Source organism: Streptomyces sp. yr375, from assembly GCF_900110755.1.
Lineage (GTDB): Bacteria > Actinomycetota > Actinomycetes > Streptomycetales > Streptomycetaceae > Streptomyces.
The window spans coordinates 362,153-590,358 of sequence record NZ_FOFF01000001.1 but is presented as its reverse complement, the minus strand read 5'-3'; the positions used below and the strand labels follow the sequence as shown (position 1 = coordinate 590,358).

Sequence of the window (228,206 nt, the reverse complement as noted above, 5' to 3'; positions counted from 1 at the left end):
AGTGGCGTACGGCCGTCAAGAACGCGACGGGCGGCAGCGACCGGCTCTGGGAGACCCCCGAGGGCATCCCGGTCAAGGCGCTGTACACCGGGCAGGACCTGGAGGGCCTCGACTTCCTGGACACCTACCCGGGGACCGCCCCGTTCCTGCGCGGCCCGTACCCGACGATGTACGTCAATCAGCCGTGGACGATCCGCCAGTACGCGGGCTTCTCCACCGCCGAGGAGTCCAACGCCTTCTACCGCCGCAACCTCGCCGCCGGTCAGAAGGGTCTGTCGGTCGCCTTCGACCTGCCCACGCACCGCGGCTACGACAGCGACCACCCGCGGGTGACCGGTGACGTCGGCATGGCGGGCGTGGCCATCGACTCGATCCTCGACATGCGGCAGCTCTTCGACGGCATCCCGCTCGACAGGATGACCGTGTCGATGACGATGAACGGCGCGGTACTGCCCGTTCTCGCCCTCTACATCGTGGCGGCGGAGGAACAGGGCGTTCCGCCCGAGAAGTTGGCCGGGACCATCCAGAACGACATCCTCAAGGAGTTCATGGTCCGCAACACCTACATCTATCCGCCGAAGCCGTCGATGCGGATCATCTCCGACATCTTCGCCTTCACCTCGCAGCGGATGCCGCGCTACAACTCCATCTCGATCTCCGGCTACCACATCCAGGAGGCGGGCGCGACGGCCGACCTGGAGCTGGCGTACACGCTGGCCGACGGGGTGGAGTACATCCGGGCGGGCCGGGAAGCGGGCCTGGACGTGGACGCGTTCGCACCGCGGCTGTCGTTCTTCTGGGCGATCGGCATGAACTTCTTCATGGAGATCGCCAAGTTGCGGGCGGCCCGGCTGCTGTGGGCGAAGCTGGTGCGGCAGTTCGACCCGCAGAACTCCAAGTCGCTCTCCCTGCGCACCCATTCGCAGACCTCGGGCTGGTCGCTGACCGCGCAGGACGTCTTCAACAACGTGACGCGCACGGCCGTCGAGGCGATGGCGGCGACCCAGGGGCACACCCAGTCGCTGCACACCAACGCCCTCGACGAGGCGCTCGCGCTGCCCACCGACTTCTCGGCGCGCATCGCCCGCAACACGCAGTTGCTGATCCAGCAGGAGTCGGGCACGACGCGGGTCATCGACCCGTGGGGCGGCAGCGCCTACGTCGAGAAGCTGACGTACGACCTGGCCCGGCGGGCCTGGCAGCACATCGAGGAGGTCGAGGCGGCGGGCGGCATGGCCAAGGCCATCGACGCGGGCATCCCCAAGCTGCGCATCGAGGAGGCCGCGGCCCGCACCCAGGCCCGGATCGACTCGGGCCGGCAGCCGGTGATCGGCGTGAACAAGTACCGCGTCGAGACCGACGAGCAGATCGACGTCCTCAAGGTCGACAACTCCTCCGTCCGCACGCAACAGATCGAGAAGCTGCGGCGGTTGCGCGCGGAGCGCGACGAACAGGCCTGCCAGGACGCGCTGCACGCGCTGACCCGGGCCGCCGAGAGCACGGGCAACCTGCTGGAGCTGGCGGTGAACGCGGCCCGCGCGAAGGCCACCGTCGGGGAGATCTCCGACGCCCTGGAGAAGGTGTACGGGCGGCACTCGAGCCAGATCCGTACGATCTCCGGTGTGTACCGCAACGAAGCCGGCGAGTCCCCGAACGTGGAGCGCACCCGCGGCCTGGTGTCCGCGTTCGCGGAGGCCGAAGGCCGCCGCCCGCGCATCCTGGTCGCCAAGATGGGCCAGGACGGCCACGACCGCGGCCAGAAGGTGATCGCCACCGCCTTCGCCGACCTCGGCTTCGACGTCGACGTCGGCCCCCTGTTCCAGACCCCGGCCGAGGTGGCCCGCCAGGCCGTCGAGGCCGACGTGCACATCGTCGGCGTCTCCTCGCTGGCCGCCGGGCACCTCACGCTCGTCCCGGCGCTGCGCGAGCAGCTCGCCGCGGAGGGCCGCGAGGACATCATGATCGTGGTCGGCGGGGTGATCCCGCCGCAGGACGTGCCCACGCTGCTGGAGATGGGCGCGGCGGCCGTCTTCCCGCCCGGGACGGTCATCCCGGACGCGGCCCACGACCTGGTCGAGCGGCTGGCCGGCGACCTCGGCCACGACCTCTGAGCCCCATGGCGATCGACCTCGACACCTATGTGAAGGGCGTGCTCGACGGGAAGCGGGCACTGGTGGCCCGCGCCATCACGCTCGTCGAGTCGACCAGGCCCCAACACCGGGCGCTGGCACAGGAGTTGCTGACCGGTCTGCTGCCGCACAGCGGGAAGGCGCGGCGGATCGGCATCAGCGGGGTGCCCGGCGTGGGCAAGTCGACGTTCATCGACGCGTTCGGCACGCTGCTCACGTCGCTCGGCTTCCGGGTCGCGGTGCTCGCCGTCGACCCGTCGTCGAGCCGTACGGGCGGGTCGATCCTCGGCGACAAGACGCGGATGGAGCGCCTGGCCGTCGACCCGGCGGCTTTCGTGCGCCCCTCCCCCACGGCGGGCACGCTCGGCGGCGTCGCCAAGGCGACCCGTGAGTCGATCGTCGTGATGGAGGCGGCGGGGTACGACGTGGTGCTGGTGGAGACGGTCGGCGTCGGGCAGTCGGAGACCGCGGTGGCGAACATGGTCGACTCCTTCCTGCTGCTCACCCTCGCCCGCACCGGGGACCAGTTGCAGGGCATCAAGAAGGGCGTCCTGGAGCTGGCCGACGTGATCGCCGTCAACAAGGCCGACGGCCCGCACGAGCGCGACGCCCGCGCCGCCGCGCGCGAACTGACGGGCGCGCTGCGGCTGATGCACGGCAAGGACGCGGCCTGGACGCCACCGGTGCTGAGTTGCAGCGCCCGGGAGTCGACCGGCCTGGACACGGTGTGGGAGCGCCTCGAACAGCATCGCACCCTGCTGGACTCCACCGGCCGCCTCGCCGCCAAACGCCGTGACCAGCAGGTCGACTGGACCTGGTCGATGGTCCGCGACGAACTCCTCGACCGGCTGCGCACCGACCCGACGGTACGGGCCCTCACGCCCGGCCTCGAACAGCAGGTCAGGGACGGCGAGTTGACGGCCACACTGGCCGCCGAACGCATCCTGGGCGCGTTCCGGGACTCCGGCGCGGGCGACCAGGGCACCGGGGTCGGCGCGTAGCGGTCGGTCGCCCGCGCGGGCCCACCCGGACGCCTACCCGGACGCCTACCGGGTGCCGTCGGGCCCGGCGAGGCCGAGTTCACGCGCGTACGCGCGCTCGTGCTCGCCCTCGTCGAAGGGGGCGAAGAAGCGGGCGACGTCCGCGTCGGTCACCTCGGCGAGGGTGGCCGGGGACCAGCGCGGGTTGCGGTCCTTGTCGACGACCTGGGCGCGGATGCCCTCCACCAGGTCGGGGGTGGTCAGCGCCCGGCAGGACACCCGGAACTCCTGGTCCAGCGCCTTCTCCAGCGAGCCGAGCCGCCGGGCACTGCGGACCGCGGCGAGGGTGACCTTGAGGGAGGTGGGCGACTTGGCGAGCACGGTCTCGGCGGCCTCCTTGGCCTCGCTGTCGCCGTGGTCGAGGAGACGCCCGACGATCTCCTCGACGCTGTCGGCGGAGTAACAGGCGTCGATCCAGGGCCGGGCCACGGCGAGCCGGCCGGGCGGGGCCTGCCGTACGTACCGGTCCAGCACCTCGCGCACCGGCGCGTGCGCGAGGTCCGCGACCAGCGGTGCCAGGGCCTCGGACGGGACGAAGTGGTCGGCGAGGCCGCACAGTTGGGCGTCGGCCGCGCCCACCGGGGCGCCGGTCAGCGCCAGGTGGGTGCCGAGGTCGCCGGGGGCGTGGGCCAGCAGGTGGGTGCCGCCGACGTCCGGCATGAAGCCGATGCCGGTCTCCGGCATGGCGATCCGCGACCGCTCGGTGGCGATCCGGATCCCGCCGTGCGCGGAGAGGCCGACGCCGCCGCCCATCACGATGCCGTCCATGACAGCCACGTACGGCTTCGGGTAGCGGGCGATACGGGCGTTGAGCCGGTACTCGTCCCGCCAGAAGGCAGCCGCCGCCGAACCGTCCCCGTCCCGGGCGTCGTCGTGGATGGCGCGGATGTCGCCGCCCGCGCACAGCCCCCGCTCCCCCGCGCCGGTGAGGACGACGGTCTCGACGGCCGGGTCGTCCGCCCAGACCGTCAGGGCCTCGTCGATACGGCGGACCATGGTGTGGGTGAGGGCGTTGAGCGCCTTGGGGCGGTTGAGGGTGAGGTACGCGGCGCGCCCCTCGGTACGCACGAGTACGGAGTCGTCGATCACCCCACGACCATAGTTCCCGTCGGCGTCCGGTCGACGCCCGGGAACGGCGGCACCGGCTCCGGCGGCACCCGCGTCCTCTTCGAGAACTCCATGGATCGGGACGTATCCGGACGCATGACGTGTGCCGTGGCGGGGAAGGCGGGCATCGACGGGGTGTCTCCGGGCGCCCGCGTCACCGACCCGCTTGATCGCCCACGCCCCACGGCACGCGATACTGGGTCGCCCGCCACCGCCGCTCGCCTTCACGAATGGACCCATGCACATCGCCGCGACCGTTCCGCCCACGTCTCCCGCCACGGTGTGGCAGGCCCGTGGCCGCCACACCGGCCCCGCCGCGCCGGATGTCCTGCGCAAGAACCTCCAGGCACTCAAGGACGCCGAGACCGTCCAGGACTTCATGGAGCTGCCCGACGCCGACACCCCCGAGGGTGAGACGGCCTTCGAAGCCCGGTGGCCGGTGGCGGAGGGGGTCACCGTCCGGGCCCGGCTCACGCTCGCCGAGTGGTCGGGCCGGGGCCAGGAGTGGACGCTGACGGCGGAGGCGGAGCAGCCGTGGGACCTGCGGTGGCCGTCGCCCGCCGCCATGTTCTGGCCCTGGGAGGCGGACTCCCTGTGGGGGCACGAGACCGTCACCGGTGAGCGGTTCCTCGACACCAACCCGCTGCCGGCGGACGAGAAGGAACTGCGGCGCACGCTCCGGGGCGCGCTGCGCGACACCTGGAGCATCCATGTCGTCGTCCACGAGGCCATGACGCCCGACGAGGAGGGCCGCCGGTCGCTGGTCCCGCTGCTGCCGCCCGGACTGCACCACCGGGTGATCGAGCACCGGGCGGCCCCGCACCAGTTGCGCACCGTGAACTGGGCGTTGAAGGAGTCCGGGGTGGAGGTGCCGCGCGGCGGTGCGCTGGTGCTGCCCGGCGTCCCCGCTCCCGCCGGCTACGACGCCGCCGACTTCACGGTGCGCAGCGTGTTCCTGGACGGCACGCGTCCCACCGAGATGCTGGACCCGGTACTGCGCTTCGCCGCCCTGCCCAGGCCGCTGCCGGCGGCCGCCGACGCCGCGCTCACCGTGCTGCGGGAGCAGTGGCGGTTGCTCACCCTGGAGGAGGAACTCGCCCGCGAACGCAAGCTCGTGGCGATGTACAAGGAGGCGCTGGAGGCGATGACGGAGTCCCGGGAGCTGTACCGGGAGGCCGCCGAACACGCCCACGAGGCCCTGGCCGCGTATCGCGAGGCCGCCGCCCTGCCCGGCGGACCGCGACCGGCGCCCGCCAGGAAGAGCGGCTCCCCCTTCCGGCAACTGGGCCGCACCCTGGAGCGCTTCAAGGAGTCGACCAAGAGCCTGCGGCCACAGTCGACGACGACGGCAACGACGACGGCTTCCCCCGCTCCGGCAGAACCGCCGCAGCAGGACGCCGACGACACCACCGGCGCGACCGGGTCCGACCGGGGCTGACGGGCCTGCTGGAGGCCCGCCTGCCCCGGTCGGTTGCCGGGCTTTTCCGGTCGGCTACTGCGTTACGACTTCTGCGCCGACGTCAGTCCGAGGTGGGCAGCGCCACCGCCGGCCGTCGGGTGCCCAGCAGGCTCACGAGGAGCGCGAGGAGCGCCGTCAGGACGGCGGCCACGGCCGCCGGGGCGGCGAGCCACGGTGGGGCGAGAGTCGCCTCCGTGACCCGGGACAGCTCCGCCAACCCCGCGCGCCCGGCCAGGAGCTGAGCGCCCGCGAACACCGCGGGCACCAGCACCGCCATCGCGAGCAGCGGCGGCGCGGGCCTGCGGAGCAGCAGCACCGCCAGCAGGAGGCAGCACCCGGCCAGCACGAACGCGGCCGTGAGGACGCCGAGCGGGACGCCGTCGTGGTGCACGGGGAGGTTCGCGGCGGCGCACAGGGCCAGCGCCAGGGCGGCGGCCCACGCCGTCCACGACGCGGCCCCACCGGCACGGGCCGCCGCCGGTTCCGGCCCCCCTGCCGATGCCGGTGCTGTGAGCCCAAGTCCGGGCGGAGCCGGTACCCCGGCCCACTCCCCGGTGACCTGCGGCAGAGCCGCCTGCCCGGCCTGCTGCTGCCCGGCCCGCTCCTGCGCGAGCCGGTGCTGTGCGAGCCGTCCGACGATCTCGACGACCTCCTCCACCGGACGGTGGGTGGCCGCGGCCCGAACCGCCTCGTCGCCGCAGTGCGGCTCCAGGGGTGACCGGTACAGCAGGGCCATCAGCCGTGTGACCTCCTCCACGGAACGGCTCTCGGCCGCGGCGCGGATCATGTGGCCGGCCTGCTCCGCGTGGTGCGGCGGCCGCGACAGCACGGCCACCAGTCGGGGGACGTCCTCCAGGGGCCGGTCCCTGCCGACGACCCGGAGTACGTCGGCCGCCGCCGCCGCGCCCTCCTCGGACTGTTCGAGCATGGTGATGAGCCGGGCGACGTCCTCCAGGGGCCGGTTGGCCGCCGCGGCGTGGAGGAGTCCGTCGACGGGGTCGGGGTACGCGGGGCCGGTCGGGCTCGGCGTGGCCGCTTCCGGCCCCGGTGCGGGGGCGGGGGCTGAAGCGGGTGGCGTGACCGGGGGTAGTGGTGCGGTGGCGATCGGCTCGCCGGTGAGCGGTGGGACGGGACGGTCCGGGAGGGACCAAGAGCGGGTGATCATGCTGAGCTCTCTCTGAAGGGTGCGGTCGCCCCTGCACCCCCGAGATGCGACACGCGACGTGACCCTGTCATTACAAGGGCCGTCCGGCGCACTCCGCCACTCGGGCGCGGCACCCGTGTGAGGTGCGTCCCGTCGCGGTAATCCCGCCGGAACCGGGCATTCGGAGTCCGAAAGCGGGGAAACCGACATAGGGGAGGGCCCGTGGATGTGCCAACCACACTCGTCGTCGTCGCGGCGGTGCTCGCCGCGGCCCTGTTCGCCGTGGCCGCCGCGGTGCTGGTCCGCCTGGTCCGGGCCCGCCGGGGCCTGAGGCTGGCGGGGCTCCCCACCGGCCCGCGCTGGGTGTTCTGGGGCGCGGTCCTGTACTTCGTACTCCCGGCCGACGTCCTGCCGGATCCCGTCTACCTGGACGACATCGGCGTCCTCCTGCTGGCCCTGCGCTCCGTGCGCCGGGCCCCCGACCACCTCTCTGAGCACGTCCCCGACTGACCGCTCCGGAAGACGTTTTCACACTTGTTCGGCCCGATCTCCCCTGCTCCGCGCCCTGTTGGATTCCCAACTCCACAACGATCACGGAGAGTAGGGAAACCAACCACCCGCTCGCTTCGTATAAGTGACTGAACGTCACACCCATCCAGCACCAACGCAGCGGGCCCGAGTGACGTCGCACAGCGGCACCGCTTGATCGAGGCAGTACCGACGAGGGAGAGACGATGAAACCGTTCACGCTCAACTACGCACGCCCTGCGGCCGAATCGCAGTTCGCCACTCCGTACGCCTATGACCCCGGACTGCAGTTGAACGTACTCTTCGACGGCGGGATCGCCGCCCGTGACCACGCCCTCCTGAGAGAACTCGCGACGACGACCTCGACGGCGGGCTCCAAGACCCACTTCGACGACTGAACCCGGGCCGACGACGATGACGGTACTCATCCTGACCTGCGAAGAGGACGTCACGGCGGACATGGTGGTCGTCCATCTGAACGCCGCGGGCGTCCCGGTCGTCCGGTTCGATCCGGCCGACCTCACCCACTCCGTCGCGCTCTCCGGCGAGTACGTGCACGGGGCCTTTCGCGGCCATCTGTCGTCCGCCGGACGGCTGGTGAGCCTCGACGGGCTGCGGTCGGTGTGGATACGGCGGCCCGGTGCCGCGGCGGCCCGGGCGCCCGAACCGTCCGCGTGGCTCACGGAGGAGGCCTCGCAGGCGCTGTACGGCATGCTCCGCGGTACCGGGGCGCGCTGGATGAACCATCCGGACGCGTCCCTGCGCGCCCGGCACAAGCCCTGGCAGCTACGGCTCGCGCAGCGCAGCGGGCTGCCCGTGCCGGCCACGCTCATCACGACGTTCCCGCAGGCGGCGCGCGAGTTCGCGGACCGCTACCCGGATCTGGTGGTCAAGCCGGTGTCCGGGGCGCATCCGCAGGACCCGCCGCGTGCGGTGCCCACCACCCGGGTGCCGCCGGGCGCCGACTTCGCCGCCGTCGCCTACGGTCCGACGCTGTTGCAGCGCCGGGTGGCCAAGCGGGCCGACATCCGGCTGACCGCGGTCGGCGACCGCGTCCTGGCCGCCCGCAAGGAGACGACCCCCGGCGGCGACCCCGACGTGGTGGACGTACGCTTCGCGCCCTCCACCACACCCTGGCACCCCGTCGACGTCCCGCCGCGCCTCGGCGAGGCCGTACGGACGTATCTGCGGGACGCCCAACTGGCTTACGGGGCCTTCGACTTCGCCGAGGACGCCGACGGGACCTGGTGGTTCCTGGAGTGCAACCAGTCGGGGCAGTTCGGGTTCGTCGAGGTGGACACCGGCCAGCCGATCGCCCGGACCATCGCCGAGTGGCTGGCCGGGACGTCCCCGGAGCACGGCGCCCGGCACGCCGACGCGTGCGACTCCGCCGCCTCCTGAGGCACGCGGACGCGGCGGCGCTCGTAGGAGCACCGCCGCGCCGGATCCTGCCGCGGGCCGTCGCCCTCAGGTGTCAGACGGCCAGTGACAGTCCGTTCTCCTCGCCCTGCGTGCCGCGGCCGCGCCTCGCGGCCAGCGCCGCCGCGGACTCCAGCAAGGCGTCCGCCGCGGCCACCGCCTCACGGACGTCGGCCGTGCCCATCAGCACGCACAAGGTGTAGGTCACGTCCCGCAGTTCGCGAGCCGTCTGCGGCCTTTCCCACTCCGCCTGAGCGATCTTCAGCGTCGCGTACCGGGTCAGCAACGTCCTGGCGACCTTCGGGTCCGGAACGATCACGAGCGCCCCTCTCTCTGTTTGCGCTGCGTGTGCCCGGCCGGGCGCGATTCATGCATCCCGGCCGGGCACATCACCCACCAGGGGTCACGATCCGGCCACGCACCGTCGCGGCGCGCCCGTCAGGCGGTGGCGTCCAGTTCCGCGAGTTGGTCGGCCGTGAGGACGAGGTCCGTCGCGGCGAGGGAGTCGAGGATCGTCTCCGGGCGGCTCGCGCCCGGGATCGGTACGACGACCGGCGACTTGGCCAGCATCCAGGCCAGGCACACGCGCTGCGGGCTCACCCCGTGGGCCTCGGCGACATGGGCGAACGGCGCGTAGGACGAGCCCAGTTCGCGGGCGCGGGAGATGCCGCCGAGCGGGCTCCACGGCAGGAACGCGATGCCGAGCTCGTCGCACAGCCGCAGTTCGGGCTCGCTGGAGCGGAACGCCGGGGAGAACTGGTTCTGTACGGAGACCAGTCGGCCGCCGAGGATGTCATCGGCCTGCCTGATCTGCTCGGGGTCGGCGTTGGAGATGCCGGCCGCGCGGATCTTGCCCTCGTCCAGCAGTTCGCGCACCGCGCCGACGGAGTCCGCGTAGGGGATGCGCGGGTCGGGGCGGTGGAACTGGTACAGGCCGATCGCCTCGACGCCGAGCCTGCGCAGCGACGCCTCGCAGGCCGCCTTGAGGTGCGCGGGGCTGCCGTCCTGGGTCCAACTGCCGTTGCCGGGGCGCAGATGGCCGCCCTTGGTGGCGACCAGGACGTCCGCGCCCCGGTCGTGGGAGGCGAGGGCCTTGGCGATCAGGGTCTCGTTGTGGCCGACCTCGTCGGCGTGCAGGTGGTAGGCGTCCGCGGTGTCGATCAGCGTCACGCCGGCGTCCAGTGCGGCGTGCAGGGTGGCGAGGGAGCGTGCCTCGTCCGGCCGCCCTTCGATCGACATGGGCATGGCGCCCAGGCCGATCGCGCTGACGTCCACGTCCCCGATACGGCGGGTCTCCATGTGCGCGTGCCCTCTCTCGAAGTGGTGCGGAACTCGAAGGTGGTGCGGGAGCGGTAAGTCCGGTGCCCGGAAGGTGAATCGCGCTGATCTCGGCGCACCGGGCGCACTCCACCCTGACCCGGCCGTCGGCCGTGGGTCCAATGGAAGAAACCGAACGCATTCAGCAGCGCGGGAGCTGAATCGCGGGCGCGGGCAGGTGCGGGGGCGGCGAACCATCGGCGAACTATTGTCGGGCCGGTGAACCTGGAGACGCCGACCCTGCGGTCCCTGCTGGCCTTCGAGGACGGTGACGCGGTGCGTCTGCTGTGCGCGCCCGCCGCGCCCGACACCGTCGTCCGGCGGATCGCCGTCGGCCTGGACGATCTGGGCGGGCCGGGCGATCCGGGTCGTCGTCAAGAAGCCGAGGGCACTCTGCTGCTGGCCGTGGGCGCCGTCCCGGACGCCGGGACCGTGCGGGAGGCCGCCCGGCGGGGCGCGTGCGCCGTCGTCCTGGGGGGCATGGGTGACGAAAGCGGTGAGCTGACAGGGCCGGTGACGGCGGCGGCCCGGGAGACCGGCATCGCGCTGCTCGCCCGCGCCGAGGGCGTCGACTGGGCCGAGGCCGCCGCGCTCCTGCGCTCGGCGCTGTCGTACGCGCGGGCCGGCGACGGTGCGGACGCCGACGCGCTGCGGGGTCCGGAGGCGGCGTCCTCCCTGGCCGTCCTGGCGGCGCGGGTCGCGACGTACGTGAAGGGGTCGATCACCATCGAGGACACCCGGTTGCGGGTGCTGGCCCACTCCGCCACCGGCCCCGGTGCCGACCCGCTGCGCCGGACCGTCATCCTCGGCGGCCGGGTGCCCGACTGGCGGGTCGCCGAACTGCGCCGGAGCGGGCTGCTGCGCGCGCTGTGGACCGCCGAGGACGTCATCCACCGGGCCGCCGACGGCGACGACCCGGAACGGCTGGTCGTCGCCGTGCGCAGCGGGCGTGAGGTGCTCGGCTCGATCTGGGCCGCCGCGGACGGCGCCGCGCTGGCCCCGGACGCCGCCCGCTACCTGCGGACGGCCGCCGGGCTCGCCGCCCCGCTGCTGGTGCGCGAGCGGCTGCGGGAGAGCGGCACGGCGCACCGCCGGGAGGCCGCGCTGCGCGGGCTGCTGCACGGCCTCGGGGACCGGCGCACCCATGCCTGGTCGCTCGGGCTGTCCCCGGACGCGCCGTGCGCCGTCGTGGCCGCCGAGCGGCGGCCGGGCGGGCGGGCCGACGACCGGGCCCTGGACGTCCTCGCCCTGGAGATCTCGGCGCACCGGCCCGGGACCGGGATCCTGCGGGACGGCGACCGGCTCGCGCTGCTGCTCACCGGGGACGCGTCGGTCAGGGACCACGAGGCCGCCGTACTGGCCGTCGTACGCGACCTGGACGCGGTCGTGTCCGCGCTGCCGGGCTCGGCGACCGCTCCGGTGTGGCTGGGGGTCGGTCCGGTCGGCGCTCCGGAGCGGGCGTGTGTGTCGTACGAGCGGGCCGTGCTCGTCGTGCGGGCGCTGCGGGAGCGGGAGGCCCGGGCGGCGGCCGCCGGCCGGCCCCGGCCGGCGCGGTACGCGGACGCGGCCGGGGCGGGCGCGGCGCTGGAGGTGCTGCGGATCCTGGACGCGGCGCGCCCGGTGTGGGAGTCCGGCGGCGGGCCGGTCCACGACCTGATCCGCGCCGATCTGGCGGCGGGGGGCGAGCTGGTACGGAGCCTGGCTGCGTACCTCGACGCCGGGGGCGACGTCCCGGAGGCGGCCCGCCGGCTGGTCGTGCACGCCAACACGCTGCGTTACCGGCTGGGCCGGGTCCGGGAGCGGTACGGCGTGGACCTGGACGACCCCGACACCCGGCTGCTGCTGACCGTCGCGGTGCGGCTGGCGACGAGGGGGGCGACGCCCTGACCTGGTGGAGCCTTGTGGGTGGACACGAAGGTTCCGGTTGTCTTTGTGCCGGCGGCCAAAGACGTACGGCCCCGTGCGGGCGACTCTGGAGAGGTACCGCCGCATCCGACGTCCCGCATCCCGCATCCCGCAGTGAAGGAGAACCACGTGTCGCTCCCCACCGAGAACCTCGCGCTCGCCGTCCGGCAGGCCGTCGCGGACGGGCTGGTCGGGGCGGACCGGCCGCTGGCCGGCTTCGTCGACGTCCGGGGCGTGCGCGACAGCGTCGCCGGGCTGCACGAGGCGTTCGGGCATGTGCCGGGCGTCCTGCACACCTTCGCCGCCAAGGCGTGTTCGCTGGTGCCCGTGCTGCGGCTGCTCGCCGACGCCGGGATGGGCTGCGAGGTGGCGAGCCCCGGGGAACTGCGGCTGGCGCTGGACGCGGGGTTCGCGCCAGCGCGCATCGTGCTGGACTCGCCGGCCAAGACCCGGCAGGAGATCCGCGAGGCCCTCGCGCTGGGCGTCGCGCTCAACGCGGACAACCTCGACGAGCTGGACCGCATCGACGCGCTGCGGCCCGAGGAGTGCGCGTCCGTGCTCGGGCTGCGGGTCAACCCGCAGGTCGGCGGCGGGTCCATCGGCGCGATGAGCACGGCGACCGCGCACTCCAAGTTCGGGGTGGCGCTGCGCGACCCCGGGGCCCGCGCCCGGGTCGTCGAGGCGTTCGCGCGGCAGCCCTGGCTGACCCGGCTGCACGCGCACGTCGGCTCCCAGGGCTGCCCGCTGCCGCTGATCGCGGAGGGCCTCGCGGTGACGCACCAGCTCGCCGAGGAGATCAACGCGTACGTCGGCCGCCGTCAGGTCACCAGCCTCGATCTGGGCGGCGGGCTGCCGGTGAACTTCGCCGACGACACGGTCACGCCCACGTACGCCGAGTACGTGGCCGCGCTGACGGCGGCGGAGCCGGCGCTGCTGGACGGCCGCTACCAGGTGGTCACCGAGTTCGGGCGCTCCCTGATCGCCAAGAACGGCTTCACGGCGGCGGTCGTCGAGTACGTCAAGGACGCCGGCGGCCGCCGGGTCGCCCTCACCCACGCCGGCGGGCAGGTCGCCGTCCGTACCGTGTTCATGCCGGAGGCCTGGCCGCTGCGGGTGTCCGCGTTCGGCCCGGACGGCGCGCCCAAGCGGACGCCGCTCGTGCGGCAGGACGTCGCCGGGCCGCTGTGCTTCGCCGGGGACGTGGTGGCGCACGACCGGCCGCTGCCCGCGCTCGCCGAGGGCGATGTGGTGGTGCTGCACGACACGGGCGGGTACTACTTCTCGGCGCACTGGTCGTACAACAGCCTGCCGAGGCCCGCCGTGTACGGGTATCTGCTCGACGCCGGTCAGGTCGCGTTCGCCACGATCCGCTCGGCGCAGACGGTGCGGGAGATCTCCGCGGACAGCGGGCTCGCCCATGCGGACGCCCTGCTCACGGGCTTCCCCGCGGCGGCCCGTCCCTGACTTCGGGGCTGTCCTCGACGCCGTCCGTGTGCGAGGCTCGCCCAGGTCGGGATCAGTTTCGCCACGTCAGGGAGAGTCAGCGGTATGCGCATCGGTCTGCTCGGTACCGGCCCTTGGGCCCAGATGATGCACGCGCCCGTCCTCGCGTCCCACGACGCGCTGGACTTCGTCGGCGTGTGGGGGCGTCGCCCGGAGGCCGCGAAGGAACTGGCCGACCGGCACGGGACCCGGGCCTACGACGACGTCGACGCCCTGTTCTCCGATGTGGACGCGGTGGCCGTCGCCCTGCCGCCGGACGTGCAGGCGCAGCTCGCGGTGCGGGCGGCCGGGGCGGGCTGTCATCTGCTGCTCGACAAGCCCGTCGCCACGACGGTCGCGGGCGGGCGGGCCGTGGTGCGGGCGGCGGAGGAGGCGGGGGTCGCCTCGGTCGTCTTCTTCACGACCCGGTTCGTGCCCGAGGCCGGTGCCTGGATCGCCGAACAGGCCGCCACCGAAGGGTGGTTCACGGGCCACGCGCAGTGGCTGGGCAACGTCTTCCACGAGGACAGCGCCGACCACCCGTTCGCCACCCCCTGGCGCGGCGAGAAGGGCTCCCTGTGGGACGTCGGCCCGCACGCGCTGTCCGTGCTGCTGCCGGTCCTCGGCGACGTCCGCCGGGTGACGGCGGCGGCCCACGGCCCCGGCGACACGGTCCACGTCGTCCTGGACCATGTCACCGGGGCGTCCAGCACCATGACCCTCAGCCTGACGGCCCCGCCCGCGGCAGCGGGCGCGACCCTGGAACTCCGCGGCACGACCGGGGTGACCCACCTCCCCCAGTCCACCACAGACGCGGCCACCGCCTTCACCCACGCGGCAGACGCCCTCCTCACCGCAGCGAACGGCGGCCCCACCCACCCCTGCAACGCCACCTTCGGCCTCCGCATCACCGAACTACTGGCCGACACGGAGGCCCTGTTGGAGGGCGGGGCACGCTGACTCAACCCTCCTCGAACGCCTCATCACTCCACCGGAACCAGGCCGCGTCCCCCTGGATGTGCAGCAGGAATTCCGGGACCGCCCCTCGGGGCGAGACCAGCGACACCCGGCGGCGTATCTCGGTCTCGACCACTTCCCATGCCTCCCAGTCCTCGTCCTCCATAAGCGCCAGTTCACGGGTGAACAGGGGCTCGACGGCGTCGTAAGCCGGTCCTGCGGTGAAACGTCCCGACAGCCAGGGAAAGTCGACGTCGTCGATGACGATCTCCCCGACCTCCCCGGTCTCCTCGCCGCGGTCGGTCCCCCGGACCAACCAGACCTCGCCGTCGAACCCCATCACGCCTCCGTCATCCGCCGTCGCTCACACCGAGGGAGAGCCTTTCACCAGGGGCTGACAGCCGACCCTCAGCCCAGTTCGAAGTTCACCCGCTCGCGGACGATCGGGTAGCCGGCCTTCTTGAAGTGGGCTGCCATCGGGTGGTTGCCCTGGTCGGTGGCGGCGGCTATGAAGTCGGCGCCGTGGGCGGCCAGGTGGTGGGTGCATTCGGTGAGGAGGTCGTAGGCGTAGCCGTGGCCCCGGTGTTCCGGTAGGACGCCGATGAAGCCGACGCAGGGGCCGGAGGGGTTGTGGGCCGGGATGTGGAGGCCGGCCAGTTCGCCTTCGGGGGTACGGGCGAGCTGCCACCACTCGCGTGGGGACGGGCACCAGTGGAAGAAGTCCAGCTCCTCCTGGGCGGCCTGGTCGAGGCCGCCTTCCCTGATGGCCTTGCGGGCGTGGGCGTCGAGGGTGTCGGAGTGGATGCGGCGCAGGGCGTCGAAGAAGACGGCGTCGTCGGGTTCGGGGGCGAAGCGCAGACGTCCCGGGCGTTCGGGAAGCCCGCACTCCGGGGTCCAGCGGTACACGAAGCGTTCCACCAGCGGGGTGTGGCCGGCCGCGCGGGCCGCGCTGTGCCGGGCCTCGGCGGCGGCCCGCATCGCGGGGTCGTCGCGCCAGCCGCCGGGCATCACCAGCTCCAGGCCGACCTGCCAGGGCGCGGTGCGCAGGAGTTCGGCGGCGGCTTCCTCCTCGCCGTCGGCGAAGTCGAACCACTCGACGACGAGGGGTTCGCTGTCGTCGGGCCCGCCCCACCAGGCGGCGCGGGCGACGACCCGGCCCTCGCGCAAAGCGACGCGCTTCCACTCCGGGCGGTAGGTGACTCTGCCGAACGCCTCGGCGGCGCGCAGCGGGTCGGGCAGGGCGTCGAACAGATGGACATCGCTCTCGTCGAGAGGGCGGATGACCAGATCGGTCATGGATTCCTCCGGGTCGCTTACGGCGATGTGCGCTCCCGGGCGTCGGACGAACGTCAGACGGGGCACGCCGGGGTCACGGGGTGGGAGCGCGGGATGATGGTGGATCGCATGGCGCTCGCCTCCTTCCGTGGTGTCCGGGCGTGCGGTCACACCGTAGGGAGTGGCCGACGTTCACGTCCAAGGGTTTTTTCGGCGTGCGGCGGCCGGTACCGGGGTGGAGCGTGGGCATGTGAGGCGACTGGAGGGCGACCGGCGGGGCTGGCTGCGGGGCGCGCCGCCGCCCCGTTGGGTGCGGGCACTGCCGCTCGCCCTGATCGCGGGCGTCTGCGTGGCCACCCAGATCAGCAGCAAACCGCTCGCCATCGGCTTCCTGCTGGGCGCCATCCCGCCGCTCGCCGTGCTGTCGTACGGTCCGGTGGCGACCGCGGTGCTCGGCGCGACCGTGGTCGTGATGCTGAACGTGCCCGCGTTCCGGCTCGACCAGCCGGGCGAGGCCGACCTGTTGACGACGTGTTTCGTCGCCGTCCTCAGTGTGTTCGTGTCGTTCGTGCGCAGCCGCCGGGACACCCAGCTCGATCTCGAGCGCACGATCGCCGAGGCCGCCCAGGACGCCCTGGTGCCGCCGGTGCCGGAGCGGGTCGGTCCGGTGCGCTGCGCGGGGCTGTACCGGGCGGCGCAGGCCGGGACGCTGGTCGGCGGCGACTTCTTCGACGTCCGCACGAGCGCCCACGGGGTGCGGGCGGTGCTCGGCGATGTGCAGGGGCACGGGCTGGCGGCGGTGGCGACGGTGGCCTCGCTGCTGGGCGCGTTCCGGGAGGCGGTGCTCGACCAGCCGGCCCTGGAGGCGGTGGCCGCCCGGCTCGACCGGCGGCTGGTGGTGGACTCGGCGCGGGACACGCACGCCGAGCTGTTCGCGACGGCCGTGCTGCTGGAGTTCGCCCCGGACGCGGACGCCGTCCGCATCGTCGTCTGCGGGCATCCGCCGCCGGTGCTGCTGCGCGACGGCACGGCCACCGAGGTGGCCGTCGACCCGTGGACGCCGCTGGGGCTCGGCCTCCTGGACGGCGCCCCGCTCACCGCCCACACCCTCACGCTGCGCCCCGGCGACCGTCTCTTCCTGGCCTCCGACGGCGTCTCGGAGGCCAGGGACGCCAACGGCGACTTCTACCCTCTCCTCGACCGGCTCCCCGCCCTCGCCGCCGACACCGACACCGACCTGGCGACGTTGGCCGACCGCGTGTGGACGGACGTCCTACGGCACTGCCCGGCCGTCCGCGACGACGTCACGATGCTCGTCCTCGCCCCGGCCCCGCCGCATCCCCCGCAGCCGCGCTGACGGAGTCCGGCTCCCCCTCCGTGTCGATGTGCGGCAGGATCCGGTCCAGCCAGTGGGGCGTCCACCAGGCCTTCTTGCCCAGCAGCGTCATCACGGCGGGCACCATGAGCAGGCGGACGACGGTCGCGTCGATCAGCACGCTCACGGCGAGGCCCAGGCCCAGCATCTTGACGACGATGTTGTCGCTGATGATGAACGCCGCGAACACGCTCACCATGATCAGGGCGGCGCAGGTGATGACCCGGGCGGTGATCTCCAGCGCGTGGGCGACGGAGGCCTTGGCGTCGCCGGTGCGCAGCCACGCCTCGTGGACGCGGGAGAGCAGGAAGATCTCGTAGTCCATGCTCAGCCCGAAGATGATCGCGAACATCATCATCGGCACATAGCTCTCGATGGGCACGTCGCCGTTCACGCCCAGCGCGGGCCCGCCCCAGCCCCACTGGAAGACGGCGACGACCACGCCGTAGGAGGCCGTGATCGACAGGACGTTGAGGATCGCGGCCTTGACCGCGACGAGGAGGCCGCGGAAGACGGCGAGGATGATCAGGAAGGCCAGGGCGACGACCACCCCGATGATCAGGGGCAGCCGGCTCGCGACGATGTCACGGAAGTCGACCTGCGCGGCCGTGGTGCCGGTGACGTAGCCGTGCGCGGCGGTGCCGGCGACCGCGGCGGGGAGGGTGTCGTCGACGAGCCGGTTGGTCAGGTCGGTGGTGGTGGCGTCCTGCGGGGCCTGCGTGGAGTAGACGGTGGCGAGCAGGACGTCGCCGTCCTGGGTGGGCGTCAGAGGGGTGACGGTCGACGCGCCGGACACCGCGTTCAGGGTCTTCTGGGCCTGGGAGGAGAGGTCGGAGCGCTGGTCGGCGGGGACGGAGGTCTGGTCGATGACGACGGTCAGGGGGCCGTTGGAGCCGGGACCGAAGGCGTCGGTCATCAGGTCGTAGGCGCGCCGGTCGGTGAAGGACTTCGGGTCCGCGCCGTCGCCGATGTGCCCGAGCTGGATCGAGAAGACGGGGATGGCGAGGATCGCGATGACGGCGACGCCCGCGCCCAGGTACTGCCAGGGCCGGTGCTCGACGCGCTGCGCGTAGCGGTGCCAGGTGCCGTGCGGGACCGCGCCGGGGGCGGCGTCGGTCTCGGCGACCGGCCGGCGCACGTGGAAACGGTCGATGTGGCGGCCGATGAGGCCGAGCAGGGCGGGGACGAGGGTGAGGGCCCCGATGACGGCGGAGACGACCGTGACGGCGGCGGCGAGCCCGAGTTTGGCGATGAAGGAGACCCCGGACGCGGACAGGCCGGCCAGGGCGATGATCACGGTGGTGCCGGAGACGAGGACGGCGCGTCCGCTGGTGGCGTTGGCGTGCCCGGCGGCCCGCACCGGATCCGCGCCGTCCATGAGGCCCTGCCGGTGACGGGTGATCAGGAACAGGGCGTAGTCGATGCCGACGCCCAGCCCGATCATCGTGGCGAGGGTCGGGGAGACGGTCGCGAAGGTGAAGGCGGCGGCGAGCAGACCGAGGCAGGCGAGTCCGCCGACGACGCTGATCAGCGCGGTGATCAGGGGCAGTCCGGCGGCGATGATGCTGCCGAAGCCGACGATCAGGACGACGATGGCGACCGCGAAGCCGATGAGTTCGCTGATCCGGTCGTCCGCGGCGGGCCGGGCCAGTTCGCCGAGCGGTCCGCCGTACTCGACGTCGGCGCCGGCCGCCCGCAGCGGCTGGACGGCGTCGTCGACGCCGTTGAGGTACGCGTCGCCGAGGGTGGAGGGCTGGACGTCGAAGCGGATGGTGATGTAACCGGTCTTCCCGTCGGTGGAGACGGGTCCGACCTTGGACGCGGACTGTGACAGCGGGTTCTGCACGGACAGCACATGGGGCAGTTTCTGCAGGTCGCCGACGGTGGTGGACATCTGCGAGCCGAGCGCGGACAGCGCCTGCTTGTCGTCGTGCAGCACGATCTGGCTGCTGTAGCCGCCGGCCTGCGGATCGTGCTTCTTCAGCACGTCCAGGCCCTCCTGGGACTGCACGCCCGACAGCGAGAAGTTGTCCTCGTAGGTCCCGCCGTAGGTGCGGTCGAGTACCTGGAGGGCGACGAGCGCCACCAGCCAGGCGACGATGACGATCACGAAGTGACGGGCGCACCAGGCGCCGAGTCTGCGCAGTCCCCCGGGTCGCGGTTCGCCCGCACTGGTGGGTTCCATGATCTGGGCCTTCCCTGCCGCGCGTGTCCCGCATGAGCGGTTCGGACGCCCCGATAGAGCCCATTAGACGCCCGGCCGATCACCCCGGCATCTCGGCCGGCGGCCGACGCCCGGCCCGTGCCCGGCCCCTTCCGGATGCAGGGTGCGCGCCCAGGATGAATGGTGTTAGTGGACCCGTTGCGCGCCCCGATGTACGCACCGGGCCGTAGCCACCACCGGACCCGAGGAGCCAGACCATGTCGACGTCACAGCCCGGCGCGTTCCGGCCGTCCCCGGACCGCGCCACCCCGGACAAACTGCTCCACACCCGCACCGGCACCGAGGTGTCACCGGAGGACATGGTCCTCGTCACCGGCCGCGACCTCACCCCGCGCACCCTCGAATGGGCTCGCCGCAAGCTCGCCGAGGAGGGCCCCGGCGCCATCGAGAAACTGCTGCCTTGACTCGCTCCCCGAGCCGAAGCCCGAGGATTACGGACGCGCGAGCCTGACCGCGGCGGCGGCGGGTCAGTTCTGTGCGGTGTCGTCGCCCGCTGCCTGCGCGGCGCCTTCGGCTGCGGCCGCCTTCTCGCGCATCTTGCGCACCAGCTCCGCCTTCTGGTCGGCGGCGCTCTGGCGGTCGAGGTTGCGGTGCGGGCCGTTGTTCTGGCGTTCGGCGCGGGACAGCTTCTTGCGCTGGCCGCCGCCCATGCCCACGGGGTTGTTGATGTTCTTGCTCACGGTCACGGGTTCTCCCGGTCATGATGTGAAGTGGTCTACGGATTCGTCGGTGGGGGACGGGCGGCTACGTCGAAGGACGTCAGCGGGGGCCCGTCACGCTCTCACTCGTCAACCGGCGTCGGGAAGAACATGACAAAGACGTTACCCGGTCCCGTCGTCCCCGCACACCAACTCGGCGATCGGGAGACCGCTGCCGTGGTCACACCCTTTCGCGGCGGCCCTTCGCACTGCCAGACTGCGGAGGGTGCCCGACTTCGACATGCTCGTCCTCGGATCAGGTCCCGGCGGTCAGAAGGCTGCCATCGCGGCGGCCAAACTGGGCCGCCGTGTGGCCGTGGTCGACCGCCCCGACATGGTCGGCGGGGTCTCCCTCCACACCGGCACCATCCCCTCCAAGACGCTGCGCGAGGCGGTGCTCTACCTCACCGGTCTCACCCAGCGCGACCTGTACGGACAGAGCTACCGGCTCAAGGAGAACATCACCGTCGCCGACCTGACGGCCCGCACCGAGCATGTGGTCGGGCGGGAGATCGACGTCATCCGCAGCCAGTTGACCCGTAACCACGTCACCCTGTTCGCCGGCACCGGCCGGTTCGTCGACGACCACACGATCGCCCTGCGGGAGGTCACCGGGCAGGAGCGGCTGATCAGCGCCGAGCACATCGTGATCGCCACCGGGACGCGGCCGGCCCGGCCGGACAGCGTGGAGTTCGACGGGCGGACCATCCTCGACTCCGACAACGTCCTGACGATCGAGCGGGTTCCGCAGTCGATGGTGATCGTGGGTGCGGGTGTCATAGGCATGGAGTACGCCAGTATGTTCGCCGCACTCGGCAGCAAGGTGACCGTCGTCGAGAAGCGGGCCGGGATGCTCGACATGTGTGACGTCGAGGTCGTCGAGTCGCTGCGGTACCACCTGCGGGACCTGGCGGTCGCCTTCCGGTTCGGGGAGACCGTCGCCGCCGTGGAACGGCATCCGCGCGGCACCCTGACCGTACTGGAGAGCGGCAAGAAGATCCCGGCGGACGCGGTCATGTACTCGGCGGGACGGCAAGGCCTGACCGACGAACTCGACCTGGACAAGGCCGGGTTGACGGCGGACCGGCGCGGCAGGATCGAGGTCGACGAGCACTATCGGACACCGGTGCCGCACATCTACGCCGTCGGCGACGTGATCGGCTTCCCGGCGCTCGCGGCGACCGCGATGGAGCAGGGCCGGGCCGCCGCGTACCACGCCTGCGGCGAGCCGGTCGGGCAGATGCACGACCTCCAGCCGATCGGCATCTACACCATCCCGGAGATCAGTTTCGTCGGGCGGACGGAGGACCAACTCACCGAGGAGCGGGTGCCGTTCGAGATCGGCGTCGCCCGCTACCGGGAACTGGCGCGTGGGCAGATCATCGGCGACGCGCACGGCATGCTGAAGCTGCTGGTCTCCCCTCAGGACCGCAAGCTGCTCGGTGTGCACTGCTTCGGCACCGGAGCGACCGAGCTGATCCACATCGGTCAGTCGGTGATGGGCTGCGGCGGCACCGTCGACTATCTGGTCAACGCGGTCTTCAACTACCCGACCCTGGCGGAGTCGTACAAGGTCGCCGCCCTCGACGCCACCAACCGGCTGCGCGAACTGGACCGCATCGGCGAGTGAGCCCGCGCGTCAGGCGTCCGTCGTCCACTTCTCCTCGATCCGGAACACCTTCCACACCACCAGGGCGACGGCCCACGCGACGAAGAACAGGCCGACGACGACGAAGCCCAGGGTGTTGAGGTCGATGCCGGTGACGGTGTCCCAGAACGGGCCGTGCAGGCCGAGCCGGTCCGCCAGCAGGCCGAGGAGTTCGACGGTGCCGATGACGAGGGCGACGGCCACGGACAGGCCGGTGACGGTGAGGTTGTAGTAGACCTTGCGCACCGGCTGCGAGAAGGCCCAGCCGTAGGCGAAGTTCATGAACGAGCCGTCGATGGTGTCCAGCAGCGACATGCCGGCCGCGAAGAGGACCGGCAGGCACAGGATCGCGTACCAGGGCAGCCCGGAGGCCGCGCCCGAACCGGCGAGGACGAGCAGCGCCACCTCGGTCGCGGTGTCGAAGCCGAGGCCGAACAGCAGCCCCAGCGGATACATGTGCCAGGACTTGGAGACGGCCTTGGTGACCCGGCCGAGCAGCCGGTTCATCAGCCCGCGGCTGTTCAACTGCGCCTCCAGCGCGGCTTCGTCGAACTCGCCGGACCGCATCCGGCGGAACACCTTCCAGATGCCGCCGAGGACGACGAGGTTGAGGGCGGCGATGACGTAGAGGAAGGTGCCGGAGACGGTCGTGCCGATCAGACCGGTGACGTCGTGCAGGCGTGAGCCGTCCTCGCTGACCGGGCCGGCCAGCGCCTTGACGCCGATGGACAGCAGGAACGCCAGGGCGAAGACGACGCTGGAGTGGCCGAGCGAGAACCAGAACCCGACCGACAGCGGGCGCTGCCCCTCGCCCATCAGCTTGCGGGTGGTGTTGTCGATGGCGGCGATGTGGTCGGCGTCGAAGGCGTGCCGCATGCCGAGGGTGTAGGCGGTGACGCCGATCCCGATGCCGAACGACTTCTCGCCGACGGTGTGGTGCTCGGGGGCGACGATCGCGACGAGGGTGAACCAGCCGATCACGTGCAGCGCGAGGATGAACGCGGCCATCCCGCCGAGGCGGGTCCACTCCTGCCGCGTCAGGGAGGTGCGGACGCGGTGCGGGGCGGTCGTCGCCGTCGTCATCGGGGAGGTCTTTCGTCGGGGTCCGGAGGACGGCCACCGCGGGCGGCGACCTCATGCCATCCTCCGGTACCTGCACATCATGTGCAGTAAAGGGCGCGGCAGATCTTGACCATGAGACGGGAAACCATGCGGAGGGACAGCGCGCCCGCGCCCGACTCCCGTGTCACGCCGTGGCGTTCGGGCCGTCCGGTCTGGTGCCGCGCCGCTCGATCATCTCCTCGCTGAGCTGCTCGGTCTGCGCCTCGGGCAGTCGCTCGAAGCCGTCCTCGGTGATGACCGAGACGATCGGGAAGATCCGGCGGTTGAGGTCGGGGCCGCCGGTGGCGGAGTCGTCGTCGGCCGCGTCGTACAGCGCCTGGAGCGCGGCGAGCGCCGCCTCGCGCCGGGACATGTCGGCGCGGTACAGCTTCTTCAGCGACCCGCGCGCGTACGGCGAACCCGAACCCTCCGCGTGGAAGGGCGACTTCTCGTAGAGGCCGCCGACCACGTCGAAGCTGAAGATGCGGCCCCGGGCGCCCGGCGCGGCGGCGGTGTCGTAGCCCGCGAGGAGCGGGACGACGGCGAGGCCCTGCATGGCCTGGTCGAGGTTCTGCCGGATCATCGTGGCCAGTCTGCGCGCCTTCGCGGCGAGGGTCATGGGGACGCCCTCGACCTTCTCGAAGTGCGTCAGCTCGACCTGGTACAGCTTCACCATGTCCAGGGCGAGGCCGACGGTGCCGGCGAAGGCGACGGCGGTGTGGTCGTCGGCCGGGTGCACCTTCTCCAGGTCGCGCTGGGCGATGAGGTTGCCCATGGTGGCCCGGCGGTCACCGGCGATCAGTACGCCGTCGCGGTAGGCGAGGGCCAGTACGGTCGTGCCGTGCGGGAAGCTGTCCGGGGCGGCCCGGACACCGGCGGGCAACGGTCTGCGGGTGGGGAGCAGTTCGGGTCGGTGCGCCGCCAGGAAGTCACGGAAGGACGAGCCGCCCACCGTGAAGAACTCCTCCGCCGGCCGTCCCTCGGGTCCGCCCTGCACCATGCCACTCCCCCTCGCCTCGCCCGCCGATACCCCCACTACCTACCAGCCCCCGACGGCCGGGAAACACCGGCGGCGGCCGGGTCGCCCGGGGCTCAGCGGGTGTTCGGCCCCCGGTGCGGGGGCTGGCGTGGTGCCGGTCGGGACGGGGCGGTCGGTATGGCGCGTACGACGGGTCCGTCGCCGTTCAGGCGTACCGGCGTGCCGTGGTGACGGATCGTCAGGGGCGGTCCGGACAGCAGGGTGTAAACGGTCTTGTCCGGGCCTATCTCCACGCGCAGGCGGCTGCCGAGGAGTTGGACGCTGAAGGCGAGGCGGCTGAAGGCCTCCGGCAGCCGGGGTGCGAAGCGCAGGCCGTCGGCGTCGCCGCGCAGCCCGCCGAAACCGGCGACCAGCGCCGTCCAGGTACCGGCCAGGGACGCGATGTGCAGGCCGTCGCGGGTGTTGTGCTCCAGGTCGGCCAGGTCCATCAGCGCGGCCTCGGCCGTGTAGTCGTAGGCCAGCCGCAGATGGCCGGCCTGCGCGGCGATCACGGCCTGGCAGCAGGCGGAGAGGGAGGAGTCGCGGACGGTGAGCGGCTCGTAGTAGGCGAAGTTGCGGGCGAGTTGCTCGTCGTCGAAGTGGCTCGCGCAGGTGTACATCGCCAGGACCAGGTCGGCCTGTTTGACGACCTGTTTGCGGTAGAGGTCGAAGTACGGGAAGTGCAGCAGCAGGGGGTACTGGTCGGGGCGGGTGGCGTCGAAGTCCCAGTGCTGGTAACGGGTGAAGCCCGCGTGCTGTTCGTGGACGCCGAGTTCGTGGTTGTACGGCAGGTGCACGGCCTCGGCCGCGTCGCGCCAGGCCGCGCTCTCCTCCTCGTCCGCGCCGAGCCGGGCGGCCTCGCGCGGGTGGCGTACGACGGCGTCGGCGGCGGCGAGGAGGTTCGCCCGGGCCATCAGGTTGGTGTACGTGTTGTCGTCGGCGACCGCGCTGTACTCGTCGGGGCCGGTGACGCCGTCGATGTGGAAGGCGCCGTGCGCGTCGTGGTGGCCGAGCGAGCGCCACAGCCGGGCGGTCTCCACCAACAGCTCGACGCCCGTGCCCCGTTCGAAGTCGGTGTCCCCGGTCGCCGCCACGTACCGCACCACGGCGTCGGCGATGTCGGCGTTGACATGGAAGGCGGCGGTGCCGGCCGGCCAGTACGCCGAGCCCTCCGAGCCCGCTATGGTCCGCCAGGGGAACGCGGCCCCGCGCAGCCCGAGTTGGGTGGCGCGCTCGCGGGCGGCGGGGAGGGTGTTCTGCCGCCAGCGCAGGGCCTCGGCGACGGCGGCGGGCGCGGTGTAGGTGAGCAGCGGGAGCACGAAGGTCTCGGTGTCCCAGAAGGCGTGGCCGTCGTAGCCGGAGCCGGTCAACCCCTTGGCGGGGATGGCGCGTTGCTCGGCGCGGGCGCCGGCCTGGAGGACGTGGAAGAGGGCGAAGCGGACGGCCTGCTGGATCTCCTCGTCGCCGTCGACCTCGACGTCCGCGCGGGACCAGAAGTCGTCGAGGTAGCCGCGCTGTTCGTCGAGGAGGCCGGCCCAGCCGCTGTGTCCGGCGGCCGCGAGGGCCGCCTCGACCTGGTCGCTCATCGCGGGCCGGGAGCGGGCGCCGGACCAGCCGTGGGCGACGAGTTTCTCCACCCGCAGCCGCTGGCCGGGCGCCAGCACGGAGGTGACGGTGAGCCGGGCCGCGTCGACGTTGCTCTCGCTCCTGATCGTGGTCCGTTCGGGGCCGGTGACGGTGTGGTCGGCGGCCACGGCGACCCGCAGTCCGCTGCGTTTGGTGCGGTGGACGAGGCGCAGCCGGCTGCCCACGGCGACGTCCTCCTCCGGTTCCAGAGGTGACTTCAGGGCGCGGGCGGCGCGCGGGTCGCCGTCGGGGTCGGGCAGGCTCTCGTTGGTGACCAGTTCGGACTGGATCACCACCCGGCAGGGGCGGCCGACGGCCTCCACCTCGTAGGCGACGGCGGCGACGGCCCGCTGGGCGAGCGACACGAGCCGGGTCGAGCGGACCCGGACCGTGGATCCGGCCGGGGAGGTCCACTCGCAGGTCCGCTCCAGGACGCCGCGCCGTAGGTCGAGCACCCGCTCGTGGGCGACGAGGCGGCCGTAGCGCAGGTCGAACGGCTCGTCGTCGACCAGCAGCCGCAGGATCTTGCCGTTGGTGACGTTGATGACGGTCTGCCCGGACTCCGGATAGCCGTAGCCCGCCTCGGCGTAGGGCAGGGGGTGCAGTTCGTGGACGCCGTTGAGGTAGGCGCCGGGCAGGCCGTGCGGTTCGCCCTCGTCGAGGTTGCCGCGCCAGCCGACGTGCCCGTTGGAGAGGGCGAACACGGACTCGCTCTGGGCGAGCACGTCGAGGTTCAGCTCCGTCTCGCGCACGCACCACGGCTCCACGGTGTACGACCGGTGGGTGATCACGCCCGCCCTCCCTGCCCGCGCAGTTCGTCCAGATCCCGCACCACGACGTCCGCGCCGTGCGCGTACAGCGCGTCGGTCCGCCCGACGCGGTCAACGCCCACGACGTACCCGAAGTTCCCGGCGCGGCCCGCGTCCATCCCGGCGAGCGCGTCCTCGAAGACGGCCGCGCCCGGCGGGTCGACGCCGAGGTCGTGGGCGGCGGCCAGGAACGTGTCGGGGCGGGGCTTGCCCGGCAGGCCCCGCTCGGCCGCGACGACGCCGTCGATGCGGACCTCGAAGAGGTGCTCGGCGCCGATCGAGCGCAGCACGTCGCGGGTGTTGGCGCTGGCGGAGACGACCGCCGTGCGCAGGCCACGCGCGCGTGCCGCCTCGATGTAGCGCAGGGTGCCGTCGTACGCCTCGACGCCCTGGGTGCGGATCCGTTCCAGGAGCAGGTCGTTCTTGCGGTTGCCCAGGCCGTGGACGGTCCGCGCGTCGGGCGGGTCGTCGGGGTCGCCGTCGGGGAGTTCGATGCCCCGGGAGGCGAGGAAGGTGCGGACGCCGTCCGCGCGGGGGCGTCCGTCGACGTACTCGGCGTAGTCGGCGTCCGCGTCGAAGGGGCGGAAGGGTTCGCCCACGCGCGCGTGCAGGAACGCGTCGAAGGTCTCCTTCCAGACGGCCGCGTGCACGGCGGCCGTCCGGGTGACGACCCCGTCGAGGTCGAAGAGGCAGGCGTGGATGGCTTCGGGCAGACCGAGCGTCGTCGTCATACCGGGTCCGGTTCCCCCGGATGCCCCTCCTCACCGCCCCGGGGCACACCGAATCCGGACTCAGTCGTGCGGGAAGGAGTGGTGTTCGTGGGCGATCAGCCAGCGGCCGTGCTCCTTGCGCAGGCCGAAGGTGAGCCGCAGCCGCAGGGTGGGGCAGGCGGCGAGTTCCTCGGGGGTGCCGCAGCGCAGCAGGGCGTGGGCGTAGGCGACGTCGTGACCTGCGGTGACGTCGAGGGTGTCGATGTCGAAGCGGGCGCCCTGGGCCTGCCAGACGAAGAACGGCGGCCAGGTCGCCCGGTAGGCGGCCAGGCCCCGGATGCCCTCGTGGGGCGCCGGCACGTCGTACATCACCAGGTCCGGCGCGTGTTGGTCGAGGACGGTGTCGAGGTCGCCCCGGTGGACGGCGTCGGCCCAGCGGGTGATCAGGGTGCGGATCTGTGTCTCGTCGTCGGACACGGGCGTCCTCCTCTCCTTGTGGGTCTCCTTCCAGGAGACTGCGACACTCGTCTGTGTGCTCACTTTCGACGACCTGCTGGAACGGGCCCGCCTGCTCGCCGGGGACGGCCGCCGGCGCGCGCTCCTCGGTATCGCCGGCAGCCCCGGCGCGGGCAAGACGACGCTCGCCGAGCGTCTGGTGCGGGAGCTGAACGGGGCCGGGGAGCCCTGGGTCGCGCACGTCCCGATGGACGGTTTCCATCTCGCCGACGCCGAACTGGAGCGGCTCGGCCGCCGTGGCCGCAAGGGCGCGCCCGACACGTTCGACGCGGCCGGGTACGCGGCGCTGCTGCGGCGGCTGCGCGAGGAGGGCGACGGGGACGGCGACGGGGACGGCGTGGTGTACGCGCCGGGTTTCGAACGGGTTCTGGAGCAGCCGCTCGCCGGTGCGCTGCCGGTGCCGTCGACGGCCCGGCTGATCGTGACGGAGGGCAACTACCTGCTGCTGGGCACGGGTGCGTGGCGGCGGGTGCGGGCGGCGCTGGACGAAGTGTGGTTCTGCGAGCTGGCGGAGGCCGAGCGGGTGCGCCGACTGGTCGCCCGGCACGAGGAGTTCGGCAAGGGCCACGAGGCGGCGGTGGCCTGGGTGTCGGGCACCGACCAGCGCAACGCCGACCTGGTGGCGGCGACGCGGGACCGGGCGGATCTGGTGATCCGCCCGGGGTGACCGGTCAGCGGTCTGCCGCGCGCAGCGTCAACTCCGGTTCGCCATGGGCGTCTTCGCCGCCGAGGACGGCCGTGAACGCGTCCGTCCGCACGGTCAGTCCCGCCTCGCCTCGCCGCACCGACACAATGAGCGGTTCCTCGGTGCCGTAGCGCACCGCGAACACGTGCAGGTCGGCCGGGGCGTCCGGGAGCGGCCCGGCCTCCAGAGCCGTCGAGGCGACCAGGTGGCGCCAGCCCTCGTCGGGGTTGCCGTAGCCGCGCGGGTCGGCGGCGAGGGCGAACGCGGCCTGTTCCTGGGTGAGTTCGGCGCGGGCGTCGAAGTACTCGGCGCCTTCTTCGGCCGGGTGCGTGAGGCGCAGGGGGCCCGCCGAGGAGACGGCCGCGTGCGCCGTACGCCGGACCCGGTCGCCGTCGTCCTCGGCGTACGGCAGGCCGGCGAGCAGGTACGGGGTGCCGGGGAGGCGTTCCACGGCGACGGTGGTCCACAGGGTGGTGCCGTCGGTGACGTACAGGGAGCGCACGCGGCGCAGGACGTGGTCGCGGCCGACGACCGGCTTGGTGACCAGCTTCGCGGTCAGGCCGTCGGCGCGGGCGTCGCGCACCCGGACCTCGCCCATGGGGCGGCACAGCAGGAAGCCGTCGGTGACGGGGCCGAAGCCGTGCTGGCGGTGGACGGCGGCGGGCAGGTAGTAGGTGCCTGCCGCCTCGATCACCGCCGGGGTCATCCGGTCGTCGAAGGCCACCGACACGCCGCCGGCCCGCAGTTGGTGGCGGGCGGCGGCCGGGGACGGCTCGCGGTGCCAGGGCGTGGCGTCCTGGGTCTGCCAGACGAGCATCCACGCGAAGTGCCCGTCGACGCCGCCGTCGGCCTTCACCGCGTGCCGGGCCCAGCGGCTGTCGCCCCGGTAGCGGCCCAGGTCGGAGCCGATGCGGGCGCCGAAGTAGCGCAGGCCGAGGACCGACTCGAAGGCCGAGTGCTGCTCGCTGTAGCGGGGGCCGCCGTTGTCGAAGCCGCCGCCGGTGAGGCGGGCGTCGATATAGCGGGCGAGGGCGTCGCCGTCCTCGGCGAAGACGGGTTCGCCGCTGATCCGGTGGGCCTGGGCGAGGAAGGAGAGGGAGATCGGGCCGTAGTTGTTGTCGTACGCGCCGCCGTGCTCGGGGGGCAGCAGGGCGCCCCGGTCGCGGACCCGGTGGGCGCGGATCTCGTCGGCGTACAGCGTGAGGGCGCGGGCGCGGACCTGTGCGCCGTCGGCGGCGGGCAGGTGCCGGGCGAGCATCAGGCCGCCCACGACGCAGCCGATCGCCTGGTTGCCGGCCTCCTGCGGGTTGAAGAAGGTCGCCTCGGTCAGCCAGCTCCAGTAGCCGCGCGCCACCGCCAGCAGTTCGGCGCGCGGGCCGTCGTCGACCAGACCGTCCGCCGCGTCGAGCACGTTCACCGCCTGGAGCAGCGCCCACACCGTGCTCGGCCAGTCGCCGATCGGGTGCGCGCCGGGCGCCAGGGTGTAGCGGGCGTACGGCAGGCCCGAGCCGCGTGTGCGCAGGTTGGGGTAGCCGGGGTTGTCGTCGCGGTAGACCCGCTCGCGCAGGTGGAAGGCGAGGCTGCGGCGCACCGCGTCCGGCAGGCGCGGGTCCTTGGTGCGCTGCCAGGCCAGGGCCAGCAGGGAGGTGATGCCGAGGGAGGTGTCGCCGATGTCGTCGACGCAGTCGGGGTGTTCGAGGTTTCCGTCCGGCGTCAGCCGCCGCAGGGCCTGCTCGGTGACGTCGGCGAGGACGGCGTCGTACGCCTGCGGGGTGTCGGGCAGGTCGTGCAGCGGGCCGCGCTGGTGGAGGAGGTGCACCCGGGATCAGCCCTTCATGCCGGAGGTCGCAAGGCCTTCGACCAGCCTCTTCTGGAAGATGAGGAAGCAGATGAGCGTCGGCAGGAGGGCGAGTGTCGACATGGCGAACATCGCGCCGTAGGACGAGCCGCTGGTCTGGTCCATGAAGAGGGTCAGGCCGAGGGGGACGGTGAACTTGTCGTTCTGCTGGAGGTAGACGAGCTGGTGCAGGAAGTCGTCGTACGTCCAGATGAAGGTGAAGATGGTGGTGGTGACCAGGGCCGGCTTCATCAGCGGCAGGATGATCTTCCAGTAGATCTGCCAGGGGTTGGCGCCGTCCATCATGGCCGCGTGGTCGAGTTCGCGCGGGATGGAGCGGATGAACTGGACCATCAGGAAGATGAAGAAGGCGTCCACCGCGAGGAACTTGGGCACGATCAGCGGCAGATAGGTGTTGATCCAGGTCAGGTTGTAGAAGATCGTGTACTGCGGGATGAGGACGGCCTGGGTGGGCAGCATCAGCGTGCCGAGCATCAGGCCGAACCAGATCTTCTTGCCCCGGAACTCGAAGCGCGCGAAGGCGTAGGCGGCCAGCGAGCAGGAGATCACGTTGCCGATCACCGCGCCGATCGTGACGATCAGCGAGTTGGTGATGTACAGCGAGAAGGAGTTGCCGGAGCCGCTCCAGCCGTCGGCGTAGTTCTGCGGGTTGAGCTTGTTCGGGATCAGCCCGGGGTGGGTGAAGATCTCCGTGTCGGGCTTGATCGAGCTGCTGAGCATCCACAGCAGCGGGTAGAGCATGACGATCGCCACGCCGATGAGCAGGGTGTGGAGGAAGATGCGGCGGGCGCCGGTGGCCGAGCGGAGCTTCTGCAACGGCGACGCGTTCGGGGTGATGGCGGACATGGTGGGAAGGACTCCTCGCTCGGACGTCGGGCGTCAGTCGTCAGTCGTGGCTCGTCGGACGTCGGTCGTCAGTCGTCGTAGTGGACCCAGTAACGGCTGGCGATGAAGTTGACCGCCGTGAAGCCCGCGATGACCAGGAACAGCACCCAGGCAAGGGCCGAGGCGTAGCCCATCTGGAGGTCGGCGAAGCCCTTCTTGTACAGGTAGAGGGAGTACAGCATCGTCGAGTTGAGCGGTCCGCCGGTGCCGTTGCTGATGACGAAGGCGGGGGTGAACGTCTTGAACGCGTCGATGATCTGGAGCACGACGTTGAAGAAGACGATCGGCGTCAGCAGCGGCAGGGTGATCTTGAAGAAGCGGGTGACGGGTCCTGCGCCGTCGATCGCGGCGGCCTCGTACACGTCCCTGGGCAGTTGCTTCAGGCCGGCGAGGAAGATGACCATCGGGGTGCCGAACTGCCAGACGGCCAGCAGGATCAGGGTGTAGATCGCGGTGTCGGGGCTGGAGATCCAGTCCTGGCCCTTGATGCCGAACCAGCCGAGGAAGTCGTTGAACAGCCCGTCGCCGCCGAACACCTGGCGCCACACGATGGCGACGGCGACCGCCCCGCCGAGCAGCGAGGGCAGGTAGAAGGCGGCCCGGTAGAGGCCGATGCCCTTCAGGTCCCGGTTGAGCAGCATCGCCACGCCGAGCGCGAGGGCGAGCTTCAGCGGGACGGAGACGACGACGTACACGAGGGTGGCGTGCACCGTGTCCCAGAAGACCGGGTCGTCGGTGAACATCCGCTCGTAGTTCTTGCCGCCGACCCACTGCGCGGGCGTCAGCAGGTCGAAGTCGGTGAACGACAGGTACAGCGAGTCGAGCATCGGGTAGATCGTCAGGCCGAACAGGCCGACGAACCAGGGGGCCAGGAAGACGTACGGCCACCAGCCGCCGCCCCGCCGTCGGGCGAGCCGGCGCCGCATACGGTCGCGCTCCCGCTGGTCGGACGGGGTCGCCGGGGCCGGCGTCGCCGTCGCGACCTCGTCGGTCTTCGCGGTGGTCATACTCATCTCCCTGACCCTCTCCCGGTGTATCGGTACTGCGGCGCGCCTCAGGCGCTCAGGATCCCTGCCGCCTGGTCGAAGAACTCGGTCAGTTGCGCCTTGAGCGACTTCTTGCCGAAGGCGATGGCGAGGTTCGACTGGAACAGCAGGTTCCAGATCTGGTCGGCGCCCTGCGGCGGGGCCGCCGGGGCGGGCAGGTCGGTGGTGGCCTTCGTGACCCGCTTGGAGAGGTAGTCGGCGACGTCCATGTTCCGCTTGTCCGTGGCGTCCAGCGCCCCGGCGATCACGGAGCGGGCCTTCTCGGTCGGCGGGATGCCGCGCTGGAGCATCATGTCCTTGATCGCCGTCTTGTCCTGGGCGATGAACGACATGACCTTCACGGAGTCCGCGACCCGCTTGCTCGCCTTGGTGGCGCTGAGCAGCACACCGCCGTTGACGTAGTTGCCCTCGCGCGCGCCGGTCCAGTCGCCCTGCGGGGTGGGCAGGAAGTCGAGGGTGGCGTCGGTGATGGAACCGCCCGCGCCGTAGACGCCGGAGTCGAAGGTGAACAGGGCCTTGCCGAGGACCACGGCGTTCTTGGTGAGGTCGTTGTGGGCGGCGGAGGTGATCGCCGGCGCCGGGGCGGCGTTGAGCTTGCGCATCTCGGCCCAGTACTCCCACCACGCCTGGAGGGTCTCCGGGGTGAAGCCGAGCTTCTTGCCGTCCGTGCTGAACAGGTCCTGGCCGTGCTCGCGGGCGAAGATCTCGAAGGCGTTCAGGGTGCCGCCGCCGCCGTCGTCCACGCCGTGGATCTTGCCGCCGCTCTTCTTGTAGACGTCGACGGAGATCTTCTTCAGATCGGCCCAGGTCCACTCGCGGTCGGGGAAGGTCAGGCCCAGCTTCTCCAGACCGCTGCGGTTGGCGGTGAGCTGGCTGATGCCGATGCCGGACGGGACGCCGTACAGCTTGCCGTCGACGGTGCCGGCCGCGAGGAGTTCCTTGGAGAAGCCGGTGAGGTCCAGGGACTTGCCGACGTAGGAGTCGAGCGGCGTGAGGACGCCCTTGCGGGCGTACTGGGCGACCAGCGCGCGGTCCATCTGGAGCAGGTCGGGGGCGCTGCCGCCGGCGATGTTGGTGTTGAACTTGTCGAAGTACCCGTCGTACCCGGAGTAGGTCTCCTGGATCTCGATCTTCGGGTTGGCCTTCTGGAACGCGGCGAGCGCCTTCTTGTAGGCCGCGTGCCGCTCGTCGCTGCCCCACCAGGTCATGGTCAGCTTGCTGCTGGTGCTGCCGGCGCCGGTCCCGCCGGCGCAGGCGCTGAGCGCGCTGCCGAGCGCGCCGGCGGCGGCCAGTCCGCCGGCGGTGCGGAAGAGGGTTCTGCGCGAGATCTGGTGACCCACCGGGTCCTCCCTGAGGTGCGTGACGGATTTCCGGGCCGGTCGCTGCGGCACGGGTGCATTCTGCTTGGAAGTGCGCCTTCCGGGGGCACGGCCTCCCGGCCGCGTCGTCCCTGCGGGTGCGGTCCCCGGCCTTCGGGCCGGCACCGTGCGAGCACGCCCTCGCGTGGCTGCCGTACATCTTCGTGCACGGGCGGGACGCTCATCCCGAGTCGGCGTCCCGACCGACTTAGAAAGCGCTTGTCCGGACATTGGCAGACCAAGTCGGAAGCCGTCAATGCTCAGCCCGCGCGGTCTGGGTCACGGTTTGGACTCCCCTGGCGACGGCGAGCCGTGCGGCGCCCGTAACAGTGCCGTAATCCCCGACGGTGCTGCTGACCACCTCGGTGGGCCAGCTCAGCCGGGCCAGTTCGGCCCGTACCCCGGGCAGGAGCTGCGGATCCGCGCCGGTGCTGCCGCCGAGCACGATCAGGCCCGGGTCCAGTACGGCGGTGACGGCGGCGGCGAGCCGGCCCACGTCCGCGGCGTGCCGGCCGACGGCGGCGCGGGCGGCGGCCAGGCCCTCGCCGGCGAGGGCGAAGAGGCGTTCGGTGGTGCGGGGGCAGGGGCCGTCCGCGGCCTGCCAGGCGGCGGAGGCCCGGCGCAGCAGGGAGCGGGCGCCGATGTACTCCTCCAGGGCTTCCTGGCGCGGCTCGCGGCCGTCGTCCCAGGGGTAGGGCAGCCGGGCCAGTTCGCCCGCCGCGCCGTTCGAGCCGCGCAGCACCTGCCCGCCGACGACGATGCCGAGGCCGATGCCGACGCCGATGCGCAGGTAGCCGAAGGTGTGGCGGCCCCGGGCCGCGCCCTCGTGCAGTTCGGCGAGCGCGGCGCAGTTGACGTTGTTCTCCAGGTGGACGGGGACGCCCGGCGGCAGGGCGACGGCCATGGCGTCGAAGACCGGTCCCGCCTTGGCGGTGGCCGGGCGCATCCCGCTGCCCCGCCGGTCGCGCGCGGTGACGTCGCCGACGGCGACGACGATGGAGCGCAGCGGGACCCCGGCGGGCAGCGCGGCGAGCGCCTCGCGTACGGCGTCGGCGGCGTCCGCGCGGGAGGCGGTGGCCTCGGCGAGCAGGGCGCCGTCCAGGGCGCAGCCGCGGACCCGGGTGAGGGCGGGGCCGAGGTCGACGGCGAGCACGGCGCCGGCGGCCGGGCCGAGGCAGTAGACGGCGGCGGAGCGGCCGGTGCCGCTGGAGGCGGTGCCGGAGTGCGCGGCGAGCCGGGCGGCCTCGAGTTCCGCCACGGCGGAGGACACCGTCGGCTTGGACAGTCCCGCCAGGCTCGCGAGCTGCGGCCGGGTCGCGCTGCCCGCCCGGGCCAGCACGGTGAAGACGGTGTTCGCGCTCTCGGTCAGGCGGGGGGCCGCAGTCACGTCGAGTTCCACAGGTTCCCCCACACGGGTACAGGGCCGCGGGCCCGCCGAATGGTCGGGTTCGCGATGACTCTTGACGCACTGTACTTCGTTAGTTAACTTCCTAACGAACTTCACGGTACTCGCCTGCCGTGCCTCACCAGAGGCCCGTCCCGGGGCTTCCCTAGTCCACCGAGTCCGCCGTGTACACCGAGTCATCCATGCACGACGTCTTGCCTCTCACGCTTACGCGCGCGTGAGGGGCAAGACGTCGTGGCCGCTGGTCAAGGGCGTGGTGGCGGTGGCGTGTTCGGCTCCGGGCGGTGCCGGGCGCACGTTCACCCGTATGACATGTTCCGGTTGCCGCACCATCGCAGAAGAGACACAGCACGGCCGTAGATCTTCGCTCAGCAGCGTCATCAGCGTCATCCGGCTCACGGTCGTCACCAGACCCGCGGGCCGCGTGGATCGCACCTCTTCCCGCCGGCCGCACGGCCGAAGAACTCCAGAGAGGCATCACCCATGCCGTCATCCGCCGGGCTCCGCTCCCCCTCGGCCGTGAACAGAAGGCGTTTCCTGAAGGTCTCCTTCGGTGGCTCGGCGGCCCTGGTCGCCGCCCCGACGCTGGTCTCCTGGCTGGGCGCGGCCGACGCGAAGGCCGCCGCCGGCGCGCTCGCGTTCGTCGACGACTACCGGACGAACGTCACGGCGAACCTCACGCCCGAGACCAACGCCGTGGTGCGGGTCCTCGGCGGCTTCGCGAAGGTGTGGAAGACCGGCCCGGCGTGGAACACCGGCACCGCGCTGCGGCCCGACATACTGCGCGCCAACGTGCGCTACTGCGTCGACGTCACCCGCTCCCGCACGGACGCGCAGGGCCGGGAGGCGTTCGTCCACGACCGCCAGCACCAGAGCTACGCGATGATCGCCGGTCTCGGTCCGCTGGCGGACCTGTACAAGGCCGGCGCCAAGGCGGTCACGTCGATCACCGCCGCGCCCGACACCACGCCCGCGACCACGATCAACGACGCCGTGCCCGCCGACGCGCCCGCCGGGTCCGCGATCGGCGCCGGCTCGCACACCTCCGACCTCGGCCAGGTCGCCACCCTCGTCGACACCGTGCGCGGCCCGTTCGCCTCCGGCAACCCGGCCAAGGCCGCCTTCCAGTACCCGCGGCCGTGGCGCATGAACGCGAACAGCGAGGTCGTCCCGACCGGGCAGACCGACGCGTTCGGCTACCCGGTGTACGACTCGAAGGTGGTCGTCGTCCCGCAACTGCTGCGCCAGCGCGGCACCTCCGCCGCCGACGACGGCGGCTTCCCCAGCGGCCACACCAACGCCTTCCACCTGGCCTCGCTCGCGCTCGCGTACGCGGTGCCCGAGCGGTTCCAGGAGCTGGTGACCCGCGCCCTGGAGCTCAGCCACACCCGGATCGTGGCCGGCATGCACTCCCCCGTCGACGTGCTCGGCGGCCGGATCATGGCCACCGCCCTCGCCGCCGCGACCCTCGCCGACCCGGCCAACGCCGAGCTGAAGACGGCCGCCCGCGCCCAGGCCCTGGCCTACTTCACCCGGCAGACCGGCACCACCGCCGACACCCTGTTCGCCCACGCGCACTCCGACGCCTCCGACAAGTACGCCGACCGCGAGGCCAACGCCCGCGTCGTCGAGCCGAAGCTGACGTACATCCTCGACCAGGAGGGCCGCGAGAACCCCCTCACCGTGCCCAAGGGCGCCGAGGTGCTGCTGGAGACCCGGCAGCCGTACCTGACGGCGGCCCAGCGCCGCGAGGTGCTGCGCACCACCGCGCTGCCCTCCGGGTACGTGCTGCTGGACGGCTTCGAGCAGTGGGGCCGACTCAACCTGTTCGCGGCGGCGGACGGTTACGGCTCCTTCGACTCCGACGTCACGGTCACCCTGGACGCGGCCCAGGGCGGCTTCCAGGCGGCCGACGCCTGGCGCAACGACATCGCGGGCGACGGCGGTCTGACCAAGCGCGGCTCCGGCACGCTGACCCTGACCGGGCACAACCGCTACCACGGCGGCACCGTGCTGGAGGCGGGCGTGCTCGTCGCCGGGCACGCGAACGCGCTGGGCCAGGGCGATGTGCGGCTGACCGGCGGCACGCTGCGCGCGGACGCGCCGGTGCGGGTGCGCGGCGGGTGGGCCCAGGGGTCCGGCGCGGTGCTGGACCTGACGCTGCGCGGCCACCACGGCGCGGTCCTCACCGTGTCCGGGCGGGTCCGGCTGGAGAAGGGCGCGGTGCTGTCGCTGCGGCTGGACGCCGAGCAGCCGCCGGCCGCCGGGACGACCGTCCCGGTGATCGACGCGTCGGCGCTGCGCGGCCAGTTCGACCGGATCGAACTGAACTCCGACCGCCTGCGGGCCGTACCCGTGTACACGGCGGACGGTCTGTCGGTACGACTCCTGACGCGGTAGCCCCCGAAGGGGCGGGAGCTGATGCAGAGTAGCCCCATGAGGCTGCTTGGGATCGCTCCCGCCACCGCACGGCCGGTGTCACCGCAGGGCGGATGATGGCGCGCGAACTGCACACGACCCTGGAGCCCGGGCCCGCCTCCGACGCGGGGGCGGCCCGGCCCACGCCGTCGGCGCGTCGACGACGACGGCTGGTGCCGCTCCTGGTGGTCCTGCTGCTCGCGCAGATGGCCGTCGCGATGGTCACGTCGGCGGTGCGGCAGACGCCGACCATCGACGAACCGGTGTACGTCGCCACGGCGGCCGACTACCTGCGCGAGCACCGGGTGCGCTACAACCCGGAGCACCCGCCGCTCGGCAAGCTCGTCGTCGCCGTCGGCGTGGCCCTCGCCCACCCGCACGTCGACGCCTCGTTCACCGGCACCCAGGAGACGGCGGGCCGGCACCTGTTGTACGAGTCGGGCAACGACCCCTGGCGGCTGATGCTGTGGGCGCGGCTGCCGGTGATCGCGCTGACGCTGCTGTTCGGCCTGGTGGTGTTCGCCTTCGCCCGCGACCTGGCCGGACCGGTCGCCGCGCTGACGGCGCTCGCCCTGTACGCCTTCTCCCCCGACGTCGTCGCGCACGGTTCGCTGGCGACGCTGGACGTCCCGGCGGCGGGCTTCCTGCTGACGTCGGTGTGGCTGCTGTGGCGGGCCCGCCTCGGCAGGCCGCGGCTGTTCCTGCCGCTCGCGGGGGTCGCGCTGGGCGCGGGCCTCGCCACGAAGATGAGCATGCTGCCCGCGGTCCCCGTGCTGATGGCCCTGGCCGCGCTGGCGATGTGGACCCGCCGCCCCCGCGACCTGCGAAAGGCCTTGTCGGCGGCGGGAGTTGTGGCGGTGGCCGCCGTGGCCGCCGTCTGGGTCAGCTATCTGGTGGTCGATCCGCTGCTGCGCTGGGATCCCCGGTCGACCCATGTGCCCGTGGTGCACGGGGCGCGCGGGCTCCTCGTCCGCCTGATGCCCTTCCCGGAGGCGTACCGGGACGGCATGCGGATCCAGTTCGGCCTGGAGAACGAGACGTGGCAGGGGTTCCTGTTCGGGCATGTGTACTCCGGTTCGCGGTGGTACTACCTGCCGGTCGCGCTGGTCGTGAAGACGCCGCTGGGCATGCTCGCCCTGTGGACGGCCGGGGCGGTCGCGCTGCTCGCGGTGCGCCGGCTGCGGCCCGCCGCGCCGTACGTGCTCGTCCCGGCCGCCGTGCTGCTGGCCTCGGCCATGACCGGGTCCCGGGACCTGGGCACCCGGTACGCCGTGTTCCTGCCGATGTTCCTGGCCGTGGCGGCCGGCTGTGTCCTGGCGGTGCGCCCGCGGTGGACCCGGGTGGCGGCGGCGGTGCTGGTGGCGTTCGTCGCCGTCAGCTCGCTGCGGACGTTCCCCTACTACCTGCCGTACTCCAACGAGGCGTTCGGCGGGCCGGCCAAGACGCATCTGCGGCTGCACGACTCCAACGTGGACTGGGGCCAGGACCTGGGGCGGCTGGCGCACCGGCTGCACAGCCGCTACCGGGGCGAGCGGGTGTGGCTCGTGTACAAGGGCGGCGGGGTGCCCGCCTACTACGGCATCAAAGCCCCCGACCCGCGCCGGGTGCCCGCCCGCCAGGTGCACGGAGTGCTGGCCGTGTCGGACTCCGCCGCCGCCAAGGCGAAGGGCCGGCTGGCGTTGCTTCTGCACTCCAGCCGGGCGGTCGACGAGGTCGGACATTCGATCACCCTGTACCGGCGATGAGCCGCGCACACCGGGACGGGCCGGGCGTCTTCGCCCGCCCGGCCCGCCGGAAGCCCTGAGTTATGTTGAGTTTCGTGGAAGACAAAGGAGGCGCACAGGTGCCATCGCCGCAACAGGCACGTGCACAGGCGTCCGCGATCACCTCGGGCAGAACCGGTCCGGAGACGGAGGTGTCCCCGACCTCCCGGCTCCGGGCCCTCTTCGACGGCCCCCATCTGTCCCCCGGCCAACGGCGCATCGCCCAGTATTTGATCGAGCACATCAACGAGGCCGCGTTCCTGTCGATCACCGACCTCGCGGAGCGCGTCGGGGTCAGCCAGCCCTCGGTGACCCGGTTCGCCGCGGCGGTCGGCTTCAGCGGGTATCCGGCGCTGCGCGAGCGGCTCCAGTCGATCACGCTGGGCGCGCTGTCCGGCGGTCCGGCGACGGCCGAGGTGAACCGGAGCAACGAGCTGCAGGCGGCGGTCGACGCCGAGATCGAGAACCTGGAGAACCTGCGGCGCGACTTCACCGACCCGGACCGGATCATCGACGTCGGCCGCAAGCTGTCGCAGTCGACGCCGCTGACCGTCGTGGGCCTCAGGATCTCCGCCTCGCTCGCCGAGTACTTCGCCTACGCCGCCCGCCGGGTCCACCCGGACGTCCGGCTGGTGACCCGGGGCGGCAGCGTCGCCTACGACGCCTTGTTGCAGTCCCGGGCGGCGGGCGGGACCTGGGTGCTGGCGTTCTCGATGCCCCGGCACGCGCAGGAGACGCTGACCGCCGTACGGGTCGCGCGCGCCGCCGGTCTCAAGGTCGCGCTGATCACCGACCTGGCGCTGGGTCCGATGGCCGACGAGGCCGACGCGACCTTCGCCATCGGCACCGGCTCCCGCCTGGTCTTCGACTCCTACGCGGCCCCCGGCGTGATGGCGGCGGCGCTGCTCCAGGCCATGAGCGACGCGGGTCCCGAGCGCACCCAGGCCCGGCTGGAGGAGTACGAGAACATCGCCGAGCAGCACCAGTTCTTCCTGCGCGAGTGACCGGCGCCCCGCAGCCCCGCCCGAGCCCGAGAGCAGCCCCCCTCCCACGGAAAGAGCCGGGGACCATCGCGAACATTTGGGGAATGAATGTTTTCATACTCCTTGCAAAGAAGTCGGCATATATAAATACTGCTCCGGACTGTCGGTCCACTGGCAACGACGCCACACACCCGGAAGCGATCCTCATGACTCTCACGACGACGACTCGCATCAGCGCGGACTGGCCGTGCCAGGTAAAGACGCCCGGCAGCTACGACTGGGAGCGCTCGGCGGCCAAGTGGCTGCGCGAACTGGTGCCCGCGCGCTACGCGAGCTACCCCGCGCTGCTGCGCCACCCGGTGCTGCTCGCCCGCCATGCGCAGATCCAGGTGCAGAACGAGGTCCGGGTGGCCCGCACCGCGCTGCAGACGGCCCGCGCCGACCTGCCCCGGCTCGGTCTGCCGGAGTCGGTCATCGAGCACACGATCAAGATGTACGCGGCCGAGGTCATGCAGTTGCAGCACATCGCCCGCAGCGTCCGCGCGGTCACCCAGGCCCTCGTGGAGCACGGCTCCGGGCGCTGAACGAGGCGATCCGCGCCACCGCCCCGACCGGCATCGGGCCTGGCCGGGGCGTCGCCGTAAGACCCCGATCGATCCCGGGTCGGTGTGCCATGCTCGAGGCGTGACGAGCGAACCCGCCCTGCCCGCGCAGTCCGGCGGCGTGCCCGACCTGGCGGCGCTGACCCGGGTCGTGGCGCGCCAGCGCGCGGAGTTGGACCGGCTCCAGGATCTCGCGGCGACCTCGGCCGTGGTGGAGCGCGCCAAGGGCGCGGTGATGGCGCAGCTCGGCTGCTCGCCGGACGCCGCGCAGGAGGAGCTGCTGCGGCGGGCCAAGAGCGCGCGGCGCACCCTGCTGGAGGAGTGCTGGATCCTCCTCGGCGCCCTCGCCCCGGCCCCCCGCACCGATCCGGAGCCGACTGCGCCCGACGCGTCCACCTGGGCGGTCGTGCCCGCGCCGGCGGTCGGCGAGAGCGCCGCCGACGTGCTCGGCGGTCTGGGCCGGGCCCTCGTGCGCGTCGGCACCCCGCACGAACTCGCCCGGTGCCTGCTCGACCGGCTCGCCCCGGACGTGGGCGCCGACGCCGTGCTGATCTACGCGCGGCTGCCCGCCGGCGGACTGGAACTCGTAGGGCACGCCGGCCTCGACGACACGCTCGCCGCGCAGTGGAGCCGGGTGCCGCCGCTCGGCGGGATCGCCGCGCTGGACGTCCTGGACACCGGCGAGCCGCGCTGGCTGGAGGACCCCCGCGCGGACGCGAAGCGGTACCTGCTGATCGGGGACCCGCCCGAGCGGTGGGGGTCACGCGCCTGGCTGCCCGTGGCGACCGGGGACACGGCCGACGTCGCGCTCGGCGTCCTGCGCCGCCGCGAGGGCGTCTTCCCGCCCGACGTCCGGGACCGCCTGCTGGCCGTGGCCCGGTTGTGCGCGGGCCCGCTGCGAGCGTTCGCCGCCCGGCGCACTCCTACGGCGGGGGCGGCCGCGGACGCCGTGCAGACGGTGTTCGACCGGCTGCCGGTCGCCGCCGTGCTGCTCGCCCCGCTGCGCTCCCCGTCGGGGAGCGTCGAGGACTTCCGCATCGACGCCGCGACCGGCCTGACCTCCGACACCGTGGGCCGCAGCGGGCGCGAACTGGTCGGTCTGCGGCTGCTGGAGTGCCGGCCGGAGATCGCCGACGAGCCGCTCTGGCAGGGCTGCCTGGACACTCTGTCCGGCGAAGGGCCGTACGAGGGCGAGCCGTTCGCCCGGCAGCAGGTGGTGGCCGGGGTGAGCGAGCTGGCCACGTACTCGGCGCGGGCGGCGCGGCTGGGCGACGGGCTGGTCGTGAGCTGGGTCCGGCACGACCCCTCCGACCGGCAGGAACAGCGGCTGGCGGACGTGCAGCGGCTGGGCAACCTGGGCTGGGCGACCTGGAACCTGGTCACCGGCGAGGCGAACTGGTCCACCCAGGTCTTCACCATCTTCGAGCGGGATCCCGCCCACGGCGTCGTCCCGCTCGCCCGCTTCCCCCGCCTCGCCCTGCCGGAGGACGTGCCCGTGCTGGTGCGTGCCGTCGGGGAGCTGGTGCGCGGCGGGCAGCCGTGCGACGTGCCGTTCCGGATCGTCACCCGGGACGGCATCCGGCATCTGCGGGTGGTCGCCGAGGCGGTCGCGGACGTCGACGGCGCGCCCGTCGAGGTGCACGGCTTCGTCCAGGACCTGACCGCGCAGCGCAGCGCCGAACTCGCGCTCGTCGCCAGCGAGCGGGCGATCCTCACCCAGCACGGCGTGCTCCAGGCCGAGCGCACGGTCGCGGCCCGGTTGCAGGACGCGCTGCTGCCGCTGCCGAAGCAGCCCGTGCGGCTGGCCGGGCTGCGCGTCGACATCGCCTACCTGCCCGCGCAGTCCGGCCTCAGCGTCGGCGGCGACTGGTTCAGCGCCATCGAACTGCCCGACGGCGACGCCCTGTTCGTGGTCGGCGACGTCGCCGGGCACGGCATCGGCGCCGTCGCCTCGATGGCCCTGCTGCGGTTCACCGCCAAGGGCATGATCATCACCGGTTCGTCGCTGACGGGGGCGCTCACCCGGCTCAACGCGCTGCTGCTGCACTCCCGCGACCCGCACGGCTCGGCGACCATGGTCCTGGCCCGCTACAGCCCGGCCGAACGGCTCCTGAAGTGGGCGCAGGCCGGTCATCCGCCGCCGCTGCTGGTACGCGGCGGTGCGGCGCGCTGTCTGGACCGCCCCACCGGGGTCCTGCTCGGCGCGACCGACACACCTCGCTACGAGGAGGCGGAGCTCCGCCTGGAACCCGGCGACCGCCTCCTCCTCTACACCGACGGCCTGGTCGAACGGCCCGCCGAGAGCATCGACCGGGGCCTGGAGCGGCTCGCCCGGGTCGCCGCCCACCGCGGCACGGCCGGCCGGGCCCCACTGGACCGGCTGCTCGGCACGATGCTCGACCCCGAGGGCCGCGACGACGTGTGCGTACTCGACATCCGGGTGCCACTGGAGCGGTAGCGGCCCTCAGTCGTCGCCCGCGCCGGTGCGGGTCGAACGGCCCGCCGAGAGCATCGACCGGGGCCTGAAGCGGCTCGCCCGGGTCGCCGCCCACCGCGGCACGGCCGGCCGGGCCCCACTGGACCGGCTACTCGGCACGATGCTGGACCCCGAGGGCCGCGACGACGTGTGCGTGCTCGACATCCGGGTGCCGCTGGAGCGGTAGCGGCCCTCCCTCAGTCGTCGCCCGCGCCGGTGCGGGACTCCAGGTCGCGGCGGGTGTCGTTGCCGTAGACGCCGCTCTCGTCGCCGCGGATGCCGTACCAGAGCTGGAAACGGGCCACGGCCGCGGTCAGGACGGTGTCGTAGCGGCCGTCGGTGGGGCCCTTGGCGTACACGTCCGGGATGCGCAGCAGGCGCTTCTGGAGGTCGAGGACCTCGGGGCCGCTGTCTCCCTCCCGGAGGGTGCCGGTTCCGTCGGGGTCGGCGGGCGCGGCGGCGGTGGGCGCGGCGGCGGTGGGCGCGGCGGTCGGCGTGGCGGCCTGGGTGGCGGTCGGCGCGGGTGTCTCCGCGGAGGCCTCGCCGCCCCGGCCCGGCAGCAGGAGCGCGCAGGCGAAGCCGACGAGCGCCGCCGCGCACACGCCGATCGTGATCGCCGCTCGGCGTCGGCCGGCACCGGAGTCGGCACGCGCCGCGCTTCTGGCGTCGGCCCTGCTCGCAGGCCTGTTCGTGGGCGTGCCCGTGGGCCTGTTCTTGGGCCTGCCCACGGGCTTGTTCGCGGCCCTGCTCGGGGACCCGCTCGTGGCCGGGCCCGGCATGGCCGCGGGGCGCGGGCGCTCGCTGGCCCAGTCGCGGTCGTCGCGTGGCAGCAGCGTGGCGGGCGTGCCCTGGCCCACCGGCGGGAACTCCTCCGTCGGCGCCTCGTCCACCGCCCGCTCGACCGGCAGGGAGATCGCCTCGTAGGAGTCGGTGTCCTGGGTCAGCTCGGTCATCTCGCGGAACAGCTCCGCGAGGGCGTCGGTGTTGCGCGGTCGCAGGACCCGGATGGGCTCCACCACCGCGCGGTCGTGCGGCTGTCCGGATTCGTCCCGTGTCGGCACGCTCGTCTCCCTCCCGTGAGTCCCCCGGAGAGATACGGGCGGGCGGGCCGCCGGGTTCAGTGCGCGAGGAAGCGGTGCAGGGAGCGGGTCGTCGCGGCGACGAAGGCGTCCTGCCCGGCGTCGTCGAGGGCGTCCAGGGACAGATACGGGTTGAGGTCCTCCAGCTCCACCAGCAGCAGTTCGCCGTCGGGGGCGCGGCAGGCGTCGACGCGCTGGATGCCGTGGGCGAGACCGTTCCAGTCGACGAAGCGACGGGCGAACTCCAGGTCCCGTACAGCGGGTTGGTACGGCTGGAGCTGCCAGCGGCGGTCGGGGTCCGGGGCGTACACGGCGTACTGGAAGTCGTGGTCGACGTAGACGAAGGAGACCTCGTAGGCGAAGTCGACGCACGGCTGGAGCAGGACCGAGCCGTCGGCCAGGGCGGCGAGGGCGTCGGGTGCGACGATCCGCAGGCCTATGGAGTCCGCGCCGAGCTTGGGCTTGACCACGTACCGGTCGGACTCGGGCAGGCGGTGCAGATCCTCGGCGCGGTCGACGGTCGGGATGACCGGGAACCCCTCGGCGCTCAGGTCGAGGAGGTACTGCTTGCCCGCCATGTCGGCGCGCCCGGTGAGCGGGTTGTAGACGCGTACGCCGTCGTGCAGCGCGCGCTCCCGGAAGGCCTCGTACTCCTTCAGGTAGCCCAGCACCGGGCCGCTGTTGCGGACGACGACGCCGTCGAAGGCGTGCATCAGGGCGGCGGCGTCCTTCGGATGGCACAGGGCCAGGTCGAAGTCCGCGCGCAGCCGGGAGGTGAGGAACACGTCCTCGTCGCAGTACCGGCGGCCACGGGCGGGGTAGGAGAGATCCGTGACATAGAGGAGCCGGGGGCGGGCGGCGGGCATACGGATCTCCTGGCGGCTGCGGCTGTCGGCGGAGTGCAGGGTGTGCGTGGGGCGCGTGGGGCGTGTGAGGTGCGGAAAGGTTACGTCAGAGGGTGCGCCGTGCCCCGGGCGGGACGGCCCCGGCGGGCGGGGGCGGGGAGGGGCGGGAAGGGACTCCTGGGCGGCGGTGGACGAGCGGGCCGTACGATGACAGGACCGTCGTTTTTCCTCCTGAAGGGCTCGTCGACTCCCGTGACCACCGCAACACTTCTCGACGGCAAGGCAGCCGCGGCCGACATCAAGAGCGAACTCGCCCTCCGCGTCCAGGCGTTGAAGGAGCGCGGCATCACTCCGGGGCTGGGCACGATCCTCGTCGGCGACGACGCGGGCAGCCGTTCCTACGTGGGCGGCAAGCACCGCGACTGCGCGCAGGTCGGCATCGCCTCGATCCGGGTCGAGCTGCCCGCCGACGCCTCGCAGGCCGATGTCGAGGCCGCCGTGCTGCGGCTCAACGCCGACCCGGCGTGCACCGGCTTCATCGTGCAGCTTCCGCTCCCCGCCCAGATCGACACCCATGCCGTGCTGGAGCTGATCGACCCGGTCAAGGACGCCGACGGGCTCCACCCGACCAACCTGGGCCGGCTGGTGCTCGGCATCCCGGGTCCGCTGCCCTGCACCCCGCGCGGCATCATCGACCTGCTGCGCCGCAACCACGTGGCGATCACCGGCCAGCAGTTCTGCGTCATCGGCTGCGGGGTCACCGTGGGCCGGCCGCTGGGCCTGATGCTGACCCGCAGCACCGAGCACGCCACGGTGACCCTGTGCCACGAGGCCACCCAGGACACCGCCGCGCACGCCCGCGAGGCGGACGTGGTGGTGGCCGCGGCGGGCGTGGCGCACATGGTCAGGCCCGACTGGATCAAGCCCGGCGCGACCGTGCTGTCCGTGGGCCTGACGCGCACGGTCGAGGGCATCCTCGGCGACGTCCACCCGGACGTGAGCGACATCGCCGGTTCCTTCGCGCCGCCGATCGGCGGGGTGGGCCCGATGACCCGGGCGATGCTGCTGACCAACGTGGTGGAGGCGGCGGAGCGGATCTGAGGCCGGCCCAGCACCCCGTAGGGGGCACTCGGTTCCCCCTACGGAGGGAACCGAGTGCCATCGGTGCCGCTCGGGTGTTACGTTCCCGACCATGAGCGGCACTCGAAAAGCGGCGGAGGCCAAGCCTCCCATGCGGGACGCCCTGGCCGCGGCGGCCTTCCGGCTGTTCCTGGAGCGGGGCTACGAGCAGACCACCGTCGACGAGATCGTGGCGCTCGCGGGGGTCGGCCGGCGGTCCTTCTTCCGCTACTTCCCCTCCAAGGAGGACGTGGTCTTCCCCGACCACGAGCGGTGCCTGACCGACATGACCGCCTTCCTCGCCGCGAGCGAGGCGGACGCGGAGCCGGTGCGGCGGGTCTGCGACGCCGCCCGGCTGGTGCTGCTGATGTACGCGGAGAACCCCTCCTTCTCCGTGCAGCGCTACCGGCTCACCAAGCGGGTGCCCGGGCTGCGCGCGTACGAACTGTCGGTGGTGTGGCGCTACGAGCGCGCCCTCGCCGAGTATCTCCGGAGCCGCTTCACCGGCCGTCCCGACGGCCACCTGCACGCCGACGTGATCGCCGCCGCGGTCGTCGCCGCCCACAACAACGCGCTGCGTTCCTGGCTGCGTTCGGACGGCCGGGGCGACGCGGGCGCGACCGTCGACCACGCGCTGAGCTATGTCCAGTCGGCGTTCGGCACGGCCCCGACCGCTCCGGCCGGCGCTACGACCACCCCGACCGGTCCGGCGGCGCCGGCGGCCGTGGCGGTGTCGGCGCCGCCCGCCGACGGGTGGGCGGAGGACGTCGTCGTGGTCGTGTCCCGTCGCGGAGCGCCCCTGTGGCGGGTGGTGCAGGAGATCGAGACCACGCTCGGCCGGGACCGGATCCCGCCGGGACCGGATTCCTCAGGGGCAGGGGTCCGAAACAAAGGGGTGAAATAGGGGTACGCAGTGCCTTTACGCGTGGCACTGAGTGTCATACGGTGTGGGGCGTGCACGGTGGCACGGCGAGCCGCGCACGTGGATTCCGGCCGAGTGCAGGGAGTTGACCCGCGTGTACCACCACCCAGGAAACGCCGTCCAGCAGGCCGCCGGCGGCGCGGCGGCGGGCGTCCTCGACCGCAGGGCCGTCGACGGCGACACGATCCTCTTCCAGCGCTGCACCTGGTGCGGCACCGCCATGTACCAGCGGCTGCTGTGCCCGGTGTGCCAGGGCAGCGACCTGCGCACCGAGAGCAGCGCGGGCACCGGGACGATCCGGCACGCCACGGTGGTGCACCGCAACACCCCCGCCGCGCGCAACGTGTCGCTGGTCGAGATGGCCGAGGGGTTCGTCGTCCGGGGCCGGGTCACGGGCCCGCTCATCGCGATCCACAGCGGCGACCGCGTCCGGCTGTCCACGGTCAAGGACCCGGTACGGGGCGAGCCGGTCTTCCAACTGCTCGACGAGCCCTACCGGGGCTGGCACTAGGACGGCGCTCGGGCGACCCCGGGCCCCGACCCCGCGCCCGGACCCGACCGCGACCGCGACCCGCCGACTGGCCGGTTTCTTGTCATGCTCGGGCAGAGTCCGCCGGCACAGGCAACCCACAGGTGCCGTTTCGGGTTCCTTCGGGGCGTGAGGGGCTCCCGGTACGGAGGGGGCTCCCACGCTCCGACTGTTGAGGAGTGGACCCTTGATCCGTGCCCGGCGCATAGGTGTCACCGCTGTGGCCGCACTCGCGGCCCTGGCGGGAACACCGGGACTGGCACAAGCACAACAACCTTCCGGGACAAGGCCGTTGGCCGCCGCCACCGACAGCGCACTGCCGCCGGGGTGGCAGGTCGCCGGGGCGGGCGACGCGCGTGAGCTGGTGTGGCGGTCGCCCAAGCCCGTGCCCGTCGGCGACGCCCGCGTGGAGTTCCACGCGGGCGACCGGCTGCTCGGCGTACCGAGGGCGGGGAAGGACGGCCGCACGTTCCGGCTCTCCCTCGACCAGGTCGGCGACACCCCCCTGACGGACCTCCAAGTACAGGCGAGCGGCCGTCGGCTGGACGCGCCCGCCGACAACTCGGCCACCGGCAAGCGGCGTTCACTCGCCCCCGGGCGGCCCCCGGCCGCCGCGCCCGCCAACTCCGTGGACCCCGGCAAGCCGGGCGCGTACCGCACGGTCAGCGGCGAATACGCCCTGGCCCCGGTGAAGTTACCGGGCCTGCCGGAGCCCGTCGAGATGCAGGCCGTGGTGGTCGCGCCCAAGGGCGTCACCGGCAAGCGGCCGCTCGCACTGTTCCTGCACGGCCGGCACACCACCTGCTACACGCCGGGCAGCGACGAGCCCGACATCTCCTGGCCCTGCCCGGCGGGCATGAAGTCGATCCCTAGCTATAAGGGTTACCTGAAGGACCAGCAACTCCTGGCCTCCCAGGGCTATGTGACGGTGTCGATCTCGGCGAACGGCGTCAACGGCCAGGACGGGACCCTCGACGACGCCGGCGCGCAGGCCCGTTCCTCGCTGGTCCGGCAGCACCTCGCCAAGTGGGCCGACTGGGCCGCCCACCCGGCCGCCGCCCCGGCGACGGTGCCCGACGCGGCGAAGGCCGACCTCTCCCGCGTCCTGCTGATCGGCCACTCGCGCGGCGGCGAGGGCGTCAACCGGGCGGCGCTGGACAGCCTTTACCCGGCGCCCGCCGCGCAGGACGGCTACCACGGCCCGGTCCGCTGGAAGATCCGCGGCACCGTCCTCATCGGACCGACCATCTTCGGCCAGAATCCGGTCGCCGACGTCCCGTCCACGACCATCCTGCCCGGCTGCGACGGCGACGTCTCCGACCTCGAGGGCGAGACGTACCTCGACGGCACCCGCGGCATCAGCAACGGCAGCGCCCTGCACAGCGCCGTCTACGTCGTCGGCGCCAACCACAACTTCTTCAACACCGAGTGGACGCCGGGCAAGTCCGTGGCGCCCTCCTTCGACGACTTCTTCGAGGACCCGGAGCAACCCGACCCGGTGTGCTCCACAGGCGCGGCGACCCGGCTGACCGCCGACCAGCAGCACCAGGCCGGCGCCACCTACATCGCCGCCGCGGCCCAACTGTTCGTGGGCGGCGACGACCGGGTGCGCCCGCTGCTCGACGGCACCGGACTGCGGGCCCCCTCCGCCGACCCGGCCCGCGTCCTGACGCACGCGGTCGGCGCCCGCCGCACGGGCGGTTTCGTGCCCGACGGCGGAGTCGAGGTGACCGGCGGCCGGGTGTGCTGGGCCGACTCCGACCTGGCCAGGTCGTGTCTGGACAACGACGCCGAGGGCAGGTCCCCGCACTTCCAGTACTGGGACCTGGAGAACGACTCCGGCAAGAGCGCGGTCGCGCTGAAGTGGTCCACGCCGGGCACCCCGGCGAAGATCACCTCCACCGCGCCCGTCTCCCTCGCCGGGGCCAAGAGCCTGGCGCTGCGCGTGTTCGTACCGCCGAACACCACCGGCACCACGCTGGACGTGTCCGTCACCGACACCGCCGGTCGCCGCGCCGGGCTCGGCCAGGTCACCGTGGACGGGCTGCCTGGCTCCTCCCGCACCGCCTCCTACTGGGCCCGCGAACTGCGCGTCCCGCTGACCGCCGCCGGCCGCGCCCGGCTCGACCTCAGGCACGTCAAGTCCCTTGAACTGACCCCGCGTTCGGGGTCCGGGCAGGCCTGGCTGATGGACGCCTGGGGCTGGGCCCCCGGCACGCCGGCGGTGCGGGCGGCGGCGCTGCCGCGCGTCGACATCGGCCGCATCACGGTCAAGGAGGGCGACTCCGGCACCCGCACTTACCACGTCCCGGTCCAGGTGTCCGGCCACGGCAAGGGCACGGCCCGCTTCTACGTCATCGACCAGGCGACCGGCGAGGCCACGGAGAAGGTGGTCCCGGTCCGGCCCGGCGGCACCCCGATCGACGTGGCGATGGATGTGAAGGGCGACACCCGCTTCGGCTACGACGAGGAGCAGAACCTCCTCGTGAAGGCCGTGCGCGGCGCGGTCGTCGGCTCGTACAAGGGCGGCGTCACGGCGCAGAACGACGACCCCGCACCGAAGGTCACGCTGACGCCCGTCACGGACCGCGTGACCGAGGGCGGGGCGCTGAGCTGGCAGATCTCCCTCTCCGAGGCCGCCGACGTGGACCTCTGGCAGCCGGTCCTGGTGCTCCCGGTCACCGACGGCGCCGAGCTGTCCACGAAGGACGTGGACCCGCAGTGGCTGCTGGACTACGCCGGTGAGCTGCCCGACCCGGAGCGCCCGCTGTCCAAGACCAGCCTGTGGGTCTGGATGACCGTCCCGGCCGGTACCGACGGCACCGACTTCACCGTACGGACGGTGCCGGACGAGGTGGCCGAGCCGACCGAGTCGATGCGCCTCACGCTGACCGACGACAACGCCGACCCGCTACCGGACCAGCCGATCCTGACGGGAACGGTCCTGGACGCGCCGTAACCCGCGGGGCAGGAAGGCAGGAAGACATGAGGGGGCGTGGGCCGCGCGGTCCGCGCCCCCTATCTTCCACATACCCTCCGCCCGCTCACAGCCCCTGCCCGCTCACAAAGTGATGCGGATCCCGACGGTCCCGTCCAGGCCCCGGCGCAGTCGGCTGCCGAGCAGGGTGAGGCGGCCGGCGATGCCGTACTTGCGGGCGAGCAGTGTGCGGTAGCGGGCGGTGGTCTCGGCGTCGCAGATCTCGGCGGTGGCGGGGATCTGCTCGCCCGTCGGCCTGCCGCGCACGTCGCACGGGCCGACGAGGACGTCGCCGCGGGCCCGGATGCGCTTCACCTTCCAGGACTCGGCGACCGACCAGACGCCGAGCGCGGCCCCGTCCCGCACCACCCACACCGGGGTGGCGACCCCGGTTCCGTTCTTCCGGTAGCTGGTGATCAGCAGGTACTTCCCCGCCGCCAGCCGATCAAGCGCCTTGCCGTCCGTACCCGCGTCATCCATGCCCGCAGTCTAGGCAGCGGCGCCGGTCACCACCTCGGCAGCCGCAGCTCGTAGTCGGGCCGGATCCGCCGCATGTACCCGGTGTCGTCGCGGCGGCTCATTCCCGAGTCGAGGTAGCGGCGGTGCAGGCGGTCGAGGGCGTCGTGGTCCAGCTCGACTCCGAGGCCCGGCCCGGTCGGCACCCGCACCGCGCCGTCCGCCACCTCCAGAACGCCGGGGACGATCACGTCGTCGGCGCTGTTCCACGGGTAGTGCGTGTCGCAGGAGTGGTCGAGGTTCGGGATGGCCGCGGCGACATGGGTCATGGCGGCGAGGCTGATGCCCAGGTGCGAGTTGGAGTGCATGGACAGGGCGATGCCGAACGCCTCGCAGACAGCGGCCAGTTCACGGGTGCGGCGTAGTCCGCCCCAGTAGTGGTGGTCGGTGAGGAGGACCTGGATCGCGTGCTGCTCGATCGCCGGCCGCAGGTGTTCCCAGGCGACCACGCACATGTTGGTGGCCAGCGGCAGCGGCGAGTCCTTCGCGACCGCCGCCATGCCCTCGATGGTCGCGGTCGGGTCCTCCAAGTACTCCAGTACGCCGTCGAGTCGGCGCGCCACGTACGTCGAAGTCCCCACCGACCACGCCGTGTTGGGGTCCAGCCGCAGGGGCTGGCCGGGGAAGGCCTCGGCGAGCGCCTCGATGGCGGCGATCTCGTCGTCCGGCGGGAAGACGCCGCCCTTGAGCTTGAACGAGCGGAAGCCGTACCGCTCCTGCATCAGCCGGGCCTGTTCGACGATCCCGGCCGGGTCGAGGGCCTCGGGCCAGTCGTCGCCGATGGCCGGGCGGCCGTCGAGGGCGGGGTGTTCGGCCCACTTGTAGAAGAGGTAGGCGGCGAACGGCACAAAGTCGCGCACCCGGCCGCCGAGCAGATCGCAGACGGGCCGGTCGAGCAGCTTGCCCTGGGCGTCCAGGCAGGCGACCTCGACGGCCGAGACGGTCCAGCCGCGCTCGTGGGAGCCGGGCACGGTCGGCAGCAGGGCGGCGTCGATCGCGGCGGAGACGGCGGTGGTGTCGAACACGTCGAGCCCTACGACGGTCCGCGCGGCGATCTCGAGCCGTTCCAGCCGCACCGCGCCGCCCGTCGACTCGCCGAGCCCCACCGTGCCGTCCTCCAGCACGAGTTGGAGGATCACGCGCAGGGCGAGCGGCTCGTGGACGCCGTTGGAGTTGAGCAGCGGAGGGTCGGAGAAGACGATGGGCGTGACGATCAGTTCCCGGATACGGGTGCGCACGCCCCGACCACCTCCAGTCACATCCGTGAACACACTTCACGAATCTAGATAGGAGCGCCCAAGCTACGAATCCTCTCCACCGCATGTCAAGACATGACGGCCGCCGCCATCCGTCGTACGCCCTCGGTGAGGATCTCCGGCGAGGTGGCCAGGTTCAGGCGGACGTGCCCGGCGCCGCCCGTGCCGAAGTCCGGCCCGGAGCTGAGGGCGACCCGGCCGCGCTCCAGGAAGACCGCGGCCGGATCGTCGCCGAGGTCCAGCGCCCGGCAGTCGAGCCAGGCGAGGTAGGTCGCCTGGCCCGGCCGGTACCCGACGCCGGGGAGGTGCTCGGCCAGGAGGGCGGTGAGCAGGCGTCGGTTGTCGTCCAGACCGGCCAGCAGGGCGTCCAGCCAGGCCGTGCCCTCGCGCAGGGCGGCGGTGTGGGCGAGGACGCCGACGTGACTGGGCCCGTGGCCGACCTCCTCGGGCAGCAGGGCCAGGTCGGCGGCCGCGGCGGGGCCCGCGACGGCCAGGGCGGCCTTGAGCCCGGCCAGGTTCCACCCCTTGGACGCCGACATGAGCGACAGGCCGTTCTCCGCGCCGGGGACGGCGAGGTAGGGCACGAAGTCGACGCCGGGGGCGGTGAGCGGGGCGTGGATCTCGTCGGCGACCACCCGGACGCCGTACCGCCCGGCGAGCGCGGCGAGCGCCGTCAGCTCCCGGGCCGTGTGCACGGTGCCGGTGGGGTTGTGCGGGCTGCACAGCAGGTGCGCGGCGCGAGAGCCGCCGGCGACCGCCCGCCGGTACGCCGACTCCAGCGCGTCGAGGTCGAGCCGTCCGCCGGCGTCGAGGGGCGCTTCGACGATCCGCCGGTCCAGGTGCTCGACGAACGGGAAGAACGGCGGATACACGGGCGGGTTGACGACCACCGGGTCGCCGGGCCCGGTGACCAGTCTCAGCATCTCGACGACGCCCAGCATCACGTCGGGCACGATCGCCGTCCGCTCGACGGCGAGCCCGTCCCACCCCCACCGCCGCGAGGCGAACCCGGCCAGCGCCTCGGCGTAGGCCGTACCGGCCGGATAGCCGGTGTCGCCGAGCGCGAGGGCGTCCGTCACCGCGCGGACGACCGGCTCGGCGAGGGGTACGTCCATCTCCGCGACCCACAGCGGCAGTACGTCGGCCGGGTGGGTGCGCCACTTCATGCTGGTCCGGCGGCGGAGCCGGTCGAGGGTGAGGGCCTGCAAGGGGTTCGGTTCGCGGGGCGTCTCGTGCGGGGTCGTGGTCATGGGGCACAAGATAGGGGGCCGTGGCGTGACCTGGGATCATGCGAACGCGACAACTCGGCCGCGCCGCGCCGGGCCCTCCGCCAGATGTGATCACTTCCGGGCTGAACGCTGCCGGGTCGCGGCACGTATGGACGGTGAGGGCGCTCAATGACCGGAGGGCCCCGCGGTGTTGAGGCCGCGCGTTCGGGTTTCGGGAGCCATGCATGAGGCACGTACGACGACGGACCGTCCGGCGAGTGACGCGGCTGGCGGCCGTCGGCGGACTCCTCCTGGGAGGGGTCATGGTCACGCAGGCGGCCATGGCGAGCGAACCACCTGCCGCGTCGGCGGGGCCACGCAGCAAGGCGGAGTCGGTCGTCACCAATCCGGGGGCGGCGCTCGTCGCGAAGCTCGGCACCGGGCGTACGGCGGGCACCTGGCTGAACGCGGAGGGGCGACCGGTCGTGGCGGTCACCGACGCGCAGACGGCGGACGCCGTGCGGTCGGCGGGCGCCGAGGCAAAGGTGGTGTCGCACAGCATGAACGAGCTCAAGTCGGCTGCGGCGACGCTGCGTTCGGCGCCCACGGTGCCCGGCACGGCCTGGGTGATGGACTACCGGACGAACCAGGTGATCGTGCAGGCGGACACCACGGTGTCGGCCTCCGACTGGTCGCGGTTGACGAAGACCGCCACCGGCATCGGCAGCTTCGTGCGCATGGAGCGCACCACCGGGAAGTTCACCACCCGGATCAACGGCGCGCAGCCGATCCTGTCGACGGGCGGTCGCTGTTCGGCCGGCTACAACGTGACCAACGGATCGAACGACTTCATCCTCACCGCCGGGCACTGCGGGCCCACCGGTTCGACCTGGTTCGCGGACAACCAGGCCAAGCAGCAGGTCGGCCAGACGGTCAACTCCAACTTCCCCGGCAGTGACTTCTCGCTGGTGCAGTACGCGAGCGGCAAGGCGGGCGCCGGCGCCGACGTGGTGGCGATCGGCAACGGCAACGGAGTGCGGATCACGGGCACCGGTGACGCGGCCGTCGGCCAGCGGGTGTTCCGCAGCGGCAGCACCAGCGGGCTGCACGACGGCGAGGTCACCGGCCTCGACGCGACCGTCAACTACCCGGAGGGCACGGTCGGCGGGCTCATCGAGACGAACGTGTGCGCCGAACCGGGCGACAGCGGCGGCCCGATGTTCTCCGAGGGCGTCGCCCTCGGCATCACCTCGGGCGGCAGCGGCGACTGCAAGACGGGCGGTACGACGTTCTTCCAGCCGGTGACGAAGGCGCTCGCCCAGCTCGGTGTGACGCTGATCGTGGCCGCGCCGTCCGACGCCAACAAGCAGGGCACCGATCCCACGGCGTCCGACGCCCCCCAGCCGACCGCCTCCTCCGAGGCGGCGCTCTCCCCGGGCGACGCCTCGCCGGGCTCGACCACCCCGGTGACGAGCACCGACGCCGGTGTGACGCTCGCCTCCCGGCTCACCGACCCCCGCAACGTCGGCCCCGGTCTGCTGGTCATCGCGGGCAGCATGGTCGCCTTCGTCGCGGCCCGCTACATCCGCGCCGAACAGGACCGCAAGGCCTACCAGCGGCACTACTCGGCGACGTGGGGCTAGGACCCGCCCCCCGGCAGGCAGCAGGCCCCGGACAGCGAAAAGGGCACCCGGTCAGGGTGCCCGCTTCGGTAGGGGAGGCTCGGCGGTTCTCGGGAGCGTCGGTCAGGCCGCTTCGACCGGCTGGGGCGCGGCGGCCCACTCCAGGACGAGCCGCCGATATTCCTCGCGCTGCTCGACACTCAGTGTCCCGCCGGACCGGAGCCACAGGGCCCTGATCTCCTCGTTGACCTCCGCGGCCGATCGCTCGGAGAGTGATTCAACAGTGGTGGACATGGTGTGAATCTTACGGCGTCCCCGGTGAAGGCCACGTGAGTCATCACGAACGTACCGGACAAAACGGACGTGTTACTGATCACGTCGATCTGTCAACCCCCGTGGCCCTCTTCACCCTGCCAGGGTGCGCTCAGGTGCCCGGCTTGCGGCCGTAGACGAAGACGTCGTCGCCGTTCTTCAGCAGCGACCAGTACTTCTTGGCGGTCGTGGTGGTCATGTTGACGCAGCCGTGCGAGCCCGGCGGGTTCCACATGCTGAGACCGACCGAGTGGAAGGCCTGGCCGCCGTCGAAGAACTGGCTGTAGGGCATCGGCACGTTGTAGATCGTCGAGACGTGATCGATGTGCCGCCAGTAGATCTTCTTCAGACCGGTGCGGGTCTCGTACCCGTCGCGGCCGGTGCGGACCGGGACGGGCCCGTAGACGAGCCTGCTGCCGTCCTGGATCCAACTGAGCTGGAGGGTGAGGTTGACGCAGGCGATGCGGCCCTTGTTGGTCGGGCAGGCGCCGGCCTTGTTGGGCTTGTTGCCCACCGCCTTCTGCTTGTTCATGAGGTCCATCACACCCCAGGTGACAGGCCCGGCGTAGCCGATGTTCGGGGTGATGCCGTGCTTGTTCTGGAAGGCCTGGACGGCCTTGCAGTCGGCGGTCGACTGCCGGCCGTCGACGAGCCGGCCGAGGAACTTCTCCACCTGCTTCTGGTACGGCCCGGCCTGCGTCGTACAGCTCGCGGCCTGCGCCGGAGCCGCGCCCAGCGCGAGTGTCAGCGGCGCCACCAGGCCGGTGACCCCGAGCACGACGGCCCCTCGTCTGCGTATGTCCCCCATGACTGCCCTCTCCCTGGCCCGTTTACGGCGATCTCGTCAACCTAGACCGGCGTACGGGGGTCGCGGTTGTAGTACCGCCCAAGCTGTGACGAAACAGTGAACTTCCTGTCCGTCGAGGACGTCGTCCACACCGGTGCCGAACAGCCCGGAGCCCGCCGGGAGTTGCGCGGCCGCGCTCAGCGGTAGCCCGTCGGGTCGGCCGGCTTTCCCGCGTCCTGGACCTCGACGAGGTAGCGCCAGGCGTCCGGGCGGCTGCCGTCGAGGTCGGTGAAGCCGTACACCGGGGCGAGGCCGCCGCTGGAGAGGGACCGTCCGTTGTGGCGGGCGACGTCGGGGTCGGCGGCGAGGGCGGCGACGGCGCGGCCGACGTAGCGGGGGGTCTCCGAGATGGCGAAGTGGGGGACGCGTTCGAGGGCGTCGCGCCAGTTGTCCTCGCGGACCCCGAACTGCTCGAGCATCAGCTCCGAGCGCAGCCAGCCGGGGGTGAGCGCGACGGCGGTGGCGCCGCGCGGGCCGAGTTCGTGGCCGAGGGCGAAGGCCATGCGCAGGACGGACGCCTTGGCGAGGTCGTAGAAGAAGTTCACGCGGTAGGTGTCGCGGTTGTACTCGGCGGTCCCGTCGGTCATCTCGACGACCAGGCCGCCCGGGTTGCGCAGCAGCAGCGGGAGGGCGTGGTGGCTGGTGACGGCGTGGGTCTCGACGCCGAGGCGCAGCATCCGCAGTCCGTTGTCGAGGTCGTGCTCCCAGACCGTGGCGTCCCACTCGAAGAGGGTCTCACCGCCCCAGATGTCGTTGACGAGGACGTCGAGGCGGCCCTGCTCGGCGGCGATGCGGTCGACGAGGGTGCGGACCTGTGCGGGGTCGAGGTGGTCGGTGGGGACGGCGATGCCGTGCCCGCCCGCCTCGGTGACCAGGTCGGCGGTGTCCTCGATGGTCTCGGGCCGGTCGTATTCGGAGCGCCGGTCGCGGGTGGTGCGTCCGCTCACGTAGACGGTGGCGCCGGCCGCCCCCAGTTCCACGGCGATCCCGCGCCCCGCGCCCCGGGTCGCCCCCGCGACCAGTGCGGTCCTGCCCTCCAGCGGCCCTGACATGTCCGGCCTCCCTGCCTCGTGCGAGTGGTGTCCCACGAGGGTCCCCGGAAAGCCGGACATCTCCTGTCGCCTTTCGGCGGCTCTCACCCGGCCGGGCGCAGAACCCGGCGCGGGTGCGGTCCGGTGGCCGCGGGTCCGGTCAGTGGCCGCGGGCGATCCATTCCTCCAGGTGGGGTGCCTCCGCGCCGATGGTCGTCGCGTCGCCGTGGCCGGTGAGCACCTTCGTCTCGGGCGGCAGGGCGAGCAGCCGGTCCCTGATGGACGTGATGATCGTCGGGAAGTGGGAGTAGGAGCGGCCGGTGGCGCCGGGGCCGCCGTGGAAGAGGGTGTCGCCGGTGAAGAGCACGCCGAGCCCGGGGGCGTACAGGCAGACCGCGCCGGGCGCGTGCCCGGGGGTGTGCAGGACGGTCAGGTCGGTGCCGGCGACCTCGATGACCTGGCCGTCGGCCAGGTGGGCGTCGGGCTCGCGGTCGGGATGCGTGAGCTTCCACAGCGGCAGATCGTCGGGGTGCAGCCAGATCTTGGCGCCGGTGGCGGCGGCGAGGGCCGGCGCGGCGGAGACGTGGTCGTTGTGGGCGTGGGTGCAGACGACGGCCGTCAGTCTGCGGTCGCCCACGGCGGCGAGGATGGCGTCGGCGTCGTGCGCGGCATCGATGACGACGGCCTCGTGGTCGTCGCCGACGATCCACACGTTGTTGTCGACGTCCCAGGTGCCGCCGTCGAGGCTGAACTGGCCGGAGGTGACGAGGTGTTCGACGCGCGCGGTCATCACAGCACCACCACCGAACGCAGCACGTCGCCGTGGTGCATCTTGTCGAACGCCTTCTCGATCTCGTCGAGTTGGATGGTCTCGGTCACGAACGCCCCGAGGTCCAGGCGGCCTTGCAGGTGCAGGTCGATCAGCATCGGGAAGTCGCGGGAGGGCAGGCAGTCGCCGTACCAGGACGACTTCAGGGATCCGCCGCGTCCGAAGACGTCCTGGAGGGGCAGTTCGAGCTTCATCTCCGGGGTGGGCACGCCGACCAGGACGACCGTGCCGGCGAGGTCACGGGCGTAGAACGCCTGCCGGTAGGTCTCCGGGCGGCCGACCGCCTCGATGACGACATCGGCGCCGAAGCCGCCGGTCAGCTCACGGATCGCCTCGACCGCGTCGGTCTCGCGCGAGTTGACGGTGTGCGTGGCGCCCATCTTGCGGGCCGTGGCCAGCTTGGTGTCGTCGATGTCGACGGCGATGATCTTCGCCGCGCCCGCCAGGTTCGACCCGGCGATCGCCGCGTCGCCCACTCCGCCGCAGCCGATGACGGCGACCGTGTCGCCGCGGCCGACGTTGCCGGTGTTGATCGCCGCGCCGATGCCGGCCATCACGCCACAGCCCAGCAGCCCGGCGACGGCGGCCGACACGGACGCGTCGACCTTCGTGCACTGTCCGGCCGCGACGAGCGTCTTCTCGGCGAACGCGCCGATGCCGAGGGCCGGGGAGAGCTCCTGGCCCGTCGAGGCGAGCGTCATCTTCTGCTTGGCGTTGTGCGTGTCGAAGCAGTACCAGGGCTTGCCCCGCAGGCAGGCGCGGCACCGCCCGCAGACCGCGCGCCAGTTCAGGATGACGAAGTCCCCGGGCGCGACGTCCGTGACGCCCTCGCCCACCGACTCGACCACGCCCGCGGCCTCGTGGCCGAGCAGGAACGGGAAGTCGTCGTTGATGCCGCCCTGCTTGTAGTGCAGGTCGGTGTGGCAGACCCCACAGGCCTGGATCTGCACCACGGCCTCCCCGGGGCCGGGGTCGGGGATCACGATCGTCTCGACCCGTACCGGCTCGTTCTTGCCCGGTGCGATGACACCGCGTACTTCCTGCGCCATGGTGTTTCACCCTTCCTTCTGCGGCTCCCCCGTCCCCCTCGACCCTAATCGCAACTGATCAGTAAGGGCAGGTGATCATTTGCACGAAATGGCGCGGCTGCGCGGGCGGGGGCCGACGTAGCCTGAGGGCTCCGACCGGCCGACCCCCCGAGGAGCCCCGTGACCATCGCAGAGACCGTCGGCGGCCGGCCCCCGTGGCGGCTGTTGCTCGACTATGTGCGGCCGCACCGCCGGGCTCTGCTGGCGGGTGCGGCGCTGTCGCTCGTCACGGGCGCCACCGGGCTGCTTCTGCCGCTGGTGGCACGGGGGTTGATCGACGACCTGGGCCACGACCGGGCGATAACCGGCGCGTTGCTGGCGCTGACCGCGCTGGTGGTCGCCAACTCGGTGCTGGGCGCGCTGGGTTCGTACATGTTGCAGCGCACGGCGGAGTCGGTGGTGCTCGGTGCCCGGCGGACGCTGTCCTCGTATCTGCTGCGGCTGCGGATCCCGGCCGTGGACCGCAGCGAGCCCGGTGACCTGATGGCCCGCATCACCTCCGACACGACGCTGCTGCGCGCGGTCACCACCGAGTCGCTGGTCGGCCTCGGCACCGGCGGTGTGACGCTGGTCGCCACGGTCGTGATGATGGGCCTGGTGGACCCGGTGCTGCTGGGGGTCACGCTGGCCGTGATCGTGTGCGCGGGGACCGTCCTCGGGGTGATCGTGCCGCGCATCAACCGCGCGAGCAGGCGCGCGCAGGACGCGGTCGGAGTGATGGGGGCCTCGCTGGAACGGGTGCTGGGCGCGTTGCGCACGGTGAAGGCGTCGGGCGCCGAGCACCGTGAGGAGGCGGCGCTGCACACGGCGGCCGAGGAGTCCTGGCGGCAGAGCGTGCGCGCCGCCAAGTGGACGGCCGCCGCGGGCAACACGGCGGGGCTGGCGATGCAGACCGCGTTCATCACCGTCCTCGCGGTGGGCGGGGCGCGGGTCGCGACGGGCGCGATCGAGGTCGGCACGCTGGTGGCGTTCCTGCTGTACGTCTTCTATCTGATGTCGCCGATCCAGGAGGTCGTCGGCGCGGTCACCCAGTACCAGACGGGTTCCGCCGCCCTGAGCCGGATCCAGGAGGCGCTGCACCTGCCCGCCGAGCCGGCGGCGTCCCGCCCCGCGCCGCTGCCCTCCCCCGCCGCCGAACCGGCCTCGCTCGCCTTCACCGACGTCCGTTTCCGGTACGCCGACGACCTGCCGTACGTCCACCACGGGGTGACGTTCGACGTGCCGGCCCGGGGCATGACCGCGTTCGTCGGGCCGTCGGGCGCGGGCAAGACCACGGTGTTCTCGCTGATCGAGCGGTTCTACGACCCCGAGTCCGGCACGATCACCGTCGACGGCCGTGACCTCGACGACTGGGAGCTGTCCCACCTGCGCTCCGCCATCGGTTACGTGGAGCAGGACGCGCCCGTGCTGTCGGGCTCGCTGCACGACAACCTGCTGCTGGGGAACGCGGAGGCGGACGACGACACGGTGCGGCGGGTGCTGAAGACGACCCGTCTCGACGCCTTGGTCGAACGGCTGCCGCAGGGGCTGGACACGCTGGTCGGGCACCGGGGGACGAAGCTGTCGGGCGGTGAGCGCCAGCGCGTGGCCATCGCCCGCGCCCTGCTGCGCCGGCCACGGCTGCTCCTGCTCGACGAGGCGACGTCCCAACTGGACGCGGTGAACGAGGCGGCACTGCGCGACACCGTCGCGGACGTCGCCCGGACGACCACCGTGCTGGTCGTCGCGCACCGGTTGTCGACGGTGACGATGGCCGACCGGATCGTCGTCATGGACGCGGGCCGGGTCCGCGCGGTGGGCACGCACCGTCAACTCGTGGCGGGCGACCCGCTCTACGCGGAGCTGGCGGCGACCCAGTTCCTGTCGACGGTGGAGTGAACGGGCGGCGGTTCGGGTTCGCGGGTGCGCACGATCGGGGCAGACGCTAGGCGAGCCGTCGCAGGCGTTCGGCGTCGGTCGTGCGGGGGCAGGTCAGGCAGGCCTCGGCCGACTTGACGGCGTAGAACATGCAGCAGCCGCTGCGGGTACGCGTGGCGTGCCGGCCGCCGTGTTCGTCCGTGAGGTACCGGAAGTCGGCCCCGGCCGGGTACGGGGACAGGCCGTCCGGGAGTACGGCGGTGGCCGCGCGCATCCCGTCCTCCTCGCTGCCGAGGACCCGGCCCAGGTACCACAGGCCGGAGACGAGGTCGTCGCCCACCATGCCCCACAGGGCGCGCGAGCCGCGCCGCGCGACCGGGGCGAGCGCGGCCAGGAGGGGCGCCATGTGGTCGGTGACGGCGGAGCGCAACTCGGCGCGCAGCGCCTCCTCGTGCGGGACCGTGCGGACCCCGGGCCGGCCGGTCTGCGGGGCCCCGGCGAGGCGGGCGAGGTCCGCGCGGGGCGTGATCGTGTAGGCGCCCGTGGCGAGGTCGAGCCCGATGTCCTCGAGCCGGATCCGGGGCACCGTGCGCTCCAGGTACCAGGGTCCGCTGGTCAGCAGGGCGACGGACCAGGCGTAGTCGTGCAGGGCGCGGGAGGCGGCCACATGCCGGGGTACGGCGGCGCCGTGCCGGTCGCGGATGCGGTCGGCCTCGGCGTCGACGAAGGCGTCCAGGATCTCCTGGTCCTTCGTCAGATCCACAGCGGTGACGCCTGTCCGACCGTCCGTCACATCGAGCACGTCGACGGCCAGGACGTCGCAGAGGCCGGTCAGCCGCCGGTACACGTCACCGAGGGCACGGGTCTCCAGGGTCACGGGCATCGGCACTTCCTTACTCGGCACTCCGCCACAGCGAGATCAAGTAAGCCTTACCTTAGTGGGTGCGGCGAGGAAAATGATCACACGGGATTCCGCGGCGCGACCCATTTGATGTGAGGATCACATACACCGCACAGCCGGTTGAAAACTAAAGGAAGCCTAACCTAAGCTCACACCTTGTGACTGCGACCCGACAGGACGCGCTGCCCACGGGTGTGCCCTCCCGTGCCCTGCGGCATGTCTCCCTCTTCCTCACCGGCATCGGTGCCCTGGTGCTGTGCACCGCGTTGAGCCTCGCGCTCGGCGCGCGTTCGGTGCCCCTGTCCACCGTGGCCGACGCGCTGTTCGGCGACGCCCACGGGAGAGACGCGCTCGTGGTGACCGGCCTGCGGCTGCCGCGCACGGTCATCGGACTCGCCGTGGGCGCAGCGCTGGGCGTCGCCGGGGCGGTCGCCCAGGGCGTCACACGCAACCCCCTCGCCGACCCGACCACGCTCGGGATCAACGCGGGCGCCGGTTTTTCGGTGGTGGTCGCGATCTACGCGCTGAGGCTCGACAGCCCCGTCGAGTACGTGTGGTTCGCCTTCGCCGGCGCCGCGGGCGCGGCCCTCTTCGCGCAGGCTCTCTCCCGGCGCGCCGGGGACATCGACCCCGTACGCCTGGCACTTGGCGGCACCGTGCTCCAACTCGTGCTGCTGTCCTGGACGTCGGCGGTGATGCTGCTCAACCAGCGCACGCTGGACGAGGCGCGGTTCTGGCTCGCCGGGTCCCTCGCGGATCGCCCCTTCGACGTGCTGTGGCCGGTCCTGCCGACGCTCGTGCTCGGGCTGCTCCTCGCCCTGGCCGTCTCCCCCGCGCTCAACACCCTTGCCCTGGGCGACGATTCGGCGCAGGCGCTCGGTGTGCCGGTGACCCGGATCCGGCTGGCGAGCGGCATCGCGGTCGTCCTGCTCGCCGGATCGGCGGTCGCCGTGGCCGGACCGGTCGCCTTCATCGGACTGGCCGCCCCCCACCTCGTACGGCCCCTGCTCGGCGGCGACCACCGGCTGCTGGTGCCCGGCTGTCTCGTCGCGGGACCGCTGCTGCTCCTGTCCGCCGACATCCTGGGCCGGCTGGTGATCCGGCCGTCCGAACTGGAGGTCGGCATCGTGACCGCGTTCCTCGGCGCCCCGCTGCTGGCGCTGCTCGCCCGGAAGGTGGCCCGATGACCGCCGCGTCGCTGCTCTCCCCGCCCAAGGCGGCCACCTCCCGGGGCCGCGTCCGCCGCCGGGTCCTGCTGTTCGCGCTCATCGGCATCGCCGCCCTGTTCACGCTGCTCACCGTCTCCCTGACGACGGGTGAGATGAGCATCCCGGCCGGGACCGCGCTGCGCGCGCTGGTCGGACTCGGGGACTCCGGGGATGTACTGGTGATCCAGCAGTTCCGCGCGCCGCGCGCGGTGGCCGCCATCGTCGCCGGGGCCGGGCTCGGGGTCGCCGGGTGCGTCCTGCAACGGCTGTTCCGCAACCCGCTGGCCTCGCCCGACGTGATGGGCGTGACCGGCGGGGCGTCGCTCGGCGCGGTCGCGCTGATCGCCGCGGGCGCCACCCAGACGCTGATCCCGGTCGGCGCGCTGTCCGGCGGCCTGCTCGCCGCGCTGCTCCTCGGCGTGTTCGGCTGGCGCTCCGGGCTCGCGGTCACCCGGCTGGTCCTGACCGGACTCGCCGTGCAGGCGGCGCTGGCCGCCGCCGTGAACCTGATGATCGTGCGCTTCCCCGCCGAACTCGCCGGTTCCGCCCTCCAGTGGACGACCGGTTCGGTGTACGGGCGGACCTGGACGGAGGTGTGGGGAGCGGGCGCCGCCATGCTGCTCGCGCTGGCCGCCGCGTTCGCCCTGCACCGCAGCCTCGCGGTCCTGGACCTCGGGGACGACTCGGCGGGCGCCCTCGGACTGCGCACCTCCCACGCCCGCCTCCGCCTCCTGGTCGTGGCGGTCGTGCTGGCCTCGCTGGCCGCGGCGCTCGCGGGCCCGGTGACGTTCGTGGCGCTCGCCGTGCCGCACGTCGTGCGGTTCCTCACCGGGCCGCCGACGGCCGTCTCCCTGGCGCTGGCCGGTCTCACCGGCGCGGTGCTGCTCCTCGCCTCCGACCTGGTGGTCCAGCACCTGCTGCCGGTCGAGGGCCTCCCGGTCGGCGCGGTCACCGCCACGCTCGGCGCGCCCTGGCTGCTGGTGCTGATGCTGCGTCAGAGCTCGCCCGTCCAAAGGAGTCACGGATGACCCACAACCAACTCACCACGCAGGGCCTCGACCTGCGCTACGGCGACCGGCTCGTCGTCGACGGGCTCGACCTGACGCTGCCCGGCGGCGCGGTGACCGCCATCGTCGGCCCCAACGCCTGTGGGAAGTCCACCCTGTTGAGGGGTCTGAGCCGGCTCCTCGCGCCCGCCGCCGGCACGGTCGCGCTGGACGGCGCGGACATCCACGCCATGCCCGCCCGCGCGCTGGCCCGCCGTCTGGGCCTGCTGCCGCAGCAGCCGGTCACACCGGAGGCGATCACCGTCGAGGCGCTCGTCCGGCTCGGCCGGTATCCGCACCAGCGGCTGCTGAGCCCCTGGTCGGCCGCCGACCAACGGGCCGTGGACGAGGCCCTGGAGCGCACCGGCACCGCGCCGCTGCGCGACCAGCCGGTGGACCGGCTCTCCGGCGGTCAGCGTCAACGCGCCTGGATCGCGCTGGCGTTGGCCCAGGACACCGAGCTGCTGCTGCTCGACGAGCCGACCACCTTCCTGGACCTGCGCCACCAGCTCGACGTCCTCGACCTGGTCGCGTCCCTGCACGCCGAGTCCGGCCGCACCGTCGTCATGGTGCTGCACGACCTCGGCCAGGCCGCCCGCTACGCGGACCACATGGTCGTCCTCAAGGACGGCCGGCTCGCCGCCGCCGGGCCGCCCGCCGACGTACTCGACGCGGAGCTGGTCAAGTCCGTGTTCGAGGTGGACTGCCGGGTCGTCCCCGACCCGGAGACCGGCACCCCGCTGGTCGTCCCGAAGAGCAGCGCGGTACGGCATTCCGCCGCCTCCGTGTGAACCCACGCCCCGGTCCCGGGGCCCAAGGAGAAAGACCTCCATGTCCAAGCGCTCTCCCCTGCGCGGATTCGGCCGTCTGATGGCCGTACCGCTCGCCGTCGTCCTCGGTACGACCCTGCTCGCCGCCTGCGGTGACGACTCCTCCGGCAAGAAGGCCGACGCCGAGCCGGCCGCCGCCTCCGCCGCCGGTTTCCCGCGCACCGTGAAGACCGCGATGGGCGACGTGAAGATCCCCACCCGGCCGAAGCGGGTCGTCGTCCTCGACACCGGCGAGCTGGACGACGTCACCCTGCTCGGCATCGACCCGGTCGGCGCGGTCGCCCCGCACTTCAAGACCGGGGGCGGCTTCCCGACCTATCTGAAGGGCGAGTTGAGCGGGACGGCGGACGTCGGCCCGCTGCTGGAGCCCAACCTCGAGAAGATCGCCTCGCTGAAGCCCGACCTGATCCTGTCCTCCAAGGTCCGGCACGAGAAGGTCTACGACAAGCTCAGCGCCATCGCGCCGACCGTGTTCACCGAGACCACCGGCGGGGTCTGGAAGGAGAACCTGAAGGTCCACGCCGAGGCGCTGGGCCTGGAGAAGGAGGCCGCGGCCAAGGTCACGGCGTACGAGACGCGGGCCAAGGCGCTCGGTGCGGCCATCAAGGCGAAGGACGGCGGCACCATGCCGACCGCGTCCGTGGTCCGCTTCATCGCCGGTCCGACGCGGCTGTACCAGACCAACTCCTACAGCGGTGTCGTCCTGAACGACATCGGCCTGAAGCGTCCCGCGACGCAGGTCTCCACCGACCCCACGGTCACCATGAAGGACGTCAGCCCCGAGCAGATCGACCAGGCCGACGCCGACCTGATCTTCGTGACCTCCGCCGACGCCGAGGACAAGACCCAGAAGAAGCAGGTCGTCTCCAACCCGGTGTGGAAGGACCTGCCGGCCGTGAAGAACGGCAAGGTCTTCGAGGTGCCGGACGAGACGTGGATGTCCGGCATCGGCGTCCAGGCCGCCGGGGAGATGCTCAAGGACGTGGCGAAGGCCGCCGGCGTGACCCTCCCGGCGAAGTAACGGCCGCTGTCCTTCGGGGCGGACCGGTTCCGCGGATGCACGGGATCCGCGGCGGTCCGCCCCCGACCCCCCACCCGCTAGCGGAAGTTGTCGCACAGTCATGCGCCTGTACCTGCTCGCCCTCAACCCGACCGACTCCGTCACCGAGGGTTTCCTGCCCGCCGCCGCCCGCCTGGGCCTGGACGTGACCGTCCTCACCGACCAGCCCGAGGCGCACCGCCGCACGTACCCGGACATCGATGTCCTGGAGTGCGACGTGCGCGACTTCCGGGCCGTCGTCTCGCGGATCTCCGCGCATCACCGCCCGGACGGCGTCTTCACCAACAGCGACCACCTCCAGACCCAGGCCGCGCTGGCCGCCGGCTACTTCGAGCTGCCCGGCAAGGACTGGCGGGCCACGCTGCGCTGCAAGGACAAGGCCGAGACGCGCCGCCGGCTCGCCGTGACCGGCGTGGACACGGTGTGGTCGGCCGTGATCACCGAGCCGGTGGCCCCGCAGGACGCCCCCTACCCCTGCATCGTCAAGCCGCGCGAGGGCGTGGCCAGCGAGGACGTCGTCCTCGTGGACGGGCCGGAGGACCTGGTGACCAGGTCGAAGGAGATATTCGAGCGGCGGCCGGGCGTCGCCCTGGTCGTCGAGGAGTACCTGCCCGGCGAGCTGTACACCCTGGAGACGCTCGGCGACGGCCGCACCCGGCAGGTCCTGGGCGGCTTCCACACCGAGCTGTCGCCGCCGCCGTACTTCATCGAGGAGCGCCTCACCTTCGTGCCGGCGCATCCGGAGCCGGTCGCCGATCAGGTGCTGGCCCAACTGGACGCGCTGGGCGTCGGGTTCGGGGCCTGTCACACCGAGTTCGTGGTGCACGAGGGCCGGGCGCGGATCATCGAGGTCAACTACCGGGCCATCGGCGACCAGTGCGACCTGCTGCTCGCACGGCTGCTGGACATCCCGCTCTTCGAGCACATCCTGCGCGTCCACCTCGGCGAGACCCTCCCCGCGGACCTCGGCGCCCGCCGCGACGGCGCGGCCCGCCTGGACTACCCGTGCGCGGACCGGGCCGGAACCCTCACCGCCGCCCCCGAGGACACCGAACTCACCGTCGACGGCGTCCACTTGACGTACCGTTCGATGCGCCCGACCGGCGAGCGGCACGAGCTGTACCAGACCAACCGCGACTACCTCGGCGTCCTGCGGGCCGTCGGCACCGACCAGGCCACGGTCGACCGCGTCGCGACGGACTTCCTGGCGGACCGGCGCTGGGAGATCCAGCCATGACGGCCCCGGCACCGGCCCCCGCACACGCCTCCGCCCCGGCCCTGGACTGCGAGGCCGAGCTGCTCACCCGGATCCTGAGCGCCCTGCTGCGGGAGGACGTCGTCGGCCTGCGCACCCGCAGCGCGCTCGTGCACCGCCCGGACGGCGCGTGGCTGCGGCTGCCCGTGCCGGACGACGCCGGCGCCCTGCTGCTCCCGGTCGCCGAGGACGGCTTCCAGTGCCGGTACGAGGCGCGGCTGCCGCTCCTGGTCCGCGAGTCCGACGGCACCCCGCTGACCTCGTACGACGCCGTGCTCGCCGCGTTGCGGGCGCTGGCCGAACCGGCCGACCGGGGCGGCTTCGACGCCTTCGCCGAGGAGTGCCGTCAGACGCTGGAGACGCTGCGCCTGCACGCCGCGACCCGCGCCGACGTCCTGGACGGGCTCGCCGCGCGGTACGGCGCCGACCCGGCGCACTGGACCGGGCTCACCGGGGCCGTCGCCCTGGACGCGCTGGCCGCCCGCCTCGACCACCCCGTCTATCCGACGGCACGCGGTCGCGCGGGGCTTGCCGAGGAACAACTGCGGTCCTACGCACCGGAGTTCCACCCGCGTTTCGCGCTGCGCTGGCTGGCCGTGCCCCGGGAGGCCGTCACCGGCGGGTTCCCGGACTCCTGGCCCACGCCCGAGACGCTCGGTCTGCCCGAGCTGCACGGCACCCATGTCGCCCTGCCCGTACACCCGTTGACCGTCGGCGCCCCGCTCGACGAGGCCCTGCGGGCGGCCGGCCTGACGGACCGGGCCGTCCTCGCCGAGCGGGCTCATCTCGACGTCGTCCCCACCCTGTCGATGCGCACGGTCGCGGTCGCCGACGATCCCTCCCTGCACCTCAAACTGCCCCTGGCCACCGCCACGTTGGGGCTGCGCAACAAGCGGTCCATCAAGCCGGGCACCCTGGTGGACGGGGCGGCGGGACAGCGGCTGCTGGCGGCGGTGATCGACCGCGAGACCCGGTTCCGGGACACGATCCTGCACGCCGACGAGACGACGTACGCGCACGCCGGACACGAACTCCTCGCGGTACTGTGCCGCCGCTACCCGGCCGGTCTCGAGGACAGCACCGTCGTCCCGCTGGCCGCGCTGCTCGCCGAGGCACCGGGCGGCGGGCTGGTGATCGACCACCTCGCCGACCGCTTCCACGACGGCGACCCGCTCGCCCTGCTGGACGCCTGCCTGACACTGCTCTTCGACTGGCAGACCACCCTGTTCGGCTACGGCATCGCCCTGGAGTCGCACCAGCAGAACCTGTCGCTGATCCTCGGGTCCGGCGGTCCGCGTCTGCTGCTCAAGGACAACGACGGGCCACGGATCGACGCCGACCGGCTGGAGTCCGTGCTGCCCGGGCAGCCCTGGGGCTTCGACGACGCCCGGACCTTCACCGCCGGCCTCGGCCCGGTCGCCGACGTGTTCGCCACCATCACCCTCCATCTGTGCGCGGCGGCCCCCGCGTTCGCGCTCGCGCGCCACGGCCGCGCCCCGCTCCCCGTACTGCTGGGCCTGGTCCGCGACCGGCTCACGGAGGCGGTCGGACGGCTGGGCGGCGAGCCCGGCGAGGTGCTGCGGGAGCGGGTGCTGGACGCGCCGCACCTGCCGGTGAAGGCGATGGTCACCGCCGGGACCCTGCTGACCAAGGAGCGCTCGGGCGCCGCCGACGTCAACAAGCACTACACCACCGGCCCCAACTACCTGCTGGACGACGGGGGTGCACGGTGAGCGCCGGGACCCTGCCGAAGCCGGAGCGGACGGCGGAGCCGGGCTTCGGGCGGCCGCAGGTGTTCGCGGTGGCCGGCTGCTACTTCGTGGCCTCGTTCGCCGCGCTGGGTCTGCCGCCGTATCTCACCGAGATCCTCCCGGAGTTGGGCGACCGCGGGGCCCGCTGGGCGGGGGTGCTGTACATCGTGCCGACCGTGTTCGGCGCGCTCGGCGCCCCGCTGTGGGGGCGGCTCGCCGACCGCTACGGGCGCAAACGGCTGTTGCTGCGCGCGCAGTTGGGGCTCGCGGTGTCGTTCCTGCTGGCGGGCTGGGCGGACTCGCTGCTCACGTTCACTCTGGCGCTGGTGCTCCAGGGCATCCTGGGCGGCACGTTCGCCGCGTCCAACGGCTATCTCGGCTCGGCCCTCCAGGGGCCCGCCCTCTCCCGGGCGCTCACCCTGATGCAGGGCAGTGCGCGGGCGGCGCTGGTCGCCGCGCCGATCCTGGTGGGCTCGCTGTCCGGCTGGCTGTCGCCGCACCGCCAGTACGCCCTGCTCGCCGTCCTGCCGCTGACGGCCGCACTGCTGCTGGCGGCCCTGCCGGAGCCCGAGCCGGCCCGGGCGGCGGAAGACCGGGCCGAGGAGTCGGCCCCGCAGGTCCCGCCCACGGTGTCCCTGCGGGCCCTGTACGTCCTGGAGTTCGCGTTCGTGTTCTCCACCGTCATCTCCTTCCCCTACCTGATCGCCCTCGTCGACGACCGGCTGCCGGGGACCTCTCCGACCCTGTCCGGTGTGCTGTTCGCGCTGCCGCACCTGGTGTACCTGGTGTCGGCGCTGGCCGTGCACGCCGCGTTCCGCGACCGGCCCCGGGCCGGGGTCGTGCTCGGGTTCACCTGTGTCGCCCTCGGCCTCGCCGGACACGGCGTCGCCGCCTCGCTGGCCGAGCTGATCGCCGTACGGCTGCTGCTCGGCGCGGGGCTCACGCTGGGCCTGGTGTCGCTGTCGGTGCTGGCCGCCGACTGCGCCCGGGGCCGGGCGCCCGGCGGGCTGTTCGGCTCGATCGAGTTCTTCTCCAAGGCCGGCGCGGTCGCCGCCGGCGTGGCCGCGGCGGCGGGCAGCGCCCGCTTCGGACCGGCCGCACCCGTGCTGACCGGCGGCGCGGCCGCCGCCGTCACCGCCCTCGTGACCCTCCTCACCGCACCGACCCTGCGCACCCGCTGGAGCCGTTGATGCCCTCCCTGACCGACTCCCCCGGCGCCACCGCCGCCCCGGCCGGCCTGCCCTCCGCCGACGAGGCGGTGGCGCACACCCTCGTCAACTGCCTCCTGCGCGAGGTGTCCGGCCCCGAGCACCAGACGGTCGTCGCCGACGGCAGCCTCCTGCTGCGGCTGCCGCGCCGCGGGGTCCTGCTGCGCGTGGCGCTGCGCCGCACCTCGCTGCTCGGCGCGCACCGCTTCACCGGCGCGGTCGCCGAGCAGGGCGACGAGGGCGACTGGTCGGAGGTGGACTGGCGGCGGCTGGCCGCGTACGTGCACGACGAACTGTCGCTGCGCACCGGGGTGCGCAACGAGGAGTTCCTCGAGCAGATCGCCTCCAGCCACGAGGCGGTGACCACGACGCTGGCCGCTGTGTCCCGCAAGGGCCACGCGCCCGAGGACCGCCTGTCCGCCTACCTGGACTCCGAGCAGTCGCTGCTCTTCGGGCACCGCTTCCACCCCACCCCCAAGGCCCGCACCGGAGATCCGCGCGCCTGGTCGGCGTACGCGCCGGAGGTGGGCGCCGCCTTCCCGCTGCGGTACCTGGCCGTGCGCGCGGAGCTGGTGGCCGAGGAGAGCGCGCAGCCCTGGGCGACCGCCGCGCTCGACGACCTCGGCCCGGAGGTGCCAGGCGGCTACCGGCTGCTGCCCGCGCACCCCTGGCAGTACGAGACGCTGCGCGAACACCCCTTGCTGCGGGCTGCGTTGGACAGCGGCGACGTCCTGGACCTGGGTCCGGGCGGCCGCCCGTTCGCCGCCACCGCCTCGGTGCGGACGCTGTACGACGGCGAGACGTTCCTCAAGTTCAGCCTGAACGTGCGGATCACCAACTGCCTGCGCAAGAACAGCACGTACGAGCTGTCCGGCGCGGTCGCCCTCACCCGCGCGCTGGCCCCGGCCCTCGCCGACCTGGCCGAGCGCTTCCCGGGCAGCGGGGTGCTGCGCGAGCCCGCCTACCGCAGCCTCGCCCTGCCCGGCGCGGACGGCGCGCCGGACCGCGACCTGCTGGAGGGCTTCGGCGTCATCGTCCGCGAGGGACTACCCAGCAGGCTTGCCCCCGGCACCACTCCGCTGCTGGCCGCCGCCGTCGCCGACGAGTTCCCCACCGGCGCCGCCCAGGTCTCCCGGCTGCTGCCCGACGCCCGCCCGGACACGGCGCTCGCCTGGTGGTCGGCCTACCTCGACCTGCTCGTCCCGCCGGTGCTGGCCGCCTACTTCGACCACGGCCTGGTCCTGGAGCCGCACCTGCAGAACGTGCTGGTGTGCGTCGACGGCGACGGCATGCCCGCCCAGGTCCTCTTCCGCGACCTGGAGGGCACCAAGCTGCTCCCGGAGCACCACCGGGACACCCTCGCCGCGCTGCCGCGCGAGGTCGCGGAGCCGATGACCTACGACGCGCAGCGCGGCTGGGACCGGGTGGTGTACTGCCTGCTGGTCAACCATGTGGCCGAGCTGCTCGCGGCCCTCGCCGACCTGCACCCGCATCTCGAGGCCGAGCTGTGGGCGCGCGTACGGGCCGTCCTCCAGGGCCACGCGGACCGGTACGGCTGCCCGCCCCGGCTCGCCGCGCTGCTCGCCGGGGTGCCGCTGCCCGCGAAGGCCAACCTGCTGACCCGCTGGGAGCGCAAGGCCGACCGCGAGGCGGGCTACGTACGGCTGCCGTCCCCGCTCGCCGAGGACGTCCTGCGCGACAGCGACACGACAAGGAGCACCACCCGATGACCCCGGCGGTACACGACCTCGCCCGCTCCCTCACATCCTCCGAACTCCCCGCGTACGTCTACGACTTGGCGGAACTGCGCGCGCATGCCGCCGCCGTCCGGGCCGCGTTGCCCGAGCGGGTCGAGCTGTACTACGCGGCCAAGGCCAACCCCGAGCCGGAGATCCTCGCCGCGCTCGGTCCGTACGTCGACGGCTACGAGGTCTCCTCGGGCGGCGAACTCGCCCATGTCGCCAAGGCGGTGCCGGGCCGGCCGCTCGCCTTCGGCGGCCCCGGCAAGACCCCGCAGGAGATCACGGACGCCCTCGCAACGGGCGTCGAGCGGTTCCACGTGGAGAGCGAGTCGGAGCTGCGGGTGCTGGCCGAGCTGGCGCGCCGGCACGCGCCAGGGCGGCGCGTCGCGGTGCTGCCGCGCGTCAACCTGCCCGTGGAAGGCGGGTCGTTGGCGGGCAGCTCGCTCGCGATGGGCGGCCGTCCGACACCCTTCGGCATGGACCCCGACCGCGCCGCGGCGATGATCCGGGCGCTGGCCGACGGGGCGTACCCGCAGCTCGAACTGCGCGGTGTGCACGCCCACTTGGCGAGCGGGCTGGAAGCCGCGGAGCAGCTCGCGGTGGCCGAGGCGATCGTGGGCTGGGCCACCGGACTGGGGGTGCCGCTCGCGGAGGTGAACGTGGGGGGCGGCATGACCGTCGACTACGCCGCGCCGCAGCGCCTCTTCGACTGGACGGCGTACGGGGCAGGCCTCGCGCGGCTCGCCGAGGCCCATCCGGGGCTCACGCTGCGCATCGAGCCGGGGCGGGCGCTGACCGTGTACTGCGGCTGGTACGTCACCGAGGTGCTGGACGTGAAGGAGAGTCACGGCGAGGAGTTCGCGGTCGTCCGGGGCGGTACGCATCACCTGCGGACCCCGGCGACGAAGGGGCACGACCAGCCGTGCGCCGTACTGCCGGTCGAGGAGTGGCCGCACCCGTGGCCCCGGCCCGCCGCGCGCGGCGACGAGGTCACGCTCGCCGGGCAACTGTGCACGCCCAAGGACACCCTCGCGCGGCGGGCGCCGGCGCCGGGGCTGCGGGCGGGCGACCGGGTGGCGTTCTCGCTGGCGGGGGCGTACGCGTGGAACATCTCGCACCACGACTTCCTGATGCACCCGCGCCCCGGCTTCCACTTCCTGGGGGCGGCCCCGGCGGGCAGCGGGGGCTGAACGCGTGTGGGGGCCGTCCGGACTTCGGACGGCCCCCACAGCGGGAGAAGACGGGAGAGGTGCGCGCCTCAGCCCTGGATCGCGGGCAGCAGCCCGGTGACGGGGGCGACGAGGTCGGTGACCTGGTGCAGCTCGTTCAACTGGTCGAGCTGGCTCACCTTGTTCAGCTCGCCCAGTTGCCGGGAGACCGGCGGGAGGTCGGCCCGGTGCTCCGCCGGAACCTGGTTCGCGGCGAGCGAGTCCAGCAAGGTCATCGGGTTGACCGGGGCGGCGGCCGGGGCTTCGGCCGCGTTCGCCATCGGTGCCGCGAGGCCCGCGACCCCGGCGGCGAGAGCGGCGATGGCGGCGATGCGTCGAGTGGAGATCATGCCCTCAGCAACGCCACGGACGCCGCGCGGACACGGGTGGGCGGCGGCGCTCACCCGACAGGCTGAGCGGGCCCGCTGCGCTTGCCGAGCCCGGCGGGACGGAGGAGCCTCGAAGGTGAGGGCCCGGCGGCCCGACCTTCCCTCGCGGCCGCGGCTCTCGGAGGAGGAGGTCACCATGGGTACCGCGGCAGGCTCCGCGTTCGACACCGAGACCCTGCGCAGAGGCATCGAAGGACACACCGCGACGGCACTGCTGTCGCTCTACGCCGACGACGCGGAACTACGCGTCGTCGACCACAACACCCAGCCGAGCGGGCCCAAGGTCCTGCACGGCCGGGACGAGATCGGCCGGATGCTCGAGGACGTCTACAGCCGGGACATGACCCACAAGCTGGAGGAGTGCGTCGTCCAGGGCGATCGCGCCGCCTACAGCGAGTCCTGCCGATACCCGGACGGCGTGCGCGTGCTCGCCGAGTCGATGATCACCCTGCGGGACGGAAAGATCGTCGAGCAGACGCTGATCCAGGCATGGGACGAGTAGGCCGGGCATGGGACGAGTAGGGAGGAGGACCGCCGGGGTCCAGGTCACCTCCCGGCTGACCTGGGCCTTCTCGGTGCGGGCGGGGGTGCGGCCGGTACGGTCGCGGCCGGCCCGCTCCCGGTCGCCGGCACCGGCGCTCGCGGCGGGCGGACGGGTGTCCGCCGCCCTGGTCCGGGCGGCGCTGCGAGCGGCACGCGCCCGCCGTCGCCACTCGAAGTGAAGTGGCCGTTTTCGTACGGTCATTCACCCACCGAGCGGCTCCGCACCGCCATACTGTGCGTCGTGCGAGTGGCGATCATGACGGCGGGATCCCGGGGCGACGTCGCCCCCTTCACAGGACTGGGCGCCGGTCTGGTGCGCGCGGGACACGAGGTCACCCTGGTCACGCATGCGCGGTTCGCGCCGCTGGTGACGGGCTCGGGGGTCGGCTTCCACGCGCTGCCGCTGGATCCGCGGGCCGAGCTGGAGTCCGAGCGGGGTCAGGGGCTGCACCGCAGCACCACCGGGCCGGGCAAACTGCTGCGGGTGGCGCGGATGGCGCGGGCGCTGGTCGGGCGGATGACCGACGACCTGCTGACCGCCGCCCAGGAGAGCGACGTGCTGCTGCTGTCCGCGTCGGTTGCGCCGCTGGGGCACGCCATCGCCGAGGGCCTGGCCCTGCCGAGCCTCGGGCTCTATCTCCAACCCGTCGCCCCGACAAGGGAGTTCGGGCCGCCGTTGCTGGGCGGCGGTTCGTGGGGAGCGGTCGGCAACCGGCTCGCCGGGCACGGTGTCGGCGTGGCTTTCGAGCAGATCTTCGCCCCCGTCCTGCCGACGGTGCGGGCCCGGCTGGGGCTGCCCGCCGTACGCCGCGCCGCCGGGCTGCGGGCGCGGGACCGGGAGCGGCGCGGCTGGCCGGTCCTGCACGGCTTCAGCCCGCTGGTGGTGCCCCGGCCCCGGGACTGGCGCCCGGAACTGGATGTCACCGGGTACTGGTGGCCGTACGACCGTGAGACCCGACTCCCGGCCGCCGTGCGGGAGTTCCTCGACGCCGGGGAGCCGCCGGTCTTCGTCGGTCTGGGCAGCGCGACGGTGCCCGACCCGCGGCGGCTCAGCGCCGAGATCGTGCGGGCCCTGCGGCGGGCGGGGCTGCGCGGGGTGATCCAGCGCGGCTGGGCGGGCCTCGCGGCCGACGGCGACGACATGCTGACCGTCGACGACGTGCCGCACTCGCTGCTCTTCCCGGAGACGGCCGCGGTGGTCCACCACTGCGGCGCGGGCACCACGGCGGCCGGGGTCCGGGCCGGGGTGCCCGCCGTGCCGGTGCCGATCCAGTTCGACGAGACGTTCTGGGCCGACCGGCTGGTCGCCCTCGGCGTGGCCCCGAGGACGCTCCCGCTGCGCCACCTCACCGCCGACACCCTGACCGCCGCCCTCGTCCGCGCCACCCGCGATCCCGAACACCGCGAGCGGGCACGGGAGTTGGGGGCCCGGGTGCGCGGGGAGAACGGCGTGGAGCGGGTGGTGGCGGCGGTGGCCCGGCTGTCGTCCGACCGGCCCGGCAAGAACAAACACGACAGGCTTTAGGCCGCCTCGGGCAGCCATCCCTGCGGTCGGAGGATGCCCAGCAGGTGGCGGACGAGTTCGTCGACCACCTCGTCGAGGGTCGCGTCCACCCATCCGGCGCTCCAGTCGTGGAGGAGGCCGTTGACGCTGCCGATGAAGGCCGCTGCCGCGAGGCGGTAGTCGCGGGGGGCCGCATCGCCGCGGGCGGCGGCCGCCGTCGCCTCGGCGCAGATGAGGTCGACCCAGTGGGCGCGGCGGGCCAGGCGCTGTTCCTCCAGCCGGGGGCTGACGCCGACGATCTCGACGAAGGTGATCCGGATGCGGCACGGGTCGGCCGTGACGTCGCCCGCGTAGGCGCGGAAGATCGCGGTGACGCGCTCGGCGAGCGGCAGGTCCCGCGCGGCGGCCAGGGCGGCCCCGACCGCTTCCTCGGCCCGGTCGTTGACCTGGAGGTGCAGCGCCGCGAGGACGTCTTCGAGGGTGCGGAACTCCTCGTAGAACTGGCGGGTCGACAGACCGGCCGCCTCGCTGAGGGAGGCGACCGTGGTGCCGCGGTAGCCGGGCGGGCCGCCGAACAGCCGCAGCGCGGCGTCGAGAAACCTCTCGCGCCGCTCTGCCTTGCGCTGTTCGGCGGTCTTGCCGCCGTACCGGCCGGTCGGCGTCCTGAACCTGCCCGCCACTGCCCCTCCTCGTCGCTCCGTGCGCTCCCCCGAGGACGACGGTAGCTGACGTTCGGTAGCTGACGATCCATCAACCGGCCGATGGCGCAACGGCCTTGGTCAGCCCACCTGCTGCGCGACCCAGGCGGAGAGTTCCGTGCGGGCGGCGGTCAGCAGGGTCGCGGTGGGGGCGGTGGCCCCGTTGGTGACGAGGGCGTAGTGCAGGGTGCCCGAGTCGGCGGTGCTGAGGAGAAGGCGTCGGCTGCCCGTGCCGCCCGGTTCGACGGCCGCGGCGATCTTCGTGGTGGTCGTGTAGGCGGGCGGGCCGTACACGGTGCCGAGGTCGGAGACGACCGTGGTGGTGGCCGTCGGGAAGGAGGCGGGCAGGTGCAGTTCGGTGGGTGCGGCGCCGCCGTTCGAGCGCCACACCAGCAGCCCGTACTGGCCGGAGCCGACGAGTTGGGCCGTGTTGGGCAGGGAGCTGGGGACCGGGTTCCAGGTGAGGGTGGTGGAGCCGTCGCGGGAGCGGTCCTCGTAGGTGAAGGCGACGGTCGTGCCGGAGGTGGCGCTCGGGTAGATCCGGTCGAGCAGCCGGGCGTCCTGACGGAGTGTCACCGTGCCGCTGTCGTCGAGGCGTACGGCGGAGAGGTCCTCGTCGTTCCAGGCGTCGCCTGCGGTGAGCACCTTGTCGGGGTTGTCGTTCATCAGTTCGTGGTGGCGGCCGTTGTAGATGTCCCACTGCCACTGCGAACCGGACAGGACCGAACCGGAGTTGGTGGGACTGGTCCACCAACTGACGCCCTTCACACGGGAGTCGAGGGCCTGGTACATGCCCTTCAGGACGGTCGGCGCCTTGTCGGAGACCGTGCCGGACAGCGGGTGGCCGAACTCGCTGACGATCGCCGCCGTCCCGGTCGCCGACGCGCGGTCGCGGACGGTGCCGAAGTCGGTGACGTACTGGCCGTTCTCGGCCTTGCCCCACATCAGGACGCCGGAGATGGCCTTCTGGTCGTAGAAGTGGGTGTTGAAGACGTAGCGGGAGCCGAGTGTGCCGACGTCGAGGAGGCCGCCCTCCTGCTGGGAGACGTTGCCGTTCCAGAACATGTTCGGCTCGACGAAGGCGGGCTTGTCCTGCCAGCCCGCCGCGTCCATCCTGGCCCGGAACTTGACGTAGAAGGGCCACAGCAGGTCGCGTTCCCAGGTGCGGCTGGTCTGCCTGGAGGTGTAGGTGCCGGCGTACGGCTCGTTGTAGGGGTCGAAGCCGACGATGCCCGCGAACTCCTCGTCGGTCAGGTGCTGTTTGACGTACGCCATGGTCTGCTGGGCGGTGGCGAGGAAGTTGTCCTGGACGCCGTAGGCGTTGTGCCAGAAGTCGTACTGGCCGGCCTTCACGGCGTTGTTCTGGGTGATGTTCTGGCCCCAGAGGAAGCAGATGCCGCAGGATTCGGTGGGGTAACCGCCCAGGTCCACCGCCCACTTGGGGGCGCCGTCGCCGGTGTACCAGCTTCCCGTGTTGAACAGGTGGCGGGAGTAGAGGTCCTGGTGGAAGTCGGGGTAGACGCGGATCCCGGCGTCGAGGAAGGCGCGGATCTGGTCGGTGACGCCGGCCAGGTAGGCGGTGTCGACCTGGCCGCGCACCGGTTCGGCGTAGGCCCAGGAGAGCAGGAAGCGGACGGAGTTGCCGCCACCGAGGGCGCGCAGCGCCGTCGCAGACTTCTTGGCGTCGGCGACCGAGGCGAAGGGCAGGCCGTTGTTCTCCGCGAGTTTGGTCTCGCCGGAGACGTTGTAGCCGCGCAGCACGACCTCGCGGCCGGTGCCGTCGACGAAGCGGCCGCCGGACACCGTGAGCGCCGTCCCGTCGAAGGGGAGGGAACCGGGGAGCGTGGCGGCCGCGGTGGCGGTCGGGGAGCCCGCCACCGTCAGGAAGCCACAGAGGCCGCACAGGACCACCAGGACAGCGAGCAGACGTGCCCGAATTTTCGTCATGTCCACTACAGTCCGATGCTTTCCGGACACCGTCAATACTTTCTGACCCACGAGTAAGTTCGGTATCTGTCCGCCCAGTTGGCCATCCGGCCCCTTCCGTGCCACGCCGGGCGGCGCAGCGCGGCCGGCGGCGGAACGGCGGGGCGGGCGGTATCGGATTAGCGTGCGAACATGCGCGAGATTCTGCCGGTGCTGGACGGGTGGTACGCGGCCGGTGTGCCGTTCGGGCTGGCCACCGTGGTCGCCGTCAGTCGCAGTGCGCCGCGTGATCCCGGGGCCGCGATGGCGGTGGGGCCCGGTGACGAGGTCGTGGGCAGTGTGTCCGGGGGGTGTGTGGAGGGCGCGGTGTTCGAGCTGGCCCGGGAGGTCGTGGCCGACCGGGCGGCCCGGCTCGCGACCTTCGGCTACAGCGCCGAGGACGCCTTCGCCGTGGGGCTGACCTGCGGCGGCGAGATCACGGTGCTCGTGCGGGCGGTCACGCCCGGTCTCGACCCGTCGTTCGGGGCGGTGGCCCGGTCGGTCGCCGCGCGCGAGCCGGTCACGGTGGCCACGGTCACCGACGGCCCCGCGCCGCGCGGGGCCACCCTGGCGGTCTGGCCGGAGCGCACCTCGGGCACGCTGGGCACGGCCGGTCTGGACGCGGCGGTCACCGCCGACGCGCGCGGTGAGCTCGCCCTCGGCGTCACCGGCGTACGGCACTACGGGCCGCGCGGCCAGCGCCGCGAGGACGCCGTCTCGGTGTTCCTGCACTCCTTCGCGCCGCCGCCGCGCATGCTGGTGTTCGGCGCGATCGACTACGCGGCGGCCGTGGCCCGGATCGGCGACTTCCTCGGCTACCGGGTCACGGTGTGCGACGCCCGCCCGCTGTTCGCCACGGCGAAGCGGTTCCCGCCGGGCGTGGAGGTCGTCGTGGACTGGCCGCACCGGTATCTGAGCGGCACGGACACCGACGGGCGCACGGTGATCTGCGTGCTGACCCACGACCCGAAGTTCGACGTGCCGCTGCTGGCGGTGGCGCTGCGCCGGCCGGCCGCCTACATCGGGGCGATGGGCAGCCGCCGTACCCATGACGAACGCCGTGCGCGCCTGGTCGAGGCCGGGCTCACCGACCGTGAGCTGACCCGGCTGCGCTCACCGGTCGGGCTGGACCTGGGGGCCCGTACGCCCGAGGAGGTGGCCGTGTCGGTGGCCGCCGAGATCGTCGCGCTGCGGTGGGGCGGCAGCGGCGCTCCGCTGACGGCGACGGCCGGGGCGATCCACCGGCGGGAGCGGGAGCCCGGCGCGTGAGCGTGAGGAGGTGTGGGACGCGCCCAGCGGGGTACGCGCCCGGTACGGACAGGCATGCATGTCCTTCCCTTCGTCTCACGAAGGAAGGAGGCACGTTGAGGCAAAGCACACTCGCAAGTTCCGGGCCGCCTCCGACCGTGTCGGCCGGAAGCGGCCCGGTTCTCTGCCCCCTCCGTATACGCCACGTCGTTCAGCGTGGTGGCAGCCGGTGCAGGACGACGTCCGTGAGGCGGCCGTCGGACGCGGTGGCCGTCAGGTAGGTGCGGTGCGGCTGGCGGCGCCGGTCGGTCGGGGAGCCCGGGTTGAGCAGGCGTGGTCCGCCGGGGGCGGTGGTGTCCCAGGGGATGTGGCTGTGGCCGAAGACCAGCACGTCCAGGTCAGGGAAGCGGGCGGCGCAGCGGGCCTCGCGGCCCTGCGCGGGGCCCGTCTCGTGGACGACGCCGAACCGCAGTCCGCCCAGCTCGGCGTACGCCACCTCGGGCAGGCGGGCGCGCAGGTCGGGACCGTCGTTGTTGCCGTACACGCCGACGAGGCGGCGGCTGCGGCTCGCCAGCAGGTCGAGGGTGGCGGTGTCGACCCAGTCCCCGGCGTGGATGACGACGTCCGCGTGCGGGAGCTCGTCGAGCAGCGGGGCGGGGAGCGCCCTGGCACGCTGGGGCAGGTGGGTGTCCGACATCAGCAGGAGGTGCACGGCGTCAGCCTACGAGATCACCGACTCGGGCGAACCGGGACAGGTCGGGCGTCGGTGGCGGGGTTAGCATCGGGCCACACGCGCCCGCCGCCGCCCCCGCACGGGGCGGGCGGGGCAGGGTGTCCAGCACGATCCAGCGAGATTCCGCGAGATCCAGCAAGGGGGCCAGGAGCCCGATGCCGGTCAAGGTCAGCGTCATCGTCCCCGTCCACAACCCCGGTTCGTTCATCGAGGACTGCGTCGCCTCGCTGCTGCGGCAGTCGCTCCCGCCGGACGAGTACGAGGTGATCTTCGTCGACGACGGCTCCACCGACGCCACCCCGGCCCGCCTGGACGCGCTGGCCGCCGAGGACTCCCGGGTCCGTGTCATCCACCAGGAGAACTCCGGCTGGGCGGGCAAGCCCCGCAACGTCGGCATCGACGCCTCCCGGGGCGAGTACGTCATGTTCGTCGACGACGACGACCATCTCGGCGACGAGGCGCTGGAGCGGATGTACGCCTACGGCGTCGAGAACGACGCGGACGTCGTCGTCGGCAAGATGGCCGGGAAGGGGCGCGCGGTGCCGGTGGAGCTGTTTCGCGCGAACCGCCCGCGCGCCGGGGTCGCGAACGCGCCGCTCATCGACAGTCTCACCCCGCACAAGATGGTCCGCCGGGCGTTCCTGGACCGCATCGGCCTGCGCTTCCCCGAGGGGCGGCGGCGGCTGGAGGACCACGTCTTCGTCACCGAGGCCTATCTGCGGGCCGGCAACGTCTCCGTGCTCGCCGACTACGTCTGCTACTACCACGTGCGGCGGGACGACTCCTCGAACATCAGCCTGCGGCGGTTCGAGCCGGCAGAGTACTTCAAGAACCTCCGGGAGGCCCTCGACGTCGTCGAGCGGTACACCGGGCCGGGGCCACTGCGCGACGGGCTGTTCCGGCGGTGGCTGCGGGTGGAGATGGTCGAGCGGCTGCGCGGCCGGCGCTTCCTCGACCTGCCGGAGGACTATCGCAGGGAGCTGTTCGAGGAGATCCACACGGTCGTCGTCGAGCGGTTCGGGCCGGGGGTGGCGGCTGCGTTGCAGCCCTCCCAGCGGGTCGTGGCAGCGCTGGTCGCCGACGGGCGGTACGACGACGTCGTCGCGTTCGCCGAGTGGGAGGCGGGCGTCGGGCTCGCCGTCGACCCGGAGGGCGTCGTATGGCAGGACGGCGTGCTGCGGATCGCGTTCGCCGCCGAACTCACGCACGACGGCGGGCCGATGACCTTCCCGTCGGCCGGGGGCACTCCGCAGTGGCCGCCGCGGGACATGGCGGAGGCGGTGCGCTGGCTGGGCACGGACACCGTGGACCGGTTCGACCGGACCGTGCCCGACCTGCTGCTGCGGGAGCGGACCAGTTCCGCGCAGTACTTCCAGCCGGCCGAGGTGGTGCGGGAGACGGTGCCGGCCGGTGACGGCAGCCGGGTACGGCTCGTGCTGCGGGCGACGGCCACCGTGGATCCCGCCACCGCGGTGAGCGGCGGCCCGCCGGGCGAGGGCCTGTGGGACGTGTGGGTGCGGGTGGGCCTGGGCGGCTGGACGAAGGAGCTGCGGCTGGGCCCGGCGCCCCGCCACCACGGCCGGCCCGCCCCGGCCGCCGGGGTCGTCGCGGGCCGGGTGGTGCTGCCGTACTGGACCGACCGGCACGCGAGTCTCGCGCTGGACGTCGGCCACGCGAGCAAGCGGCTCGGCCTGGGCCGGGTGTCGGCCGGGGACGTCACCGTCGCCGAGGACCGTCTCGGCGTGATCCTTCCGCTCTACGTGCCCGAGGCGACCTCCGTGCTGCTTCGGCTGGCCGGGGCCAGGTCAGGCGACCTGCGCGAGGTCTTCGGGACGCTGTCGCCGGGCGGCCGGCTGACGGCCGCCCTGCCGGACACCGGACCGGCGGGCCGGACCTGGCTGGCGACGGTGTGCCTCACCCCGGACACGGACGGGGCCCGCTTCCACCCGCTGCCGTTCGCCCTGCACCTCGCCCCGGACGGCGTCGTGGTGGTGCCCGCGCCGCAGCCCGGCGGCGCCCGGCACCTGGCCCACGGGCTGCGCCGCGCCATGTACCGGGCGCTCGGCCGGGTCACGGCCCGGGGAAAGTGACGGCCCCCGGCCACCTGATGGCCGGGCTCGGGCCGGGTCAGTGCGCGAGCAGCAGTTCGCCCCACACCTGCTTGCCACCGCTGACCGGCACCGTCGCCCGGGGCGCTCGGCCGGGGGACGGCCCGAGGAAAGACGGCCCGCGGGAATTCGGCGTCCGCGGCCACCTCTGGCCGGCCTTGGCTCAGTGCGCCGACTGCGTCGGCAGCAGAAGCTCGCCCCACACCTGCTTGCCGCCGCTGACCGGCACCGTCCCCCACGCGGCGGACACCGCCTCGACGAGGAGGATGCCGCGCCCGCCGGTGGACTGCCAGCCGACCGCGGCCGGTTTGACGGGGCTGCGGGGCGAGGCGTCGGTGACGACGACGCGCAGCCGTCGCTCGATCAGGGTGAGGTCGAGGCGGACCCGGCCGTCGGTGTGCGTCAGGGCGTTGGTGACGAGTTCGGAGACGACGAGCAGGGCGGCGTCCATCGCGGTGTCGGGGACGCCCCAGGCGCGCAGTGTGCGCCGGGTGAAGCGGCGGGCGTGCCGGGACGCCTCGGGCACCCGCCACACCGTCCAGCCCTCGCGGAGCGGGGTGACGGCCATGCCGTCGTAGCGCATGAGGAGCAGGGCGACGTCGTCGCCGCGGTGGGCGCCGGCGAGCAGGGCGTCGGCGACGAGGCCGAGGTGGGCGGGGTCGGCGCCGGACAGGCCGTGGGCGAGCCGGGCGAGGCCGGTGTCGATGTCCAGTTCGGCGGACTCGACGAGCCCGTCCGTGGTCAGGGCGATGACGGTGCCGGGCGGCAGTCGCAGCGGGGTCATCGGGAACTCGGCCCGCGGCACGACGCCGAGGGGCGGGCCGCCGTCGGTCTCGGCGATGACGGTGGAGCCGTCCGGGTGCCGCAGGACGGGCGGCGGGTGCCCGGCCCGTACGCACCAGGCGGTGCCCTCCTCCATGTCGACGTCGACGTAGCAGCAGGTCACGAAGAGGTCGGTCTCCAGCTCCAGCAAGAGCCGGTTGGCGTGGGAGACGACCACGTCGGGCGGGTGGCCCTCGGTCGCGTAGGCGCGCAGGGCCGTGCGCATCTGGCCCATGAGGGTGGCGGCGCCCGCGCTGTGTCCCTGGACGTCGCCGATGACGAGGCCCACGTGGTGGTCGGACAGCGGGATCACGTCGTACCAGTCGCCGCCGAGTTCGAGGCCCGCGGTGGCGGGCAGGTAGCGGGCGACGGCGGTCCCGCCGGCGAGCGGGGGCAGGCGGCGCGGAAGCAACTGGCGTTGCAGCATGCCGACGAGTTCGTGCTCGGCGTCGAAGGCGCGGGCCCGGGTCAGGGCCTCGCCCGCGAGGCCGGCGGAGGCGGTGAGCAGGGCGCGTTCGTCGGGGCCGAAGTCGTGCGGGGCGTCCCAGCCGATGAGGCAGGCGCCGGCCGTGCTGCCGCCGGCGGACAGCGGCAGCACGGCCAGGCCGCCGGGGCCGACCTCGGCGAGGCCCGGTTCCAGGGCGGCCCCGGCGGGCCAGATCCGGGCGCGGCCCTCGCGCAGGGCGGCGGCGAGGGTGGGCATGGTGCGCATGGGCGCGTCGGGCCACTCGGAGCGCCACTCCTGCCGCCACAGGGCGGGCCACGACTCGGGGTCGGGCGGGTCGAGGACGGTGACCACGAGCCGTTCGTTCTCCAGCTCGGCGAGCGCGATCCGGTCGGCCCGCAGCGGCCCCCGCAGGGCGGCGACGACGGCCTGGCCTACGTCGCGGACGGTGCCGGTGGTGGCGAGCGCGGCGGCGAGCCGCTGGACGCGGGCGACGTCGGTGACCTCGTCGCGCAGGGTGGAGACATCGGCGACGGTGCCCACGAGCCGCGCCGCACGACCGTCGCCACCGGGCCGCAGCCGACCCCGCAGCCTGAGCCACCGCGGCGGCCCGGCGCCCCTGAACACCCGGAACTCCAGCTCGCGTTCGCCACTCACCTGATCACCGGCGTCAACGACGGACATCAGCGACGGCAGATCCTCCGGAACGGCAACCCCGAGCAACGTCTCCACCCGCCCGTCGAACTCCCCCCGACCCAACCCGAACAACTCCAACACCCCGTCACCGACCTCGACCCGTCCGGTATCCAGGACCAGCTTGAAGTCGCTGGGGCGCAGGTCTCCGGTGGTGGTGAGGGGGGTGGGGGTGTGCGGGGCGGGGATGTGCGGGGTGGGGGCGGCCGGGGCCGGAAGAGCCTGGGCCGGGACGGCCGACGTAGGGCCGGCCGGGGCCGGGACAGCCCCGGCTGGGGGTGCGAGGGCTTTGGTGATGAGGGTCAGGCAGGTGCGGTTGTCGGGGGTGAAGCCGTTGGGGTGTTCCGTGAGGGCGAGGAGGGTGCCGCCGGGGGTGTTGGGCAGGGGCAGGGCGGCCAGGTGGGCGTTTCGGGGTGGGGTGTGCGGGGACTCCGTGCGGTCGGTGAGGCCGGCCGGGTCCAGCCATATCGGGCGGCCGGTGCGGTGGGCGGCGGCGGGCGGGGAGTCGCCGTCGAGCGGATAGCTGTCGCGCAGCCCGTACAACGTTCTCGGGACGCCTGCGGACTCGACGAGGCGGAGCGGCTCGCCGTCCGCGCCGGGCGTGTAGAGGGCGGCGAGGGCCGCGCCCGCGAAGACGAGGGCCTGTTCGAGCGTGCGTCGCACCCGTTCGGGTGAGTCGGGATCGGCCGCGATCGCTTCGAGGGCGTTTTCGACACACAGAGGTCCCGTTCTGCGCTCCGCGGCACCCTCACTGACCACGTCCGCAATTAGAGCGCCTAGGCGGTCCCCGCGCAGCCCCCATGCAGTCCCCGGTGCCGGGTTTCATGGAGGTCGGAGGGGGTGGATGGAGATCGAGTGGAGATCGTGTGCAAGACGTGAAGGAAGGTGCTCGAAAGGGGCCGAACATGTCTTTACGCGTGCGTTTCGCACACTGATGTCGTGACAGGCGTGACTGTCCGCGCCCCTCGCCCGCTTGGGAGTCTCTTGGCCGGGCCAAGGAGGGGGACGCATGGACAAGCGGTACGAGGTGTACGCGCTGGCGGACGCGCACTTCTACGAGACGCCCGACCGGATGGGCACGGGCGGCGGCGCGCCGCTGTTCGACACGGCGCGCCGGCCGGTCCCCGAGGGCTGGGATTCGGCGCGCACCGGTGACTGGCTGACGCTCACCCCGCTCGCCGCCGACGGCTCCCCCGCCCCGGGTCCGGCCCAGGGCTGGAAGATCCACGCCTCGGCCACCCGGGCGAACGCGGACCGGATCGCGGCGATCGTGTGGGACTACTGCGTGCCGCGCCGCGTCCCGTTCAAGTTCGTGCCCGGCCCGCACCTGCTGCACCTGCGCAACACCAAGTACGCGGGCCGCGACGCCAGCGGCAAGTTCGTCACCGTCTACCCGTCCGACGACGAGCAACTGCACACGGTGCTGCGCGAGTTGGGCGCCCTGCTGGAGGGCTTCGAGGGCCCGTACATCCTGACCGACCTGCGCTGGCACGACGGCCCGCTCTACGTCCGCTACGGCGCGTTCGCGCGCCGGTACGTCGTCGACGAGCGCGGCTCGCTCGTGCCGGCGGTGCAGGACGGCGCGGGCACCCTGGTGCCGGACCGGCGGGCCCCGTCCTTCCAGGTCCCGGAGTGGGTGACGCTGCCCCCGTTCCTGGAGCCGCACCTCGCGTCGCGCAACACGACGACGGTGGGCGAACTGCCGTACCGCATCGAGAAGGCGCTGCACTTCTCCAACGGCGGCGGGGTGTACGCCGGCACCGACACCCGGGACGGGCGGCAGGTGGTCCTCAAGGAGGGGCGGCCGCACGCGGGACTGGCCTCCGACGGGGCGGACGCGATCACCCGGCTGGAGCGGGAGAAGCGGGCGCTGGAGGCGGTGGCGGGGACCGGGGTGGTGCCCGAGGTCCGGGACTGGTTCCTGCTCGGCGACCACCGCTTCCTCGTCATGGACTTCGTGGCGGGACGCCCGCTCAACTCGTTCTTCGCCGAACGGCACCCGTTGCTGTGCGCCGACCCCGACCCGGGGGCCGTCGCCGCGTACACGGCGTGGGCGGTGCGCGTCCACCGGGCGGTGGAGCGGGCGGTGGAGAAGGTGCACGCGTGCGGGATCGTCTTCAACGACCTGCATGTCTTCAACATCATGGTCGCGCCCGACGAGGAGTCGGTGTACCTGATCGACTTCGAGGCGGCGGCCCCGGCCGAGGAGAACGGCCGGCAGGTCGTCGCGCACCCCGGCTTCTTCGCGCCGCCCGACCGCCGGGGCGTCGACGTCGACCGCTACGCCCTGGCGTGCTTACGGCTCGCCCTGTTCCTGCCCGTGACCACGCTGTTCGTGGTCGACCGGGGCAAGGCGGCCCATCTCGCCGAGGTGATCGCGCGGCAATTCCCGGACGTGCCCCGGGAGTTCCTGGACGACGCCGTCGCGGAGATCACCCGCGACACCGCCCACGGCGGGCCGCCGGTGCGGGGTGCGCGCGTCCCGTCGGCGCCCGCCTTCCGGGTGGAGCCCGGGGACTGGCCGCACAGCCGGGACTCGATGGTCAAGGCGATCCTCGCGTCGGCGAGCCCGGAGCGCGACGACCGGCTCTTCCCGGGGGACGTCGCCCAGTTCTCCGACGGCGGCGGCCTCGGTCTCGCGCACGGCGCGGCCGGCGTGCTGTACGCGCTGGCGGCGACCGGCGCCGAGCGCTACGACGAGGGCGAGCGCTGGCTCCTCGACCACACCGCCCCGGCCCCGACGGGCACCCCGCTCGGCCTGTACGACGGCCTCGCGGGCGTCGCCCACGTCCTGGACCTGCTCGGGTACCGGCAGCGGGCCTTTGACCTGGTCGACGGCATCCTGCGCGAGCGGTGGCAGCACCTCTCTTCCGGCCTGCACGGGGGTCTGGCCGGACTGGGGCTCGTCCTCGGCGAACTGGCGCGCAGGACCGGCGAGTCGGAGCTGCGCGAGCGGGCCGCCGAGGCCGCCGACATCGTCGTACGCCGACTCGCCGAACCGGTGCCGGACGCGCCGCGGCGGCGGGCCGGGCTGCTGCGGGGAGCGAGCGGGCCCGCGCTGTTCCTGCTCCGGCAGTACGAACTGACCGGTGAGCAGGGGCTGTTGGAGGCGGCGGGGGTCGCGCTGCGCCAGGACCTGGCGGCCTGTGTGGAGCGCGACGGGGGTTCGCTGGAGGTCGACGAGGGATGGCGGACCCTGCCGTATCTCGGGGACGGGAGCGTGGGGGTCGGGGCGGTCCTCGACGACCACCTGGCCCATGTCCCGGACCCCGGCGGGGAGTTCGAGCGGGCCCGGGCCGGCATCCTGATCGCCGCCACCTCCCGCTTCTACGCGCAGCCCGGTCTCTTCCAGGGCCGCGCCGGGATGATCCTGCACCTCGCCCGCACCACCGCGCCGGGCGCGACACCGGCCCGGCTCGCCGAACAGATCGCCGCCCTGGGCTGGTTCGCGATGCCCTATCAGGGCCAACTCGCCTTCCCCGGACACCAGATGATGCGGCTGTCCATGGACCTCGGCACCGGCACGGCGGGCTGTCTGCTCGCCCTCGCCGCCGCTCTCGACCCGGACGGCGCGGGCACCACCGCGCACCTGCCGTTCCTCCCGCCGCCGCACCGGCGGCCCTCATGACGCGGCTCCGCCACACCTGACGGAGTCGTGACGCAACCCCGTCCCCACGGGACAACACGGAAAAACGACGAAAGGACACACCATGGCCCTGCTCGACCTGCAGACGATGGAATCCGACGAGCACACCGGGGGCGGCGGCAACAGCACCGTCAGCCTGCTCTCCTGCATCAGCGCGGCGAGCGTTCTGCTCTGTCTCTGATCTCTCCGCCGTACTGAACGCTCCGGGCGGTCCACTCCTCAGGGGGGAGAGGGACCGCCCGGAGTCCGGCCGCCCGGGAAACCACGAAGTGCGCCCGGAAACCACGAAGTGCGGGAGCAGGATGCGGATGGACCGGACGAAGACGGACCGGACGACCGGTGAGCTGCTCGGCGCCGCCGCCCGGCACAGTCGCGCGCGCTGTGTCGCGCTGTGTCTGGTGGGCGTGGCGGGGACGGGCGCCGGACTGCTGCTGCCCGCCGCCCTCGGCCGGGCCCTGGACCTGCTGCTCGCCCACGCCCCGCCGACCCGCTGGGTGCTGTACTGCGCGGCCCTCGTGATGCTGCTGACCCTGCTCGACGCCTGCGAGACCGTCCTCGCCGCCACCCTCGACGCCCGGACCACCGCCTTCCTGCGCCGCCGGATCACCGGCCATGTCCTGGCCGTCGGCCCACGGGCCACCGCCCGCTTCGGCGCCGGGGACCTCGTCGCGCGGGTCGTCGGCAACGCCGCCCAGGCCGGCGCGGCGCCGGGTGCCCGCGCCGCGCTCCTGGCCGCGCTCGCCGGACCGGTCGGCGCGGTGGTGGCGCTGGCCCTGATCGACCCGTGGCTCGTGGTCGTCCTGCTGACCGGCGCCCCGGCCCTGACCGTGCTGCTGCGCTCCCTCGCCCGGGACACCTCGGCGTGCGTGGCGGACTACCAGCGGGCGCAGGGGCGCATCGCCGCCGCGCTCGCGCAGGCGATCGGCGGTGCCCGGACGATCCGCGCGGCCGGGACGGCGGACCGGGACACGGCGCGGATCCTGCGGCCGCTGCCCGAGCTGTCCCGGGCGGGCCTGCGCATGTGGCGGGTCCAGGGCCGGGCCGCCGCGCAGGCCGTCGCGGTCGCGCCGCTGCTGCAACTCGGGGTGGTCGCCGTGGCGGGGCTGCTGCTCACCCGGCACCGGCTGTCGCCGGGCGACGTCCTCGCCGCCTCGCGCTACGCGGTCCTCGCCACCGGTGTCGGCATGCTGGTCGGACAGCTCTCCGGGCTGGTCCGGGCCCGGACGGCCGCCGCCCGCCTGGGCGAGATCCGCACCGAACCCGTTCCGGTCCACGGCGACCGCCGTCTCCCGCCGGACGGCCCTGGACGGCTGGAGCTGCGCGGGGTGACCGCCCGGCGCGGGGAGCGCGCGGTGCTGGACGGCGTCGACCTGGTCGTACCGGGCGGGACGACGCTGGCCCTGGTCGGCCGCTCGGGCGCGGGCAAGTCGCTGCTGGCCGCGCTGGCGGGCCGGCTCGCCGACCCGGACGCCGGGCAGGTGCTGCTGGACGGCGTCCCGCTGCCCGCCCTCTCCCGGGCCGAGCTGCGCGCGGCGATCGCCCAGGCCTTCGACCGCCCCGCCCTGCTGGGCACGACCATCGAGGACACGATCGCCCTGGGTCCCGACGCCTCCCGCCCCTCCCCCGCCCGGGTCCGCGAGGCCGCCCGCACGGCCCGCGCCGACGACTTCGTCCGCCGCCTCCCGGACGGCTACGCCACCCCCTGCGCGCACGCCCCGCACTCCGGCGGCGAGGCCCAACGCCTGGGCCTGGCCCGCGCGTTCGCCCACGGCGGCCGACTCCTCGTCCTGGACGACGCCCTCTCCAGCCTCGACACGGTGACGGAACACCAGATCACCGAGGCCGTCCTCGGCGGCCCCGCGCCCGGCACCCGGCTGCTGGTCGCCCACCGCGCCACGACAGCCGCCCGCGCCGACGCCGTGGCCTGGCTGGACGGGGGCCGCGTACGGGCGCTCGGAACGCACCGGGAACTGTGGCGAATCCCGGAGTACCGAGCGGTGTTCGGAGCGGCGGCGGGGGCGGGGCGTGAGTAGCCTGCGGCGCGGGGGGCGCTTCTTGCTCGACCGCCGGTGGGTCGTGGCGCGGCTCGCGGGCTGGTCGGTGCTGGAGACCGGGCAGAGCTTCCTGCTCGGCTACGCCCTGGCGCGGGCGCTGGACGACGGGTTCCTCGCCGGACGGGCCGGGGTGGGGCTCGGGTGGCTCGCGGTGGCCGGACTCGGAGTGCTCGTGGGGGCGTACGGCACCGGACGGGTGTACGGGGCGCTCGCCGCGCTGGTGGAACCGCTCCGGGACCGGCTCGTCACCCGGGTGGTGGAGCGGGGCGTGCGGGAGGCGGACGGCGAGGCGTTGTCGGGGCTCACCCAGCAGGTGGAGATCGCCCGGGACGCCTTCGCGGGGCTGGTGATGGTCTCGCGCTCGTTCGTGTTCACGTCCGTGGGCGCGCTGATCGGTCTGGGCTCGCTCGCGCCGCCGCTGCTCCTGCTCGTCGCCCCGCCGCTGGCCGCCGGGGTGGGCCTGTTCGCGGTGACGCTGCGTCCGCTGGCGCGGCGCCAGGAGGCGTTCCTCGCCGCCGACGAGGCGCTGGCGGGGAGCCTGCGCGTCGTCTGTGCGGGGCTGCGGGACGTCACGGCGGCGGGCGCGGAGGACCGGGTCGCCGCGGACACCGGCGCGCTCGTCGACGCCGAGCTGCGGGCGGCCCGCGCACTGGCCCACTGGGGCGTGGCCCGCGTGGCCTGCCTCGCGCTGGGCGGCCACCTGCCGCTGGTCCTGCTTCTCGCCGGCGCCCCCTGGCTCCTGGCCCACGACGTCACCCCCGGCGCCCTGGTCGCCGCCTTCGCCTACCTCACCCAGTCCCTCCTCCCAGCCCTGACCGCCCTCATCCACGGCCTGGGCACCAGCGGCTCCCGCCTGACGATCGTCCTACGACGACTTGCTCCGCGGGGTGAGGGGGGTGAGGCGAGCGATGCGGGTGAGGGGGGCGATGCGGGTGCGACGGGTGAGGCAGGAGGGGCGGGCCGGCCAGGTTGCCTTCCGGCCGACGGCCCGGGCGAGGCAGCGGCAGCGGCGGCCTGGCGCCGGGACCCGGACGGAACACCGGCACCACGTCCAGGCACCGAGCCGGTCGAGCTGTTCGGGCCGACAGGCCCAATGGTGCCGACGGGGCCGACGGGGCCGAGCAATACGTCCGGGTATCCGCCCTCTCCCCCTCCCCCTCCCACTCCCCCTGTCCCCACCTTCCCCGCGACCCCGCCGAGCCCCGCGCTCTCCGCGCCGCCCGCCCTCTCCCTGACGTCCCTCACCTTCGCCTACGGTCCCGCCTCCGCGCCCGTCGTCGACGACCTCACGCTCGCCCTGCCCGTCGGGGGCCACCTGGCCGTCGTAGGCCCGAGCGGGGTCGGGAAGTCGACGTTGACCGGGCTGGTCGCCGGGCTGCTGGTGCCGGGGCGCGGGGAGATACGGATCTGCGGCCGGCCGGTGCCGGGAGGGGCCGCCGCCGCGCAGCGCGTGCTCATCCCGCAGGAGGCGTACGTGTTCGGCGGCACCCTCGGCGAGAACCTCGCGCACCTGCGGCCGGACCCCGTCCCCGAGGAGGAACTGCTCGCCGCGGCCGAGGCGGTCGGGCTGGCCCCGCTGCTCGACACGCTGGGCGGACCCGGTGCCGCGGTGGACCCGGCGGCGCTGTCGGCCGGTGAGCGCCAGTTGATCGCGCTCACGCGCGCGTACCTGTCGTCCGCTCCGCTCGCCCTCCTCGACGAGGCGACCTGCCACCTGGACCCGGAGGCGGAGGCACGCGCCGAGCGGGCCTTCGCGGCGCGGCCGGGCGGCACCCTGGTCGTGGTGGCCCACCGCATCAGCTCGGCCCGGCGGGCGGGCCGGGTGCTGGTCATGGACGGGCCGCGTACGGCGTACGGGACGCACGACGAGTTGGTGCGGCGCTCGCCCCTCTACCGCGATCTCGTCGGCGGCTGGGCAGCCGGGGAAAAGTGGGCAGCCGACGAGGCCGGTGCGGCCGGGGACGGCTCACAGCCAGCCCTGGCCCTGCGAGATGCGGATGGCGTCGACGCGGTTGCGGGCGCCGGTCTTGCGGGTGATCGCCGCCATGTAGTTGCGCACGGTCCCGTGGGACAGGTGCAGGCTCCCGGCGATCTCCGCGATGGAGGCGCCCTCGGCGGCGAGGGTTAACACGCTGAGCTCCCGGCGGGTCAGCGGCATCTCGGCGGCCTTGAGGAAACCGAAGCCCAGGGACTCACTGACGAAACGTTCCCCCTGGGCGACCTTGCGGATGCCGTGCAGCAGGTGTTCCGGACTGCCCGCCTTGTCGACGTAGCCGAGCGCGCCCGCCTCCAGGGCGCGTTTCAGCAGGCCCGGTCTGTTCGCACCGGCAAGGACGAGCAGCCGCGGCGATGGCGGTCCGCCGCGCGGGCACAGGTCGCCCAGGGGCGGGATGCCGTACGTGTCGGAGCAGTCGAGATCCGCCGCGCACACGTCCGGCCGCACCGTCCCGACGCGGCCGGCCGCGCTGCGCCACGGCACGTCGTCCACCCTCAGGTCGGGTTCCCGGGACAGCCACTGCGCGAGGACCGATCTGACCAGACACGTGTCATGCACCAGAAGAACCCGGATCACTGCCGTCCCTTCACCCCGTCGTACGCCGGTTCGTGGTCTTGAGCGCGTGCCCATTCTTGGGCTCCGGGACCGTTTCTGAGCGCGAAGATCCGGCCATCAAGGGGCGCGGGGGCGCACGCGGGGCGCTCGTACGCCGTCGCGCGCTTCGGCGGAGGGGGCGGGGCGGGGGCATGGCGGATGACCCACCGGGGTACACGGCGGCTCTCGGGCGAACCCACCGCTCGCCGTGCGCGTCGCGCCGCCAGAGGGCAGATTTGGTTCCGCCGGACCCGGCCCGGAGCCGTGGCGTCCGGTACGTACAGGTGAGTCCGAGCCGGTGAACCCCGCGTCCCGGGGTGACCCGTAGACCCGCCCTTGGGAGGTGGTCGCCGTGCCCGAGCAGACGTCCGGGCAGGCCCAGGCCGCCGGACAGTCCCAGGCGGTCGGGCAAGCGCCGACGGCCGGGAAAGCCCCGTCGGCCGGACGCTCGCCAGCCGCCGGACAGACCCAGCCCCCCGAACAAGCCCAGCCCGCCGAACAAGCCCCGACGACCGAGCAGCCCCCGACACCCGTAGGGGCACCGACGTCCGAGCAGGCCCCGGCGTCCGTAGGCGCACCGGCGGCCGCAGGCGCACCGGTTGATCGGCCACTGCTCTCGCTGGCGTTGACGTCGATGATGGATGCCGTCGAGGCGCATTCCGGGGGTGTTTATCTGCTTCCGGGTGGTGGGGCGGTGTTGGAGATGGCGGTGGTGGCCGGGCTGCCCCGGTCGTTCGCGGCGCCGTGGGAGCGGGTCGGGCTGAACGCGCCGATTCCGGTCGCCGAGGCGGTGCGTGAGCGGCGGCTGGTGTGGGTGGGCGGCGAGGAGGACATGGCCCTGCACTATCCGCGGATCGCGGTCGTCCTGCCGTACCCCTTCGCGCTGGCAGCGCTGCCGGTGGCGACCGCGTCCCGGGTGTACGGCGCGGTCTACGTCACCTGGCCCGGCTCGCACCCGCCGGAGCTGTCCGACCGGGAGCGCCGGGAGCTGACGACGGCCTGCGACCGGCTCGCGCTGCGGCTGGAGCGGGCCGCGGCGCAGAACCGTTCGGTGCGGGCCGAGTCCGATCTGCTGGACACGGGCCCGCTGGGCGGTGTCTCCGACACGCTCGGCACGCTGGAAGCGGCCCGGATGGTGGCCCGGCTGCCGTACGGGCTGTGCTCGCTGGACCTCAGCGGGCGGGTCGGCTTCGCCAACGCCGCCGCGTCCGAGCTGCTCGACGTCCCGGTGCGGACGCTGCTCGGCTCGCAACTGTGGGCGGCCGTGCCGTGGCTGAACGACCCCGTCTACGAGGAGCGCTACCGGGCCGCGCTGATCAGTCAGCACGCCACCTCGTTCGTGGCGCTGCGCCCGCCCGCCGAGTGGCTGTCGTTCCGGCTGTACCCGAGCACCACGGGCCTCACCGTGCGGATCAGCCGGGCCCGTGCGGTGTCGGAGATGAGCCCGTCCGAGGCCCGGGCCGGGGACGCGCCGACCCGGCTCGTGTCCATGTCGCAGGCGCTGAGTCTGGCCGGGGCGCTCACCGAGACGGTGAGCGTGCACGACGTGGTGGGGCTGGTCGCGGAAGAGATCGCGCCGGCGGTGGGCAGTGAGGCCCTGATGCTGCTCGGCGCGCAGGCCGGCCGGCTGCACGTGCTCGGACAGCACGGGTATCCCGACCCGCACACCGCGGAGCGGTTCGACGGGATGCCGCTGTCCGCCCCGACACCGGGCGCGCGGGCCGTGGCGCACGGCGTCCCGGCGTTCTTCGACTCCCGGCAGCAGTTGGAGCACCTCTATCCGGCCCTGCGGTCCACCCCGGACGGCTTCGCCGCCTGGGCGTTCCTGCCGCTGATCGCCTCCGGCCGCCCGGTGGGCGCGTGTGTGCTGGCCTACTCCGCGCCCCACCGCTTCTCCACGCACGAGCGCGCGGTGCTGACCAGCCTGGCCGGGCTGATCGCACAGGCCCTGGACCGGGCCCTGCTGTACGACGTCAAACACCAGTTGGCGCACGGGCTCCAGGCGGCGCTGCTGCCGCCGTCGCTGCCGTCGCTGCCCGGCATCGAGGCGACCGCCCGCTATCTGCCCGCCACCCGGGGCATGGAGATCGGCGGGGACTTCTACGACCTGGTGCCCTCGCCGCCGCTCGCCGCGGCCGTGATCGGGGACGTGCAGGGGCACAACGTGACCGCGGCCGGACTGATGGGGCAGATCCGCACCGCCGTGCGCGCCTACACGACGGTCGGGCAGGAGCCCGCGGAGGTCATGCGCAGCACCAACCGGCTGCTGATCGACCTCGGCTCCGAACTGTTCGCCAGTTGTCTGTACCTGCGGCTGGACCCGGTCCACGGGCGGGCGGTGATGGCCCGGGCCGGGCATCCCCCGCCGCTGCTGCGCCGGGCGGACGGCCGGGTGCGCGTCCTGGACCTCGCGGGCGGCCCGCTGCTGGGCATCGACGCCTCGGCGACGTATCCGACGACGGAGGTCGAACTCACCCCCGGCTGTGTCCTCGCCCTCTACACGGACGGGCTGATCGAGACGCCGGGAGTGGACATCGAGGACGCGATCGCCGACCTGGGACGGCGGCTCGGCGAGGCCGGCGACCGGCCGCTGGAGGAGCTGGCCGACGAGTTGGTGGGGCACTACGCGACGGCGGAGGAGCGCATCGACGACGTGGCGCTGCTGTTGCTGCGGGCGGGGACGGCTCCGGACGGCGGCCACGGCTGACCCGGTGCCGCCCTCGCCGGACACGTGAACGGTCCGACCCCCGCCGGAGGATCGGACCGTTCATGTGTTCATGTGTTCATGTACTGCGTTGTCGGCTGTCAGTCAGTCACCGCGGTGTGGATCGGTGCGGTGACCGACTCGGCCGGTGCGGTGCGGTGTCAGTGCGACTCGGTCAGGCCCGAGCCGTCTTCCAGGCCGTTGCCGTTCTGGTTCTGCTCCTGGCCCTGGTTCTGCTCCTGACCCTGGTTCTGCTCCTGACCCTGCTCCTGGCCCTGGTTCTGCGCCTGACCGCCGTTCACGGCCTCGCCCTGGCCGGCGTTGGCGGCCTGCTCCTCGCCACCGTTCTGGTCCTGGCCACCGTTGGCAGCCTCGCCCTGGCCCGCGTTGGCAGCCTGCTCCTCGCCACCGTTGCCGGCCTGGTCCTGGCCGCCGTTGGCCGCCTGGCCGCCGTTGGCCGCCTGGTCGCCGCCGACCGCGTCACCGGCACCGATGCCGCCGCCGTCGCCGAGGGTCGCGCCGACCGCCGCCAGCGCGGTGGTCACCGGCTGGAAGAAGGTCTCGCCGCCGACGGTGCAGTCGCCGGAGCCGCCCGAGGTCAGGCCGACCGCCTGGCCGTCCTGGGTGAAGAGCGAGCCGCCGCTGTCGCCGGGCTCGGCGCAGACATCGGTCTGGATGAGGCCCGTGACCGTGCCCTCGGGGTAGTTCACGGTGGCGTCGAGGGCGAGGACCTGACCGTCGTTGAGACCGGTGGTGCTGCCCATCCGGAAGACCTGCGTGCCGACCGTCGCATCGGCGGCCTGGGAGATCGCAACGGTCTGCTGGCCGGTGTTGACCTCGCTCGGCGCCTGCGTGTTCGGGTCGTCGTACTTCACAAGCGCGAAGTCGCCGTCACCCGGGAACGTCGCCTGGTCGACCGTGGCGATGGGCTGGCCGGTCTCGGAGTCGGACCACTGCTTGGCCGCGACCCCGCAGTGACCGGCCGTCAGGAAGGCCGGGGAGCCGTCACCGGCGGTCACGTTGAAGCCGAGGGAGCAGCGCGCGTCGCCGCCGAATATCGCGTCGCCGCCGGAGACGAGGGGCTTGAGGGTGCCGGCCGACTTCTTGATGGTGGCCATGCCCGAGCCGAGGGTCTTGACCGTCGAGTCGATCTGGTCCCACTTGGAGCCGGTGACCGTGGCGTCGGCGGTCACGAGGATCTTGTTCGTCTTGGGGTCGACGGCCCAGGAAGTGCCCGGGATGGTCGCCTTGGTCTTCAGCGTCTTGGCCGCGGCCTCGAGCTCGGCCTTGCTGTTCTGGACCTCGCGGACCTTCGCGCCCGCCTTCTGCGCCTGCACGATGACGTTGTTGTCGTCGCCGGAGACGTTCACGACGTTGACGACCAACTGCTTGTCGTCGGAGTCGTAGTACGAGCCGGCGAAGGCGTCACCGAGCAGCTCGGCGAGCTGGGAGGCGAGGTCCGAGGCGTCGCCCGACTTCAGGGTCTTCACCGTTGCGGCGTTGTTGGAGCCGCCGTCCTGGGAGGCGTTCGCCTGAGGAAGCAGGATGGCCGCCGCTCCGAGCGCGGCCACACCGCCAGCCGCGATGATGGCCTTACGCTTCGTAACTCGCTTGTGACTCAAAAAACTCGACCTCCTGGGGGACGGGGTCTGGCTGCCGGGGTTCGGCAGCTCCGTACAGCGGCGCCTGGTTGGCCATGAGTACGCAGGGGTCTCGGGATGTGTTCAATCGCGTTTGCCAACTTCCTTTGCTAAACCCTGAATCGGCCATGACCTGGCCACGGCTTCGGCGCTCGGAAGCAATCGCCCATATGCCGATGACGACCGCCGAAGCCGACAAGATCCCTTCCGGCGACTTCGCCCCCCCCCCCCCCCCCCCCCCCCCCCCCCCCCCCCCCCCCCCCCCCCCCCCCCCCCCCCCCGCGCGCCCACTCCGCACCTGTCCGCCGAGACCCCGACGCGGACCGCACGATTCCGCGTGCCCGCTGGTCACAGGGGTCGACACGGGAGGGCGAGGGGCTCCCGGGGCGGGCGGTGACGACGGCCCCGGAGACCGCCGCCACGTGCGCCCTGTCGACCACCCGGGGCCCGCGAACCGACGCGGACGGCACGGCGGTCGACTTGGTTCCGGCGTTCGATGGCCGGTTCGGTTGTCCTGATCCCATCGATCCGATCCCCATCAGATCCATCCGATCGATCCCCGCGATCCCATCGATCCGATCGGTACCGACGACGACACCCGGCCGGACGATCCCCAATTGGCACCGTTCGTAGCCGGTCGGCGACGATGCGTTGAGATCGGGGGCCGGAATCCCGGCTTCAGGGAATCTGCACACCGCATGCCCGAGCAGGTCACCGTGCGCGAGGTTTCTGCACAACTCGGGGGCGTCGGCGGTGCCGTTGGGGCAGGAGTGTCGGATTCGCCGCGAGGGCGCAGGACGCTCATCCGAGCGAATCCCGGCCGAGGTGTGAAGGAGTCGCCGACAAGGCGTGGGCGAGCCAGCACCGTTTGACGTTCCCGTGACGCAACTTCCCAGGTGGGACCGGGGATTGAGTGGCTGCGCCGACCGCATACCTGCTTTGATCCAACGCATCGCAGGGGCCGAACCGCTTCCGGAAACGGGAGTTCGGCACCGGCGGCCGCGGCCGTCATCTGTCCCCAGAGGGGGCCGCTCCCCCCCTTATTGAGATATCCATGTGAAGGGAAGTTCCTCCATGAACTCCACCCCCCAGGTTGAGACCGTCGAGATCTCCGACGCCGAGCTGGACAACGTCTCCGGCGGTCTGTCCCTGAACGCCCTCAACACCGTCACCGGTGTCGTGGACGGCATCGCCCCGGTCTCCGGCCTGGTCAACACGGTCGTCGGTACGGTCGAGGGCGTCACCGGCCTCAGCACCGCCCCGGTCACCAACCTGGTCGCCGGTCTCTGATCGCGCCCTTGTGACACCGATGAGTCCCGGAGCCGGCACCCGGCTCCGGGGCTCTTCGGCACCCTGAACCTCCCGAGGGAAGTCCCGTGCAGTTCCGCCAACAGGCCCTCGCCAAGCTCCAGTCACCGGAGGAACTCGACCTGCCGGTGCGTTTCGCGCGCCCGCAGGGCTGGCTGGTGCTGTCCGTGACCGTGGTCGTCATGGCGGCGGCGTCCGTGTGGGCGGTGACCGGCTCGGTCACGTCCACGGTGAACGCGCCCGCCGTCCTCACCCACGGCGAGGGCAGCTACATCCTCCAGAGCCCCGCAGCGGGCCAGGTCACCGCGGTCCTCGCGAAGGAGGGCCAGCGGCTGCCGGCCGACTCCCCGGTGCTGAAGGTGCGCACGGCCGGGGGCGACGCCGTGGTGCGCACGGTCGCCGCGGGCCGCATCACCGCGCTCGCCGCCACCATCGGGCAGATCATCGCCACCGGCGCGAACGTCGCCGCCGTGGAGAAGGTCGCCAGCCCCGACGACCCGCTGTACGCCACGGTGTACGTCCCGGCGCAGAACGCGGGCTCCATCGCGGCCGGCGCCGCCGTCGACCTGACCGTGCAGACCGTGCCGTCCCAGCAGTACGGCGTGCTGCGCGGCAAGGTGAAGTCGGTGGACCGTACGGCCCAGTCGGCGCAGCAGATCGCCGCGTTCCTCGGGGACAGCCAGTTGGGCGAGCAGTTCACGAAGGAGGGCCGCCCGGTGGCGGTCCTGGTCCGGCTCGGCACGTCCTCGGCGACGAAGAGCGGCTACCGGTGGTCGTCCGCCGAGGGGCCGCCGTACGCGCTGACCTCCATGACCATGGCCACGGGTTCGATCCGGCTGGCCGACCAGCGTCCCGTCGACTGGCTGCTCCCGTGAGCGCCGCCGAGGAGACCCGCAGCCGGCGGCGGGCCGCCCCGCCGCCGCGGCGCACGCTCCCCAAGAGCCGGGTGAAGACCGTGCGCACGCCCACCGTCCTCCAGATGGAGGCCGTGGAGTGCGGGGCCGCCTCGCTCGCGATGGTCCTCGGCCACTACGGCCGGCACATCCCGCTGGAGGAGCTGCGCATCGCGTGCGGTGTCTCCCGCGACGGCTCGCGCGCCAGCAACCTCCTGAAGGCGGCCCGCAGTTACGGCCTCACGGCCAAGGGCATGCAGATGGACCTGGCGGCCCTCGCCCAGGTGAAGTCGCCCGCGATCCTGTTCTGGGAGTTCAACCACTACGTCGTCTACGAGGGGCTGGGCCGGCGCTTCGGCCGCCGGGGCGTGTTCATCAACGACCCCGGCAAGGGGCGGCGGTTCGTGCCGACGGAGGACTTCGACGGCAGCTTCACCGGTGTCGTGCTGGTGCTGGAGCCGGGCGAGGACTTCGAGCGGGGCGGGCGCAAGCCGGGGGTGCTGGGCGCGATGCCGGCCCGGCTGCGCGGCACCGCGGGCACCATGCTGGCGGCGGTGCTGGCGAGTCTGCTGCTGGTACTGGTGGGCGCGGCGGTGCCCGCGCTCAGCCGGACCTACATCGACATGTTCCTGATCGGGGGTCAGACGTCCTTGCTGGCCGTGCTGTTCGCGTCGATGGGCACGTGTGTGGCGCTCACGGTCGCGCTCACCTGGCTCCAGCAGGCCAACCTGCACCACGGCCGGATCATCTCCTCGACGCTCTCCAGCGCCCGTTTCCTGCGCCATCTGCTGCGGCTGCCGGTGACCTTCTTCTCGCAGCGCAGCCCGGCCGACCTCGTCCAGCGCCTCCAGTCCAACGACGCGGTCGCCGAGACCCTCGCCCGTGACCTCGCGTCGGCGGGCGTGGACGCGATCGTCGTCGTCCTGTACGCGGTCCTCCTCTACACGTACGACCCGCAGTTGACGTATGTCGGTATCGGGGTGGCGCTGCTGAACATCGTCGCGATGCGGATCGTCATCCGGATGCGGGCGACCCGGACGGCGAAGCTGCGCGCGGACAGCGCGCGGCTGACCAACACGGCTTACACCGGGCTGCAGTTGATCGAGACGATGAAGGCGACCGGCGGCGAGGACGGCTACTTCCGCAAGTGGGCGGGGCAGCACGCCACCACGCTGGAGGAGCAGCAGCGGCTGGGGGTGCCGAGCGCCTGGCTGGGGGTGGTCGCGCCGACGCTCGCCTCGCTCAACAGCGCGCTCATCCTGTGGATCGGCGGCATGCGGGCGATCGAGGGCCATATCTCGGTGGGCCTGCTGGTCGCCTTCCAGGCGCTGGTCACCCGGTTCACAGCCCCGCTGACCCGGCTGAACGGCGTGGCGGGGCGGATCCAGGACTTCGCGGCGGACGTGGCCCGGCTGAAGGACGTGGAGAACTTCCGCGCCGATCCGCTCTACGACCGCCGCTCCGGCGACGACTCCACGCGCCGGCTTCAGGGTCATGTCGAGCTGGAGAACATCACCTTCGGCTACAGCCCGCTGGACAAGCCACTGTTGACCGGTTTCGACCTGACCGTCGGCCCGGGGCGGCAGGTGGCGCTGGTCGGCGGTTCGGGCAGCGGCAAATCGACGGTGTCCCGGCTGATCTCGGGCCTGTACACGCCCTGGGAGGGCACGATCCGGATCGACGGGCAGCGCCTGGAGGACATTCCGCGCGGGGCGCTGGCGTCCTCGGTGTCCTTCGTCGACCAGGAGGTGTTCCTGTTCGAGGGCTCGGTGCGCGACAACGTCGCGCTGTGGGACCCGTCGATCCCGGACGACGCCGTCGTCGACGCGCTGCGGGACGCGGCGCTGTACGACGTCGTCGTGCGCCGGCCCGGCGGCATCCACAGCAGGGTCGAGCAGGACGGCCGCAACTTCTCCGGCGGGCAGCGTCAACGCCTGGAGATCGCGCGGGCGTTGGTGCGTCGGCCGAGCATCCTGGTGCTCGACGAGGTGACCAGCGCGCTGGACGCGGAGACCGAGCAGTTGGTGATGGACAGCCTGCGTCGGCGCGGCTGCGCGTGCGTGGTGATCGCGCACCGGCTGAGCACGGTGCGCGACAGCGACGAGATCGTCGTGCTCCAGCACGGCACGGTCGTGGAGCGCGGGCGGCACGAGGAGTTGGTGGCGCGCGGCGGCTCGTACGCGGCGCTGGTCAGGGAGCGTTGAGATGACGGTCGTACCCGAGGGCGACGTCGTCCTCGCCGCGCTGGGGCAGTCGGGCTCGCGGATCGACTGCGCGGGCTTCAGTCGCCTCGACCTGGAAGGGCCGCAGGTGCTGTGGCTGGTCGCGGCGGGCGCGCTCGACCTGTTCGCGGTGGACGCCGAACAGCAGGGCCACTGGCATCACTTGGGCCGCCTGGAGGCGGGCGCGCTGCTGCTCGGCCCGGTCTCCGGACCCCAACACACCTTGGTGGCCCGCCCGTTGCGCGACTGCGTGGTGCACCGCATCGGGCTGCGCGAACTGCACCAGCCCGCGAACACCCAGACCTGGTCCTACGACGAGTACGGCAACCCCCAGTATGTGCCGCCGACTTCAAGCCCCCTGGAGTACGCGCTCGCCCTCGGCGTCGGCCGCGGTCTTTCCATCCTCTTCCAGGCGCCGATGGCCACCGAGCGGGCGGCGGAGGTCACCGACGACGACGTGTTCTGGATGCAGGTGCCGCCGGGCAGTGTGCAGTACGGCTCGCTGTACGGCGCGGAGGCGGCGGCCGACCTGCTGATGGACCCGGCGGTGTGGCAGAGCATGGTCGACCAGCAGTACCGGCTGCTGACCACGCTGGACCGCTGGATCGAGCAGCTCGAAGCCACCCATGAGACGCGCACCGCCGCCGGGATCAAGGCGGGTGAGGCGGTCCGCGTCCAGGCCGACCGGACGCTGCTGGCGTCGATCGGCAAGAAGTCGGGGCAGCGCACGACGTCCGCCGACGCCGACGCCACCTTCGCCGCCTGCAAGCTGGTCGCCCAGGCCGCCGGGATCACCCTCGCCGAGCCCGCGCAGATGGGCGCCGACAGCGAGCGGCTGGACCCGCTCGAGCGGGTCGCCCTCGCCTCCCGGGTGCGCGCCCGGGCCGTCCGCCTGGACGGCCGCTGGTGGCGGGACGACGTGGGCCCGCTGGTCGGCCACCGGGCGCTGTCCGGGGCGCCGGTCGCGCTGCTGTGGCGGCGCGGCGGTTACGTCTGCGTCCATCCCGGGACCGGGCGGGAGACGCCGGTCGAGAAGGCCAACGCGGAGGAGTTCGAACCGCGGGCCGTGATGTTCTACCGCCCGCTGCCGGAACGGAAGTTGAGCCCGCTCGGCCTGCTGCGGTTCAGTATGCGCGGCACCGGCGGCGACCTGTCGAACCTGTTGCTCAGCGGGCTGGTGACGGTGGCGATCGGGGCGTTGGTGCCGATCGCGACCGGCAAGGTGCTCGGCGAGTTCGTGCCGAAGGCGCAGCAGGGGCTGATCACGCAGATGTGTCTGGCCGTGATGGTGGCCGGCGTGGTCGCGGCGGCGTTCATGCTGCTGCAGAACATGACCATCCTGCGGCTGGAGGGCCGGATCGAGGCGACGCTCCAACCGGCCGTCTGGGACCGGCTTTTGCGTCTGCCGACGAAGTTCTTCGCGGAGCGTTCCACGGGCGAGCTGGCGAGTGCCGCGATGGGCATCAGCGCGATCCGCCGGCTGCTGGCGGGGCTCGGCCCGTCGGTCGTGCAGTCCGTCACCGTCGGCGCGATGAATCTGGGACTGCTGCTCTGGTACAGCGTGCCGATGGCGCTGGCGGCGATCGGCATGCTGGTCGTCATCGCGTCGGTGTTCCTGGCGCTCGGACTGTGGCAGGTGCGCTGGCAGCGGCGGCTGATCGTGCTCTCCAACAAGCTCAACAACCAGGCGTTCCAAACGCTGCGCGGGCTGCCGAAGCTGCGGGTGGCGGCGGCCGAGAACTACGCGTACGCGGCCTGGGCGGCGCAGTTCGCGCGCAGCCGGGAGCTTCAGCAGCGCCTGGGCCGGATCAAGAACCTCAGCACGGTGCTGGGCTCGGTGTACCTGCCGCTGTGCTCGCTGCTGATGTTCATGCTGCTGGCCGGTCCGGCCCGGGGCGCGCTGTCGGCGGCGGACTTCCTCACCTTCAACACGTCGGTGACGATGCTGCTCACCGCCGTCACCTCGCTGACCGGGGCGTTCGTGTCGGCGGTGGCCGCGCTGCCGCTGTTCGAGGAGATCCGGCCGGTGCTGGAGACGATGCCCGAGGTCCGTACGGCGAACACCCGGCCGGGCCCGCTGACCGGCGCGCTCGAGGCCCGCCGGCTCTCCTTCCGCTACTCCGACGACGGCCCCCTCGTCCTCGACGACGTCTCCTTCGAGGTGCGGCCGGGCGAGTTCGTGGCGATCGTCGGCCCGAGCGGCTGCGGCAAGTCGACGCTCCTGAGGCTCCTGATCGGCTTCGACAAACCGGTCTCGGGCAGTGTGCTGTACGACGGCCAGGACCTCGCGGCTCTCGACCAGTCGGCGGTGCGCCGGCAGTGCGGGGTGGTGCTCCAGCACGCCCAGCCGTTCACCGGGTCCCTCCTCGACGTCATCTGCGGCACCGGCGCCTACACGCCCGAGGAGGCGATGGCCGCCGCCGAGCTTGCGGGGCTCGCGGAGGACATCAAGCGCATGCCGATGGGGCTGCACACGATCGTGTCGGGCAGCGGGTCGGTGTCGGGCGGCCAGCGCCAGCGGCTGATGATCGCCCAGGCGCTGATCCGCAGGCCGCGCATCCTGTTCTTCGACGAGGCGACCAGCGCCCTCGACAACGAGACGCAGCGCACGGTCATCGAGAGCACCCGCAAGCTCAACGCCACCCGGGTCGTCATCGCGCACCGCCTGTCGACGGTGATGGACGCGGACCGGGTCGTCGTGATGGAGAACGGCAAGGTCGCCCAGCAGGGACCGCCCGCCCAGCTCCTCGCGGACACGGGCGGCCGGCTCCACGAGCTGGTGCGGCGGCAGTTGGCCTAGGCCTGGTCGGTCGTCGTGCCGGGGACGGGTGCGCCGGAGGGGAAACCGGCCTCGACGTAGGCGCGGTAGTACGTCTCCCAGTGGACGGGGTCCCCCGGCCCCGCGCCGTCGTGTTCCCCGGCCCTGGTGTCGAGGGCGGCGAGGCACACCTCCCAGCCTGCGGCGTTGCGGGCGGCCGTGTCGGTGGCCTCCAGGACGTCGGTCAGGGTGAAGCGGGTGTGGTCGTCGTCGACCGCTTCCAGATCGAAGCGGAGTTCGTCGCCGCCCCACGCGAAGGACAGATGACGGGGCGCGGTCACGGCGAGCACCCGGCCGGTCGACTCCGGCATGTTCGGGTCACCGCTGAACCGGATCGTGCCGCCGGGACGCAGCTCGATCTCCAGGCGGGACGGGAACCAGTGGACCAGTTCCGCGGGGTCGGTGACGAGTTGCCAGACCCGGTCGGCCGGTCGGCCGTAGCCACGGGTGAAGCGGACGGCGGGACGGCCGTCGTCCAGGGCGAGATACGTACCGGTCGGGTCGGTCGACATGGCGGATCGGTCCTTTCACGTACGGGTCGGTGAGGTAGGGGTCGGTGATGTGGGGGCCACGGCTCACGGCCGCTCGGGGGCGCCCTCCCACCGGCCCGGGACCGGAGCGGTGTGGATCTGGGTGTGCGTCTGGGTGTGCATCTGGGTGGCCGCGACCCGCAGGGCCGCCGCGAAGCGGGCCGGGGCGCGCAGGAACTCCATGTGGATGCCGGGGAACTCCGCCCACGGCACGCCGATCCGGCGGGCGATCTCGATCGAGGGGCGGGCGTAGTACGTGCCGCGGTCCTCGGCGCCGGCCGCGAGCAGGATGGGGAACGGGGCCGCCCGCAGCGCCTCCTCGTCGGGGCGGAAGGCGGCGAAGGCGGCCCACTCGGCGCCGAACAGGTGGTCCTGGTTGGCCAGGAACCGCTGCCAGAGGTCGGCGGGCCAGCGGTAGGTGCCCTCGCCGCGGGTCGTCGCGGCGAACCGGCGCCCGGCCGCGGGAGCGCCGCCGCTCGCGTACAGCGCGGCCAGCTCGGGGAAGAAACCGCGCGCCGGGTCGTCGTCCGGCAGGACGTTCACGGCGGGCGGTTCATGGGCGATCAGCCCCGCCACCACCTCCGGGTGCCGGGCGGCGAGCGTGAGGCCGATGATCGCGCCCCCGCTGTTGCCGAACACCAGCGCCCGGCCGCCGGCCAGGCCGTCGATCAGGGCGCGGGCGTCGGACGCCTGGTCGGCGAGCCGTATCGGCGGCCCGCCGTCGCGGCCTTCGCTGCGGGAGTTGCCGCGCCGGTCGTAGGTGATCACCGTGAAGGCGTCGGCGAGTTCCTCGGCCACGGCCGTGTAGTAGCCGGCGTCTCCCCCGGCCCCGCTGATCATCAGCAGCGCCGGACCGCTCCCGCCCACCTCGTGGTACAGCCCCGTGCCGGCCACGTCGAACATTCCCCTGCGCATGCCTGACCTCCCTGCCTTGCCACCGCATGTGACGTACCCCATGTTTACGGCTGGGTACCCGCGGTCCATGAGAATCAGCGTGCTGGACGTGGGTTCGAACACGGTGCGGCTGGTGGTCGCGGACGCGGCGGGCGGCGTCCCCTTACCTGTGCATACGGCGAAGTGGCGGCTGCGGCTGTCCGAGCAGGTCAGGCCGGGTGACCCGGTCCCGGACGAGGCCCTGGAACGGCTCGTGCGCGCGGTCGCCGCGGCGTCCGGGACCGCGGACCGGTGGGGTGCGCCGGGCCCGCCGGCGTTCGCGACCGCCGTGGTGCGCGCCGCCCCCAACCGCAGCGAGGTGCTGCATGCGGTCCGGGCGCGGACGGGCGTCGCGCTGTGCACCCTGCCGGGCGAGGTGGAGGCCGAGCTGACGTTCCTCGGGGCCCGCCGCTGGATGGGCTGGCGGTCGGGCCCGCTCGCCCTGCTGGACATCGGGGGCGGTTCCTTCGAAGTGGCCTTCGGCCGGGGCCGGTTGCCGGACTTCGTGGCCTCGCTGCCCCTCGGCGCGGGCCGCCTCACCCACGACTTCTTCGCGGACCACGACCCGCCGCCCCCGGAGCTGGTCCGCGCGGCGCGGCGCAGGATCCGCCATCAGCTCAGGGACGTGGCCGCCCGGATCCGCTGGGAGGGCCCGCGTACGGCGGTGGCCACCTCCCGCACCTTCCAGCAGCTCGGCCGGCTGTGCGGGGCGCCGCCCGGCCGGCACGGCCCCTTCATGGACCGCACCCTGCGCCGCCGCGACCTGCGCGAGGCCGTCGACACGCTGGCCGCGCTGCCCGCCGCCGAACGCGCCCGGCTGCCCGGCATCTCCGCGCCGCGCGCCGGGCAGAGCCTGGCCGGTGCGGTGATCGGGCACACGGCGATGAAGCTGACCGGACTGGACACGGTCACCCTCTGCCCGTGGGCGATCCGCGAGGGCATCATGCTGCGGCACCTGGAGGACGGCCCGTCCTGGTGGGCGCAGGTCGCCCGGCGCGCCGACGAGGACACGCCCCCGGAGCCGCTCCCCCACCACCTCGCGGAACACTGACCGGCCCGCGACGCCGATCTCAAGACGAACACGGTGTGCCCGGAGGCCGGCCGGGGGCCCCACTCCGCCCGTCCGGCCTCCGGGTGCGGGATCGCGCCGGTCCCGTGCCAGAGGCTCGCTCTCCCCACGTCACGAGCCTCTGTCGGTGTCCACGGGGGCCACGCGATCCCGGTCTCAGAACGCGAAGAGGCTGCTCGCGGCAGCGCTCCTCACGCACTCGTTGGCGAAGGCGCGCTCGAAGGAGACGCGCTTGCCCCGCCATACACCGTCGACGGTGACGACCACCGGGTCGTACTGCTTGGTGCACGTGGCGCCGCTCGGGCCCGCCAGGACGTCGAAGTCGCCGTCGGCGGCGCGCAGTTCGGCGCAGGCGAGGGCGGCGGCGGGGTGGGTGCCTGAGGGGGTCGGCGCGCAGTTCAGGGTGACGGCCCTGGCCACGTCACCGGCGGCGGCGCTGTCTCCGTGGCCCACCGTCAGCACGAATGCCGACGGGGCGTAGAGGGAGGTGGGCGCTGCGGTCGGGGCGGCGTGCGCGGACCCGGTGAGGGTTCCGCAGACGGTGGCGGCCGTGAGGCCGAGGGTCGCTGCCCAGCGCGCGGTGTTCCGCATTGTGTGCATCCTTCCGCTCGATAAGGGGGTGCCGGTCCGACTCGGTCGGTGCCGAACACGGCGAGCGTGAGTCTGCCGAGTCCGCCGCCGGATTTCACATCGACCCCACAGGTTTCGGTAACCTTTCGTATTCAAGCAGTGGCGTGAAGTCACGGAATTCGAACGTTCCAACGCCGAATACAGGCGCTTCTTGATCCCTTCGACCCGTTCGATGACCGGTTTCCATAGCTCCCTTAATAGGCCTGAAACATTCCGCTCCCACCCCCACCCGACTTTCACCTCACCCCCACCAGGCCCCCACCCCGCCTTCACCCGTTCACCGTTCCGCTCTCGGCGGACTCCTCCGCGACCCCTTGTGTTCATGTACCAGCGGAGTAATGGTGATTACATGATTACGACGGAGCAGAGAGAGAAGCTGAGGGGCTGGTTCGCGGGCCGACTGCCCGACGACCTCTTCGAGGAGCTGACCGAGGTGACCCTCGACCGCGAGGAGATCACCGTGATCGGCCGCATCCCCGCGCCCCGGCTGACCGAGGACGCCCCGGCCGCCGAGCGGGAGGCGGCGGTCACCGCCCGGATCCAGGAGTTCCGGGAGCGCACCCGTGAGACCCGGATGGCCGTGGCGCGCGACGCCGAGCACCGCTTCCGGCGGAAGGTGTCGTGGGGTGTGGTGTGCGACGGGGAGCGCGCGCTGTTCACCCACGTGGCCGCGCCGGTCATGACCCGGCTGCGGCAGCCCGAGCGCGAGGTCCTCGACACGCTGATCGCCTCGGGCGTGGCCCGCAGCCGCAGCGACGCGCTCGCCTGGTGCGTCCGCCTGGTCCAGCGCCACACCGACGACTGGCTCACCGAACTGCGGGACTCCCTGGAGCACGTACAGCGGGTGCGGGCCCAGGGCCCGGACACGGACCCCGACGCGGACCCCGACTCGGACGCGGAGGAGACGGAGGAAGGATGATCAGCCGGACGACGAGAGGCGGCACCGGCTGATGGCCAAGCACTGGGCGGACTTCCAGTACGAGATCTACCTCAACGGGATGACGGGCGCGGTCCCCCGGCTACCCACCGACCTGACCCGGCTGGAGGAGCTCACCGAGCAGCGGCTCGGGCCGGGTCCGGTCGGTTATGTGGCGGGCAGCGCGGGCAACGGCAGTACGGCGCGGGCGAACCGTGCGGCCCTGGAGCGCCGCCGGATCGTGCCGCGCATGCTGCGGGACGTGCACGAACGGGATCTGTCCGTCGAGGTGCTGGGCCGCTCGCTGCCCGCGCCGCTGGCCCTGGCGCCGGTCGGCGTGCTGTCGATCATGCACCCGGAGGCGGAGTCCGCGGCGGCCCGGGGCGCGGCCGCGCAAGGGGTGCCGTTCATCCTGTCGTCGGCGTCCAGCACGCCGATCGAGCAGGTGGCCGAGGCGATGGGCGACGCCGAGCGCTGGTTCCAGTTGTACTGGTCCAAGGACCGTGAGGTGACCCGGAGTCTCCTGGGCCGGGCGCGGGCGAGCGGGTACTCCGTGCTCGTCGTCACCCTGGACACCCCGCTGCTGGCCTGGCGGCCCCGCGATCTCGACCAGGCCTATCTGCCGTTCCTGCACGGCGTCGGCACCGCCAACTACTTCACCGACCCGGCCTTCCTGGCGGGCCTGGCCAAGCCGGTGCACGAGGACCCGAACGCGGCCGTCATGCACTTCGTCAGCCTGTTCGCGGACCCCGGCAAGACCTGGCCGGACCTGGCGTTCCTGCGGGAGCAGTGGGCCGGGCCCATCGTCCTCAAGGGCGTCCTGCACCCCGACGACGCCCGGCTCGCCGCCGACGCCGGGATGGACGGGGTGGTGGTCTCCAACCACGGGGGCCGGCAGGTGGCCGGTTCGGTCGCCGCCGCCGACGCGCTGCCCCGGGTGGCGCGGGCCGTCGGCGACCGGCTGACCGTGCTCTTCGACAGCGGGGTGCGCACCGGCGACGACGTCTTCAAGGCGCTCGCCCTCGGCGCCCGCGCGGTCCTGCTGGGCCGGCCCTACGTCTACGGACTCGGCCTGGACGGGCAACCCGGCGTCGAACACGTCATCCGCTGCCTCCTGGCCGAGTTCGACCTCACCCTGGCCCTCTCCGGCCACACCGCCCCGACCACGATCGCCCCGACAGACCTCGCCGAGGACAACACCGACCAACCCTGACGGACCCTACCGACGAGCACCACGCAGACGGCCCCGGCCAATACCCCACACCCGACGACATTCACCCGCCAACCGCCGCTCTCCACCTCACCCGCCGCCCCAACCGGGCCAACCGGCCTGGGGCCCCAGCAACTTGGCGGCCGATGCCGCACCCAGTCACACCCCGACAACGACCGGCGTCCCGCACCCCGCATCCCGCGTCCGCCCCTCAGGCCGTCCCGCCGGGCATGCCGATCGACCCGGCCGCGACCGCCGCTCTCCGCCTCGCCCGCTGCCCCGACCGGGCCAACCGGCAAGGGCCCCGAGCGACTTGGCGGCCGGTACGGTGCCCGGTCACTCACCGACAGCGACCGGCGTCCCGCATCCGGCATCTGGCGTCCGCCCGAGCGCCCGCCCGTCAGGCCGTCCCGTCCGGCAGGCCGATCGACCCGGCCACCGCCCGCCGCTCTCCGCCTCACCCGTCACCCCGACCGGGCCAACCGACAAGGTCCCCCAGCGACTTGGCGGCCGATGCGGCACCCCGCACCCCGCATCGGCATCCGGCATCCGGCATCCGCCCGAGCGTCCGTCCCTCAGGCCGTTCCGCCCGGGAGGCCGATCGGGCGGGCCGATGGGGGTGCGTCTGTGCCGGTGATGGAGAGGGAGCCGGGGGTGGCGTCGGTGGCGTCGGTCAGCCAGCGTTGGGTCGGGGTGTGGTCGCGGACCTTGACGACGACGTCGTCGCCCGGCTGGTCGCCGGCCGGTGCGAGGGCGAGTGTGTCGTCCCAGCGGGGCAGCAACTCGCCCTGGGCGGTGAGGTCGTAGCGGACGTCGTCGCCGCGGGCGTCGTCGGCGTCCACGCATGTGCCGAGGATGACGACGCCGGCGTCCGCGTGGGAGTCCACGCACAGACCGGGCTGGGCCGCGCTGCGCACCTCCCCGTCGTTGCCGTACGACCACTGCTGGGTGTTCTCGGCGGAGCAGTCCGCGAGTTCGACGGAGGCGCCCGCCCTGACCTCGCCGCGGATGTCCAGGCACAGGTCGGCGGCGGCGTTGCGCAGTCTGGTCTGCTGGGGCGTGCTGGGCAGTCGGGCGGTGCCCGGGGCCGTGGGCGAGGCGGTGACCGCCTGTGAGTCGGTGCTGCCGGGGACGCTGCCGCTGGTGGCGGCGGCCGGGTCGGTGCCGCCGCCGTCGTCGGACCACATGCCGGCCGCGAGCAGGGTGGTCAGCAGGCTGGCGGAGGCCAGGCCGACGCCCGCGAACAGCGCGCGCGGCGACCGCGGCGACCCGGAGTCACGACGCCGGGGCGAGGGGATGCGCGAGAGCAGGTTGCCGCGCCTGCCGCGCGTGCCGCGACCGCCGTGCCGGGACGAGCCCTTGAGCCGTACGGTCTGCTGACCGGCGCGGCCGGGGCGGGTGTCGTGGTAGCGGCGGGCGCCCCAGCCGAGCACCGCCTCGGCGAGGAGCAGGCCGAGGCCGCTCTCGAAGTGGCCGAGCTGTTCGGCGGCGGAGCGGCAGTAGCGGCAGGCGTCCAGGTGCTGGCGCACGTCCGGCAGCAGCTCGCCGCCGCGGCGGATCGGGCCGTCGAGGAGCCGGTTGTAGAAACCGCAGTCCTTGTTCGGCGCGAGGTCCCGGTGGGCGCGGACGACGCCCTCGCGGAGCTTGTCCCGGGACTGTTCGAGGGCGGCGGACACGTCGTCGGGGTGCATGCCGAGCAGCCCGGCGACGAGGTCGATCGGCTCGGCCTCCACCTCCACGTGCCACAGGACGCAGTGGGCGACGGGAGGCAGGCCCTGGAAGGAGCGTTCCGCCAGCACCCGGTTCTCCGGCGTCAGGGACTTCGCGGACCGCATCCCCCGCGCCCCGGCCGGCTTGCGCAGCACCGGCAGGACGCCGGACAACTCCTCGTCGGAGGACCAGAGGTGGGCCATGTCCCGCACGGTCACCAGCAGCCGGGGCCGCAGCGCGGTGCCCGGCTCGCCCAGCTTGAGCCGGTCGAGAACCTGGTGGAAGGCGGCCGCGGTGAGCATGGACGCGACGCTTCCGGAGGAGGCGAGGCAGATGACCGCGTACTCGTGCACCGGCCGCCAGTGCCGGGCGATCAGCAGCGTGGTGGACTGGGCGACCTCGCTGTCCGCGCCGCCGCGTATCCCGGCGGCGAGGGACTCGTCGGATTCTCGGGGGCCCCATCCCGGCGGAGGGTAGGACGGGAGAGGAGGCTGAGCGCTGGGCACTGGGCGAGTTCCTTTGGTACGTACCTGTCCGGTGCGGCTGGGAGCGCGAAGTCGCCTCCGCCGACGAAACGCGGGGGACTCGGCCATGACCCCCACACAAGTAGTTCACCATTGCACAACTTAGTCGTGCGCAACAAGGCGGTGGCCGAAGCGGCCCCCTGGCGAAAGAAAGTCGAAATACACCCTTGCGCCACGCAAGGAACACGCGCACACGGCAGGGTGCCGCCACGGCCGTATACGGCTATATCTGCCAGGACCGCAGCCGGTCCGCCGCGCCGTAGACGTCGGTCTTGCCGTCGATCAGGTCCCGGGCGAGGTCGACGAGCGCGCCGTACGGCGGGTCGATGCCGACCCCGCTGGTGTACATGTACGACACCGCCGTCGCGCAGGCGAAGCGGGCGTTGGCCGACGGCAGGGGCTTGAGCAGGGTGAGCGTGTGCAGCAGCGCGGCGGCCCGCCAGGCGGGGTCGGAGTCGACGCCGAGCTTGGGCGGGTCGACCCGGTGCCGGGCGACGGCGGCGACCAGCGCCGAGAAGTCGTTGATGGTGGGCTGCTCGGGCAGCACCTCTTCATGGCGCTGAAGCAGCCAGGGCACGTCGATGTGGATGACGACGGTCATCGGTCAGGCGACCCGCCCCTCGCCCTGGACGGAGCGTTCGTCGTCGGGGAAGGCCGCCGCGAACTCGTCGGCGTGGGACGCGAAGAACCTGCGGAAGGCCTCCGCGCCCTCCTGGAGCGCCCGGTGCCGCGCGATGTCGGCGGCGGCCGCCTCCCGCACGAGTGCCTTCATCGACGTACCGCGTTCCTTGGCGATCTGCCGCAGGTCCTCCAGCTCGCGATCGCTGAATTCCACATTGAGGGCTGGCATGCCCTTCACGGTACCGCGCGGGTACTTACCCGTAAATATCCCCTGGTCACACTGATGACCGCGCGGTACCGGAGGCGGGTGCTACCCCTGGTCCGCCACGAAGGACGCCAGCCGGGCCAGGGCCGCGTTCCAGTTGATCGCGGTCTCGTTCGTCGACCAGGACTGGATGTCGTCGATGTAGCAGAACTGCCCCACGCAGCCCTGGAGTTTGCCCTGCGCGTAGGGGTCCTGGATGCTCGAGTTCGGGCCGCCCGCGAGGGTCCCGGCGGGCGGGCCCGGGAGGCTCGGGTCGAGCTCGTGCGCGTACCAACGGCTGTGCTGGTTGTGGGAGTCGACCTCGCCGTAGCCGGTGACGTACGAGATGTTGAGCGCGTTGCGGCCGAGGACGTAGTCCATGCTCTGGACGGCCGCGTCACGGTACTTCGAGGCCCCGGTGAGGTCGTAGGCGGTGGCGATGACCACGGCGTTGTTGAGGACCTGGTGGCTGGAGCCCCAGTCGTAGCGGTTGCCGTCGGGGGCGTAGGGCATGCCGTACGGCTGGCTCGCCAGCGTGGCGAGGTACGTGTCGGCGCCCCGCACCACCGACGCGCGCACCTTGTCGCGGCCGGGCAGCCTGTTCGGGACGGTCGCGAGATCGAGGCGGCCCGCGGCGGCCGTACGGGACCAGTCGAAGCCGTTGGGCACGAAGAGGTCGGCCGTGTGCACCGGGGAGTTCAGGACGTGGTCGGCGAACTGCTTCTCCCCCGTGCTGAGATACAGCTCGGCGGCCGCCCAGTAGAACTCGTCGGTCGCGTCGTCGTCGTTGTACGCGCCGCCGCCGGTGCCGTCGTTCGGGTCGGCGTACACGGCCGGATGCGCGAGGGCCGCCGCCCAGGCCTTGCGCGCGGCCGTCAGCGCCCGCGCCGCGAACGCCGGGTCGTAGGGGCGGTACAGACGGGCGGCCTGGGCGGCGGTCGCGGCCAGGTTGAGGGTCGCGGTGGTGGTCGGCGGGTGCAGTTCGCGCTGCTGCGGGTCGTCGGCCGGCAGCAGCGGCAGGCCCGTCCACTGCGCGTCGTGGATCTTGTGGTGAGCCATGCCGGCGAGCGGCTGCCCGTCCGGCACCTGCATCTTCAGCAGGAAGTCCAGCTCCCAGCGCGCCTCGTCGAGGACGTCCGGCACGAGGTTGCCGCTCTCCGGGAGGGCAAGCGTGCCGTCGCCGAGAGCGGCCGGGTCGCCGGTGCGGGCGTGCAGGGAGCGCTCGTAGGTGCTCAGCAGCTCCCAGGTGGCGATGCCGCCGTTGACGACGTACTTGCCGTGGTCGCCGGCGTCGTACCATCCGCCGGTGACGTCGAGGCTGTAGTCGCACACCCCGGGCCGGCAGGGCACGGCGGAGTCGCCCCGGTTGGGGGCCACGCCGACATGGCCGGCCGCCCTGCCGTAGCCGGGGCGCAGGTCGTCGCGGATCGCGATGCCGCTGCGCTGCGTGTAGTAGTACTTCACCGCGTCCAGGCGCAGCCGGTCGTAGGCGGCGGCGCCGATGTCGAAGGGGCGGCTGGTCTCGCCGTCGGCGACCAGCGTGAAGCCGGTGCCGCGCTTGCGATACGCGCCGAAGTCGATGGAGTGGACGCGCTGCCCGGAGGAGACGTCGAGGCCGCGCGGCACGCTCCAGCCGTGCGCGACCGTCGCCCCGGTGCTGTTCTTCAACTGCCAGGGCAGCTTGGCGGTGGCGTCGGTGACCAGCGTGGCGTTCTTCGGCCCGGCGGGCAGATAGGCGACCTGGTTGACGCGCACCCGCGGCCCGGTGTCCGGCTCGTACACCTCCGGCGGCACCCCGCCCAGCAGCGACACGTCGTCCAGACAGAACCGCCAGGGCTCGGCGCTCCCGCCGACCTGGAAGGCGACCTGCCCCGCAGTGCTGTCGACCGGCGAGGTGAACGTGTAGGAGTACGACCCCCCGGCCTCACCCGACTCGCCCAGCACCGGGCTCGCCTCGTACCAGGTGTCGTAAGGAGCCGCCCCGAGGCCGACGATCGCCCGCACCACATGCCCCTGAGGCACTCCGGAAGCCTTGAAGGAGAACCGGTACGACGAGCCCTTCACCAGGGTGATCGCGTTCTGGCCGAGGGCGGAGTCCCAGCGGTCGACGGTGCCGCCCGGCACGTCCGCGCACAGTCGGCCGTCGGTGAGGCCGGCGGTGACGTTGCTGGTCCACCAGGGGTCGGCGGTCGTGTCGAAGCCGCCGTTCCTGACCTGCTCGGCCTCGTCGGCGCCGGCCTGCTGCACGGGCAACGCGGTGAGCGCCGCGCCCAGCATGGCCGCGAGGGTCAGTAAGGCGGTTCTGCGTCGTTTCACGTCCAGGCTCCTCGGGGAGGTGCGGGACGCTTCCCACGAGGTACGTGTGGGAGCGCTCCCAGGGAGGGGTCGCAGGACATGCTTGTTGGAGTCATGACACCCCGTCAACGGTACGGACGAGATGCGGTCGAGTTGCGGGGGAGATGACCTCGGGGCCGTTGTCAGTGGTGGGTTCTAGTGTGGTTGGTCCGTGGACTCACAGGAGGCATGCATGACGACCCTGCCCGACCGGCCCCGCACCGCCCTGCTCGTCATCGACGTCCAGAAGGGCGTGGTGGCGGGCGCGCCCCGGCGCGACGAGGTGATCGCGAACATCGACACCCTGATCGAGTCGGCCCGCGCGCAGGAGGTGCCGGTGATCTGGGTGCAGCACTCGGACGACGACCTGGAAAGCGGCAGCGAGGACTGGCAGTACGTCGACGAGCTGGTCCGCCTCGACTCCGAGCCCCTCGTCCACAAGACCTACCGGGACTCCTTCGAGGACACCGAGCTGGAGGCGGTGCTCGCCGAGCGCGGGGTGGGCCGGCTCGTGGTCACGGGGGCGCAGACCGACGCGTGCGTCCGCTCGACGCTGCACGGCGCTCTGGTGCGGGGGTACGACGTGACGCTGGTCGCCGACGCCCACACCACGGAGGACCTCACCGCGTACGGCGCTCCCGCTCCGGAGCAGGTGATAGCCCACACCAACCTGTACTGGTCGGGGCAGCGCGCGCCCGGCCGCAGCGCGGGCACGGTGGACACGGCGAAGGTGACGTTCGAGGCGGCGGACGCGGGCTGAGGCACGGCGGGGAGGGGCAGGCACGGCGGGGAGGAGGCAGGAACTGCCGGGAGTCGGTGCGCACGGGCGGGGCGGTGCCCAGGCCGGTAGGTCCCGGCCCGAGCACCACACCATCCACACCATCCACACCATCCACAACCGGTGAACTGGTCAGCCGATCAGACGGTCATGACTCCAACCTGGTGATGCGGAGCGCCCCTTGGGTCGTGCCGGGTGCGCCGCTGGTCAGTTTCAGGCGGAGCCGGGAGCCGCGTACCGGGTCGAAGGTGAGGGCCGTCGGCGTGTCCGAGGCGGTGGCCCAGGCGACGGCCGTCCCGGTGACCGGCACGTACCGTTCGCCGTCCCAGACCTCGGCCTCGACGGACGCGGGCAGGCTGTGCGTGGCGTCGACCGTGAAGGACACCTCCGCGCGGTCGAAGTCCCGGGTGCGCCCGTAATCCACCGACACCCAGTCCGCCGGCCGGGCCACGCCGAAGGCGGGCAGCAGGGCGGTGGCCGCCTTGGCGAAGGCGTTGGACCAGCCGGTGGCCGGGTCGCCGTCCAGCAGGGCGGCGGGCAGGGTGTCCGGGCGGCCGGAGTAACTGGCGTCCGCGTACGGGTAGTTCACGGGCGCCGGGGCCTCGGGGGCGAACGCGGCGGCCGGGGTGGTCGCCGCCGAGCGGGCGGGCGTGGTGCGCACGGTCACCGTGCCCGTGCGCAGACCGTCCACCCGCGCGGTCACCTTCAGGGCGCCCGCCTCGGTGCCGGACCGCACGATGGCGAGGGCCTTGCCGTGGAAGGCGGTGCGCGTACTGGCCTGGTAGCGCTCGGCGCTCTCCTCGCGCCCGTTGTCGAGGCCGGCGAGGGAGCCGCCGGTCACCTCGAAGGAGATGAGGTGCTCGGCGTCGGGCACCACGGTGCCGTGCGCGTCGACCACGTCGGCGGTGACGAAGACCAGTGAACGCCCGTCCGCCGCGAGGGACTTACGGTCCGCGGTGAGGCGTACGGCGTGCGCGGCGCCGGCCGTGCGCAGGACGTCGGTGGCGACCGTCCGGCCGCCCCGCCGGGCCACCGCCTTCAACTCGCCGGGGGCGTACGGCACGTGCCACGTCAGATGCAGTTTGCCCGCGCTGCCGCCCGGGCTGGTGTAACTGCCGGGGTAGGGGCCGGTGGTGAAGGTCTTGTCGTCGCCGGTGGCCTCGGTGGTCTCCAGGTAGACGCGGCCGTCGACGGTCTTCTTCGTGTCGAACGTCCGGACGCCCAGGGACTTTCCGTTGAGGTACAACTCCACGGTGTCGACGTTGGCGTACGCCCACACCTCGACCGTGTCGCCCGGCTGGTGGTTCCAGGTCGTCGGCAGCAGATGGACCATCGGCTCGTCGACCCACTGGCTGCGGAAGAGGTGGTACATGTCCTTCGGGAAACCGGCCGTGTCGACCGCGCCGAAGAAGGACGCCTTCACCGGGAAGACGTTGTACGGGGTGGGCTCGCCGAGGTAGTCGATGCCGGACCACAGGAACTGCCCGGCGAACCACTTCCGGTCGCGGTCCTTCTTGTGGCCGTACTCGCCGCTCATCGTCCAGGAGGCGAGGTTGTTGTCGTAGGACGAGGTGGCCCGCCTGCCCGGCGTGTGGTTCTCGCCGGTGTTGAGGTGCTCGGGCTCCTGGTAGGTGCCGCGGGTCGAGGTCTCCGACGACGACTCGGACTCGAAAAGGAACAGGTGCGGGTAGGTCGCGTGCAGGACGTCCACCGACGTGGCGGTGTTGTAGTTCAGGCCGAGGCCGTCCAGCTTGGCGAGCATCAGGTCGGCGGCGGAGCCCTTGGCGGGCGGCGTGCGGTACTTGTCCGAGCCGATGATGAGCGGCCGGGTGTCGTCCGCCGCCCGGATCGCGGCGATGATGCGGTCCGCCATGGCGAGGCCGGCGGTGGCGGTGGAGTCGGTGATCTCGTTGCCGATGGACCACAGCAGGACGGCGGGCGAGTTGCGGGCCGCGAGCACCATCTCGGTGGCGTCGCGTTCGCACCACTCGTCGAAAAACCGCCCGTAGTCGTACCGCGACTTGCCGGTCCTCCAGCAGTCGAAGGCCTCCACCAGCATCACGATGCCCAGTTCCTCGCAGACCCCGATCATCTCCGGGGACGGCGGGTTGTGGGAGGTGCGGAAGGCGTTGACGCCCATCGACTTCATGGTCGTCATCTGTCGGCGGATCGCGTCGACGCTGACCGCCGCGCCGAGGGCGCCCAGGTCGTGGTGGAGGTCGACGCCCTTGATCTTGGCGTGGACGCCGTTGAGGTGGAAGCCCTCGTCGGGGTCGAAGCGGAAGGTGCGGATGCCGAAGGGCGTGCGGTAGGTGTCGGTGACCCGGCCCCCGACGCGCAGTTCGGTCTCCAGGGTGTAGCGGTGCGGGGCCGTGAAGTCCCAGCGCTGCGGATCGGCCACGGTGAGTTCGTGGGTCTCGGTGGCCCGGTCGGCGACGGCGACCGTGGAGGACGTACGGGCGACCGGGCGGCCGTTCGGGGCGAGGATCCGCGAGACGACCTCGACCTCGACGCCAGCGCCCTCGTCCGCGTCCGCGCCGGACGCGTTCAGGACGGTGGTCGCGACCCGGACGACGGCCCGTTCGTCGGTGACCTCGGGCGTGGTGACGTACGTGCCCCAGCGGGCCACGTGCACCGGGTCGGTGACGACCAGGCGGGCCTCGCGGTAGATGCCGCTGCCGGAGTACCAGCGGCTGCTGGGCAGCCGGTTCTGCACCTTCACCGCGATCACGTTCTCGGTGGTCCCGTCGGTGTGCAGCAGGTCGGTGAGGTCGAAGGCGAAGCCGGTGTAGCCGTAGGGGTGGCGGCCGACCTCGGTGCCGTTGCAGTAGACGTACGAGTCCATGTAGACGCCGTCGAACTCGACCGAGATCCGCCGGCCGGTCTGCGCGGGCGGCAGGGTGAAGGCGAGGCGGTACCAGCCCAGGCCGCCGGGGAAGAAGCCGGTGCCGCTGGTCGTGCCGTGCTGGGTGGTGGGGGTCTGCTCGATGCTCCAGTCGTGCGGGACGGCGACCTCGCGCCAGGCCGAGTCGTCGTAGCCGGGGGCGGCAGCGTCCGCGTACTGCCCGGTCGGGTCGGTGATGCCGCCCGGGTTGACCAGCGCGAAGCGCCAGCCGTCGCGCAGCGCGACCGTGCGGCGGCCGGGGGCGCTCGCGGTGGCGCCGGCGGCCTGTGCGGCCGGGGTGCCGAGGAGCGCTCCGGCGGCCGGTGCGGCCGCGGAGGCGAGAAGGATCGATCTGCGAGTGACCGTCATGGTCGGCTCTCCCTCATCAGGAACCAGAAGTACTCACAACTGATCGTTAACAAACAGAATCTGACGCCGGGCCATACGTGCCCGTCAAGGGTCCGGAAGAGTCCTCCCCTCGGCCCTCCCGCCCCGCGGGCGCTCCGTACCCCGGCGGGCGACTTAGGCCGGTTTTACCCCTTGACCCCGGCGCGACAACGCTGTCGTCTCGGCCCATGGGGGTTCCCGTCCGCGCGCGAGCCGGACGGACTAGGCTGGCACGGAAGTGACGCGTCCGTTCACTGTGAGTGCCCGCGATGGAGTGCCGAGATGAGCCCGGAGTACCCGTTCGACGAGGCCGCGACAGCCCGCGCTGTGGTCGACGACACCGGCACGCTCATCGAGTGGAACGACGGCGCCCGCACCCTGCTCGGCTGGTCCCCGGCCGACGTCGTCGGCCGGCCCGCCACCGACCTGCTCGCCGTCGCGGCACCCGTCCCCGCCGGCCCCCGCTGGGACGGAACGGTCACTTTGCGCCACCGAGACGGCCGTCCGGTACGGCTGTGGCTGCTCGCCCACCACACTCCGCCGGGCAGCGGAAGGCCCGGGCACTGGCTCGTCGTCGCCCCGCTGGCCGACGGCGACCGCGGCACCCCCGACGACGCGCTCGCCACGGCGGCGCTGGTCCAGTCGCCGTGTGCCGTCGCGGTCTACGACGAACGCCTGCGGCTGCGCCGCGTCAACGAGGCGATGGGTGACGTGATCGGGCTGCCCGAGGAGCGGATCCAGGGGTTGCGGATCTCCGAGATCGGCGGCGGGCCGCAGAGCACGGACCTCGAACAGCACATGCTGCGTGTGCTCACCACCGGCCGGCCGCACGACGTGCAGATGTACGCGCAGACCGGCGGCGAGACCCGGGCGCACGCCTGGCTGGCCCGTCTGGCGCCGGTCACCGACGCCGCCGGCCGGGTGCGGGGCGTGTGCCTGGCTGCGCACGACTTCACCGACAACTACCTCGCCCGCCAGCGGCTCCAGTTGGTCAACGAGGCGAGCGTGCGTATCGGCACCACCCTCGACGTCGGCCGCACCGCCCAGGAGCTGGCGGAGGTCTGCGTGCCCGCGCTCGCCGACTTCGTCAGCGTCGACCTGCTCGACCCGCAGGACGCCGGGGACCTGCCGAGCCGGTTCGTCCCGCCGCTGAGCCTGCGGCGCGCCGCGCACCACTCGGTCAACCCGGGCAACCCGGAGGCGGTGGCCAAGCCCGGGGAGGCGCAGAACTACCCGGCAGGGTCGCCGCAGGCCGACTCGCTGGTCGCGGGGCACACCATCGTCGGCTCGGTGCGGGAAGGCGGGCTGGACGCGTGGCTCACCTGGGACCCGGCACGCCGCGCGCGGGTGCGGGAGATCGGCATCCACTCCACGATGTCCGTGCCGATCCGGGCGCGGGGCGTGACGCTCGGCGTCGCCGTCCTCACCCGGTTCCGCCGCCCCGACCCGTTCGCCCCGGACGACGTGCTGCTGGCCGAGGAGATCACCGCCCGGGCCGCCGTCTGCATCGACAACGCCCGCCGGTTCTCCCGCGAGCGCGAGACCGCCCTCGCCCTGCAGCGCAGCCTGCTCCCGCGCACCCTGCCGCGCACCGCCGCCGTCGACGCCGCCTCCCGCTATCTGCCGGCCGCCCGCGCCGGGGTGGGCGGCGACTGGTTCGACGTGATCCCGCTGTCCGGGATGCGGGTCGCCATGGTGGTGGGGGACGTGGTCGGGCACGGCGTGCAGGCCTCGGCCACCATGGGCCGGCTGCGCACCGCCGTGCGCACCCTCGCCGACATCGACCTCGCCCCCGACGAGCTGCTCACCCACCTCGACGACCTGGTCGTCCGGCTGTCCGAGGAGGCCGGCGGCGAGGGCAGCCCGGGCGAGGTCGGGGCGACCTGCCTGTACGCGGTGTACGACCCGGTGTCGCGGCGCTGCACGCTGGCGCGGGCCGGGCATCCCCAGCCCGTGCTGCTGCGGCCGGGCGGCACGCCCCGCCGGGTGGAGCTGCCGGCCGGGCCGCCGCTGGGCGTGGGCGGGCTGCCGTTCGAGTCGGCCGAGCTGGAGCTCGCCGAGGGCAGTGTGCTCGCCTTCTACACCGACGGCCTGATCGAGTCCCGCGAGCGGGACGCGGACGCCGCCCACCGGCTGCTGAACCGGGCCCTGGCGGCGCACGCGGACTCCCTGGACGAGGCCTGCGACGGCATCCTGCACGCCCTGCTGCCGCCCGGCGGCGCCGCCGACGACGTGGCCCTGCTGCTCGCCCGCACCCGGGGCCTGCCCGCCTCCCAGGTGGCGACCTGGCACATCCCCGCCGATCCGTCGCTGGTGGCGCCGATCCGCAAGCAGGTGGTGCGGCAGCTCGCCGACTGGGAGCTGAGCGACGCGTCGTTCACGACCGAGCTGGTGGTGAGCGAGTTGGTCACCAACGCCATCCGGTACGGCTCCCACCCGATCCGGCTGCGGCTGATCCACGACGCGACGACGCTGATCTGCGAGGTGTCCGACAACAGCCACACCGCCCCGCACCTGCGCCGGGCGAAGACCTGGGACGAGGGCGGCCGCGGCCTGCTGCTGGTCGCCCAGCTCACCCAGCGCTGGGGCAGCAGGCACACCCCCGACGGCAAGACGATCTGGGCGGAGCTGAACCTGTTCGACGGGGAGTGAGCCGGGCCGCCGGGGCGGGGCCGCCCGGCGGGGGTCTTACCCACGCGTGTTTACATGGGTCTCCTTGCCTTGCCTCCCCCCTCCCTCCTCGGCTTCCCCCGCTTTCCCCCGCTCCCGGAGATCCCCCCTGAACGCCCCGCTCGCCGAAACGCTGTCCGTCGCCCTGCTCGTCGCCGCTCTCACCTGGGCCGTGCTGCGTCCCGCCGGGCGGTCGGAGGCGGTGGTCGCCGTTCCGGCGGCGGCCGTGGCGGTCGTCCTCGGGGCGGTCTCGCCGCAGCACGCGCTGGCGGAGGCCGAGCGGCTCGGGCCGGTCGTCGGCTTCCTCGCGGCGGTGCTGGTGCTGGCCCACCTGTGCGACGTGGAGGGACTGTTCACGGCGTGCGGGGCGTGGATGGCGCGCCGTGCCGCGGGCCGCCCCCGGCGGCTGCTGGTCGCCGTGTTCGTGCTGGCCTCGGTGGTCACGGCGGTGCTCAGTCTGGACGCGACCGTGGTGCTGCTGACGCCGGTGGTGTTCGCCACCGCGGCCCGGATGGGGGTGCGTTCCAAGCCGCACGTCTACGCGTGCGCGCACCTGTCGAACACGGCCTCGCTGCTGCTGCCGGTGTCCAACCTCACCAACCTGCTGGCGTTCACGGCGAGCGGGCTGAGCTTCACGCGGTTCGCCGCGCTGATGGCGCTGCCCTGGGTGGTCGCGATCGGCGCCGAGTACCTGGTGTTCCGGCGTTTCTTCGCCGCCGACCTGCCGACCGCCGAAGCCACCCCCGACGACGGTCCGGCTCCCGAGCTTCCGCTGTTCGCGCTGGTCACCGTCGGCTGCACGCTCGCCGGGTTCGTGGTGGCCTCCGCGGTCGGCGTCGAACCGGCGTGGGCCGCCTTCGCGGGCGCGCTGGTCATGGCCGTGCGGTCGCTGGTGCGGCGGCGGGTGACGCCGGTGGCCGTGGTGCGGGCCGCCGCGCCGGGGTTCCTGGCGTTCGTGCTGGCGCTCGGGATCGTGGTGCGCGCGGTGGTCGACAACGGGCTCGCCGGCGCGCTGCGGCACGTCCTGCCCGACGGCTCGGGCCTGCTCGCGCTGCTGGCCGTCGCGGCGCTGGCCGCCGTCCTGTCGAACCTGATCAACAACCTGCCCGCGGTGCTGGTCCTGGTGCCGCTGGCCGCCCCGGCCGGGACCGGGGCGGTGCTCGCGGTGCTGCTCGGGGTGAACATCGGCCCGAACCTGACGTACGCCGGATCGCTGGCGACGCTGCTGTGGCGGCGCGTGGTGCAGGCGCGCGAGGAGCGGGTCGAGGTCGGGGAGTTCACCCGCCTCGGCCTGCTCTCGGTGCCGGCCGCGCTGATCCCGGCGGTCGTGGCCCTGTGGGCCTCGCTGCTGGTGATCGGCGTCTGACCGGCCGGGTCAGGGCTGCGCTGCCGCGTAGCCGGTGCCGTATCCGTAGCCGTACGTCCCGCCGTACCCGTACCCGTAGCCGGGCGGGACGGTCGGCTGGCTGGTCGGCGAGCAGTAGTAATAGTAGTAGTACGAGCAGGACGTGCTGTTCGGCGTGGGGAAGGCCTGCGGCTTGGTCGTCGGGGTCGCGGACGGCTTCGGCTTGGGCTTGGACGCGGACGCCGAGGGCTTGGCGGTCTTCGGTGTGACAGCGGCCGGTGCCCGCTTGGTCGAGGGGGTGGCGTCGGCGCCCCAGTTGACGAACTGCATCTGCGCGTCGGGCTTCGAGGTGTCGATCACCCAGCGCTGCGCGGCGCTGTCCACCCGGTTCTTCAGGACGAGGGCGCCCGACCCGTCGGTGGCGGCGGGCGCCAGCGCGAGGTTCTGGTCCGAGCGCGGGACGAGCGTGCCCTGGAGCGTGAAGTCGTACCGGACGTTCTTGGGGTCGGGCTGGGAAGCGCCCGCGCAGGGCGCCAGCCGGACCGAGAAGCCAAGGCCGGAGTCGAGGCACAGATCGGCGTTGGCGGCGCTGCGCAGCAGCCCGTCCGGCGCGTACGACCACTGTTGGCCGACCGCGGCGGAGCAGGCGGCGAGTTCGGTCTCGGCGCCGCTGACGGGCTTGGTGCCGACGACGGCGATGCACAGCCCGGAGGCGGCGTTGTGCAGCCGGCCGCGCAGGATGCCCTGGGTGTCCTCGCCCGCGCCGATCACGGACGAGTCGGAGGTCGCCGTGTCCGTCCCGGGGACCGGGTTGTTCGCCGAGTCGCCGCTCGCGGTCGTGCCGGTTCCGTCGCCGGAGCCGATGGCGGCCCACACCACGAGCGGCAGGACGACCAGCCCGCTCACGGTCAGGACAGCGGCGGTGAGATTGCGGCGGCGGGCGGCCCGGCGGGCCGCCTTCTGGACCGAACGACGCGATCCGGGGCGGTCGGCGCCCGGCCCGGAGCCGGGGCGGGAGGGCGCGTCGGCCCGCGCTCCGATCCGGGAGAACGCTCCTGCCCGCAGTCCGGCGAGCGGGGCGTGGCCGGTCCCGCCGGTGCCGGGCACCGCGGTGGCGGGGTGCCCGTCGGCGAAGGCCTCGCCCGTGTAGGCCGGGAACTGCTGGGTGGCCCGCTCTGCGCTGTCGTCGCCGGCCACCCTGACCTCGACGTAGGCCGCGGCGGCCCAGCCGAGGATGCCCTCGGCCAGGGCTGCGCCGAGGAATCCCTCGAACTGCCGCAACTGGTCGGCGGTGTGGGCGCAGTGCCGGCACCGCTCCAGGTGGCGGCGCAGGTCGGGGTCGAGGTCGACGCCGCCGCGGCGGCAGGTGGCGTCCAGCAGCCGGTGGTAGCGGTGGCACTCGTCGTCGGGGGCGAGTTCGCGGTGTACCTGGAGGCACTCCTCGCGCAGCCGCTCGCGGGCCCGGCGCAGTTCGACGCGGGCGCCTTCCTCGTCCAGGCCCAGCAGCCCGGCCGGGACGGCCAGCGGTTCGGCCTCGACCTCGGTGTGCCACAGCAGGCAGCGGGCGGACTCGGGCAGTCGCTGGAACGCCCGGGACAGCATGCGCTGGTGCACGGGCGGCAGCAGCAGGGCGGCCGCCCGGTCGGCGTCCGCGCCCTCGGGGCGCAGTGCGGGATGCAGCAGGTCGCGGCGGCCGTCGGTGTCCCACTCGGCGGCGACGCGGCGCACGGTGACGAGCAGATGGGGGCGCCACGCGGCCGTCGGCCCGTTCTGCCGCAGGGTCTCGCCGAACAGCCGGGTGAAGGCGGCCGTGGTGAGCATGCCGGCCGCGCGCTCACCGTCGGTGCACAGCCGTGCGTAGGCGAACGCGGCCTCCCAGTGCCGGTCCAGCAGCTCGCCGACGGGGTGCAGCGCGGGGGACGCCCCCGTCCACTTCTTCAGCTCCGAGCTGAGCTGTTCGTCCGTCGCGTCGAAGCGGCGCGCCGAAGGGGAATTCGACAGGCCTGCGTCATTCACGGTCTGCATTCCTTCCGGGGACGTGCGGCATATATTCCATACCATCTGGTATGTGACCCCGCCCACGAAGCGGGGTCCACCAGCACGGGGTTCGGCGCCTCCGACAACTTCGGTGGGTGCCTCGCGCGCACGAAGGGGAACATTTTGCCCGTGCGCCGACAAGCACACCTTCGCACAGCCGGACCAGGAGGAACAAGAGATCCAGCGGTTTCGTGCATTGCGTGCGCGCCGAATAGTTTTTGACGAAACGTCAAACCGGGATCGCCCTGGGGACCGGTCACGGTATGGGTGTCCTTTTGAGGTGCTTTTCGGGGCGGTAATCGCCCCCGCATTCCGCCTCGCCCGCGAACGCCCGCTCTCTCGCCCGCGAACGCCCGCGTCCCGTGTGGGCGGTTCAGTGACCGGAGATCGGGTGAGGAGCGTAGGGGCGTTCCAGTTCCGCCAGTTCCTTGTCGGTCAGCTCCAGTTCGGTCGCCGCCACCGCGTCCGTGATGTGGTGGGGCTTGGCGGCTCCGATGATCGGGGCGGTCACCGTGGGCTGGTGCAGGAGCCAGGCGAGGGCCACCTGCGCGCGGGGGACGCCCCGGTCGGCCGCGATGCGGGTGACCGCCTCGACGACGGTGCGGTCGCCCTCCGCGTAGAGGGAGCCGCCGAACTCGTCCGTGGCGCTGCGGTCGGTGTCGGTGCCCCAGTCGCGGGTGAGCCGGCCGCGGGCCAGCGGGCTCCACGGCAGGACGCCGACGCCCTGGTCCGCGCACAGGGGCAGCATCTCGCGCTCCTCCTCTCGGTAGAGGAGGTTGTAGTGGTTCTGCATGGAGACGAACTTCGTCCAGCCGTGCCGCTCGGCGGTGTGCTGCATCTTGGCGAACTGCCAGGCGTACATCGAACTCGCCCCGAGGTAGCGGACCTTGCCGGCCTTCACCAGGTCGTGCAGCGCCTCCATGGTCTCCTCGACCGGGGTGTTCTGGTCGAAACGGTGGATCTGGTACAGGTCGACGTGGTCGGTGCCGAGGCGGCCGAGGCTGCGGTCGATCTCGGACAGGATCGCCTTGCGGGACAGCCCGCCGCCGTTGGGCCCGGGCCGCATCTGGCCGCACACCTTGGTCGCGAGGACGATCTCGTCCCGGCGGGCGAAGTCGCCCAGCGCCCTGCCGACGATCTCCTCGCTGGTGCCGTCCGAGTAGACGTTCGCGGTGTCCAGGAAGTTGACGCCCGCCTCCAGCGCCTGCCGGATGAGCGGACGCGACGCCTCCTCGTCGAGCGTCCACGCGTGCGCGCCCCGGTCGGGGATCCCGTAGGTCATGCAGCCCAGGCTGATCCGTGACACGTCCAGACCCGTCGAACCGAGCTTCACGTACTGCATCGTTGCCGCTCCTGACAATCGGTGTAGAAGACACGAGTGGAACGGACCGGGAGCCTGAGGTCAAGCGGGTTCACGGCGTCGGCGCACCGGTCACCCGAGCAGGTCCAGCGCCCGTTCCCAGCCGAACTCCGCGCCCTCCCCGCCATCGTGGGGCGATCCGAGGCGGACGCCCATCCCGCGCAGCCGTATCAGGCTGTCCTGGTAGGCGGGGTGGCCCGCGAGGGTCGCGCTCACGCAGGGCAGGACCGCGACGGGGACGCCGAGGCCCGCGACCTCGCACAGGGTGCCCACGGCGAGGGTGTCGGCGATCCCGGCCGCCCACTTGTTGACGGTGTTGAAGGTGGCCGGGGCGACGACGACCGCGTCGGGCTGCGGAAACGGCCGCGGCTCGCCGGGCCGCCGCCACCCAAAGCGGATCGGGCGTCCGGTCTGCGCCTCGACGGCCGCGGTGTCGAAGAAGCCGTTCATGGCGAGGGGCGTCGCGATGACGCCGACCTGCCACCCCCGCTCCTGCGCGGCGGCGATCAGCTCGCCGACGCCCGCGGCGATGCCGGCGGCGCAGACGACGACGTAGAGAAAGGGCGGCTGTTCGTCCTGTTCGGTCACCGGGGAACCCTACTCAACCTGCCACGGCGGCCGGGCGCGCCGCCCCTGGGGCGGGGCGCGGGGCGGCGCGGCGGCCGGCCGGCTGAGAAGTGTCCCTGGGGCGGGGGTCAACCCGCCGTTTCGGACACCTTGATGGCGCCCACGGGGCAGGCCCGCGCGGCCTCCCGGATCATCGGGTCGCCGCCGCCGTCCTCCCGGCCGGGCAGGAGGGCGCTGAAGCCGTCGTCGTCCTGGGTGAAGACGCTCGGGGCGGCCAGGGCGCACTGGCCGGCGCCGATGCAGACGTGGGTGTCGATGTCGATGTGCATGGCGGAGCCTCTTACCAGGTCACGGGGAGGTCCAGCATCCCCTGGATGGTGTCGCCGGGCTTGAAGCGGACCTCGTCGGCCGGGATGGCGAGGCGCAGGCCGGGAAGCCGTTCGAGGAGCGAGCCGAGGGCGATCTCCAGTTCCGCGCGGGCCAGGTTCTGGCCGAGGCACTGGTGGACGCCGAAGCCGAACGCCACGTGGTGGCGGGCGGAGCGGTGCCAGTCGAGGGTGTTGGGGGCCGGGTAGACGCTCTCGTCGCGGTTGATGACCGAGGTCGCGAAGACGACGCCCTCGCCGGCCCGGATCGTCGTCCCGGCCACCTCGATGTCCTCGGTGGCCTGCCGCAGCATCCCGTCCGCGATGGACAGCATCCGCATCAGTTCCTCGACGGCCGTCGGCAACAGCGAGGGGTCGGCGCGCAGTTCGGCCAGCCGCTCGGGGTGCCGGAGCAGGGTGTAGGTGCCGAGGGAGATCATGTTGGCGGTCGTCTCGTGGCCCGCGACGAGCAGGATCGTGGCCAGGGCGATCGCCTCCTCCCGGTCCACCGTGCCCTCGCGCACCTGTACGTCGGCCAGCGCGTCGAGGACACCGTCGCCGGACGGGTCGACCAGCTTGCGGTCGATCAACGCGCCGAGATAGCTGTCGAGTCGGTCGCGCGCGTCACGGATGTCCGCCGGTTCGCGGCTGCGCAGCAGGCGTCGGGACTGCTCCTCGAAGAACTCGTGGTCGGCGTACGGGACGCCGAGCAGTTCGCAGATCACCGTGGACGGCACGGGCAGCGCGAAGGCGCTCACGAGTTCGGCGGGCGGTCCCTGCGCGAGCATCGCGTCGATCCGCTCGTCGACGATCCGCTGGATCGCCGGGCGCATGGCGGTGGCGCGTTTGAGGGTGAAGTTCGCGACCAACAGGCGGCGCTGGGCGTGGTGTTCGGGGTCGTCGACATTGAGCAGCGCGGCCCGGCGGTCCAGCAGGGCCTTGATGCGGGGCGTGGTCGCCGGGTAGCCGGGGCGGGTGCGGTCGGTCGACAGGCGGGGGTCGGAGAGCAGCGAGCGGGCCGCGTCGTGCCCGGTGACCAGCCAGGCGGTGCTGCCGTCGTAGAGGGTGGCGCGGGCCAGCGGACGGGAGTCGCGCACGGGGTCGTAGGCGGTGGGCGGGTGGTAGGGGCAGGTGCGGTCCTGCGGGAAGGCGACGGAGGCCGGTCCGTGCGCGGCGTCCGCCCCGCCCGCCGGCTCTGTCAGCCCTGTCATCTCTGCCGTGCCGGTTGTGTCAGTCATGCATGACCTCACAGACGAAGAGTACGTCGCGCCGATCTTCATTAGATGCCCTGGGCATCTATATGGCGACGCACAGTTCGGCCAGATCGACGATTCAGGCGATCCGGCCGGAATCATTCGCTCCGACGCACTAGTCCGAGGTCGCCGACGGACGCGGGCGGACAACGAGGAAAACCGGTTGCCGACGGCGGCTCGCCACCCGCAGGATCCGGCCATGTCCACACACGATGCCCACCTGCCGCTGCCGTCCGCCGTCGCCCTTGTGGCGCGGGTCCGGCAGCAGCAGCCCGGCCGACGCCGGAGGCCCGATCCCGCGCGACCGTGACGGCCGCGCTCGTCGCGGGCCTGGTCGCGGGTTACGGCATCGCCGTGCCCGTCGGCGCGGTCGCGACCTACCTCGTCTCCCTCACCGCCCGCACCTCCCTGCGCACCGGTGTGTGCGCCGCGCTCGGCGTCGCCACCGCGGACGGGCTCTACGCCCTGCTCGCCGCGGTCGGCGGCGCGGCCGTCGCCGCCGCGCTGCGGCCGGTGCTGACGCCGCTGCGCTGGGCCTCGGCCCTGGTCCTGCTGGCGCTGGCGGCCCGGGGCGCGGCGACGGCGATCCGCCTGCACCGCGCCCACCGGCCCACCGCCCGCTCCGCGCCGCCCCCGCCGAGCCCGGCCCGGGCCTACCTGAGCCTGCTCGGCATCACCCTCCTCAACCCGACGACCATGGTCTACTTCGCCGCACTGGTCCTCGGCACCGGCGCCGCCGATTCCGAACGACCCCTGGAACAAGGCGTGTTCGTGACGGCCGCCTTCGCCGCGTCCGCGAGCTGGCAGGTGTTCCTCGCCGGGGGCGGTGCGCTGCTGGGCCGGGTGCTGACCGGTCGCCGGGGGCGGCTGGTGACGGCGCTCGTGTCGAGCGGCGTGATGACGGTGCTGGCCGGACGGATGGTCAGGTAGGCGCACGAGGTGTGCCGCGGCATGGATGAAATACGCGGGCACCGGTGTTGAAGCGGAATGCGAGCCGGACGTCGTACGCGCCACGCACGAGCCGACCAGCGCACGGGCGGACGATCCGGCGACGCGAAGACATGTCGACACGACGCGTCACGACGCAACACGACAAGGAAGAGGGGACGGTTGTCATGCCTTTGGAAGGCGAGTACGAACCCAGCCCGACGCAGTGGGTGCGCGAACAGGTGGAGCGGTACGAGAGCTCCGGCGGCACCGAGGCGACGACGCTGATGGACACGGGACTGCCGGTCATCCTGCTGACGACCCGGGGCGCGAAGAGCGGGAAGATCCGCAAGACGCCGCTCATGCGGGTCGAACACGAGGGCCGGTACGCCCTGGTCGCCTCCCTGGGCGGGGCCCCGAAGCATCCCGTCTGGTACCACAACGTTCTCGCCGATCCTCAGGTGGAGCTCCAGGACGGGCCGCGGAAGCAGGACATGACGGCCCGGGAGGTCACCGGCGCGGAGAAGGCCGAGTGGTGGGAGCGCGCCGTCGCCGCGTTCCCGACGTACGCCGATTACCAGAAGAAGACGGACCGGGAGATACCGGTGTTCGTCGTGGAGCCGGACGCCGGCGCCTGAGCGGACGGGATCCCTCCGAGGATCTCGTAGAAATATCTGCCACGGGCGCGCATGAACCCATCCGCACCGGGCACTCGAAGGTCAGGCCCCGCCGCGCTCCCCCGTCGCGGCGGGGCTCTCTCGCGCCTCCCACCGCATCGCGCCTCGCCCCTCCGCCTCAGCCCTGTTTCGGTGCCGTGGAGGGTTCGCGGCGCAGGGTGAAGGAGTGGCCGGACGGGTCGGCGTAACCCCGCTCCTCCTGGGGACCGGGGGCGCCCTTGGTCTCCAGGGGACGGCCGCCCAGCCCCACGACCCGGCGTTCCACCTCGTCGAGGTCGTCGACGAGGAAGTCCAGGTGGGCCTGGAGCGCGTTCTCGGGGCGCGGCCAGCTCGGCGGGGTCGCGTTCACGTCACGCCGGAAGGCCAGCCGGGTGCCGTCGGCGCCCCGGATCTCCACCCGGTTGGCGCTGATGTCGGTCTCCTCGGCGTCCAGCAGCCCCTTGTAGAACTCGGCGAGTTTCTCGGGCTCGGCACAGTCGAGCACCACGACGCCTGCCTTCACCAATGCCATGTCGTCTTCTCCTCCGCGAGGTCCGGCCGGGGCGGGTGCGTCCCGGCCCCGGACCTTGCGGATACCCCGGATTCAGTCGGCCACCAGCCACCGACCGTCGCGCATCAGCTCCCGCCCCCGGAGTTCGTCGGCCTCGCGCCAGGCCTGGATGCGGCCCGGCAGGACGCGGAAGTACAGGTAGGGCGCGGCCAGTTCGCGTGGGTCGAAGCCGGTCTTGCCCGCGAAGATCTCGGCGTCCTCCTCCGGCAGGTCGGCGGGCGGCACGGCCATGACCGTCCCCTCGATCATCACGACGTCCCGGGTCGGCCCGACACCGACCCGCACGACACCGGTGGCCAGCAGGTTGCGGCCGGTGGGACTGGTGGCGGGGGTGGCCAGGAGCAGGGTCGCGCCGTCCCACACGAAGGAGAGCGGAACCAGGAACGGCACCGGACTGTCCTCGGTGGCCGTGGCGACCCACGCGTCGATGTCGTGCTCCAGCCGATGGAGGGTGTCGATCTTGCGCTGCTTCACGGTACGTGCCGGTACTGGCGTCATACCTCCAGTGTGGCCCGGAGGCGGCGACTGGACTTCCTGGACAGGTGTCCTGCTATGGTGGACACCTGTCCAAGAAGTTGAGGGAGACCATGGAAATCCTGGCGAACATACTGGTCGTGCTCGTGGCCGCGCTGCATGTCTACATCCTGGTGATGGAGATGTTCCTGTGGCAGAAGAAGCAGGGCATGGCGTTCCACGGCATGGACGCGGAGATGGCCAAGCGGACCGCCGCGATGGCCGGCAACCAGGGGCTCTACAACGGCTTCCTCGCGGCGGGCCTGGTGTGGGGGCTGATCGCGGCCGACCCGACCGGGTTCCGGGCGCAGGTGTTCTTCCTGTCCTGCGTGATCGTCGCGGGCGTGTACGGCGCGGCCACGGCGAACCGTCGGATCCTGTTCGCGCAGGCCCTGCCCGGCGCGCTCGCCCTGGCCGCCGTCCTGATCGCGCAGTGACCCGCGGCGAGCCCGAGGACCCGCGGGCGGCCCGCACCCGGGCGAAGCTGCGTGCCGCGCTGCTCCAGGAGTGCGCGGAGCGGCCGCTGGAGGAGGTCGGCGTCGCCGCGCTGGTGCGGCGCGCCGGCGTCGGCCGGGCCACCTTCTACGTGCACTACCCCGACCTGGAGGCGCTCGCCGTCGACGCCTGCGCGGACGTCGTCCGGGAGGCCGTGGAGGCACTGCACGCCTGGCAGGGGCAGCCGGGGCGGCCGGACCCGGTACGGGCGCCGGCCGCGCTGGCGGAGTTCTTCGGCTCGCTGACCCCGCACACCGCCCTGTACCGCGCCCTGCTCACACCGGGCGGCGGCGGCCCGCTGGGCCGGGTGCTGCACCGGGACCTGCGGGCCTACAGCCTGCGCGAGCGGCAGCGGGCGGGAGCGGCGGACGCACCCCTGATCGCCTCCGCCGTCGCGGCCACCTTCGGCGGGGTGCTGGCGGACTGGCTGCACGGCGATCTCGACGGCACACCCGGCGAGATCGCCGACCAGGTATGGCAGTTACTCGTCGTCCTGCACGCGAGCCGCTGAGCCGGGCCGGGCCTGGCACGGGTGACCGTACCGCCGGGGAGCAGGCCCCGGCGGTACGGCCGGTTGACGGGTCGTCAGAAAGTGAGCACGGGCTTGATGGTCTTGCCCGCCTTCATGTCCCGCACCGCCAGGTCGATGTCCTCGAACGCGTAGGTGCCGATCAGGCGGTCCAGCGGGAGCCGCCCTTCCTTGACGAGCTTGACGAGCGCCGGGATGAAACTCTGCGTCTCGGCGTCGCCGAGGGTGAGGCCGACGACCCGCTTGCCACCGAGCAACCCGTTGACGTCCAGGGCGACTTCGCTACCGAAGGGCGGTGCGCCCACGACCACGAGGGTGCCGCGGGCGGCGAGCGCGTCGACGCCCTGGCGCAGGACGGCCGTGCTGCCCGTGGTCTCCACGATGCCGTCGGCGCCCTGCCCGCCGGTGATCAGCGCGATGGCGTCACCGAGGGCGGTCTCACTGGCGTCGACGGTGTGGGTAGCGCCCAACTCCTTGGCCAGTTCGAGGCGTTCGGCGACCCGGTCGACGGCGATGATCGTGGTGGCCGGGCTGAGCGCGGCCGCCATGACCGCCGACAGGCCGACGGCACCGGCGCCCAGGACGACGATCGTGCTGCCGGTCTCCGGCTTCAGCACGTTCCACACGGCGCCGACACCGGTCTGGACTCCGCAGCCCAGCGGGGCGATCGACGTCAGCGGTACGTCCGGGTCGACCTTGACGAGGCTGCGCTCGTCGACCAACGCCCGCTCGGCGAAGGACGACTGGCCGAAGAAGTGACCGCCGAGGTCCTCGCCGTCCCGGCTGATGGTGCTGCTGCCGTCGGCACGCCGGCCGCCGAGCAGGTTCAGCGGCAGCCAGGTCGCACAGTAGGCGGGGTGGCCGCCCTGGCAGTTGCGGCAGTCGCCGCACGAGGTGAAGGACAGCACGACGTGATCGCCGGGCGCGACCCCGGTGACGGCCGAACCGACCGCCTCCACGACGCCCGCGCCCTCGTGGCCGAGGACTCCGGGCAGCGGGAACGGCAGTCCGCCGCTCGCCACACCGAGGTCGGTGTGACAGACCCCGGCCGCCACCAGACGGACCAGCGCCTCGTGCGGCGCGGGGTCGTCGAGGACGACGTCGGAGAGGGTGAAAGGCGCTCCGCCGGACTCGACGACGGCGGCGCGTGTGGTGGTGGACATCGGTTGAACTCCCTTGGTTCCTACGGGCATTGCCACATACTTACGGGCCGACGTGCTCAGTCGAGCGAGACGACGACGGACTTGACCCTGGTGTACGAGTGGAGCGCCTCGGGGCCGTACTCGCGGCCGAACCCGGAGTCCTTGACGCCGCCGAAGGGGACCGAGGGGTCGAGCATCGCCCAGTCGTTGACCCAGACGATGCCGGCCTGGAGGCGGTCGGCGACGCGGTGGGCGCGGGCCAGGTTGCCGGTCTGGACACCCGAAGCCAGGCCGTACGGCGTCGAGTTGGCCAGGGCCACGGCCTCGTCCTCGGTGTCGAAGGGCTGCACCGTGAGGACCGGGCCGAAGATCTCCTCCTGGACGACCCGGGAGTCGTTGTCGAGGTCGGCGATGACGGTGGGCTTGTAATAGTAGCCGCCGTCGAGGTCGAGGCGCTCACCGCCGCAGACGATGCGGGCGCCCTCCTTGCGGGCGAGGTCAACGTACTCCTCGACCTTGCGCAGGTGCTTCTCCCCCGCCATCGGGCCGATGACGGTCTCCACCGCGCGCGGGTCGCCGATCGGCACGCCGGGGACGGCGTCGGCGAGGATGTTCAGCAGGGTGCTGTAGACCGGGCGGGCCACCAGCAGGCGCGGGCCGCCCATGCAGAACTGGCCCGAGTTGAAGACGAAGCCCTTGATGACCGCGCCGACGGCCTTCTCCAGGTCGGCGTCCTCGAACACGATGTGCGCCGCGTTGCCGCCGAGCTCCATGGTGACCGGCTTCAGGTTCTCGCCCGCGATGCTCGCCGCGTGCCGGCCGATCGCGGTGGAGCCGGTGAAGGCGATCTTGTCGATGCCCGGGTGGCGCAGCAGCGCCTCGCCGACCACCGGACCGGCGCCGGTGACGACGTTCACGACGCCGTCGGGGACACCGGCGCGCTGGAACAGTCCCGCCATGTACAGGGCGCTGAGCGGGGTCTCGTCGGCGGGCTTGTGGACGACCGTGTTGCCGGCCGCGAGGGCCGGGGCGATCTTCGAACCGGCGAGGATCAGCGGGAAGTTGAACGGGGTGATCGCGGCGACCACACCCACCGGGCCGCGCTTGGTGTAGGCGAGGGCGTTCATGGGCGTGTCGCGGTTCGCGCCCTCCAGCGTGAAGGCGAGGGAGGCGAAGTACTCGTAGTCGTTGGCCGAGTTGGTGACGTCGACCGCGTGGGCCAGCGTGATCGGCTTGCCGACGTCGAGGCTCTCCAGCCGGGCGATCTCGTCGGCCTCGGCGCGGATCAGCTCCGCCACCCGCAGCAGGATCCGGCCGCGCTCCCGGCCGCTGAGGCCGGACCACTGTCCGGAGTCGAAGGCCTCCCGCGCGGCCCGCACGGCCGCGTCCACGTCGGCGGCGCCCGCCTCCGCGACGGTGGTGACGACCGTGCCCCGGGACGGGTCGACCACCTCGGTCCGCGCTCCGTCCGCGGCCTCGCGCCACTGTCCCCCGATGAACAGTCGACCGGGGTCGATCTCGAACGTGGTCATCACCACTCCTCAGCATCGTCGCCAAGATTTCAACCAACAGGATTCCTGCTGGTTCGCAGTCTCATTACAGACAGGTTTCCTGTCAATGGTCTACGCTCGGGCCCATGGTCGGCATCCAGACAACCAAGGCAGCAGCGTCCGCACCTCAGGCCCATAAGACACCTCCGTCCCTGCTCTACATGGTGAAGCAGGTGGAGCTGGTCGCGCGATCGCACCTGGACGAGCTGGTGAAACCGTCCGGGATCACGGCGCTGCAGTACACGGCTCTCACGGTACTGGAGCGGCACGACGGCCTGTCGGCCGCGCAACTGGCGCGGGACTCCTTCGTCACCGCCCAGTCCATCGCCGACCTGGTGCGCACCCTGGAGCGGCGCGGCCTGATCCGCCGGGTGCGCAATCCGCGCAACCGGCGCGAGCTGCTGATCCTGCTCACCGAGGAGGGGCGCGAGCTGCTCGACCGGCACGCCGGGCCGGTGCGGGAGCTGGAGGAACGGATGGTGCGGGAGCTCACCGCCCACCAGACGGAGCAGTTGCGCACGGCCCTCTCCAAGGCGTGGCACGCGCTGTCATAGGACCCCGACCACCCCCTTCGCACACGGCGGGTTGCATTTCGAAGACATATGTCAATCGAACATGCTGGAATTCACTCGATCGAGGGTAACTTGCTCGGGCGGGGAACTGCTGTGTGCTCCCCGGCCGTTGGAGGCTCCCGACCGGTGGAGCGGGTGGGAGGCGATGACGTCGTGCAGTGGAAACCCACGGCGGACACTCCGTACCTGCTGGCCCGCGAGGACCGGGGGTACACGGTGCTGGAGTTCCGCGGTGAGATCGACATCGTCGCGGCCACGGAGATCGGCCCGCATCTCGACGACGCGACGGCCGGTCCCGCCCCGCGGATCGTGATCGACCTGACCCGGATCGAGTTCTTCGACTGCTCCGGGCTGCGGCTGGTACCGGGCGCACGGCCGGGTCCTCGGCCACGGCGGGCGACTGCACCTCGTGTGCGCCGATCCGCTCACCCTGCGGATCCTGCGGGCCACCGGACTGACGCGGCTGCTGCCGCCCGCCACGACCCTGGACGCGGCCCTGGACCGCCCCGAAGCCACGTCCGGCACTGCCGGCACCTCCGGCGCGTCATGATCTTCCGGTCTCCTCGCTCCATTCGCCGCGCGCCCCGTCGAACAGCGCGCTGACGGACTCGCCGTTGTGGATGCGGCGCACGGCCTCCGCGAGGGCGGGCGCGATGGACAGGATCCGCAGTTTGTCGGTGTGCTCCTCGACGGGCACCGGAACGGTGTTGGTGCATACGATCTCCAGCACGTCGGGCTGCTCGTCGAGCCGTTTGAGGGCGCCGTCCGCGAACAGGCCGTGTGTGCACGCCACGCGTATCGAGCGCGGCTCCGACTCCCGTAGCCGGTCCAGGAGTTCGAGGACGGTACTGCCCTTGGCGATCTCGTCGTCGAGGACGATGACGTCCCGCCCGGTGACCTCGCCGATGACGGCACTGATGCTGACCCGGTCGTCGGCGTACCGCTGCTTGGCGCCGGCCGCCACCTGCGCGCCGATCATCCGGGCGAAGGCGGCGGCCTCCTTGGCGTTGCCGAGGTCCGGCGAGACGACGGTGGTGCGGGTGAGGTCGTAGCGGCGGAAGTGGGCGGCCAGTTCCCGGTGGGCGTGCAGGTGGTCGACGGGCATCGAGAAGAAACCGTGCACCTGGGGCGAGTGCAGGGTCATGGCGAGGACGCGGTGCACGCCGGCCGCCGCCATCAGGTCGGCGACCAGGCGTCCGCCCAGGGAGATCCGGGGCGCGTCCTTCTTGTCGGAGCGGGCGTAGGAGTAGTGCGGCATGACGACGGTGATCCGGCCCGCCGACGCCCCGCGCGCCGCGTCGCACATCAGCAGCAGCTCGACGAGGTGCTCCTGCACGGGCCGGACGAGCGGCTGGACCAGGAAGACGTCCCGTTCCCGGCAGTTCGCCTGGAGCTGGACCTCCAGGCAGTCGTTGGCGAACCTGCTGAGTCGGGTGGGGCTCAGGGGGACGCCGAGGTGGGCACAGACCTCGGCGGCCAGCTCGGGATGGGCACTGCCGCTGAACACGGAGATGTCTCGCACGATCGGCTCCTCGCTGATCATGTCCGGCTGGAGGCGCGGAGCTCTCATGCTACGGACCACACCCGTTTCCCCCACCCTCAGAAGTACCCCGGAATGCCCGGGAATGCCCAGGAGCGCCGGGCGACCGTGCGGCCGGTCGGATCGGCCGAACGGGTGACCGGGGGACGTGAACGGGTCGGCGCGGGCCGGTGATCGTCCGTGACCGCCGCGGACTTCCTGTCACAGGTCGTCAACAAGGCGGTCTGACAAGGGTATTGGCGGGCATCCGGTCAGTAGAGGAAGGAGGGCCGTCCGCATGACGACTTCCATCAAGCCCGACAAGCCCACCCAGCGGATCCCTCGGCGGATGCCCGGCTGGGCCAAGGTGCTCACCGCCGTCGTGGTCGTGCTCGTCGTGATGTTCGCCGGGATCCGGCTGAGCCTGCTGCCGGGGCTGCGCGACTTCTTCGGCACCGAGACCCATGACCGCTCGGGCCCCGCCCTGCTCAAGTCCATCAAGGACATGAGCCGTTACAACGCCGCCTCCGGCAACTTCCAGGTCGTCGTGGATCTGGAGAAAAACGCCAAGTACCTCCCCGACGCGATCCGCGGCACCCGCACCCTGTACGTCGGGGCGGGCACCGTGGACGCCTACGTCGACCTCGGCAAGGTCGGCGACAAGGACGTGACGGTCAACGACGACCGCACCTCGGCCACGCTCCGGCTGCCGCACGCCCTGCTCGGCACACCGGCGCTCGACCCCGACCGCTCCTACGCCGTCTCCAAGCAGCGCGGTCTCCTCGACCGCCTCGGCGACCTCTTCTCGGACAACCCCAACAGTGAGCAGGCCGTGCAGAAGCTCGCGGTCCGGCACATCGGCGAGGCGGCGAAGGAGAGCGAGCTGACCGCGCGCGCCGAGTCCAACACGACGGGCATGCTCCAGGGGCTGCTGCGCTCCCTCGGCTTCAAGGAGGTGAAGGTGGCCTACGGCACCTGAATCTCCTGACGACACAGGGAAGTTGAAGACCGGAGGACCGCATGGCCCGTGCCGCCTTACGTCCACGTACCCTGTTCCGCCCGCGCGCCGCCAAGCCGGAGAAGCCCGCCCCGCCCCCGACCGAACCGACGAAGCAGAGCGCCAAGCCCGCCGCCCCGAAGAACGCGAAACACACGAAGAACACGAAGAACACGACGAAGTCGTCGTCGCGGGCCGAGCGGCGGCCGTTGCCGTTCCCTCTGCGGCTGCTGGCGATGCTGTTCGCCTTCGTCTTCATGGTGGCGTTCGCCGTCGCGCTCGCCCGGCTCACCCTGGAACCCTCGCCCGCCTCCGTGAAACTCGTGCACACCAACCTGCATCCGGGCGACTCGCTGCGGGCCTACCTGGACCAGCCCGCGCTGCGCGACGCGGTGAAACAGATCGGCGGGAACGTCCTGCTCGGCGTGCCCTTCGGGATCCTGGTGCCGGTCGTCGCGCCCCGGGCGCGCGGGGTGCTGCGGGTGCTGCTGCTGACGGCGGCGGTCATGCTGCTGGTGGAGTTCGCCCAGGGCGCGCTGGTGACCGGGCGCGCCTTCGACATCGACGACGTCATCCTCAACACCACGGGCGCTTTGCTCGGTTACCTGCTGCTGGGGCGCAGGGTGAGCCGTGCGGTGCACGCGCGGGAGCGGCGCCTGCGACGGTGACCGTGCCGGGCGCGGGACAGGAGACGGACCGTCGTCAGTGCGGCGCCCAGGTGTACCTGTCCCCGCCCACCCAGCGCACGACGTCCGGGTCGTCCAGGTCGTGGACGGTGACGCCGAACGCGGCGGCGATCTCCAGGACGTCGGTGACGGCCCGCGCCTCCCCGACCACCTCGCCGTCGATTTCCACGATGCGGAACGGCGCCGGGGCCGGCTGCACTCCGAGCACCATGATCCGCGGATGGGAGATACGAAGGCTCGCGATTTCGGTCATGACATAGAGGGTAGAACGGGACATACGTCTCCGTCGTGCGGTCCGCCCCCGGGTGGGGAACCCTGGAGCCAGGAGGTGGCGATGGATCCCCTCGATGCTCTGGACCGGATCGCCTTCCTGCTGGAGCGGTCCCTGGCGCCGACCTACCGGGTACGGGCCTTCCGTACGGCTTCCCGGGTCCTGGCGCGGCTGCCCTCGGCGGAGGTCGAGCAGCGGGCGGCGGCCGGCACGCTGGAGTCGCTGAAGGGCGTCGGCCCGCGGACCGCCCAGGTGGTGCGCGAGGCGCTCGCCGGGCAGGTGCCGTCGTATCTGGAGACACTGGAGGGCGAGGCCGGGCTGCCGCTCACCGACGGCGCGGGGTCCGGGCTGCGGGCGCTGCTGCGCGGCGACTGCCATGTCCACTCCGACTGGTCGGACGGCGGCAGCCCCGTCGACGAGATGGGCCGGGCGGCCGCCGCGCTCGACCACGAGTGGGCCGTGCTCACCGACCACTCGCCGCGCCTGACGGTCGCCCGCGGGCTCTCGCCCGAGCGGCTGCGCCGCCAACTGGACCTGGTCGAGGAGCTCAACGCGACCTGGGCGCCGTTCCGGCTGCTGACCGGCATCGAGTGCGACATCCTCGACGACGGGTCGCTGGACCAGGAGCCGGAGTTGCTGGAGCGGCTCGACGTGGTCGTGGTGTCCGTGCACTCCAAGCTGCGCATGGAGTCGCGTGCGATGACGCGCCGCATGGTGAACGCCGTGCGCGACCCGCACGCGAACATCCTGGGCCACTGCACCGGGCGGCTGCGGGGCGGGCGGGGGCGGCCGGAGTCGGAGTTCGACGCGGACGAGGTGTTCGCGGCGTGCGCCGAGTCCGGTACGGCCGTGGAGATCAACAGCCGGCCCGAGCGGCTCGACCCGCCGCGCCGGCTGCTGCGCCGGGCGGTGGCGGCGGGCGCGCTGTTCTCGGTGGACACCGACGCCCACGCGCCCGGCCAGTTGGACTGGCAGATCCTGGGCTGCGCGCGGGCCGAGGAGTGCGAGGTGCCCCCGGAACGGATCGTGACGACCTGGCCGCTCGACGACCTGCTGGCCTGGACCCGGGAGGGACGGGTACCGGCGGGGGCGGCGGGCGTGGCGGGCCGCTGAGACGGTCGGCGCTCGGTCGGCACCCGCTCGGTGCCCGCTCGGCGCCCGGTGTCGCAGTTGACTTCGAGAGCACTCCAATTCGTAGCGTTCTCGGCATGAACCACAGCGACACGCACACCGACCCGAACAGCACCACCACCGCACAGCACAAGATCGGCTCGGGCTTCGGCGCCACGAGCACCGCCGACGAGGTCCTGCGGGGCATCGACCTGACCGGGAAGCTGGCCCTCGTCACCGGCGGGTACTCCGGTCTCGGGCTGGAGACGACCCGTGCGCTGGTCAAGGCCGGAGCCCACGTCGTCGTCCCCGCGCGCCGCCCGGACACGGCCCGCGAGAACCTCGCCGGCCTGGACGGCGTCGAGACGGACGAGCTCGACCTCGGCGACCTGGAGAGCGTGCGCGCCTTCGCCGACCGCTTCCTCGCCTCCGGCCGGACCATCGACCTCGTCATCGACAGCGCCGGGATCATGGCCTGCCCGGAGACCCGGGTCGGCCCCGGCTGGGAGGCGCAGTTCGCCACGAACCACCTCGGCCACTTCGCCCTCGTCAACCGGCTGTGGCCGGCGATCGAGCCCGGCGGCGCCCGGATCGTGTCCGTCTCCTCGCGGGCCCACCTCTTGTCGGGGATGCGCTGGGACGACGTCCAGTGGCAGAAGAGCTATGACAAGTGGGAGGCGTACGGGCAGGCCAAGACCGCGAACGTGCTGTTCGCCGTCCACCTGGACAGGCTGGCCCGCGACCGGGGCGTGCGCGCCTTCGCCCTGCACCCCGGCGGCATCCTCACGCCCCTCCAGCGGCATATGGCCAAGGCGGAGATGGTGGAGCGCGGCTGGATCGACGAGGACGGCAACGCGCTCAACCCGGAGGGCTTCAAGACCCCGGAGCAGGGCGCGGCCACCCAGGTGTGGGCGGCGACCTCGCCGCAGTTGGCCGGGATGGGCGGCGTCTACCTCGAGGACTGCGACATCGCCGAGCCCGTCACGGACGGCGACCAGCGCACCGGCGTCGAGGCCTGGGCGACGGACCCGGAGCAGGCGGCGCGGCTGTGGGAGCTGTCCGCCGAGCTGACCGGCGTGAACGCCTTCCCCGCACAGGCCTAGTCCACGCCACTCGCAGCGGCGTCCGGCCTCTAGCTCCTAGCTCCCGATCTTGATCTCGTCGAGTGCCGCTTCGAGTTGCGGGGCGGCCACTTTCCGCACCCACTCCGCCTGATCCGGGGCGACCGCGCGCGGGATCGTCTCGGTGAGCATGATCAGGTAGAGGTAGGCGCGGTAGAGGGCGAGGCGGAGCCGGGCGGGCGCGTCGAACACGGCGTGCCCGCCGGCGTCCCGGTAGCCCGCGAGGAATGCCTCGTCGTCCCGGATGTCCTGGAGCAGCGCCAGGGAGACGAAGTCCGCGAGCGGATCGCCCCAGAACATGCGCTCGCCGTCGATGAGGCCCCCGATCCGGGGCGTTCCGTCGGCGCGGTCGACCAGGATGTTGCCCGGCCACAGGTCGTAGTGGACCAGGCGCGGGACGGTGACCTCGTCGAGGGCGTCGTACGCGGACCGGGCGACGGCGGCGACCTCGTCGACGGGACGGGGCAGTCGGGCGCGGTACTCACGGGCGTCGGCGAGGACGGCGTCGAACATCGCCGTGAACGCGGTGCGCCAGTCGGCGGCGAGCGGGCCGAGGGCTCCGGTGGGGTAGCCGAAGCCGGGCCCGGTCACCTCGTGCAGCCGGGCGACCTGACCGCCCAACTCCGCGCGCAGCGCCCGCTGTTCGGCCAGCGTGAGTGCACCGCTCCAGGTGTCGCCCGGGCACCAGGTCATCAGCAGCCACGACCCGTCGCGGGCCACGACGCGGGGTGCCGGGACGTCGGCCTCGGCCGCCCCGCGGTAGAACTCCGCCTCGCCGACGAGGAGTCGGCGCTCGTGGCGCAGGCCCGGCGCGGTGGGCGCGACCTTCAGTACGTAGCGGCTGCCGTCCGTGAGGCGGAGTTCCTCGACGGTGTTGTACGTGCCGCCGCGCAGCGGTGCGAGGTGGGCCAGGCGGTCGGGCGGGATGCCCGCCGCCTCCAGCGCGTTCCGGGCCCGCGCCCAGGAGTCCGTCATCGTGCACCCACCCCATCTGTCGCTGCTGTCGATCAGCCCGCCGCGTACACGTCCTCGGTGTAACGGCCGTCCGCGATCAGGCCGTTGAGCCATGTCTCGGCGGCGGTGTCGTCGGCGCCGGGCGTGCGGTCCCGGTACAGGGTACGGAACGCGTCCCGGACGCCGGGGGCCATCCGTGAGCCGTCGCCGCACACGTGCACCCGGGCGCCGTCGGCCAGCAGTCGCCAGACCTCGTCGGCCTCGGCGGCGATGCGGTGCTGGACGTACCGCGTTCCGCCGTCGGGAGCCTGGCTGAAGGCCGGGCGCAGCGACACCGCTCCGGCGGTCTCGGCGGCGCGCAGCTCCTCGGCGTGCAGGAAGTCGGCGTCCGGGGCGTCGCAGCCGAAGTAGCAGACGGCGGGCGGGAGTTCGGCCCCGGCGGCGAGGGCGGCGGTGCGGTCGGCGACGGCGCCGCGGAACGGGGCGAGGCCGGTGCCGGCGGCCACCATGACCACGGGTGCGCGGTCGTCGATCCGGAAGTCCTCGCGGCAGGGCTGGACGCGGGCGTACACGGTGTCGCCCGGTACGAGTCGGGCGAGGTGTCCGGAGCCGGTGCCCCGGTAGACGCCCTTGCCCGACCGGGCGGGCGCGGCCAGCAGGGAGACCATCAGGTCGGCGTGGCCGGGGTCGACGGCGGGCGAGGAGGAGAAGGAGTAGTGGCGGGGGCGCAGCGGGGTGAGGAGGTCGAGGAGTCGCGGCCAGTCCAGCGCGCCGCGCAGCGCCGGGTGGTCCTCGATCACCTCGACGAGGGTGCGCGGGTCGTCGGCGGGGAAGGCGGCGAGGGCCGCGCGTTCGGGCGGGCAGGGGTTGGCTGCGGCCAGCGCGGTGAGCTGACCGGCGTTCGGGCGGTCCTGCAACTCGACGTGGTGGGTGAGGAGTTGACGTACCGTCACCGGTCGGTCGACGGTGAGGCCGTCGCGGCGCGGGCGGGTGGCGCGGATGTCCAGGACGGTGTCGAGGTCGACGCCGAGGGCGGTGGCCGCGCGGTCGACGAGTGCGGGGTCGTTCGCCGGGAGCACGGTGAGGTGGTCGGCCGTGCGGTAGGTGACGCCCTCGGGCAGGGCGACCCGCAGGAACCGCTTGCGGCGGTGGTGGCCGGGGGCGGTGAGGTCGTACGCCTCGGTGACCTTCATCGGGACGAGACCGTGCCGGGCGGCGAGGGCGTCCAGCGGGCCGCCGGTGAGGGTGCGGACCTCGTAGCCGGTGGTGGGCTCGTCGGCGGGAGCGGCGGCGGTGGCCTCGGGGTCGCCGTGCCGCTCCAGGAGCGCGGTGCGCAGGCGGGCGGTGAACTCCCGTACGGCGCCGGGGAGGTCGCCGGAGGCGTCGGCGGCGGTGCGGTCGGTGAGGCGGGTGGCGCCGAGTTCGGCGAGGCGGTCGTCGAGCCGGGTCGGGACGTGCTGGTAGGTGGCGGCCCAGTTGCGGTCGCCGACGCCCAGGACGGCGTAGTCGACCCCGGAGAGGTCGTGGGTCTCCTCCAGCCAGGCGGCGAAGGCGGTGGCGTCGTCGGTGGGGCGGCCGTTGTAGGAGGCGGCGGTGATGACGACCGGGCGGTCGGTGGGCAGGCCGTCCGCGTAGGCGTCCAGCGGCGCGACCTGCGTCTCGCAGCCGATCTCCGCGGCCTCGTCGGCGAGTTGGGCGGCGAACTCGCGGCAGGTGCCGTAGTTGCTGCCGTGCAGGAAGAGGACGGCGGTGCCGGGGCGGACCCGGGCGGGGAGGGCACTGGTGTCGGCCGTCGGCGCGGTCTGAGTCGGTGCCGCGCCCGGGAGTTGGGGGTGGACGCGGTCGGCGGGGGTGCGCGGGGTGAGCGTGAGGGTGAGGCCGTCGGGCTTGAGGGTGAGGGTCTCCTTGATGGTGAGCCGGTAGTCGGCGTGGTCGTGCGGGCGGTAGCGGTGGACGAGCATCGCCAGCAGCATCGTCGCCTCGTGCAACGCGAACTGCCGTCCGATGCAGGCGCGTTCACCGGTGCCGAACGGCTTGAAGGCGTGCACGGAGCGGGCCGCCTCGGCCTCGGGCGTGAAGCGGGAGGGGTCGAACAGCTCGGGGTTGTCGCCCCAGACGGGCTGGCGGTGCAGCATCGGCGCGAGGACGACCACGGACTGCCCCGCCTTCAGCGGCACCCGCCCGCCGAGCAGCGTGTCCTCGAGGGCCTGCCGGCTGAACGCGGCGGCCGTGGGCCACAGCCGCAGCGCCTCGTTGAGCACCTGCCGGGTGTAGGTCAGCCGGCCGACCTCGTCGTACGTCGGCTCGGGGTCGGCGGTGTCGCCCCACAACGCGTCGACCTCGCGCTGGACGAGCTGGAGCGCTGCGGGGTGCTTGACGAGGTAGTGCAGCGCGAACGACATGGCGCCGGAGGTCGTCTCGTGGCCCGCGATCAGGAAGGTGATGACCTGGTTGCGGATGTTGGTGGTGTCGAGGGTGGTGCCGTCGGCGGGGTGCTCGGCGGTGAGCATCAGCCCGAGGAGGTCGTCGGCGTCCCCGTGCCCGCCCTCGCCTGCGCCCGCGGTACGGGCCGCGATGACGTCGTCGACGACCTGCGCGAGATAGTCGGCGTCGGCCTTGAACGCGGCGTCGGCGGCCGCGTAGTCGCCGCCCGGGACCCGGGCCAGGCGGGTCATGCTCCACTCCAGGCAGCGCACCATCGACTCGACGAAGGGGTGCGGCTCGTCGCGCTCGAACGACCCGAAGTCGTAGCCGAATCCGGCGAGTCCGATGGTGTCGAGGGTCATCCGGGTCATGTCGTCGGGCACGTTCACCGGCTGCCCGGCGCTCGCCGCGCCGTCCCAGGCGCCGATGAGGCGGCGGGCCACCTTCAGCATCACGGGGTGGTAGGCGCGCATCGAGCCGAGCGCGAACGCCGGCATCAGGATGTCGTGCGCCTTCGCCCAGTTCGGCTCGTCGTTGTAGGCGGTGAACAGGCCGTCGGCCGCGAACTCCCGGACGTTCTCCAGGGCGGGCCCGACATGCTTGGCGAACCGCCGCTCGTCGGCGAGGTCGGCGACCAGGTCCAGATCGGCGACGAACACGGTGTCCCGCCCGTGCAACCGCCGTACGACCAGCGGCCCGTGCTCCCGCATGAGCTCCATGGCCTGCTGGACGGGGGCGTGGCCGGGGCCGGTGGCGCTGATGTCGACGACGGGGATGTCGGAGCTGCCGGTGCCGATGCCGGGGAGGGAGTCCGGGGTGCGCGGCGTGGTGGGGGGCATGGCGCGACAACTGCCTTTCGCTGTACGGGCGTACGGAGGTACCGGGATCCAGCGTGATCCACCCGGCTGCGGGGGCCGTGCCGTCGCACTACACGTTCGTGCAGTGGGAAAGCCGCGTGAGGGGTTGCGGGGGCCCTCCGCGCCGGTTATTAGGCTGACCGCATGACCACCGCCCCGACCACGCCGTCCACCGCCCCGGACGAGACCCTGGATCCCGCTCCGCGCCCACTGCACGTGGCGGTGGCGGTGGCGGCGCGCCCCGTCCATGGCTGAGGGGGCGGAGCGGGACGCCGTGGTGTGGCGCAACCGTGCGCTGATGGTCTTCGACCGGGTGTCGGTACCGGTGGCGGTGTGCGATGTGTACGGTGCCGTCCTGCTGGCCAACCCGGCGATGGCCGCCGAGTGCGGGAGCAGCCCGGGGCGGCTGCGCGGGCGGGACGTGCTGGAGCTGTTCCGGCCGCAGGAGACGACCCAGGTGCAGCGGATCGCCGAGGCCCTGCGGCTGCGGCACCGCTCGCGCTACCAGGTGTCGGTGAGCTGGCAGGGGCCCGGCGGCGGGGAGCGGTACGGGGAGCTGACGGCGGACCCGGTGAGCGACCGGGTCGAGGAGACGCCCGCGCTGCTGGTGATGCTGCGCGTCCTCGGCGACCGCGCGCCCCGTCAGGCGGCTCCCCCGGTCCGGGTCGCACCGGTCGAGGCGAGGATCCTCGCGCTGCTCGCCGGCGGCGCCACCACGGCCCGCGCCGCCCGCGAGACCGGCCTCACCACGGACGGCGTGACCTATCACCTGCGCCGCCTGTCCGCCCGCTGGGACGCGGCCAACCGCACGGAACTCGTCGCCCGCGCCTACGCGTTGGGGGTGCTGGCGGCGGGGGTGTGGCCACCGGTCCCGACCAGTGAGGCGCAGGCGGGCGAGGCGTAGGCGGTGAGGCGGTCCTCCGTACGTGGCGTCAGTGTCCGGCGACCCGCTGTCACCGGGCGCGGACAGTCGGGGGACGACCATGGGAGTCGGGCCCCTGGCCCTCTAGACTCGCTCGCGACCAGAGACGTTCGAGTTTCTCAGAAACGTTCGAGGCTGCTGAGGAACGGGAACGGGACTGGGGATGCGAGATGTACGTGAGCGCGCGGCGCCGCTCGTGCGGTTGGTGCGGCGTTACCGGGAACCCGTCGTCGTCCAGGCGCTGCGGTCGTCCGCCGCGGCCACGGTCGCCTATGTCATCGCCCTGCGGCTCAGCCCCGAGGCGCTCCCGCTCACCGCGCCGCTGACCGCGCTGCTGGTCGTCCAGGTCACCCTGTACGCCACGCTCACCAACGGCATCCGCCGGGTGAACGCGGTGGTGGCCGGCGTCCTCGTCGCGATCGCCTTCAGCCTCCTGGTGGGTCTGACCTGGTGGAGTCTCGCGCTGCTGATCGTGGCCTCGCTGGCCGTGGGGCATCTGGTGCGGGTCGACGAGTACGTCCCGGAGGTGGCGATCAGCGCCATGCTGGTCCTCGGGGTCACCACCGTCGGCGACACCGCGTGGTCGCGGGTGGTGGAGACGCTGATCGGCGCGGTCGTCGGGCTGGGCTGCAATCTGCTGCTGCCGCCTCCGGTGTGGGTGGAGGAGGCGGGCGCGTCGATCGAGGGACTGGCCCGGCGGCTGCGGCAGCTCATGCTGCGCATCGGCGAGGAGGCGGCCGGCCGTACCCCGGTCGAGCAGGCGGCCGCCCGGCTGCACGAGGCGCGCCGGCTGGACCACGACATCGTGGAGGTGGACGCGGCGCTGCGGCAGGCCGAGGACAGCCTGCGGCTGAACCCGCGCGTGCGCGAGGGGCTGCTGCACAAGGTGGTGCTGCGTACCGGTCTGGACACGCTGGAGATCTGCACGGTCGTGCTGCGGGTACTCGCCCGGACCCTCACCGACCTCGCCAAGGAGCGCGAGCCGCAGCCGCTGTTCCCGCCCGGGACCGGCGAGACCGTGGAGCGGCTGCTGTCGGAGATCGCCGACGCGCTGGTCAGCTTCGCGGTGCTGGTCACGACGAGTGTCAGCCTCAACGCGGACGCCGCCGAGGCCCGGCTCAGCGCCGAACTGCGGCAGGCCGCGACCACCCGCGACAAGCTCGCCCGACTGCTGCTGGAGCAGCTCGAGCACGACGCCCGCCAGTGGCATCTGCACGGCGCGGTGCTGACCGAGGTCAACCGCATCCTCGACGAGCTGGACACCGAGCACCGCACGAGCCGTCTCCTGGAGGACCTCGACCGCGTGTCGCGGGAACAGCGCGCCCGCATGCCGCGCCTCACCCGGCTGCGCGAGCGCCTGGGCGTCCAGGAGAAGCTGTGGCGGAACCGTACGGGCATGGACGGGCGTTACCTCTGAGGGAGCGCCGGGACGGGGCCGGCGCCGGATGCGAGGGAGCGGGCCGATGGCCGACACCACCGTACGGATCGACGGGGACACGCTGAGGCTGCCGGGCGGGGTGGCGGTGCGGTTCATGCGGACGCTGCGGCTGCCGGAGCGGGGGACGCACGACCTGCCGCCCGGCCTCGGCGTGTTCCCGCTCCGCCGGGTCGCCGACCACCCCGACACCGTGCCCGCCGAGTGGCTGGCGCGGGGCGGTGTGCTGCTGCCGATGTATCTGCGTGAGGCGATGTGGCTGAGCTTCGCGGGCTCGACGGAGCCGGCCGCGTTGCAGGTCGGGGCGGGCAAGGTGTGCGCGGTCTCCGGCCGGCCGTGGAGCGACCGGCTCTCCCGTGACCCGCAGAACTACGTGACGCTGCCGCGTCAGCCCTGGCTGGACGGCATCAACTCGGGCCGGGGCACGGTGCGCCAGTTCGTGGCGGTGCCGCTGGGCCTGGGCGCGACCGTGGAAGGGCAGGTCACGGGCGAGGAGGTGTGGGGCGGGGTCCAGTTGCAGTCGTTCCCGCTGAGCGAGGCGAAGCGCGCCGAGTGGCGCGAGGCCGAGCGCCGCCGCGCGGCGGCGCGCCCGCCGGGGCCGTTCGGCGGCGGGTACGGCGCTCCGCCCGCGCCCGGCGCGGCCCCCATGATGGCCGCCGCGGCTCCCGCCCCGGGCGGCGCGCCCCGGGCCCGGGCGGCAGCGGCGATGGGTCTGGGGGTCGGCGGTTCGATGCGGCAGGAGGTCTACGACGACGTCCGCGCCGTCACGGACTACGCGCTCGAGCCCGCCGCCCGGGTCTTCGTGCACCTGGTGACGCCCCCGGAGTGGCGTCGTATCACCGGCGAGGAGCCCCCGCCGTCCCCGGTGGACCGCGCCGCGTACACCAAGGCGGGGCTGCCCTGGTACGACTACTACGACGACGCCGCGCACGACGTCGCCCCCAGCGACGCCCTGGCCGCCGTCCAGCCGGTCGGCGAGTGGCTCGGCGCGGACCTGGACCCGTGGCAGGAGCCCGCGCCCGGCCAGGTGCACCACCTCAAGGACGCGCCGGGGAAGCCGGTGGCGGACGGCGACTGGTAGCCGCCTTTGCGTTCGACGGCCGGTCCGGGTCAAGGTGGCTGTCACGGCGGTGGTGCACGGCGACCTGAGGTGCGGGCATGGGCAGTGGTACGGAAGCGGCGGGCGGGGCCGGCTGGAGCAGGCGCCGCTTCGTCGGCGTGCTCGGCGCGCTCGGCGGCGCGGCGGCGGCCCCGACCCTGGCCGGGTGCGCCGGCGACGGCGGCTCACCGGGGACCTCGAAGACCCCGGCGAAGACCTCCAGGACCCCGGAATCGCCGCAGGCCGCGCCGGAGTTCTCGGCGGGGTCCGCCCCCGAGTCCGGGCCGGACGCCTCGCCGGGCCCCTCCGACCGCTCCCTCCCCCGCCCCCTCTACCTGGGCACCTACACCTCCGCCGAGGGCGGCGGGAAGGGCATCGGCGTCGCCTCGTACGACCCCGGCTCGGGGCGGATCACCGGCCGGGGCACGATCACCGGCGTCCCGGACCCGTCGTACCTCGCGGTGCACCCGGACGGCCGCACGCTGTACGCGGCGGACGAACGCGAGGCGGGTGCCGTGACGGCCGTACGGTTGTCCGACCGGAAGGTGCTGGGCAGCCGGGCGACGGGCGGGGCGCACACCTGCCATCTGTCGGTCCATCCGGGCGGGCGGTGGCTGCTCAGCGCCGACTTCGGCTCGGGCACGGTGGCCGTGCACCCGATCGACGCCTCGGGGGCGCTCGGCGAGCGCACCGACTCGGTGACGCACACCCGTCCGGCGCCCCGGCAGGGTCAACAGGGGCCGCACGCCCACCAGTTCGTCACCGCCCCGGACGGCGGCCATGTCCTCGCCGTCGACTTCGGCACCGACACCGTGTACAGCTACCGCCTGGACGAGCAGGCCGGGACGCTCACGGAGGTCGCGCAGGCGCACACCCGGGCGGGCGCCGGTCCGCGCCACCTCACCTTCCATCCCGGCGGCCGGTACGCCTATCTCGCGAACGAGGCCGACGACACGGTCACGGTCTGCGCCTACGAGCCGTCGAGCGGGCAACTGACCATCGGGAGGCCGCAGTCCACGGGTGCGAAGGCGGGCACCAACTATCCGGCGCAGGTGGCGGTGACGCCGGACGGCGCGTACGCGTTCCTCGCCAACCGCGGCGACAACAGCCTCGCGCGCTACGCGGTGGAGGCGGCCGGGGCCCGGCTGCGGCTGCTCGGCACGGTGCCGGTGGCCGGGGACTTCCCCCGGCAGATCGCCCTGGCACCGGACGGCGGCCTGCTGTTCGCCGCCAACCAGCGCTCCGGCACGGTCAGCGTGTTCCGGGTGGCCGCCGCGAGCGGTGAACTGCGGCTCGTGGGCGAGCCGTTCGCGTCACCCGTCACCGTCTGCGCGCTGCCGCTGTAGGGCGCGCGGGCAGGCGGCGGCCTGGGTGAGCAGGACGTGCATCCGCTCGGTGAGCTCGCCGACGTCGTCGGCGGGTGCGTGGAACGGCAGGCGTACGTCGCCGTGGGCGCGGGCGCGCTCGATGCGCAGCGTCAGCCCGTGCCGGTCGACGGCGAGCGGCTGGACGCGGACGGCGCCGTGCAGGCTGTCGCGCTGGACGAGCCGGGTGAGCCGCTCCACGGCGTCGGGGTGGGCGTCGGCGAGATGGGTGAGCAGATGGGCCTCGGCGGTGGCCAGCGGGTCGGGTGCGGCGGCTGCGAAGTCGCCGAGGTCGACGACGACCGCGCCGGTGGGCGGTTTCAGCACGATCCGGGTGGCGTGGAAGGCCAGGTGGTCGCCCTCGGGCGCGAACCAGCCGGCCAGCCAGAGCCGGGTGCGGATCCGGCTGCGTACGGGGACGGGCGCGACGTCCGCGAACTCCAGCACGGCGGACGGCTCGCCGCGCGGTGCGCAGATCGCCGCCGTCAACAGGGCGCTGTCCTCGGGCACGTGCAGGATCACCCGGCCGTCGTCGTCGACGGTGTGCGCGCCGACGAACTCCTCGCGCCCGCCGTCCGCGGTCACCGCGCAGGACCACGAGGCGGCGAGCACCGAACGGGCCCGCTCGGCCGCCGACGGCACGGCCGCCCAGCTTTGGCTGTCACCCATCCCAAAAACCTCCTTAGGTAAGCCTTGCCTAAGCTATCGGAGATCTGTGATCACGCCAACCACCACGGTCGCGCCGACCACCATGGCCGTGGCGATCACCCCGGTCTCGGCGATCACCGCGGCGGGGCGATGACCCCCAGCAGCGCCCGCGCGCACAGGTCCCGTACCTGGTCCCGGGACAGGTCCGGCCCGCGCAGCCACTCCAGGCAGACCGCCGTGGTGAAGGCCAGCCAGCCGCGCACCGCGAGCCGTACGTCGGGGCGCTCCTCGAAGACCGGGCCGAACTCGGGATCGGCGCCGAGGGCCGCCAGGATCTGGCGCTCCTGGGCCGCCAGCGCCCGCCGGTAGACCGTACGCACCGCCTGGTCGCCGGCCGCGTCCGCGCGGTGGAAGGCGCGGTAGCCGTGGGCGTGGGTCTGCACGTACTCCAGATAGGCGTCCAGGCCCGACGCGAGCTGTTCGCGGACCGGGACGCCGGGGACCGCCGCCGTCATGCGCAGCATCCGCTCGCTCTCGCACGCGACGACCGCCGCGAAGAAGTCGCGCTTGGTGGGGAAGTAGTGGTACAGCAGCCCTCGGGAGACGCCCGCGATCTCGGCGACCTGCTCGATCCACACCTCGTCGTAGGGGCGCTCCGAGAACAGTCGCGCGCCGACCGACAGAAGCTGCTCCCGGCGCTCCTCGGTACGGAGCCGACGCCGGATGCGCTCCCCCTGGTTCGCGGCCATGCCCGCACCTTACTTGACGCCGGTTCAACAGCGGGACCAGACTGGAGCGCGCTATTGAACCCACGTACAACATGCTCAACCTGCCGCTGCATCAAGGGAGATGGCGTCATGGCGGAGACGACGGGGACGACCGGGACAACCGGGACGACTACTGAGGGCGTGCTGCCGAAGGGGTTTCGCGGGGCGGAGCTCGGGTGGCCCGAGTTGGAGCGCATTCCGCATCCGCCGCACCGGCTGCCGCTGCTCGGCGACCTTCTGGGCGCGAGCCGGCGCACGCCCATCCAGGACTCGCTGCGCTACGCGAGGCAGTTGGGGCCGATCTTCCGGCGCAAGGCGTTCGGCCGGGAGTTCGTGTTCGTGTGGGGCGCGGGGCTGACCGCCGACCTGGCGGACGAGGCGCGGTTCGCCAAGCATGTGGGGCTGGGCATCGCCAACCTGCGGCCGGTCGCCGGGGACGCCCTGTTCACGGCGTACAACCACGAGCCGAACTGGCAGCTCGCGCACGACGTCCTGGCCCCGGGGTTCAGCCGGGAGGCCATGGCGGCCTATCACCCGATGATGCTGGCCGTGGCGGACCGCCTCACCGGCCACTGGGACCGGGAGCTGGCGGCGGGCCGGGCGGTGGACGTGCCCAGGGACATGACCAAGCTGACCCTGGAGACCATCGCCCGCACCGGCTTCGGCCATGACTTCGGGTCCTTCGAGCGCGCCCGGCCGCATCCCTTCGTGACGGCGATGGTGGGCACCCTCACCTACGCGCAGCGCCTCAACACCGTGCCCTCCCCCGCGCTGCTGCGGCGGGCCGCGCGCCGCAACGCGGCGGACATCGCCTACCTGAACCACACGGTCGACGACCTGGTACGGGCCCGCCGCGACCAGGGCGGCGGCAAGGGCAGCGGAGACGGCGACCTGCTCGACCGGATGCTCGACACCGCCCACCCGGAGACGGGCGAACGGCTGTCGGCGCGCAACGTACGGCGGCAGGTCATCACCTTCCTGGTCGCCGGGCACGAGACGACCTCGGGCGCGCTCTCCTTCGCCCTGCACTACCTCTCCCGCAACCCGCGCCTCGCGGCCCGCGCCCGCGCCGAGGTGGACCGGGTGTGGGGGGACACGGCCGTGCCGGGGTACGAGCAGGTGGCCCGGTTGCGGTACGTCCGCCGGGTCCTCGACGAGGCTCTGCGGCTGTGGCCGACGGCGCCCGCGTTCGCCCGGGAGGCCCGTGCGGACACGGTGCTGGGCGGGGAGCATCCGATGCGGCGCGGCGGCTGGGCGCTGGTCCTCACCGGCATGCTGCACCGGGATCCCGAGGTGTGGGGGCCGGACGCCGAGCGGTTCGACCCGGACCGCTTCGACGCGGCGGCCGTACGCGCGCGTGCCCCGCACACCTTCAAGCCGTTCGGCACCGGGGCGCGGGCCTGCATCGGACGGCAGTTCGCGCTGCACGAGGCCACGCTGGTGCTCGGACTGCTGCTGCGCCGCTACGAGCTGCGGCCCGACACGGCGTACCGGCTGCGGGTCACGGAGCGGCTGACGCTGATGCCGGACGGGCTGCGGCTGCACCTGGAGCGGCGCACGCCGGCGTCGTCAGACCCCCGCCGTCCAGTGCCCGGGGCGGGTGACTGACTCGGGCAGCCTCGTGCCCGCGCTCCCCCGGGCCGCGTTCAGTTGCGGCTGGGTCAGGAAGAACGCGCCGGTCAGGTCGGCGTCCGTCAGGTCGGTGTCGCGCAGGTCGGCGCCGATGAGATCCGCGCCGCGCAGGTCCGCGCCGGTGAGGTCGGCGGCTATCAGACAGGCGCCGCGCAGGTTCGCGCCCCGCAGGTCGGCGCCCTTGAGACGGGCGCCCATCAGGTCGGCGCCCCGGCGCTCCTTCTTGCGCCCGCGGATACCGGCCCGGGCCAGTTCGCTGGTCTTCAGGAGCAGTACGTTGACGTCCTGGCGGTGTGCCGGGACGTCGAGCGCGGTCAGCTCGTCCGGGGGCAGGAGGGTGAGTTCCTCCGTCCTCTCCAGGGCCCGGCGCAGGTCGGCGTGGAGCGGGCGGGCCACGGGCAGGGCGAGCGCCTCGGTGAGGTACCAGAGGAGTTCGTGGAGCTGCCGGACGACCGGGAACACGTCGAACATACGGCGGGCGTGCTCACCCGAGGCGGCCGTACGCCAGTCCTGGCCGCCGAAGGTGACCTGCGAGACCTTCTGCCCGGCGCCGAAGCAGTCGTAGACCGTGCAGCCGGTGAAGCCCTGCTGCCGCAGTCGCGCATGGATGCCGCAGCGGTGGTCCCCGCCCAGGTTGGGGCAGGCCTTCCCGGCGGGCTTGTCGAGCGCGAAGTCCGCGGAGCGGGCGAAGGGCAGGGCCACACAGCACAGGCCGAAGCAGTTGTCGCAGTCGCCGCGCAGTACGGTCCGGTCCGCCGTCGTGTCTTGCATGCCGTCCACCCTACTGACCTGCGGCGCGGGACTACCGGCCGAACAGTTCGAACGCCACGGCAGGCCGGCCGCCGAACCGCTCGCCGACGGACTTCGCGACGCCGGTCAGGAAGCCGCGGGCGTAGGTCTCGGGCTCTTCGTCGGTCAACGCCTGGATGTACGTGCGGTGTTCGAGGAGCGAGGTCACCGCCCGCTCCAGTCCGGCCGACGCGTCGACGGCGTGGGTGGGCGTCGCGGATCCGGCCACCGCGACCCAGCGCACCCCGTTCCAGGGCGCGAGGCCCTGGTCGGTGAGTTCCGGGAAGATCCAGCGGTTGCCGGCGTCCCCGGCGGCGTCGAGCGTGGCGCGGCCGACGGCGACGTGGTCGGGGGTGTTCCAGGCGACCCCGCCCCAGGTGTCGCGGTGGTTGAGGGTGATCACGAGTTCGGGCCGGTGGCGGCGGATCGCGGCGGCGATGTCCCGGCGCAGGGCGAGCCCGTACTCGATGACACCGTCCCGGTGGTCGAGGAACTCGACCGTCGACACGCCCACCACGGCCGCGCTCGCCCGCTGCTCCCGCTCGCGCAGCGGGCCGCACTCGGCGGGCGCGAGGGTGTCGATGCCCGCCTCGCCGCGGGTCGCGAGCACATAGGCGACCTCGCGGCCGGCGTCGGTCCAGGCGGCGACGGCCGCGGAGCAGCCGTATTCGAGGTCGTCCGGGTGCGCCACCACGGCCAGGGCCCGCCGCCAGTCCTCGGGCATGGGCTGGAGCTGGGGGATCGTCGGCTCGGTCATGTCTGAAGGGTAGAGCGGCGGCGGAGGCCTCACACCTCGTCGCGGGCGAGGGCGAGCAGCCGGTCCAGGACGCGGGGGCCGCCGGCCCGGACGCCGTCGTGTTCGAACTCGTCGGTGACCCAGGTGCGCAGGCCCCGGACGGCGCGGGCGGTGCGCAGGGAGTGCGCGGTGTCGACGTAGAGGTCGTCGTGGTAGATCGCGGCGGCGACCGGGACCTCGTTGGCGGCGAGGCGGGCGGGGTCGTACAGGGGCGGCCAGTCGGTGCGGGCGGCGAGGAGTTCGGCGGTCTCGCGCAGGGGGCGCAGCGCGGGGTCGGTGTCGAACATCCAGGGGTGGATCGTCTCGCCGGTGAGCAGCAGCGGTCCGTCGCCTGCGAGCGTCCTCGCCGCGTCGAACTGCGGGAACTCGGCGCGCACCCGGTCGGCGGCCCAGGCGGTGGGGCGGGCGTCCTGGCCGTAGATGGCCTCGTGGACGACGGCGTAGAGGGGGTGTCCGGCGTAGGAGAGGATGCCGCGGATCTCCTCCTGGAAGGCGTCGGACAGCTCGGGGCCGTGCGGGGTGGGGACGAAGGCATCCTCCAGGAGGTGGTGCAGGCGGTGGCTGCCCTCGCCGGCGCCGAGGAGGATGCCGACGGTCTGGAAGGCCTCGACGGTGAGCCGGTAGCCGCCGGGGAGCGTCACCTCGTGGCGCCGGAGGTGGTCGGCGATGCGGCGGGCGCGTTCGACGTCCTGCGGGTAGCGGGCGTAGTGCGCGGCGACCTTGCGTTCCATGCGCGGGTAGGCGGCGCGGTAGACGTCGTCGGCGTGCGCGTCGAGGGCGGGCAGTCCGCCGGTGATCAGGGCGGCGGCGAGGCCCTCGGGCGCGGTGGAGAGGTAGCTGACCGTGCAGAAGCCGCCGAAGCTCTGGCCGAGGACGGTCCAGGGAGCGCCGCCGGTGACCTCGCGGCGGATCCGCTCGCAGTCGCGGACGATGGAGTCGGCGCGGAAGTGCGCCAGGTAGTCGGCCTGTTGGGCCGGTCCGCCGCGCAGCGGTAGCGTCTGGCGGTTGGCCGGGGTGGAGTGGCCGGTGCCGCGCTGGTCGAGGAGGAGGACGCGGAACTCCGCCAGCGCGCGGCCGAGCCAGGCCGGTTTGCCGATGAAGCGGTTGGCGCCGAAGCCGGGGCCGCCCTGGAGGTAGAGCAGCCAGGGCAGGTCCTGGTCCGCTCGTTCGCTCGCGACGACCTCGCGGGCGTAGAGCCCGATGGTCTCCCCGGCCGGGTCGGTGTGGTCGAGGGGCACGGTGAAGCGGCGGTCGGTGAGGACGACGCCGGGCTGGCGGTAGCTGACGGACAACAGGGGCTCCCGGGGCGATCGGTGTGCGGACCGCGGCCCAGTCCAGCACATGTCCGGGCGGTGCCGGAGCCCGGGCCTCGGTCCGCCTCAGCGTGCCGAGAGGCTGGAGCGGCGGACCACCAGCTCCGGCTGGAGCACGACCCGCCGGTGTTCGTGCCGCCCGGCGTCGCCTCCCCGCTCCTCGCCCTCCTCGGTCTCTTCGAGGAGCATCTCCGCGGCCAGCGCGCCCATGGTGACGGCGGGCTGGCGTACGGAGGTGAGGGGGACGGCCGCGGCGGCGGCGAACTCGATGTCGTCGTAGCCGACGATGGCGAGGTCGTCGGGGACGCCGACACCCGCCGCGTACATGGCCTGGAGCACGCCTAGGGCGAGCAGGTCGTTGGCGCAGAACACGGCGGTCGGACGGTCGGCGAGGCCGAGCAGGCGCGCGCCCGCGTCCCGGCCCGCGGCGACGTCCAGCCGTTCGGTGGGCAGCTCGCGCAGACACTCGGGGCCGAGGCCCGCCTCGGCGAGCGCGTTCAGCGCGCCGGTACGGCGGTCGCGGACCTGGGTGAAGCCCGGCGGGCCGCTGACGTACGCAAGGGAACGGTGTCCGGCGTCGACGAGGTGCCGTACGGCGAGCGCGCCGCCCGCCACGTCGTCCACCGACACCGAGCACTCGGTGGTGCCCTCGGAGACCCGGTCGACGAGCACGAACGGGATGCCGTGCCGGCGGAAGGAGGCGATGTTGCGGCCGGTCGCGTCGGCCGGGGTGAGCAGCACGCCCCGCACCCGCTGCTCGGCGAAGAGCGACAGGTACTCGGCCTCCTCGCCGGCGCTCTCGGCGCTGTTGCAGACCATCACGCCGAGCCCGGCGTCCCGGGCGGCCCGCTCCGCGCCACGGGCGACGTCCACGAAGAAGGGGTTGCCCATGTCCAGGACGAGCAGCCCCATGATGCGGCTGCGCCCCGCGCGCAACTGGCGGGCGGACTCGCTGCGGACGTAGCCGAGCCGGTCTATCGCCGAGCGGACGCGCGCCCGGGTCTCGGTGGCGACGGTGTCCGGGCGGTTGATGACGTTGGACACCGTGCCGACGGAGACTCCGGCGGCACGGGCGACGTCCTTGATACCCACCGACTGGACCATCAGGCGGGAACCTCCAGGTGAACAGGGCACGGCGGGACGGTCTTCACATTACCGCCACGCCGCCGCGCCCCCGTCCGGGCCGCCGCACACGTCATGCGGGCAGTGCGAAGTCGACGACGTGGAGCGCCGACGGGGTCGTCCCGCTCGACTTCTCCTGGTACATGAACGACAGGGTGTTGTCCGCCTTGACGCGCAGTTCGTCGATGACGACCTCGCCGAAGGCGTTGAGGCCGCTGCCGTCGAAGAGCACCGTCCAGTCCGTGTAGCCGGAGGCCTTGGACGCGCCGGCGATCCGGCCGAAGGGGAAGATCGCGTACGCGTTGTCGTACTTGTCCAGGACGAGCTTGGTGCGCTGGCTGGAGCCGAGGACGACCGGGATCTCCGTCTTCTGCCAGCTCCCGGCGGAGTTCTTGCGCAGGTGGAAGGCGCGGCCGTTGGCGGTGCGGTCGTTGACGTAGTTGGTGGTGCACTGGGTGAAGCGGCCGGGGACGTAGCTGATGATCGCGTGCGGCAGGCCGGCGGAGTCGGTGGCCTGGCTCTCCTGGTTCATCAGGGAGTGGTCGGCGTTGAGCGCGTCCACGACGAGCCCGCTGTCGGTGACGGCGACCTTGTCGGAGCCGCCCGTGGTGCCGACGACGGCGCCCGCGTTGTTGCGCCAGGTCCGGCCGCGGTCGTCGGAGTAGACGTAGCCGGTGTCGTGGTTGCTGATGCCGCCGCCGGAGCACATCACCGCGCCGCTCTGCTCACGCCAGGTGAAGAAGGAGTGCAGGCGGCCCTTGACGTCGTAGTCGATGCCGTGGAGGTACATGTTGCGGACGGTGGAGGAGCCGTGCTCGCTGGTGTAGGTGCCGGTGGAGCCGGACCACTCGCCGAGCGCGGTCCACTTCGAGCCGTCGTATTCCGCGAGGGCGTTGCGCCCGTTGCCGGATATGCCGACCCGGTAGCTGAGCTGGAGCCTGCCCTCGGGGGTGGAGATGAACTGCGGGTAGGTGAACTGGCTGGTGAGCGCGAGGCCGTCGAGGGTGGTCTGCACGGCGCCGAACCGGGCCGCCGTCCAGGAGGTGGACGCCGGGTTGTCGAGGAGCCCGGCCACCGACTTCACGTAGAAGAAGCCGTCGCTGTGGGAGTCCATGTTGAGGTGGAGCCGGCCGTCGGCCTTGGAGACGCCCATGGAGATCACGTTGTGGGAGTCGCTGGACTTGAGCTGGTGCGTGAGGGTGACCGTGGACCAGGCGGCGGTGCCCAGGGCGCGGCGGGCGACGACGGCGTTGCGGGCGGCGGTGTACCAGGCGGCGTACTGGTAGCCCTTGTAGCTCAGCAGGCCGCTCTTCTGGAACGAGTTGTTGTTGACCAGCCCGTCGTAGGACACGAAGAACAGGGCCTGCGCGTCGAGCCGGGTGCTGCCCTTGCGGGTGACGGAGGGGCCGGGGTCCGCGGCGCTGGCGGTGCCGGCGGCGAGCGTGGGGGCCGCCGTGGCACCGAGGAGAGCGCCGGCCAGCAGAGTACGTCGTCTCATCTGGAGAACTCCATTGTCATATGAAAGTGGGGGAGAACGGAGTATGTCAGGCCAGGTGAAAGACTTCGGTAAGAGGTCTCATGGCGGCGTCGGGACGGTCGCCGTCCAGCGACTCGAAGAACGGCGCCATCTCCGCCTGCCAGCGCGCGTTGACGTCGGTGGCCGCCATCCCCGCCCGGGCGGCCTCGAAGTCCTCGGTCTCCAGGTAGCCGACGAGCAGGCCGTCCTCGCGCAGGAAGAGCGAGTAGTTGTGCCAGCCGGTCGCCGACAGCGCGGCGAGCATCTCCGGCCACGCGGCGGCGTGCCGCTCACGGTACTCGTCGAGCCGGTCCGCCCTGACCTTCAGCAGAAAACACACGCGCCGCATCAACAACCCTCCGGATACTGGTAGTTGAACCGCTAGAAGTTGAACTGGTCGATGTTCTTGGCGTCGAACACGGTCGGCTTGCCGAGGCTGATCACCCCGTCCTTGCCGATGGTGTACGTGGTGGTGCCGGCCTTGAAGGTCTCGCCCGCCTTGCCGGTGATCCGGCCCGAGACCAGCGCCACCGCCGTCTGCGCGGCCAGCGCGCCGAGCTTCGCCGGGTCCCACAGCTCGAAGGCGTCGACGGTGCCGTTCTTGACGTAGGTGCGCATGTCGTTCGGGGTGCCGAGGCCGGTCAGCTTGACCTTGCCCTTGTACTTCGAGCCCGACAGGTACTGGGCCGCCGCCTTGATGCCGACCGTCGTCGGGGAGATGATCCCCTTCAGGTTCGGGTACTCCTGCAACAGGCCCTGGGTCTGCTGGAAGGACTGCTGGGCGTCGTCGTTGCCGTACGCCACCTTGACGAGCTTGACGTCCTTGTACTTGGGATCCTTCAACTCGTCCCGCATGAAGCCGATCCAGGTGTTCTGGTTCGTCGCGGTCTGCGCGGCCGACAGGATCGCGATCTCGCCCTTGTAGCCGATCTGTTCGGCGAGCAACTGCACCTCGGTACGCCCCAGATCCTCGGCGGACGCCTGCGACACGAACGCGTTACGGCACCCGGGGTTGGTGTCCGAGTCGTAGGTGACGACCTTGATCTTGTTGCTCATCGCCTGCTTCAGCGCGGTGCACAGGGCACCCGGGTCCTGCGCCGACACGGCGATCGCGTCGACCTGCTGCTGGGTGAGGGTGTTGACGTAACTGACCTGCCCGGACGTGTCGGTGGCGCTGGACGGCCCGACTTCCTTGTAACTGGACCCGAGTTCCTTCAGCGCCGCCTCACCGCCCTTGTCGGAGGAGGTGAAGTAGGGGTTGTTGACCGCCTTCGGCAGGAACCCGACGGTGAGCCCCTTCTTCAGCGCGGCATTCGGATCCGCTTTCCCGGACGACACGGCCGACCCGCCGCTCTCCTTCTTCACATCTTCCTTTGTGGTGCCACCACATGCGCTAACACCAAGGGCAAGGGAGGAAACGGCGACGAGGGCGACACAGGCCCGGAGGAGGGATGAATTGGACATGGCGATCCTTCTTGAGAGAGGGCAGGTGAAGGTCTTTAGGGGCGCGAGGCTGTATCGATTTGCGGCTCCGCCGCGTGGGCGCGACCAGCCACAACGGACCCGCAGGGAACGACCTTCCGAGCCGCCGAAACAACGGCAATCTGACGCGCAACCCGAGGCCCCAACACGGAGACGACCAGCAACACACCGGTCACGACGATCTGCGACTGTGCGGAAACGTTCATCAGACTCATCACGTTCTGCGACGCCCCAAGCAGGAAAACACCAGCGACGGCACCGCCCAACGTCCCCTTGCCCCCGTCGAAGTCGATACCGCCGAGCAACACGGCGGCCACGACAGACAGTTCGAGCCCAGTCGCGTTGTCATAGCGAGCGCTGGCGTAATGCAGGGCCCAGAACACACCGGTGAGCGAGGCCATGAGACCGGTCACCGTGAACAGGATCAGTTTCTGCCGCCTGACCCGGATACCGGCGAACCGCGCGGCCTCCTCGCTGGCACCGACCGCGAAGAGCGACCGCCCGAACGGTGTGGCGTGCAGGACGACCGCCGCGATCGCGAGCAGCACGACGAAGGGCAGGAAGGCCTGCGGAAGGAAGGTGTCGCCGAGGCGGCCGGCGGCGAAGTCCAGGTACTGGGTGGGGAAGTCGGTGACCGCGTCGGAGCCGAGCACGATCTGTGCGATGCCCCGGTAGGCCGCCATGGTGCCGATGGTGACGGCGAGGGAGGGCAGCCCGAGCCGGGTCACCAGCAGGCCGTTGACCAGCCCGCAGACGACACCGAGCAGCAGACAGACAGGGATGATCGTCTCGATCGTCATGCCCTGGTTCCACAGCGCGCCCATCACCGCGCCGGACAGACCGGCCGTGGAGGCGACCGAGAGATCGATCTCGCCGGAGACCACCAGCAGGGTCATCGGCAGGGCGATCAGCGCGATCGGAAGCGTGTTGCCGATCAGGAACGACAGGTTGAGGGCGTTGCCGAAGCCGTCCACGAAGGAGAACGACAGCAGGAGCAGGACGATCAGGAGAGCGCCCACGACGGTGTCCCACCGGACCACCCGGTTCACCCGACTCGTGGGCCGGTTCGCCCGGTTCAGGGACTCACGCACGAGTCTCCCCCTTCGCTACGGCCGCCCCGGCGGACGCCGACGTCTTCTTCAGCGCGGACGCCACCCGTACGGCGACGATCCGGTCGACCGCGATGGCCAGCAGGAGCAGGACGCCGTTGATGGCGAGCACCCAGACCGAGCTGACGCCGAGGGCGGGCAGGACACTGTTGACGGAGGTGAGGAGCAGCGCGCCGAGGGCCGCACCGTAGACGCTGCCGGAGCCGCCGGTGAAGACGACGCCGCCGACCACGACCGCGCTGACGACGGTGAGTTCGTAGCCGGTGCCGGTGCTGGAGTCGACGTTGCCGAACCGGGCCAGGTACAGCGCCCCGGCGAGTCCTGCGAGGCCGCCGCAGAAGGTGTACGCGGCGAGGATCCGCTTGCGCACCGGGATGCCGGCGAGGCGGGCGGCCTCCGGGTTGGAGCCGAGCGCGTACAACTCGCGGCCGCCGCCGAAGTGTTTGAGGTAGTAGGCGGTGGCGATCAGCACGGCGAGCGCGATGAGCGCGAGGTACGGGACGGCGGAGAGGCCGCCCGAGCCGAAGTCGACGAAGGAGGCGGGCAGATCGGCCGCGGTGATCTGGCGGGAGCCGACCCAGATGGAGTCGACGCCCCGGATGATGTACAGCGTGCCGAGGGTGACGACCAGGGCGGGCACCTGGCCGAGGCTGACGAGCAGGCCGTTGAGCAGCCCGCAGCCGACGCCGAGCAGGGCGGCCAGCACGATCGCGAGCACCGGGTCGCCGCCGCCGTGCAGATAGGTGCCGGCGGCGAAGGCGCTGATGCCGAGGGTGGAGCCGACCGACAGGTCGACGTTGCGGGTGATGACGACGAGGGACTGGCCGGTGGCGACCAGCACCAGGATCGTCGCGTTCAGCAGCAGGTCCTTGACGCCCTGCTCGGACAGGAACGCGCTGTTGCCCGCCTGGGTGACGGCGATCATCACCAGGAGGACGACCAGGATGGCGAGTTCGCGCATCCTGAAGACACGGTCGACCAGCCGGGTGCCGCCGGACTTCGCCGCCTCGGCGACGGGGGCCTCGTGGGAGGTGGTCACCGTCATGCGGCGGCCCTCCCGGTGGCTGCGGCCAGCACGGTCTCCTCGGTGGCGGCGGAGCGGGGGATCTCGGCGGCCAGGCGGCCCTCGTGCATCACCAGCACCCGGTCGGCCATGCCGAGGATCTCGGGCAGGTCGGAGGAGATCATCAGGACGGCGACCCCGTCGGCGGCCAACTCGCCGAGCAGCCGGTGCACTTCGGCCTTGGTGCCGACGTCGATGCCACGGGTCGGCTCGTCGACGATGAGCACCTTCGGCCCGGTGGCGAGCCACTTGGCGAGGACGACCTTCTGCTGGTTGCCGCCGGACAGCGTGTTGACGGAGTCGGCGATCCGGGCGTACTTCACCTGGAGCCTGACCGCCCAGTCGAGGGCGCGGCTGCGCTCGGCGGCGCGGTCCATCAGGCCGGCCTTCACCGTCGTACGCAGTCCGGTCAGGTTGATGTTGCGCTCGATGGACATGTCCATCACCAGTCCCTGGGCGCGCCGGTCCTCCGGTACCAGGGCGAGGCCGGCGGCCATCGCGGTGGAGGGTGCGCCGTTGGTGAGCGGACGGCCGTCCACGTGGACCTCGCCGCCGTCCCAGCGGTCGATGCCGAACACCGCCCGGGCCACCTCCGTGCGCCCGGCGCCGACGAGTCCGGCCAGGCCGACGATCTCGCCGCGCCGGACCTCGAAGGAGACGTCGGTGAAGACACCCTCCCGCGTCAACCGGCGAACGCTCAGGGCGACTTCGCCCGGGGTGACGTCCTGCTTGGGGTAGAGCTCGTCGAGGTCGCGGCCGACCATGCGGCGGACCAGGTCGTCCTCGGTCATGCCGTCGATCGGCTCGCTGGCGATCAACTCGCCGTCGCGCAAGGTCGTCACGCGTCGGCAGATCCGGAAGATCTCCTCCAGCCGGTGGGAGATGAACAGGACGGCCGCGCCCTGTTCGCGCAGGGTGCCTACGACCGCGAAGAGGCGGGCGACCTCGCTGCCGGTGAGGGCGGCGGTCGGCTCGTCCATGATGAGGACGCGGGCGTCGAAGGAGAGCGCTTTGGCGATCTCGACGATCTGCTGGTCGGCGATGGACAGTCCGCGCGCCGGGTGGTCGGGGTCGAGGTCGACGCCGAGGCGCTCCATCAGGGCGGCGGTGGCGGCGCGGGTGGCCTTGTGGTCGATCCGGCCGAGGGCGCGCCGGGGCTGGCGGCCCATGTAGATGTTCTCGGCGATCGAAAGGTCGGGGAAGAGCGTCGGCTCCTGGTAGATCACGGCGATGCCGGCGTCGCGGGCGTCGCCGGGGCCGTGGAAGACGACGGGCTCACCGTCGAGCAGCACCCGGCCGGCGTCGGGTCGGTGCACCCCCGCGAGGGTCTTGATGAGGGTCGACTTGCCCGCGCCGTTCTCCCCGGCGAGGGCGTGCACCTCGCCGGGGAACAGCTCCAGGGAGACGCCCCGCAGGGCGCGCACGGCCCCGAAGGACTTGGCTACGTCCTTCAGCGCCAGCACCGGGGCCGCTCCCGGGGCCGCTTCCGGGTCGGCTCCCGGATCGAGTCCCGGGTCGGGTCCCGGATCGGACGGGTGGGTCATGGGTGGCTCCTCGACGACGTCCGGGGACGGGGCCCGTCGGGGCCGCCACGGCGTCGTGAAAGGTTTCAACTGGGTTGCCGGGACGTTAGGCAGGCAGGGCATGTCACGTCAATGGGTCGGTCTCGAAAAGTTTTCGATAGCCGAAGGTCGCGCGGCGGTTACGGACAACAGGCCTGAACGAAGGGGTTGACACTGCTTCGGCGGCCTCATAGCTTCCCGTTCTGAATCGTTTCACCCAGCATGGATGTCAACCGATGTCACAGGAGCCCGAAGTGACCGACCTCGCCGCGGTGAAAGCCGCGCTGAAGACCCAGGCCGTCGAGACGCCGTCGTGGGCGTACGGGAACTCGGGGACCCGCTTCAAGGTGTTCGCCCAGCAGGGCGTGCCGCGCACCCCGCAGGAGAAACTGGACGACGCGGCGCAGGTGCACGCGTTCACCGGCGTGGCCCCGACCGTGGCGCTGCACATCCCGTGGGACCGGGTGGCGGACTACTCCGCGCTCGCGAAACACGCCGAGGACCGGGGTGTGAGGCTCGGGGCGATCAACTCCAACACCTTCCAGGACGACGCCTACAAACTGGGCAGCATCTGCCATCCGGACGCGGCGGTACGGCGCAAGGCTCTCGATCATCTGCTGGACTGCGTCGACATCATGGACGCGACGGGCTCCGCCGACCTGAAGCTGTGGTTCGCGGACGGCACGAACTATCCCGGGCAGGACGACCTCCGCGCCCGCCAGGACCGGCTGGCCGAGGGGCTCTCCGAGGTGTACGCGCGGCTGGGGGACGGGCAGCGGATGCTGCTCGAGTACAAGTTCTTCGAGCCCGCCTTCTACTCGACGGACGTGCCGGACTGGGGGACGGCGTACGCGCACTGTCTGAAGCTGGGGCCGAAGGCGCAGGTCGTGGTCGACACCGGGCACCACGCGCCCGGCACGAACATCGAGTTCATCGTCGCCACGCTGCTGCGGGAGGGGAAGCTCGGGGGGTTCGACTTCAACTCGCGCTTCTACGCCGACGACGACCTCATGGTGGGCGCCGCCGATCCGTTCCAGTTGTTCCGGATCATGTACGAGGTGGTGCGTGGGGGCGGGTTCACCTCCGACGTGGCGTTCATGCTCGACCAGTGCCACAACATCGAGGCGAAGATTCCGGCGATCATCCGGTCCGTGATGAACGTTCAGGAGGCGACGGCGAAGGCGCTGCTCGTCGACCGGTCGGCGTTGGCCGCGGCTCAGGTCTCCGGGGATGTGTTGGAGGCGAATGCGGTGGTGATGGATGCGTTCAACACGGATGTGCGGCCGCTTCTGTGTGAGGTGCGGGAGGAGATGGGGGTGGACCCCGATCCCATCGCCGCGTACCGGAGGTCTGGGTGGGCCGAGAAGATCGTTGCCTCGCGGGTTGGTGGGGAGCAGGCGGGGTGGGGGGCGTGAGCGTCTGCCTGGTTCTGTAGTTCGCGGGCTGCGGGCCGGTTGTGGCTGGTCGCGCCCACGCGGCGGAGCCGCATATCGATACAGCCCCGCGCCCCTAGGGAAATGCACTCCCCCTCAGTCGAGAAGTAAAGGAATCTCTATGTCCACCCACCCCGAAGCCTCCGCCCTCCTCGGCCGGTCCCATCGGCTCGGCGCTGATGCTCGCAATACGAACTACGCCGGTGGGAACACGTCCGCCAAGGGGACCGGCGTCGACCCCGTGACCGGTGGGGACGTCGAGTTGATGTGGGTGAAGGGGTCGGGCGGTGATCTCGGGACGCTCACCGAGGGCGGGCTTGCCGTGTTGCGGTTGGATCGGCTGCGGGGGCTCGTCGACGTCTATCCGGGCGTCGAGCGCGAGGACGAGATGGTTGCCGCGTTTGACTACTGCCTGCATGGGAAGGGTGGGGCGGCGCCGTCGATCGACACCGCCATGCACGGGCTCGTCGACGCCGTCCACGTGGATCATCTGCACCCCGACTCCGGGATCGCGCTCGCCTGTGCGGCGGACGGGGAGAAGTTGACCGCCGAGTGTTTCGGGGACCGTGTGGTGTGGGTGCCCTGGCGGCGGCCGGGCTTCCAGCTCGGGCTGGACATCGCCGCCGTCAAGGCGGCCAACCCGCAGGCCGTCGGGTGTGTCCTCGGCGGGCACGGGGTCACCGCCTGGGGCGACACCTCCGAGGAGTGCGAGCGCAACTCGCTGCACATCATCCAGACCGCGGAGGCGTTCCTGACGGAGAAGGGCCGCGCCGAGCCCTTCGGTCCCGTTATCGAGGGGTACGAGGCGCCGGCCGAGGGCGAGCGGCGGGCCCGGGCCGCCGCACTCGCGCCGTACGTGCGGGCGATCGCCTCTCAAGACCGGCCCCAGGTAGGGCACTTCGACGACTCCGACGTCGTCCTCGACTTCCTGGCGCGGGCCGAGCACCCGCGGCTCGCCGCGCTCGGTACGTCGTGTCCCGACCACTTCCTGCGCACCAAGGTGCGGCCGCTGGTCCTCGACCTGCCGCCGACCGGTCCGTTGGAGGAGGCGATCGCCCGGCTGAAGGAACTGCACGCCGCCTACCGTGCGGAGTACGCCGCCTACTACCGGCGGCACGCCGAGCCCGACTCCCCCGCCATGCGCGGCGCGGACCCGGCGATCGTGCTGGTGCCGGGCGTGGGCATGTTCTCCTTCGGCAAGGACAAGCAGACCGCGCGGGTGGCCGGCGAGTTCTACGTCAACGCGATCAACGTGATGCGGGGCGCGGAGGCGGTGTCCTCGTACGCCCCGATCGAGGAGTCGGAGAAGTTCCGCATCGAGTACTGGGCGCTGGAGGAGGCCAAGCTCCGGCGGATGCCGAAGCCCAGGCCGCTGGCCGCGCGGGTGGCTCTGGTGACGGGGGCCGGGAGCGGGATCGGGAAGGCGATCGCGCGTCGGCTGGTGGCCGAGGGTGCCTGTGTCGTCGTCGCCGACGTCAATGGTGAGAACGCCTGCGCCGTCGCGGAGGAGTTGGGCGGGGCCGACAAGGCGGTCGCCGTCACCGTCGACGTGACGTCCGAGGAGCAGATCGCCGGGGCCTTCCGGGCCGCCGTGCTCGCCTTCGGCGGGGTCGACCTCGTCGTGAACAACGCCGGGATCTCCATCTCCAAGCCGTTGCTGGAGACTTCGGCGAAGGACTGGGATCTCCAACACGACATCATGGCCCGCGGATCGTTCCTCGTCTCGCGTGAGGCGGCTCGGGTGATGATCGCGCAGGGGTTGGGCGGGGACATCGTCTACATCGCGTCGAAGAACGCCGTCTTCGCCGGGCCCAACAACATCGCCTACTCGGCCACCAAGGCCGATCAGGCTCATCAAGTCCGGTTGCTGGCCGCTGAGTTGGGTGAGCACGGGATTCGCGTCAACGGGGTGAACCCGGACGGTGTGGTGCGTGGGTCGGGCATCTTCGCCGGTGGGTGGGGGGCGCAGCGGGCGGCCGTGTACGGGGTCGAGGAGGCGAAGTTGGGCGAGTTCTATGCGCAACGGACCATCCTCAAGCGGGAGGTGCTGCCCGAGCACGTCGCGAACGCCGTGTTCGCCCTGACGGGTGGGGAGTTGACCCACACCACCGGGCTGCACGTCCCCGTCGACGCGGGTGTGGCGGCCGCGTTCCTCCGGTGACGGCCGTGCGGTCGTACGCCGCTGTCGACCTCGGCGCGTCCAGTGGGCGCGTCATGGTCGGCCGAGTGGGCCCGGACTCGCTGGTGTTGGCGGAGGCGCACCGGTTCCCCAACCGGCCGGTGCGGGTGCCGGAGGGGCTGCGCTGGGACGTGCTGTCCCTGTACGCGGGGGTCCTGGACGGGCTGCGGGCGGCCGGCCGGGTGGACTCCGTCGGCATCGACAGTTGGGCCGTGGACTACGGCCTGCTGGACGCCGACGGGGCGCTGCTCGGCAACCCCGTCCACTACCGGGACGCCCGGACCGAGGGCGTCGCGGAGCAGGTGTGGGCGACGGTCCCGGCCGCCGAACTGTACGCGGCGACGGGTCTTCAGTACGCGCCCTTCAACACCCTGTACCAGTTGACGGCCGCGGCCTCCTCGGCCCAACTGGCGCAGGCCCGCCGGCTGTTGCTCATCCCCGACCTGCTGACGTACTGGCTGACCGGCGAGCAGGGCACCGAGCTCACCAACGCCTCCACCACCCAGCTCATCGACCCCCGCACCCGCGACTGGTCCTACGACGTCGCCGCCCGGCTCGGCATCGACCTGACCCTGTTCGCGCCCCTGCGCCGGCCCGGCGACCCGGCGGGGCTGCTGCGGGCCGAGGTGCTGGCGGAGACGGGGCTGACCGGGCCCGTGCCGATGACGGCCGTCGGCTCGCACGACACGGCGTCGGCCGTGGCCGCCGTCCCCGCCGCCGGGGAGCGGTTCGCCTACATATGCACCGGCACCTGGTCTCTGGCCGGACTGGAACTCGCCGCGCCCGTGCTCACCGAGGAGAGCCGCGCCGCCAACTTCACCAACGAACTGGGCCTCGACGGCACGGTCCGCTACCTGCGCAACATCATGGGGCTGTGGCTGCTCCAGGAGTGCGTACGGGCCTGGGGGGAACCGGAGTTGGGCGGGTTGCTGCGGGCGGCCACCGCCGTGCCTGCGCTGCGGTCGGTCGTGGACGCCGGGGACGCGGCGTTCCTGGCCCCCGGGCGGATGCCGGAGCGGATCGCCGACGCGTGCCGTGCCTCCGGGCAGCCGGTGCCGACGTCTCCCGCCGAGATCACGCGCTGCATCCTCGACTCCCTCGCCCTCGCGCACCGGCGGGCGATCGAGGACGCCGTGCGGCTCGCCGACCATCCGGTCGACGTCGTGCACATCGTCGGCGGCGGCACCCGCAACGCGCTTCTGTGCCAACTCACCGCCGACGCCTGCGGGTTGCCGGTGGTGGCCGGTCCGACGGAGGCGGCGACGCTCGGCAACGTGCTCGTCCAGGCGCGGGCGCACGGGCTCGCCGGGGATCGCGCCGCGCTGCGCCGGCTGATCGCCCGTACCCAGCCGCTGACCCGCTACGCGCCGCAGGGCGGGACCGAGCGGTGGCGGGCGGCGCAGGCCCGGCTCGCCGCGCGGTGAGCCGGGGTCTCCCCCGGGCCCCGGTGCCGGACTACCCTGCACTCATCCGATGACTCATTCGATGACCTATCGCTAGGAGCCGCGATGCGTGTCGCCCTGTTCCTGACCTGTGTCAACGACACGCTCTATCCGGACACCGGCCGCGCCGTGGTGAAACTCCTGACCAGGTTGGGCGTCGAGGTCGACTTCCCGATGGCCCAGACCTGCTGCGGGCAGGCCCACTACAACACCGGCTACCGCCATGAGGCCGAGCCGCTCGCCCGGCATTTCTCCGATGTCTTCGGGGAGTACGAGGCGATCGTCACGCCCTCCGGGTCGTGCGGGGCGATGGTGCGGGAGCTGTATCCCCGGATGGGCGAGCGGGCTCGGGCCGAGGGGCGCGGGACTGCTCTCGCGGCCACGCTGGCGCCGGTGGTGCCGAAGACGTACGAGCTGACCGAGTTCCTGGTCGACGTGCTCGGGGTGACGGACGTCGGCGCGTACTACCCGCACACGGTGACCTACCACCCCACATGTCACGGACTGCGCAGTCTCGGGCTCGGGGAGCGGCCCCTGCGGCTGCTGCGGGCGGTGAAGGGGCTGGAGCTGGTGGAGCTGCCCGGCGCCGACGAGTGCTGCGGCTTCGGCGGGACGTTCGCGCTGAAGAACCCGGACGTGTCGGCGGCGATGGGCGCGGACAAGGTGCGCAACGCGGAGTCGACGGGCGCCGAGGTGCTGTGCGCGGCGGACAACTCCTGTCTGATGCACATCGGGGGGACCATGACCCGGCTGAAGACCGGTATGCGGCCGGTGCACATCGCGGAGATTTTGGCGGGCACGGAAGGGGACGCTGCGCTGTGAGCGGGACGTTCGTCGGGATGCCGGCGTTTCCGGAGGCGGCGCGCGAGGCGGTCGGCAACCCGACGCTGCGCGGCAATCTGCGGCACGCCACGCACACCATCCGCGCCAAGCGCGCGAAGGCGGTCGCCGAGCTGTCCGACTGGGCGGCGCTACGGGAGGCCGGCAAGCAGATCAAGGACCACACCCTCCGCCAACTCGACCGGTACCTCGTCCAGTTGGAGGAATCGGTCACGGCGGCGGGCGGCACGGTCCACTGGGCCGCCGACGCGGACGAGGCGAACCGGATCGTGACCCGACTCGTCAAGGAGACGGGCGAGTCGGAGGTCGTCAAGGTCAAGTCGATGGCCACGCAGGAAATCGGGCTCAACGAGGCACTGGAGGCGGCCGGCATCCGCGCCTACGAGACCGATCTCGCCGAGCTGATCGTGCAGTTGGGCAACGACCGGCCGTCGCACATCCTGGTCCCCGCCATCCACCGCAACCGGGGTGAGATCCGGGACATCTTCCGCGCCGAGATGAGCGAGTGGGGGCGTCCGGCTCCCGAGGGCCTCACCGACACACCGGCCGAACTCGCCGAGGCCGCACGCCTCCACCTGCGCGAGAAGTTCCTGCGGGCCAAGGTCGGCGTCTCAGGCGCGAACTTCATGGTCGCCGAGACCGGCACCCTGGTCGTCGTCGAGTCCGAGGGCAACGGGCGGATGTGCCTCACACTCCCCGAGACGCTGATCTCCGTTGTCGGCATCGAGAAAATCGTGCCGACGTGGCGGGACCTGGAGGTCTTCCTCCAGACGCTGCCCCGCTCCTCCACGGCCGAGCGCATGAACCCGTACACGTCGACCTGGACCGGCACGACGGACGGCGACGGTCCGCAGACCTTCCACCTCGTCCTGCTGGACAACGGCCGCACCGACACCCTCGCCGACGAGGTCGGCCGCCAGGCCCTGCGCTGCATCCGCTGCTCGGCCTGTCTGAACGTCTGCCCGGTGTACGAGCGGGCCGGCGGCCACGCCTACGGCTCGGTGTACCCGGGGCCGATCGGCGCGATCCTCAGCCCCCAACTCCGGGGCACGCAGAGCGAGATCGACGCCTCACTCCCATACGCCTCGTCGCTGTGCGGGGCCTGTTACGAGGTCTGCCCGGTCGCCATCGACATCCCGGAGGTGCTGGTGCATCTGCGGGAACGGATCGTCGAGGGCGGTCCGGTGACGCGGGACGGCAACAAGGTGGTGCTGAAGCCGGCCAAGGGGCATGCCGCCGAGCGGGCGGCGATGCGGGCGGCGCGCTGGGCGTTCGGCCGCCCCGGCGCTCTGCGCACCGGCCAGCGGCTGGCGTCCCGCACCCGCCGCTTCCACCCCCGTACGCTGCCCGGTCCGGGCAGGGCGTGGAGCGGTACACGGGATCTGCCGGCCGTGCCCGCCGAGCCGTTCCGCGACTGGTGGCAGCGTACGCAGGGGACGATCGGAGAGGGCGGGGCGAAGTGAGCAGCGAAGTGAGCAGCAGGGAACGGATCCTGGGCCGGGTGCGGCGCGCGCTGGCCGACGTACCGCAGGACGACCCTCCGTACGCGGAGGCCGTCGCGCGCGACTATCTGCGGGAGCACGGCAGTCGGAGCGTCGCGGAGACGGTGGAGCTGCTGGCGGAGAATCTGGCGGACTACCGGGCCGTCGTGCATCGCACCGACGCCGAGGAACTGCCCTACCTCGTCATGCGGTTGCTCGCCGAGCGCGGATCACGGTACGTGCTGGTGCCGCCAGGGTTGCCGCCCGCGTGGTTGTCCGCCGCTGACCCGACCCGGGTGCACGACCGCGCGGTGAGTACTCCCCAGGAACTGGACGAGGTGGAGAGCGTGATCACCGGCTGTGCCGTCGCCGTCGCCGAGACCGGCACGATCGTCCTGGACGGCGGCCCCGACCAGGGCCGACGCCGGATCACCCTGGTCCCCGACCACCACATCTGCGTGGTACGCGTCCCCGAGCAGGTCGTGTCCTCGGTGCCGCAGGCTCTCGAACGCCTCGACCCGGCACGTCCGTTGACGTGGATCTCCGGTCCGTCGGCGACCAGCGATATCGAGTTGGACCGGGTGGAGGGGGTGCACGGCCCGCGCACGCTGGAGGTGATCCTCCTCGACTGAGGTCACCTGGCGTCGTATCCCTCCCGGGACTGTTCCACCTTGGGCAGGTTGGCGGTGGCCCATTCGGCGAGGTTAGCGAAGAGCGGGGCGAGGCTGAGGCCGAGTGCGCTGATCTCGTACTCGACGCGCGGGGGCACCTCCGGGTGGTAGGTGCGGGTGAGGAGGCCGTCGCGTTCGAGCTGCCTGAGGCGCTGGGTGAGCACCTTGGGGGTGATGTGCGCGATCCGGCGCTCCAGTTCGCCGAAACGCTGGCGGCCGTGCGTGTGCAGGGTCCACAGGATCGGCGTGGTCCAGCGGCTGAACACGATGTCGACCACGGGGGCTATGGGGCAGGCGAGTTCGGGATCGGCCGACGTCTCGGTCGCGTGGACGGCCATGTGCATCCCTCCGGGAGAGTCACTTTCCTCTGGGTACCTACTATACGAGCGGTGCTAGCTTCGCCCGGCAAGGGCAACAACCCATCCTCGGCAAGGAGTTAGCCATGATCGTGGTGACGGGGGCGACCGGTAACGTCGGCCGTGAACTGGTCCGTTTTCTCACGGATGCGGGCGAGAAGGTGACCGCCACGTCCCGGAACATCTCGGACGCGGAAGCCCCGGACAGGCAAGTCCCGGACGGTGTACGGCGGTTGCGCGCGGACCTCACCGACGCGGCGAGCCTGCGGCCCGTGTTCGACGGGGCCGACGCGCTGTTCCTTCAGAACGGCGGCACCAGCGCGCATCTGCTCGACCCGCGGAGCATCCTCGACGTCGCCGAGTCCGCCGGGGTCCGCCGGGTGGTGCTGCTGTCCTCGCAGGGAGTCGTGACCCGCCCGGAGTCGGCGTCGCACGGGAGCGTGGCGCGGACCATCGAGGACGCCGTCCGGGACTCGGGCCTGGACTGGACGATCCTGCGGCCCGGCGGCTTCCACTCCAACGCCTACGCCTGGGCGGAGCCGGTCCGCGCCCGCCGCACCGTCGCGGCCCCCTTCGGCGACGTCGCGCTGCCCAGCGTCGACCCGGCCGACATCGCCGAGGTCGCTGCCGTGGCCCTACGGGAGGACGGACACGCGGGCGCTGTCTACGAGTTGACCGGTCCCGCGCTGACGACACCCCGGCAGCGGGCGGCGGCCATCGGCGAGGCGCTCGGCGAGCCGGTCCGGTTCGTCGAGCAGACGCGGGAGGAGGCCCGCGCACAGATGCTGGCGTTCATGCCGGAGCCGGTCGTCGAGACCACCCTCTCCATCCTCGGCGAGCCGACACCCGCCGAGCGGCGCGTCAGCCCGGACGTGGAGCGGGTGTTGGGCCGCGCACCGCACGCCTTCGAGGAGTGGGCGCGGCGCAACGCGGCGGCGTTCCGGTGAGCCGCTGAAGAGCTGAGGCGAGGTTGCGCGAGGGCGTCATGGCCTGCGTCGACGGCGTGGGGTCACGAGTAGGCCATCGGGCAGCCCTGCCGCAGCGCGTACTGGGCGGCCCGTAGGTAGACCGCCGTGTAGAACGCGGTGGTCAGGTCGTCGGACCAGGGGCCCGGTCGGACCGCCGCCGTCTGCTCCGCCTCGCCCTCCAGGAACCACAGGGTCAGTTCCAGGTTGCCGCCCGTCGCGGGTATCGCGTCCAGGGGCAGGCCGAGGATCGCGGCCAGCCGCTCGGCCAGCGCGAGGACCTGCGGCGCTCCCGCCACCAGCGTCTCATCGGTGTACGCCGTACCGATCGGCAGCGGGATCTCCCGCTCCAGGGAGAGCGGCACCAGGACCGACCAGTCCAGGAGGGTCCGCTGCTCGGCCCGGGTCAGATGCGCCTGGCACAGTGCGGCGAACCCGTCCATCGCGGGGCTCATCTTCTCCTCGAACCAGCCCGAGGCATCCCCGACCGACTCCCCCGGCCGGTACGGCGGCAGTCCGCGCCGCGCCAGCTCCTCGGCCAGCGCCGACGCGGTGTCGCCGTAGCCGCCCTCCTCCTGCCCGAACCAGTCCCGCGCGGCCACACTCACCAGATACACACCCATGACCCGCAACGTACCGCCCACCACTGACATTGATACTCGTACGCGGGTTCCGGCGGTCGTGGCTCTGCCACTGACTGGCGCCCTGCTGGGCTGTCTTCGCGTTGTTCTGCCCGGCCGCCGGAGCCTGGTTCTCATGGCTCCGGCCGGGCGGACCATGACCTGATAGGAGCTTGGTCAGAAGCCCCTTCAATGTCCTGTCTGAGCCACCCGGCCGACGCCACCTCCGGCTAGGAAGGCGTTCACCAGCATGGCAGCACAGGCCCCGGAAGACACCACTGGCATCGACCAGAAGGTGTTCGGAGGCGTCGACTCCCACACCGACACCCTCCATGTCGCGGTCATCAGCGACAACGGCGGCCGGCTCGCCGACGCCGAGTTCACCACCACACCCGCCGGATACGCCGCCGCCCTGGCCTTTCTCGACGCCCACGGCCAGGTCAGGGCGATCGGAGTGGAAGGCACCTCCTCCTACGGGGCCGGTTTCACCCGCGCCGCCCGCGCATGCGGGCACCGGGTCGTCGAGGTCAACCGCCCCGACAGGGCCGAACGCCGCCGGATCGGCAAGTCCGACCCCATCGACGCCTACGCCGCAGCCCGCGCCGCGCTGTCCGGACGGGCCTCCAGCACGCCCAAAAACGATACCGTCGCCGGCATACGCGCCCTGCACAACGCCGCCCGCTCCGCCGTGAAAGCGCGGACCGCCGCACTCAACCAGACCGGCAGCATCCTCGTCTGGGCCCCCGAGGCCATCCGCGCCAAGTACGGGCCGCTGAGATCAATGGACCGGGCTGATGCCCTGGCCCGACAGCGGCCTGCCGGAGACGCCCTCCACACCGCGGTCCTGACCGCGCTGAAAACCCTTGCCCGGCGTGTCAAGGAACTGACGGCCGAGCACGAAGCCCTCACCAAAGCCCTGGACACCGCGGTCACCACCGGCAACCCCGGCCAGCGGGCCGCCCACGGAGTCGGCCCCGACACCGCCGCACAACTGCTGATCACAGCAGGCGGCAACCCCGAACGCATGCGGACCGAGGCCTCCTTCGCCGCTCTCTGCGGAGCCGCCCCGGTCCCCGCCTCCAGCGGCAGGACCAACCGCCACCGCCTCTCCCGGGGCGGCGACCGGGCTGCGAACGCCGCCCTCTACCGCATCGCCCTGGTCCGCATGGGCAGCGACGCCCGCACTCGCGAGTACGTCGCGCGGCAGACCGCCGCCGGACGCACGAAGAAGGAGATCATCCGGCAGCTGAAACGAGCCATCGCCCGCGAGGTCTTCCGCTGCCTGTCCACCACGGTCAACGTTCCCGAAGTCGCGGACCTGCGTCCTCTGCGGCAGTCCAAGAACATCACCCTCACCGCCGCCGCACGACACCTCGGGGTCTGGCCGACCAGGATCTCCGACATCGAACGCGGAACCCGCCGACTCGACAACCTCGCCCACGCCTACCGCACCTGGCTCCAAACCGCTTGACCAGCAACAGGAGCATCAACGCCCCGGCCGTTGATGACAAATCCGGTGACCAAGCGCTTAGATAGTGACCGGATCATGCTCGCTGCCCGTGCCGGCCACCCGGAGGCCCCGTTGTTCACATCCGTCGACGATGTCGCCGCCCGGCTCGCCGAGACCGGGTATCTCGCCTCCCCGGCCGTCGCCACGACCGTCTTCCTCGCCGACCGGCTGGGCAAGCCGCTGCTCGTGGAGGGGCCGGCCGGGGTCGGCAAGACGGAGCTGGCCAAGGCGGTCGCCGAGGTGGCGGGGGCCCGGCTGGTGCGGCTCCAGTGCTACGAGGGTGTGGACGAGTCCCGGGCGCTGTACGAGTGGAACCACGCCAAGCAGTTGCTGCGCATCAGCGCGGGCCGCGACGAGACGTGGGACGAGACCCGCACGGACATCTTCAGCGAGGAGTTCCTCCTCCCGCGCCCGCTGCTGACCGCTATCCGGGGCGACGAGCCGACCGTCCTGCTGATCGACGAGACCGACAAGGCCGACGTCGAGGTGGAGGGGCTGCTCCTCGAAGTGCTCAGCGACTTCCAGATCACCGTCCCGGAACTGGGCACGGTCACCGCGACCCGCCGCCCCTTCGTCGTCCTCACCTCCAACGCGAGCCGGGAACTGTCGGAGGCGCTGCGCCGCCGCTGCCTGTTCCTCCATATCGGCTTCCCCGAGGAGGAGTTGGAGCGGCGGATCGTCCGGCTGAAGGTGCCCGGCATCGACGGGGCGCTGACCGACTCGGTGGTCCGGGTGGTCGGCGCGCTGCGCGCGATGGACCTGCGCAAGGCGCCGTCCGTCGCCGAGACGATCGACTGGGCGCGCACGCTGCTCGCGCTCGGCGCGACGACCCTCGACGAGGCCGTCGTACGGGACAGTCTGGGCGTGATCCTCAAGCACCAGGACGACATCCTCAAGGCCGGTGCGAAGCTCGACCTGGACGCCGTGTGAGCGCCGACGTCGCCGACCGTATGGTCGGCTTCGTCGCCGCGCTGCGCGCGCACGGCGTCCGCGTCGGCACCGGCGAGAGCGTGGACGCCGCCGAGGCGGCCGTGGCTCTGGGGTTCGCGGATCGCGGGCTGCTGCGCGAGGGGCTGGCCGCGACGCTGCTGCACTCGACGGACCAACGGCGGGTGTTCGACACCGTCTTCGACCTGTACTTCCCGTACGGCGTCGGCGCGCCCCTGGGCGAGAGCGGCGACCGGGACGACCTGCGCGACCGACTGGCCACCGCACTCGCCGCCGACGACGAGGCGATGCTGTCCCGGCTGGCGATCGAGGCGGTCGACGGGCTGGGCGGGTACGGGAGTTCACCGGGCGCGGACGGCTGGTCGTCGCATCAGACACTTGAACGGCTGCGCCCGCAGACGCTGTTGGCGCGGGTACGGGACGAACTCCGGGCCCGGGGCGGCGACATCGGATTCACCGACCGGCTCCTCGAGGACGAGATCCGCCGTCGTATCGAGGCGTTCCGCACTCTGGTGGCCGGGGAGGCGCGGCGCAGGGTCGCGGAGCGGCAGGGGCGGGACGAGATCGCCCGGCGGGCGGTCGCGCCGACCGCCGACCGGGTCGACTTCCTGTACGCGGGGCAGGACCGCCTGGCCGAACTGCGGCGGACGGTACAGCCGTTGGCCCGCAAGCTGGCGACCCGGATGGCGGCGCGCCGCCGTCGGGCCTCGCGGGGCACGATCGATCTGCGGCGCACCCTGCGCGGCTCCCTCTCGACGGGCGGGGTCCCGATGCGGCCCGTGCTGCGCCGCCGACGCCCGGTCCGCCCCGAACTGGTGCTGCTGTGCGATGTGTCGGGCTCGGTGTCCGGTTTCTCCGACTTCACGATGCTGCTGGTGCAGGCGCTGCACGACCAGTTCAGCAAGGTGCGCGTGTTCGCCTTCGTCAACCGGATCGACGAGGTGACGGGCCTGCTGCGGCACGGCGCGGCCGATCCGGCGGGGCTCGGCGCGCGCGTCCAGGCCGAGGCGCAGTTGACGGGCTACCACGGCAGCAGTGACTACGGCGTCGCGCTGGGCGAGTTCGTGCAGCGGTACGGCGGTGCGGTCGGCCCGCGCAGCACGGTGTTCGTGCTCGGCGACGCCCGGACGAACATGAGCGACCCGAATCTGGCCGCGCTCCGGCAGATCGCCGAACAGGCCCGCCACACCCACTGGTTGAACCCCGAGCCCCGCGCCCAGTGGGGCACCGGCGACTCGGCCGCACCCGAGTACGCCGAGCTGGTCGCGATGCACGAATGCCGCAACGCACACCAACTCGGCGTCCTGGTGGGCCGGTTGCTGCCGGTCTAGCCGTACCCCGGTTGTTTCTTGCGCTACTTCGCCTTCGCGTAGTCCTTGGCCATCGCGCCGGCGAAGTCGTACACCACGCACTGTTCGTCGCCCACGACCCAGGCGTCGTGCCCGGGTGGGATCACGAAGACGTCGCCCGGGCCGAGTTCGCCCTCGCCGCCTTCGTCCATGGTGATGTGCATACGGCCCTGGACGACGTAACCGTTGTGGTGGACCTGGCAACTGGTGGTTCCCGCGATCGGCGCCACGGACTCGGACCAGCGCCAGCCGGGTTCGAAGGTCCCGACGGCGAAGTCGAGACCGGTCATGTGCACGGCCTCCAGGTGGCCACGGGGGAAATCGCGCCGCTCGTCCGGCTTGTCGAGCGTCTTCACTTCCATCATGACGCTCCCTCCTTCCGGCCGCGCCTCACCACGGCCGGGGCCGGTCCCCCCGGCGGCTCTGGGCGTCGCGGGTCGGGGGCCGAGCCCCACCTCTCCATCGTCCGCCCGTCCTTCGGCAGCCGCCAATCGGCGGGCCCGCGCCGGTCAGCCGACGCCGGTCAGCCGGCTTCGCCGCACAGCTCGGCGAAGCGCCCGGTGTCGATGTTGCCGCCGGAGACGATCACGCCGACGCGCCGGGGCAGCCGGTCGACCCGCCCGGCGAGGAGCGCGGCCAGCGGGGTCGCGCCGCTGGGCTCCACGACGATCTTCAGGCGTTCGAAGGCGAACCGCATGGCCGCCCGGATCTCGTCGTCGGAGACCAGGACGATCCCGTCCACGAGCCGCCGGTTCACCGAGAAGGTCAGCTCGCCGGGCGTGGGCGCGGCCTGACCGTCGGCGATGGTGCGTGACACCGAGATCTCGATCCGCCGGCCCGCCTCCAGTGACCGCTTGGTGTCGTCCCCGGTCTCCGGTTCGACGCCGATGACCCGAATGCCCGGCCGCAGCCCCTTCAGCGCGGTCGCGCTGCCTGCGATCAGCCCGCCGCCCCCGACCGGCACCAGCACAGCGTCCAACTCCCCTGCCTCCTCCAGGAGTTCGAGCGCCGCAGTGCCCTGGCCCGCCATGACGTGCGGATGCTCGTAGGGCGGGATCAGTGCCAGACCCCGCTCGGCGGCCAGCGCCTCGCCGATGGCCTCCCGGTCGCCGGTGTAGCGGTCGTACGTGACGATCTCGGCGCCGTAGCCCTCCGTCGCCGCCCGCTTGGAGCGAGGCGTGTCCTCGGGCATGACGATCACGGCGCTGGTGCCGAGTTCCCGCGCGGCCAGGGCGACCGCCTGGGCGTGGTTGCCGGAGGAGTACGCGGCGATGCCCCGGGCGAGCTGCTCGGAGGTCAGCCGGGAGGCCGCGTTGTAGGCCCCGCGGAACTTGAAGGCGCCGACGCGCTGGAAGTTCTCGCACTTCAGGAGGGTTTCGGCGCCGACGATCCGGTCGAGGGTCCGCGAGCGCAGTACGGGTGTGCGGTGCGCGACGCCCTTGAGCCGGGCGGCCGCGTCACGGACGTCGTCGAGGGTGATCGGCGGGCGTGTGCTCGTCACGGGTGTGCTCCCTCGGGGGTGTCGTCGGTGCCGTTCGCCGCCGTATCGCGAGCGGCTCTGGTCTGGGAGAGGTAGCTGTAGGCGGAGGCGCGGGAGATGCCGAGACGGGCGGCGACCTGCTCGATCGCGCGCCGCACCGCGAACACCCCGTGTTCGTCCAGGCCGCGGAAGAGCGCCAGGCGGCGCGGCCGGTCGAGGCCGGCCCAGGTCTGGTCCTGGCGCAGCAGATGGGCGTCGAGGAGGGCGCCGACGACGGAGTCGATGTCGTCGCCGAAGGTGGTCACGGGCGGGTCGGCCCGCACCCCCGCCGTCCCGGCGAGCGCGGCCAGCAGGCCCTGCACCCGGTCCACCTCGGTGACGTCCACGTTGACGCACAGCGCGCCGAACACCGCGCCCGTGGAGTCGCGCAGCACCATCGTGGACGACTTCACCAGCTTTCCGCCGCCGGTGCGGGTGAGGTAGTTCAGTTCGTCGTCGGCGTCGTCGCCACGGGCGAGGACCCGCAGGCCGATCTCGCTCATCGCCCCGCCGACCGTCCGCCCGGTCACCGCCCCGGCGACGGCGACGACGGACTTCTCCGGCCGCCGGTAGTCGTGCAGCACCACCTCGCACACCGGCCCGAAGGTGGCCGCGATCCCGTCGACGACGGGGGTGAGTGCACGCAGGATCGCGTCCCGCTCGGATTCCCGGGATTCCATACCCCCGATTAGACCATGAGTCCAAACACTGGACCAGCAGTCCAAGTCGTCGGGGGCCCTGACACACCGCGTGTGGACACCTTCAGGGGATCTGTCGATCAAGGGGGTGGTGCCGCCAATTGCCGCTTCCCTAGGATGTGTTGTCGGCCGCGCCAGTCAGTTGGCACGGCGGGAACTGGGGGATGAGATGCAGCCTGGCAAACAGCTTTCCACCTCGATCGATGCCACGGTTCCGACCGCCGCGCGCATGTACGACCACTACCTGGGCGGCCGGGACAACTACGCGGCCGACCGCGCGGCCTGCGAGGAACTCGACAAGGTCGTCCCGAGCACCCGCGCCCTCGCGCTCAACAACCGGCGCTTCCTCCAGCGGGTCGTGAAGACCCTCACCCAGGAGTACGGGATCCGGCAGTTCCTGGACCACGGGTCAGGCCTGCCCACGCAGGACAACATCCACCAGGTCGCCCAGCGCATCGACCCGAGCACGCACGTCGTCTACGTCGACAACGACCCCATGGTGCTCGTGCACGGCCGGGCCCTGCTGGAGCAGGACGAGCGGACCACCGTCATCCACGCCGACATGCGGGAGACGGAGGCCATCTTCGCCCACGAGGACACCAAGCGCCTGATCGACTTCTCGCAGCCGGTGGCCGTGCTGTTCAACTCGGTCTTCCACTGCATCCCCGACAGCGACACCGACGGACCGCAGGCGGTGGTCCGCCGGGTGGCCGAACGACTCGCCCCCGGCAGCTATCTGGTGATGTGTCAGTTGGTCAGCGAGGACCCGGCGGTCCGGGAGTTCGTCACCGACTTCATGGACAAGGCCACCCAGGGCCACTGGGGCCGGGTGCGCCAGGAGCAGGACGTCGCCGCCCTGTTCGAGGGCCTGGAGATCCTCGAACCGGGACTCCTGGAGGTCTCCACCTGGCGCCCCGACACCGAGGTCGCGCCCCGCCAACTCACCCAGGAATGGATCGAGTTCGGCGGCGTCGGCCGCCTCAACTAGGACAGACAGGGCAGTGCAGTACAGAAGGCTCCGGCCCCTGTCAGGGGTAGCGCTGCTTCGCGATCGACGCCAACAGGGCTTGTGAATCACGCGGGTTGAGTGCCTCGTCGGCCAGCCGGTCCAGGGCGACGCGGTACTCCTCCGTCTCGTCCTGGTCCTCCAGGAAGGTCGCGCTCCTCATCTGTTCGAGGTAGACGACGTCGGGCAGATCCGTGCCGCCGAAGCGCAGGTAGGTGACCGGTATGGCGGGCGCGGAGGCGTGCGTGACGTCCAACGGCACCACCTGGACGGTGACATGGGGCAGCGTGGCCAGCTTCACGAGGTGGGCGAGCTGCTCGCGCATCACCTCGCGGCTGCCCAACACCCGCAGCAGCACCGACTCGTCGAGGATCGCCCACACCCGTGGGGGGTCCGGCCGGTGCAGCAGGTCGGTGCGCCGCATCCGCAGCTCCACCCGGCGCTCGACCTCCCGCGACGTCGCCGACGGCAGCCCGCGCTGCACGACGGCACGCGCGTACGCGGAGGTCTGGAACAGGCCCGGTACGTACTGGATCTCGAAGGTGCGGATCGCGATGGCCGCCTCCTGCAGACCGACCAGCCGGTCGAACCACTCGGGCATCAGCCGCTTGTCGTAGCGCTGCCACCAGCCGGGCTCACCCGCCTGCTGCAACAACCTCAGCAGTACGGCGGACTCGTGCTCACCGGTCTCGTACAGCGACAGGAGCGCGCGGACGTCCGCCTCGACGGGCGGCTTGCGTCCCTTGCCCGCCTCGATGCGCGACAGCTTCGCCGGGCTGAACCCGATGGCACGCGCGGCCTGGTCCTGGGCGAATCCGGCGTCCTCCCGGATGCCCGCCAACTGCACACCGACCAGCAGTTTCAGCAAGGTCGGGGCGGGCTCGGCCCGGTTCAGATACGGTTCGAGGCGGGAGACGCGAGACGGCTCGGCAGACATCCTGACTCCCCATAAAACCGGCAGACGACAGACCTCAGTATCGCACTGGAAGCCCTCCGACCGTACATGGCAGGGGAATTGGGCCCATCGAGTTTGGCGCACCGCCCCATGGGTCCGTCCACCGAGTCCGCCCCGCACCCTCACACAATCTTCGCGCGAGCCGCACGCGGCCCTCACGCGGCCTCACGCCAGGTGGTCGAACTCCCCGCCCTTCGCCCCGGCCACGAACGCGGCCAGTTCGGCCGGCGTGTACACCAGCGCCGGCCCGTCGGGGTCACGGGAGTTGCGCATCGCGACGCCGCCCCCTTCCAGGGCCGCGACCTCCACACAGTTGCCTTCGGCGTTGCTGTGGCTGCTCTTGATCCAGCGGACGCCCAACGAGCTGGCCCGCACTCCGTTCTGCACTGACGGCACTGCACTCTCCTCACTCGTGCGCGCAATTTCCCGTGAAATTGCACGAGAACCTCGACAGCGTGGATAATAACCATGCCGTCAACCGCACTTCCGGCCCCCCGTCCTGACGCCGACTCAGGGAGATGAGGGAGATGCCTGTGTCATCACCTGCGCAGTTCCGGAGCCACGAATCCGGCTCCGTCCGCGACCGCGAATCCGGCTCCGTCCGCGACTCGCCGAGAACAGCCGTCGACTCGCCCAGAACCGCCGCCCTGTACCTCACGGGCAGCCGGGAAGGGTTCGCCCAGGCACGGGACTTCACCCACCACACCCTCGACTGCTGGTCCCTGGACCACTGCACCGACGACGCGGTCACCGTCGTCACGGAACTGGCCGCCAACGCGGTACTCCTGCACGGACTGCCGCAGTGCCCGGCGGGCGAGTTCACCGTTCGGCTCAGGCTCACCCAGCGCCGCTCCCACCTGGTGTGCGCCGTCACCGACCCGAGCGACGGCCTGCCCGTCTACCCGCGCGCGGAAGGCGACCTCCTGGAGCACGGCCGCGGACTGCACATCATCGAAGCCCTCTCGGAGCACTGGGGCTGGACCCGCCGCTTCCCCGTGGGCAAGACCGTCTGGGCCATGCTGCCGACCCGTTCCCAGCCCTGATCCCCGACCGACGGCTGACATCCGACATGACTGCCACGAAGCGCACCGCACCGCTCGCGGACCTGGGACACGTGCCGTGGCCCGAGATCAAGGACTCCACCGGGTCCGCCGCGGCCATCCCGTTCCTGCTGACCACCGTCGCCCGGGGCGACGCCGACAGCGCCGACACCGCGCTGCGTCAACTACGCCGCAGAATATGCCAGTTCGGCTTCGTCGTGGACGAGGCGACGGCGGCCACGGTGCCCTTCCTCTGGGAGCTCGCCCGACTCCCCCAGGTCACCTGCCGCGCGGAAATCCTGCGCCTGCTGAAGAGCATCGCCGACACCCGCCAGTGGGAGACCACGGCCGCCGCGTACCCCAAACTGCTCCACCACCCCGACAACTACGTGGGATGGGAACGCGCGGCCCGCGACGCCGTACACGCCCAGCGCGGAGTCCTGCGTCAACTCCTCGCCGAGCCGGACACCGAACTCGTACGGGCCACCACGGAACTCGCCGAGACCCTGACCGACTGAGCGGACACCGCCGGCCGGAAACGGGACACGACGGAATACGGGACGGAAGAGGTACGACAGTCCCTGACGCCGCCCGCTTCCCGCTGCTCCCTGGCGGTCCTTCTGCACGACGCCGCGCCCGACCGCTAGGTTGGGCCGCATGAGCAACCTTGACCGCGCGCCCGTGCCCAGTGTGTGCGGCGGCCGTGGCTTCGTCGTCGCCGAACCCGTCCGCGAACTGCTGAGCCCCCGGCATGTGAAGCTCGGCGAGTCGACCGAGGTACGCCGACTGCTGCCGAACCTCGGCCGGCGCATGATCGGCGCCTGGGCCTTCGTCGACCACTACGGCCCCGACGACATCGCCGACGAGCCGGGCATGCAGGTCCCGCCGCATCCGCACATGGGCCTACAGACCGTGAGCTGGCTGCACGAGGGCGAGGTGCTGCACCGCGACTCGACCGGCAGCCTGCAGACCATCCGGCCCAGGGAACTCGGGCTGATGACCTCGGGGCGCGCGATCAGCCACTCCGAGGAGAGCCCCCGGGCGCACGCCCGCTATCTGCACGGCGCCCAGCTCTGGGTGGCCCTGCCGGACGCCCACCGCCACACCGACCCGCACTTCGAGCACCACGCCGACCTGCCCACCGTCACCGCCCCCGGCCTCACCGCCACCGTGCTCCTCGGCGACCTCGACGGCTCGACGTCCCCCGGATCGACGTACACCCCGATCGTGGGCGCCGATCTCGCCCTCACCCGCGGCACGGACGTCCGGCTGCCGCTCGCCCCCGACTTCGAGTACGGCGTGCTGGCCATGTCGGGCGAGGTCCACGTGGACGGGGTGCCCGTCCTGCCGGGCTCGATGCTCTACCTCGGCTGCGGCCGCACCGAACTGCCCCTGCGGGCCGAGTCCGACGCGGCCCTGATGCTGCTCGGCGGCGAGCCCTTCGAGGAGGAGCTCGTCATGTGGTGGAACTTCGTCGGCCGATCCCAGGAAGAGATCGCGCAGGCCCGCGAGGACTGGGAAACGGGATCCCGCTTCGGCGAGGTGAAGGGCTACGACGGCGCACCGCTGCACGCCCCGCAACTGCCGCCCGTACCGCTGAAACCACGGGGACGCGTGCGCTGACCTGGGAGAACAGGTTCTCCGGTCCAGCGAGTTCGAGACCACATCACCGCTCCCCCCGCATCGGGGATCTCCGGTGGCGCGGACCCTCGGAGGCCGCCGCCCAGGCGCTTCCGAGGGATTCCGCGTTTCCAGGGTGCGGGCATCTGTGGGCAGCCTTGGGCCAACTCCGTTTCCATCTGCCGTGGGAGGACCTGGCCACCCCCAACCTCGACGCCTGCCACGACGCATCCCGGCGACGATGGTGATCGGCTACCAGCAGGCCCGCACGCCCGCTACCGGGCCGCCGACACCGCCGGTCTCCATCATCGGCGACTTCCACCGGCTCCCGGGTTTTGCCCCGGCATTACCGCACCATGACCATTTGACTACAGACGTGTAGTCATGATGGTCCAGCCATGGTTAGGTTTGCCTACGCTAATGGGCGTTGTCCGTACGGAGGCCGCCCGGGGAGGGTCGCATGTGGGATGACGCGTTTCCGAGTTTCCTGATCGGGCTGCGGGAAGGGCTCGAAGCGGGACTCATCGTCTCCATCCTCGTCGCGACCCTTGTGCGGGCCGATGCCCGCTCCCGGCTGCCGCAGGTGTGGACAGGCGTACTCGCGGCGATCGCGCTTGCCATGAGTTTCGGCGCGGTCCTCACCTTTACGGCAGCCTCCCTGTCAGCGACCGCGCAGGAAGCCTTCGGGGGCACCCTCAGCGTGATCGCGGTCGCGTTCGTCACCGCGATGGTGTTCTGGATGCGCCGCTCGGCCCGCAGCCTGTCCGGTGAGATCAAGGAGAAGGTCACCGGAGCGCTGGCCATGGGCTCGGGCGTGCTGATCCTCACCGCCTTCCTCGCCGTGGGCCGGGAGGGTCTGGAAACCGCCCTGTTCCTGTGGACCACGGCCCAGGCTGCCGGCGAGTCCTCCGGCCCCCTGGCCGGGGCGGCCATCGGCCTGATCCTGTCGGCCGCCCTGTGCTGGGGCCTGTACCGGCGGGTCCTGAAGATCAACCTGACGAAGTTCTTCACCGCCACCGGCGCCGTCCTCATCGTGATCGCGGCCGGCGTTCTCGGCTACGGCCTGCGCGACCTCCAGGAAGGCGGTGTCCTGCCCGGCAAGGCGGCCTACGCCGTCGACCTGGGCAGCACGATCGACGCCGGCTCCTGGTACAGCACCCTGGTGCAGGGCGTGTTCAACCTGACGCCGACCATGACCTGGCTGCAGGTCTTCGGTTACGCCGGCTATCTCGCCGTGGTGATGACGCTGTTCGTGCGCGGCCTGCGCGCCACGGGGCCGAAGCCGGCCTCCCGCACGGCGGCACCGGCCCAGGACGCCCCGACGCCCACGCGGCGCCGCCCGGCCTGGGTGGTCCCCGTCGCTGTCGTCACCGTCCCCGCGCTCTTGGCCGGCCTCGCCGTCGCCTTCGGCCGTCCCAAGCCGGCGGCCACCCAGACCGTCGCCGTCTCCGAGAAGGAGTGCGGCAAGGGATTCACCGCGCCCAGGACCGGCCGGCAGACCTTCCAGATGCACAACACCGGCGGCAAGACCTCCGAGGTGTACCTCATCGACCCGGCCACGAACGCCGTCTACGGCGAGATCGAGGGCCTGGCCCCCGGCACCACCCGTGCGCTGGTCGCCACCGTCGCGGGCGGCACATACGCCTGGCGGTGCGTACCCAGCGGCGGCACCGCGGTCACCTCCGAGGCCGTCCGCGTGACCGGTGGCGGGGCTGCGAAGGCGGTCGTCCCGGTCTCGGAACACGACCTCGCCGGCCCGCTCGCGCAGTACCGGACGTACGTCGACAAGGGCCTGGCCGCACTCGTGTCCCAGACCCTCACCCTGGCCGACGACATCAGGCACAACCGCCTCGGCCAGGCCCGCGCCGACTGGCTCACCGCCCATCGCACCTATGCCTCCCTCGGCGCCGCCTACGGCACCTTCGAGGACTTCGACCAGAAGATCGACGGAAGGGCCGACGGCCTGCCGGACGGCGTGCACGACACGACCTTCACCGGCTTCCACCGCATCGAATACGGCCTGTGGCACGGCGAGCCCGCCACCTCGCTCACCGCCCCGGCCCAGCGACTGGCCGCCGACGCCGCCGGCCTGCGGAAAGCCTTCCCGCACCAGGACTTCGACCCGTCCGACCTGCCGCTGCGCGCCCACGAGGTCCTCGAGAACACGCTTCAGTTCGAACTGACCGGCGACACCGACGAGGGCAGCGCCACCAACCTCGCCACCGCCGACGCCAACCTCGCCGGCACCCGCGAGCTCCTCACCGTGCTCAGGCCGCTGCTGACCAGCCGCTCTCCGCACCTACTGTCAACCGTCGACGCGGACATCGCACGGCTGCAGAAACTTCTGGACTCCGCCCACCGTGGCGGCTACTGGACGCCCGTCGGACAGCTCGACGCCATCGCCCGCGCCCGCGTCAACGGGGCCACCGGCCAGTTGCTGGAGGACCTCTCCCCCGTCCCGGACCTGCTGGAGATCCGGAAGTCCGCCTGATGACCACCGCACGCCGCCGAAGCGACGACGACCCCGCACGCACCGAAGGGAACGCCCCCATGCCGTCCGCCGAATCCTCCGCCTCCCACGGCGGCTGCCCGGCCGGCGCCGACCGCCGCTCCTTCGTGAAGACGGCCCTCGGCGCCGGAGCGGCCGGCGCGGTCCTGGCCGGCGGCGGCCTCGCGCTCGCCGAGAGCGGCGGCGGCACCGCACAGGCCGCCGCGCGGACGGAGAACGCCGCCGAAGTGCCCTTCCACGGCCTCCACCAGGCCGGCATCATCACCCCCGCGCCGGCCGCCGCCTCCTTCGTCTCCTTCACCGTCATCGCCGAAAACCGCGGGCAGTTGGCCGAGTTGCTGAAGACGATCACCAGCCGGGCCCGCGTCCTGACCTCCGGCGGCACCCCCGCCGACCTCGGCGTCGGCGCCCCGCCCTCCGACAGCGGCATCCTCGGCCCGACCGTCCCCGCGGACGGCCTCACCATCACGGTCGGCGTCGGCGCGTCCCTCTTCGACGGCCGCTACGGCCTCGCCGCGGTCAAGCCCCGCCGCCTCACCCCCATGCGGACCTTCCCCAACGACAACCTCAAGCCCGCCGAGTGCCACGGCGACCTGTCCCTGCAGATCTGCGCCAACCGTCAGGACACGGTCCTGCACGCACTGCGCGACATCGCCAGGCACACCCGTGGGGCCATGCAGATCAAGTGGCGCATCGACGGCTTCCAGAACGCGCCCCGCCCCACCGGCGCCCAGCGCAACCTGCTCGGCTTCAAGGACGGCATCGCCAATCCCGACCTCACCTCCGCTCGCGAGACCAACCGCCTCATCTGGGTAGGGGACGCCGACGGCGAGCCCGCGTGGGCCAGAGGCGGCAGCTACCAGGTCATCCGGATCATCCGCATGCTCGTCGAGTTCTGGGACCGGGTCTCCCTCACCGAGCAGGAAAAGATGTTCGGTCGCCGCAAGGACACCGGTGCCCCGCTCGACGGCGCCGAGGAGGCCGACACCCCCAACTACGCCAAGGATCCGGACGGCAACGCCATCCCCCTCGACGCCCACATCCGCCTCGCCAACCCACGCACCGCCGCCACGGACGCCTCGCGCATCCTGCGCCGCGGCTACAACTACGACCGCGGAGTCGACGACGTCGGCAACCTCGACATGGGTCTGGCCTTCTGCTGCTACCAGCAGGACGTCAAGCGCCAGTTCGAGGCCACCCAGACCCGTCTGATCGACGAACCCCTCGTCGACTACATCTCACCCACCGGCGGCGGCTACTTCTTCGCCCTGCCCGGAGTCCGCGACACCGAGGACTGGTTCGGCCGCGGACTGCTCGCGACCTGACTCGGTCTCCTCAAGCCGTCCCCTTCCAGTGCTGCCCCGGCTTCGAAGGTGTCCGCCGCTCCATGCCCCTACATGCCCCGCCGCACGGCCCGGGTGACCCACAGCAGAACGAGCGCGGCGGTCTGGATGCCGGCGACGACGCCGATCAGCAGGGGGACGGAGATGTCGTACAGGACTCCGGCCAAGGCGCCGCCGACCAACGCGGCCGCACCCATGATCCCGGCGAAGACGCCGTACGCGGTGGCCCGGCGTCCCACGGGTACGAGGTCGGCGACGGTGGCACGCAGCGTGGACTCCTGAACGCCGACCGCGGCGCCCCACACCAGCGCCCCCGCCACGGCCACTCCCACCGTGTCGGTGAAGGCCAGGGCCGGAACGGCGGCGGACAGCAGCGGCAGGACGACCAGGACCTGGGCGCCGAACCGGTCGTACAGCCAGCCCGTCGCCAGCGCCGCCACGGCGTCCGCGGCCATGGCCGCCGCGTACAGCACCGGCACCATCGCGGTCGGCATCAAGTGCCGGACGACCAGGTGGTAGGAGAGCACACCGAAGGTGGCGAAACCGGTCAGGGTCGCTGCGGTGAACACCGCGTAGGCCCAGAAGGCCCGCGGCAGCTTCGTCTCCCGGGACCCGGCAGGCGGCGGTTCCCCGGGCACCGCAGCGCCGATGGTGATCTCGTAGCCGATCGGATCGGGAACCCGGGCACGCAACCAGAGCAGCAGCGCGACGGCGGCCGCGCCGGGCAGCGCGAGCACCCCGAGTGCCGGGGCGTAGTCGTCGCCGGTGAGGGCGAGGATCCCGGCCACCGTGAGCGGGCCGACCAGAGCGCCGACCTGGTCCATCGCCTCGTGGACCGCGAAGCCGCGGCCCCGTCCGGTGGCGGCGGTGGCGTGCGAGAGCAGTGTGTCCTTGGCCGGGGAACGCACGGCCTTGCCGACGCGTTCCGCGATCACCAGGGTGCAGGCCGCCCACAGCACGCCGGTCAGACCGAGCACCGGGACGGTGGCCGCGGTCAGCACGTAACCGGCGATCGTCCACGTCCAGAAGCGGCGGCTGCGGTCGGCCAGCGGTCCCGAAACCAGACGCAGTCCGAGCGCGGCGGCCTCGCCCGCCCCCGTGACCACGCCGACCACGGCCGCGGAGGCGCCCAGGTGGGCGAGGAGTGGGCCGGTGACGGAACGAGCGCCCTCGTAGACGAAGTCCATCAGCAGACTGACGCCCCCGAACACCACCACGAACCGCCACGCCGAGAGCCCCCGGGCAGGTCCGTCCGACGGTTCGGGCACGGCGGACGTGGTGCGGGCGGGCTTCACGAACTTCTCCCGAGGGTGTCGTGTGTCTCTCGACACGCTGTGGCCGTCAGCGGCGGCGGCGCTCCTGAGCGTGGGCGTAACCCGTCAGACCGACCAGCACGGCCAACAGTACGGCCGACGAACCCGCCGTACCGAGGTCGAGACCGCCCTTCGCGACCGGCTTGGTCAGGAAGTCGCCGGCCGTCGCCCCGAGCGGGCGGGTCAGCACGAAGGCGATCCAGAACAGCAGCACGTTCGGCACGACCGGCACCCTCATCAGGGCCACCAGCACCAGCAGGACACCGGTCACCAGCGCCGCCCCACCGGCGTAGCCGAGGCCGGAACTGTCGGACAGGAAGTCGCCCATCGAGGTGCCGAGCGTGTTGGAGACCAGAATCGCCGACCAGAACAGCACCTCCCCGCGGAAACTGACGATGTCACGGATGACGAACGTCATCCCCGTCAGCTTCCACACGGCGAAGACGACGACCAGGATCGAGATCAGGATCGCCGCGCCCGTCGGGTATCCGAGGCCGAGGCCCTGCGGTCCCCAGCCCAGCGAAGCGGTGCCGCTCGCAAGGTACTTGGTGCTGGCGTCGCGGTTCATGAAGTCGGACATCGTGGTGCCGGCCATGCTGGTCGACAGGATGACCGTCCAGTAGAAGAACGGGTTGTAGCGGCGGGAGCGCAACTGAACGAGCAGGGTCACCACGAAGAGCAGGAACAGGGCGACCGTGGTGAGGAAGTAGCCGAGCTTCAGGGTCTGCGCGAAGAGGTCGCCGGCCGTCTCGCCCAGGGTCGTCGCCGCGATCTTCATGATCCAGAAGGCGAGGGTGACCTCGGGCAGTTTCTTCATCACCGACTGGGCCGTGGTCGCGGCCCGTTGCTGCCTGCCGGCGACGTCTAAGTCGGTGAGGACTTCGGGATTCTCCATGGTCGGACACTCCTGTTCGTGGGGGGTGTGAAAGGGCACCCGTCTCCGCGAGGGGGACGGGCGCCCTACGACACACGGGCCGACCGCGTGGGTCGGCCGTGGTGTCCGACCCTGTCGGTGATCACCTGAACGCTTCCTGAACGCCTTTCCGGCCGTTCAGGCCGTCTGCCGTGTCACGCGCGCGGGGTCCGCGACGTCCTTGCGGGTCATCGCCAGGTACACCACCAGGCCGAGGATGACGGCCAGGAAGAGCCCGCTCGTGACGACGGTGCCGAACCCGAGGCCGCCGTCGCCGGTCGGCTGGGACAGGTAGTCGCCGATCGATGCGCCGAGCGGGCGGGTGAGGATGTAGGCGATCCAGAAGCTCCACACGGCGTTCAGCCCCAGCGTGAAGTGCGCGACCGCCACGGCGGCGATGGCCAGGGCGAACAGGACCGCCGAGAGCCGGTAGCCGAGGTCCATGCGCTCGGAGACCAGGTCGCCGGCCGCCGTGCCGAGGGCGAAGGTGAACAGCACGGCCAGCCAGTAGAACGACTCACGGCTCATGGTGTCGATGCTGTGGATCGACAGGGTCCGTTCCCGCCGGTACCAGACGACGAAGACGACCACGAGGAGGAGCGCGAACACCGCGGTGCTCGTCTCCAGCGGGACGCCCATGTTGTCGGTGAGGTTGTCGCTGATCAGCGTGCCGACGACGCTGATCAGGGCGACGGCGAGCCAGTACACGCCCGCGCGGTAGGCGGTCGTGCGGAACTGGACGACCAGGACGACCGCGAGCAGCGCGCTCATCAGGACCGACACGCCCGTCAGGCCCAGACCGGCCTTCTCGTTGAGAAGGTCGGCCGCGGTCTCGCCGACGGTCGTGCACAGCACCTTGATGATCCAGAAATAGGCGGTGACCTCGGGGACCTTGTTCCAGCGCAGACGTGGAGAGGGACGAGCAGAGGCACTCGTGCCCCGTTCGGCCTCAGGTGTCTCGGAGAGTTCATAGGTCATGACACCAGACGGTGCCAGCGGTCACCTGAACGCATCCTGACTGCCGCGCGGCTTTCCCGGCCCTGCGGGTCCGGCCTGATCACGACGAGCGCATGCACACCCGCGCCGTGTCCTGGCTGCGGCACCGGCTCGGCCGGGCCCGTGATGCTCGCCTAGCGCATCCTTGGCGGTCGCCGCTCGTCGGTTCAGTCCGTGTTGGGGCGGGCGAGGCCGTGGTCGTAGGCGAAGATCACGGCCTGGATGCGGTCGCGGGCGCCGATCTTGGACAGGACGCGGCCGACGTGGGTCTTGACGGTGGACTCGGACAGTACGAGCCGGGCGGCGATCTCGCCGTTGGTCCAGCCCTTGCCGACGGCGACGAGGATCTCGCGCTCGCGGTCGGTGAGGGAGCCGAGTCCCGGATCCTCGGCGGACTCCGCGCGGTGGGCGGGGACGTAGCGGGCGTACTCGTCCAGGAGGCGGCGGGTGAGGGCGGGCGCGATGACGGCGTCGCCCGAGGCGACCGCCCGGATGCCGGCGAGGAGCTCCTCGGGACGCGCGTCCTTGAGGAGGAAGCCGCTGGCGCCGGCCCGGATGGCGGCGTGGACGTACTCGTCGAGGTCGAAGGTGGTGAGCACGAGGACGCGCGAGCGGCCGCCGGCGGCGACGATGCGGCGGGTGGCCTCGATGCCGTCCATACCCGGCATCCGGACGTCCATCAGGACGACGTCCGGGCGCAGTTCGGCGGCCTTGCGGACGGCCTCGGCGCCGTGGGCGGCCTCACCGACGACGTCGGTCTCGGGGACGGAGTCCAGGAGGATGTGGAAGCCGTAGCGTTGCAGCGGCTGGTCGTCCACGATGAGCACGGTGGTCATCGGGCACCTCCGCTTCGGGGCGTGAGGTCGAGGACCGCCTCGACGCCCCATCCTCCGCCGCCCGTCGGCCCCGCGCTGACGCTGCCGCCGTACAGGGCCGCTCTCTCCCGCATGCCCACCAGGCCGTGTCCTTCCTCGTTCGGCGGTCCGGACGGTGCGACCGGGCCGCTGTCCTGGACCTGGATGGTCAGCCGGCTGTCCTCGACGAGGATCGCCAGACGCACCCGGGTGTCGGTGGCGGCGTGCTTCAGGGTGTTGGTGAGGGCTTCCTGGACGATGCGGTACACCGTCAGTTGTACCCCGTCGTCCAAGGCGTCCACGTCGCCGGAGGTCCGGTAGACGACCTCCAGTCCGGCGGCGCGCACCTTGGCGCAGAGTGCGCCGATGTCCACGATGCCGGGCTGCGGGCTGAGCTCGGGCCCGCCCGCAGGACCGTCCGCCGCCTCGCGCAGCACGCCGAGCACACGCCGCAGTTCGCCGAGCGCCTGCCGACCGGTGTCACCGATGAGCCGCAGGGCCTCCTTACCCCGTTCGGGAGCGATGTCCGTGGCGTAGGAGCCCGCGTCGGCGAGCGTGATGATGACGGACAGGTTGTGGCCGACGATGTCGTGCATCTCGCGGGCCACACGGGTGCGTTCGGTCGCCGTGGCCAGCCTGCTGCGCTGGTCGCGCTCGATCTCCAGCCGGGCCGCCCGGTCCCGCAGCCCGGCCAGTTGGGCCCGCCGGATCCGAATCATCAGCCCGAGCGCGAGCGCCGCAGTCGCGGTGCTCAGCAGGAAGAACAGCGCGTCCCAGACGGGCACCGCCGCCGACACGCGTACCGCGACCAGCACCATGGCGCCTGCCATGGCCGCGCAGGCCCACGGCAGTCGGCGCAGCCGCCCGTGCAGGGCCAGGCTGTACAGGGCGACGAAGAGGGCGACGTCCGCGCGCAGCGCCGCGCCCAGGGACCACTGGAGGACGAACACCGCCGTGATGGCGGCGAAGGCCGCCGCGGGTCTGCGCCGCCGCCACAGCAGGGGCAGCACCAGTCCGGCCTGAAGCGCCAGCATTCCCGCGACAGGGAGCTGGGTGAAGGCGATCCGGAACCGGCGCGGGCCGTCTCCGTCCCCGTCGTCCACCCCGCCGTGGAGCAGGTCGGGCAGGCAGAACATCAGGAAGACGAGGGCCACGACCGCGGTGTCCAGCACCCACGGACGGGCCCGGTCGGCCTGCCGCAGCCGCTGGCCGCCCCGGGAGAGTCGGGCGACCAGCGGTCCCATCCCGTTGAGTTCATCGGCGGTCACGGGCGTCACCTGTCCATGGTGCCGGTGTCAGGCGTCGGTGCGCGCCAGCCGGTAGGCCGCGCCGCCCAGTGCCAGCGCCGTCCAGCAGAGGAAGACCAGCAGTCCGGCGCCCGGCGACAGGGTCGTGGAGTCGTGTGTCAGGGCGAACATCGCCTCGCCCGCGTTGGACGGCAGGTAGGGGCTGATGTCGTCCTGCCAGGAGCTCGGCAGCAGGGAGATCAGTCCCGGGATCAGCATCAGGGCGGCCACCAGCACCGAGATCCCGCCGGCCACCGACCTCAGCAGCGCACCCAGGGCGGTGCCGATCACTCCGACCAGGCCGAGGTAGAGCCCCGCGCCCAGCAGGCTCCGCAGGACGCCGGCGTGCGAGAGGCTCATGGCCGCGGGCGTGCCGGAGACGATTCCGCTCCCGATCAGGAAGGCCACGAACCCGCCTACGGTCCCCACGGCCAGCGCGACCAGCCCGAACACGGCCGCCTTGGACCACAGCACGGGCAGCCGTCGGGGGACCGCCGCGAGCGTCGAGCGGATCATGCCGGTCGAGTACTCCCCCGCCGTGACCAGCACGCCGAGCACGCCGAGGGCGAGCTGGGCGAAGTTCGTACCGAAGAGGGACAGGCTCACGGCCGTCGAATCGGCGAAGTCGCGATCCATGTGGCCGGAGTTGATCCCCGACGTGTAGCGGCTCGCGGAGATCAGTCCGAAGGCCACCAGGAACAGCAGGCCGAGGCCCAGGGTGATCCAGGTCGAGCGCAGGGACCACAGCTTGGCCCATTCGGAGGCGAGCACGCGCCGTCCGGTCACCCGGTAGGCGGGGCGGACGAGGGCGGTCCGGGGTTCCTCGGCGGGTGCGGTGATGGTGCTCATGCGGGCCTCCCAAGGGTCTCGGTCGCGTTCGTGGAGCCGTGGTACTCCACGGCGTCCCTGGTCAGGTCCATGAACGCCTCCTCCAGGGACACGGTCCGCGCGCTCAGCTCGAACAGCGCGATCCCGTGCTCGGCCGCCTTCAGTCCGATCTCGCGGGCGGTCAGCCCGGTCACCTGCAGCTCCTCGGAGCCGATCCGGCCGGTGACGTCGACGCCCGGCCCGGCCAGCACGTCCCGCAGCCGCGCCGGGTCCTGGGTCGCCACCTTCACCGTGTCGCCGCCCGCCTCGCGGATCAGGTCCGCCACGGTGGTGTCGGCCAGCAGCCGGCCGCGTCCCACGATGATCAGGTGGTCCGCGACCAGGGCCATCTCGCTCATCAGGTGCGAGGACACGAACACCGTCCGGCCCTCGTCGGCGAGCCCCGTCAGCAGGTTGCGGATCCAGAGCACGCCCTCCGGGTCCAGCCCGTTGACCGGCTCGTCCAGCATCACCGTCTGCGGATCGCCCAGCAGCGCCGCCGCGATGCCCAGTCGCTGGCCCATCCCGAGGGAGAAGGCGCCGGCCCGCTTCTTCGCCACGCTGCCGAGTCCGGCGAGGTCGATGACCTCGTCGACCCGGCGGCGCGGAATGCCGTGGGTGAGCGCGAGGGCCCTGAGGTGGTTGTACGCCGAGCGGCCCGGGTGGACCGACTTCGCCTCCAGAAGGGCGCCGACCTCCTGGAGGGGTGCCTGGTGGCGGGCGTAGTGGTGGCTGTTCACGGTGACAGAGCCGCTGGTCGGGGCGTCGAGGCCGACGATCATGCGCATGGTCGTGGACTTGCCCGCGCCGTTGGGCCCCAGAAATCCGGTCACCGTGCCCGGCTTCACGACGAAGTCCAGCCCGTCGACGGCCGTCTTCTCGCCGTACCTCTTGGTCAACTGCCGTGCGTCGATCATTCGCGTTCTCCCTGTCGGGCTCCGGCGCCCGTCGCTTCGGACACCTCACTGGCAACGCTAAGTGCCGCATCACCCCAATCCGGTGGTACCGGGAGGCTGAACCGCGCGGGGCGGGTAGTACCCCGGTACTACGCAACTACCTGCGGTGCTTTCCGTGTTCGTCGCCTTCACGACGGTGGCAGCAGTCGTCCGGCCGCTGCGTCGGGTGCCCCGCCCACGCTGTGCCTGGAAGAGACGGTGGCGGCCGCGGAGACGGGCCCGCTCATGCGCGAGGAGGGCTCGCGCTCCGCGTCACCGGGAGAGCGCAGCATCCCCCGAGAGGGGAACGCCGGTGGCGTTCACTGCCGTCCTCCCGCCGCCGGGGCAGGTGCGACGTACACGCGCAGGTCGGCCACCCGGTGCGGGGTCCAGGAACGGGTGTACGCGGGCGGGCCACCGCCCGGTGCCACGAGCGTGGCGGTGGGCAGCCGGAGGGCGGTCCGCCGGATGCCGGCCGACGTGGTGTTGGCGTCGTGACCGACGGTCGCCGCGGAGGAGCAGCCTGCGTAGTAGGCGATCGGGACGTTGTTCTTTCCGGTGACCAGACAGGGCGGACGGACGCCCAGCCGGTGCAGCCCGGCGGCGACGGCGGCCCACTCGCGGTGGGCGGCGGTGGTACGCCGCACGGTGTCCTCCAGCACCACGAGCTGTACGGCCACATGCCCCGCCAGGGCGAGCGTCAGCAGCGCCACGGTCAGCGGCCGACGGATCCGTCCGGGCGCCCGGACCAGGTGCACCAGAAGATCGGCGACCGGAAGGGCGAGCAGCGCATAGGCGGGCAGCAGGAAGCGGGGTGCCGCATAGCCGATCATGAAGAGGTACGGGAAGGCCGCGGAGGCGGCGCAGGCCAACGGTACGAGCGTGGCGGCGGGGCGACGGGCGCGGACGGCGAACACGGCCGTGAGGGCGGCGAGCAGCGGCAGGACGTACCACCACAGGGTCTCCAGGACAGCGGGCGCGGCGCCGGTGCACGGGCGGCACAGGGTACGTCCGCCCAGAGCGCGCAGTTGGTCTCCGACGGCGATGTTCCAGCCGAGGCCGCCCTGGATGCGGGACGCGTCGGACAGACGTTGCGCCAGTCCGCCGTAGGAGACGTACGCCTCGATCACCCACTCGGCCGCCCCGGCCGCGAGACCGCCGACCAGCGCCACCAGCAGCGCGGGGCGCCGCCACCGCCGTACACACAGCAGCAAGGCGAGCAGGGGCAGGGTCGCCCATACCGCGTCCGTGGGGCGCATCCAGGCCATCAGCGCTGCGCTCAGGCCCACGCCCCACAGGGCCGTGCGGTCGAAGCGGTTCGCCTGGGCGCGCAGGAAGCAGCCCGCGCCGGCCAGGGCGCCGACCGCGACCCAGTAGTTGGGCATGGCCTGCGGGCCGTAGAACAGCGTCACCCACAAGGTGGCGAACAAGGCGCCCCCGGTAGCGAGCACCCGGGCGGGACGGACGCCCCGCCAGGCGCGCAGCGCGAGGAAGAGGGCGAGGCCGGACAGGACGGCCAGGTAGATCCGCAGCAGTGTGGTGGACGACGACCAGGCGGCGACCGGCGCCACCAGCAGCGGGACACCGCGGGCGCGCGGGGCGCTGAAGAACGCGGCCGGCGCATGGGGTGAGAGCTGGCTGACGTAGACCGACTCGTCCCAGCCGAGACCCATCCCCGGTCGCACGAGGAGGAGTTGGGCCAGAGTGAAGGCGCCGGCCACGACCGCGAGCGCCACCTCGCGGCGGGATCGAGGAGGGAAGCGAACGGCCATCGGCGGGTCGGGCCTGCGCGGGCCGGTCGACGTGGCCGACCTGTCCGTGGCCTGCGGGCCGTCTCGCATCACTCACCCCTTACTCCTACAGCCCGTAGGGTCCACGCCAAGGACGGTGCCCGGGGCCGTCACACCGCTACACGTTGAAGGTCTCAGTCCTGGCCGGCACGGGCCCGCGGGGCAGAGCCGAACGGCGTAACGCCGGTGAACTGGAGAGCGAGGGGCTCGCGGCCCTGTGGACGGCGGACCGGACGCCGACTCCGGCAGAGATTCAGGCCGAGATCGGTGGCGGTCTCGGTGGCGGGACACTCACCGCGCCGAGCACCCCCGAGGTATTGCCCGCGCTACGACGACTCACCGAACTGCCGGACGTGTCAGCTCACTTGACAGTCACCGCCGACGGCCCACCTCTGGTGGCCCACTCCAAGGTCGCCGTCCGCGCCTACCGCACACCCGACGGCATACACGTCGAGGTCATCAACGACGGGCCCGGCGTACCGCGCCCGTTCGCCTCACGGCTCTTCGAGCCCGGTCAACGTGCGGATCCGGGCGACGGACACCACGGTGCCGGCCTCGAGCTGCCGCTGGCTCGACGCCTCGCACGCAGCGCCGACGGCGGCGGCGGCGAGGTGACGTACGACCCCGAACACATCCCCGGGGCACGATTAGTCGTCAGACGCGCATCACTGCTCGACGTCGTGCCGGATGTCCTTGCGAGAGGCCGCCAGATAGCCGACGAAGCCCAGGATGGCCACCGTCCAGGACAGCGTGACCGGCCCCAGGCCGAGGTCGAGTCCACCCCGGTCGTGGCCGACAGCCATCCAGTCGGCGACGGAGGCGCCGAGCGGGCGGGTGATGACGTACGCCGCCCAGAAAGCGACGACTGCGTTCAGGCCGCCCCAGCGGTGAGCGACGGCCGGAACGGCGATCGCGGCTGCGTACAGAACGATGGAGCCCAGGTAACCGAAGCCGATCGTGGCGGTCAGATCGCCCGCGGCGGTGCCCAGCGCGAAGGTGGCCAGCACGGCGGCCCAGTAGAAGGTCTCGCGTCGCCGGGTGTGGATGCTGTGGATGGACAGAGTGCGTTCGCTGCGATACCAGAGGACGAAGACGGCAGCCAGCGCGGCCATGAAGAACGGGGTCGAGAATGCATAGGGCACGCCGAGGCCGACATGCAGGACGTCGGCGGCCATCGTGCTCAACCAGTTCTGGCTGCATCCGCGCGTCGACGCGCTGCGCGCCGCCGGTGACGAACGCCCCCTGCGCACCCTCCTCGTCCGCGAGTTCCCGATCGTGATCACCGTCGAGACGCTGCTCGGGCTCGCCCTGCTGTTCGTCGCCCCCTTCCTGCACGGCTCGGCCCGCAACCAGGCGTACCAGGCCGAAGTGGCCGAGCACTCCTCGATCGCGCTCGACGAACTGCCCAAGCTGGCCCCCAAGGAGGCCGACGCCTCCACCTGGCTGTGGGGCACCGGCGAGACCATCGCCGTCATCGCCGTGATGATCGTCGGGTACTGGGTCTCCGGAGCCGTCGCCCGCCGTCGAACCGCCGCCGCCACCGCCGCCGCGGCCCCGGCGAGCAGCCCGGGGGACCTGATCCAGGCCTGAGCCAAGCCCGAGTCTGAGTCCGAGTCACGCGGAGTGAGCGTTTACTCTGCACGGGACAGCAGGCCGTAGGGCGAGAGAGGGTGCGGGCCGTGGACGACGAAGGTTTCTCCGAGGCCGAGGCGTCCGGGCGGGTGCCGCCCGGACAGCGTCCCGTGCACGGCTGGCCCGTCTCGCACTACGGCCCCGTCCCCCGCTTCCGGCCCGAACGCTGGAACCTGCGCGTCTTCGGCGCCACCGCCTCCGGCGAGACGCACGAGTGGGTCTTCGACGATCTGGCCGCGCTCCCCCGCGTCACGGTCGTCGCCGACCTGCACTGCGCGAGCGGCCCCACGTCCACCGGGCACGAGTGGTACGGGATCCCCGCCGCGACCGTCCTGGACCTGGCCCCGCCCGCACCGAAGGTCACGCACGTCATGGCGTGGGCGGAGTACGGCTACTCCGCCAACCTGCGCCTGAGCGACTTCACCTCGCCCCGGACGCTCATGGCCACGCACCACAACGGCGAGGCCCTCACCGCCGAACACGGCTTCCCCCTTCGCCTGGTCGTGCCCCACCTGTTCGGCTACAAGGGCCCCAAGTGGCTGCGCGGCATCGAGTACCTGACGGCCGACCGGCGCGGCTTCTGGGAGGAACGCGGCTACCACAACATCGCCGACCCGTGGCAAGAGCAGCGCTACTCCTACCAGGAGGAAGAGGAACAGGACTACGACGGAAGCGGCGCGCCGGGCGCTACCTGACCCGCCGCGTCGTCCTACTCCCCCGCACCCGCCGGATCGCCGGATCGCCGACGTGTGATCGACGGGAACCACCAGTTGGCGCGGCCCGCCAGGCACATCGCGGCGGGTACCAGGATGCCTCGGACGAGGGTGGCGTCCACCAGGACGGCGAGAGCCAGGCCGAAGCCGAGGATCTTGAGCGAGGTGATCCCGGACAGCACCAGCGCGCCCATGCTGACGGCCACGACCAGGGCGGAGGCGGTGACCAGGCGTCCGGTGCGGGCGAGGCCGAACACCACGGCCGCGCGGTTGTCGCCGTGGGCGAGGTAGTGCTCCCTGACCCGGGAGAGCAGGAGGAGTTCGTAGTCGACGGAGAGCCCGAAGGCGATGCAGAACAGCAGGGGCGGGATGCTGGTCTCCAGGGTGCCGGTCGGGGTGAAGTCGCCGACCAGCCATGTCGCGTGGTGGTCCTGGAAGACCAGCACGATCGCGCCGAAGCTCGCCGTCAGGCTCAGCAGCCCGACCAGGAGGGCCTTGACCGGCAGCAGCAGCGACCGGGTGAAGAGCAGAAGCAGCACGAACGTACTGATGAGCATGGCCAGGCCGGCCGTCGGCAGAGCGCGCGCCATCGCCTGCGTGGCGTCAACCGAGAGCGCGACCGGGCCGCCGACCAGCACGGACCCCGGGGCGGGCAGCGCCCGGACGGCTGTGACGAGGCGTTCGGCGGCCGGGCTGCCGGGTGCCTGGGGTGCGGTGAGCGTCAGCAGGGCCGCGTCCCGGGCGCGGTAGGCGTCCGACGCGCGCGTCGGGGGCGCGATGCGCCGCCCGGCACGGTAGACGCCCGAGGACGCGTGCACGTCGGTGACACCGGGCAGCCGGGAGAGCCGCAGCGCGTAGTCGGTCACGGCGGTGTCCGGGGTGCGCTCGGTGCGGGCGGGCGGGGTCAGGACGAGTTTCAGGCCCCGGTCGGGCGAGTGGGCGAAGTCTGCGGTGACGCGGTCCGCCGTGCCGTGGGAGGAGGCCGACGCGGGCAGCGTCCGCTCGTCCACGAGGCCGAACGTGGCGTGGCCGAAGGGCAGTGCCATGGCGGCGAGGAGCAGACAGCACCCGCCGCCGATCAGTACGGGTCTGCGCGCCACGGCCAGTCCGACGCGCCGCCACCCGGGGCTCTCGGCGGACGCCGCACCGGCCCGGCGCCGGTTCCCGCGCCGCATCACGCGCCACAGGTCACCGCGGTCCAGGTGCGGGCCCAGCACGGCGAGGAGGGCCGGCACCACGCCCAGCGCGGCTGCGGCGGAGAGGGCCACGACGGTGATCCCGGCACAGGCCAGAGACCTCAGGAAGGGCATCGGCAGAAGCAGCAGCGCGCCGAGGGCCAGCGCCACGGTGAGCGCGGAGAAGAGGACGGTGCGGCCCGCCGTGCGGACGGTCTCGGCGATCGCCGACCGCTCGGCCAGCCCGGCGGCGCGGCTCTCGCGGTACCGCGCCACGAGGAACAGTCCGTAGTCGACGGCCAGCCCGAAGCTCAGCGCGGTGGTGATGTTGGCGGCGAACGCCGAGACCTCCATGAACTGGCTGAGCAGCCGCAGTGCGGCGAGTCCGCCGGCCACCGACAGCAGGCCGATGACCATCGGCACGAGGGTGGCCACGAGGGATCCGTAGGCCGCCACGAGTACCAGGAGCACCAGCGGGGCCGCGATCAGTTCGGAGCGCACCAGATCGAACCGGCTCTGCTGGACGGCTTCGTACCTGCCCCACGCCAGACCCGTGGCCGACACCTCCAACACCCCCTGGCCTCCGGTGAGTTGGGGCACGATACGGCCCGCCGTCCGCACCCGGTCCGACTCGCTGCCCCGCAACTCGACGACGGCGAGAGCCGATCGGCCGTCGTGCGAGCGCAGCGCGGGGTCGCCCGTGGTCCAGTACGACGCGACCCGGCGCACCCCCCGCAGATGGGCGACGCGCTCGGTGAAGGCCGCTCCGGCCGTCCGGGTGCGGGGCTCGTCCGTGGATCCGGGCGTACGGATCAACAGGACCAAGTCGTCGGTAGGCACCGCGAATTGACGGGCCAACACCCGATCGGCCCGCTCGGCCTCGGTCGTCCCCGGGGTGTAGCCACCCTGACCCAGCCGGTCGAAGGAGCCGCCGGCGAAGAGCGCGCAGACCACGGCGAACAGGGCGGCGACGCACAACACCCGCCAGGGAGAGGCCGAGCGGCGACCCTCCCCCGAACCATCGCCCTCACCATCGCCACTGCCATCACGACCGCCATCGGCATCGCCCGCATCCGTGCCCGAACCCGGACCGACCAGCCCCTCCGCCCCTCCCCACCCCCCTTCTGCTCCTTTCCCTCCCTTTACTCCTTGTTCGCCTTGTTCTTCTGGTGAGTCCGGTTCTTCTCGTGGCCTGAGCGTGCTGCGCGAACCCATGAAATACCTCCGTCTCGGCGCCGACGAACGGCCGATAGTAGCGTGCCGTAATTGGCTGACTACGTGCGGTAGAGTCCCCGTTCGTTCGCTGCCGTGCTGACGCGAGGGAAGACCGCCGTGATCGCCGTGCCCCTGGATCCACCGCCCACAGCTCCCCCTGAGCCCTCGTCCGCGGACCAGTTCCTGTACCGGGCCGCGCGGCAGGCCCGCAACCAGGCCGGATACCACGGGTATCTGCTTCTCTTCCACGGCAGCCCACCGTCCGTGGAGCGGGTCCGCGACCATGTGGCGGCCACCGCGCCGCGCGTGCCGGCGTGGGCGTACCGCGTCGCCGAGCGGCGCGGCCGGCTGGCCTGGGAGGCCGTCGGCGACGCCGATCCCCGTCTGCACGTCCATGAACTGCGGCTGGCGGCGGGCCCGGACCCCGTGGGGCGGGCGGCGGACGCGCTGCTCGGGCTGCCCTTTCCCGAGACCGCCCCGGACTGGGGGGTCTGGCTGGTACACGGCTGGGCTCCGGACGAGTACGGGCTGTGTTACCGGGTCCATCACGCCCTCCAGGACGGCATGGGCGGGGCCGCGGCCGTCGGCGCGCTGTTCGGCACCGGCGACCGCCCACTGCCGCTGACCGTGCCGGTCGAGGCCGAACCGCCCCTGAAGGTGGGGCAGTTGGCCGCCATGCTCGCGGCCGACATTTTCGCAGCGGTACGCCACACCGCACGCTGGACTCCGGGTCTGCGCCCGCCCGGCGCGCACCGCACCATGCACCACACCCATGTCGAGGTGGAGCGGCTGCGCAGACTCGGCAAGGCGGCCGGGGCCACCCTCAACCAGGTCTACCTCGCGGCCACCGCGGGCGCTCTACGGGCCTGGAGTCCCGCCGACTGGAACGCGGAAAGCCGAAGCGCTGGCAGCCCGGGCGCACAACGGCGGTTCGGGCAGCGGCACTTGCATGCCTTCATGCCGTTGGACACCCGTCCCGCCGGAGTGGAACCCGCCGCCCTCGGCAACCACATGGCGATGCTGCGCATCCCGCTGCCCTGTGCGGAGCCCGACCCGCGTCGCCGTCTGGCGTCGGTGGTCCGCGATGCCCGTGCGACGCCCGAGCGGCGCACGGCCACCCGGGCCGGGCTGCGGGCCTTGCCCCGTACCGGCGCCGCGCTGATCCGGTACTTCTTCGGCCCCCGGCGCACCGCCCTGACGGTCACCAACATCCGTATCCCTGACGGGCTTTCGTTCGGCACCGACCCGGTCACCGCCTCCATCGGGCTGCCCGCGCTGCTGCTCGGCCACGCCCTGATGGTGGGGCTGTCCAGCTACGGCCCCGATGCCGGCGTGTTCTTCATCTCCGACCGCGGCGACCCGGACCCGGCGGCCCTGCCCGGGCTGTGGCTCGCGGCGCTCGCCGAACTCGAGGACGCCCACGGATGCTGACCGTGCTGACCGGCGCCACCGGATTCCTCGGCTCCCATCTGCTGGCCCAACTCCTGCGCCGGCCAGGGCAGGTGACGGCGCTCGTCCGGCAGGGCGGCGACGCCGGATGGCAGCGGCTGGAGCGTGCCCTGCGCGCCACCGGTGAAGGCGTGCCCGACGACCTGCGCGCGCGGGTGCGGCTGGAGCGGGCCGACGTCGCCGAACCGTTCCTCGGCCTCGCCCCCGAACGGCACCGCGAACTGGCCGGGCAGGCGGACGCGGTGTGGCACAGCGCCGCCGTCATCGACCTCGTCGCACCCGACAGCAGCCTCGCCCGGGTGAACGTCGACGGCACCCGGCACGTCCTCGACCTGGTCGCGGCCGCGCCTGGCCGCCGTCCCCGAGTCGTCCTCGTCAGCACGGCGTACGTGGCCGGCGGACGCCTCGACGGCACCGTACGCGAGGACGAACTCGACGACCGGCACGGCTTTCTCACCCCGTACGAGGCGTCCAAGCACGCGGCGGAGCAGGTGGCGCGGGCGTGGGCGCGCGAGCACCGGCACCCGGTGACGGTGCTGCGGCCGGGCGTCCTGGTGAGCGACCGGGCGCTGCCCGCCGGGGCGTCGCGGCACCCGCTGGCCGAGACGGGCGCCCGGCTGTCCGTGCTGGCCCGCCACGATCCGTCCCGGCTGGTGCCGGGCGCGACCCCCGGCCACCCACTCGCCGTACGGATTCCCGGCCGGGCGGACGCCGTGCTGAATCTGCTGCCGGTCGAGTACGCGGCCAGGGCGGCGGCGCGGCTCGCGCTGCGCGAACCGGCCGCGCCGGTCGAGACGTTCCACCTCACGCACCCGTACGACACACCGGTGCGGGCGTGTCTGGACGTGATGCGCGATGTCTGCCCCTGGCTGGATGTGCGGATCGATCCGCAGGCCGCGCCGGGCCCTCTCGATCCGGCGGTGCAGCGGCTCGCCGGGCTGATGGGCGGCATCCACGCCTATACGTTCGTCCGCCGCCGCTACGACCGCAGCGCGCTGCTGGCGGCGCTCGCCGGAGCGGTCCCGGACCCGGTTCCCCTCAACACCCGTTATCTGCGCGCCGCCTTCGAGGCAGCCACGCCCTCTCCCCTGCCCGCCACTGCCACCGCGTAACGGAGGTCAGCATGTCCGCAACCTACGACCAGATCGTCGGCATCCTCGTCGAGGAACTCGGGCAGTCCCGTGAGGAGTTGCGTCCCGAGAGCACCTTCAAGGATCTGGAACTCGACTCGCTGTCCCTCCTCGAACTGGGCGTCATCCTGCAAGAACGCACCGGCGTCACGCTGGAGGGCGTCGACGCCGGCTGCACCCTCGCGGAGACCGCCGCCGCGCTCGATCGCGTCCTCGCGCCGACGCCCGTGGAGTCCGCTCGATGAGGCGCGAGGAGGTCGTCGTCACCGGTGTCGGGCTGGTCACCCCGGCCGGTGTCGGCGCCGACGCCACCTGGCAGGGCATGCTGGACGGTCGGCCGACGGCGGCCACGGATCCCGAACTCGCCGATCTGGACGTCGACTTCACCTGCCGGGTGCCGGGCTTCGACGCGGGCCGGCTGATCGGCCGCTCGCGCGCCTGGCGGCTGGACCGCTTCGCGCAGCTCGCCCTCGTCGGCGCGCGGGAGGCGGTCGCCGACGCCGGACTCGACACCAGTGACCGGGATCCGGCGCGGGTGGCCGTCGTCCTCGGCGTCGGCAGCAACAGTCTGGAGCGCTATCCGCTGGAGTTCGGGCGGCTGAACGAGAAGCGGGCGGAGCGGATCTCACCGCTGGCGATCGTGCGCAGCGTCCCCAGCATGGTGCCGGCCGAGGTCGCGCTCGATCTCGGCGCGCGCGGCCCGAGCCTGGCCGTGGCCACCGCCTGCGCCTCCGGGACGACCGCCCTGGGCATCGCCCGGGATCTACTGTGCGGCGGTTCCTGCGACGTCGTCGTGACCGGCGGCGCGGAATCCGGCTGTCTGCCGGGCGTGGTCGCCTGCTTCCAGCAGATGCGCGCGCTGTCCGGGCGCGCGCACGATCCGGCCGGGGCCTCGCGGCCCTTCGACCGGGACCGCGACGGTTTCGTCCTCGGTGAGGGCGCGGGGATCCTCGTACTGGAGCGGGCCGGGCACGCGGTGGCGCGCGGTGCGCGGCCTCGGGCGGTGCTGGCCGGTTACGGGGCGTCCAGCGACGCGCACGATCTCGCGGCTCCGCATCCCGAGGGCAGGGGCGCCGCCGAGGCCATGCGCGCGGCGCTGCGCGATGCCGGGCTGGCGCCCGCCGACATCGGCCATGTCAACGCGCACGGCACCTCGACGCAGCTCAACGACGCCGTCGAATTCCGTGCCCTGCACGAGGTGTTCGGGCAGCCGCCGGTGGTCACCGCGAACAAGAGCGTCCTCGGGCACGCGCTGGGCGGGGCGGGCGGCATCGAGGCGGCGCTGACCGTGCTCACCCTCCAGCACCAGGTCATCCCGCCCACCGCCAACCTCGACGCCCTCGACCCGGCGATCGACCTGGACGTCGTCCACAAGTCCCCCCGCCCGGCCCGGATCCGGGCCGCCCTCAGCAACTCCTTCGGTTTCGGCGGCCAGAACGCCGTCGCCCTGTTCACCACCATGACCTGACGGGCCGTCACCATCATGCTCCTGAACGCATCGCAGCCTCCCGCCCCCTCTTCCGCCGACACGTCCCCTGCCGCCCTCACCCTCCCTGCTCCGCTCACCCCCGATCACCTCGAGCGGGCCGTCGCCCCGCTGGACGTGCGTATCGCCCCCGAGGCGCGGGAGCGGGCCGCCGCCTGTCAGGCCTTCCTGGCCGGGCGGCTGGACTCCGGGGAAGTGGTCTACGGGGCCAGCACCGGTTTCGGGCCGCTGGTCGGGTACGCCGGCCGGGCGGATCCCGCCGAGCAGTGCGACAACGCGCTCGCCCACCTGAGCTGCGGACAGGGCGAGGACCTGCCGGTGGCCGTGGTGCGCGCGACGCTGCTGGTGCGGCTGGCGTCCCTCGCCCGTGGCCACTCCGCCGTCACACCGCAGGTCCTCGACGCCCTCGCCGCGGCCCTGGGCACCGGCTTCACGCCCGCCGTGCCGCGCCTCGGGTCGGTCGGGGCCAGCGGCGACCTGGTTCCGCTCGCCCATGCCGTCCAGGCGCTGCGCGGCCGGGGGCGGGCCTACGTCGAGGCGGTGGCGATGCCCGCCGCCGAGGCGCTGGACCGGGCCGGGCTACGGCCGCTGGTGCTCGACGGCCGCGACGCGCTGGCCCTCGTCAACGGCACCTCGCTCACCGCGGCGGCGGGCGGCCTCGCGCTGGCCCGACTGCGACGGGCCCACGCCACGGCGCTGCGACTCACCGCCCTCCTCGCCGATCTGCTGGGCAGCGCCCCCGGTTTCGCCTCGGCGGCGCTGCTCGACGCGTTCGGCCACCCCGACGCCGTACGCGCGGGCGCGGCGCTGCGCGGGCTGCTGGCCGGGACCGTGCCGACCGGGCTGCGCCCGCTCCAGGAGCCGTACAGCATCCGCTGCGCGCCGCAGTTGCTCGGCGCCGTCGGAGCGAGCCTGCGGCACGCCGACGAGGTCATCGGGCACGACCTGGGCGGGGTCAGCGACAACCCGCTGTGCTTTCCCGAGCTGGACGAGATCGCGCACGGCGGCAACTTCTTCGGCCAGCCGGTCGCCTTCGCCGCCGACCTGCTCACGCTGGCCGCCGTCCAGACCGGCAACCTGGCCGAGCGCCAGCTCGACCTGCTCGTCGACCCGCACCGCAACGGAGGTCTGCCGCCCATGCTCGCCCGCGAGCCGGGCCGGCAGCACGCCGTGCAGGGGGTACAGATCGCCGCCACCGCGATCCTCGCCCAGATGCGGCGCACCGCGACCCCGGCGTCCGTCCAGAGCCTGCCGACCAACGGCCACAACCAGGACGTCGTCCCCTTCGGCAGCCAAGCCGCCCTGGGCGCGCTGGACCAGGCCGACTCGCTGCGCCTGCTGCACGGTTCGCTCGCCGTCGCCCTGCGCCAGGCCGCTCACGTCGGCGCCCGCCGCCCGACCGCGCCGGCCTGCGCGGACCTCCTCGACCGGCTCTGCGACACCATCCCGGCCATCGACCCGGACCGCCCGCTCGACACCGACGTCCGCACCGCGGCCGACCTGCTCGACGGCCTGGGGCACGAACTGCCGTAGCGGCCTTGCCGGTTCATGAGGAGGCGGTTCTCAGGGCCGCCGGGGGTCGATGAGGTCGGGGGCGGTCCAGCCGTTGAGGTCGTAGTCGGACATGCAGTGGTCGACGAGGGCGCCGAGTTCGTCGCCGAGGCCGCCCTTCACGGCGTGCTTGTAGGCGTCGACGCGTACCTGTTCCGCGCTGCCGCCGTAGAGGCGCTCGTACAGTTCGTGGCGGCCGGCGAACTCGCTGCCGATGCTGTCCCAGAGCAGCTTCATCAGCTTGACGCGCTCTTCGGCGGTGGTGCCGTGCGCGCCGCGCAAATATGTGTCGAGGTAGGGGCGGAGCTGCGGGTTGCGGAAGTCGTCGGCGTGCGAGGTGAGGTAGATCAGCGAGCTGCCGACGTGGTTCTCGATGATGTCCTTGATCCGGGTGTAGGCGGTGGGCGCGAGGACGCGGTGGGCGAGGGCGTGGTCCAGGTTCGGGGAGACGCTGCCGTCCTCGCGGGTGTCGGCCTGTTCGACCATCGCCGTGGTCAGCGCCCACACCGTGTGCCGCCAGGCCAGCGCCTCGCCCACGCCGGCCTGGACGCCGCGGAAGGCGTCGGTGCCGGTGGTGCGCACGGCGCGCAGCAGCAGCCCGCACAGGAAGTCCAGCTTCACCGCCAGCCGGACGGCTCCGTGGAAGACGAAGCGGGGCAGGAAACCGGAGTGGTTGAGGAAGGTGTTGGCCCGGTCCACGTCGCGGTGGACGAGGACGTTCTCCCAGGGAATCAGGGCCCGGTCGAAGACGATGACGGCGTCGTTCTCGTCCAGCCGGCTGGAGAGGGGGTAGTCGAAGGGGCTGCCGGTGGCCGCCGCTGACTGCTCGTAGGAGGCGCGGCAGATCAGTTTCAGGCCGGGGGTGTCCATCGGGGCGATGAAGACGGTGGCGAGGGCGGGGTCGGTGAGCGGGGGTCCGACGTGGGCGATGAAGGTGTGGTGGGTCAGCGCGGATCCGGTGGCCACGACCTTGGCGCCGCTGACGACGACGCCGGCGTCGGTCTCCTCGTCGATGTGCACGTACACGTCGGCGACCTCGTCCGGGGGCAGATGCCGGTCGACCGGGGGGTGCACGATCGCGTGGTTGAGGAACAGCACCCGGTGCTGGGCGCGGCGGTACCAGGCGCGGGCGTTGTCGCCGTAGGGGCCGTAGAAGTCGGGGTCGGCGCCGAGGGTGGCGAGGAACGACGCCTTGTAGTCGGGTGAGCGGCCCATCCAGCCGTAGGTCATGCGCTGCCAGCCGGCGATGGCGTCGCGCGCGGCCCGCAGGTCGGCCACGGAGCGCGGTACGCGGAAGAAGGGGTGGGTGAAGGTTCCGCCGGTGACGTCGGTGGCGGTGGTGAGTGCGCCGCGTGTCCCGGGGTCGTGCAGGGCGTCGTAGAGGCGGGCCACCGAGCGGGCGCTGTTGCGGAACGCGGGGTGCGTGGTGACGTCCTTGACGCGCTCTCCGTAGATCCACACCTCCCGTCCGTCCCGGAGGCTCTCCAGGTACGCGTCGCCGGTCAGCGGCTGGACGGCGGTGCCTTCGGCGTCCTCGGCGTGCTCGGTGGTCAGGGGCTTGGAACTGTCGAGCGTCATGGTGAGGACAACGTGCCGGGGCGGTGGACGACACCTGGTCTCACCCGCGCGCAGTACCCCTGGCCGCCTGTGGAATATTCAGCCAACCCTCCCGGTTGTCGGCCGCGAAGGAGGTCGAACACCAGTGGACACGACGAGCGGGACGACGACTTACGAGGCGACGCGGGACTTTGCCTACTACGGGCACGGGACGCAGGCCGAGCGGTGGGAGCGGGGGCAGATGTTCTTCGCCGCGAAGCAGTACGCCACCGCCGCGCGGGTGCTGGTCGGGCTGGTCGCCGAGGTGCCGGAGCAGACCGGGCCCCGGCTGCTGCTGGCCCGCGCCTACTACCACTCGGCCCAACTCCGGCGCGCCGAGAGCGAGTTGCGGGTGATCGTCGAACGCGACCCGGTCGAGCACTACGCCCGGCTGATGCTGGGCCGCACCCTGGAGCGGCAGGGGCGGCACGCGGAGGCGGCACCGCATCTGCGGCTCGCCTCCGCGCTGGCCGGGGACTTCCCCGAGGACTGAGTTCAGGCGGCCGTGCGCTGCCCCCGGCGGTGGGCGATCTCCCCGAGGACGACGTCCACGGCCAGGAAGCCGGCGAGCGGGATGCCGAGGAGCGGGACGAAGTAGCCGACCACGGCGACCGCCGCCAGCAGCGGGACGAGGACGTACGGCGGGACCTGCGCCCACGCGCCGCGCGGGATCGGCCGCCCGAAGGCGGAGCCCCGGCCGCGCTGCCACCAGATGCGGTAGCCCCAGACGATCAGCAGGATCAGGGCGAGCGCGAGAAGCATCAGCGCGATCTGGTTGACCAGGCCGAACAGGACGCCGGTGTGCAGGTCGATGCCCCAGCGGGTCAGCTTGGCGAGCAGCGGGTGGTCGGCGAACCGCAGCACGTCGACGACCTCGCCGGTGGCCGGGTCGACGGCGACCGCGTCCTGCTTCTCGGGCCAGCTCCGCTGCACCTGCTTGACGACGTACGCGGAGGAGGCGTCGGCGGGCGGGACGATCTCGACCGGGTCGCCCAGCCCCTCGGTGCGCGCGGCGGCCAGGATCTTGTCCAGGCCGACGCCGTGTTCGGCGTCCCCGCCGCTGCCGGAGGCCGCGTCGTGACCGGCGTGTTCGCCGCCGCCGACGGCCGCCGAGACCGACGGCGTGGACTGGCCGAGCGAGGTGCGCAGCACGTCGATGTTGGCGCCCGCGTACGTCGACCAGGTCAGGCCGGTCGCGGACAGGAAGACGAAGCCGGCCGCGGCCCACACGCCGACCGTGCCGTGCAGCCCGAGCGTGCGCCGCCGCCCCTTCGTGCCGCGCACCTTGCGCAGCGCGCGGCGGCGGGAGAACCACAGCACGAGGCCGCCGCCCGCGATCACCCACAGCCAGCTCGCGGCGAGTTCGCTGTAGAGGCGGCCGTTCTCGCCGAGGCGCAGGTCGCGGTGGAACTCGTCGATCCAGGTGCGCAGCGGCAGCGCGCCGGTCGAGCCGTACTGCTCCAGCGCGCCGCGTATCTCGCCGGTGTACGGGTCGACGAATACGGCGAGGGTGTGGGTGGCGGCCACGCCCTCGACGCCGGACAGCATCACCCGGGTCGTGGCGTCGTCCTGCGGCGCGGGCCGTACGGCCGCGACCGTGCCTTCGGGGTGGGCCTTGCGGGCGGCGTCGACCTGGGCGGAGATCGGCAGTTCGGCGTCGCCGACCGGCACGGTCAGCTCGTGCGCGTACACGAACTTCTCGGCCTGGAACGCTCCGGCGTACAGGAACCCGGTGACGGCGGCGACCAGCAGGAAGGGGGCCACGAACAGGCCGGCGTAGAAGTGCAGGCGCAGGACCAGCGGGCGCAGCGGGGCCCATGCGCCGCGGGACGTGGGCGCGGGGGCCGGTGCCGCTTGCGGGGCCTCGTCCGTGGTGGTCGGGGGAGCAGAGGACATCGGCGGGCTTCTCCGGGGTCGGGGGGCGGGGCTGAGGCGGGCGGTTTCCAGTCAGGGACGCACCAGTAGTCGGATGGCGGCGGCGCCGAGTTCCCGCCAGTTCGAGTGACCTGCGTCACCAGTGATCCGGTCATGGCATCCTGGCCCGATGGCATCTCCCAGTCCCCGCGCGCCCCTTGCCGACCGGATCGAGGAACTCCTCGCCCCCGGTGGCCCGTTGCCCATCGTCGCGGCCGGCGACCCGGTCCTGCGCGCGGCCACCGTGCGCTACGACGGCCAGCTCGACCCCGCGCTGCTGGCCAGGTTCGTCGAGGCGCTGCGCGTCACCATGCGTGCGGCGCCGGGCGTCGGCCTCGCCGCCCCGCAGGTCGGGGTGGGCCTACGGATCGCGGTCATCGAGGATCCGGCGCCGGTGCCGGAGGAGGTGCGGGTGGCGCGCGGCCGGGTGCCGCAGCCGTTCCGGGTCCTGGTCAACCCGGCGTACGAGCCGGTCGGTTCGGCTCCGGCCGCCTTCTTCGAGGGCTGTCTGAGCGTGCCGGGCTACCAGGCGGTGGTGGCCCGGCACGCCGAGGTCCGGCTGACCTGTGAGGACGAGCACGGGCGGGCGCTGGACGAGGTGTTCGCCGGGTGGCCCGCCCGGATCGTCCAGCACGAGACGGACCACCTCGACGGCATGCTCTACCTCGACCGCGCCGAACTGCGGTCGCTCTCCGCGAGCCAGACGGCGCAGGAGCGGTGGGCGCAGCCGACGCCGACGCTGGCGGCTGAGGAACTGAACTTCCGGCTGCCGTAGGTCAGTTGTCGCGGAACGCCTCCAGCAGGCGCAGCCACACCTCGCTGATCGTCGGGTAGGACGGGACGGCGTGCCACAGGCGGGCGATGGGGACCTGGCCGACGACGGCGACGGTCGCGGAGTGGATCAGTTCGCCGACGCCCGGGCCGACGAAGGTGACCCCGCGCAGGATCTCCTGCTCCAGGTCGACGATCATCCGGGCGCGGCCCGTGTAGCCCTCGGCGTACAGGCCCGCGCCGGACACCGACGCCATGTCGACGTCGACGGCCCGCACCCGGTACCCGGCCCGTTCGGCCTCGGCGAGCGAGAGGCCGACCGCGGCCGCCTCCGGGTCGGTGAAGACGACCTGGGGGACGGACTCGTGGTCGGCCGTGGCGGCGTGGGCGCTCCACGGGTCGGTCTGCGTCAGGGGGCTCCCGGCGGCGCGGGCGGCGATGGCGGCGCCCGCGATCCGGGCCTGGTACTTGCCCTGGTGGGTGAGGAGGGCGCGGTGGTTGACGTCGCCGACCGCGTACAGCCAGTCGGTGCCGGTGACGCGCAGGCTGTCGTCGACGGTGAACCAGGAGCCGGGGGCCAGGTCGACCGTCTCGAGGCCGATGTCGTCGGTGCGCGGGGCGCGGCCGACGGCGAAGAGGATCTCGTCGGCCTCGATGCGCTCGCCGGTGTCGGTGACGACCACGACGGTGCCGTCGGAGCGGGTCACCGAGGTCGCCGAGGTGCCGGTGCGGATGTCCGCGCCGGCCTCGGTGAGGGCCTCGGCGACCAGTTCGCCGGCGAACGGCTCCATCCGGTCGAGCAGGCCCTTGCCGCGCACGAGGACGGTGACCTGCGCGCCGAGGGCCTGGAAGACGGTCGCCATCTCGGTGGCGACGACCCCGCCGCCGACCACGACGAGCCGGCCGGGCACGGCGTGGGCGCTGGTGGCCTCCCGGCTGGTCCAGGGCTTCACTTCGGCTAGGCCCGGCAGGTCGGGGAGGACGGCGCGGGTGCCGGTGGCGACGACCACGGCGTGCCGGGCGGTGAGGACGCGGTCCCCGACGGTCACCGTGCGCGGGCCGGTCAGTCGGCCGTGGCCGCGGTGGAAGTCGGCGCCGATGCTCTTGAGCCAGTCGACCTGGCCGTCGTCCGTCCAGTCGCCGGTGTACCAGTCGCGGCGGGCGAAGATCGCCGCCGCGTCCAGGGGGCCCTGCACCGCCTGCCGCAGGCCGGGCAGCCGGCGGGCGTCGGCGCGGGCGATGACCGGTCGCAGCAGGGCCTTGCTCGGCATGCAGGCCCAGTACGAGCACTCACCGCCGACGAGCTCGCTCTCGACGACCGCGGTGGAGAGCCCGGCCGCGCGGGTGCGGTCGGCGACGTTCTCCCCCACGGGACCGGCCCCGAGCACCACGACGTCGTACGCGATGTTTTCCGTTTCCGTCATGGGGTCAGTCTGGTGGGTGGTGTGCGGGGTGGCCACACGGGTAGGGGCGCGGAATACGTGTGCGGGCGGCCGTGTTCCCCGGACGGTTCGTCCCTGCCCGGGGAATCCACAAGGGAAGAAGGATTCAGGTCATGAGCAGCACCGTGGAGCTCACCAAGGAGAACTTCGACCAGACGGTCACGGACAACGACTTCGTCCTGATCGACTTCTGGGCGTCGTGGTGCGGGCCGTGCCGTCAGTTCGCGCCGGTGTACGAGAAGGCGGCGCAGGACAACCCGGACCTGGTGTTCGGCAAGGTGGACACCGAGGCGCAGCCGGAGCTGGCGGCGGCCTTCGGTATCCAGTCGATCCCGACGCTGATGATCGTCCGGGACCGGGTCGCGGTGTTCGCCCAGCCGGGCGCGCTGCCCGAGGCCGCCCTGACGGACGTCATCGGACAGGCGCGCAAGCTGGACATGGACGAGGTCCGCAGGTCGGTCGAGGCGGAGCAGGCCAAGAGCGAGTGACCCCGGACGGGGTGGGCGGGTCCTAGAACGGGTACGGCGCGACGTCGCCCCGGACGGTCGTCCAGCGCACGTCGGTGAAGGCCTCCAGGTTGGCCTCGCCGCCGAAGCGGGCGCCGGTGCCGGAGGCGGCGAGTCCGCCGAAGGGGGCGACGGCCTCGTCGTTCACCGTCTGGTCGTTGATGTGCACGATGCCGGTCGGGATGCGTTCGGCGAGGTCGAGGCCGCGGCTGGTGTCGCGGGTGACGATGCCGAGCGAGAGGCCGTAGGAGCTGCGCGCTGCCAGGGCCGCCGCCTCGTCCTCCGTGCTGAAGGAGCGCACGGGGGCCACCGGGCCGAAGACCTCCTCCGCGTAGGCGGGGGTGTCGTCGTCGACGCCCGCGAGGACCGTCGGCCGGTAGAAGAGGTTGTCGTGGGTGCCGCCCGCGGCGAGCTTCGCGCCGGCCGCGGTGCTGGCCTCGACCAGGCCGTGCACCTTGGCGAGCTGGCCGCCGTCGATGAGGGGGCCGAGGTGGACCTGCGCGCGGTGCGGGTCGCCGACGGCGAGGGCGTCGGCCTTCGCCGCGAGCCGCTCGACGTACTCCTCGTAGAGGGAGGCGTGCACCAGGTGGCGGCCGGTGGTCATGCAGATCTGGCCCTGGTGGAAGAACGAGCCCCAGGCGGCCGTGGAGATCACCGCGTCCAGGTCGGCGTCGGCCAGCACGATCAGGGCGGAGTTGCCGCCGAGCTCCAGGTGGGCGCGCTTGAGGTGGCGGCCGGCGGCCTCGCCGACGGCGCGGCCGGCCGTGGTGGAGCCGGTGAAGGAGATCACCGGCACGCGCGGGTCGGCGACCAGGGCCGCGCCGGTCTCGGCGCCGCCCGGCAGGACGTGCAGCAGGCCCTCGGGCAGGCCCGCCGCCGCGAAGACCGCGGCCAGCGCGAGGCCGCCGCAGACGGCGGTGCGCGGGTCCGGCTTGAGGACGACCGCGTTGCCGAGCGCGAGGGCGGGGGCGACGGAGCGGATGGAGAGGATCAGCGGGGCGTTGAACGGGGAGATGACCCCGACGACGCCGACGGGGACGCGCCGGGTGTAGGAGAGCCGGGGTGCCTCGCTGGGCAGGATCTGGCCGGCCGGGCGGGAGGCGAGGGCGGCGGCCTCGTAGCACTCCTGGGCGGCGACGTGCAGTTCGAAGTCGGCCTTGCCGGCTATGGAGCCGGACTCGCGGACGATCCAGTCGCGCAGTTCGTCGGCGTGCGCGGCGAACAGGTCGCCGGCCTTGCGGAGCACTCCGGCGCGCACGAAGTGCGGCAGGCGCGCCCACTCGGCCTGCGCGGCGCGGGCGGCCTCGGCGGCCGGCGCGACGTCCGCGCCGCTCGCCAGGACGACGGTGCCCAGCGCGTCGCCGGTGGCGGGCTCGGTGACGGTGTGGCGGGGGCCCGAGAGGGTGCGGGACTGCCAGGTCTGGGGGTCGAGCAAGGGCATGACGGCTCCGATCGGTGGACCCGCGGGACTGACGGCTCACACGGGCGGCGGAAATCCGAAGTCCCGTGCTGTCGCCGCCGGTTCGGCTGCGGCGTGGCGGGATGCGGTGATCGGGCGCAGCCGGGCGACCAGGCTCCGACGGCCGAACACATCCCCGTCTGGTTGAGCATGCAACATCCTAGCCATGCGTCACACGGGAAAGCCGCGTCCCGTCGGGTACTTGTCGCCGAATACCCGTATCCCGAAGGGGAGTTGGGCGCGCTCCCGATGGGCGCGGGCGGGTCAGGTGGAGTCGCGGTTCACCACCGTCGCTCCGAAGAGTTCGTGCACCTCGGGGGTGGCCACGGGGTTGCGGACCGTGCGGTCGACCAGTTCGGCGAGGTCGCGGCCGGAGGGCAGGGCGATCCGGACGGTGCTGAGCCGGGGCCGCAGCAGGCGGCCGAGCATGAGGTCGTCGGCGCCGATGACGGCCACGTCCTCGGGCACGCGTAAGCCCTCGTCCTGTAAGGCGCGCATCAGCAGCATGGCGTACTCGTCGTTGTAGGCGAACACGGCGTCGAGGCCGAGGCCGCGCCAGCGGGCGGCGAGGGCCGCCGCGGCCTCCTCGGTGTAGGCGAGGGGCAGTTCGGTGACGGTCGCGTCGGTGCCGTGCACGGCCTCGCGGGAGCCGCCGAGGCGGGGCGCGGCGAACATCTCCATGCCGCGCTCCTCGGGTACGACCACCCCGATCCGGCGCCGGCCGCGCTCGTACAGGTGCCCGGCGGCGCTGCGCCCGACGCCGATCTGGTCCAGGAGCAGCGCGTGGGCGCCCTCGACCCGCTCGGAGCCGAGGGTGACGACGGCCCGCGCGCCGGAGCGCTTGAGGACCGCCACCCCCGCCGGGCCGAGGCCGGGACCGGGCATCACCACGGCCACCGGCCGCAGTTCGGCCCAGGCGCGGGCGGCGTCGTCGGCGGGCAGTCCGCTCGCGCCGTACTGGACGACGGTGTAGTCGAGGCGGCTCAGGGCGCCCTGGAAGTCGTGCACGAACTGGCTGTAGAGCGGCCCCGCCGGGACGGGCAGGGCGGGCATCAGGACCATCCGGCTGTGCCCGGCACGCAGGGTGCGGGCGGCCGCGTGCGGCACGTACCCGAGTTCCTTCGCGGCCTCGTGGACGCGGCGGCGGGTGGGCTCGCTGATGCGTACGGCGCTGGTGTTGTTCAGGACGTAGGAGACGGTCGCGCGCGAGACGCCGGCCAGGCGGGCCACGTCGGCGCTCGTGGGCACGGGGCGCGGCACCGGCGACTTCGTCGGAGCGGGCGTGTTCGGTATCTGCACCATGACGTACGGCATCTTGGCAGAAGCCGTGCCCGGGGTCGGGGGCGGGGGATGTCTCAATCCGATGAACCGTCAACGAACATGTTCGTGACGTACTTGTTCGCGACGAACATGTTCGTTACCTTGAGAGGCATGACAGCACGACCCGACACCCCGCGCAGCCGCCGTGAGCGCCCGGCCAAACCCGCCCTGACCAGGGAGGGCATCGTGGCCGCCGCCGTGGCGGTGCTGCGCGCCGAAGGACTGCGGAAGGTGACCATGCGTCGCCTGGCCGAGGAGCTCGACACCGGCCCGGCCTCGCTGTACGTGTACGTCCGCAACACGGCGGAACTGCACGCGGCCGTCCTCGACGAACTGCTGGGCACGATCGGACCGGCGCCGGCCGGGGGGAGCTGGCGTGAGCGGCTGGAGCGGGTGCTCACCGCGTACACCGCGCTGCTCCTCGACCACCCGGACCTGGCCCGCTCGGCGCTCACCGCCTGGCCCAGCGGCCCGCACTACCTGGACCTGATCGAGACCCTGCTGGCGCTGCTCGACGAGGGCGGGGTCGCGCCCGCGCAGGCCGCGTGGGGCGTGGACCTGCTGCTCCAGCACGCCACCGCGACGGCCGCCGAGCACGCGGGCGAGCCCTCCCGCAAGGACCAGGAGGACTGGGACGCCCTGCGGCAGGCGGTGCGCGGCGCGTCGGCGCGGACCCACCCGCACATCACCGGCCTCGCCGGACCACTCCTCTCGGGCCCGCCCGAGGCCCGCCTCGCCTGGGGGTTCCAGGCACTGATCAGCGGCATCGAGCAGACCGTCGTACCCGAGTGACGCGGGACGGCACGAAGACCCGCGCGTACCTGATCCGCACGATCCGCACGCGATGACCCACTCCCTAGGAGAAGCCATGCATCTCCCCGTAGCCGTCGTCGGCGCCGGACTCGGCGGCCTCAGCCTCGCCCGGGTGCTGGGCGTGCACGGCGTCGAGTCGGCCGTGTTCGACCTGGACGCCTCGCCCGCCGCCCGCGCCCAGGGCGGCATGCTCGACCTGCACGAGGAGTCCGGCCAGCAGGCGCTGCGCGCCGCCGGACTGTACGAGGAGTTCCGGGCGCTGGTCCTGCCCGGCGGTGAGGCCACGCGGGTCCTGGACCGGGACGCGGTGGTCCGTTTCGAGCAGGGCGACGACGGGAACGGCGGGCGTCCCGAGGTCGACCGGGGCGCACTGCGCGCCCTGCTGCTGGGCTCGCTGCCCGAGGGCACGGTCCGCTGGGGCGCGAAGGTCACCGGCGCGCGGGCGCTGGGCGACGGACGGCACGAGGTGAGCCTCCAGGACGGCTCCGCCTTCACCACGGACCTGCTGATCGGCGCGGACGGGGCCTGGTCGCGGATCCGCCCGCTGCTGTCCGCCGCCCGGCCCGCCTACACGGGCGTGTCGTTCGTCGAGACGGACCTGCGGGAGGCGGACGTACGGCATCCGGGGAGCGCCCGGGTCGTCGGCGGCGGGTCCCTGTTCGCGCTCGGCGCCGGCCGGGGCGTCCTCGCGCACCGCGAGCCCGACGGCAGCCTGCACGTCTACGTCGCGCTGCGGGTTCCCGAGGACTGGGCGGACGGCGTCGACCCCGCCGACACCGAGGCGGCCAAGAAGTACGTCCTGGGGCACTTCGCGGACTGGGACGACAGCCTGCGGGCACTGGTCGCCGACGCCGACGGGCCGCTGGTGCCGCGCCCGGTCCACGCCCTGCCGGTCGGTCACCGCTGGGAGCGCGTCCCCGGCGTCACCCTGCTCGGCGACGCCGCCCACCTGATGTCACCGTTCGCGGGCGAGGGCGCCAACCTCGCGATGCTCGACGGCGCCGAACTGGGCCTGGCCCTCGCCGCGCACCCGGGCGAGCCCGAAGCGGCGCTGGCCGCCTACGAGGAGAAAATGTTCCCGCGCAGCGCGGCGGCCGCGGCGGAGTCCGCCCGCAACGGTGTGGCGCTGTTCGCCGAGGACGCGCCGCGGGCCGTGGTCGACCTCTTCACCGCTCAGCCCTGAACCGGCTCCCTCCCGGTCACCGCCCCAGTCGCCACCCCACCGGTCACCCGGTCGACCAGTTCGCTCCAGCCGGCCTCCAGCCGCGCCGGTGGCATGCCGCACTGGCGGGTGAGGTGGTGGACGAGGACGGGGCTGAGGTATCCCATCAGCGTGTGGGCGAGCAGTTCGGCGTCCGCGCCCGGCACCGCCTGGCGCAGCAGCAGCACCAGGTGGCTGTGGTGGACGCGGCGCGGGGGCATGAAGTAGCGGCGCTCCGGTCCGGGCTCGGCCGCGAGCTGGAGGTCGAGCTGGTCGACGGAGCGGCGCAGCATGGCGATGCCGAAGGCCCGCAGCCGCTCCACGGGCTCCGCACCCGGCCCCAGCGGCGCGGGGCCGCTCAGGAACGCGGCCTGGAACAGCTTCTCGGAGTGGTCCAGGAGCGCGGTCAGCAGCCCGGTGCGGTCGCCGAAGCGGCGGAACACCGTGCCCTTGCCCACGTTCGCGGCCGTCGCCACCGCCTCCATCGTGACCCCGGCCGCGCCGTGCTCGGCGATCAGCCGGGCGGCGGCGTCGAGCAGTCTGGCCCGGTTGCGGGCCGCGTCAGCACGCAGGCACGGCTCGTCGCCGAGCGGCCCGAGGTGCAGCAGCTCGGGCTGGTCGGTGGTCTCCTCGGGCTCCGGACAGGGTGGCAGAACGGCGGACATGAACTCAGCGTAAAGCACGGGGAAGAAACTGGACCACGGTCCGGTTAGGGTGCTAGAACAATAAACGGACCTCGGTCCGGATCCGTTACGGCAATGTTTCAGTCTCTGGGAGTTTCCATGTCTGTCCGCATCCTCGCGCTCGTCGGCAGCCTCCGCGCCGGTTCGACCAACCGCCAGCTCGCCGAGGCGGCCGTCAAGGTCGCTCCCGAGGGCGCCGAGGTCGACCTCTTCGAGGGCCTCGCCGAGATCCCCTTCTACAACGAGGACGTCGACGTCGAGGGCAGCGTCCCCGCCGCCGCCGCGAAGCTGCGCGCCGCCGCCCAGGCCGCCGACGCCTTCCTGCTGTTCTCCCCCGAGTACAACGGCACCATCCCGGCCGTCCTGAAGAACGCCATCGACTGGCTGTCGCGCCCCTACGGCGCCGGCGCCTTCGGCGGGAAGCCGGTCGCCGTGGTCGGCACCGCGTTCGGCCAGTTCGGCGGCGTATGGGCGCAGGACGAGGCCCGCAAGGCCGTGGGCATCGCCGGCGGCAAGGTGATCGAGGACCTGAAGCTCTCCATCCCGGGCTCGCTGACCCGCTTCGCGGAGACCCACCCGGTCGACGACGCCGAGGTCGCCGCCCAGCTCACCGAGGTCGTGGCGCGTCTGCACGGCCACGCGGGCGAGGTCACGGCCGCCTGAGGCCTCGTCGGCGCGCCGGAGTGTCGTACTGCACGCGAGGGGTTCCGGGAAGGTTGCACCGGGGCCCCTCGCGTCGCGTGCGCGTCCGCCGGTCCGGTCAGTCCAGTTCGGCCAGGCGCGGTACGGCGGGGGCCACGAACCGCTCGATCCAGCCGGCCGTCTCGCCGAGACGCGGGGCGAGGATCACCTCGTCGATGCCGAGCTTGGCGTAGCCGCCGGCGTCCCGCAGGAAGGCGTCGAGGTCGTCTTCGGCGGCGTCGCCCATGTACGTCATCGTCTTCAGGACGGTGGCGTAGTCGCGGTCTTCCGTGTCGCAGTGCCCGCGCAGGACGTCCAGTTTGTGGCCGACCTCCTCGGGCGTCGAGGCGAAGAGGTTGCAGGCGTCCGCGTACCGGGCGACCAGCCGCAGCGTCTTGCGCTCGCCCCCGCCGCCGATCAGGATCTCCGGGTGCGGGGCGCTGACCGGAGCGGGCACGCACAGGGTCTCGGCGAGCCGGTAGTGGGCGCCCTCGAACGGCCCGTCGTTCTCCGGGTCCCACATCTGCAGGCAGACGCGCAGGGTCTCCTCCAGCCGCTCGAACCGCTCGGCGGTCGGCGGGAACGGCACCCCGAGGCCCTCGTGCTCACGGTCGTACCAGGCCGCGCCGATGCCCAGCGAGGCCCGGCCGCCGGACAGCACGTCGAGCGTCGTGGCGATCTTGGCGAGCAGCCCGGGGTGCCGGTAGGTCACGCCGGTGACCAGCGCGCCGAGCCTGATCGTGGAGGTGTGGGCCGCGAGGTAGGCCAGGGTCGTATAGGCCTCCAGCATGGGGGCCTCGGCGCCGCCGTTGAACTCCATCTGGAAGTAGTGGTCCATCACCGACAGGCGGCTCACCCCGGCCGCCTCCGCCGCGGCGCCGGCCGCGGCGAGTTCGGCGCCGAGCGCGCTCGCGCCCCGGCTGTGGCCGAACTGGTTGATGTGTACACCCACACGCATGTCCGTCTCCGATCGTCGTCCGGTCTGCCGTCCCCCGCCCTGCCCCTGCACCGACTCCGGTGACGCCAGGCATTCGAGTGCTCTCGAAGCCAAGAGGCGGTGACCGGACGCGAATGTCGTTTTGCGTGCAGACCGTTTCGGGTCGGATCTGGTAGGGGTGGGGAGATGCGCACCCTTTATCGACGACTGCTCGGCCTGATGCCCCGTATCGGGGTCCGGGTGACCGATCTCGGGCCGGGGACGGCGGTGGTCTCGCGGCGCGACGGGCCGTACCGGGCGATCCGCTCGGACAAGGACACCTGGGTGCTGCGGCGGATCAGGGACGGCGCGCGGGACGAGGTCGTGCGGGGCGACGCCGTGCGGCTGGGCGACACCGGCGCCGTGCTCCTCATTGACTCACCGGACCGGCGGGACGAGCGCGCACTGCAACTGGCCGCCGCCGAATACCTCTGCGCCCAGCACGTCACCGCGATGCTGGAACGCTACGGCGTGAACTGCGTCTTCGACGTCGGCGCCAACACCGGCCAGTACGCCAAGCGGCTGCGCGGGCTCGGCTACGGCGGCCGGATCGTCTCCTTCGAGCCGACGTCCGAGACGTTCGCCCGGCTGGCGCGGGCCGCCGCGGACGACCCCGACTGGCACGTCGTGCAGTGCGGGCTGGGCCGCGAGGAGACGACCGCGGAGATCCACATCGGCTGGCAGACGATGAACTCCCTGCTGCCGGCGAGCGACTACGGCAAGGACCGCTACAGCCGGTTCAGAAAGGCCGACACCGAGGAGATCCGCGTGCGCAGGCTGGCGGAGGTCATGGACGAGGCGCTGGCCGGCCTCGCCGATCCGCGCCCCTTCCTCAAGATGGACACCCAGGGCTATGACCTGGAGGTGTTCGCCGGGGCCGGGGAGCGGATCGCGGAGTTCGTCGGCATGCAGTCCGAGGTCGCCGTGCTGAGGCTCTACGAGGGCAGCCCCGGCATGGGCGAGGCCGTCGCAACGTACGAGGCCGCCGGGTTCGGCATCACCGGCATGTACCCCGTGACGCGCGAGGCGGCCACGGGGCGGGTGATCGAGTTCGACTGCGTGCTGATGCGCGCGGAGGCGGCGCCAGCGCCGTAGCGCCGTCCCGCCGTCGCGGTGTGGAGCCCGCTACACCGGGGAACTGTCCCGGGCCACGGCCTCCTCCTGCCGCTTGGAGGCGCGCAGGCTGGTGACGGTCGTGACGCCTAGGACGAGCACGATGAAGCCGAGCGAGAACGGGATGCTGATCTCGGGGACGTGGACCCCGGACTCGTGCAGCGCGTGCAGCAGCAGTTTGACGCCGATGAAGCCGAGGATGATCGACAGGCCGTAGCTGAGGTGGACCAGCTTCTTCAGCAGGCCGCCGATGAGGAAGTACAACTGGCGCAGGCCCATCAGGGCGAACGCGTTGGCGGTGAAGACGATGTACGGGTCCTCGGTGAGCCCGTAGATGGCGGGGATCGAGTCGAGGGCGAAGAGCACGTCGGTGGAGCCGATCGCCAGCATCACGACCAGCATCGGGGTCATGACCCGCTTGCCGTTCTCTTCGATCCACAGCTTCGTGCCGTGGTAGCGGTCGGCCACACCGAACCGCTTCTCCACCGCCTTGAGCAGCTTGCTCTCCTCGAACTCCTCCTCGTGCGCGTCCTTCTTGGCGTCCTGGATCAGCTTCCACGCCGTCCAGATCAGGAAGGCGCCGAAGAGGTAGAACACCCAGGAGAACGTCGAGATGATCGCCGCGCCGGCCGCGATGAACACCGCGCGCAGCACGAGGGCCATCAGCACGCCCACCATCAGCACCCGCTGCTGGTACTGCGTGGGCACCGCGAACTTGCCCATGATCAGGACGAACACGAAGAGGTTGTCCACGCTCAGCGACTTCTCGGTGATGTACCCGGCGAAGAACTCGCCCGTCGGCTTGCCGCCGCCGAAGAAGAACAGGCCGAGCCCGAACAGGCAGGCCAGCACGACCCAGACGATCGTCCAGGTGCCGGCCTCCTTGACCGAGACGTCGTGCGGCTTGCGGCCGATGAAGAAGTCGACGGCGACGAGCGCGCACAAGGCCGCGATCGTCAGCAGCCAGACCGAGAGCGATACGTTCACTGGTGGTACTCCGATGTCTGTATGAGGGTGAAAATCATTGTCGCAGTGGCCGAATCTTTTCCACCCCTCAGAGGTGAACAAAAGGTCACGTATTGGCAAGACGCGAGCCCGGGGACGGATGTCACCCGCCGAATGGCGGGCAGGTTCCGCCGTACGGCGGTGGTCCGGCGGGCGGTGGCGGTCCGGCGGGGGCGGCTGCGCCGACCATGGGCGGGCTCGAGTCGGCGCGCATCCGCGTTTCGCGTCCGGCGTCCGGCGTCCGGCGTCCGGCGTCCGGCATGAGGAGAACCCATGACCCGCGTGCCGCCGCGCTGGAACTGACCAGCGAGATGGTCCAGCCGGGGCTGAACCTCGAGGACATTCCGGCCATCCGGCAGGGTCCGGGGATCGCACTGCTCGCACAGTTGGACCTGACCGCCGTGCGGGTCATCGCCTAGTTCGACCGGCTGGCCGAGTCGCGGGCCGGGGCCGAGGCGCTGGTGCGCGGTGCTGCGGTGCCGGCCGGGGTGGCCGCGCGGCTCGTCGACGCCGACCGGCGGGTGCGGATCCGGGTGGAGGCCGACGGCACGCGCCGGGACACGGATCTGCCGCCGGACCCGGACTGGCCGTCCACTGCGTTGACGCCCGGCGGCGCTGCCACGCTGCGGCTGGAACACGGCGGTGCGGCACCCAGCGTCGTGGACGCCGTGATCCTGGAACGGGCGGCCGGCGCGGCCCGCCTCGTCCTCGACCGTACGCACGGCCGGGCCCCGCTCGACGATCCCGCCCTGATCGAGACCCTCCTCGACGCCACGGCCGCCGAACCGGCCCGGCTGCACGCGGCCCGCCGGCTCGGCCTCGCCCCCGCCGCCCCGGCCCGCGCCCGGGCCACGCCCGGCGGCCTGCCCCGGGTGCTGCCCGCGGACGCCCGGGACGCGGGGCCCGTCGGCCGGGCCGGGGTCGGGCCCGCCGTGCCGGTGCCCGAGCCGCACCGCTCCTGGGCGGCGGCCCGCACCGCGCTGCGTTTCACCACGGACGGCACCGCGCAGGACCCCGGACCGGGGGTCGTGTACGCCGAAGAGCTCGGCGGCATCGCCCTGTTGGCCGATGTCGTCGTGCCGAACCGTCGCGGGACGTCTGCGCGGTCGAGTCGGCCGCCGTGGACGTCCCCTGGCTGCTCGCGACCCTGTACGCCGTCACCGCCACGCCGAGTCTGCGGGCGGCGGTGGCCGAGGCGAACGTCCACCACTCCACGCTCCAGGACCGGTGCGGACGCCTCAGAACCGGCTGCGGCTGCACCTCGCGCTCGCGATGCGCTGACTGGCCCGGCCGTAACGGCGGTGCTTGCAGGGGGTGTTCAACCGATCGGTTGAACAGGGATTCCACCGTACGTCCGTCATCCGCTCCGTCCGGAGGACAGCGGGCGGCCTCCCGGACCGGCAGACTCGGCCTCGACCGTGGTGCCCGGTCGGCCCCCACCCCCCACTCCCCCTGAGAGTCCAGAGAGGTCTCCCCAGCATGCCCAGCTTCCCCAGCAGAAGGCGTCTCCTCGCGACCGGGGCGGGTGCCGCCCTCGGCCTCAGCGCCCTCGGCACGTCCCCGGCGTCCGCCTCCCCTGTCTCCCCCGCTTCCGCCGACCGGACCGGTGCCGGTGCCGAGGAGAGCAGGTCGCTCGACGAGTTGTACCGGGCCGCCGTCGCGGAAGGGGGCAAGCTCGTCGTCTATGCCGGCGGGGACACCCCGACCCAGCAGGACGGCGTCAGGGCCGCCTGGCGCGAGCGTTTCCCGGACGTCGAGCTGACCATGGTCGTCGACTACAGCAAGTACCACGACGTCCGGGTCGACAACCAGCTCGCCACCGGCACCCTCGTCCCCGACGTCGTCCAGTTGCAGACGCTTCAGGACTTCACCCGCTGGAAGGCCCAGGGCCGGCTGCTGTCGTACAAGCCCGCCGGGTTCTCGAAGGTCTACGACGCGTTCAAGGACCCGCAGGGCGCGTGGGTCGCGGTCGCGGCGATCGGCTTCAGCTTCATGTACGGGCCGGACGCGGTGGGTTCGGACGCGCCTCGCACCCCGCTGGACCTGCTCGACGCGAAGTGGAAGGGGCGGATCGCGTCGTCGTACCCGAACGACGACGACGCCTCGCTGTTCCTGTACTCCCTGTACGTCAAGCACTACGGCTGGGACTGGGTGGCCGGACTGGCCGCGCAGGACGTCCGGTTCGCGCGCGGCAGCAACTCGCCCGGCGACGCCGTGCAGTCGGGGCAGTACGCGATCGGCGTCGGCGGCGCAGGAGCGCCCCTCGCGCCAGGCCCGGTGAAGTGGGTCGTCCCGGACAGCGCCCCGTTCATGGGATGGGGGCAGCGGGCGGCGATCCTGAAGCAGGCCGCGCACCCCACGGCCGCCAAGCTCTACCTCAACTGGCAGTTGTCGAAGGACAGTCAGCAGAACTCCTTCAACGGCTGGTCGGTCCGCACGGACGTCACTCCCGCGGCCAACCTGAAGCCGATCTGGGAGTACCCGAACGCGAACATCGACGGCTTCCCCCGCTTCATGGCCGACCGGGCCGAGGTGGAGCGGCTGAAGCAGACGTTCGCCCTGTACTTCGGCGAGGCTAAGGGCGACCCGACGCCGGGTGTGCTCGGGCTGCACCCGGGGGCGTGACGGACGCCGCCGGCCGCCCTCGACGGGCCTCACACATCTCCTGCCGCTGACGGATAGACTCGGCCGCCCTGTTCGAACGGATCATCGTCCAAGGGGATTTGCCGTGCCCGACCGCGCTCCCGACCGAACCTCCGGTGCCTCTGGTACGTCTGGTACGCCTGGTACGTCTGGTGCCTATGCGGGGGCCGCCCGTGGGAGCCGGTCGGCGTTGGACCGTGTCTCGCATCTGACGTTCTTCCTCGTCGTCGGCGCGGGTCTGGTGCGGCTGGTGCAGGTGAGGATCGAGCTGTGCTGGGACATCGTGACCGTCAGCGGACTGCTGGCGGTCGTGTACACGGGCGGGCTCGCGGCCGGGGACAGGTTGGACCGGCTGGGGCGGTTCGGGCGGCCGGTGTGGGTCGCGGCGCTGCTGGCGCTGTGGACGGTTCTCGTCCTCCTTGCTCCCGCATCGCTCACCGCCGCCTACGTGTGGTGCGCGGTGCCGTTGGCCTGTGCGGCGCTGCGGGCGCTGGACCGGCGGTCGGCCGGGGTGGCGGTGGCCGCGCTGACCGTCGTGCTGGCTGGTCAACTCATGTGCAGCGCCGGGGAGTTCGACCCGGAGATCGTGCTGATCCCGGTGGCGGCGGTGTGGGGCACGGTGGCTCTCTACCGCGCCCAGCAGCGTGCCGCGGCCGAACGGCTGCGGCTCGTCGAGGAGTTGCGCGGCACCCGGGACGTGCTCGCCCAACAGCAGCGTGCGGCGGGCGTGTTGGCGGAGCGTGCCCGAATCGCCCGGGACCTGCACGACACGCTGGCCCAGGAACTGGCGGGCGGCGTCATGCTGTTGCAGGCGGCGGACCGTGACTGGGACGCCCGTCCGGGTGTGGCGCGGACCCGGGTCCGGGCGGTCGCCGACGGGCTGCGCGCCAACCTCGCGGAGACCCGCAGGATCATCCGGGACCTGACGCCGACCGCCGTGGACGAGGCCGGCCTGGAGGGCGCGCTGCGGCTGCTGTGCGACCGGGCGGAGGCGGAGGGGGCGGCGGCCCGGGTACGGTTCCGCGCGCTGGGCGCGGCCCGGCCCGCCCTGGACGGCGCGGTGGCCGCGACCCTGTTCCGGGTCGCCCAGAGCACCCTGGCCAACGTGCGTGAACACGCCCGCGCGGTGAACGTCCTGGTCACCCTGTACGGCCACGCCGACCGGGTGGAGCTCGAAGTCCGGGACGACGGCGCGGGGTTCGACGCGGGCCGGGTCGGCGCCGCTTCGGGTCCGGGCCGCGGGCTCGGGATTCCGGCGGCCCGGGCGCGGCTGCGCGAGTGCGGCGGCGAGCTGGAGGTCGGCAGCGCGCCGGGGCGCGGTACGTGCGTGCGGGCCACGGTGCCCGTGTCGTCGGCGGCATCGGCGGCACGCCCTGCTGCCGCGCCGAGTGCGGTGGCCGCCGGGTGAGCGGTGCCCCGTTGCGTGTGCTGCTCGCGGACGACCACGCCGTCGTACGGGCCGGGCTGCGCGCGCTGCTGGAGGGTGAACCGGACCTGGAGGTGGTCGCCGAGGCGGGCACCGCGGAGGAGGCCGTGCGGCTCGGGGCCGCGCTGGTCCCAGACGTGGTGCTGATGGACCTGCGGTTCGCGGGCGGCGGCGGAGCCGGGATCGACGGGATCGAGGCGGTGCGCAGACTGGGGGTCGCGGCACCCGGGGTTCCCGTGGTGATGCTGACGAGTTACTCGGGGCGGGTCGATGTCGTGCGGGCGCTGGAGGCGGGGGCGCGGGGCTATGTCCTGAAGGCGGGTCCGCCGCAGGAGCTGTTTCGGGCCGTGCGCGGCGTGGCCGTCGGAGCGCTCGGGCTCGGCGCGGAGGTCGTGGGCGAACTCGTCGCCCAAGCACCCGCTCCCGAGCGGGAGTTGAGCGGGCGGGAGGTGGAGGTGGTGCGGCTGCTGGCCGACGGGCTGAGCAACCGGTCCATCGCCGAGGCCCTGTTCCTCAGCGAGGCCACCGTCAAGACCCACCTCGTCCGCGTCTACCGCAAGCTCGGCGCGGACAACCGCGCGGCAGCGGTGTCGGAGGCGGTACGCCGGGGGCTACTGGACCTCGGGTGACACCTGCGGACGGACTCCGTACCGTCCGGGTCCGGGCCCCTCCGAGTCCGGGCCCCTCCGAGTCCGGGCCCCTCCGAGTCCGGGCCCCTCCGAGTCCGGGCCCCTCCGAGTCCGGGCCCCTCCG

Annotated in this window: 193 protein-coding genes and 5 pseudogenes (1 of these 198 cut by a window edge); 104 read left to right on the top strand and 94 right to left on the bottom strand. The window is 72.6% G+C overall.

Annotated elements, in window-relative coordinates; translation table 11 throughout:
- Together scpA and meaB are read left to right on the top strand one after the other, a co-directional pair.
- A protein-coding gene (gene scpA, locus BMZ82_RS02360) for a methylmalonyl-CoA mutase (protein WP_093771023.1) crosses the window boundary here: on the top strand, window positions 1-2,111 show its 3' portion. Its footprint begins 64 nt before the window's first position; the window shows 2,111 of its 2,175 coding nt (coding positions 65-2,175); its start codon lies off the left edge, out of view; the stop codon is at window positions 2,109-2,111.
- 5 nt (window positions 2,112-2,116) lie between these two features.
- The gene (meaB, locus tag BMZ82_RS02355) at window positions 2,117-3,130 is read left to right on the top strand and encodes a methylmalonyl Co-A mutase-associated GTPase MeaB (protein ID WP_093771021.1); all 1,014 of its coding nucleotides are present in this window, start codon (window positions 2,117-2,119) and stop codon (window positions 3,128-3,130) included.
- 45 nt (window positions 3,131-3,175) lie between these two features.
- Here meaB and BMZ82_RS02350 read toward each other — a convergent pair whose 3' ends face one another.
- A complete protein-coding gene (locus BMZ82_RS02350) occupies window positions 3,176-4,258 on the bottom strand; it encodes an enoyl-CoA hydratase/isomerase family protein (protein ID WP_093771019.1) in 1,083 nt (360 codons plus the stop codon).
- 256 nt (window positions 4,259-4,514) lie between these two features.
- Here BMZ82_RS02350 and BMZ82_RS02345 point away from each other — a divergent pair, with 256 nt between their 5' ends.
- Entirely contained in the window at window positions 4,515-5,714 is a 1,200-nt protein-coding gene (locus tag BMZ82_RS02345) for a hypothetical protein (protein WP_177244342.1), read from the top strand.
- An 82-nt stretch (window positions 5,715-5,796) separates the two neighbouring features.
- Here BMZ82_RS02345 and BMZ82_RS02340 read toward each other — a convergent pair whose 3' ends face one another.
- The gene (locus tag BMZ82_RS02340; protein ID WP_093771017.1) at window positions 5,797-6,900 is read right to left on the bottom strand and encodes a hypothetical protein; all 1,104 of its coding nucleotides are present in this window, start codon (window positions 6,898-6,900) and stop codon (window positions 5,797-5,799) included.
- A gap of 201 nt (window positions 6,901-7,101) precedes the next feature.
- On the opposite strand from BMZ82_RS02340, the gene BMZ82_RS02335 reads away from it, so the two are divergent.
- The 3 genes from BMZ82_RS02335 (at window position 7,102) to tgmB (ending at window position 8,808) form a co-directional block, all read left to right on the top strand.
- Window positions 7,102-7,389 carry a YkvA family protein gene (locus BMZ82_RS02335; RefSeq protein ID WP_093771015.1) on the top strand — a complete coding sequence of 96 codons (288 nt, stop codon included), beginning with the start codon at window positions 7,102-7,104 and terminating at the stop codon, window positions 7,387-7,389.
- A 224-nt stretch (window positions 7,390-7,613) separates the two neighbouring features.
- Entirely contained in the window at window positions 7,614-7,805 is a 192-nt protein-coding gene (gene tgmA / locus BMZ82_RS02330) for a putative ATP-grasp-modified RiPP (RefSeq protein ID WP_093771013.1), read from the top strand.
- Window positions 7,806-7,821: 16 nt separating this feature from the next.
- Window positions 7,822-8,808, top strand: a complete 987-nt coding sequence (gene tgmB / locus BMZ82_RS02325) for an ATP-grasp ribosomal peptide maturase (protein WP_093771011.1) — start codon at window positions 7,822-7,824, stop codon at window positions 8,806-8,808.
- Between the two features lie 73 nt (window positions 8,809-8,881).
- Here tgmB and BMZ82_RS02320 read toward each other — a convergent pair whose 3' ends face one another.
- Entirely contained in the window at window positions 8,882-9,145 is a 264-nt protein-coding gene (locus tag BMZ82_RS02320; RefSeq protein ID WP_093771009.1) for a DUF5133 domain-containing protein, read from the bottom strand.
- 119 nt (window positions 9,146-9,264) lie between these two features.
- Window positions 9,265-10,125, bottom strand: coding sequence for an aldo/keto reductase (locus tag BMZ82_RS02315; protein WP_093771007.1), 861 nt, complete (start codon window positions 10,123-10,125; stop codon window positions 9,265-9,267).
- Between the two features lie 237 nt (window positions 10,126-10,362).
- Here BMZ82_RS02315 and BMZ82_RS02310 point away from each other — a divergent pair, with 237 nt between their 5' ends.
- From BMZ82_RS02310 to BMZ82_RS02300, 3 genes are all read left to right on the top strand, one after another.
- A complete protein-coding gene (locus tag BMZ82_RS02310; RefSeq protein WP_256251713.1) occupies window positions 10,363-12,030 on the top strand; it encodes a PucR family transcriptional regulator in 1,668 nt (555 codons plus the stop codon).
- Between the two features lie 147 nt (window positions 12,031-12,177).
- On the top strand, window positions 12,178-13,512 hold the full coding sequence (locus tag BMZ82_RS02305; RefSeq protein ID WP_256251712.1) for a type III PLP-dependent enzyme domain-containing protein: 1,335 nt from the start codon (window positions 12,178-12,180) through the stop codon (window positions 13,510-13,512).
- 84 nt (window positions 13,513-13,596) lie between these two features.
- Window positions 13,597-14,490 carry a Gfo/Idh/MocA family protein gene (locus BMZ82_RS02300; RefSeq protein ID WP_093771003.1) on the top strand — a complete coding sequence of 298 codons (894 nt, stop codon included), beginning with the start codon at window positions 13,597-13,599 and terminating at the stop codon, window positions 14,488-14,490.
- Between the two features lies 1 nt (window position 14,491).
- On the opposite strand, the gene BMZ82_RS02295 is transcribed toward BMZ82_RS02300, so the two are convergent.
- A complete protein-coding gene (locus BMZ82_RS02295) occupies window positions 14,492-14,827 on the bottom strand; it encodes a hypothetical protein (RefSeq protein WP_093771001.1) in 336 nt (111 codons plus the stop codon).
- Window positions 14,828-14,895: 68 nt separating this feature from the next.
- Complete coding sequence (locus BMZ82_RS02290; RefSeq protein ID WP_093770999.1) at window positions 14,896-15,783, bottom strand: GNAT family N-acetyltransferase; 888 nt, start codon at window positions 15,781-15,783, stop codon at window positions 14,896-14,898.
- A 229-nt stretch (window positions 15,784-16,012) separates the two neighbouring features.
- Between BMZ82_RS02290 and BMZ82_RS02285 the strand changes: the two genes are divergently transcribed.
- Window positions 16,013-17,119, top strand: a complete 1,107-nt coding sequence (locus BMZ82_RS02285) for a PP2C family protein-serine/threonine phosphatase (protein ID WP_093770997.1) — start codon at window positions 16,013-16,015, stop codon at window positions 17,117-17,119.
- Here BMZ82_RS02285 and BMZ82_RS02280 read toward each other — a convergent pair.
- Window positions 17,067-19,322, bottom strand: a complete 2,256-nt coding sequence (locus BMZ82_RS02280; protein WP_093770995.1) for an MMPL family transporter — start codon at window positions 19,320-19,322, stop codon at window positions 17,067-17,069. The two genes, BMZ82_RS02285 and BMZ82_RS02280, sit on opposite strands and share 53 nt — an antisense overlap.
- 236 nt (window positions 19,323-19,558) lie before the next feature.
- Here BMZ82_RS02280 and BMZ82_RS02275 point away from each other — a divergent pair, with 236 nt between their 5' ends.
- The gene (locus BMZ82_RS02275) at window positions 19,559-19,765 is read left to right on the top strand and encodes a hypothetical protein (protein ID WP_093770993.1); all 207 of its coding nucleotides are present in this window, start codon (window positions 19,559-19,561) and stop codon (window positions 19,763-19,765) included.
- A gap of 63 nt (window positions 19,766-19,828) precedes the next feature.
- On the opposite strand, the gene BMZ82_RS02270 is transcribed toward BMZ82_RS02275, so the two are convergent.
- Window positions 19,829-20,047: a DUF6243 family protein gene (locus BMZ82_RS02270; RefSeq protein ID WP_177244341.1), complete on the bottom strand. Its 219-nt coding sequence runs from the start codon at window positions 20,045-20,047 to the stop codon at window positions 19,829-19,831.
- A 238-nt stretch (window positions 20,048-20,285) separates the two neighbouring features.
- Between BMZ82_RS02270 and sthA the strand changes: the two genes are divergently transcribed.
- Window positions 20,286-21,689, top strand: a complete 1,404-nt coding sequence (sthA, locus tag BMZ82_RS02265; protein WP_093770991.1) for a Si-specific NAD(P)(+) transhydrogenase — start codon at window positions 20,286-20,288, stop codon at window positions 21,687-21,689.
- Window positions 21,690-21,698: 9 nt separating this feature from the next.
- On the opposite strand, the gene BMZ82_RS02260 is transcribed toward sthA, so the two are convergent.
- The 5 genes from BMZ82_RS02260 to BMZ82_RS02240 form a co-directional block, all read right to left on the bottom strand.
- Window positions 21,699-22,790 (bottom strand): Nickel transporter NicT, encoded by a 1,092-nt coding sequence (locus BMZ82_RS02260; RefSeq protein WP_177244340.1) that lies wholly within the window; start codon window positions 22,788-22,790, stop codon window positions 21,699-21,701.
- A 163-nt stretch (window positions 22,791-22,953) separates the two neighbouring features.
- On the bottom strand, window positions 22,954-23,808 hold the full coding sequence (gene prcB, locus BMZ82_RS02255; protein WP_093770989.1) for a proteasome subunit beta: 855 nt from the start codon (window positions 23,806-23,808) through the stop codon (window positions 22,954-22,956).
- A 92-nt stretch (window positions 23,809-23,900) separates the two neighbouring features.
- A complete protein-coding gene (locus tag BMZ82_RS02250) occupies window positions 23,901-26,243 on the bottom strand; it encodes a glycoside hydrolase family 65 protein (RefSeq protein ID WP_093770987.1) in 2,343 nt (780 codons plus the stop codon).
- Window positions 26,240-26,992 (bottom strand): HAD family hydrolase, encoded by a 753-nt coding sequence (locus tag BMZ82_RS02245; protein ID WP_093770985.1) that lies wholly within the window; start codon window positions 26,990-26,992, stop codon window positions 26,240-26,242. Before BMZ82_RS02245 ends, BMZ82_RS02250 begins: the two co-directional genes overlap by 4 nt.
- Window positions 26,993-27,052: 60 nt before the next feature.
- Window positions 27,053-27,448, bottom strand: a complete 396-nt coding sequence (locus tag BMZ82_RS02240) for a YybH family protein (protein WP_093770983.1) — start codon at window positions 27,446-27,448, stop codon at window positions 27,053-27,055.
- A gap of 55 nt (window positions 27,449-27,503) precedes the next feature.
- Here BMZ82_RS02240 and BMZ82_RS02235 point away from each other — a divergent pair, with 55 nt between their 5' ends.
- The gene (locus BMZ82_RS02235) at window positions 27,504-28,154 is read left to right on the top strand and encodes a nucleoside/nucleotide kinase family protein (RefSeq protein ID WP_093770981.1); all 651 of its coding nucleotides are present in this window, start codon (window positions 27,504-27,506) and stop codon (window positions 28,152-28,154) included.
- Between the two features lie 4 nt (window positions 28,155-28,158).
- Here BMZ82_RS02235 and BMZ82_RS02230 read toward each other — a convergent pair whose 3' ends face one another.
- The 5 genes from BMZ82_RS02230 to BMZ82_RS02210 all read right to left on the bottom strand — a co-directional run bounded on the left by BMZ82_RS02230 (window position 28,159) and on the right by BMZ82_RS02210 (window position 34,706).
- Window positions 28,159-29,991, bottom strand: coding sequence for a hypothetical protein (locus tag BMZ82_RS02230; protein ID WP_093770979.1), 1,833 nt, complete (start codon window positions 29,989-29,991; stop codon window positions 28,159-28,161).
- A 6-nt stretch (window positions 29,992-29,997) separates the two neighbouring features.
- Window positions 29,998-30,876 carry a carbohydrate ABC transporter permease gene (locus BMZ82_RS02225; RefSeq protein WP_093770977.1) on the bottom strand — a complete coding sequence of 293 codons (879 nt, stop codon included), beginning with the start codon at window positions 30,874-30,876 and terminating at the stop codon, window positions 29,998-30,000.
- A 68-nt stretch (window positions 30,877-30,944) separates the two neighbouring features.
- On the bottom strand, window positions 30,945-31,922 hold the full coding sequence (locus BMZ82_RS02220) for a carbohydrate ABC transporter permease (RefSeq protein WP_093770975.1): 978 nt from the start codon (window positions 31,920-31,922) through the stop codon (window positions 30,945-30,947).
- Between the two features lie 47 nt (window positions 31,923-31,969).
- Window positions 31,970-33,301 carry an ABC transporter substrate-binding protein gene (locus BMZ82_RS02215; protein ID WP_093770973.1) on the bottom strand — a complete coding sequence of 444 codons (1,332 nt, stop codon included), beginning with the start codon at window positions 33,299-33,301 and terminating at the stop codon, window positions 31,970-31,972.
- Window positions 33,302-33,572: 271 nt separating this feature from the next.
- The gene (locus tag BMZ82_RS02210; protein WP_256251711.1) at window positions 33,573-34,706 is read right to left on the bottom strand and encodes an ROK family protein; all 1,134 of its coding nucleotides are present in this window, start codon (window positions 34,704-34,706) and stop codon (window positions 33,573-33,575) included.
- A 501-nt stretch (window positions 34,707-35,207) separates the two neighbouring features.
- On the opposite strand from BMZ82_RS02210, the gene BMZ82_RS02205 reads away from it, so the two are divergent.
- From BMZ82_RS02205 to BMZ82_RS02180, 6 genes are all read left to right on the top strand, one after another.
- The gene (locus tag BMZ82_RS02205) at window positions 35,208-37,124 is read left to right on the top strand and encodes a phosphatase PAP2 family protein (protein WP_093770969.1); all 1,917 of its coding nucleotides are present in this window, start codon (window positions 35,208-35,210) and stop codon (window positions 37,122-37,124) included.
- Window positions 37,125-37,216: 92 nt separating this feature from the next.
- Window positions 37,217-38,887 (top strand): phospholipid carrier-dependent glycosyltransferase, encoded by a 1,671-nt coding sequence (locus tag BMZ82_RS02200; protein ID WP_093770967.1) that lies wholly within the window; start codon window positions 37,217-37,219, stop codon window positions 38,885-38,887.
- Between the two features lie 98 nt (window positions 38,888-38,985).
- Window positions 38,986-39,909 carry a MurR/RpiR family transcriptional regulator gene (locus BMZ82_RS02195; protein ID WP_177244339.1) on the top strand — a complete coding sequence of 308 codons (924 nt, stop codon included), beginning with the start codon at window positions 38,986-38,988 and terminating at the stop codon, window positions 39,907-39,909.
- A 185-nt stretch (window positions 39,910-40,094) separates the two neighbouring features.
- On the top strand, window positions 40,095-40,472 hold the full coding sequence (locus BMZ82_RS02190; protein ID WP_093770965.1) for a hypothetical protein: 378 nt from the start codon (window positions 40,095-40,097) through the stop codon (window positions 40,470-40,472).
- Between the two features lie 100 nt (window positions 40,473-40,572).
- The gene (locus BMZ82_RS02185; RefSeq protein ID WP_093770963.1) at window positions 40,573-42,948 is read left to right on the top strand and encodes a SpoIIE family protein phosphatase; all 2,376 of its coding nucleotides are present in this window, start codon (window positions 40,573-40,575) and stop codon (window positions 42,946-42,948) included.
- 25 nt (window positions 42,949-42,973) lie between these two features.
- A complete protein-coding gene (locus BMZ82_RS02180) occupies window positions 42,974-43,153 on the top strand; it encodes a hypothetical protein (protein ID WP_093770961.1) in 180 nt (59 codons plus the stop codon).
- Between the two features lie 10 nt (window positions 43,154-43,163).
- Here BMZ82_RS02180 and BMZ82_RS02175 read toward each other — a convergent pair whose 3' ends face one another.
- Complete coding sequence (locus tag BMZ82_RS02175) at window positions 43,164-44,027, bottom strand: peptidoglycan-binding domain-containing protein (protein WP_256251710.1); 864 nt, start codon at window positions 44,025-44,027, stop codon at window positions 43,164-43,166.
- A gap of 56 nt (window positions 44,028-44,083) precedes the next feature.
- The gene (locus BMZ82_RS02170; RefSeq protein WP_093770959.1) at window positions 44,084-44,911 is read right to left on the bottom strand and encodes an ATP-grasp domain-containing protein; all 828 of its coding nucleotides are present in this window, start codon (window positions 44,909-44,911) and stop codon (window positions 44,084-44,086) included.
- Between the two features lie 231 nt (window positions 44,912-45,142).
- Here BMZ82_RS02170 and BMZ82_RS02165 point away from each other — a divergent pair, with 231 nt between their 5' ends.
- From BMZ82_RS02165 to BMZ82_RS02150, 4 genes are all read left to right on the top strand, one after another.
- Entirely contained in the window at window positions 45,143-45,991 is an 849-nt protein-coding gene (locus BMZ82_RS02165; RefSeq protein WP_093770957.1) for a bifunctional methylenetetrahydrofolate dehydrogenase/methenyltetrahydrofolate cyclohydrolase, read from the top strand.
- Window positions 45,992-46,082: 91 nt separating this feature from the next.
- On the top strand, window positions 46,083-46,913 hold the full coding sequence (locus BMZ82_RS02160) for a TetR family transcriptional regulator (RefSeq protein ID WP_093770955.1): 831 nt from the start codon (window positions 46,083-46,085) through the stop codon (window positions 46,911-46,913).
- A 112-nt stretch (window positions 46,914-47,025) separates the two neighbouring features.
- Window positions 47,026-47,442: a Zn-ribbon domain-containing OB-fold protein gene (locus BMZ82_RS02155; protein ID WP_093770953.1), complete on the top strand. Its 417-nt coding sequence runs from the start codon at window positions 47,026-47,028 to the stop codon at window positions 47,440-47,442.
- 205 nt (window positions 47,443-47,647) lie between these two features.
- Complete coding sequence (locus tag BMZ82_RS02150; RefSeq protein ID WP_093770951.1) at window positions 47,648-50,419, top strand: alpha/beta hydrolase family protein; 2,772 nt, start codon at window positions 47,648-47,650, stop codon at window positions 50,417-50,419.
- 102 nt (window positions 50,420-50,521) lie between these two features.
- On the opposite strand, the gene BMZ82_RS02145 is transcribed toward BMZ82_RS02150, so the two are convergent.
- The 3 genes from BMZ82_RS02145 to BMZ82_RS02135 form a co-directional block, all read right to left on the bottom strand.
- Window positions 50,522-50,917, bottom strand: a complete 396-nt coding sequence (locus BMZ82_RS02145) for a PPOX class F420-dependent oxidoreductase (protein ID WP_093770949.1) — start codon at window positions 50,915-50,917, stop codon at window positions 50,522-50,524.
- A 26-nt stretch (window positions 50,918-50,943) separates the two neighbouring features.
- Entirely contained in the window at window positions 50,944-52,191 is a 1,248-nt protein-coding gene (locus BMZ82_RS02140; protein WP_093770947.1) for an enolase C-terminal domain-like protein, read from the bottom strand.
- An 86-nt stretch (window positions 52,192-52,277) separates the two neighbouring features.
- Entirely contained in the window at window positions 52,278-53,459 is a 1,182-nt protein-coding gene (locus BMZ82_RS02135; protein WP_093770945.1) for a MalY/PatB family protein, read from the bottom strand.
- Window positions 53,460-53,662: 203 nt separating this feature from the next.
- On the opposite strand from BMZ82_RS02135, the gene BMZ82_RS02130 reads away from it, so the two are divergent.
- A complete protein-coding gene (locus BMZ82_RS02130; RefSeq protein WP_093770943.1) occupies window positions 53,663-55,060 on the top strand; it encodes a S1 family peptidase in 1,398 nt (465 codons plus the stop codon).
- Between the two features lie 102 nt (window positions 55,061-55,162).
- Here BMZ82_RS02130 and BMZ82_RS02125 read toward each other — a convergent pair whose 3' ends face one another.
- The 5 genes from BMZ82_RS02125 to BMZ82_RS02105 all read right to left on the bottom strand — a co-directional run bounded on the left by BMZ82_RS02125 (window position 55,163) and on the right by BMZ82_RS02105 (window position 59,107).
- A complete protein-coding gene (locus tag BMZ82_RS02125; RefSeq protein ID WP_093770941.1) occupies window positions 55,163-55,333 on the bottom strand; it encodes a hypothetical protein in 171 nt (56 codons plus the stop codon).
- Between the two features lie 130 nt (window positions 55,334-55,463).
- Window positions 55,464-56,159, bottom strand: a complete 696-nt coding sequence (locus BMZ82_RS02120) for a L,D-transpeptidase family protein (RefSeq protein ID WP_093770939.1) — start codon at window positions 56,157-56,159, stop codon at window positions 55,464-55,466.
- A 176-nt stretch (window positions 56,160-56,335) separates the two neighbouring features.
- Window positions 56,336-57,250 (bottom strand): SDR family oxidoreductase, encoded by a 915-nt coding sequence (locus BMZ82_RS02115; RefSeq protein ID WP_093770937.1) that lies wholly within the window; start codon window positions 57,248-57,250, stop codon window positions 56,336-56,338.
- Window positions 57,251-57,389: 139 nt separating this feature from the next.
- The gene (locus BMZ82_RS02110) at window positions 57,390-58,019 is read right to left on the bottom strand and encodes an MBL fold metallo-hydrolase (protein WP_093770935.1); all 630 of its coding nucleotides are present in this window, start codon (window positions 58,017-58,019) and stop codon (window positions 57,390-57,392) included.
- The gene (locus tag BMZ82_RS02105) at window positions 58,019-59,107 is read right to left on the bottom strand and encodes an S-(hydroxymethyl)mycothiol dehydrogenase (protein WP_093770933.1); all 1,089 of its coding nucleotides are present in this window, start codon (window positions 59,105-59,107) and stop codon (window positions 58,019-58,021) included. Before BMZ82_RS02105 ends, BMZ82_RS02110 begins: the two co-directional genes overlap by 1 nt.
- 159 nt (window positions 59,108-59,266) lie before the next feature.
- On the opposite strand from BMZ82_RS02105, the gene BMZ82_RS02100 reads away from it, so the two are divergent.
- Entirely contained in the window at window positions 59,267-61,024 is a 1,758-nt protein-coding gene (locus BMZ82_RS02100) for an ABC transporter ATP-binding protein (RefSeq protein ID WP_093770931.1), read from the top strand.
- Window positions 61,025-61,070: 46 nt separating this feature from the next.
- Here BMZ82_RS02100 and BMZ82_RS02095 read toward each other — a convergent pair whose 3' ends face one another.
- A complete protein-coding gene (locus BMZ82_RS02095) occupies window positions 61,071-61,886 on the bottom strand; it encodes a (2Fe-2S)-binding protein (protein ID WP_093770929.1) in 816 nt (271 codons plus the stop codon).
- Between the two features lie 212 nt (window positions 61,887-62,098).
- On the opposite strand from BMZ82_RS02095, the gene BMZ82_RS02090 reads away from it, so the two are divergent.
- From BMZ82_RS02090 to BMZ82_RS02050, 9 genes are all read left to right on the top strand, one after another.
- The gene (locus tag BMZ82_RS02090; protein WP_093771143.1) at window positions 62,099-63,091 is read left to right on the top strand and encodes a FecCD family ABC transporter permease; all 993 of its coding nucleotides are present in this window, start codon (window positions 62,099-62,101) and stop codon (window positions 63,089-63,091) included.
- The gene (locus tag BMZ82_RS02085; RefSeq protein WP_093770927.1) at window positions 63,088-64,140 is read left to right on the top strand and encodes a FecCD family ABC transporter permease; all 1,053 of its coding nucleotides are present in this window, start codon (window positions 63,088-63,090) and stop codon (window positions 64,138-64,140) included. Before BMZ82_RS02090 ends, BMZ82_RS02085 begins: the two co-directional genes overlap by 4 nt.
- On the top strand, window positions 64,137-64,949 hold the full coding sequence (locus BMZ82_RS02080; RefSeq protein ID WP_093770926.1) for an ABC transporter ATP-binding protein: 813 nt from the start codon (window positions 64,137-64,139) through the stop codon (window positions 64,947-64,949). The genes BMZ82_RS02085 and BMZ82_RS02080 overlap by 4 nt, the downstream gene beginning before the upstream one ends.
- Window positions 64,950-64,989: 40 nt before the next feature.
- On the top strand, window positions 64,990-66,009 hold the full coding sequence (locus BMZ82_RS02075) for an ABC transporter substrate-binding protein (protein WP_093770924.1): 1,020 nt from the start codon (window positions 64,990-64,992) through the stop codon (window positions 66,007-66,009).
- A 100-nt stretch (window positions 66,010-66,109) separates the two neighbouring features.
- A complete protein-coding gene (locus tag BMZ82_RS02070; RefSeq protein WP_093770922.1) occupies window positions 66,110-67,285 on the top strand; it encodes an ATP-grasp domain-containing protein in 1,176 nt (391 codons plus the stop codon).
- The gene (locus BMZ82_RS02065) at window positions 67,282-69,036 is read left to right on the top strand and encodes an IucA/IucC family protein (RefSeq protein WP_093770920.1); all 1,755 of its coding nucleotides are present in this window, start codon (window positions 67,282-67,284) and stop codon (window positions 69,034-69,036) included. The genes BMZ82_RS02070 and BMZ82_RS02065 overlap by 4 nt, the downstream gene beginning before the upstream one ends.
- Window positions 69,033-70,244: an MFS transporter gene (locus BMZ82_RS02060; protein ID WP_256251709.1), complete on the top strand. Its 1,212-nt coding sequence runs from the start codon at window positions 69,033-69,035 to the stop codon at window positions 70,242-70,244. The genes BMZ82_RS02065 and BMZ82_RS02060 overlap by 4 nt, the downstream gene beginning before the upstream one ends.
- Window positions 70,244-71,992 (top strand): IucA/IucC family protein, encoded by a 1,749-nt coding sequence (locus BMZ82_RS02055; RefSeq protein WP_093770918.1) that lies wholly within the window; start codon window positions 70,244-70,246, stop codon window positions 71,990-71,992. Before BMZ82_RS02060 ends, BMZ82_RS02055 begins: the two co-directional genes overlap by 1 nt.
- On the top strand, window positions 71,989-73,194 hold the full coding sequence (locus BMZ82_RS02050) for a type III PLP-dependent enzyme (protein ID WP_093770916.1): 1,206 nt from the start codon (window positions 71,989-71,991) through the stop codon (window positions 73,192-73,194). Before BMZ82_RS02055 ends, BMZ82_RS02050 begins: the two co-directional genes overlap by 4 nt.
- Window positions 73,195-73,262: 68 nt before the next feature.
- Here BMZ82_RS02050 and BMZ82_RS02045 read toward each other — a convergent pair whose 3' ends face one another.
- Entirely contained in the window at window positions 73,263-73,562 is a 300-nt protein-coding gene (locus BMZ82_RS02045; protein WP_093770914.1) for a hypothetical protein, read from the bottom strand.
- A gap of 175 nt (window positions 73,563-73,737) precedes the next feature.
- On the opposite strand from BMZ82_RS02045, the gene BMZ82_RS02040 reads away from it, so the two are divergent.
- The 3 genes from BMZ82_RS02040 to BMZ82_RS02035 all read left to right on the top strand — a co-directional run bounded on the left by BMZ82_RS02040 (window position 73,738) and on the right by BMZ82_RS02035 (window position 75,669).
- Window positions 73,738-74,103 (top strand): nuclear transport factor 2 family protein, encoded by a 366-nt coding sequence (locus BMZ82_RS02040; protein ID WP_093771139.1) that lies wholly within the window; start codon window positions 73,738-73,740, stop codon window positions 74,101-74,103.
- Window positions 74,104-74,110: 7 nt separating this feature from the next.
- Window positions 74,111-74,323 (top strand): hypothetical protein, encoded by a 213-nt coding sequence (locus BMZ82_RS40535; RefSeq protein ID WP_177244337.1) that lies wholly within the window; start codon window positions 74,111-74,113, stop codon window positions 74,321-74,323.
- Window positions 74,324-74,400: 77 nt separating this feature from the next.
- Window positions 74,401-75,669, top strand: a complete 1,269-nt coding sequence (locus BMZ82_RS02035) for a glycosyltransferase (protein WP_093771137.1) — start codon at window positions 74,401-74,403, stop codon at window positions 75,667-75,669.
- Here BMZ82_RS02035 and BMZ82_RS02030 read toward each other — a convergent pair.
- Together BMZ82_RS02030 and BMZ82_RS02025 are read right to left on the bottom strand one after the other, a co-directional pair.
- Entirely contained in the window at window positions 75,666-76,328 is a 663-nt protein-coding gene (locus tag BMZ82_RS02030; protein WP_093770912.1) for a TetR/AcrR family transcriptional regulator, read from the bottom strand. The two genes, BMZ82_RS02035 and BMZ82_RS02030, sit on opposite strands and share 4 nt — an antisense overlap.
- Before the next feature lie 99 nt (window positions 76,329-76,427).
- On the bottom strand, window positions 76,428-78,293 hold the full coding sequence (locus BMZ82_RS02025; RefSeq protein ID WP_093771135.1) for a cellulase family glycosylhydrolase: 1,866 nt from the start codon (window positions 78,291-78,293) through the stop codon (window positions 76,428-76,430).
- 171 nt (window positions 78,294-78,464) lie between these two features.
- Here BMZ82_RS02025 and BMZ82_RS02020 point away from each other — a divergent pair, with 171 nt between their 5' ends.
- Window positions 78,465-79,580, top strand: coding sequence for an XdhC family protein (locus BMZ82_RS02020; protein ID WP_093770911.1), 1,116 nt, complete (start codon window positions 78,465-78,467; stop codon window positions 79,578-79,580).
- 190 nt (window positions 79,581-79,770) lie between these two features.
- On the opposite strand, the gene BMZ82_RS02015 is transcribed toward BMZ82_RS02020, so the two are convergent.
- Entirely contained in the window at window positions 79,771-80,271 is a 501-nt protein-coding gene (locus BMZ82_RS02015; protein WP_093770909.1) for a metallophosphoesterase family protein, read from the bottom strand.
- Between the two features lie 176 nt (window positions 80,272-80,447).
- On the opposite strand from BMZ82_RS02015, the gene BMZ82_RS02010 reads away from it, so the two are divergent.
- Window positions 80,448-82,382, top strand: a complete 1,935-nt coding sequence (locus BMZ82_RS02010) for a glycosyltransferase family 2 protein (RefSeq protein WP_093770907.1) — start codon at window positions 80,448-80,450, stop codon at window positions 82,380-82,382.
- A gap of 181 nt (window positions 82,383-82,563) precedes the next feature.
- Here BMZ82_RS02010 and BMZ82_RS02005 read toward each other — a convergent pair whose 3' ends face one another.
- Window positions 82,564-85,119 (bottom strand): SpoIIE family protein phosphatase, encoded by a 2,556-nt coding sequence (locus BMZ82_RS02005; protein WP_177244336.1) that lies wholly within the window; start codon window positions 85,117-85,119, stop codon window positions 82,564-82,566.
- Between the two features lie 250 nt (window positions 85,120-85,369).
- On the opposite strand from BMZ82_RS02005, the gene lanKC reads away from it, so the two are divergent.
- The 4 genes from lanKC to BMZ82_RS42605 all read left to right on the top strand — a co-directional run bounded on the left by lanKC (window position 85,370) and on the right by BMZ82_RS42605 (window position 92,188).
- Window positions 85,370-87,988, top strand: a complete 2,619-nt coding sequence (gene lanKC / locus BMZ82_RS02000) for a class III lanthionine synthetase LanKC (RefSeq protein WP_093770903.1) — start codon at window positions 85,370-85,372, stop codon at window positions 87,986-87,988.
- 82 nt (window positions 87,989-88,070) lie between these two features.
- The gene (locus tag BMZ82_RS01995) at window positions 88,071-88,187 is read left to right on the top strand and encodes a SapB/AmfS family lanthipeptide (protein ID WP_054233519.1); all 117 of its coding nucleotides are present in this window, start codon (window positions 88,071-88,073) and stop codon (window positions 88,185-88,187) included.
- A 127-nt stretch (window positions 88,188-88,314) separates the two neighbouring features.
- On the top strand, window positions 88,315-90,039 hold the full coding sequence (locus BMZ82_RS01990; RefSeq protein WP_256251708.1) for an ABC transporter ATP-binding protein: 1,725 nt from the start codon (window positions 88,315-88,317) through the stop codon (window positions 90,037-90,039).
- Window positions 90,040-90,061: 22 nt separating this feature from the next.
- Window positions 90,062-92,188, top strand: a complete 2,127-nt coding sequence (locus BMZ82_RS42605) for an ATP-binding cassette domain-containing protein (RefSeq protein ID WP_371270897.1) — start codon at window positions 90,062-90,064, stop codon at window positions 92,186-92,188.
- On the opposite strand, the pseudogene BMZ82_RS01980 reads toward BMZ82_RS42605, so the two are convergent.
- Window positions 92,111-92,686, bottom strand: a pseudogene (locus tag BMZ82_RS01980) (LuxR C-terminal-related transcriptional regulator); the annotation flags it as partial. The gene BMZ82_RS42605 and the pseudogene BMZ82_RS01980 overlap by 78 nt on opposite strands.
- A 574-nt stretch (window positions 92,687-93,260) precedes the next feature.
- On the opposite strand from BMZ82_RS01980, the gene BMZ82_RS01975 reads away from it, so the two are divergent.
- On the top strand, window positions 93,261-95,357 hold the full coding sequence (locus BMZ82_RS01975) for a SpoIIE family protein phosphatase (protein WP_256251719.1): 2,097 nt from the start codon (window positions 93,261-93,263) through the stop codon (window positions 95,355-95,357).
- A gap of 158 nt (window positions 95,358-95,515) precedes the next feature.
- Here the strand turns inward: BMZ82_RS01975 and BMZ82_RS01970 are convergent, their stop codons facing one another.
- Entirely contained in the window at window positions 95,516-96,976 is a 1,461-nt protein-coding gene (locus tag BMZ82_RS01970; RefSeq protein WP_093770895.1) for a S1 family peptidase, read from the bottom strand.
- Window positions 96,977-98,068: 1,092 nt separating this feature from the next.
- Between BMZ82_RS01970 and BMZ82_RS01960 the strand changes: the two genes are divergently transcribed.
- The 4 genes from BMZ82_RS01960 (at window position 98,069) to BMZ82_RS01945 (ending at window position 104,217) form a co-directional block, all read left to right on the top strand.
- Window positions 98,069-98,284, top strand: a complete 216-nt coding sequence (locus BMZ82_RS01960; protein ID WP_093770891.1) for a type A2 lantipeptide — start codon at window positions 98,069-98,071, stop codon at window positions 98,282-98,284.
- Between the two features lie 86 nt (window positions 98,285-98,370).
- Complete coding sequence (locus BMZ82_RS01955; protein ID WP_093770889.1) at window positions 98,371-99,177, top strand: HlyD family efflux transporter periplasmic adaptor subunit; 807 nt, start codon at window positions 98,371-98,373, stop codon at window positions 99,175-99,177.
- The gene (locus tag BMZ82_RS01950) at window positions 99,174-101,399 is read left to right on the top strand and encodes an NHLP family bacteriocin export ABC transporter peptidase/permease/ATPase subunit (RefSeq protein WP_093770887.1); all 2,226 of its coding nucleotides are present in this window, start codon (window positions 99,174-99,176) and stop codon (window positions 101,397-101,399) included. Before BMZ82_RS01955 ends, BMZ82_RS01950 begins: the two co-directional genes overlap by 4 nt.
- A gap of 1 nt (window position 101,400) precedes the next feature.
- Window positions 101,401-104,217: an NHLP bacteriocin export ABC transporter permease/ATPase subunit gene (locus tag BMZ82_RS01945; protein WP_093770885.1), complete on the top strand. Its 2,817-nt coding sequence runs from the start codon at window positions 101,401-101,403 to the stop codon at window positions 104,215-104,217.
- Here BMZ82_RS01945 and BMZ82_RS01940 read toward each other — a convergent pair.
- Window positions 104,214-104,747, bottom strand: a complete 534-nt coding sequence (locus BMZ82_RS01940; RefSeq protein ID WP_093770883.1) for an SRPBCC domain-containing protein — start codon at window positions 104,745-104,747, stop codon at window positions 104,214-104,216. The genes BMZ82_RS01945 and BMZ82_RS01940 overlap by 4 nt on opposite strands.
- A gap of 63 nt (window positions 104,748-104,810) precedes the next feature.
- Entirely contained in the window at window positions 104,811-105,680 is an 870-nt protein-coding gene (locus BMZ82_RS01935; RefSeq protein WP_093770881.1) for an alpha/beta fold hydrolase, read from the bottom strand.
- A gap of 67 nt (window positions 105,681-105,747) precedes the next feature.
- Between BMZ82_RS01935 and BMZ82_RS01930 the strand changes: the two genes are divergently transcribed.
- The gene (locus BMZ82_RS01930) at window positions 105,748-106,749 is read left to right on the top strand and encodes a Ppx/GppA family phosphatase (protein ID WP_093770879.1); all 1,002 of its coding nucleotides are present in this window, start codon (window positions 105,748-105,750) and stop codon (window positions 106,747-106,749) included.
- Window positions 106,750-106,923: 174 nt separating this feature from the next.
- On the opposite strand, the gene BMZ82_RS01925 is transcribed toward BMZ82_RS01930, so the two are convergent.
- The gene (locus tag BMZ82_RS01925) at window positions 106,924-107,358 is read right to left on the bottom strand and encodes a subtilase-type protease inhibitor (protein WP_093770877.1); all 435 of its coding nucleotides are present in this window, start codon (window positions 107,356-107,358) and stop codon (window positions 106,924-106,926) included.
- A 388-nt stretch (window positions 107,359-107,746) separates the two neighbouring features.
- On the opposite strand from BMZ82_RS01925, the gene BMZ82_RS01920 reads away from it, so the two are divergent.
- The gene (locus BMZ82_RS01920) at window positions 107,747-108,316 is read left to right on the top strand and encodes a hypothetical protein (RefSeq protein WP_093770875.1); all 570 of its coding nucleotides are present in this window, start codon (window positions 107,747-107,749) and stop codon (window positions 108,314-108,316) included.
- 31 nt (window positions 108,317-108,347) lie between these two features.
- Complete coding sequence (locus BMZ82_RS01915; RefSeq protein ID WP_093770873.1) at window positions 108,348-109,526, top strand: lactate 2-monooxygenase; 1,179 nt, start codon at window positions 108,348-108,350, stop codon at window positions 109,524-109,526.
- A 572-nt stretch (window positions 109,527-110,098) separates the two neighbouring features.
- Here BMZ82_RS01915 and BMZ82_RS01910 read toward each other — a convergent pair.
- The 4 genes from BMZ82_RS01910 to BMZ82_RS01895 all read right to left on the bottom strand — a co-directional run bounded on the left by BMZ82_RS01910 (window position 110,099) and on the right by BMZ82_RS01895 (window position 114,938).
- Complete coding sequence (locus BMZ82_RS01910) at window positions 110,099-111,739, bottom strand: RICIN domain-containing protein (RefSeq protein ID WP_093770871.1); 1,641 nt, start codon at window positions 111,737-111,739, stop codon at window positions 110,099-110,101.
- Window positions 111,740-111,980: 241 nt separating this feature from the next.
- Entirely contained in the window at window positions 111,981-112,358 is a 378-nt protein-coding gene (locus tag BMZ82_RS01905; protein WP_093770869.1) for a toxin Doc, read from the bottom strand.
- 3 nt (window positions 112,359-112,361) lie between these two features.
- Complete coding sequence (locus BMZ82_RS01900) at window positions 112,362-112,607, bottom strand: hypothetical protein (RefSeq protein ID WP_093770867.1); 246 nt, start codon at window positions 112,605-112,607, stop codon at window positions 112,362-112,364.
- An 81-nt stretch (window positions 112,608-112,688) separates the two neighbouring features.
- The gene (locus BMZ82_RS01895) at window positions 112,689-114,938 is read right to left on the bottom strand and encodes a glycoside hydrolase family 9 protein (RefSeq protein ID WP_093770865.1); all 2,250 of its coding nucleotides are present in this window, start codon (window positions 114,936-114,938) and stop codon (window positions 112,689-112,691) included.
- A 211-nt stretch (window positions 114,939-115,149) separates the two neighbouring features.
- Between BMZ82_RS01895 and BMZ82_RS01890 the strand changes: the two genes are divergently transcribed.
- A complete protein-coding gene (locus BMZ82_RS01890) occupies window positions 115,150-115,716 on the top strand; it encodes a cysteine hydrolase family protein (protein WP_093770863.1) in 567 nt (188 codons plus the stop codon).
- A 166-nt stretch (window positions 115,717-115,882) separates the two neighbouring features.
- Here BMZ82_RS01890 and BMZ82_RS01885 read toward each other — a convergent pair whose 3' ends face one another.
- Window positions 115,883-118,987: a glycoside hydrolase family 2 TIM barrel-domain containing protein gene (locus BMZ82_RS01885; RefSeq protein ID WP_093770861.1), complete on the bottom strand. Its 3,105-nt coding sequence runs from the start codon at window positions 118,985-118,987 to the stop codon at window positions 115,883-115,885.
- Window positions 118,988-119,287: 300 nt separating this feature from the next.
- Between BMZ82_RS01885 and BMZ82_RS01880 the strand changes: the two genes are divergently transcribed.
- The gene (locus tag BMZ82_RS01880) at window positions 119,288-121,657 is read left to right on the top strand and encodes a SpoIIE family protein phosphatase (protein ID WP_093770859.1); all 2,370 of its coding nucleotides are present in this window, start codon (window positions 119,288-119,290) and stop codon (window positions 121,655-121,657) included.
- Between the two features lie 127 nt (window positions 121,658-121,784).
- Window positions 121,785-123,041 carry an SLC13 family permease gene (locus tag BMZ82_RS01875; RefSeq protein WP_093771133.1) on the top strand — a complete coding sequence of 419 codons (1,257 nt, stop codon included), beginning with the start codon at window positions 121,785-121,787 and terminating at the stop codon, window positions 123,039-123,041.
- 9 nt (window positions 123,042-123,050) lie between these two features.
- On the opposite strand, the gene BMZ82_RS01870 is transcribed toward BMZ82_RS01875, so the two are convergent.
- From BMZ82_RS01870 to BMZ82_RS01850, 5 genes are all read right to left on the bottom strand, one after another.
- Window positions 123,051-125,045, bottom strand: coding sequence for an RICIN domain-containing protein (locus BMZ82_RS01870; protein WP_093770857.1), 1,995 nt, complete (start codon window positions 125,043-125,045; stop codon window positions 123,051-123,053).
- A 385-nt stretch (window positions 125,046-125,430) separates the two neighbouring features.
- On the bottom strand, window positions 125,431-126,399 hold the full coding sequence (locus tag BMZ82_RS01865; RefSeq protein ID WP_093770855.1) for an aldo/keto reductase: 969 nt from the start codon (window positions 126,397-126,399) through the stop codon (window positions 125,431-125,433).
- A 90-nt stretch (window positions 126,400-126,489) separates the two neighbouring features.
- Window positions 126,490-127,005, bottom strand: coding sequence for a flavoprotein (locus BMZ82_RS01860; RefSeq protein ID WP_093770853.1), 516 nt, complete (start codon window positions 127,003-127,005; stop codon window positions 126,490-126,492).
- Between the two features lie 107 nt (window positions 127,006-127,112).
- Window positions 127,113-127,313: a ferredoxin gene (locus tag BMZ82_RS01855; protein WP_093770851.1), complete on the bottom strand. Its 201-nt coding sequence runs from the start codon at window positions 127,311-127,313 to the stop codon at window positions 127,113-127,115.
- Window positions 127,314-127,324: 11 nt separating this feature from the next.
- A complete protein-coding gene (locus BMZ82_RS01850) occupies window positions 127,325-128,560 on the bottom strand; it encodes a cytochrome P450 (protein ID WP_093770849.1) in 1,236 nt (411 codons plus the stop codon).
- Between the two features lie 348 nt (window positions 128,561-128,908).
- On the opposite strand from BMZ82_RS01850, the gene BMZ82_RS01845 reads away from it, so the two are divergent.
- Window positions 128,909-129,532, top strand: coding sequence for a LysE family transporter (locus BMZ82_RS01845; protein WP_093770847.1), 624 nt, complete (start codon window positions 128,909-128,911; stop codon window positions 129,530-129,532).
- 185 nt (window positions 129,533-129,717) lie between these two features.
- The gene (locus BMZ82_RS01840; protein ID WP_093770845.1) at window positions 129,718-130,167 is read left to right on the top strand and encodes a nitroreductase family deazaflavin-dependent oxidoreductase; all 450 of its coding nucleotides are present in this window, start codon (window positions 129,718-129,720) and stop codon (window positions 130,165-130,167) included.
- A 157-nt stretch (window positions 130,168-130,324) separates the two neighbouring features.
- Here BMZ82_RS01840 and BMZ82_RS01835 read toward each other — a convergent pair whose 3' ends face one another.
- Both BMZ82_RS01835 and BMZ82_RS01830 read right to left on the bottom strand, forming a co-directional pair.
- Entirely contained in the window at window positions 130,325-130,717 is a 393-nt protein-coding gene (locus tag BMZ82_RS01835; RefSeq protein ID WP_093770843.1) for a VOC family protein, read from the bottom strand.
- A 72-nt stretch (window positions 130,718-130,789) separates the two neighbouring features.
- Window positions 130,790-131,254 (bottom strand): pyridoxamine 5'-phosphate oxidase, encoded by a 465-nt coding sequence (locus BMZ82_RS01830; RefSeq protein ID WP_093770841.1) that lies wholly within the window; start codon window positions 131,252-131,254, stop codon window positions 130,790-130,792.
- Between the two features lie 89 nt (window positions 131,255-131,343).
- On the opposite strand from BMZ82_RS01830, the gene BMZ82_RS01825 reads away from it, so the two are divergent.
- Window positions 131,344-131,706, top strand: coding sequence for a DUF1304 domain-containing protein (locus tag BMZ82_RS01825; RefSeq protein ID WP_093770839.1), 363 nt, complete (start codon window positions 131,344-131,346; stop codon window positions 131,704-131,706).
- A complete protein-coding gene (locus BMZ82_RS01820; RefSeq protein WP_093770837.1) occupies window positions 131,703-132,275 on the top strand; it encodes a TetR/AcrR family transcriptional regulator in 573 nt (190 codons plus the stop codon). The genes BMZ82_RS01825 and BMZ82_RS01820 overlap by 4 nt, the downstream gene beginning before the upstream one ends.
- A 74-nt stretch (window positions 132,276-132,349) precedes the next feature.
- Here the strand turns inward: BMZ82_RS01820 and BMZ82_RS01815 are convergent, their stop codons facing one another.
- Window positions 132,350-133,456: an NAD(P)-dependent alcohol dehydrogenase gene (locus BMZ82_RS01815; RefSeq protein WP_093770835.1), complete on the bottom strand. Its 1,107-nt coding sequence runs from the start codon at window positions 133,454-133,456 to the stop codon at window positions 132,350-132,352.
- Between the two features lie 56 nt (window positions 133,457-133,512).
- The gene (locus tag BMZ82_RS01810) at window positions 133,513-134,967 is read right to left on the bottom strand and encodes an aldehyde dehydrogenase family protein (protein ID WP_093770833.1); all 1,455 of its coding nucleotides are present in this window, start codon (window positions 134,965-134,967) and stop codon (window positions 133,513-133,515) included.
- Between the two features lie 179 nt (window positions 134,968-135,146).
- Here BMZ82_RS01810 and BMZ82_RS01805 point away from each other — a divergent pair, with 179 nt between their 5' ends.
- Window positions 135,147-135,539 carry a MarR family winged helix-turn-helix transcriptional regulator gene (locus BMZ82_RS01805; protein WP_177244334.1) on the top strand — a complete coding sequence of 131 codons (393 nt, stop codon included), beginning with the start codon at window positions 135,147-135,149 and terminating at the stop codon, window positions 135,537-135,539.
- A gap of 171 nt (window positions 135,540-135,710) precedes the next feature.
- Window positions 135,711-136,107 (top strand): annotated as a pseudogene (locus BMZ82_RS01800) (anti-sigma factor antagonist).
- On the opposite strand, the gene BMZ82_RS01795 reads toward BMZ82_RS01800, so the two are convergent.
- Window positions 136,102-137,079, bottom strand: a complete 978-nt coding sequence (locus BMZ82_RS01795) for a ribose-phosphate diphosphokinase (RefSeq protein WP_093771131.1) — start codon at window positions 137,077-137,079, stop codon at window positions 136,102-136,104. The pseudogene BMZ82_RS01800 and the gene BMZ82_RS01795 overlap by 6 nt on opposite strands.
- Window positions 137,080-137,374: 295 nt before the next feature.
- On the opposite strand from BMZ82_RS01795, the gene BMZ82_RS01790 reads away from it, so the two are divergent.
- A complete protein-coding gene (locus tag BMZ82_RS01790; protein WP_093770829.1) occupies window positions 137,375-138,055 on the top strand; it encodes a DUF4230 domain-containing protein in 681 nt (226 codons plus the stop codon).
- A gap of 41 nt (window positions 138,056-138,096) precedes the next feature.
- Window positions 138,097-138,741, top strand: coding sequence for a VanZ family protein (locus tag BMZ82_RS01785; RefSeq protein ID WP_177244333.1), 645 nt, complete (start codon window positions 138,097-138,099; stop codon window positions 138,739-138,741).
- 34 nt (window positions 138,742-138,775) lie between these two features.
- Here the strand turns inward: BMZ82_RS01785 and BMZ82_RS01780 are convergent, their stop codons facing one another.
- On the bottom strand, window positions 138,776-139,012 hold the full coding sequence (locus BMZ82_RS01780) for a hypothetical protein (protein WP_093770827.1): 237 nt from the start codon (window positions 139,010-139,012) through the stop codon (window positions 138,776-138,778).
- A gap of 81 nt (window positions 139,013-139,093) precedes the next feature.
- Between BMZ82_RS01780 and BMZ82_RS01775 the strand changes: the two genes are divergently transcribed.
- Both BMZ82_RS01775 and BMZ82_RS01770 read left to right on the top strand, forming a co-directional pair.
- Window positions 139,094-140,143 carry a PHP domain-containing protein gene (locus BMZ82_RS01775; protein ID WP_093770825.1) on the top strand — a complete coding sequence of 350 codons (1,050 nt, stop codon included), beginning with the start codon at window positions 139,094-139,096 and terminating at the stop codon, window positions 140,141-140,143.
- A 95-nt stretch (window positions 140,144-140,238) separates the two neighbouring features.
- Window positions 140,239-141,243, top strand: coding sequence for an SDR family NAD(P)-dependent oxidoreductase (locus BMZ82_RS01770; RefSeq protein ID WP_093770823.1), 1,005 nt, complete (start codon window positions 140,239-140,241; stop codon window positions 141,241-141,243).
- 36 nt (window positions 141,244-141,279) lie between these two features.
- On the opposite strand, the gene BMZ82_RS01765 is transcribed toward BMZ82_RS01770, so the two are convergent.
- The gene (locus BMZ82_RS01765) at window positions 141,280-142,236 is read right to left on the bottom strand and encodes a phosphotransferase family protein (RefSeq protein ID WP_093770821.1); all 957 of its coding nucleotides are present in this window, start codon (window positions 142,234-142,236) and stop codon (window positions 141,280-141,282) included.
- A 32-nt stretch (window positions 142,237-142,268) separates the two neighbouring features.
- Window positions 142,269-145,478 (bottom strand): bifunctional cytochrome P450/NADPH--P450 reductase, encoded by a 3,210-nt coding sequence (locus tag BMZ82_RS01760; RefSeq protein WP_093770819.1) that lies wholly within the window; start codon window positions 145,476-145,478, stop codon window positions 142,269-142,271.
- A gap of 265 nt (window positions 145,479-145,743) precedes the next feature.
- Between BMZ82_RS01760 and BMZ82_RS01755 the strand changes: the two genes are divergently transcribed.
- From BMZ82_RS01755 to BMZ82_RS01740, 4 genes are all read left to right on the top strand, one after another.
- A complete protein-coding gene (locus tag BMZ82_RS01755) occupies window positions 145,744-146,400 on the top strand; it encodes a PAS domain-containing protein (RefSeq protein WP_093770817.1) in 657 nt (218 codons plus the stop codon).
- 181 nt (window positions 146,401-146,581) lie between these two features.
- On the top strand, window positions 146,582-147,835 hold the full coding sequence (locus tag BMZ82_RS01750) for an FUSC family protein (RefSeq protein WP_093770815.1): 1,254 nt from the start codon (window positions 146,582-146,584) through the stop codon (window positions 147,833-147,835).
- A gap of 46 nt (window positions 147,836-147,881) precedes the next feature.
- Window positions 147,882-148,934: a hypothetical protein gene (locus BMZ82_RS01745; RefSeq protein WP_093770813.1), complete on the top strand. Its 1,053-nt coding sequence runs from the start codon at window positions 147,882-147,884 to the stop codon at window positions 148,932-148,934.
- Between the two features lie 77 nt (window positions 148,935-149,011).
- On the top strand, window positions 149,012-150,298 hold the full coding sequence (locus BMZ82_RS01740) for a lactonase family protein (RefSeq protein WP_177244332.1): 1,287 nt from the start codon (window positions 149,012-149,014) through the stop codon (window positions 150,296-150,298).
- Here the strand turns inward: BMZ82_RS01740 and BMZ82_RS01735 are convergent.
- The gene (locus tag BMZ82_RS01735; RefSeq protein WP_093770811.1) at window positions 150,266-150,985 is read right to left on the bottom strand and encodes a DUF2470 domain-containing protein; all 720 of its coding nucleotides are present in this window, start codon (window positions 150,983-150,985) and stop codon (window positions 150,266-150,268) included. The two genes, BMZ82_RS01740 and BMZ82_RS01735, sit on opposite strands and share 33 nt — an antisense overlap.
- A 113-nt stretch (window positions 150,986-151,098) precedes the next feature.
- Entirely contained in the window at window positions 151,099-151,713 is a 615-nt protein-coding gene (locus tag BMZ82_RS01730; RefSeq protein ID WP_093770809.1) for a TetR/AcrR family transcriptional regulator, read from the bottom strand.
- 108 nt (window positions 151,714-151,821) lie between these two features.
- On the opposite strand from BMZ82_RS01730, the gene BMZ82_RS01725 reads away from it, so the two are divergent.
- Window positions 151,822-153,339: a cytochrome P450 gene (locus BMZ82_RS01725; protein ID WP_093770807.1), complete on the top strand. Its 1,518-nt coding sequence runs from the start codon at window positions 151,822-151,824 to the stop codon at window positions 153,337-153,339.
- Here the strand turns inward: BMZ82_RS01725 and BMZ82_RS01720 are convergent.
- From BMZ82_RS01720 to BMZ82_RS01675, 10 genes are all read right to left on the bottom strand, one after another.
- Window positions 153,301-154,134 (bottom strand): pentapeptide repeat-containing protein, encoded by an 834-nt coding sequence (locus tag BMZ82_RS01720; protein WP_093771127.1) that lies wholly within the window; start codon window positions 154,132-154,134, stop codon window positions 153,301-153,303. The two genes, BMZ82_RS01725 and BMZ82_RS01720, sit on opposite strands and share 39 nt — an antisense overlap.
- A gap of 31 nt (window positions 154,135-154,165) precedes the next feature.
- Window positions 154,166-154,909 carry a PIG-L deacetylase family protein gene (locus tag BMZ82_RS01715; protein ID WP_093770805.1) on the bottom strand — a complete coding sequence of 248 codons (744 nt, stop codon included), beginning with the start codon at window positions 154,907-154,909 and terminating at the stop codon, window positions 154,166-154,168.
- Window positions 154,910-154,938: 29 nt separating this feature from the next.
- Window positions 154,939-156,240 (bottom strand): alpha/beta fold hydrolase, encoded by a 1,302-nt coding sequence (locus tag BMZ82_RS01710; RefSeq protein WP_093770803.1) that lies wholly within the window; start codon window positions 156,238-156,240, stop codon window positions 154,939-154,941.
- An 87-nt stretch (window positions 156,241-156,327) separates the two neighbouring features.
- The gene (locus tag BMZ82_RS01705) at window positions 156,328-157,365 is read right to left on the bottom strand and encodes a LacI family DNA-binding transcriptional regulator (RefSeq protein WP_093770801.1); all 1,038 of its coding nucleotides are present in this window, start codon (window positions 157,363-157,365) and stop codon (window positions 156,328-156,330) included.
- Between the two features lie 91 nt (window positions 157,366-157,456).
- Complete coding sequence (locus BMZ82_RS01700; RefSeq protein WP_093770799.1) at window positions 157,457-158,881, bottom strand: BNR repeat-containing protein; 1,425 nt, start codon at window positions 158,879-158,881, stop codon at window positions 157,457-157,459.
- A 46-nt stretch (window positions 158,882-158,927) separates the two neighbouring features.
- Window positions 158,928-159,248, bottom strand: coding sequence for an L-rhamnose mutarotase (locus BMZ82_RS01695; protein ID WP_093770797.1), 321 nt, complete (start codon window positions 159,246-159,248; stop codon window positions 158,928-158,930).
- A 32-nt stretch (window positions 159,249-159,280) separates the two neighbouring features.
- On the bottom strand, window positions 159,281-160,363 hold the full coding sequence (rhaS, locus tag BMZ82_RS01690) for a rhamnose ABC transporter substrate-binding protein (RefSeq protein ID WP_093770795.1): 1,083 nt from the start codon (window positions 160,361-160,363) through the stop codon (window positions 159,281-159,283).
- Between the two features lie 35 nt (window positions 160,364-160,398).
- Window positions 160,399-161,430, bottom strand: a complete 1,032-nt coding sequence (locus tag BMZ82_RS01685) for an ABC transporter permease (protein WP_256251718.1) — start codon at window positions 161,428-161,430, stop codon at window positions 160,399-160,401.
- A 34-nt stretch (window positions 161,431-161,464) separates the two neighbouring features.
- Entirely contained in the window at window positions 161,465-162,535 is a 1,071-nt protein-coding gene (locus tag BMZ82_RS01680) for an ABC transporter permease (protein WP_093770793.1), read from the bottom strand.
- The gene (locus BMZ82_RS01675; protein WP_256251707.1) at window positions 162,532-164,097 is read right to left on the bottom strand and encodes a sugar ABC transporter ATP-binding protein; all 1,566 of its coding nucleotides are present in this window, start codon (window positions 164,095-164,097) and stop codon (window positions 162,532-162,534) included. Before BMZ82_RS01675 ends, BMZ82_RS01680 begins: the two co-directional genes overlap by 4 nt.
- A gap of 272 nt (window positions 164,098-164,369) precedes the next feature.
- Here BMZ82_RS01675 and rhaI point away from each other — a divergent pair, with 272 nt between their 5' ends.
- The 6 genes from rhaI (at window position 164,370) to BMZ82_RS01645 (ending at window position 172,122) form a co-directional block, all read left to right on the top strand.
- The gene (gene rhaI / locus BMZ82_RS01670) at window positions 164,370-165,530 is read left to right on the top strand and encodes an L-rhamnose isomerase (RefSeq protein ID WP_093770791.1); all 1,161 of its coding nucleotides are present in this window, start codon (window positions 164,370-164,372) and stop codon (window positions 165,528-165,530) included.
- A gap of 139 nt (window positions 165,531-165,669) precedes the next feature.
- Entirely contained in the window at window positions 165,670-167,709 is a 2,040-nt protein-coding gene (locus BMZ82_RS01665) for a bifunctional aldolase/short-chain dehydrogenase (protein WP_093770789.1), read from the top strand.
- 5 nt (window positions 167,710-167,714) lie between these two features.
- The gene (locus BMZ82_RS01660; protein ID WP_093771123.1) at window positions 167,715-169,151 is read left to right on the top strand and encodes a rhamnulokinase; all 1,437 of its coding nucleotides are present in this window, start codon (window positions 167,715-167,717) and stop codon (window positions 169,149-169,151) included.
- Between the two features lie 84 nt (window positions 169,152-169,235).
- Window positions 169,236-169,991, top strand: coding sequence for a (Fe-S)-binding protein (locus BMZ82_RS01655; RefSeq protein ID WP_093770787.1), 756 nt, complete (start codon window positions 169,236-169,238; stop codon window positions 169,989-169,991).
- The gene (locus BMZ82_RS01650) at window positions 169,988-171,472 is read left to right on the top strand and encodes a LutB/LldF family L-lactate oxidation iron-sulfur protein (RefSeq protein ID WP_093770785.1); all 1,485 of its coding nucleotides are present in this window, start codon (window positions 169,988-169,990) and stop codon (window positions 171,470-171,472) included. Before BMZ82_RS01655 ends, BMZ82_RS01650 begins: the two co-directional genes overlap by 4 nt.
- A gap of 8 nt (window positions 171,473-171,480) precedes the next feature.
- Window positions 171,481-172,122 carry a LutC/YkgG family protein gene (locus tag BMZ82_RS01645; protein ID WP_093770783.1) on the top strand — a complete coding sequence of 214 codons (642 nt, stop codon included), beginning with the start codon at window positions 171,481-171,483 and terminating at the stop codon, window positions 172,120-172,122.
- Between the two features lie 2 nt (window positions 172,123-172,124).
- Here the strand turns inward: BMZ82_RS01645 and BMZ82_RS01640 are convergent, their stop codons facing one another.
- Window positions 172,125-172,505: a winged helix-turn-helix transcriptional regulator gene (locus BMZ82_RS01640; RefSeq protein ID WP_093770781.1), complete on the bottom strand. Its 381-nt coding sequence runs from the start codon at window positions 172,503-172,505 to the stop codon at window positions 172,125-172,127.
- A gap of 98 nt (window positions 172,506-172,603) precedes the next feature.
- Between BMZ82_RS01640 and BMZ82_RS01635 the strand changes: the two genes are divergently transcribed.
- The gene (locus BMZ82_RS01635; RefSeq protein WP_093770779.1) at window positions 172,604-173,464 is read left to right on the top strand and encodes an NAD(P)H-binding protein; all 861 of its coding nucleotides are present in this window, start codon (window positions 172,604-172,606) and stop codon (window positions 173,462-173,464) included.
- 62 nt (window positions 173,465-173,526) lie between these two features.
- Here BMZ82_RS01635 and BMZ82_RS01630 read toward each other — a convergent pair whose 3' ends face one another.
- Window positions 173,527-174,105: a hypothetical protein gene (locus BMZ82_RS01630; RefSeq protein ID WP_093771121.1), complete on the bottom strand. Its 579-nt coding sequence runs from the start codon at window positions 174,103-174,105 to the stop codon at window positions 173,527-173,529.
- A 247-nt stretch (window positions 174,106-174,352) separates the two neighbouring features.
- Here BMZ82_RS01630 and BMZ82_RS01625 point away from each other — a divergent pair, with 247 nt between their 5' ends.
- The 3 genes from BMZ82_RS01625 to BMZ82_RS01615 all read left to right on the top strand — a co-directional run bounded on the left by BMZ82_RS01625 (window position 174,353) and on the right by BMZ82_RS01615 (window position 177,891).
- A complete protein-coding gene (locus tag BMZ82_RS01625; RefSeq protein WP_093770777.1) occupies window positions 174,353-175,573 on the top strand; it encodes an IS110 family RNA-guided transposase in 1,221 nt (406 codons plus the stop codon).
- Between the two features lie 111 nt (window positions 175,574-175,684).
- A complete protein-coding gene (locus BMZ82_RS01620; RefSeq protein ID WP_093771119.1) occupies window positions 175,685-176,542 on the top strand; it encodes an AAA family ATPase in 858 nt (285 codons plus the stop codon).
- A gap of 20 nt (window positions 176,543-176,562) precedes the next feature.
- On the top strand, window positions 176,563-177,891 hold the full coding sequence (locus BMZ82_RS01615; RefSeq protein ID WP_093771117.1) for a VWA domain-containing protein: 1,329 nt from the start codon (window positions 176,563-176,565) through the stop codon (window positions 177,889-177,891).
- Window positions 177,892-177,914: 23 nt separating this feature from the next.
- On the opposite strand, the gene BMZ82_RS01610 is transcribed toward BMZ82_RS01615, so the two are convergent.
- The 3 genes from BMZ82_RS01610 to BMZ82_RS01600 all read right to left on the bottom strand — a co-directional run bounded on the left by BMZ82_RS01610 (window position 177,915) and on the right by BMZ82_RS01600 (window position 180,108).
- Window positions 177,915-178,274: a cupin domain-containing protein gene (locus BMZ82_RS01610; RefSeq protein WP_093770775.1), complete on the bottom strand. Its 360-nt coding sequence runs from the start codon at window positions 178,272-178,274 to the stop codon at window positions 177,915-177,917.
- A 158-nt stretch (window positions 178,275-178,432) separates the two neighbouring features.
- Window positions 178,433-179,410, bottom strand: coding sequence for a threonine/serine dehydratase family protein (locus tag BMZ82_RS01605; protein WP_093770773.1), 978 nt, complete (start codon window positions 179,408-179,410; stop codon window positions 178,433-178,435).
- Entirely contained in the window at window positions 179,407-180,108 is a 702-nt protein-coding gene (locus tag BMZ82_RS01600; RefSeq protein ID WP_093770772.1) for a helix-turn-helix transcriptional regulator, read from the bottom strand. Before BMZ82_RS01600 ends, BMZ82_RS01605 begins: the two co-directional genes overlap by 4 nt.
- A gap of 187 nt (window positions 180,109-180,295) precedes the next feature.
- Between BMZ82_RS01600 and BMZ82_RS01595 the strand changes: the two genes are divergently transcribed.
- Window positions 180,296-181,114 (top strand): SAM-dependent methyltransferase, encoded by an 819-nt coding sequence (locus tag BMZ82_RS01595; protein WP_093770770.1) that lies wholly within the window; start codon window positions 180,296-180,298, stop codon window positions 181,112-181,114.
- Between the two features lie 40 nt (window positions 181,115-181,154).
- Here BMZ82_RS01595 and BMZ82_RS01590 read toward each other — a convergent pair whose 3' ends face one another.
- Together BMZ82_RS01590 and BMZ82_RS01585 are read right to left on the bottom strand one after the other, a co-directional pair.
- Complete coding sequence (locus BMZ82_RS01590) at window positions 181,155-182,069, bottom strand: helix-turn-helix domain-containing protein (protein WP_093770768.1); 915 nt, start codon at window positions 182,067-182,069, stop codon at window positions 181,155-181,157.
- A 183-nt stretch (window positions 182,070-182,252) separates the two neighbouring features.
- Window positions 182,253-182,483, bottom strand: a complete 231-nt coding sequence (locus tag BMZ82_RS01585) for a DUF397 domain-containing protein (RefSeq protein ID WP_093770766.1) — start codon at window positions 182,481-182,483, stop codon at window positions 182,253-182,255.
- Between the two features lie 137 nt (window positions 182,484-182,620).
- Here BMZ82_RS01585 and BMZ82_RS01580 point away from each other — a divergent pair, with 137 nt between their 5' ends.
- The 5 genes from BMZ82_RS01580 (at window position 182,621) to efeB (ending at window position 188,581) form a co-directional block, all read left to right on the top strand.
- The gene (locus BMZ82_RS01580; RefSeq protein WP_256251706.1) at window positions 182,621-183,130 is read left to right on the top strand and encodes an ATP-binding protein; all 510 of its coding nucleotides are present in this window, start codon (window positions 182,621-182,623) and stop codon (window positions 183,128-183,130) included.
- Window positions 183,131-183,156: 26 nt separating this feature from the next.
- The gene (locus tag BMZ82_RS01575) at window positions 183,157-183,645 is read left to right on the top strand and encodes a hypothetical protein (RefSeq protein WP_093770763.1); all 489 of its coding nucleotides are present in this window, start codon (window positions 183,157-183,159) and stop codon (window positions 183,643-183,645) included.
- A gap of 139 nt (window positions 183,646-183,784) precedes the next feature.
- Window positions 183,785-184,750: a pirin family protein gene (locus BMZ82_RS01570; protein ID WP_093770761.1), complete on the top strand. Its 966-nt coding sequence runs from the start codon at window positions 183,785-183,787 to the stop codon at window positions 184,748-184,750.
- Window positions 184,751-185,207: 457 nt separating this feature from the next.
- On the top strand, window positions 185,208-187,238 hold the full coding sequence (gene efeU / locus BMZ82_RS01565) for an iron uptake transporter permease EfeU (RefSeq protein ID WP_093770760.1): 2,031 nt from the start codon (window positions 185,208-185,210) through the stop codon (window positions 187,236-187,238).
- A 59-nt stretch (window positions 187,239-187,297) separates the two neighbouring features.
- Entirely contained in the window at window positions 187,298-188,581 is a 1,284-nt protein-coding gene (gene efeB / locus BMZ82_RS01560) for an iron uptake transporter deferrochelatase/peroxidase subunit (RefSeq protein WP_093771115.1), read from the top strand.
- A gap of 68 nt (window positions 188,582-188,649) precedes the next feature.
- Here efeB and BMZ82_RS01555 read toward each other — a convergent pair whose 3' ends face one another.
- The 8 genes from BMZ82_RS01555 to BMZ82_RS01520 all read right to left on the bottom strand — a co-directional run bounded on the left by BMZ82_RS01555 (window position 188,650) and on the right by BMZ82_RS01520 (window position 197,604).
- Window positions 188,650-189,894, bottom strand: a complete 1,245-nt coding sequence (locus BMZ82_RS01555) for an MFS transporter (protein ID WP_256251705.1) — start codon at window positions 189,892-189,894, stop codon at window positions 188,650-188,652.
- A gap of 46 nt (window positions 189,895-189,940) precedes the next feature.
- Window positions 189,941-190,807, bottom strand: a complete 867-nt coding sequence (locus BMZ82_RS01550; RefSeq protein ID WP_093770758.1) for a COG4705 family protein — start codon at window positions 190,805-190,807, stop codon at window positions 189,941-189,943.
- Between the two features lie 156 nt (window positions 190,808-190,963).
- Window positions 190,964-191,803: a COG4705 family protein gene (locus tag BMZ82_RS01545; RefSeq protein ID WP_093770757.1), complete on the bottom strand. Its 840-nt coding sequence runs from the start codon at window positions 191,801-191,803 to the stop codon at window positions 190,964-190,966.
- Between the two features lie 185 nt (window positions 191,804-191,988).
- The gene (locus BMZ82_RS01540) at window positions 191,989-192,657 is read right to left on the bottom strand and encodes a response regulator (RefSeq protein WP_093770756.1); all 669 of its coding nucleotides are present in this window, start codon (window positions 192,655-192,657) and stop codon (window positions 191,989-191,991) included.
- Entirely contained in the window at window positions 192,654-193,919 is a 1,266-nt protein-coding gene (locus BMZ82_RS01535; RefSeq protein ID WP_177244345.1) for a sensor histidine kinase, read from the bottom strand. Before BMZ82_RS01535 ends, BMZ82_RS01540 begins: the two co-directional genes overlap by 4 nt.
- 51 nt (window positions 193,920-193,970) lie before the next feature.
- Window positions 193,971-194,810 carry a hypothetical protein gene (locus BMZ82_RS01530; RefSeq protein ID WP_093770752.1) on the bottom strand — a complete coding sequence of 280 codons (840 nt, stop codon included), beginning with the start codon at window positions 194,808-194,810 and terminating at the stop codon, window positions 193,971-193,973.
- Window positions 194,807-195,745 (bottom strand): ABC transporter ATP-binding protein, encoded by a 939-nt coding sequence (locus BMZ82_RS01525; RefSeq protein WP_093770750.1) that lies wholly within the window; start codon window positions 195,743-195,745, stop codon window positions 194,807-194,809. The genes BMZ82_RS01530 and BMZ82_RS01525 overlap by 4 nt, the downstream gene beginning before the upstream one ends.
- Before the next feature lie 338 nt (window positions 195,746-196,083).
- Window positions 196,084-197,604, bottom strand: coding sequence for a hypothetical protein (locus BMZ82_RS01520; RefSeq protein WP_371270865.1), 1,521 nt, complete (start codon window positions 197,602-197,604; stop codon window positions 196,084-196,086).
- Window positions 197,605-197,906: 302 nt separating this feature from the next.
- On the opposite strand from BMZ82_RS01520, the pseudogene BMZ82_RS42600 reads away from it, so the two are divergent.
- Window positions 197,907-198,140: pseudogene (locus tag BMZ82_RS42600) on the top strand (ATP-binding protein); the annotation flags it as partial.
- A gap of 78 nt (window positions 198,141-198,218) precedes the next feature.
- Here the strand turns inward: BMZ82_RS42600 and BMZ82_RS01505 are convergent.
- Window positions 198,219-198,731, bottom strand: a pseudogene (locus BMZ82_RS01505) (hypothetical protein); the annotation flags it as partial.
- Between BMZ82_RS01505 and BMZ82_RS01500 the strand changes: the two are divergent.
- On the top strand, window positions 198,730-199,143 hold the full coding sequence (locus BMZ82_RS01500; RefSeq protein WP_093770748.1) for a hypothetical protein: 414 nt from the start codon (window positions 198,730-198,732) through the stop codon (window positions 199,141-199,143). The pseudogene BMZ82_RS01505 and the gene BMZ82_RS01500 overlap by 2 nt on opposite strands.
- Window positions 199,144-199,232: 89 nt before the next feature.
- Window positions 199,233-199,880 carry a molybdopterin-dependent oxidoreductase gene (locus BMZ82_RS01495; RefSeq protein WP_093771109.1) on the top strand — a complete coding sequence of 216 codons (648 nt, stop codon included), beginning with the start codon at window positions 199,233-199,235 and terminating at the stop codon, window positions 199,878-199,880.
- 14 nt (window positions 199,881-199,894) lie between these two features.
- Here the strand turns inward: BMZ82_RS01495 and BMZ82_RS01490 are convergent, their stop codons facing one another.
- Window positions 199,895-202,051 carry an MMPL family transporter gene (locus BMZ82_RS01490; protein WP_177244330.1) on the bottom strand — a complete coding sequence of 719 codons (2,157 nt, stop codon included), beginning with the start codon at window positions 202,049-202,051 and terminating at the stop codon, window positions 199,895-199,897.
- Between the two features lie 330 nt (window positions 202,052-202,381).
- Here BMZ82_RS01490 and BMZ82_RS01485 point away from each other — a divergent pair, with 330 nt between their 5' ends.
- The 5 genes from BMZ82_RS01485 to BMZ82_RS01465 are packed head-to-tail and all read left to right on the top strand — an operon-like array spanning window position 202,382 to window position 207,886.
- A complete protein-coding gene (locus tag BMZ82_RS01485; RefSeq protein WP_093770744.1) occupies window positions 202,382-203,719 on the top strand; it encodes a wax ester/triacylglycerol synthase domain-containing protein in 1,338 nt (445 codons plus the stop codon).
- On the top strand, window positions 203,713-204,849 hold the full coding sequence (locus BMZ82_RS01480; RefSeq protein ID WP_093770742.1) for an SDR family oxidoreductase: 1,137 nt from the start codon (window positions 203,713-203,715) through the stop codon (window positions 204,847-204,849). The genes BMZ82_RS01485 and BMZ82_RS01480 overlap by 7 nt, the downstream gene beginning before the upstream one ends.
- An 11-nt stretch (window positions 204,850-204,860) precedes the next feature.
- Window positions 204,861-205,112, top strand: a complete 252-nt coding sequence (locus BMZ82_RS01475; protein WP_093770740.1) for a phosphopantetheine-binding protein — start codon at window positions 204,861-204,863, stop codon at window positions 205,110-205,112.
- Complete coding sequence (locus BMZ82_RS01470) at window positions 205,109-206,335, top strand: beta-ketoacyl-[acyl-carrier-protein] synthase family protein (protein WP_093770738.1); 1,227 nt, start codon at window positions 205,109-205,111, stop codon at window positions 206,333-206,335. The genes BMZ82_RS01475 and BMZ82_RS01470 overlap by 4 nt, the downstream gene beginning before the upstream one ends.
- 15 nt (window positions 206,336-206,350) lie before the next feature.
- Complete coding sequence (locus BMZ82_RS01465) at window positions 206,351-207,886, top strand: aromatic amino acid ammonia-lyase (protein ID WP_093770736.1); 1,536 nt, start codon at window positions 206,351-206,353, stop codon at window positions 207,884-207,886.
- A 30-nt stretch (window positions 207,887-207,916) separates the two neighbouring features.
- Here the strand turns inward: BMZ82_RS01465 and BMZ82_RS01460 are convergent, their stop codons facing one another.
- Window positions 207,917-209,482, bottom strand: coding sequence for a 4-hydroxyphenylacetate 3-hydroxylase N-terminal domain-containing protein (locus BMZ82_RS01460; RefSeq protein WP_093770734.1), 1,566 nt, complete (start codon window positions 209,480-209,482; stop codon window positions 207,917-207,919).
- Window positions 209,483-209,702: 220 nt separating this feature from the next.
- Between BMZ82_RS01460 and BMZ82_RS41480 the strand changes: the two genes are divergently transcribed.
- On the top strand, window positions 209,703-209,993 hold the full coding sequence (locus BMZ82_RS41480; protein ID WP_256251717.1) for a tetratricopeptide repeat protein: 291 nt from the start codon (window positions 209,703-209,705) through the stop codon (window positions 209,991-209,993).
- A gap of 2 nt (window positions 209,994-209,995) precedes the next feature.
- On the opposite strand, the gene BMZ82_RS01450 is transcribed toward BMZ82_RS41480, so the two are convergent.
- Entirely contained in the window at window positions 209,996-211,396 is a 1,401-nt protein-coding gene (locus BMZ82_RS01450) for a PepSY-associated TM helix domain-containing protein (RefSeq protein ID WP_093770730.1), read from the bottom strand.
- Window positions 211,397-211,544: 148 nt separating this feature from the next.
- Between BMZ82_RS01450 and BMZ82_RS01445 the strand changes: the two genes are divergently transcribed.
- Window positions 211,545-212,189: a peptide deformylase gene (locus BMZ82_RS01445; RefSeq protein WP_093770728.1), complete on the top strand. Its 645-nt coding sequence runs from the start codon at window positions 211,545-211,547 to the stop codon at window positions 212,187-212,189.
- A gap of 1 nt (window position 212,190) precedes the next feature.
- Here BMZ82_RS01445 and BMZ82_RS01440 read toward each other — a convergent pair whose 3' ends face one another.
- Entirely contained in the window at window positions 212,191-213,609 is a 1,419-nt protein-coding gene (locus BMZ82_RS01440; RefSeq protein ID WP_093770726.1) for a dihydrolipoyl dehydrogenase family protein, read from the bottom strand.
- A gap of 131 nt (window positions 213,610-213,740) precedes the next feature.
- Here BMZ82_RS01440 and trxA point away from each other — a divergent pair, with 131 nt between their 5' ends.
- Complete coding sequence (trxA, locus tag BMZ82_RS01435; RefSeq protein ID WP_093770724.1) at window positions 213,741-214,115, top strand: thioredoxin; 375 nt, start codon at window positions 213,741-213,743, stop codon at window positions 214,113-214,115.
- A gap of 22 nt (window positions 214,116-214,137) precedes the next feature.
- Here trxA and BMZ82_RS01430 read toward each other — a convergent pair whose 3' ends face one another.
- Window positions 214,138-215,574 carry an aldehyde dehydrogenase family protein gene (locus tag BMZ82_RS01430; protein WP_093770722.1) on the bottom strand — a complete coding sequence of 479 codons (1,437 nt, stop codon included), beginning with the start codon at window positions 215,572-215,574 and terminating at the stop codon, window positions 214,138-214,140.
- Between the two features lie 282 nt (window positions 215,575-215,856).
- Window positions 215,857-216,906 (bottom strand): LacI family DNA-binding transcriptional regulator, encoded by a 1,050-nt coding sequence (locus BMZ82_RS01425; RefSeq protein WP_177244328.1) that lies wholly within the window; start codon window positions 216,904-216,906, stop codon window positions 215,857-215,859.
- Between the two features lie 117 nt (window positions 216,907-217,023).
- On the opposite strand from BMZ82_RS01425, the gene BMZ82_RS01420 reads away from it, so the two are divergent.
- Window positions 217,024-217,704 carry a TetR/AcrR family transcriptional regulator gene (locus BMZ82_RS01420; RefSeq protein WP_093771107.1) on the top strand — a complete coding sequence of 227 codons (681 nt, stop codon included), beginning with the start codon at window positions 217,024-217,026 and terminating at the stop codon, window positions 217,702-217,704.
- A gap of 76 nt (window positions 217,705-217,780) precedes the next feature.
- Entirely contained in the window at window positions 217,781-218,908 is a 1,128-nt protein-coding gene (locus BMZ82_RS01415) for an FAD-dependent oxidoreductase (protein ID WP_093770718.1), read from the top strand.
- Here BMZ82_RS01415 and BMZ82_RS01410 read toward each other — a convergent pair.
- Complete coding sequence (locus tag BMZ82_RS01410) at window positions 218,899-219,591, bottom strand: TetR/AcrR family transcriptional regulator (RefSeq protein WP_093770717.1); 693 nt, start codon at window positions 219,589-219,591, stop codon at window positions 218,899-218,901. The two genes, BMZ82_RS01415 and BMZ82_RS01410, sit on opposite strands and share 10 nt — an antisense overlap.
- A gap of 117 nt (window positions 219,592-219,708) precedes the next feature.
- Between BMZ82_RS01410 and BMZ82_RS01405 the strand changes: the two genes are divergently transcribed.
- Complete coding sequence (locus tag BMZ82_RS01405; RefSeq protein ID WP_093770715.1) at window positions 219,709-220,272, top strand: NAD(P)H-dependent oxidoreductase; 564 nt, start codon at window positions 219,709-219,711, stop codon at window positions 220,270-220,272.
- A gap of 97 nt (window positions 220,273-220,369) precedes the next feature.
- Here BMZ82_RS01405 and BMZ82_RS01400 read toward each other — a convergent pair whose 3' ends face one another.
- The gene (locus BMZ82_RS01400) at window positions 220,370-221,248 is read right to left on the bottom strand and encodes an LLM class F420-dependent oxidoreductase (protein ID WP_093770713.1); all 879 of its coding nucleotides are present in this window, start codon (window positions 221,246-221,248) and stop codon (window positions 220,370-220,372) included.
- 165 nt (window positions 221,249-221,413) lie between these two features.
- On the opposite strand from BMZ82_RS01400, the gene BMZ82_RS01395 reads away from it, so the two are divergent.
- On the top strand, window positions 221,414-222,361 hold the full coding sequence (locus BMZ82_RS01395; RefSeq protein ID WP_093770711.1) for an FkbM family methyltransferase: 948 nt from the start codon (window positions 221,414-221,416) through the stop codon (window positions 222,359-222,361).
- Window positions 222,362-222,391: 30 nt separating this feature from the next.
- Here the strand turns inward: BMZ82_RS01395 and BMZ82_RS01390 are convergent, their stop codons facing one another.
- The gene (locus tag BMZ82_RS01390) at window positions 222,392-223,366 is read right to left on the bottom strand and encodes a TerC family protein (RefSeq protein WP_093770709.1); all 975 of its coding nucleotides are present in this window, start codon (window positions 223,364-223,366) and stop codon (window positions 222,392-222,394) included.
- A gap of 386 nt (window positions 223,367-223,752) precedes the next feature.
- Between BMZ82_RS01390 and BMZ82_RS01385 the strand changes: the two are divergent.
- The 4 genes and pseudogenes from BMZ82_RS01385 to BMZ82_RS01370 all read left to right on the top strand — a co-directional run bounded on the left by BMZ82_RS01385 (window position 223,753) and on the right by BMZ82_RS01370 (window position 228,082).
- Window positions 223,753-224,665, top strand: a pseudogene (locus BMZ82_RS01385) (PucR family transcriptional regulator).
- Between the two features lie 198 nt (window positions 224,666-224,863).
- Window positions 224,864-226,009, top strand: coding sequence for an ABC transporter substrate-binding protein (locus BMZ82_RS01380; RefSeq protein WP_093770707.1), 1,146 nt, complete (start codon window positions 224,864-224,866; stop codon window positions 226,007-226,009).
- A gap of 208 nt (window positions 226,010-226,217) precedes the next feature.
- On the top strand, window positions 226,218-227,435 hold the full coding sequence (locus BMZ82_RS01375) for a sensor histidine kinase (RefSeq protein ID WP_093770705.1): 1,218 nt from the start codon (window positions 226,218-226,220) through the stop codon (window positions 227,433-227,435).
- On the top strand, window positions 227,432-228,082 hold the full coding sequence (locus BMZ82_RS01370; protein ID WP_093771105.1) for a response regulator transcription factor: 651 nt from the start codon (window positions 227,432-227,434) through the stop codon (window positions 228,080-228,082). Before BMZ82_RS01375 ends, BMZ82_RS01370 begins: the two co-directional genes overlap by 4 nt.
- Window positions 228,083-228,206 lie beyond the last annotated feature (124 nt).

Coding starts and splice junctions, on each gene's coding strand:
- BMZ82_RS01830 (WP_093770841.1), bottom strand. CDS start 131,254: ATGACGCCAGTACCGGCACGTACCGTGAAGCAGCGCAAGATCGACACC.
- BMZ82_RS01470 (WP_093770738.1), top strand. CDS start 205,109: ATGAGGCGCGAGGAGGTCGTCGTCACCGGTGTCGGGCTGGTCACCCCG.
- BMZ82_RS01740 (WP_177244332.1), top strand. CDS start 149,012: ATGGGCAGTGGTACGGAAGCGGCGGGCGGGGCCGGCTGGAGCAGGCGC.
- BMZ82_RS02115 (WP_093770937.1), bottom strand. CDS start 57,250: ATGTCAGGGCCGCTGGAGGGCAGGACCGCACTGGTCGCGGGGGCGACC.
- BMZ82_RS01705 (WP_093770801.1), bottom strand. CDS start 157,365: ATGGTCCAGTCGGTGGGTATCAAGGACGTCGCCCGTGCCGCCGGAGTC.
- BMZ82_RS01380 (WP_093770707.1), top strand. CDS start 224,864: ATGCCCAGCTTCCCCAGCAGAAGGCGTCTCCTCGCGACCGGGGCGGGT.
- BMZ82_RS01680 (WP_093770793.1), bottom strand. CDS start 162,535: ATGACGGTGACCACCTCCCACGAGGCCCCCGTCGCCGAGGCGGCGAAG.
- BMZ82_RS02010 (WP_093770907.1), top strand. CDS start 80,448: ATGCCGGTCAAGGTCAGCGTCATCGTCCCCGTCCACAACCCCGGTTCG.
- BMZ82_RS01415 (WP_093770718.1), top strand. CDS start 217,781: ATGCATCTCCCCGTAGCCGTCGTCGGCGCCGGACTCGGCGGCCTCAGC.
- BMZ82_RS02080 (WP_093770926.1), top strand. CDS start 64,137: ATGACCCACAACCAACTCACCACGCAGGGCCTCGACCTGCGCTACGGC.
- BMZ82_RS01450 (WP_093770730.1), bottom strand. CDS start 211,396: ATGTCCTCTGCTCCCCCGACCACCACGGACGAGGCCCCGCAAGCGGCA.
- BMZ82_RS01920 (WP_093770875.1), top strand. CDS start 107,747: ATGATTACGACGGAGCAGAGAGAGAAGCTGAGGGGCTGGTTCGCGGGC.
- BMZ82_RS01995 (WP_054233519.1), top strand. CDS start 88,071: ATGGCCCTGCTCGACCTGCAGACGATGGAATCCGACGAGCACACCGGG.
- BMZ82_RS01760 (WP_093770819.1), bottom strand. CDS start 145,478: ATGCCCCCCACCACGCCGCGCACCCCGGACTCCCTCCCCGGCATCGGC.
- BMZ82_RS01410 (WP_093770717.1), bottom strand. CDS start 219,591: ATGTCCGCCGTTCTGCCACCCTGTCCGGAGCCCGAGGAGACCACCGAC.
- BMZ82_RS02120 (WP_093770939.1), bottom strand. CDS start 56,159: ATGGGGGACATACGCAGACGAGGGGCCGTCGTGCTCGGGGTCACCGGC.
- BMZ82_RS01700 (WP_093770799.1), bottom strand. CDS start 158,881: ATGAGACGACGTACTCTGCTGGCCGGCGCTCTCCTCGGTGCCACGGCG.
- BMZ82_RS01695 (WP_093770797.1), bottom strand. CDS start 159,248: ATGCGGCGCGTGTGTTTTCTGCTGAAGGTCAGGGCGGACCGGCTCGAC.
- BMZ82_RS01425 (WP_177244328.1), bottom strand. CDS start 216,906: ATGCCGTACGTCATGGTGCAGATACCGAACACGCCCGCTCCGACGAAG.
- BMZ82_RS01750 (WP_093770815.1), top strand. CDS start 146,582: ATGCGAGATGTACGTGAGCGCGCGGCGCCGCTCGTGCGGTTGGTGCGG.
- BMZ82_RS01420 (WP_093771107.1), top strand. CDS start 217,024: ATGACAGCACGACCCGACACCCCGCGCAGCCGCCGTGAGCGCCCGGCC.
- BMZ82_RS01545 (WP_093770757.1), bottom strand. CDS start 191,803: ATGACCTATGAACTCTCCGAGACACCTGAGGCCGAACGGGGCACGAGT.
- BMZ82_RS02135 (WP_093770945.1), bottom strand. CDS start 53,459: ATGACCACGACCCCGCACGAGACGCCCCGCGAACCGAACCCCTTGCAG.
- BMZ82_RS02290 (WP_093770999.1), bottom strand. CDS start 15,783: ATGACCGATCTGGTCATCCGCCCTCTCGACGAGAGCGATGTCCATCTG.
- BMZ82_RS01730 (WP_093770809.1), bottom strand. CDS start 151,713: ATGGCCGCGAACCAGGGGGAGCGCATCCGGCGTCGGCTCCGTACCGAG.
- BMZ82_RS02340 (WP_093771017.1), bottom strand. CDS start 6,900: ATGATCACCCGCTCTTGGTCCCTCCCGGACCGTCCCGTCCCACCGCTC.
- BMZ82_RS01475 (WP_093770740.1), top strand. CDS start 204,861: ATGTCCGCAACCTACGACCAGATCGTCGGCATCCTCGTCGAGGAACTC.
- BMZ82_RS01935 (WP_093770881.1), bottom strand. CDS start 105,680: ATGCGCAGGGGAATGTTCGACGTGGCCGGCACGGGGCTGTACCACGAG.
- BMZ82_RS01635 (WP_093770779.1), top strand. CDS start 172,604: ATGATCGTGGTGACGGGGGCGACCGGTAACGTCGGCCGTGAACTGGTC.
- BMZ82_RS02245 (WP_093770985.1), bottom strand. CDS start 26,992: ATGACGACGACGCTCGGTCTGCCCGAAGCCATCCACGCCTGCCTCTTC.
- BMZ82_RS01445 (WP_093770728.1), top strand. CDS start 211,545: ATGGCATCTCCCAGTCCCCGCGCGCCCCTTGCCGACCGGATCGAGGAA.
- BMZ82_RS01600 (WP_093770772.1), bottom strand. CDS start 180,108: ATGGAATCCCGGGAATCCGAGCGGGACGCGATCCTGCGTGCACTCACC.
- BMZ82_RS01665 (WP_093770789.1), top strand. CDS start 165,670: ATGTCCACCCACCCCGAAGCCTCCGCCCTCCTCGGCCGGTCCCATCGG.
- BMZ82_RS01675 (WP_256251707.1), bottom strand. CDS start 164,097: ATGACCCACCCGTCCGATCCGGGACCCGACCCGGGACTCGATCCGGGA.
- BMZ82_RS01720 (WP_093771127.1), bottom strand. CDS start 154,134: ATGCAAGACACGACGGCGGACCGGACCGTACTGCGCGGCGACTGCGAC.
- BMZ82_RS02160 (WP_093770955.1), top strand. CDS start 46,083: ATGAGCGGCACTCGAAAAGCGGCGGAGGCCAAGCCTCCCATGCGGGAC.
- BMZ82_RS01840 (WP_093770845.1), top strand. CDS start 129,718: ATGCCTTTGGAAGGCGAGTACGAACCCAGCCCGACGCAGTGGGTGCGC.
- BMZ82_RS02050 (WP_093770916.1), top strand. CDS start 71,989: ATGACCCCGGCGGTACACGACCTCGCCCGCTCCCTCACATCCTCCGAA.
- BMZ82_RS01550 (WP_093770758.1), bottom strand. CDS start 190,807: ATGGAGAATCCCGAAGTCCTCACCGACTTAGACGTCGCCGGCAGGCAG.
- BMZ82_RS02075 (WP_093770924.1), top strand. CDS start 64,990: ATGTCCAAGCGCTCTCCCCTGCGCGGATTCGGCCGTCTGATGGCCGTA.
- BMZ82_RS01790 (WP_093770829.1), top strand. CDS start 137,375: ATGACGACTTCCATCAAGCCCGACAAGCCCACCCAGCGGATCCCTCGG.
- BMZ82_RS01745 (WP_093770813.1), top strand. CDS start 147,882: ATGGCCGACACCACCGTACGGATCGACGGGGACACGCTGAGGCTGCCG.
- BMZ82_RS01890 (WP_093770863.1), top strand. CDS start 115,150: ATGACGACCCTGCCCGACCGGCCCCGCACCGCCCTGCTCGTCATCGAC.
- BMZ82_RS02225 (WP_093770977.1), bottom strand. CDS start 30,876: ATGTCCGCCATCACCCCGAACGCGTCGCCGTTGCAGAAGCTCCGCTCG.
- BMZ82_RS01990 (WP_256251708.1), top strand. CDS start 88,315: ATGGACCGGACGAAGACGGACCGGACGACCGGTGAGCTGCTCGGCGCC.
- BMZ82_RS01460 (WP_093770734.1), bottom strand. CDS start 209,482: ATGACGCTCGACAGTTCCAAGCCCCTGACCACCGAGCACGCCGAGGAC.
- BMZ82_RS01655 (WP_093770787.1), top strand. CDS start 169,236: ATGCGTGTCGCCCTGTTCCTGACCTGTGTCAACGACACGCTCTATCCG.
- BMZ82_RS01520 (WP_371270865.1), bottom strand. CDS start 197,604: ATGCGAGACGGCCCGCAGGCCACGGACAGGTCGGCCACGTCGACCGGC.
- BMZ82_RS01595 (WP_093770770.1), top strand. CDS start 180,296: ATGCAGCCTGGCAAACAGCTTTCCACCTCGATCGATGCCACGGTTCCG.
- BMZ82_RS01905 (WP_093770869.1), bottom strand. CDS start 112,358: ATGACCGTCGTCATCCACATCGACGTGCCCTGGCTGCTTCAGCGCCAT.
- rhaS (WP_093770795.1), bottom strand. CDS start 160,363: ATGTCCAATTCATCCCTCCTCCGGGCCTGTGTCGCCCTCGTCGCCGTT.
- BMZ82_RS01945 (WP_093770885.1), top strand. CDS start 101,401: ATGACGGTCGTACCCGAGGGCGACGTCGTCCTCGCCGCGCTGGGGCAG.
- lanKC (WP_093770903.1), top strand. CDS start 85,370: ATGGACAAGCGGTACGAGGTGTACGCGCTGGCGGACGCGCACTTCTAC.
- BMZ82_RS01925 (WP_093770877.1), bottom strand. CDS start 107,358: ATGCGGAACACCGCGCGCTGGGCAGCGACCCTCGGCCTCACGGCCGCC.
- BMZ82_RS01865 (WP_093770855.1), bottom strand. CDS start 126,399: ATGCAGTACGTGAAGCTCGGTTCGACGGGTCTGGACGTGTCACGGATC.
- BMZ82_RS02205 (WP_093770969.1), top strand. CDS start 35,208: ATGCCGTCATCCGCCGGGCTCCGCTCCCCCTCGGCCGTGAACAGAAGG.
- BMZ82_RS01940 (WP_093770883.1), bottom strand. CDS start 104,747: ATGTCGACCGACCCGACCGGTACGTATCTCGCCCTGGACGACGGCCGT.
- BMZ82_RS01400 (WP_093770713.1), bottom strand. CDS start 221,248: ATGCGTGTGGGTGTACACATCAACCAGTTCGGCCACAGCCGGGGCGCG.
- BMZ82_RS02020 (WP_093770911.1), top strand. CDS start 78,465: ATGCGCGAGATTCTGCCGGTGCTGGACGGGTGGTACGCGGCCGGTGTG.
- BMZ82_RS02110 (WP_093770935.1), bottom strand. CDS start 58,019: ATGACCGCGCGCGTCGAACACCTCGTCACCTCCGGCCAGTTCAGCCTC.
- BMZ82_RS01880 (WP_093770859.1), top strand. CDS start 119,288: ATGAGCCCGGAGTACCCGTTCGACGAGGCCGCGACAGCCCGCGCTGTG.
- BMZ82_RS02190 (WP_093770965.1), top strand. CDS start 40,095: ATGACTCTCACGACGACGACTCGCATCAGCGCGGACTGGCCGTGCCAG.
- BMZ82_RS02170 (WP_093770959.1), bottom strand. CDS start 44,911: ATGCCCGCCGCCCGCCCCCGGCTCCTCTATGTCACGGATCTCTCCTAC.
- BMZ82_RS01535 (WP_177244345.1), bottom strand. CDS start 193,919: ATGGGACCGCTGGTCGCCCGACTCTCCCGGGGCGGCCAGCGGCTGCGG.
- BMZ82_RS02145 (WP_093770949.1), bottom strand. CDS start 50,917: ATGGATGACGCGGGTACGGACGGCAAGGCGCTTGATCGGCTGGCGGCG.
- BMZ82_RS02035 (WP_093771137.1), top strand. CDS start 74,401: ATGACGGCGGGATCCCGGGGCGACGTCGCCCCCTTCACAGGACTGGGC.
- BMZ82_RS01570 (WP_093770761.1), top strand. CDS start 183,785: ATGAGCAACCTTGACCGCGCGCCCGTGCCCAGTGTGTGCGGCGGCCGT.
- BMZ82_RS02070 (WP_093770922.1), top strand. CDS start 66,110: ATGCGCCTGTACCTGCTCGCCCTCAACCCGACCGACTCCGTCACCGAG.
- BMZ82_RS02125 (WP_093770941.1), bottom strand. CDS start 55,333: ATGTCCACCACTGTTGAATCACTCTCCGAGCGATCGGCCGCGGAGGTC.
- BMZ82_RS01610 (WP_093770775.1), bottom strand. CDS start 178,274: ATGATGGAAGTGAAGACGCTCGACAAGCCGGACGAGCGGCGCGATTTC.
- BMZ82_RS01770 (WP_093770823.1), top strand. CDS start 140,239: ATGAACCACAGCGACACGCACACCGACCCGAACAGCACCACCACCGCA.
- BMZ82_RS02130 (WP_093770943.1), top strand. CDS start 53,663: ATGAGGCACGTACGACGACGGACCGTCCGGCGAGTGACGCGGCTGGCG.
- BMZ82_RS01465 (WP_093770736.1), top strand. CDS start 206,351: ATGCTCCTGAACGCATCGCAGCCTCCCGCCCCCTCTTCCGCCGACACG.
- BMZ82_RS02200 (WP_093770967.1), top strand. CDS start 37,217: ATGATGGCGCGCGAACTGCACACGACCCTGGAGCCCGGGCCCGCCTCC.
- BMZ82_RS01780 (WP_093770827.1), bottom strand. CDS start 139,012: ATGACCGAAATCGCGAGCCTTCGTATCTCCCATCCGCGGATCATGGTG.
- tgmB (WP_093771011.1), top strand. CDS start 7,822: ATGACGGTACTCATCCTGACCTGCGAAGAGGACGTCACGGCGGACATG.
- BMZ82_RS02260 (WP_177244340.1), bottom strand. CDS start 22,790: ATGACGACGGCGACGACCGCCCCGCACCGCGTCCGCACCTCCCTGACG.
- BMZ82_RS01480 (WP_093770742.1), top strand. CDS start 203,713: ATGCTGACCGTGCTGACCGGCGCCACCGGATTCCTCGGCTCCCATCTG.
- BMZ82_RS01575 (WP_093770763.1), top strand. CDS start 183,157: ATGACTGCCACGAAGCGCACCGCACCGCTCGCGGACCTGGGACACGTG.
- BMZ82_RS01540 (WP_093770756.1), bottom strand. CDS start 192,657: ATGACCACCGTGCTCATCGTGGACGACCAGCCGCTGCAACGCTACGGC.
- trxA (WP_093770724.1), top strand. CDS start 213,741: ATGAGCAGCACCGTGGAGCTCACCAAGGAGAACTTCGACCAGACGGTC.
- BMZ82_RS02055 (WP_093770918.1), top strand. CDS start 70,244: ATGCCCTCCCTGACCGACTCCCCCGGCGCCACCGCCGCCCCGGCCGGC.
- BMZ82_RS01915 (WP_093770873.1), top strand. CDS start 108,348: ATGGCCAAGCACTGGGCGGACTTCCAGTACGAGATCTACCTCAACGGG.
- BMZ82_RS01850 (WP_093770849.1), bottom strand. CDS start 128,560: ATGACAGGGCTGACAGAGCCGGCGGGCGGGGCGGACGCCGCGCACGGA.
- BMZ82_RS01810 (WP_093770833.1), bottom strand. CDS start 134,967: ATGACCACGTTCGAGATCGACCCCGGTCGACTGTTCATCGGGGGACAG.
- BMZ82_RS01870 (WP_093770857.1), bottom strand. CDS start 125,045: ATGCAGACCGTGAATGACGCAGGCCTGTCGAATTCCCCTTCGGCGCGC.
- BMZ82_RS02040 (WP_093771139.1), top strand. CDS start 73,738: ATGGGTACCGCGGCAGGCTCCGCGTTCGACACCGAGACCCTGCGCAGA.
- BMZ82_RS01405 (WP_093770715.1), top strand. CDS start 219,709: ATGTCTGTCCGCATCCTCGCGCTCGTCGGCAGCCTCCGCGCCGGTTCG.
- BMZ82_RS02300 (WP_093771003.1), top strand. CDS start 13,597: ATGCGCATCGGTCTGCTCGGTACCGGCCCTTGGGCCCAGATGATGCAC.
- BMZ82_RS01930 (WP_093770879.1), top strand. CDS start 105,748: ATGAGAATCAGCGTGCTGGACGTGGGTTCGAACACGGTGCGGCTGGTG.
- BMZ82_RS01900 (WP_093770867.1), bottom strand. CDS start 112,607: ATGCCAGCCCTCAATGTGGAATTCAGCGATCGCGAGCTGGAGGACCTG.
- BMZ82_RS01835 (WP_093770843.1), bottom strand. CDS start 130,717: ATGGCATTGGTGAAGGCAGGCGTCGTGGTGCTCGACTGTGCCGAGCCC.
- BMZ82_RS01855 (WP_093770851.1), bottom strand. CDS start 127,313: ATGCACATCGACATCGACACCCACGTCTGCATCGGCGCCGGCCAGTGC.
- BMZ82_RS02095 (WP_093770929.1), bottom strand. CDS start 61,886: ATGCCCGTGACCCTGGAGACCCGTGCCCTCGGTGACGTGTACCGGCGG.
- BMZ82_RS01725 (WP_093770807.1), top strand. CDS start 151,822: ATGGCGGAGACGACGGGGACGACCGGGACAACCGGGACGACTACTGAG.
- BMZ82_RS02065 (WP_093770920.1), top strand. CDS start 67,282: ATGACGGCCCCGGCACCGGCCCCCGCACACGCCTCCGCCCCGGCCCTG.
- BMZ82_RS01430 (WP_093770722.1), bottom strand. CDS start 215,574: ATGCCCTTGCTCGACCCCCAGACCTGGCAGTCCCGCACCCTCTCGGGC.
- BMZ82_RS02025 (WP_093771135.1), bottom strand. CDS start 78,293: ATGACGAAAATTCGGGCACGTCTGCTCGCTGTCCTGGTGGTCCTGTGC.
- BMZ82_RS01395 (WP_093770711.1), top strand. CDS start 221,414: ATGCGCACCCTTTATCGACGACTGCTCGGCCTGATGCCCCGTATCGGG.
- BMZ82_RS01825 (WP_093770839.1), top strand. CDS start 131,344: ATGGAAATCCTGGCGAACATACTGGTCGTGCTCGTGGCCGCGCTGCAT.
- BMZ82_RS02280 (WP_093770995.1), bottom strand. CDS start 19,322: ATGGAACCCACCAGTGCGGGCGAACCGCGACCCGGGGGACTGCGCAGA.
- prcB (WP_093770989.1), bottom strand. CDS start 23,808: ATGGTGCAGGGCGGACCCGAGGGACGGCCGGCGGAGGAGTTCTTCACG.
- BMZ82_RS02220 (WP_093770975.1), bottom strand. CDS start 31,922: ATGACCACCGCGAAGACCGACGAGGTCGCGACGGCGACGCCGGCCCCG.
- BMZ82_RS02295 (WP_093771001.1), bottom strand. CDS start 14,827: ATGGGGTTCGACGGCGAGGTCTGGTTGGTCCGGGGGACCGACCGCGGC.
- BMZ82_RS02105 (WP_093770933.1), bottom strand. CDS start 59,107: ATGGCGCAGGAAGTACGCGGTGTCATCGCACCGGGCAAGAACGAGCCG.
- BMZ82_RS01885 (WP_093770861.1), bottom strand. CDS start 118,987: ATGACGGTCACTCGCAGATCGATCCTTCTCGCCTCCGCGGCCGCACCG.
- BMZ82_RS01765 (WP_093770821.1), bottom strand. CDS start 142,236: ATGACGGACTCCTGGGCGCGGGCCCGGAACGCGCTGGAGGCGGCGGGC.
- BMZ82_RS01630 (WP_093771121.1), bottom strand. CDS start 174,105: ATGGGTGTGTATCTGGTGAGTGTGGCCGCGCGGGACTGGTTCGGGCAG.
- BMZ82_RS02315 (WP_093771007.1), bottom strand. CDS start 10,125: ATGGAGACCCGCCGTATCGGGGACGTGGACGTCAGCGCGATCGGCCTG.
- BMZ82_RS01615 (WP_093771117.1), top strand. CDS start 176,563: ATGGTCGGCTTCGTCGCCGCGCTGCGCGCGCACGGCGTCCGCGTCGGC.
- efeU (WP_093770760.1), top strand. CDS start 185,208: ATGTGGGATGACGCGTTTCCGAGTTTCCTGATCGGGCTGCGGGAAGGG.
- tgmA (WP_093771013.1), top strand. CDS start 7,614: ATGAAACCGTTCACGCTCAACTACGCACGCCCTGCGGCCGAATCGCAG.
- BMZ82_RS01735 (WP_093770811.1), bottom strand. CDS start 150,985: ATGGGTGACAGCCAAAGCTGGGCGGCCGTGCCGTCGGCGGCCGAGCGG.
- BMZ82_RS02275 (WP_093770993.1), top strand. CDS start 19,559: ATGTCGACGTCACAGCCCGGCGCGTTCCGGCCGTCCCCGGACCGCGCC.
- BMZ82_RS40535 (WP_177244337.1), top strand. CDS start 74,111: ATGGGACGAGTAGGGAGGAGGACCGCCGGGGTCCAGGTCACCTCCCGG.
- BMZ82_RS41480 (WP_256251717.1), top strand. CDS start 209,703: ATGTTCTTCGCCGCGAAGCAGTACGCCACCGCCGCGCGGGTGCTGGTC.
- meaB (WP_093771021.1), top strand. CDS start 2,117: ATGGCGATCGACCTCGACACCTATGTGAAGGGCGTGCTCGACGGGAAG.
- BMZ82_RS01775 (WP_093770825.1), top strand. CDS start 139,094: ATGGATCCCCTCGATGCTCTGGACCGGATCGCCTTCCTGCTGGAGCGG.
- BMZ82_RS01785 (WP_177244333.1), top strand. CDS start 138,097: ATGGCCCGTGCCGCCTTACGTCCACGTACCCTGTTCCGCCCGCGCGCC.
- efeB (WP_093771115.1), top strand. CDS start 187,298: ATGCCGTCCGCCGAATCCTCCGCCTCCCACGGCGGCTGCCCGGCCGGC.
- BMZ82_RS01525 (WP_093770750.1), bottom strand. CDS start 195,745: ATGATCGACGCACGGCAGTTGACCAAGAGGTACGGCGAGAAGACGGCC.
- BMZ82_RS02085 (WP_093770927.1), top strand. CDS start 63,088: ATGACCGCCGCGTCGCTGCTCTCCCCGCCCAAGGCGGCCACCTCCCGG.
- BMZ82_RS01625 (WP_093770777.1), top strand. CDS start 174,353: ATGGCAGCACAGGCCCCGGAAGACACCACTGGCATCGACCAGAAGGTG.
- BMZ82_RS02345 (WP_177244342.1), top strand. CDS start 4,515: ATGCACATCGCCGCGACCGTTCCGCCCACGTCTCCCGCCACGGTGTGG.
- BMZ82_RS01530 (WP_093770752.1), bottom strand. CDS start 194,810: ATGAGCACCATCACCGCACCCGCCGAGGAACCCCGGACCGCCCTCGTC.
- BMZ82_RS01805 (WP_177244334.1), top strand. CDS start 135,147: ATGGTGAAGCAGGTGGAGCTGGTCGCGCGATCGCACCTGGACGAGCTG.
- BMZ82_RS01815 (WP_093770835.1), bottom strand. CDS start 133,456: ATGTCCACCACCACACGCGCCGCCGTCGTCGAGTCCGGCGGAGCGCCT.
- BMZ82_RS01715 (WP_093770805.1), bottom strand. CDS start 154,909: ATGACCGAGCCGACGATCCCCCAGCTCCAGCCCATGCCCGAGGACTGG.
- BMZ82_RS01590 (WP_093770768.1), bottom strand. CDS start 182,069: ATGTCTGCCGAGCCGTCTCGCGTCTCCCGCCTCGAACCGTATCTGAAC.
- BMZ82_RS01755 (WP_093770817.1), top strand. CDS start 145,744: ATGGCTGAGGGGGCGGAGCGGGACGCCGTGGTGTGGCGCAACCGTGCG.
- BMZ82_RS01960 (WP_093770891.1), top strand. CDS start 98,069: ATGAACTCCACCCCCCAGGTTGAGACCGTCGAGATCTCCGACGCCGAG.
- BMZ82_RS01640 (WP_093770781.1), bottom strand. CDS start 172,505: ATGCACATGGCCGTCCACGCGACCGAGACGTCGGCCGATCCCGAACTC.
- BMZ82_RS01440 (WP_093770726.1), bottom strand. CDS start 213,609: ATGACGGAAACGGAAAACATCGCGTACGACGTCGTGGTGCTCGGGGCC.
- BMZ82_RS02045 (WP_093770914.1), bottom strand. CDS start 73,562: ATGATCTCCACTCGACGCATCGCCGCCATCGCCGCTCTCGCCGCCGGG.